Source organism: Nonomuraea sp. H19, assembly GCF_052068215.1.
In the GTDB taxonomy this organism is placed as follows: domain Bacteria; phylum Actinomycetota; class Actinomycetes; order Streptosporangiales; family Streptosporangiaceae; genus Nonomuraea.
Genome location: NZ_JBQHCV010000008.1, coordinates 168,117 through 396,542, shown reverse-complemented (window position 1 = coordinate 396,542; position 228,426 = coordinate 168,117). Strand labels below are relative to the sequence as shown.

Here is a 228,426-nt window from a genome sequence, read left to right as displayed (position 1 = left end):
ACCGTCGCCGATTCGCCCCACGGGGCCAGCAGCATCACGCCCGCTCCGGCCAGCCCGATCCACAGCAGGTCGATCCTGCGCCGCGAGGCCGCCACGGCCACGCCCAGCGGCCCGAGGAACTCGATCGCCACCGCGACCCCCATCGGCAGCCGCGACAACGCCTCGTAGAACGACAGGTTCATCAGGGCGAGCGTCACCCCGAACCCGAGCCCCAGCGCCCAGTCACGCCATGCCAGCCCCTTCAGCTTCGGCCTGGCGAGCGCACCCATGATCAGCGCCCCGGCCGCGATGCGCAGGAACACCACCGCGCTCGGCGGCAACGTCGCGAACAGCTCCTTGGCGAAACCGGCGCCGAGCTGCACCGAGACGATCCCCAGCAGCACGAGCGAGGAGGGCGGGATCGAGTCGGCCGCCGTACGCAGCACCTTTCCCGGCCTGGGCAGCCCGGAGCCGCGGTCGTAGGGATCGTCCAGGGCGAAGGCGGTCACGGGACTCCTCAGAAGATGCAAGAAGGCGACTCCGGACCCTACCAACGGTGGGCGACATCTCCAGATCTAGGGTGGTCGTACATGAACGCCCCCGCGCTCCCCACGACCCTCACCCGGCCCCCGCTGGCCCTGTCCGTGGCCTCGTTCGTCAGCAGCTTCGACCGCTTCGCCGTCAGCCCCATGCTCGTGGTGATCGCCACCGACCTGCACGTCCCCCTCTCGGCGTCGGTCGCCGCCGCCAGCGGCTACTACCTGGCCTACGGGCTGACCCAGCCGCTGTGGGGCGTGCTGTCGGACCGGTTCGGGCGGGTGCGGGTGATGCGCGCCGCGCTGTTCGGCGCGGCGCTGGCGGGTCTGGTCTCGGCGCTGATGCCGGTGCTGGGAGCGCTGGTGGCGGCCAGGATCGTGGCCGGCGCCTGCTTCGGCGCGGTGATCCCCACGGGCCTGACGTACGTGGGCGACACCGTGGGCCCCGCGGTACGCCAGCGCGCGCTGACGGACCTGATGGCCGCCGCCGCGCTCGGCACGGCCGCGGCCACGGGTCTCGGGGGCGTGCTGGCCGGCCTGCTGGACTGGCGGGTCGCCTTCACCGTGCCCGCCCTCTGTGCCCTGGCCTGCGCGCTCACGCTGGGCTCGCTGCCGGAGCCGTCGCGCCCGAGCTCGGCCCCGTCAGGCGAGCGCGCGGGGGTGATGCGCCATCTGGGCATCGTGCTGGGGCAGCCCTGGGCCCTGCTCGTCTTCGCGCTGGCCTTCACCGAGGGCGCGATCATGCTGGGCGCCCTGCCGTTCCTGGCCACCGCGCTGGAGCACGCGGGATTCGCCGCCGCGGTCGCGGGCCTGGCCATCACCGCGTACGGACTGGGGCTGTGGGCCTTCACGAAGGTGGTCAAGCGGCTGTCGGGCCGCTGGCCCGCGCCGGTGCTGATGGCCGTGGGCGGCGCCCAGCTCAGCGCGGGGTTCGCGATCGTTACGGCGCACGTGGGGCTGGCGACGGTGGCGGTCACCGCGCTGCTGCTCGGCGGCGGCTGGTCGTTCCTGCACTCCTCGCTGCAGACCTGGGCCACCTCGGTGGTGCCGGAGGCCAGGGGGACCACGATCGCGTTCTTCGCCTGCGCGCTCTTCGTGGGCAGCGCCGTCTCGTCGTGGGCCGCCGGGCCGCTGGCCGAGCACGGCCGCTACGCGCTGCTGTTCGGCCTGGCCGCGGCCGCCGCCATCCCGCTGACCGCCGTCGCCGCGCTCACCAGACGCCGCTACGGCGCCCTTCGCGCCGAACGCCCCCAGCCCCAGCCCGAATGACGGCCCGGTGGGCGCGTCACTCCCAGCGGAACGTGCGCGAGACCAGGCCCAGCGACAGCACCGCCCAGGCGGTGAGGACGGCCAGCGGGACCAGGGGGAGAGCGGCGCCGTCGGTGAGGACCGCGCGCAGCCCGCCGGTCAGCGCCGAGATGGGCAGTCCCTCCAGCACCGGCCGCACCCCCTCGGGGAACTTCGACAGCGGGAAGATCACGCCACCGGCGCCCAGCAGCACCAGGTAGACGAGGTTGGCCGCGGCCAGCGTCGCCTCCGCGCGCAGCGTGCCCGCCATGAGCAGGCCGAGCCCGCTGAAGGCGGCCGTGCCCACCACGATCAGCAGCGCCGCGCTCAGGAACGACCCCTGCGGCCGCCACCCCAGCGCCAGCCCCACGGCCACGATCACCACGGCCTGGATGCCCTCCACGGCCACCACCGCGGCCGTCTTGGCCATCATGAGCCCGGCCCTGGACAGGGGGGTCGCGCCCAGCCGCTTCAGCACCCCGTAGCGGCGCTCGAAGCCCGTCGCGATGGCCTGGCCGGTGAAGGCCGTGGACATGACGGCCAGCGCCAGCACGCCGGGCGCCAGGAAGTCGATCCGCCGGCCCTCGCCCATGTCGATGAGCGGCGCCAGTGAGAAGCCGACCAGCAGCAGCACCGGGATGACCAGGGTGAGCAGCAGTTGCTCGCCGTTGCGCAGCATCGCGCGGATCTCCGCGCCCGCCTGCGCCAGCACCATGCGCGGGAACGGCGCCGCGCCGGGCGCGGGAGTGAAGTCCAAGGCGGTCATCGCAGCTCCCTGCCGGTCAGCTCGAGGAAGACGTCCTCGAGGGTGCGCCGTTCGATGCGCAGGTCGTCGGCCGTGACGCCCTCGGCCGCGCACCAGGCCGTCACCGTGGCCAGCAGCTCGGGACCCACCAGACCCTCGATGATGTAGTGCCCGGCGGGCGACTCCTTGGCGGCGCTGCCCGTCGGCAGCGCGTTGAGCAGCTCCTCCAGCGTCAGCCCCGGACGGGCCCGGAACCTGAGCTGCCGCTCGGCCCCCGTCAGCGAGGCGGGCGTGCCCTCGGCCACCACCCGCCCCCTGTCGATGATCACCACGTGGTCGGCCAGCCGCTCGGCCTCGTCCATGTGGTGCGTGGTCAGCACCACCGAGACGCCGGCACTCCGCATGTCGCCCACCAGCTCCCAGCAGGCGTGCCTGGCCTGCGGGTCGAGCCCGGCCGTCGGCTCGTCGAGGAAGACCAGCTCCGGCCGCCCCACGACGGCCGCGGCCAGCGACAACCGCTGCTGCTGCCCGCCCGACAGCCGCCGGTACGGAGTGCGTACGTGATCCGCCAGCCCCAGCCGCACCAGCAGCGCCTGGGCGTCGAGCGGGTGGGCGTAGAAGCGTGAGACCAGCCGCAGCCACTCGCCGCAGCGCATCGCCGGCGGCACGCCGCCCGCCTGGAGCATGACCCCCACCCGCGGCCGCAGCTCGGGCCGGTCGGGCGCCAGGCCCAGCACCCGCACGGTGCCCGCGTCGGCGCTGCGGAACCCCTCGCAGATCTCGACCGTGGTCGTCTTGCCCGCGCCGTTGGGGCCGAGGACGGCCGTGACCGCACCCCGCTCCGCGCGCAGGGCGAGGCCGTCGAGGGCGGTGCTGCCGCCGTAGCGTTTGACCAGGTCGACGATCTCGACGGCTGGGGATTCCATGGCCATGAGTTTAGGGACTGTGCCAGGCGGTCGTGAGCGCGGTGGTGAGCGGGGCCGGATCCGGGCCGGATATGGACAGGTCTTGACCCGGAGCTTTCCCGATGGATGCCCGTCGCGAGTGACAGTCTGACGTGAGCTCCACGTCACAGGAGGGTGCAATGTCGCAACGCAGTGGGTACGACCCCGGGATCCCATGCTGGGTGGACCTGTCCAGCACCGACGTCGATGCCGCCGCGCGCTTCTACGGCGAGGTGTTCGGCTGGCAGGCCGACATGATCGACGACCCGGCGGCCGGCGGCTACGGCGTATTCCACTATGAAGGCAAACAGGTCGCCGGGCTGGGACCGGTCATGGGCGGGGAGACGACCTCGTCCTGGAACACGTTCATCGCCACCGACGACGTCGCCGCCCTCGCCGAGCGGGTGAGGAACACCGGCGGCACCGTCATCATGGACCCGATGCCGATCTTCGAGGAAGGGAGCATGACCGTCTTCCGCGCGCCCGACGGGTCGCACGCGGCCGCCTGGCAGGCGGGCAACCACCACGGCGCCGAGCTGGTCAACGAGCCCGTCTCGTTCTGCTGGAACGAGCTGATCACCCGTGATCCGGCGGTCGCCGGGCGCTTCTACTCCGCCGTCTTCGGCTGGCGGGCCGAGCCGCTGGAGATGGGCGGCGTCAAGTACGTCGAGTGGCACGTGGGCGAGCCGGCCATCGCGGGGATGATGGAGATGGCCGTCGACTACCCGCCCGGGACCCCCTCGTTCTGGATGACCTACTTCGCCGTCGCCGACCTCGACGCGACCACGGCGGCCGCTGAGCGGGCGGGCGCCCGGGTGCGGGTCCGGGGGATGGACGCGCCTCCCGGCCTGTTCTCGATGCTGACCGATCCGCAGGGCGCCGTGTTCTCCGTCATCCAGCTCAACGAGATCGCGTGAATTTATCTGATGACCGGGAATTCGGAGGACCCAATCCTGGTTTGATCCCTCGGCCCTCGTGGGCCACAGGTCTGCGAGGGAGAGGGGATCGCGCATGTCCGTGGCAACAGCCACGTCCGTCGTCATCGAACAATCGGAGCAGAAGAGCCGCCGCGGGCTGCTGTTGGTGATCCTGGGCGCGCTGTCGGCGATCGGGCCGCTGTCCATCGACATGTACCTCCCCGCGCTGCCCGCCATCACCTCCGAGATGCTGAGCGCGCCCGCCCAGGTCCAGCTGACCCTCACCGCCTGCCTCATCGGCGTCTCCGTCGGCCAGGTCATCGCCGGTCCGGTCAGCGACGTGCGCGGGCGCAGGGTGCCGCTGATCGTGGGCGTGGCCGGGTTCATGGTGGCCTCTTTGCTGTGCGCGTTCGCGCCGTCGGTGCCCATGCTCATCGCCTTCCGCCTGCTGCAGGGCATGCTCGGGGGCGCGGCCCTGGTCATCGTGCGCGCGGTCGTGCGCGACCTGTACGACGGCGCCGCCATCGCCCGCATCTTCGCCACGCTGATGCTCGTCAGCGGCCTGGCGCCGATCCTGGCGCCCATTGCCGGGGCGCAGCTGCTGGCGTTCACGTCGTGGCGCGGCGTGTTCGTGGCGCTCAGCGTCGCGGGCGTGGTCCTGCTGGTGGCCGTGCTGTCCGGCGTGCGCGAGACGCTGCCCGCCGAGCAGCGCGAGAGCGGCGGCCTGAAGCACACCGTGCGCACGTTCTGGCAGCTCCTGCGCGACCGCTCGTTCATGGGCTTCGCGCTCACCGGCGGGCTGGCGTTCTCGGCGATGTTCGGCTACATCTCCGGCTCGCCGTTCGTGCTGCAGGAGGTGTACGGCGCCACGCCGCAGCAGTACTCGCTCATCTTCGGGCTCAACGCGTTCGGCCTGATCGCCATGGCGCAGGTCGGCGGCCGGCTGTCGGGCCGGGTGCCGCCGGTCCGCCTGGTCGTCATCGGCCTGGTCATCGGCCTGGCCGGCGCCGGCCTGCTGCTGACCGCCGCGCTCACCGGGCTCGGCCTGCAGGGCATCGTGGGCGGGCTGTTCGTCATCATGCTCGGCCAGGGCCTGGTGCTGCCGGGCACGGGCGCGCTGGCGCTGGCCTCGCAGCCCGCGCAGGTGGCCGGCAGCGCCTCCGCCCTGCTCGGCGTGCTGCAGTTCGCGCTCGGCGCCCTGGCCGCCCCGCTGGTCGGGCTCGTGGGCGCCGGCACCGCCGTGCCGATGGCCGGCGTCATGCTGGGACTCATCCTGTGCTCGGCGTTGGCGTTCGCCATTCTCGGCCGTTCGCGAGTTAGGTAAGGCTACCCTGCGTGAGAAATTCCATTCCCGAGCTGGTCGGAACCGTTTGTGAACCGGGAAGGAATTACGGCACACTGATGTTGTGAAAAACATGCCCACGATCGAGCCAGGCAATGAGCGCGGCACCCGTGCCCGCGTCGCCCGGCTGATTCTTGAGCATGGTCCCGTCGCGGCGGCATCGCTCGGCGAGCGGCTCGGGCTCACGCCCGCCGCCGTCCGGCGTCACCTCGACGCGTTGCTGGCCGATGGGATGATAGAGCCTCGTACGGTGCGACCGCGTGGTCAGCGCGGGCGCGGGCGACCGGCCAAGCTGTTCGCCATCACCGACGCGGGGCGCAGTGCTTTCGAGCACGCCTATGACGACCTGGCCGGGAGCGCGCTGCGCTATCTGGCCGAGCGCATGGGGCAGCAAGCGGTGGCCGACTTCGCCCGCTCGCAGGTCTCGAGCCTGCTCAAGCGGCTGGAGCCGGTCATGCGGACGGTGCCGGCGGACCAGCGCGTGCAAGTGCTGGCGCAGGCGCTGTCGGCAGAGGGATATGCCGCCTCGGCCAGCACGGCCAAGTCGGGCGGTGTCCAGCTCTGCCAGCATCACTGCCCGGTGGCCCACGCGGCGGCGGAGTTCCCGCAGCTGTGCGAGGCCGAGACGGAGGCGTTCGCGCAGCTGCTCGGCACACCGGTGCAGCGCCTGGCCACGATCGCGCACGGCGACGGGATCTGCACCACACACGTGAGCCCGCAGTCGCTGGCCGATTCCGCACATAGAGACAAAAGCAAGGAGACCGGAAGGTGACTGTCACCGACCGCCCGGAGCTGGAAGGCCTCGGTAATTACAAGTTCGGCTGGTCCGACTCGGATGCCGCCGGGTCGACGGCCAAGCGCGGCCTGTCCGAGGAGGTCGTCCGCAACATTTCGGCGCTGAAGAGCGAGCCGGAGTGGATGCTCGACCTTCGCCTGAAGGGCCTCCGCCTGTTTGGTAAGAAGCCGATGCCCACCTGGGGTTCCGACCTCACCGGCATCGACTTCGACAACATCAAATACTTCGTGCGCTCGACGGAGAAGCAGGCCGCGTCCTGGGACGAGCTGCCCGCCGACATCAAGAACACCTACGACAAGCTCGGCATCCCCGAGGCGGAGAAGCAGCGCCTCATCGCCGGTGTCGCCGCCCAATACGAGTCCGAGGTCGTCTATCACAAGATCCGTGAGGACCTCGAGGAGAAGGGCGTCATCTTCGTCGACACCGACACGGGCCTGAAGGAGCACGAAGAGCTCTTCAAGGAATACTTCGGCTCCGTCATCCCGGTGGGCGACAACAAGTTCGCCGCGCTCAACACCTCCGTGTGGTCCGGTGGCTCGTTCATCTACGTGCCGCCGAACGTCGAGGTCGAGATCCCGCTGCAGGCCTACTTCCGGATCAACACCGAGAACATGGGCCAGTTCGAGCGGACCCTGATCATCGTGGACGAGAACTCCTACGTCCACTACGTCGAGGGCTGCACCGCGCCGATCTACTCCAGCGACTCGCTGCACAGCGCCGTCGTCGAGATCATCGTGAAGAAGAACGCCCGCTGCCGTTACACGACCATCCAGAACTGGTCGAACAACGTCTACAACCTGGTCACCAAGCGCGCCGTGGCTTACGAGGGCGCGACCATGGAGTGGATCGACGGCAACATCGGCTCCAAGGTCACGATGAAGTACCCGGCCGTCTACCTGATGGGCGAGCACGCCAAGGGCGAGACGCTGAGCGTCGCGTTCGCGGGCGAGGGCCAGCACCAGGACGCCGGCTCCAAGATGGTGCACCTGGCGCCCAACACCAGCTCCAGCGTGATCTCCAAGTCGGTGGCGCGCGGCGGCGGCCGCACCTCCTACCGCGGTCTCGTGCAGATCGAGGAGGGCGCCCACGGCAGCGCCAGCACCGTCAAGTGCGACGCCCTGCTGGTCGACCAGATCAGCCGCTCCGACACCTACCCGTACGTCGACGTCCGCGAGGACGACGTCTCGATGGGTCACGAGGCCACAGTCTCCAAGGTCAGCGACGACCAGCTGTTCTACCTCATGAGCCGCGGGCTCGGCGAGGACGAGGCGATGGCGATGATCGTGCGTGGCTTCGTGGAGCCGATCGCGCGCGAGCTGCCCATGGAATACGCCCTTGAGCTCAACAGGCTGATCGAGCTGCAGATGGAAGGAGCCGTCGGCTGATGGGCCTGAACGAGAAGCCCTTGTCGACTCTGCACGAGAAGGCGTCCTACGACCTGGGCGACTTCGAGGTCCCGACCGGGCGCGAGGAGGCTTGGCGGTTCACGCCGCTCTCGCGCCTGAAGGGCCTGCACAACGGCAAGGCCGCCACCAACGGGCAGGTCGTCACCCAGGCCTACACGCCCGAGGGCGTGCGGGCCGAGTGGGTCGGCCGCGACGACGAGCGCATCGGCAAGGCCTACGTGCCCGCCGACCGCGTCAGCGCGCAGGCCTACACCACCTTCGAGAAGGCGCTGGTCGTGACCGTGCCCAAGGAGGCGGAGGTCACCGGCGCCATCTCCATCGAGATCAAGGGGCGCGGCGGCGACGGCGCGGCCTACGGCCACATCGTGGTCGTGGTCGAGCCTCTGGCGCAGGCGACCGTGGTCATCGAGCACGAGGGCACGGCCGTCTACGCCGACAACGTCGAGTTCGTCGTCGGCGAGGGAGCCACGCTCAAGGTCGTCAGCCTGCAGGAGTGGGACCACGACGCCGTGCACGTCTCGCACCACCACGCCCAGCTCGCCAAGGACGCCACGTTCAAGAGCTTCGTGGTGACGCTCGGCGGCGATCTCGTACGCCTGTCGCCCAGCGTCTCCTACACCGCCGCCGGCGGCGACGCCGACCTGTCGGGCGTCTACTTCGCCGACGCCGGGCAGCACCTGGAGCACCGCCTGCTCGTCGACCACTCGCAGCCCAACTGCAAGAGCAACGTCGACTACCGCGGCGCCCTGCAGGGCGAGGACGCGCACGCCGTCTGGATCGGCGACGTGATCATCCGGGTCGAGGCCGAGGGCACCGACACCTATGAGCTCAACCGCAACCTGATCCTCACCGACGGCGCCCGCGCCGACTCGGTGCCCAACCTGGAGATCCTCACCGGTGAGGTCGCGGGAGCGGGGCACGCCTCGGCCTCCGGCCGCCTCGACGACGAGCACCTCTTCTACCTCCAGGCCCGCGGCATCCCCTACGACGAGGCCCGCCGCCTGGTCATCAGGGGCTTCCTCGGCCAGCTCGTGGAGAAGATCGAGATCGGGGAGATCCGCGACCGCGTGCTCAACGCGGTGGAGGCGGAGCTTGCCCGATGAGTTTCGAGAAGGTCTGCAAGCTCGATGACATCCCCGAGGGGGGCGTCATCGGCGTCGAGGTGGAGGACACCCCGGTCGCGCTCGTGCGCAAGGGCGAGGACGTCTTCGCCCTGCACGACGTGTGCTCGCACGCCGAGGTGAAGCTCAGCGAGGGCGAGGTCTACGACGGCACGCTGGAGTGCTGGCTGCACGGCTCGTGCTTCGACGTGCGCTCTGGCAAGCCCACAGGTCCGCCCGCCACCAAGCCCGTGAACGTCTACACAGTCAAGATCGACGGCGATGACGTCCTCGTCTCGCTCTCGAAGGAGTCGTAACCAACCATGTCAACCCTTGAGATCCGCGACCTGCACGTCGCCGTCGAGGACAAAGAAATCCTGCGCGGCGTCAACCTGACCGTGAAGGCGGGCCAGACCCACGCCATCATGGGCCCGAACGGCTCGGGTAAGTCGACGCTCGCCTACGCGATCGCCGGTCATCCCAAATACACGATCACCGGCGGCCAGGTGCTGCTCGACGGCGTGGACCTGCTGGAGCTGTCGGTCGACGAGCGGGCCCGCGCCGGCCTGTTCCTGGCCATGCAGTATCCCGTCGAGGTCCCCGGCGTGTCGGTGTCGAACTTCCTGCGCTCGGCCGTCACCTCCGTCCGCGGCGAGGCGCCCAAGCTGCGCGAGTTCGCCAAGGACCTCAAGAAGGGCATGGACGCGCTGTCCATCGACGCGGCCTTCGCCCAGCGCAACCTCAACGAGGGCTTCTCCGGCGGCGAGAAGAAGCGCCACGAGATCCTCCAGATGGAGCTGCTCAAGCCGAAGATCGCGGTGCTCGACGAGACCGACTCCGGCCTCGACGTGGACGCGCTGCGCGTGGTGTCGGAGGGCATCAACCGCTTCCGCGCCTCCGGCGAGACCGGCGTGCTGCTGATCACGCACTACACCCGCATCCTGCGCTACGTGAAGCCGGACTTCGTGCACGTCTTCGCGGCCGGCAGGATCGTCGAGGAGGGCGGACCGGAGCTGGCCGACAAGCTCGAGGCCGAGGGCTACGAGCAGTACACGAAGGCGTCTGCATGACTTCCGTCAGCTTCGATGTGGAGAAGATCAGGAAAGACTTCCCGATCTTCTCCCGCGAGCTGCCCGACGGGCGACCGCTCGTCTATCTCGACTCGGGCAACTCTTCACAGAAGCCCAACCAGGTCATCGAGACCATGCGTGACCACCTGGCGCTGCACTACAGCAACGTCGGGCGGGCCATGCACGTGCTGGGCGCTGAGTCCACCGACGCCTACGAGAGCGCTCGCGACAGGATCGCCGCCTTCGTCGGGGCGCCGTCGCGCGACGAGGTGATCTTCACCAAGAACGCCTCCGAGGCGCTCAACCTGGTCGCGTACGCGTTCGGCAACCCCTCCAACACCGACCCGCGCTTCACGCTCGGCCCCGGCGACGAGATCGTCATCTCCGAGATGGAGCACCACTCCAACATCGTGCCGTGGCAGCTGCTCGTGCAGCGCACCGGCGCGACGCTGAAGTGGTTCGGCGTCACCGACGACGGGCGGCTCGACTACGCGCCCGATCTGATCACCGAGCGGACGAAGATCGTCTCGATCGCCCACCAGTCCAACGTGCTCGGCACCGTCAACCCGGTCGCCGAAGTGGCCAGGCGGGCGCACGAGGTCGGCGCGCTGATCATGCTGGACGCCTCCCAGTCCGTGCCGCACCACCCGGTGAACGTCACCGAACTGGGCGCCGACTTCGTGGCCTTCACGGGTCACAAGATGGTCGGCCCCTCGGGCATCGGCGTGCTCTGGGGCCGGGGCGAGCTGCTCGACGCCATGCCCCCGTTCCTGGGCGGCGGCGAGATGATCGAGGCGGTCTGGATGGACCGCTCGACGTACGCGCCGCTCCCGCACAAGTTCGAGGCGGGCACGCCGCCGATCGTCGAGGCCATCGGGCTCGGCGCGGCCGTGGACTACCTCACCGAGGTCGGTATGGACGCCATCGAGGCGCACGAGCGCGAGCTGACGGCCTACGCGCTCGACGCCCTGCGCGCGGTGCCCACCCTGCGCATCATCGGCCCGCAGACGCTGGAGCAGCGCGGCGGCACGGTGTCGTTCACGCTGGAGGGCATCCACCCGCACGACGTCGGGCAGATCCTGGACGACCAGTTCGGCGTCGCCGTACGCGTCGGGCACCACTGCGCCCGGCCGCTGCACCTGCGGTTCGGAATACCGGCGACCACGCGGGCGTCGTTCTACCTGTACAACACCACGGGCGAGATCGATGCCCTGGTGCGTGGCCTCCATCACGTTCAGAAGGTGTTCGCATAGCCATGATCGGCGAGTCGATGTACCAGGAGCTGATCCTGGAACACTACAAGCACCCTCAGGGGCGAGGGCTGCGCGAGCCGTACGACGCTGAGGTTCACCACGTGAACCCCACGTGCGGCGACGAGATCACGCTCCGGGTCAAGGTGGGCGACGCCGGCAAGATCCTGGACGTCTCCTACGACGGGCAGGGCTGCTCGATCAGCCAGGCCGCCGCCTCCGTGCTGCACGAGCTGGCCACCGGCTCGACCGTCCAGGAGTCGCTGTCGGTGGTGGATGAGTTCACCAGGCTCATGCAGGGCAGGGGACAGGTGGAGGCCGACGAGGACGTGCTCGGCGACGCGGTGGCGTTCGCGGGCGTGGCCAAGTTCCCGGCACGCGTTAAGTGTGCGTTGCTTTCCTGGATGGCCTACAAAGACGCTGTTGTGAGGAGCGCCCAATGAGCAAGCCTGTGGAGACTCCGACCGACTTCGACGGCGAGACGACCGTCGAGGAGGTCATGGAGGCTCTCAAGGACGTCGTCGACCCCGAGCTCGGCATCAACGTCGTCGACCTGGGGCTCATCTACGGGCTCAACCTCGACCCGTCCGACGGGGGCCGGCCCGTGGCGACCATCGACATGACGCTGACCAGCGCGGCCTGCCCGCTGACCGACGTCATCGAGGACCAGGCCCACTCGGCGCTGGACGGCATGGTCTCCGACGTGAAGATCAACTGGGTCTGGCTGCCGCCGTGGGGCCCGGACAAGATCACCGATGAGGGGCGCGAGCAGCTCCGTATGCTAGGCTTCAACGTCTGATCTTTTTTAGCTGTCATGGCTGACGTAAATCGTCAGCCGTTTCAGCGTGCCATCGAGGGTTTTCGGAAGGTCCAAACCCGTCCGGGAAATATCCGATAACATCCCGGCGTTGGTAAGAGATACACCACGCCTCATCGCGCGTCTCGCGCCGCCTGCGGCCGGTGCCCGGTGTATCCCCCCCTTTATGGGACCCGCCCCGTGGCGGGCGTACTGAACCCCTGTACGGCCTATGCCGTACGTCCCGGCTCGTCCTTTCGCAGAAGTGACGCGCCACTTCGACGGAAAGGCACGATTTTTCGTGACCATGCTTGACGCTGTCATGCCCGCATTCGATGAGGCCGGCGCCGGCTCGCTCGACGAGACCGCCCGCATCCCGGGCCCGTCCGAGTTCGAGCTGCTCGGCCTGCCGAAGCCGCTCATCACCGGGCTGTCCCGGCAGGGCATCGACAGTCCCTTCCCCATCCAGAGCGCGACGATCCCCGACGTGCTCGCCGGGCATGACGTGCTCGGCCGCGGCCAGACCGGCTCGGGCAAGACCCTCGCCTTCGGTCTGCCCACCATGGCCCGCATCTCCGGCGTGAAGCCCGCGCCTGGGCGTCCGCGCGCCATGATCCTCGTGCCGACCAGGGAGCTCGCGCTCCAGGTGCACGACGCACTCGAACCCCTCGGCCGCGGCCTCGGGCTGCGCATGAAGGTCATCGTCGGCGGCATGTCCATGGGCAAGCAGATCGAGGCGCTGCGGCGCGGCGTCGACATCGTCATCGCCACCCCCGGTCGCCTCGGCGACCTGATCCGGCAGGGCGAGTGCTCGCTGTCCGAGGTCGAGGTGAGCGTCCTGGACGAGGCCGACCACATGTGTGACCTCGGCTTCTTCCCCGTCGTCACCGAGCTGCTCGCGCAGACCGCGCCCGGCGGGCAGCGGCTGCTGTTCTCCGCCACGCTCGACGGCGACGTCGACAAGCTGGTGAAGCGCTTCCTCAAGAACCCCATCACGCACTCCGTGGCGCCCGCGACCTCGCCGGTCGACACCATGGAGCACCACGTGATTCAGGTCACGCGCGATGACAAGTTCGACGTCACCGCCGAGATCGCCAATCGCGAGGGTCGTACGATCATCTTCGTCAAGACCCAGCACGGCGTGGACCGGCTGTGCAAGCAGCTGGCCAGGGTCGGCGTCAAGGCCGGCGGCCTGCACGGCGGCAAGCGCCAGAACCAGCGCACCCGGATCCTCGCGGAGTTCCGCGAAGGCTCCGTCAACGTGCTGGTCTGCACCGACGTCGCGGCGCGCGGCATCCACGTCGACAACATCAGCCTGGTGCTGCACGTGGACCCGCCCCAGGACCACAAGAGCTACCTGCACCGGGGCGGCCGCACGGCCCGCGCCGGCGAGAAGGGCACCGTCGTCACGCTGGTGTTGCCCAACGAGCGCCGCTCGACCGACGCGCTCACCCGGCGCGCCGGGATCCACCCGTTCCGCCTGAAGGCCACCCCGGGTAACCCGCGGCTCGCCGAGGTGACGGGCGCCCGCATTCCCAGCGGCGAGGCCATCCCCGTGTGGGAGCCCGACGTCCGCAAGCCGCTGCGGGCTCGTCGCGAGGGTGGCCACAGCACGGAGCGTCGCGGGGGACGGCGTCCGCGCCGCGAGTTCGACGGTGACCGCCGCCCGCGGCGTCACGAGGACGGCGAGCGGCCGGCGGTGTCCGGTGACGACCGCCGTCCGCGCCGCGAGTTCGACGGCGATCGCCGCCCGCGGCGCCACGCCGACGGTGAGCGGCCGTTCGGGCAGCCGGCGGAGCCGCGCACGTTCGGTGACGACCGGCAGAGCGGTGGCAACCGCTCGGACGACCGGCCGCGTGGCGGATACCGCTCCGACGACCGGCCGCTCCGGCAGGACGACCGGGGCGGCTACCGCTCCGACGAGCGCCGCCTCCACCCCGAGGACCGTGGACCGCGCGCCGGCGGTTCCCGTGACGGGCAGCGTGGTGGCGCTTTCCGGCCGGACGACCGCGGCCCCCGCACCGGCGCCGACCGCGGCCGCCCGTTCTCGGCCGACCGCGACCGCGTCCGCTCTGACGAGCGCGCCCCGCGCGACGGCTACCGCTCCGGCGGCACCCGGCCGGACGCCGCTGCCACCGGTGGCGGCCGTACGGACGAGCGTGGCAACGGCGGCTTCCGCCGCAACTCGGGTCGTCGTTTCGAGCGCTGACTCGGCCCCCGGCCTTCCGCCGGGACGCTGACCTGCCCGCCACATCTCCGCAAGGGGGTGTGGCGGGCATTGCCGTTTCCGGGCACAGACCTGCCCGCTGCACCATGCGCCCGCCCGGCCTCGGGCGGGCGCGCCCACCGGCCGGTGGCGGGCGGCTCACCCCGGTGGCGCGTCGCCTGCCCGGCCGGCCAGGCGCCGGCCCAGACGCTGCCCGGGCAGCTCCAGCCAGCGGTGGCTCAGCCAACTGACAGGCACCAGCACCCCGAGCACCAGCGCGCCGATGCCGATCTGCGTGCCCAGCGGCGCCCATCGCATCTCCCCGACCAGGTGCATGACGACGAGCAGCACCGGCAGATGGACCAGGTAGAGGGAATAGCTGATGACCCCGAGCCGGGCCAGGAAGGCGGGCACCCGCCTATCCCGCAACGCCATCGCCACGGCGAAGGTGGCGGCGGCCAGGACGATGGTCAGGCTCCACACCGGCGGCCGCACCCACCACCACCCGGCAGACAGGGCCCACACCGGCGTGGCGGCCACCAGCACCGCCGCGACGCCCACCGGCCACAACCGGCCCTGCCCGCGCTCCCACCGATAGATCGCCGTGCCGGCGAGCATGACCGCCACGATCACCGCACCGAACCACGGCACCCGGCTGCTCAACAGCAGCAACCCCACCGCCATCGCGCCCAGCACCGCACTGGCGGTTCGTACGGCGCGCCCCGACAGCACACACGCCAGGCCCGCGGCGAAGACGGCCAGCGACAGCCAGGCCAGCCAGGGCCCCGACAGCGGCGCCGCGGACCACACCAGCCCGGCCACACAGCCGGCCAGCGCGAACACGACCGGCAGGACGCCGCGCCCATCCCGTACCCCGAGCACGAACAGCGCTGCCGTCAGCAGGTAGAAGACCATCTCATACGACAGCGTCCACATGGTGTTCAGCACGCCGCCCATCCCCACCGCATCCAGCAGCATCGTGGCGTGCGCGGCCACCGCCGAGGCATCGCGGGGCACCTCCGGCCGGATCCCGATCCACGGCGACAGCGCCACCATCAGTACGATCACCGCCAGATACAGCGGATACAGGCGAAAGACGCGGCCGATCCAAAACGCCCGCACATCCCCGCGCCGCTCCAGCGAATGCGGGATGATGTAGCCGCTGACCAGGAAGAACACCAGGACCCCGTAGACGCCCAGGTTGAACGCGGTAGGGCGTAACCAGGGCATGGCCCACGTCGTCAGATGCTCACCCACCACAGCCAGCGCACCGATGCCACGCAGCGCGTCCAGCCACCCCAGCCGGGAAGGCACCTGAGCGGTTTGGGAGATATTGGCCGGGGCGGTCACCATATGAGCCAACGTATCGAACAGACCATCCTCGAACCGTCTCATTGTCACAGCCGCCCACCGCCATCCCGCTTCCACCGTCCGGCCCCACGCCGCCCGGCGCCCCTGTGGACCATTCAGCCGTCGCGGGCTCCACGCGGCCGGGGCGGCGACGGACTTGCGTGTGAGCTCGTTTTCCTGTCCGATGTCTTGTCGTGAACGAGGGCGTGCGGGTTAAATGAACCGGTAAATCCCAAGGACGGCCGATGAAGCGACCCACGATCGACGACATCGCGCGCCGGGCCGGTGTCTCGAAGGGGGCGGTGTCCTTCGCGTTGAACGGCCGCCCCGGCGTCTCCAGCGAGACCCGCCGCCGCATCCAGGCCATCGCCGCAGATCTGGGCTGGCAGCCCAACAGCCTGGCGCGGGCTCTTTTCGACGGCAGGCCGGACGTGCTGGGCCTGGTCGTGGACCGGCCGGCGCGCACGCTGGGGCTGGAGCCGTTCTTCATGCAGCTCATCTCCGGCATCGAGGCCACGTTGTCGGCGGCGTCCGTCGGGCTGCTGCTGCAGATGACCGAGGACCACGAGGCCGAGATCGCGATCTATCGGAAATGGTGGGCGCAGCACCGGGTGGCCGGGGTGTTCGTCGTGGACCTGCGGAAAGAGGACGCCCGGATCGCCGTGCTGGAAGAGCTGCGGCTGCCCGCCGTGGTCATCGGCGGCCCCGCGGGCACAGGGCGGCTGCCCGCCGTCTGGAGCGACGACGCCGGCGCGATCGGCCTCGTGGTCGAGCACCTGGCAGGGCTTGGGCACCGCAGGATCGCCAGGATCGCGGGGCCGGGGGAGCTCAGGCACACCGTCGTCAGGACCGCGGCCATGCGGGCGGCCGCCGCCAGGCTGGGCGTCGAGAGCGTCACCGTGCACACCGACTACAGCGGCGAAGGCGGCGAGCGCGCCACACTCGATCTGCTGCGCAGGCCCGAGAGGCCGACCGCCATCGTGTACGACAACGACGTGATGGCCGTCGCGGGCACCGCCGCCGCCCGTGAGGCGGGGTTCTCGGTGCCCGCCCAGCTGTCCGTGGTGGCCTGGGACGACTCCGCCCTGTGCCTGCTGGCCCGGCCGCACCTGACGGCGGTGAGCAGAGACATCGCCGCGTTCGGGGCCCACGCCGCCCGCTCCCTGCTCGACCTGGTCCAGGGCCACGAGGTGGGCGACACGCAGCAGGCCAATCCGCGCCTGGTCAACCGGGGGAGCACGGCCCCTTGTCATGAACCGATTCAGTAACCGAGCAGAAATCTCGCCGACCAGCCATTGCAACTAAACGGGTTTAGTGGTGGCATGTCCGTCAATCCCCGCTGCTCAAGCCCGGAGGGTTGATGACCCCGTTCCGTCCCCTGCATGAAGCCTGGATCGTCCGCTCGGCGAGCGGCGACGTGCGAGCCCCGGCCACGGTCCCCGGCTGCGTGCACACCGACCTGCTCGCCGCGGGCCTGATCCCCGATCCCTACCTCGACGACAACGAGGCCCGCCTGTCCTGGATCGGGCGTACCGAATGGTGTTACGAGACGGAGTTCTCGTGGGACGGCACCGAGCACGAGCGTACCGATCTGGTGTGCGAGGGGCTCGACACCGTGGCCGCCATCGAGCTCAACGGCGTTCGCGTGGGCGAGGCCGCGAACATGCACCGCTCCTACAGGTTCGACGTCCGCCACGCGCTGCGTACCGGGAACAACCGGCTGACGGTCACGTTCGGGTCGGCGCTCGAGTACGCCGAGCGGCTGAGGGAGGAGCTCGGCGACCGGCCGGGCGCCTACACCGAGCCCTACAACTTCATCAGGAAGATGGCCTGCAACTTCGGCTGGGACTGGGGCCCGACGCTGGTCACGGCGGGCATCTGGAAGCCGATCGGGCTGCACGAGTGGAGCGCTGAGCGGCTGGCCTCCGTACGGCCCGTGGTGAGCGTCGAAGACGGCGTCGCCAGGGTCGCCGTGCACGTCGAGGTCGAGCGGGCGGCATCCACCTCGATCAGCGGCAGGCCCTCGATGGGAGCGCTCACAAACGACCCGCGGGAGGAGCTGCGGATCACCGCCTCCATCTGCGGCAGGTCGGAAATGAGAGCGCTCACAGACGGCGACACCGCCGTGCTGGAGATCGAGGTTCCGCAGCCCGAGCTGTGGTGGCCGCGCGGGTACGGCGAGCAGCCCCTGCACGAGCTGACCGTGACGCTCGGCGACGGGCTCGACGTGTGGCAGCAGAAGATCGGGTTCAGGGCCGTCGAGCTCGACACGTCCGGCGGCGCCTTCACCATCGAGGTCAACGGCCGCCCGGTCTTCGCCAAGGGCGTCAACTGGATCCCCGACGACTGCTTCCCGGCCAGGATCGATCGCGACCGCTACGCCGCGCGGCTCGCGCAGGCGTGCGAGGCCGGGGTCAACCTGGTGCGCATCTGGGGCGGCGGGCTCTACGAGAGCGACGACTTCTACGACCTGTGCGACGAGCTGGGGCTGCTGGTCTGGCAGGACTTCGCGTTCGCCTGCGCCGCCTATCCGGAGGAGGAGCCGCTGCGCTCGGAGGTCGAGGCCGAGGCCCGGGAGAACGTCACGCGCCTCATGCGGCACCCGAGCCTGGCCCTGTGGTGCGGCAACAACGAGAACATCTGGGGCCTGTTCGACTGGGGCTGGCGCAAACGGCTGGCCGGGCGCAGCTGGGGCGAGGGCTACTACCTCGACCTGCTGCCCGGGATCGTGGCCGCGCTCGATCCCGGTACGCCGTACTGGCCGGGCAGCCCGTACTCCGGGTCGATGGAGCTCCACCCGAATGACCCTGAGCACCACAACATGCACATCTGGGACGTCTGGAACGAACGCGACTACACCGCGTACCGCGAATACCGGCCCCGGTTCGTCTCGGAGTTCGGCTTCCAGGGCCCCGCGACGTACGCGACGATCAAGCGGGCCATCCACGACGAGCCCCTCACGCCCGGCTCGCCCGGGATGCGCCACCACCAGAAGGCCATCGACGGCGAGCTCAAGCTGGCCGCGGGGCTCAAGGCCCACTTCCCGCCGCCGGCCGCCTTCGACGACTGGCACTACCTGACGCAGGTCAATCAGGCCAGGGCGATCCAGCTCGGCGTCGAGCACTTCAGGTCGCTGTGGCCGCACTGCGCGGGCACCATCGTCTGGCAGCTCAACGACTGCTGGCCGGTCACGTCCTGGGCGGCGATCGACGGCGACGGGCGCAGGAAACCGATGTTCCACGCGCTGCGCCGGGCGTACGCCGACCGCCTGCTGACCGTCCAGCCGCGCGACGGCGGGCTCGCGGTGGTGGCCGTCAACGACACCGACGAGCCGTGGGCGGGCACCGCGCGGGCCGTGCGGCTCGGGGTGGACGGCGCCGAGCTGCAGGCCGAGAGCTTCGGGCTGGAGGTGCCCGCGCGCGGCGCGGTGACCGTGCCGCTGGCCGTGGGCGAGCCGGGCGACCCCGCCAGGGAGCTGGTCGCGGTGAGCGTGGGGGAGTCCAGGGCGCTGTGGTTCTTCCTGCCGGACAAGGACCTCGACCTGCCCGAGGGGCGGTGCACGGTGACGGTCGAGGGGGGCGACGTCGTGGTCAGCGCCCACACGCTGGTGCGGGACCTGGCGATCTTCCCCGACCGGGTGCACCCCGACGCCGAGGTGGACGACCAGCTCATCACCCTGCTGCCCGGAGAAAGCCATCGCTTCCGGATAAATCGGGAAATCGGGGCTGATGTGCCGGTGAGGTGGACGAACGACCGATGAGGCGTTACGGGTTCAACCTCCAATGGATGTTCTGGAAGGATCCGGGCGTCGAGCCGGCCAAGACCGACGAGCGCGTCCTGGACGCGATCGCCTCCTGGGGCTTCGACTTCGTACGGATGCCGTGCGACTACCGCTTCTGGACCACCGGCCTGGACTACGCCGACCCCGACGAGCGGGTGCTGGAGATCCTCGACTCCTACCTGGCCGCCTGCTCTGAGCGGGACCTGCACCTGTCGCTCAACCTGCACCGCGCCCCCGGCTATGTGATCACCCAGTGGGAGAGCGAGCGCCACAACCTGTGGGCCGACCGCGAGGCGCAGGACGGGTTCACCGCGATCTGGCGCACCTTCGCCCGCCGCTACCGCGGCGTCACCCCGGACCGGCTCTCCTTCGACCTCGTCAACGAGCCCCCCGACGTCGGGCAGCGCGGCTTCACCCGGGCGGCGCACGAAGCGGTGATCCGCAGAGTCGTGGCCGAGATCCAGGGGATCGACCGGGACCGCCCGATCGTGATCGACGGGCTCGGCGGCGGCCACCTCGCCATGCCGGAGCTCGCCGACCTCAACGTGACCCACAGCACGCGGGGCTACCAGCCCTTCGGCGTCAGCCACTACAAGGCGCCGTGGGTGGAGGGGGCGGACGCGCTGCCGGAGCCCCGCTACCCCGGCGCGGAGTGGGACCGGGCCGCGCTCGGCGACTTCTACCGGCCGTGGCGGGAGATCGACGCGCCCGTCCACGTGGGCGAGTTCGGCTGCTACGACCAGACCCCGGACGACGTCGCCCAGCGCTGGCTGACCGATCTGCTCGGCGAGTTCGCCTCCTATGGCTGGGGCTACGCGCTGTGGCAGTTCGAGGGCCCCTTCGGAGTGGTCGGCCACCGCCGTCCCGGCGCCCGCTTCGAGCCCTTGGACGGCTTCCTCGTCGACCGCCCGCTCCTCGACCTCCTGCAGGGACACCGCCTCCCTGCCTGAACCCCCCTGGGAGAAGTAGATGAGAAGAACCCAACTCGTCGTGGCAGCCGCCGCGCTCGCCCTCCTCACCGCATGCTCGGGCGGCGGCGTGCCCCTGACCGCCGGCACCACCGCCCCCTCCTCCGGCCCTGCCTCCTCCTCCGGAGGCGCCGCCAAGGACACGTTCGTGAACGTCGTCGGCGGGACCGGCCAGTTCAACGAGAACCTCAACCCCCTCGTCCAGGGCACCCCCAACCTCATGGGCACGACGGGGATGCTCTACGAGACGCTGATGTTCTTCAACCAGTCGAAGTCGGGTGACATCCAGCCGCTGCTGGCCACCAAGTACGAGTTCGGCGACGAGGGCAAGTCGATCACCTTCACCCTCCGCGAGGGCGTCAAGTGGAGCGACGGCAAGCCGTTCACCGCCGAGGACGTCGCCTTCAACTTCACCTACCGCCGGGACAACAAGGAACTGAACGCGGCCGGCACCAACATCAAGGACGCCGAGGTCCTCAGCCCCACCCAGGTGAAGATCACCTTCACCGAGAAGATGTACACGAACCTGTGGAACGTGGCGGGCAACACCTACATCGTGCCCAAGCACATCTGGGAGAAGATCGACAAGCCCACCAAGGACACCAACACCAAGCCGGTCGGCACCGGCCCGTTCATGATGGGCGAGTTCACGCCGCAGAGCTACACGTTCGTCAAGAACCCGAGCCACTGGGACACCGGCAAGCCCAAGATCGCCGGGCTGCGCTTCTGGTCGTACAACAACAATGACGCCTCCCTGCAGGCGCTGATCAGCGGGCAGCTCGACTGGGGCGGCATGTTCATGGCCGACCCCGACAAGCAGTTCGTGGCCAAGGACCCCGAGCACAACACCTACAAGAACGAGTCCCACCTCTACATCACCAACCTGGTGCCGAACCTGACCAAGGCGCCCATGAACGACCTGGCCGTGCGCCAGGCCGTCAACTTCGCGCTCGACCGCGACAAGATCATCGAATTGGCGTTCGCCGGGCTCGGCAAGCCGGTCAGCCCGGTGGGCGTGGTGCTGCCGCTCTTCCAGGAGTACGTCTCGCCCAAGCACGCCGCGCTGAAGCTGGAGTTCAACCAGGACAAGGCCCGCCAGACCCTCGAGGCGGCCGGATACGCCAAGGACGGCGACGGCTTCTACGCCAAGGACGGCAAGCGCCTGTCCATCACCTGCCACCTGGTGACCGGCTGGACCGACTACGTCTCGGCCGCCCAGGTCATCAAGCAGCAGCTCAAAGAGGTCGGCATCGAGTTCAAGTCGAAGGAGGTCTCCTTCAACGCCTTCATCGACATGCAGCAGAAGGGCGACTTCCAGCTGATGATGTGGAACGCCTGGGGCGGCCCGCACCCGTACTACATGTACAACAACATCCTCAACAGCAAGAACCTCCCCCCGGCCAACCAGAACATGGCCCGCTACAAGAACCCCGCCGTGGACGCCGCGCTGAAGACCATCGCCGACACCCCGCCGGAGCAGACGGACGCGATCAAGCAGGCGATCTACACCATCCAGGACGCGGTCGTGGCCGACCTGCCCTACATCCCGCTGCAGCAGTCCAGCTCCCTGGCCGAGTTCCGGAGCGCCAACGTCACCGGATGGCCCAGCGAGCAGAACCCGTACGCGCTCGGCCTGCCCTTCTCCCACCCCGACAACGGCATCGTGGCCAAGAATTTGCAGCCCGCGAACTAGCCCGGACCGGGGCGCGAGCCCCGGTCCCCTCGGGGAGAACCACATGGCATACCTTTGGCGCAAGCTCGGGTTCTACGCGGTGGCGCTGTGGGCGGCACTGACGATCAACTTCCTCATCCCACGCCTGATCAGGGGCAACCCGGTCGACATCATCCTGTCGCGGTTCCAGGCCAAGCAGCCGCCGCCTCCGGAGTTCCGCAAGACCCTGGAGATCATGTTCGGGGTCAGCAACGACCCGCTGTGGGTCCAGTACTTCGCCTACCTGCGCCAGCTGGCCACCGGCAACCTCGGCACCTCCGTCACCTACTACCCCACCCCGGTGGGCACGGTGATCGGCCAGGCGATGCCCTGGACGCTCGGCCTGGTGTCGATCTCACTGCTCATCACCGTCGGGCTCGGCGTCGGCCTCGGCATGGTGGCCGGGTGGCGGCGGGGGAGCTGGCTGGACGGGCTGATCCCGTCCACGACGTTCCTGGCCGCGATCCCGTACTTCTGGCTGGCGCTGCTCCTGCTGTTCTTCCTCGGCGCCGGGCTCGGCTGGTTCCCGCTGAACGGCGCCTACGACTACGCCAACGTGCGCATGGGCTTCACCGGCGGCTTCATCGGCAGCGTGCTCTACCACGGCGCCCTGCCCGCGCTCACGCTGGTGATCTCCGGCATCGCGGGCTGGATGCTCGGCATGCGCAACATGATGGTCTCGACCATGGCCGAGGACTACGTGGTCATGGCGCAGGCCAAAGGGCTGCGGCCGCGCCGGGTGATGGTCGCGTACGCGGCCCGCAACGCCGTGCTGCCCAGCGTGACCGGATTCGCGATCACGCTCGGCTTCTTCGTCGGCGGCCAGGTCGCCACCGAAGTCGTCTTCTCCTACCCCGGCGTCGGCTTCGCACTGCTGCAGGCCGTCGGCAGCGCCGACTACCCGCTCATGCAGGGCCTCTTCCTGATGATCTCGGTGGCCGTGCTGGCCGCCAACCTCCTGGTCGATCTGCTGTACGGGCTGATCGACCCCCGAGTGCGGAAGGCGGGCTGAGGCCGTGACCGCAGTAGTGACCCTGGCCGCTCCGCAGGACCGGCGGCTGCTCGGCCTGCCGAAATCCGGCAAGCTCGTCGCCGGGCTGGCGATCGTCGGCTTCTTCGCCGTGCTCGCCGTCGTCGGCCCCATGCTGGCCGGTGACCCTGAGGCCCTCGTGGGCGGGCGGCTCGAAACGCCTTCGGCGGAGCTGTGGCTCGGCTCGACCGACACCGGGCAGAGCGTGCTGGCCCAGCTGCTGCACGCCACGCGCGGGTCGATGCTGATCGGCGTGATCGCCGGCGTGCTGGGGACGGCGGCCTCCCTGCTCGTCGGCGTCGTCGGCGGCTATTTCGGCGGCTGGCTGGACGAGGCGTTCTCCCTGCTCAGCAACGTCGCGCTGGTCATCCCCACACTGCCGCTGCTGATCCTCGTCGCCGACTACGTCGAGGACAGCGGCCCGTTCACCTACGCCCTGATCATCTCCATGATCAGCTGGGCGGGCCCGGCGCGGGTCATCCGCTCCCAGGTCATGTCACTGCGCAACCGCGACTACGTGGACGCGGCCCGGGTGAGCGGCGAATCAGGCTGGCGGATCATGGTCTTCCAGATCCTGCCGAACCTCGTCCCCGTCATCGCCTCCGGCTTCGTCTGGGCGATCATCGGCGCCATCCTCACCGAGTCGGGGCTGTCCGCACTCGGCCTCGGCGGCGGCGCGGTCAGCTCCTGGGGCGCGATGCTCTACTTCGCCCAGAACGGCTCCGCGCTCTCGATGGGCGCCTGGTGGTGGTTCGTGCCGCCGGGGCTGTTCATCGCCGCGCTCGGCACCGGACTCTCGCTGATCAACTTCAGCATCGACGAGCTGATGAACCCGCGACTGCGAAAGGCGGCCGCATGAACGACCCCGTCCTGACCGTACGCAATCTGAGCGTGGCCTACGGCCGGACCCGCGCGGTCCGGGACGTCAGCTTCGACCTCGGCCGCGGCCAGGTCCTCGGCATCGCGGGCGAGAGCGGCTGCGGCAAGTCGACACTGGCGTACGCGATCAACCGGCTGTTGCAGCCGCCCGGCCGCACCACCTCCGGCGAGGTCGTCTTCCGCCCCAAGGGCGGCGACCCGATCGACGTGCTCGCCCTGGAAGGCGAGGCGCTGCGGCGATTCCGCTGGCGGCGGGTGGCCATGGTGTTCCAGAGCGCCATGAACGCGCTCAACCCCGTGCTCAGCATCCGCCGCCAGCTCCACGACGTGTTCACCACCCACGAGCCGTCGATGTCGAAGCGCGAGCGGGAGGAACGCTCGCGGGAACTGCTGGAGCTGGTCGGCATCGACCCGGGCCGCATCGGCTCCTTCCCGCACGAGCTGTCGGGCGGCATGCGGCAGCGGGTGCTGATCGCGATGGCGATGGCGCTCAATCCCGACGTGGTCGTCCTGGACGAGCCCACGACGGCGCTGGACGTGGTGGTGCAGCGCGACATCCTGGAGGAGATCGACCGGCTGCGGGAGATGTTCGGCTTCGCCGTGATCTTCATCACGCACGACCTGTCGATGCTGCTGGAGATCAGCGACCATCTCGCGATCATGTACGGCGGCCGCATCGTCGAGTACGGCACCAGCAAGGACACCCTCCGCAACCCGCGCCACCCGTACACGGTGGGCCTGCTCAACTCCTTCCCCAGCCTGCGCGGCGAGCGCCAGGCGCTGCACGGCATCCCCGGCAGCCCGCCCGACCTGTCGCAGGAGATCACCGGCTGCTCGTTCGCGCCCCGCTGCCCGTACACCTTCGAGGGCTGCCACACCCACGAGCCCGAGCTCGACACCATCCAGGACTCCCTGGTGGCCTGCCTGCAGTACGACCGCAGGCTGCACCCCGCCCGCCCCGACAAGCGCCTGCTGGAGCGGCGCTTCGAGTACGCCGAGCCCGAGCTTTCCGAGCACGAGGTGACCTCATGACGTCGATGACGGTCAGCCACCTGAGCAAGACCTTCAAGCTGGCCAGGAAGGAATACCTGAAGGCGGTCGACGACGTCTCCTTCGAGCTGCGTTCCGGCGAGACCACCGCGCTGGTGGGGGAGAGCGGCAGCGGCAAGTCGACCATCGCCCGCATGCTGGCCAGGCTGGTCAAGCCCACCGCCGGCGAGATCCTGCTGGAGACGTCGAACTACCGCAAAGACGTGCAGATGGTCTTCCAGGACCCGTTCTCGTCGCTCAATCCGGCCCACACGATCGGCTACCACCTGCGCCGCCCCCTGCAGATCCACAAGCAGCCGGGGACGGCCGAGGAACTGCTGGAGCGGGTCAATCTGCCGGCCGCGTTCGCCGGTAGGTATCCGCACGAGCTGTCCGGCGGCCAGCGGCAGCGGGTGGCGATCGCCAGGGCGCTGGCGCCGCGCCCCAAGGTGCTGCTGGCCGACGAGCCGGTCTCGATGCTGGACGTGTCGATCAGGCTGGAGATACTCAACCTGATCGACCGGCTCAAGCGGGAGGAGGACCTGGCGGTGCTCTACGTCACCCACGACCTGGCCACGGCGCGGCACTTCGCCCGCGACATCATGGTCATGTACCGGGGGCAGATCGTCGAGCGCGGACCCGCCGACGACGTCATCCTCACGCCGCGGCACCCGTACACCATGCTGCTGGCCGCGGCCGCCCCCGACCCCTGGGCGGCGCACGAGGGCACCCGGCCGCCCCGCCAGGAGCGCAGGAACGGGCCGCCGGTCTCCAGCGGGTGCCTGTTCCGCAACCGCTGCCCGCACGCCGCCGACGCCTGCGCCGAGGAGATCGCCGTGCGCGGCGAGGAGCACCTCGTCCGCTGCGTCCTGCCGGCCGTTCCCGCCCCCTGAACAGGAGCACTCGTGTTCGTCGACATGCCACTCCCGCAACTGCGGGAATACCTCCCCGAACGCGTCGAGCCCGCCGACTTCGACGACTTCTGGCAGCGCACGCTCACCGAGGCCCGCACCCACGACCTCGCCCCCGCCTTCACCTCCGTGCCGTCCGACCTGACCAGCGCCGAGGTGTACGACGTCACCTTCGCCGGGTTCGGCGGCCACCCGATCAAGGGCTGGCTCCTCGTTCCCCGGCACGCCGCCGGGCCGGTGCCGTGCGTCGTCGAGTACCAGGGCTACGGCGGCGGCCGCGGGCTGCCGATCGACTGGCTGCTGTGGCCCAGCTTCGGCTACGCGGTCTTCGCCATGGACAGCAGGGGCCAGGGCGCCGGCGGCTGGCGCCGCGGCGACACCGCCGACCCCTTCCCCGGCACCGGGCCGCAGACGCCCGGCGTCATGACCAGCGGCATCCACGACCCGGACGCCTACTACTACCGGCGGCTCTACACCGACGCCGTGCGCGCCGTCGAGGCCGCCAGGGCGCACCCCATGGTGGGGGCGGTCGCGGTCGGCGGCGCCAGCCAGGGCGGCGCCATCGCGCTGGCCGCCTCCGCGCTGGTGCCCGGCCTCGCCTGCGCCTTCCTGGACGTGCCCTTCATGTGCCACATCAGGCACGCCACCCAGATCACCGCCGAATACCCCTACGCGGAGATCGCCGCCTACTGTCGGGCGCTCAAGGACCGGGTGGAACCGGTCTTCGAGACGTTGGCGTATTTCGACGGGGTCAACTTCGCCGCCCGCGCCACCACGCCCGCGCTGTTCTCGGTCGGGCTGCAGGACGGGATCACGCCGCCGTCCACGGTGTTCGCCGCCTACAACCACTACGCCGGCGAGAAGGACATCCGGGTCTACCCGTACAACGGGCACGAGGGCGGCGAAGCCACCCACACCATGGAGAAGGTTGCGAAAGCGAAAAAGGTGCTCGGATGATGGACGCCGTCTCGCGTGGCGGACGCGAGGCGGCGTTACTCTCTCGCGCAGACTAGGCTTGTGAAGCACGTCAGCCGACACCGAGAGAGACCATGAAGACCTTCGAAGAGCTGTTCGCCGAGCTGTCAGAGAAGGCCAGGACCCGGCCCGCGGGCTCGGGCACCGTGGCCGCGCTCGACGCCGGCGTCCATGCCATCGGCAAGAAGGTCGTCGAGGAGGCCGCCGAGAGCTGGATGGCCGCCGAGCACGAGTCAGACGACAGGGCAGCCGAGGAGATCTCGCAGCTTCTCTACCATGTGCAGGTGCTCATGATCGCCAAGGGCATCAGCCTCGATCAGGTCTACAAGCATCTCTAAGGCGCCCAGCGCCCACCGCCGCCCCTGGAGAAGCGACAGAAATCGAGGACCTGACCATGCTGCGTCTGGCAGTACCCAACAAGGGCGCGCTCAGCGAGGCCGCCCAGCACATGCTCAAAGAGGCCGGCTACCGCTCCCGCAGGGACAGCAAGGAACTGGTCGTCGTCGACCAGGACAGCGGCTGCGAGCTGTTCTTCCTGCGACCCCGCGACATCGCCGTCTACGTCGGGGAGGGCACCCTCGACGTCGGCATCACCGGCCGTGACATGCTGATCGACTCCGGCGCGCCGGTCGAGGAGATCATGCCGCTCGGCTTCGGCGGCTCCACCTTCCGCCTGGCCACCACGGCGGGCACGATGACGTCCGTCAAGGACCTGGAGGGCCGGCGCATCGCCACCTCCTACGCGGGCCTGCTGGAGAAATACCTGTCCGACGAGGGCGTGGACGCCCGAGTGATCAAGCTGGACGGCGCCGTCGAGACCGCCATCAGGCTCGGCGTGGCCGACGCGGTCGCCGACGTCGTGGAGACCGGCACCACGCTGCGCAACGTCGGCCTGGAGGTGTTCGGCGAGCCGATCATGCGCTCCGAGGGCGTGCTGATCAAGCAGCAGAGCGCGCCGGACACACCCGGCGTCGACCAGCTCGTACGCCGCATCCAAGGAGTCGTGCACGCCCGCGACTTCGTCATGATGGACTACGACATCCGTGCCGAGCGGATCGAAGAGGCCATCGCGCTGACGCCCGGCATGGAGGGCCCCACGGTCTCGCCGCTGCACCGCGAGGGCTGGGTCGCCGTCCGCGCCATGGTCCGGCGCAAGGGCCACCAGCAGGTGATGGACCAGCTGTGGGACATCGGCGCACGAGCCATCCTGGTCACCGACATCTACGCCTGCCGCCTCTGATCTCTGCCCCGATAGTCCGGCCGTGACCCGAGGTGCGTCACGGCCGGCTCATCGCAGTCCCGCCACCGCCTTGATCGCCTGGTCCACCTGCTCCGGCGTGGTCACGATGCTGGGGCCGAACCGCAGCAGCGGCGCGTTGTACGGCGTGACGCTCGCGATCACCTTCTGCGCGTGCAGCCGCTCCACCGCTTGCATCGGCTGCATGTCCCTGATCGAGCAGCACACCAGCCCGGCCGACAGCTCCGGCGACTCGGGCGTGGCCAGGGTGACGTGCGGGATCTCCCGCAGACCCGCCTTGAGCCTGGTGGCCAGCTCCTGCGTGCGCTGCTGGACGCGGTCCTTGCCGATCGCGGTCATGAATCCGAACGCCTGCGGCATCGCCCACCGGTGTTCGAACGCCTTGAAGCCGCCCGGCGTGACCAATTCGGCGGTGTTCTTGGCCGGAACGCCGCCGCTCTGCCAGGCGAGGAAGGCGCCCTGGCTGAAGCTCGGGATGATCGGTGCGATCACGTCCCAGGCCTTGCCCCACACGATGCCCGTGCCGCGCGGGCCGAACAGCCACTTGTGCGTGCCGCTGGCCAGGAAGTCGCAGCCCAGGTCCGTCACCTCGGCGGCCATCGCGCCGAACCCGTGCACCCCGTCCACGCACAGCAGCGCCCGGTCGCGCTCGTCCCGGCCCCTGTTGACCTCGGCCAGCAGGTCGGCGATGGCGCGGACCGGCACGCGGACGCCGGTGCTCGAATGCACCCAGGTGACCGCCACCACCCTGGTTCGCGGGCCGAGCCCCTGCTTGATCGCCGACACCATGCGGTCGGCCGTGGCCTGCGCCGGGTCGTCGTACAGCCGTACCTTGCGCACCTTCGCGCCCGTGCGCTCGGCCAGCAGCCGCAGGCCCTCGTGGGTGGCGAGGAAGTCGTGCTCGGTGGTCAGCACGTCCTGGCCGGGGTGCAGTCTGATGCCGGAGTAGAGCAGGCCGAGGCCCATCGTGGTGCTGTCGGTCAGCGCTATCTGGCCCGGCTCGGCGCCCAGATAGCGGGCCGCGGCCTCGCGCGCCGCCTGGTCGGGGGCCTGGTTGCCGGGCGGGGTGTACTCGGGGTCGGCGTCCAGGCCGTCGCGGTAGGTCCGGATCGTCTCGCGCACCGGCGCCGGGGCCGGGGCCAGCACGAACGCCGCGAACTGCGCGTACGCGGGATCCATCGCGAACTGGGCCCTGACGGACGCCCAGTCGCCGGGGTCGAAGGCGGGCCTCTGCCGGGCGGGCGTGGGCGTGGACGTGCACGCGGCGACACCGGCCAGCACCCCCGTGCCGAGCAGGGCCCGTCTGTTCAGGCGCATGCACCTTTCCTATCCCGGCCGCGCCCCGCCGCCCAGGACCGCGCGCGAGTCGTTATCAGCTCCTGACCGAGATCACTTGTCTGATCAGATCGGACACGCGGACGATGCCCAGGCAGCGGTTCATCTCGTCGGTCACCACCAGGTCGTCGTAGACGCGGCCGGCGTCCCGGCCGGCCGCCTGCATGGCCGAGATGGCCGAGGCCGTACGCGGGACCGTGCGCGGCGGGTCGGCCAGCCGCTGGGCCGGCTTCGACCCGTGCAGGGCATGGCCGTAGCGGGCCGCGAACGACAGCAGGAACCGGCTGCGGTCCAGGCTGCCCTTCGGCCGCTGGTACTCGTCCACCAGGATCACGCTGGTGATCGTCGGCTCGTGCCCGAACGCCTTCACCACCTCCTCCGCCTTCGCCTCCGCGGACAGGGTCACCGCGGGGATCAGCAGTTCCTGGACGCGCGGGCCGAGCATGGCGCTGTCGGGCGGCTCGTCGAGCAGGGGGAGCGGCACCCGTACCTTTCCGTCGGGGCCGGGGGCGAGCAGCGGGCCGTGCGCGAGGCGGACGCCGAGGCCGTGGACCGCCGCCAACTGCGGCTCGCGCTCGACGCCCGGTGCCATCACGTGCGCGCCGATGCCGCGCGCCAGCGTCACCACCGACCGCGCCACCGCGGTCGCCCGGTGGTCGGCCGGGATGCGCGCCACCAGCTCGGGGTCGAGCGCCAGCAGGTACGGCGAGGAGTCCGTGACCAGTTCCAGCGACGCGCCGGCGGATCCCACGTCGGCGAAGCCCAGCAGATAGCCGATCGTGCGCAGGCCGTCGAGCCCGGCCTTCAGCAGCGGCCGGTCCTGCTCCTGGCACGAGCCGGTGACCAGCAGGATCGCCTCGCGCGGATGCCTGCCCACTCTGCGGAGCGCCTCGTGCAGCGGCGCGAGCGCGCCCGCGCCCGACAGCACCACCCGGATGGGCAGCTCCAGGATCATGGGCAGTGGGGCCGCCCTGAGCGTGCCCGTGGAGTCCACGACGGCGGGGTGCGCGATGACCGCGCCGGTGTCGAGGTCGACCATGGGGCTGGTGAGCAGGGAGGACACGTACAGATCGTGCTGGAGAGACAGGCGTCGCAGAAGCCTCCTGATACAGGGTTTACCGACATTTCCGCTTAGGTTCCCCGCCTGCTATGGGCAGGACGCCTTTCCGTTAGCCTTCGGGGCATGAGCGCGCGTCCGGCCAAGGGCGGCGGCCGGTGGGTCACGGTGCCGCCGGAGCGCCTGCACCCGTGGATCGACGGGTTCGCGGCCCGTCACGGGCCCTTCTCGGCCTCCGGTGACGACCAGGTCGTGCGGCTGCGTGCCGCCGACGGGGCCCTGGCCGAGCTGCACGTGCCCTTCCCGCCGATGACCGCGCCCGGGCCGCCGCACGTCACCCGCCTGGTCACGCACGCCAAGGCCGAGCGGCGGGTGGGGGTGGTCCTGGTGCGGCTCGGCGGATACGCGGCCGGCGTCTTCCACGGGTCCGCGCTTCTCGCCTCGAAGGTGGGGTCGCGGCTGGTGCAGGGACGCACGGCGGCGGGCGGGTGGTCGCAGCAGCGCTTCGCCAGGCGGCGAAGCAACCAGGCGGCCCAGGTGTTCGACGACGCGGTGGAGACGGCGGTGCGGGTGCTGTCGCCGTACCTGGGGGAGCTGGACGGGGTGGTGCTCGGCGGGGACCGGCGGGCGGTGGACGCGCTGCGGCCGGACCGGCGGCTGGCGCCCCTGCTCGCGCTGGAGACCGAGCCGTTCCTGGTGGTGCCCGACCCGAGGCTGGCGGTGCTGCGTGACACCCCGGCGTCGTTCCGCGCGGTGCGCGTGCGCGTGGTGGACCCACCCTGAATGCCAGGGCGGTGATCAGGCGAAGGCGTCCTTGTGGTCGGCGAGGAAGGCGGACAGGGGGCGGGGCGGGGCGGCCCGTCAGGTCCTCGACCGCCGTCGTGGTGGTCGCCCAGCGGCCGTCCCCGGTCTCGGCCATCAGCGCGGCCAGGTCGCCGGCGTGCGGCTGCGGGATGCCCCGCCGCTCCAGGTGCGCGGCCATCTCCGGAACCGGCAGGTCCACGTACCGGACCGGGCGGCCGAGCGCCGCGCTGATCTGCTCGGCGATCTGCTCGTGTGACAGGGACTCCGGGCCGGTGAGCACGTGGTCTGCGGCCGCTTCGGCCTGGCCGGTCAGCAGCGCCGCCGCCGCCTCGGCGACGTCCCTGGTGTCGATGTAGTTGACCGGCGTGGGGCCGTACGAGCCGTAGAAGCGGCCGTCCTGGACGTCGCGCGGCAGGTTCTGCATGAACCCGGTCGGCTGCAGGATCGCCCACGGGACGCCCGACTTCCTGAGGTGGAGGTCCACCGCGCCGTGCATGCCGCCGCCGAGCTTCGCGCCCGGCCTGGCATCCCGTACGGAGACCGCGACGATCTGCGCCACGCCCGCCTTCGCGGCCAGGTCGATCACCGCGCGGTGGGCGTCGATGAACCCCGGCCACAGCGAGCTGTTGAGGAACAGCCGGTCGCCGGCCGACAGCAGCTTGCCGATCGTCTCGGGCTCGTCGAAGTCGGCCAGTGCGCAGTCGCAGCCCAGATCCTGGGCGGGGCGCCGCACCACGGCGAGCCGGTCGTGCCCGCGCAGGCGCTGGATGAGGGCGCGGCCGATGGTGCCGGTTGCGCCGGTTATCACGATCATCTTGGCCTCCTAAGTGGAATATCGTATTCCGGTTACGTGGACGGTACACTAACCGGAATCGGATCGTCCACTTGGGGGTCGTACGTGCGAGCGGACGCGAAGCGCAACCTGGACAAGATCGTTGAGGCGGCCGCCGAGGTCGTGGCCGAGCGCGGCGCCAACGCGCCCATGGAGGCCATCGCCAAGCGCGCCGGAGTCGGCGTCGGCACGCTCTACCGCCGCTTCCCCGACCGCCACGCCCTGATAGCGGCCGTGGGGGATCTGTACATACACACGATGGCGAACGCGCTGGGCGAGGCGGCGCGAAGCGCCTCCGACGCCTGGGGCGCGATCTGGGACTTCGTCTCCTGGGCCGCCGAGCCCGGCCGGGCCGCGCTGGCCACCGCGCTGGCCGAGGTGCCCCAAGAGGCGATCGTGGACCGGGCCGAGTTCGCGAAAACGCGCTCGCGGTGGATCGAGCAGTTCGACGGGCTCGTGCGCCGGGCCCAGGCCGAGGGTTCGATGCGGCCCGACGTGGGCGTCGACGACCTCGTACACCTGCTCGCGGTCTTCACCTGCCACCCCGCCGAGCTGCCGGAACCCGTCGCCGCCGACCCCGGGCGGTACCTGCGGCTGATGCTCGACGGCATGAAGGCGGACGCCGCCACGCCGGCCGCTCACCGGCCCTCGTGACCGTTTTGAGTTTTTGAGACGATTCAAAAAAATCTTGAATCCCGCTATGATGAGCCGAGTTCATGGCGGGCCGCGTCTCATGGCCCGCCGCAACCAGCGTTTTCATGCACTTGCGGTGGGCCGCGTCCCGGTGGGCCACCGCAGTAGCGGCTTGCATTTACAGCAGCACGGCCTCGTGAGGATCGATGGCGACCAGGAACATCAAGGAGGTCGCGCAGCTGGCGCGCGTCTCTGTGGGCACCGTGAGCAATGTGCTCAACCGCCCGGAGATCGTGTCGCCCGCCACCCGCGAACGCGTCTTTGAAGCGATCAAAAAACTGGGCTTCGTCCGCAACGAGGTGGCCCGCCACCTGCGTGTGGGCCGCAGCCGGACGGTGGGGCTCGTCGTGCTCGACGTGTCCAACCCCTTCTTCGTGGACGTGGCCCAGGGCGCCGAGTCGGTGGCCGAGGACAACGACAGCATGGTGGTGCTGTGCAACAGCGCCGGCGACCCCGGCCGCGAGCGCCGCCACCTCGACCAGCTCGAACAGCAGCGGGTGATGGGCATACTGATCACCCCGGTCGAGATGGACACCCCCTGGCTGGAGGAGCTGATCGCCAGAGGCACGCCCGTGGTGCTGGTCGACAGCCCGGCCACCGGGCTGCAGTGCTCGGTGGCGGTCGACGACCGGCTCGGCGGGCAGATCGCCGGCGCCCACCTCATTGAACGGGGGCATCGGCGGCTCATGTTCGTCGGCGGGCCGCCGTCCATCAAACAGGTGGCCGACCGGCACGCGGGCGTCACCAGCGCCGTCGCCGCCGCGGACGGCGCCGTCGAGCTGGTCACCGCCACCGCGCCCACGCTGACCGTCGGCGAGGGACGGGCCATCGGGGAGCGCGTCGCGGCGCTTCCTCCCGGCGAGCGGCCCACAGCGGCCTTCTGCGCCAACGACATGATGGCGCTCGGTTTCTTACAGGCGATGGCCACCCACGGGCTGCGCGTGCCCGAGGACCTGGCCATCATCGGATACGACGACATCGACTTCGCCGCGGCGGCCGCGGTGCCGCTGTCCTCGATACGGCAGCCGCGCGAGCTGCTCGGACGCACCGCGATCGACCTGCTGCTGGAGGAGGTCGCCGAGCCCGAGCAGCATCGGCACAGACAGGTCATCTTCCAGCCCGACCTGGTGGTCCGCGAGTCCAGCGCCATGCGCCGCGACCACTGAAGGGGCCGGTTCCGCACCCCTGACCGGCCCCGGTTCGACGCCGCCCGGCCCCGCTGACCGGTCGGGTTCGACGCCGCCCGGCCCCTGCACGCCTGCCGCACCGCTCCTGGCCAGGCGCGGTGCGCGTGGACCACGACCACAAGGAGCCCCATTGACAGAGCTCTATCGCAACCCCCTGGCCACCCCCGACGACCTGGCCGGATTCCGCATGGAGGGGGACGGCGCCGTGTCGTTCCCCCAGGGCCGGATGCGGCTGGAGAGCCTGCGGCCGCCCTCCGACGGGCAGGCGGCCAACCTGGTGCTGTGGTGTCCCGAGGACTTCCCCGCCGACGTGCGCGTCGAATGGGACTTCTGGCCGATCAGGGAGCCGGGCCTGGCCATCATGTTCTTCCACGCCCGCGGCAGGAACGGCGAGGACCTGTTCGACCCCGCCCTGGCCGCGCGCAACGGCCCCTACGACCAGTACCACCACGGCGACATCGACGCCTACCACGTCTCCTACTTCCGCCGCATGTGGGCCTCCGAGCGCGCGTTGCACACCTGCAACCTGCGCAAAAGCCACGGCTTCCACCTGGTCGCCCAGGGCCCTGACCCGCTCCCGGCGGCGCTGGACGCCGACGGCCCCTACGCGATCCGGCTCGACGTCAAGGGGGCGGAGATCACCTTCTCAATCAACGATTTGGTCTCGTTCCGCTGGGAGGACGACGGCTCGATCGGCGGCCCTGCCCTGGCAGGAGGCAAAATCGGGTTCCGGCAGATGGCTCCGCTGATCGGAGAGTACGCAAATCTCCGCATCTCTCTCATTGACTTTGAGTCGATTCAACACTAATTTCTCACCAACCGCCGTTCACTGGCTTGTAACTAGGCAGGAACCACGGTGCAACAACCCACCCCCGAATCCGTGCACATGCCACGAGAAGGTGGTGCCGGATGAACCATCCCGCCATGTCGATCAGGATTTATGCTGCCTGCTCAGAGCTCATCTGGGCGGTCCGGCTGAACCTGATGTGGATCGTCTTCACCCTTGCGGGAGGCGTGATCCTCGGGCTCGGGCCCGCCACTGTAGCCGCCTACACCCTGGCTCGGAGGCATGCCCGGAATGAAACGTTTCAGGCTTGGGCCGAATTCTGGACCGTCTACCGACGGGAGTTCGTCCGCGCATCGTTGCTGGTCCTGCCGTTGGCGCTGGTCGCCACCGTCCTGATCGGCAACTACCTTTACTTCTCCGCGCTCGGGCCCGGCATGGGAACGCCGCGGATCGCGACCCTCGTCTCGCTCATCGCACTGGCCGGTGTGGGAGCGTACGTCGGGCCGCTCTACGTGCATTACGACCTGCCGCTGTGGGCCTACGTGCCCAAGGCGGTCCAGCTAGCGCTCATGCGTCCGGCCTCGTCCGTGCTGTTGCTGCTAGCGCTCTCAGCCATCGCCTACGCGACCTCGGCGGCGCCCATCCTCGCCCCGGTGATCAGCTTCGGCGCGTGGATCTATCTCAACACGTGGCTCTGCCTGCGCTTCTTCGAGGAGAACGAGGCGCGCCTGCATTCGAAAGGGAACTCATGAGCGCATCCCGTCGCCGGCGACTCACCGCCGCCGCATTAACGCTTACGGCTGCCCTCACCGCCTCGGCCTGCTCCGGCGGTGAGGCGCCCGCCGCTGACCCGAACACGCTGACGATCATGACCAAGCTGTTCGGCGCCGCGCCCGACCCGAAGGGCGAGATGCAGCAGGCGGTCGAGAAGTTCCTCGGCAAGAAGCTCCAGGTCAACTGGGTTCCCAATGCCGAGTACGCCGACAAGGTCAACGTCACGCTCGCTTCGGGCAACGTGCCGCAGCTCATGGTCGTGGACCCGCACGGCCCGGCGTTCGTTAAGGCCGCGCAGGCCGGGGCGTTCTGGGACCTGACCGACAAGCTGGACAAGTACCCGAACCTGAAGCCGATAGATGAGCGCCGCGCGCTCAACGCCTCCATCAACGGCAAGTCCTTCGCCATCCCCCGGATGCGGCCCATGCTGCGTTCGGCGATCATGCTCCGCAAGGACTGGCTGGAGAAGCTCGACCTGAAGCTGCCCGAGACCGTCGACGACCTCTACAACATCGCCAAGGCCTTCACCGAGAAGGACCCCGACGGCAACGGCAAGAAGGACACCTACGGCCTGATCATCCCGAAGTGGCCGGGCAAGTACTCCAGTTCCAGCCCCTATGACGCGCTCGAGACCTGGTTCGGCGCACCGAACGGCTGGGGCGAGCGCAACGGCAAGCTCGTCCCCGGGTTCGACACCCCCGAGTTCCTCGAGGCCAACAAGTTCCTCAAGAAGATGATCGATGAGGGCATGGTCAACCCGGACTTCGCCAGCTACGACACGGCCAAGTGGGACGAGCCGTTCTTCCAGGGCAAGGGCGGCATCATCATCGACGTGAATGTCCGCGCCAGGGCGCTGCTCGACAAGTTCAGGGACGACGGCGACAAGAACTACGGCGACAAGGTTGCCATGGTCGGCAACCTCAAGCGCTCCGACGGCAAGAAGTTCTCCCTGCCGTTCACCGGCTACAACGACGCCATCGCGATCGCCAAGCAGAACGTGCGGACCGAGCAGGACCTGGACAACATCCTGAAGGTGCTGGACAAGCTGGGCTCCAAGGAAGGCCAGGTCCTGGTCCAGAACGGCATCGAGGGCCGCAACTTCAAGGCCGATGGCGACACTGCCGCGCTGATCAACGAGACCGACCCCGCGGTCAGGGTCGTCCAGGACAACGTCGACCAGGCCTTCACCCAGCTCGGTTTCCAGGGCGACACGACGTACGGCGGCCTCGCCTACGCGCGCACGCCTTCCGGTCAGCCGTACAAGGACATCATCAAGCTGGGCCTGGACCTGATGAACGAGGACCTCAAGACGGCCGTCTTCAACCCCGCGCTGCCCGTGGTCTCGCCCACGGCCGTCGCCAAGGGCGCTCAGCTCGACGACATCATCCCCGACGCCCGTATCAAGTTCCTGTCGGGTGAGATGACCGAAGAGCAGCTGAAGGGCGAGATCAAGCGCTGGTACGACAGCGGCGGCACGCAGGTCGCCACCGAGATCAACGACCTGGTCTCCAAGCTCGGCACCAACTGACCCGCCCTGAGGAACCCGGGCCGATTGTGCCCGGGTTCCTCACATGAAAGGAGGCCGCTGTGGCCACCGACCTGGCGCCGCCTCCCTCGAGGGCGGCAACCACGACCGGCCGCCGCCGGAAGCCGGGATTGGGCGCGTCCCTGGCGCGCTACAAATGGCTGTACCTGATGATCCTGCCGGGCGTCGTCTACTTCGCGCTGTTCAAGTACCTGCCGATGTACGGCATCACCATCGCCTTCCAGGACTTCGTGCCGTTCCTGGGGTACTCCGGCAGCCCCTGGGTGGGCTTCCAGCACTTCCAGGACCTGTTCAGCGGGCCGGACTTCGGCCGGCTGATGTTCAACACGATGTACCTGGCGGTCCTGACCGTGGTCTTCATCTTCCCGGCGCCGATCATCGTCGCGCTGCTGCTGAACGAGCTGCGGGTCAACATTCTCAAGCGCTCGGTCCAGTCGGTGATGTACATCCCGCACTTCCTGTCCTGGACGATCGTCGCGTCGCTGACGTACCTGCTGTTCTCGGCGGACTTCGGCGTGATCTCGGGGTGGATCCGCGACCTCACCGGGGACACCGCGAAGATCGACTACATGGCGCAGGAGGACTGGTTCCGCCCGCTGATCATCCTGCAGCAGCTGTGGAAGCTGACCGGCTGGGGCACGATCATCTACCTGGCCGCGCTGGCCGGCGTGGACCCGCAGCTGTACGAGGCGGCGCGCATGGACGGCGCGGGACGCTTCCGCCAGCTTTGGCACGTCACGCTGCCCGCGATCCGCCCCACGATCGTCGTCATGGCCATCCTCACCTCCGGCAACCTGCTCGATACGGGCTTCGAGCAGATCTGGCTGATGACCACCTCGCTGAACCGCTCGGTGGCCGACGTGTTCGACACCTACGTCTACTACACCGGCATCACCCAGAGCGCCCTCAGCTACTCCACCGCCGTCGGCCTGTTCAAGGGCGTCGTCGGCTGCATCCTGATCTTCGGCTCCAACTGGCTGGCCAAGCGCCTCGGCCAGCGTGGACTGCTCTAGGGGAGCCCCGGCTAATGTCGACCAAGACCAAGAAGAAGCTGAGCAGCGAGTACGACACGATCGGCAGCCGCGCCTTCGACACGTTCAACGTCATCGTGCTCGTCGGCCTGGCGCTGGTCACGGTGCTGCCGCTGCTGTACGTGCTGGCGGGATCCTTCGCGAGCGAGTCGGAGATCGCCTCGCGGCCGTTCTTCCTGTGGCCGGAGAAGTTCGTCACGGACACGTACACGTTCATCTTCTCCACCCCCACCTTCGTCCGCGCGCTGCTCACGACCATCATCGTGACGGCGGTCGGCACGGTGGTGCAGTTGGTGCTGACGTTCACCATGGCGTATCCGCTGGCCAAGCGGTACCTGCCAGGCCGGACGCTGATACTCAACCTGGTGATCTTCACGCTGGTCTTCTCCGGCGGCATGATCCCCACCTATCTGGTGGTGCGCGACCTGGGGCTGCTGGACAGCTACTGGGCGCTGATCCTGCCGCTGGCGATCAACCCGTTCTACCTGATCATCGTGAAGAGCTTCTTCCAGGAGCTGCCGCAGGCACTGGAGGAGGCGGCGCGCATCGACGGCTGCAACGAGATGGGCGTCTTCTTCAAGATCGTCCTTCCACTGTCCAAGCCGATCATCGCGACGTTCTCGCTGTTCTACGCAGTGGGCATCTGGAACGACTACATGTCGCCGCTGCTGTACATCACCGACCCCAGCAAGTGGACGCTGCAGGTCCTGGTGCGCCAGCTGACGAGCGCCGACGCCGCCGACGCGCTCGCGAACATGGACCGGACGTTCGTGCCGCCCGAGCAGGGTCTGAAGTTCGCGGTCGTGGTGATCGCGACGCTGCCGATCCTGCTGTTCTACCCGTTCCTGCAGAAACACTTCACCAAGGGCGTGCTGATCGGAGGCGTCAAGGAGTGACCCGTGCCATCCTGCTGGCCGGTGACTCGACGGTCGCCACCTGCCCGGCGTTCGAAGCGCCGATGTCGGGCTGGGGGGCGCAGCTCGGAGCGTACGCCGGCAGGCCGGTGCGCAACTTCGCCAAGGGCGGCGCCACCACGGCCAGCCATCGGGCCGAAGGGCTGTGGGCGGCGCTGCTGCGCGAGGCCGTCCCCGGCGACGTCGTGGTGATCCAGTTCGGGCACAACGATCAGAAGGAGCCCGAGCTGCCGTACCAGGACAACCTGCGCGCCTTCGTCGAGGAGGCGCGCGGGGCGGGGGCGCGGCCGGTGCTGTGCACGCCGGTGCAGCGGCGCAGGTTCGAGGGCCGGCGGCTGGTGCCGACGCACGGCGGCTACCCCGACCAGGTGCGGGCCCTGGCCGCCGTCGAGGACGTGCCGCTGATCGACCTGACCGCCGCCACCACCGAGCTGTACGAACGGCTCGGCCCCGAGGGGTCCAAGGCCCTGTTCACGCACTTCCCGCCCGGGCTGCACCCGCTCTACCCCGACGGGGTGGCCGACGACACCCACTTCTGCTTCCGCGGCGCCGACGAGGTGGCCGCGATCGTCGCTGAGCGATTGAAGGAGATCGCATGACTGTGCTGCGCTGGCTGGACCGACCGGGCGAGCAAGGAGTGACCTGGGGAGTCCCGTGGCCGCGCGGCGCGGTGGAGCGGGGCGCGCCGTTCGCGTTGAACGACGCGGACGGGCGCGAGGTGCCCGTGCAGAGCTGGGTGACCGCCACCTGGCCGGACGGCTCGGTCAAGTGGTCCGCGCACGCCATCGGGGCCCGCCGGAACTCCGCGGTGGCCTACCGGCTCGAACCGGGCCGCGCCCCCGCCGCGCCGGCCAGGCCCGTCACCGTCGCCCGCGAGGGCGGCGTGCTGACCGTCGGCACGGGTGTGGTGACCTGGACGATCGAGGAGGCGGGCGGCACGCTGGCCCGGTCGATCTCGCGCGGGAGCCGCGAGATCGCCAGGGACGTCCGCCTGGTCAGCCTCCGCCAGAGCGAGCCCACCCCCGACGAGGGCGGCCCGGTGGCCCGCGAGCAGGCCACGGGCCTGGTCGAGCGGGTCACCGTCGAGCAGGACGGCCCCGTGCGGGCCGTGGTGCGCCTGGAGGGCCGGCACGGCGACTGGCTGCCGTTCACCGTGCGCCTGTACTTCTACGCCGGCGCGGAAGACGTGCGCATCATGCACACGTTCGTCTGGGACGGCGACCCCGAGCGGGACTTCCTGGCCGGACTGGGCCTGCGGGCCGACGTGGTCATGCGCGACGAGCCGCACGACAGGCACATCAGGCTGGCCGGGAGCGACGGGTTCCTCACCGAGGCCGTCCGCGGCCTGACCGGCCTGCGCCGAGACCCCGGCGAGTCCGTACGCAGGGCGCAGGTCGAGGGCAGGCCGTGCGGCGAGATCGCCCCCGAGGTCGGCAACCGGTTGCACCTCATCCCGGCCTGGAACGACTACACCCTCGACCAGAGCTCCGCCGACGGCTTCACGCTGCGCAAACGCACCGCCGAAGGCCACGCTTGGGTGACGATCCCGTCGGGCACCCGCTCGGCCGGGTACGGCTACGCCGGCGGCGTCAGCGGCGGCCTCGGCTTCGGCCTGCGCGACTTCTGGCGGCTGCACCCCACCCGCCTCGACATCAGGAACGCGGCCACCGATCTGGCCACCGCGACCGTCTGGCTGTGGTCGCCGTCCGCGCCCGCCATGGACCTGCGCTTCTACCACGACGGAATGGGCCAGGACACCTTCGCCGAGCAGCTCGAAGGCCTGGAGGTTACCTACGAGGACTACGAGCCGGGCTTCGGCGACGCCCACGGCGTGGCACGCACCCACGAGCTGACCCTGCGCGCCTGCGCGGCCACGCCGTCGTCGCCGGACCTGGCGGCGTACGCGGCCTCGATGAACCGGCCAGGGCTGCTCGCCGCGTCCCCCGAGCGGGTGCGGGAGGCCGGCGTGTTCGGCGTGTGGGAGCTGCCCGACCGCTCCACGCCCGCGCACGCGCGCATCGAGGACCGGCTGGACTTCCTGTTCGACCTGTACGCGCTGGAGCGCGAGCAGCGCCGCTGGTACGGGTTCTGGGACTACGGCGACGTCATGCACACCTACGACCACGACCGGCACACCTGGCGCTACGACGTGGGCGGCTACGCCTGGGACAACTCCGAGCTCTCGCCCGATCTGTGGCTGTGGCTGCAGTATCTGCGCACCGGGCGGGCCGACGTCTTCCGCTTCGCCGAGGCCATGACCCGCCACACCGGCGAGGTCGACGTCTACCACCTGGGCCGGTGGAAGGGCCTGGGCACCCGGCACAACGTGCAGCACTGGGGGTGCAGCTGCAAGCAGTTGCGCATCTCCAACGCCGCCTACCGGCGCTTCTACTACTACCTGACCGCCGACGAGCGCACCGGCGACCTGCTCGACGAACTGAGCACGCCGGAGGAGACGTTCGTGGTGATCGATCCCACGCGCAAGGTGCGCGAGGACGTCTACACCCCGGACCCGTCGGCGCTGTCGGTCGGCCTCGGGACCGACTGGGGGTCGCTGGCGGCGGCGTGGCTGACCCGATGGGAGCGGTACGGCGACGAGCGGGCCAAAGACCGGCTGCTGGGCACGATGGCCGACATCGGGGCGCTGCCGAACGGCTTCCTGACCGGCGAGGCGCGGCTGAACCTGGAGACGGGCCGGTTCGACACCTCCCGCGACAAGATCTCCGTCTCGCACCTGTCGTCGCTGTTCGGGCTGCCGGAGATGTGCGCCGAGCTCATCGCGCTCGACCTCGGCGTGCCCGGGTTCGAGCGGGCGTGGCTGGACTACTGCCGGCTCTACCTCGCCACCCCCGAGCAGCAGGAGGCCGAGGTGGGACAGCGGCTGTCGGGGATCTCGCTGATCCAGGCGCACAGCAGGCTCACCGCGTACGCGGCCGCCCGGACGGGCGACGCCGAGCTGGCCGCCTGGGCGTGGCGCAAGTTCGCCCGCGACGAGGGCGACCAGCTCAACAGCAACCCGTTGCAGCGCAAGCAGGACTGGCGCCTGACGCTGGCCGACGGGTCGAACGTGCTCCACCCCGTACGGGAGGCGCCGTTCGTGAGCACCAACGACGCCGCCCAGTACGGCCTGGCCGCCATCCACAACCTCGCGCTGATCGGCAAGCACCTGGCGGAACGTTAACGGGAGGCGAGCCCCTTCTGTGGCCCCTACACTGATCGGTATGCATACTCCCGATTGATCGGCGTCGCACGCCCAATCCTCGTTTCCTAGCTCGGGAGTGTTCCGCCACCATGATCATCGCCAATGACATCGAGCTGCGCGCGGGCGCGCGCCTGCTCATCGAAAAAGCCTCCTTCCGGGTCAATCCCGGTGACAAGATCGGGCTCGTCGGCCGCAACGGCGCCGGCAAGACGACGCTGACCAAGGTCCTGGCAGGAGAGGCGCTGCCCGCCACGGGCACCGTCACCACCAGCGGCAGCGTCGGCTACCTGCCGCAGGATCCGCGCACCGGCGACCTGCAGGTGCTGGCGCGCGACCGCATCCTGTCGGCCAGGGGCCTGGACGAGGTCCTGCGCAAGCTGCGCGAGGCCGAGGTCGGCATGTCCTCGGCCGACGAGCGCACCAGGGAGAAGGCCGTCCGGAAGTACGGCAGGCTCGAGGACCAGATGCACGTGCTCGGCGGCTACTCCGCCGAGTCCGAGGCCGCCTCCATCGCCTCCAGCCTCGGCCTGCCCGACCGGGTGCTCGGGCAGCCGTTGCAAACGCTTTCCGGCGGTCAGCGCAGGCGCGTGGAATTGGCCAGAATTCTGTTCAGCGGTGCGGAAACTCTCCTTCTCGACGAGCCGACAAACCACCTTGATGCAGACTCAATCGGGTGGCTTCGTGATTTTTTGCGATCTCATCAGGGCGGCTTGGTGATCATCAGCCATGACGTCGGGCTTCTTGAAGCGACGGTCAACAAGGTCCTGCACCTGGACGCCAACCGGTCGGCGGTTGATCACTACAACGTCGGCTGGAAAGCGTATCTAGCTCAGCGCGAGACCGATGAGAAGCGCCGCAAGCGCGAGCGCGCCAATGCCGAGAAGCAGGCCGGAGCGCTGCTCGCGCAGGCCGACAAGATGCGTGCCAAGGCCACCAAGGCCAAGGCGGCCCAGGACATGATGCGCCGTGCGCACCGGTTGCTGTCCGGCACCGAGGAGGAGCGCAAGAGCGACAAGGTCGCCCGGCTCCGCTTCCCCGACCCGCAGCCGTGCGGCCGCACCCCGCTCACCGCCGAGGGCCTGTCCAAGTCCTACGGTTCGCTGGAGGTCTTCACCGACGTCGACGTGGCCATCGACCGAGGTCACCGGGTCGTCATCCTCGGGCTCAACGGCGCCGGCAAGACCACGCTGCTGCGCCTGCTCGGCGGCATCGAGCAGCCCGACACCGGCGCGATCAAGCCGGGCCACGGCCTCAAAATCGGTTACTACGCCCAGGAGCACGAGACCCTCGACGCCGGCCGGACCCTGCTGGAGAACATGCGATCGGCCGGCGGCGAATTCACCGACACCGAGTTGCGCAAGGTCCTCGGCTCGTTCCTGTTCACCGGCGACGACGTCGACAAGCCCGCCGGGGTGCTCTCCGGCGGCGAGAAAACCCGGCTCGCGCTGGCCATGCTGGTGCTCTCCAGTGCCAATGTCCTGCTTCTCGACGAGCCCACCAACAACCTCGATCCGGTCAGCAGGGAGCAGGTTCTCAACGCTCTGAGGTCATATTCAGGAGCAATCGTCCTAGTCACACATGACGAGGGTGCCGTTGACGCCCTGTCACCAGATAGGGTGATCTTGCTACCGGACGGAACTGAAGACGCATGGAGCGACGAATTTTCCGATCTTGTGGCACTTGCCTGATCTTAATTTGAGTGGGTACGGATCTTTTCCCGTGGAGTAGGTAGCCGATCCCGCTGAAATGACTGATCATGGCGGAGTAACGCTGCGGAAGTCCGGCACTACAGGAGGTACTCGTGGCCGAGACACTGAAGAAGGGCACCCGGGTCACCGGGGCCGACCGGGAAAAACTGGCCGGCGATCTCAAGAAGCGCTACGCCCAGGGCGAGAGCATCCGGGCACTGGCCGCTTCAACCGGTCGGTCTTACGGGTTCATCCACCGCATCCTCAGCGAGTCCGGTGTGACTCTGCGCGGGCGCGGCGGGGCGACCCGAGGCAAGTCCAAGCGCTGACGGCCGCCTCGGAACGTGCGACCGCAGCCGCTCGTCCCTAGTCAGCCGCCGTCGCGCCCGAGCCAGAATCATCTTCTGTAGGCTCGGGCGCGACGGTCAGTGGCACTGGCCGGGTCACTAGGGAGACGGCAATGGCGGAAGCAGAGGCGCGGCAGCGCGGGGGGTACACGGAGGACATCTCGGCCGAGCGATTGGCGGAGATCGGACTTCGCTACGAGGCGGACGGTGAGATAGCGACGATCACGCTGGACCGGCCGGAAAAGCGCAACGCACAAACGTTCGCCATCTGGTCGGCACTGGGTCGCATCGGCGAGAGCCTGCCCGAGCAGGTGCGCGTCGTCGTCGTGAAAGGTGAGGGACCGTCCTTCTCGGCAGGTATCGACCTGCGAATGTTCACACCTGAGGGGGTGCCCGGACAGGGCTCGTTCAGTTCGGCGGCCGCGAGCGGCGGCGCGGAGTTCGAGCAGCGCATCAGACAGGCCCAGGCGGGATTCCTGTGGCTGCGCCGCCCGGAGATCGTCTCCATCGCCGCGGTGCAGGGGCACGCGATCGGCGCGGGGTTCCAGCTCGCGCTCGCCTGCGACCTGCGCATCGTGGCCGATGACGTCTCGTTCTGCATGAAGGAGCCCGCACTGGGACTGGTGCCCGACCTGACGGGGACCAAGCCCCTAGTCGAGTTGGTGGGCCTGGCCAAGGCGATCGACATCTGCCTGACCGCCAGGACCGTGCACGCGGATGAGGCCATGCGAATCGGCCTCGCGGAGAAAGTGGTCGCCGGGGGCGACCTCTCGCAAGCCGTACAGGACAAGATCGCGGAGCTGCTGGCTGTCAACCGGGACGCGGCCGCCGCGACCAAGCGACTCCTCCAGGGGGCGTCGTCACGCACCCTGGAGGAGCAGTGCGCGGCCGAGGGGCTGGAGCAGGCCGCCCGCATCAAGGCGCTCTTCGGCTGAACAACCCGGCGCCCGACGTTCCAACTTAGGCCGATTCGGGCGCCACAGGGCACTGAGGGCGCACAGAGCGCGGACTGCGGCCCAGAGCCGGCGGGCGGGCGCGGCAGGCAGGCGGGCGCGCAGGCGGGCGGGCGGCGCGATGGGGGGAGCGCGTGCCCTGTGCCCGGGCGGGTCCGGCTGCGCAACGAGGGCGGCGGTAGTGTGCTGGTGTGGGCGCGCTTGGCGGTAGGCCGGGCCGGGATCGCCCTTCTCGGCCGGCTGGGCGGGTCGGGGCGCGGAAACCCGCACGTGCGGGGCCGGAAGACGAATCGCCAAGCTGTGAGCTGACCTGGGAATCACCGGCCTGCTCCGCAGCGCTGTCTCCGGGGGAGGAGGGATCCCCTGGATGGCGATGATGGGTGGGGGCTTCGGCCCCAACGTGATGATGTCTCTGCGCCGCGACGGCTCGGTGACCAAGCAGCGGCTGAGCCCGGGAACGGTGCGGCGCATCGCCCGCTACGCCCGGCCCTACACCAAGCAGATCGCGGCGTTCCTGCTGCTCGTCGTGGTGGGCGCGGTGATCGTGATCGCCAACCCGCTGCTGATGAAGGCGATCATCGACGACGGCATCCTGCCCAAGCGCCCGGGTGTCGTGGTCGGGCTGGCCGTGGCGATCGCCGTGCTGGCGTTGGTGGACGCCGGGCTGACGCTGGCGCAGCGGTGGTTCTCGGCGCGCATCGGCGAGGGGCTGATCTACGACCTGCGCACCGAGGTGTTCGACCACGTGCAGCGCATGCCGGTGGCGTTCTTCATGCGGGCGCAGACCGGCGCGCTGGTCAGCAGGCTCAACACCGACGTGATCGGCGCCCAGCGCGCGCTGACGAGCACCCTGTCGTCCGTGGTCTCCAACGTGGTCAGCCTGGTCCTCGTGCTGGGCGCCATGCTGGTGCTGTCGTGGCAGGTGACGCTGGTCGCGCTGGTGCTGCTGCCGATCTTCATCGTGCCCGCCAAGTTCGTCGGCCGCCGCATGTCGGCGCTGACGCGCGAGCAGATGCAGCTCGACGCGGAGCTGAGCTCCGTCACGACCGAGCGGTTCAACGTGGCCGGCGCGATGGTCGCCAAGCTGTACGGCCGCCCCGAGGACGACGCCGAGATCTTCGGCAGCAGGGCCGCCAGGGTGCGGGACGTGGGCGTGACGGTCGGCATGTACGGCACCGTCTTCCGGGTCGCGCTCGGCCTGGTCGCGGCGCTGGCCACGGCCCTGGTGTACGGCATCGGCGGCGTCCTGGCCGTCTCCGACGTCTTCGAGCTGGGCACGCTGGTGGCCCTGGCCGCGCTCCTGATGCGCCTGTATGGCCCGCTCACGTCCCTGTCCAACGTGCACGTCGACGTGATGACCGCGCTCGTGAGCTTCGACCGCGTCTTCGAGATCCTCGACCTGCAGCCCATGGTGGCGCAGAAGCCCGGCGCCGTGCCCGTGCCGGACGGCCCGGTGACGATCGAGTTCGACGACGTGCGCTTCCGCTATCCGGCCGCCGAGGAGGTCTCGCTGGCCTCGCTGGAGTCGGTGGCCAGGCAGGACACCAGCCCCTCGAACCCGGTGCTGGAGGGCGTCTCCTTCACGGCCCGCCCGGGCCGGCTCATCGCCCTGGTCGGCCACTCGGGCGCGGGCAAGACCACGATCACCTCGCTGGTCTCCCGGCTCTACGACGTCAACGAGGGCGCGGTGCGGATCAACGGCCTCGACGTGCGCGAGGCCACGCTCGACTCGCTGCGCGACACCGTGGGCGTGGTCATGCAGGACGCCCATCTCTTCCATGACACGATCGCGGCCAACCTCCGCTATGCCAGGCCGGAGGCCTCCGACGAGGAGATCTGGGAGGCTCTGAGGGCCGCGCAGATCGGTGATCTCGTGGAGGGCCTGCCCGACCAGCTGGAGACCGTCGTCGGCGACCGCGGCTACCGGCTGTCCGGCGGCGAGAAGCAGCGGCTCGCGCTGGCCAGGCTGCTGCTGAAGGCCCCGCGCGTGGTCGTGCTCGACGAGGCGACCGCGCACCTCGACTCCGAGTCCGAGGCGGCGGTGCAGGTGGCGCTGAAGACGGCGCTGGAGGGGCGTACGTCGCTGGTCATCGCGCACCGGCTGTCGACGATCAGGGAGGCCGACGAGATCCTCGTGGTGCACCAGGGCCGGATCGCCGAGCGCGGCGGCCACGAGGAGCTGCTGGCGCGCGGCGGGCTCTACGCCGAGCTCTACCGCACCCAGTTCAGCTCTTCAGGTAGCCCAGGCGCGTGAGCTCCTCCCGCGCCACCTTCTCCACCAGCTCCAGGTCGGCGGGCCGGAGCCGGGTCCGCCAGGCGCCGACCTCGGGAGCGCGGGCGGCGTACAACGCGACCTTGGACACCCGCGTCTCCAGGAACTCCGTCAGCGTGGCCACCGACTCCGCCGGCTTGAGCACCAGGTCCTCGTAGCGCAGCGTCAGGAGCTGCTCCTCGGGCAGCGTCCTGCGCAGCTCGGCGCTCAGGCGTACGGCGCCGCGCCAGCGCAGGGCGCACTTGCCGGCCGTCGGCATGCCCTTCCACCGGTCGAGGTGCTCGTCCTTGTTGACGCCCAGGAACGTGTTGGGGAACTCGGCCGGCAGCAGCGCCGGCCGGAACCACGCCAGGCACTCCGGATCGGCCAGCATGTCGGCCGCCACGTCCCTGCCGTCGCGGATGAGCTGCACGAAACGGGCGTCGGGGAAGGCCTGCAGCAGCACGGGAGCGCTGTAGATCAGGTCGGGGCTGCCGTCGCCGAACCTGGTGATCTCGCTGGTGGACACGCACGGCCCGGTGCCGGTCACGCCGCCGGCCTCCCTGCACGGCTCGGCGCACTGGCCGCAGGAGCGCGGCAGCACCTGCCACGACTCCGCGAGCGCGTCGCGCAAGACGCGTACGGCGCCGCTCGTGCGGCCGATGGACGGCTTGCGGGCGAAGGCGTACACCACGTGCGCCACACACGCGCGGCCCATGGTCACGTGGAAGCCGGGGGAGCGTTTCAGGGCACGGGCGAGCAGGCCCGCGCCGGAATGCGGAGCTCCGAGCAGGAAGACCGGCCTGCGGACCTTGATGCCGTTGACCACGAGAATGTGGGGCGGAAGTCGCATACGGTCGTTAAGTGTGACACCGTTTCGAGGTGTACGAGCCACTGCCGGTATCGGTCCTTACCGCGACCCCGATTCCGGCATTCCGCGAGGAGTTGATCGATGCGGCAAGGTGACACCGTCGCGATCGTCGCGCCGTCGGGGCCGCCCAGCGCGGTCCTGCTCGAGCGCGGCGTCCAGCTTTTGACGGGCGTTGGGCTGAAGGTGGTGGTCGGCGCGCACGTGCTCGACCGCCAGGAGCTCGGCTACCTCGCGGGCGACGATGCCGCCCGGGCCGCCGACCTGCAGGCCGCCTGGTGCGACCCGGCCGTCGCAGCGGTGTTCTGCTGCCGGGGCGGGTACGGCGCCGGCCGGCTCCTCGACCTGCTCGACTGGAACGCGATGCGCGCCGCGGGCCCCAAGGTCTTGCTCGGCTCCAGCGACATCACGGCGCTGCACAACGCGTTCGCCATCGAGCTCGGCGTGCCCACACTGCACGGCCCGATGGCGGCCTGCGACGTCATGGCGAACGAGGCGGGTCCCGAGCCGCGCACCTGGGAGAGCCTGCAGGCGGCGCTCTTCGGCACGCCGCAGCCGGTCCCCGGCGATCGGGTGCTGTCGCCGGGGCGGGCCGAGGGCGTGCTGGCCGGCGGCAACCTGTCGCTGCTGGCCTCCATGTGCGGCACCCGGTGGCAGCCGTCGTTCGCCGGGAAGATCGCGTTCCTGGAGGACATAGGGGAGGAGCCGTACCGGATCGACCGCATGCTCACCCAACTGCTGCAGGCGGCGGCGTTCGACGGGGTGCGCGGGATCGCCCTCGGGTCGTGGGAGGACTGCGGCGACCCGTACCCGGTCCTTCGAGACCGTCTGGGACCGCTCGGAGTGCCTATTCTGGCGGGCCTTCCGGTGGGACACGGGTCACCACAGATGAGCCTGTGGCTGGGGAGACTTGGGGTTATCGATACCGAATCGTGCTCCCTAGCTGACTGCTTCGGAGACGGGGAGCAGGCAAGGTAGGAGGGACGAACCCGACAGAAAGGGACACGGCGCGTGAGCTTGTTCAGGCGTGACCGCGAGCCCTCGCGCAGGCCCGCCGAAGACGTCGACCTTGACTCGCTGCTGGCGCTCGTCGCGGAATCCCACGGATATTCCTTCGAGTTCGCCCGCGACGGCTCGTCGGTGACGCTCAGGGGCGACACGACGCTGGTCGTCAGGCTCACGGGGCTGCGGCGCGAAGCGGGGCGCAGGGCCAGGGAGGACTGGCCGGTGCTGGTCTCCGAGCACCTCGCGCACGCCGTCGCCAGCGCCGGCGAGCGGCTGGACGCCTGCGACCTGGAGCAGGCCGGGCCGCTGCTGCGGACCCGGGTGGAGTCCGTCGACGAGGTGCCCGATCTGACCCGGGTCGTGGGCCGCCACCTCAACGCCGACCTCGTCGAACTGCTCACCATCGGCCCGCGCGCCGTGCGCCCCGAGGAGGCCGGGTGCTGGCCGCTGCCCACGGCGCGGGCGATCGATCTGGCCATCTCCAACGTCCGCAGGGACGAACGGCTGCTCGTGGAGGGCATCGAGCTGTCGGGTACGCCGGTGACCCGGCTGACCGGCCGCTGGCCCTCCGCCGCCACGCACCTGCGCTGGCTGCGGGACTACCTGCCGGTGCCCGTGGACGGGGTGCTGGCCGTGCTGCCCGATCCCTACACGATGCTGGTGCACCCGGTGGACGGCATCGGCGTGGTACGGGCCATCGAGCGGCTGCGCGTCCACGCGGTGCGCACGGACGGGCTCAGCCCGCAGGTCTACTGGTGGCACGGCGGCCGGCTGACACTCATCAGGGCCGACATCGTCGTGCACGGCGGGCAGACCAGGCTCGTGGTCGCGCCGCCTCCGGAGTTCGCGCGAGTCCTGGCCCGCCTGGCCGTCTAAGGTGGCGGCGCCCGGTCACGGGCCTGACCGGGAGCCGCCGCGCCGGCTACTCCTGGCTGACGTAGTCGCGCAGGTGGATCGCCGTGAGCGAGGTGCCCGTGTCGACGAGCTCGCGCGGGGTGCCGGCGAAGACCACCTGCCCGCCGTCGTGCCCGGCCCCCGGCCCGAGGTCGATGATCCAGTCCGCGTGCGCCATCACGGCCTGGTGGTGCTCGATCACGATGACCGTGTTGCCGTCCTCGACCAGCCGGTCGAGCAGGGCCAGGAGCTGGTCCACGTCCGCCAGGTGCAGGCCCGTGGTCGGCTCGTCCAGCACGTACGTCGTGCCGTTCTTCGCCATGTGGATGGCCAGCTTGAGCCGCTGCCGCTCGCCGCCCGACAACGTGGTCAGCGGCTGGCCCAGACCCAGGTAGCCGAGGCCGACCGCGGCCAGGCGGTCGAGGATCGTGTGGGCCTGGCCGGTGGCGAAGAACTCGCGCGCCTCGGCCACCGGCATGTCGAGCACTTCGCTGATGTTCTTGCCGCGCAGCGTGTACGTCAGCACCTTGGGCGTGAACCGCTTGCCCTCGCACTCCTCGCACACCGACGCCACCCCGGCCATCATCGCCAGATCGGTGTAGATCAGCCCGATGCCCTTGCAGGCCGGGCAGGCGCCCTCGGAGTTGGCGCTGAACAGGCCCGGCTTGACCCCGTTGGCCTTGGCGAACGCCGCCCGGATCGGGTCGAGCAGCCCGGTGTAGGTGGCCGGATTGCTCCTGCGCGACCCGCGGATCGGCGACTGGTCGGCCACGACCACGCCCTCGCGGCCCGCGACGTATCCGTGGATCAGCGAGCTCTTGCCCGACCCGGCCACGCCGGTGACCACGGTGAGCACGCCGAGCGGGATGTCCACGCTCACGTCGCGCAGATTGTGCAGCGTCGCGCCCTCGATGGACAGCTGCCCGGCCGGCTTGCGGACGTGCTCGCGTAGCCGTACGCGGTGATCGAGGTAGCGGCCGGTCAGCGTGTCCGAGTCGCGCAGCCCGTCCAGGTCGCCCGCGTAGCAGAGCTGCCCGCCGGCGGTGCCCGCGCCCGGGCCGAGATCGACCACGTGGTCGGCGATCGCGATCGTCTCCGGCTTGTGCTCGACCACGAGCACCGTGTTGCCCTTGTCGCGCAGCTGGAGCAGCAGGGTGTTCATCCGCTGGATGTCGTGCGGGTGCAGCCCGGCCGTGGGCTCGTCGAAGACGTAGGTGACGTCGGTGAGGCTGGAGGTGAGGTGCCGCACCATTTTCACCCGCTGCGCCTCGCCGCCGGACAGCGTGCCGGACTCCCGGTCCAGGCTCAGATAGCCGAGGCCGATCTCGACCAGCGAGTCCAGCGTCGAGCGCAGCCCTTCCACGACCGGGCCGACCACCGGGTTGCCGATGCCGCGGATGAAGCCGGCCAGGTCGTTGATCTGCATGGCCGCGCACTCGGTGATGTTCAGGCCGTCGATCCTGGCCGAGCGCGCGGCCTCGTTCAGCCGGGTGCCGTCGCAGGACGGGCAGACGGTGAGCTTGAGCGCCCGGTCGGCGAACGCCCGCGCCGACGGCTGCATCGACTCCCGGTCCTTGCCGAGAAGGGTCCGCCTGACCTTGCCGGCGAGCCCTTCGTAGGTGAAGTTGTTGGTGCCGTACTTGAGCTTGGTGGGCGGCTTGTGGAGGAAGTCCTCCCACTGCTCGGGGGTGAAGTCCTTCAGCTTGACGGCGGGGTCGTACAGGCCGGAGCCGGCCATGACCTGCCACTGCCAGCTGTCCACCGCGAACCCGGGGACCTTGATCGCCCCTTCGTTGAGCGACAGCTCCCTGTCGACCAGTTCGTCCACATCGATCTCGGACGCCTTGCCCAGGCCCTCGCACTGGGGGCACATGCCTTCGGCCCCGTTGAAGCTGAAGGCGTAGGCGGGGCCGACGTAGGGCGTGCCGATGCGGCTGAACATGATCCGCAGCATGGTGTGGGCGTCGGTGGCGGTGCCCACGGTGGAGCGGGGGTTGGCTCCCATGCGCTCCTGGTCGACGATGATCGCCGCGCTGAGGTTGTGCAGCGCGTCGACGTCGGGGCGGGCGAGGCTCGGCATGAACGACTGGATGAACGCCGCGTAGGTCTCGTCGATCAGCCGCCGTGACTCGGCGGCGATCGTGTCGAAGACGAGCGAGGACTTGCCGGAGCCGGACACTCCGGTGAAGACGCTGAGGCGCCGCTTGGGGATGTCGAGGGAGACGCCCTTGAGGTTGTTCTCCCTGGCGCCGCGGACCTGGATGAGGTCGTGGCTGTCGGCGGCGGTGTGATCATGACGGCGTACGCTGCTTGCCTGGTGGCTGGAGACCACGGAACCCTTCTATCGTCTGATTTTTTATGGTGTAAGGGGATAGCTGGGACAGCCTACAGCGTCCCGCATCCCCATGCACCGTACAGTGTACCGTACGTCGTACATTCCAAATCTCCGATCCGTCCGGCTGAACCGAAGGCTTCGCCTCGCGCTCACCTCGCGTACGCCTCGCCGTACCCCGCATGCCGGATCTTGTCGCGGGAGCAGGCCCTTTTCGGACGGGATGGGGATTTGACATCCTCCCCCTCGTGAACGAGGAAGATTCCCACGGTTGCCCGTGAGGGTTCCTGTTTCACCGCCGGTCGCCCGCTCGGAAGGGACTTCCGTTGAGGTCTTACACCAGCTCCGCAGGCGTTTTACTTGTCCGCCAGCCCGGCGGCCAAGATGTTTCTCGCCGCGTTCACGTCCCGATCATGCAGCGCGCCGCACGCGCACTGCCACGCCCGGACCTTCAGCGGCATCGACGGCTGGATCACCCCGCACGCCGAGCAGAGCTTGGAAGAGGGAAACCAGCGATCCACCACCAGCAGGCGCCGCCCGTACCAGGCCGCCTTGTAGGCCAGCATGCCGCGCAGCTCCCGCCAGGCCGCATCCGAGACGGCGCGCGCCAGGCGATGGTTCTTGACCAGGTTGCGGACGGTCAGATCCTCCACGGCGATCACTTGGTTCTCGCGAACAAGCCGGGTGGTGACCTTGTGCAGATGGTCGCGGCGCCGATCGGCGATCCGGGCATGCACCTTGGCGACCTTGAGCCGTGCCTTGGCCCGGTTGGCGCTGCCCTTGGCCTTGCGGGCCAGCGCCCGCTGCGCCCGGGCCAGCCTGCGCCGCTCAGCCCGCTCACACCCCGGGTTCGTGATCTTCTCGCCGGTGGACAGGGTGGCCAGCACGCTGAGACCCGCGTCCACGCCCACCATGGCCTGCACCGGGGCAAGCGGCGCGATCTCCTCCTCGACCAGCAGGGACACGAACCAGCGCCCTGCCGCGTCCCGGCTCACGGTCACCGTGGACGGCTGAGTCCCCTCCGGGAGTGGACGCGACCAGACGATGTCCAGCGGCTGATCCATCTTCGCCAGCGTCAGCGCTCCGTCGCGCCAGCGGAACGCCGAGCGGGTGTATTCCGCCGACGCCCGCGACTTCTTCCGCGACTTGAACGCAGGGTATTTCGCGCGCTTGGCGAAGAAGCCGGCGAAGGCCGCCTGCAGATGCCGCAGCGCCTGCTGCAACGGCACCGACGACACCTCGCCCAGGAAGCCGAACTCGCCGCTGCGCTTCCACCCTGTGAGCATCGCCGAGGACTCCAGATAGGAGACGCGCCGCCCTTCAAGGGCGTAGGCGCGGCTGCGTTCCTGCAGGGCCTTGTTGTAGACCAGGCGGACACAACCGAACGTCCGGGCCAGCTCCGCGGCTTGCCCGGGGGTCGGGTAGAAGCGGTACTTGTAGGCCCGCTTCACGCTGTGTGCCACGCCGATCATCTTAGCGTAACCACAGCCGAGGTTCGCTTGTTTGTTCCCATCCCATGCGGAGCCGTGCCGCGTTTCCTCCCCCGCCTGAAGGCGGAGATTTCCACGCTCAAGAGATTTGATGAATGCAGCCGCCAGGGAACCGGCGCGAGGTCTCCTTGGCGTAGAAGTACTCGACCGTCCAGAACGGGTACCCGGCCTGCCCGCCGGGGACGAGGCCGTCCCTGGCGGGCTTGTCCTCGTCGGGAAAGAAGCACAAGCTCTCCCGTAGCTTCCCGCCGCACCTCGTCGGTGCTGGCGTCGGACACCCTGGCGTTCCACACCAGGCGCCCGCCGAACGTGAACGCCAGCGGCTGGTCGAAGTCGCCGATCCCGAACAGGATCGGCCCCACGCCCCGAGGAACTCCACCAGCCGCCCCAGCAGCTCAAGCACGGCCACCGATGCCGCTGGCCCGAGCCCGCCCCGGTGCGCCTGCAGGTCGAACGCCCGCCATCGGTCAGCCGCGGCCACGCCCGGCACGGCCCGCGAGCGCCGTGCCCAGGGTGGCCGCCGCCACGACCGCATGCCATCTCTTCATGCGGACAGCGGGTTGGCGCGCCGGTGGTGGAGGCCGATGACCGGGATCTCGTGCAGGCTGCCCGAGTACAGGTATTGGGTCATGCCGATCAGCAGCCGTCGCACGTCGTCCTGCGGCCGTACGACCAGTCGCAGGAACTGGCTCGTGGTGCCGAGCTTGTTGCCGCACTCGCGGACGTACACGCCGTGTTCGGTGAGCAGGTGGTCGCGCAGTCCCACCCCGTCGTAGCCCGGTGGCAGCTTCACCAGCAGGAAGTTGCCCTGCGAGTTGAACACTGTCAGCCCCGGCATGGTGCTGAGCTGCTGGTACATCGCCCGCCTGTCGCCGGCCAGCCGCTTGAGGCTCTCGCGGTATTCGTGCATGAACTGCTTCATCATGAACACCACGACCTCGGCGAAGGAGTTGAGGTTCCACTTGGGCAGCGCGTCCCGCACGCGGCCGGCCAGCGCCGGGTTGGCGACCATGTAGCCGAAGCGGATGCCGTGCAGGCCGAAGTTCTTGCCGAGGCTGCGCAGCACGATCACGTTCGGCCGGACCGAGGCCTCGGCGGCCACCCCCGGGTACGGCTCGGCGTCGACGAAGTCGCCGAACGACTCGTCCACGATCACCAGGTCCAGGTCGATGAGCTCGTCGAGCAGGCGCAGGACGTCGGTCTTGGGCAGATAGCCTCCGTCGGGATTGTTGGGGTTGCAGATCACCGCCACCCGGGAGCCGCGCACCCGGACGAACTGCACGAAGTCATGCACGTCGAGGGTGAAGTTGCGGCTCTCCAGCAGCGGATACATGTCCACTCGCTTGCCGGTCTCCAGCGGCTGGTCGGTCCAGCGGCCGAAGGTGGGGATCGGCACCGCGAGGCTTTCGCGTACCAGGAGATGGTCAATCCAGGTGATCAGCTCGGTCGACCCGTTGCCCATGGCGACCGTCTGGGGGTGCAGCCCGAGCGTGGAGCAGAGCTCCTGGGTGATCGTGCCTGCGTCGCTGGGGTAGAACTTGAGTATCGTCTCCAGATTCCTCCCGAGGAGATCGAAGATCTCCGGCGTCGGGAAATATGGGTTGCACGGAATGCAGAAGTCCACCGGTGCGCGCTCGCCTGACGAGCCGCGCAACAGTGAGAAGTACGACGGGCTGTGCGCCTGCGTACGTAAGAGGCTGAGCTCCACGACACCTCCATGGAACACCTGTCAGGTATGTGTAGGTACGCGCCGATCGCGGAACCGGTTCACGCGCGTGTGAGTGTGAGGACCGCCACGTCGTCGCGCAGGTCGGCCCCGGTGAACCGCCGCAGGTCCGCGCCCAGCGTCTGGGCGAGATCGTCGGGAGGGCAGGCGGTCCACTCGCGCAGGCGCGGCTCCAGCGGGTAGAAGGCGCCGCTGGGGTCGCGGGCCTCGGTGACGCCGTCGGTGCACAGCAGCAGCGTCGCGCCGGGCGGGAACGGGAACCGCGCGCCGCGGCGCGGGTCCGGATCCAGCGTGCCCAGGCCGAGGGGCACGGCGGGCTCGCCGAGTGCGGCCTGCCGGGCGTCGCCGTCGTGGATGACGTAGGGGGTGATGTGCCCGCAGTTGACCGCCTCGGCCTCCGGCTCCCGGCCGACGTTCAGCACGAGGGCGGTGACCATGCGCTCGGGCTCCCCGGTGTGCGTGGCGAAGGCGTTGTGCGCGAGCACGGCGCTCTCCATCGCGGCCACGACCTCGGTGAGCGTCTCATCCCGGTACGCGGCCTCCCGGAACGCTTCCAGCACGGCCAGCGCGGTGCCGATCGCGGGCAGCCCCTTGCCCTGCACGTCCGCGATCAGCACCCGGGTCCCGTACGGCGAGGCGGCCACCTCGTACAGGTCGCCGCCCACCATCGCGTCCTCCTCGACCGGCTGGTAGAGGCCGTTCACCACCACGTCGCCGGTGAGCAGCGGCAGCGGCCGGACGATCTGCCGCTGCAGGGCGGCCGCCGCCGAGCGCAGCCGGAACACCTCCTCCTCGCGCCGCACCCGATAGCGGCACCCGAGCACGCTCATCAGCCCGAACAGTGCCACGAATCCGGCCGCCGCCAGGTTTTCGTCCACGTCTGCGCCCATGTAGGTCTGGGTCCCCGCCACCATCCCCAGCACCCACACGGAGGCGACGACGGTCTGCCACACCGCGCCGAGCCCCGACGCGATCGCCGGCAGGAAGATCAGCAACGGCAGCAGCCGTATCGCCGTGCCCGTGACCGCGTCCAGCCAGACCACCGCCGCCGTGATGCCGGCCACCCCCACCACGAACACCGGCGTCGAGAGAGAGACCCGCCCGCGCGGCCGCCCGTCATTCGTCACGACTCCCCCCGAAGGCCGCCTGCCACGACCTCCTGATCGTGCCCAGCGGAAGGCGCGCGGAAAACTGCGGCAGGCGATTTCCCGGATTATCGGCGGCGCCGGTCCCGCCACCCGCCATTTATGTGCCGGCGAAATGTGCCGCCATTCTTACGGCTGGAATTACCGCTCGCCGGTCCATGCGTTCTCCTGCGGTCCGGGGGTGCTGTACAGGCAGGATAGGAAGGCCGCTACGGAAAGTAAACAGTCGTGTCCATTATGGAGGTGTTTGCCGGTGTTGGCGGGCAATTTTCCGCCGGATGCCATCTCGGAGGGTTGCGATCTCCAGTTCAGCTTCTCATGTGCGAATGCATTGACACAGGAAAATGATCTTGCAAGCATCTGAGTAAAGCGAGCCGTTCGCATTTGTTACCGAGAAAGGGAGGAACGCACATGGGGGAGCCGGGGGCGTCGCGCGAACACGAGTGGACCTTGTTGCCGGCCGTGGTCGTCCGGAGCGCCGGATTCCCCTGGGAGCTCGTCCTGTCCCTGGCCCACTCCAGGGCCGCGGAAGCGGCCGCGGCGGTCGTACGGCTGGAGAAGCAGGCGCTCGACCTGCTCGCCGATGTGCACTCCGGCCAGGACGCCCACCCGGCCGGGCCGCACCCCGGCCGGGCGGGAAGCGGGCGGCTGCCGCGTGGGCTGCGCAGCCGCCTGCGCCACCTCCGCCCCCTGCCGCCCGGCACGCCGGCGCCCGAGGGCTGGCCGGCGGACTGGAACCGGGTGACCGGCCTGCTGGAGGAGGCGCGGCTGGCCCTGACGGACGCCATCTCCGCCGACGCGGCGCTCGCCCGGGCCGCCGCCGCCGGGATCGCCGCCGACGAGCGCTTCCTCGACGCCCTGGTGTCCTCCGCGCCCGGCGCCTACCGGGAGCTGCGGCGCGGCGCGGCCGGCCATGACCGGCGGCTCGCCCTGCACCTGCAGCGGCTGGCCACCCGGCCGGCCACCACCGGCTTCCACGCACCCCTCGACCACGGCCGCATAGAGCCCGGCCAGGCCGCCGGCTACACCTGGTCAGGCCATCGCGAGTGCTCCCGGCGCGTCGCCTACCTCGCCGCACGCGTCGTCGAGGCGCTCCAGCAGCGCATCTTCGCCGACCCCGCCCTCGTCTCCGGGCTGGTGCCGCGGCGGCGGACGTGGACCGGGACGGCGCACGACAGCGCCTTCGCCGGGCAGTGCGACGGCCGCCGCACGCTGGCCGAGATCGCCGCCGACACCGGGACGGCGATGGAGCGGGCTGCGGCGGCCCTCGCCGTGGCGGTGCGCCGCGGGCTGCTCACTCACGACCTGTGCCCGCCCGCCACCGTCCCCGACCCGCTCGGCTGGCTGCGCGAGCGGCTGCCCGCCGAGGACGCGGCCGAGCGGGCGCTCGTGGCCGTCCAGGGCGCGCCCGCGCAGCGGCGCCGCACCCGCGCCGCCACCTGGCCCGCCACCAGGCCCGAGCTGTCCGTCGGGCAGCGCGTCAGGGAGATCGCCGACCTGCTGGACCGCTATCCCGCCGCCTCGCCCGACGTGAAGCCGGCCGTGCAGGGCCGCATCGAGGCGCTCGCGGGCGGCCGGCGGGCCGGGCGCTCCGGCGACGAACGCGCCATCGTGTACGAGGCCGCGGCCGGCACGCTGCGGGTCACCGTCGGCGGGCCGCTCGCGGCCGACCTGCGCGAGCGCGTCCCGCGGGTGCTCGACCTGCTCGCCGAGGAGGCCGAGCTGACCAGGCTGCGCACCAACCGGCTGCTCGCCGGGCGGCTCGGCGCCGGGACGTACGAACTGGCCGAGGTGCTGCGGGCGGCCGGCGACCTGGAGATCCAGCACGCCGACCGGCTCGCCGGGCGCATCGCCGCACTCGTCGCCGAGGCGCCCGGCGCCACCGTCGTGGACCTCGCGGGGCGGCTCGGCCCGCCCGTCCCGCCGGCCGCGCCCGTGCTCTGCTCGGCCGACGTCATGGTGGCCGCGCCGGCGCTGGAGGCGTACGAGCAGGGGACGACCCCGCTGGTCCTCGGCGACCTGCACGACGCGCCGCTGCTCACGCCGTGGGAGCTGCAGTTCCACCGGGACGGCCACGCGCTCCTCGCCGAGCGGGACGCGGCGATCGCGCGGGCGCTCAACGGGGTCACCGCGCTCAACGTCATCGCCCCGCGCGCCGACGATCTGCCCTCGCCGGAGTTCCCCGGGCCCGTGCTCGAAGCCGGCGGCGTGGCGGCGGACCCGCGCCGCCGCCGCATCGGCCTCGACGAGCTGTACGTGCACAGCGACGGCCGGCAGGCCGTCCTGCACGCCAAGGGGAGCGGAGAGCCGCTGATGTTCCACAACGGCGAGCACGGCACCGCGCTGCACACGGCGCTCGCCCTGCCCAGGATCGGCCCGCCCGCCCTCCCCGACCTGCCCCACCTGCCCCGGCTGACCTGGGACAACATCGTCATCTCGCGGCGGAGGTGGCGGCTCGGCCGGGCCGCGTTCGAGCCGCTCGGGCGCGCCGCGGGCGATCGCGGGCTGCTGCTGGCCATGGCCTGCCTGCGCGAGGCCCACGACCTGCCCGTCACGTTCTTCGCCGACGGCCGCACCTTCGTGGACACCCGCTCACCAGCGCTCATCGAGGAGCTGGCCCGCCTGGCCGGCACGGCCGAACGGCTCACGCTGACCGAGACGCTGCCGGGGCCGGAGGAATGCTGGCTGCGGGACGGCGGGCAGCGCTTCGCCGCCGAGCTGCGCTGCGTCTACCTGCGGCCGGCGCGGCGGTAAATCGGTTGCTCCCGAGCGCCCCCGGCTGTTGTACTCACCGGCAGCACAGTGCCCATCGATCGAGGAGGCCCCCGATGCGGGAAGCCGTCATGTCCCCCCAGCACATCGATTCCTCCCACGCAAAGGGCATGACGCTTCTTGAGACCGTTCACCACGGAGACACTCCCGGATAGCACCTCCGTCCTGCGCCTGCTCAGGCCGGGACCACGGCCCGCCGCCGCGCTGGCCGCGGCCATCGCCGCCGCCACCGTGCTCCCGCTGGCGGCGCCCCAGATCACCCGTCGCTTCGTCGACGACGCGATCGGCGGCGCGAGCATCCGCCGGCTGACCCTGATCGCCGTGGCCTACCTCGCGCTCGCCGTCGCCGGGCAGGCCGCCAGGATGGTGACCGCCTGGCTCGCCAGCCGCCTGGCCTGGGACGGCACCAACCGCCTGCGCGAGCGGCTGGCCGGGCACGCGCTCGGCCTCGACCTGGCCTACCACGGCCGCCACACGCCCGGCGAGCTGATCGAGCGCGTGGACGGCGACGTCGTGGCCGTCGCCGACTTCGTCGTCGCCTTCCTGCTGGACGTCGTGGCCAGCGTGCTGCTCCTGGCCGGAGTGCTCGTCGTCGTGTTCGGCGTCGACTGGCGCATCGGCTGCGCGCTGCTGGCGTACTGCGTGCTCATCGGTTACGGCATGGCCCGCGCGCAGCGGGCGGCCGTCCCGTCCGCGGCCCGCTCGCGGGCGGCCGGCGCGACCCTGATCGGCAACCTCGAAGAGCGGCTGGCCGGCGTCGAGGACATCAGGGCCAACGGCGCCGGCACGCACGTCGTCCATCGCTTCCACCAGCTCAGCGCCGCGGTGTTCCGCGCCGAGAACAGGGACGCCCGCGTCGGCACCACCCTGCTGGCCGGCACGTCGGTGGCGTTCGCGGCCGGGACGGCGATCATGCTCGGCCTGGCGGCCTGGGCCATGAGCGCCGGCGCGCTCACGGTCGGCACCGCCGTGCTGCTCTTCCAGTACACGATCATGGTACGGGCGCCGTTCGAGCGGCTGATCGACCAGATCAGGGAGTACCAGGCGGCGCTGGCCGGCCTGGCCCGCATCGGCGACCTGCTGGCCGAGCGGCGCACACTGCCCGAGCCCGCCCGTCCGCGGCCGCTGCCCCCGGCCGGGCCGCTCGGCCTGCGCCTCGACGGCGTCAGCTTCGCCTACCCCGGCGACGACGAGCAGGTGCTGTCGGGCATCACCGTCACGCTGGCCCCCGGCGAGACGCTGGGCCTGGTCGGCCGCACCGGCAGCGGCAAGACCACCCTCGCGCGCCTGGCGCTGCGCCTCTACGACCCGATCGCCGGCAGTGTCCGCGTCGGCGGGCTCGACCTGCGCGAGGCGGACCCGGAGTCCATGCGCCGCCGGATGTGCGTGGTCACGCAGGACGTGCAGCTGTTCGCCGCCAGCGTGCGCGACAACCTGACGCTGTTCCGCCCGTCGCCGGGCGACGACCGGCTGCGCGAGATCCTCGACGGCGTCGGCCTGGGCGACTGGCTGGCCGCCCTGCCCGAAGGGCTCGACACCGAATTGCGACATGTGTCCGCGGGTGAGTCACAGCTCATCGCGTTCGCCCGGGCGTTCCTCGCCGACCCCGGGCTCGTCGTCCTCGACGAGGCGTCGAGCAGGCTCGACCCGGCCACCGAACGCCGCATCGAGCAGAGCGTCGACCGGCTCCTCGACGGCCGCACCGCTGTGATCATCGCGCACCGGCTGTCCTCGCTGTCCCGCGTGGACAAGATCGCCGTACTCGACCAAGGAAAGATCATCGAGTACGGTCGCCGCGCCGACCTCGCCGCCGACCCGCACAGCCGGTTCGGCCGCCTGCTCGACCTGGCGGGGGTGCGCAGATGACGCCGGTGATGCTGGTGGCCACCCGGCTGGCCACCTTCGACCTGCGCCGCTACCTGATCGGGGCGCTGCTGTGGCTGCCGGTCCACGTCATTCCGCTCGCCGGCGGGCTGGTGCTGCAGCAGCTGTTCGACCAGCTCAGCGGGCACCGCCCGGCCGGTTTGGAGCTGTCGCTGTGGCTGTGCGCGGCGTTCGTCGGCGTCGAGGTCGTCCGCGGCGTGATGATCATCGTCGCGTGGACGTACGGCGTCTACTGGTGGGTCGCGGCGGCCACGCTGCTGCGGGCCAACGTGCTGCGCTCGGTGTTCACCGCGCGCGGGCCCGCCGCGGCCCGGCTGCCGCACTCCTCCGGCGAGTCGGTCGCGCGCCTGCGCGACGACGTGGCCGACGCGGTGGACTTCACCGACGAGAGCGTCAGTCTGGCGGGCACCACGCTGTTCGCCGCCGCCGCTTTGGCGATCATGGCCTCCATCGATCCGGTCATCACGCTGGTGCTGGTGCTGCCGATGATCGTGGTCGGCGTGCTCAGCAGGCTCATGCGGCAGGCGATCGGGCGGCTGCACCTGCGGGCCAGGACGCTCGGCGCGGCCGTGACGGCGTACATCGGGGAGATCTTCGGCGGCGTGCTCGCGATCAAGACGGCCGGGGCCGAGGAGGCGGCGCTGGAACGGCTGCGCGAGCACAACCGGCGGCGGCGCGACGCCGCGGTCAAGGACCGGCTGGCGACCGACCTGCTCGACGCCGCGACCGGGACGACCGTCGAGCTCAGCATCGGGCTCGTGCTGCTGCTGGCCGCGCCCGCGATGCGGAGCGGCGACTTCACGGTGGGCGACCTCGCGCTGTTCACCAGCTACATCGGCTGGCTGACGGGGCTGCCGCGCTCTGTCGGCGTGGCGCTCTACCGGCTGCCGCAGGCCGCGGTCGCGACGGAACGGCTCACCCGGCTCATGGCGGCGCACGAGGACGCCGACGCCCTGTCCCGGAACAACGGCGTCTGGCTGTACCGCGAGCCCCCGCCGCCGATGACCGTGACCCCGGATCGTCACGACCGGCTGGAGGTGCTGGAGGCCCGCGGGCTGACCGTGCGGCACGGCGTGCACGGGGTGGACCTGCGTCTCGAACGCGGCTCGTTCACGGTCGTCACCGGCGCGGTCGGCGCGGGCAAGACCACCCTGGTACGCGCCCTGCTCGGCCTCCTTCCCCTCGACGCCGGGACGATCACGTGGAACGGGACGCCGATCGACGACCCGGGGACGTTCCTGGTCCCGGGCCGGGCGGCGTACGCCGGCCAGGTCCCCCGGCTGTTCTCCGCGACCCTGCGGGAGAACCTGCTCCTGGGCCGGTCCGCCACCGACGCCGAGATCGGCCGGGCGCTGGAGCTGGCGGCGTTCGAGACGGACCTCGCCGAGATGCCGGACGGCCTGGACACGGTCGTCGGCCCGCGCGGCGTGCGCCTGTCCGGCGGCCAGGTGCAGCGCGCCACCGCCGCCCGGGCGCTGGTACGAAGCCCGGAGCTGCTGGTCGTGGACGACCTGTCGGCCGCGCTGGACGTGGAGACCGAGCGGCTGCTGTGGGACCGGATCGCGAGCCGCGGCCCGGAGACGGTCCTGGTGGTGTCGCACCGGCAGGCCGCGCTCGAACGCGCCGACCAGGTCATCGTCCTCGACCGGGGCCGGGTCGCCGGTCGCGGCCCGCTCGGCGAGCTGCTGGAGACCTGTCCGGAGATGCGGCGGCTGTGGAGCGCCGAACTGATCGCGGAGGCCGGGGAACGGACGGGCGGCTGAGCCGTGGGACGGGCCGGTGGCGGAGTCGGGCACCATGGAGGATGTGATACGAAGCACGACGAAGTCCCCGCTCACGGAACGGGCCGCGCCGGCCGACCTCGCCGAGCTGGTCGGCAGGGGAGGCGTGGCGGTGCTGAGCGGGGCCGGCCTGTCGACTGAGTCGGGGATTCCCGACTACCGGGGACCGACGGGCCGGGCCCGGCGCGCGGAGCCGATGACGTACCAGCGCTTCATCGGCGGCGCGGCGGCGCGGCGGCGCTACTGGGCCCGCAGCCACGTCGGCTGGCGGCAGATCGGCCAGGCCCGGCCCAACGCCGGCCACCGCGCCGTGGCCGCGCTGGAGCGGCACGGCCTGCTCGCCGGCATCGTCACCCAGAACGTCGACGGCCTGCACCAGGCGGCGGGCGCACGCCGGGTGATCGAGCTGCACGGCGGCCTCGACCGCGTCGTGTGCCTGTCGTGCCGGGAGCGCACGCCCAGGACCGAGCTGGACCGCCGCCTGCGCGAGGCCAACCCGGACTGGGACGCCACCGGCCTGATCAACCCCGACGGCGACGCCGTCCTCACCGACGAGCAGGTGGCGGGCTTCCAGGTGGTGGACTGCACGGGGTGCGGCGGCCTGCTCAAGCCGGACGTGGTCTTCTTCGGCGAGAACGTGCCCCGGCCGCGCGTCGACGAGTGCTTCGCGATCGTGGCGGGCGCCCAGGCGCTGCTCGTCCTCGGCTCGTCCCTGATGGTCAAGTCGGGTCTGCGGTTCGTCACCGAAGCGGCCGCACTCGGGATCCCGATCGCCATCGTCAACCAGGGTCCGACCGGCGGCGACGCCGACGCCACCCTCACCCTGGACGCCCCGCTCGGCAGCACGCTGACCGACCTCGCCGCCCGGCTCGGAGCGCGATGGCCCGGCCGGCTGGAGGCAGAATAGAGCGCATGCCTCGTTCGTGTCTCTGCGGCCTGCCCGCCTCCTACCAGGACTGCTGCGGCAGGCTCCACCGCGGCGAGGCGGCGGCCGCCACCGCCGAGCAGCTCATGAGATCCCGGTTCAGCGCGTTCGGGATGGGCGACGCGGCCTACCTGCTGCGCACCTGGCATCCGGCCTCCCGCCCCGCCCGCCTGGACCTCGACAAGCGGCTGCGCTGGACACGCCTGGAGGTCCTGGAGACCACCGGCGGGAGCGTCGTGCACACCGAGGGCACCGTCCGCTTCCGCGCCCACTACCTCGACCGTGGCCGGCCGGGGGAGATGGAGGAGCACAGCCGGTTCGTCCGAGTCGAGGGCCGCTGGGTCTACGCGGGCCCGCTGTAAGGACTCGCCGGCCGCCCTATACGTGCCGGACGTCCAGGATCAGTCCATGAGCCCGAGCTGGCGGCCGGCCCGCAGGGCGAGCCAGACCTCGGCGAACGCGGCCGTGGACGACAGGTCGCGGCCCGTCAGCTCGGCGAACCGGCGCAGGCGGTACGCCAGGGTGTTGGGATGGATGTGCAGCGCGGCCGCGGCGTCCTCGGTGCGCCGGTCGCGCTCCATCCAGGTCCGCACCGACGTCAGCAGGTGGGAGCCGTGCGCGGAGTCGTAGGCGAGCACCGTGCCGAGCACGTTCTCGACCAGCGCGGTGAGCGCCCACGGGTCGTCGGGCAGCCACCTGCCGGTGGTGTCGTCGCCGTAGTGGACCAGGGCGCGTCCCGACTCGGCCGCCGTGGACACCGCCCACACCGCCTCCCGCTTGGGGATCTGCATGGACTCCCCGGGCGGGAACGGCCTGCTCATGCCCGCCGCGACGCCCGGCAGCGCGGCGAGCGCCGCGTCGAGGGCGGGTGAGCCGAGCACGTAGCGGTCGTCGCCCCTGCGGAGCATGAGGTGCGGCCGGTCGTCGAGGGCGCGGTGGATGGCCTCGTCGGACACGTTCCTGATCACGAGGAGGACCAGCTCGGTGTCCACGGGCAGGCCCATCCTGACCAGGCGCCGCCGGGCCGTGGCCGGATCGAGGACGTCCTGGAGCAGCTCGGACAGGGTCTCGGCGCCCTGGCGGCGCAGCGTCTCGCGCTCATGGCGGGCCATGGCCACCTGCAGGGCGGCCACCGTGGCGATGTGCTGCACCACGGCCAGACCGGCGGGCCTGGCGCCCTGGCGCTCGAAGGCGACGAGAAAGCCCGCGGGGCCGCCCGGCGCGGGCACGGGCAGGACGAAGCCGCCGGGAATGGTGGGCGGCGCCTCCGGCTCGGACGGGAGCACGGCGAGGTCGGGCACCGGCACCCCGGGCAGCAGCGGCCGGCCCTGCGGGGTGCAGAGGTAGACCTCGTAGCCGGACAGCCGCTCCAGACGCTTGAACAGCGTCGCGGTGTCGAGGTCCTCGGCCGCCAGCCACCGCAGCGCGCCGAACACCTGGAGCTGCGCGCCGAGGCGTTGCCTGGCGTCCTCCTGCACGGCCGCGGCCACCTCCTGGGCGATCGCGATGAACGGCACGGCCAGCGGCACCTCCAGCACGGGCATCCCGCGCTCCTCCGCGGCCTGGAAGAACGCCGGGTGCAGCGGCGGCACGTGCAGCTGCGCCGACAGGGCCAGCGCGGACACGCCCGCGTCGTCGAGCCGTTCCAGATAGGCGCGCTGCCTGGCGGCCTGGCGCGGGATCGCGATCCCCGTCGTCATGATGACCTCCGCGCCGAGCAGCCAGGGCGTGGGGTCGTCGAGCTCGCTGACGTGCGCCCACGACACCGACCGCCCCAGCCCCGCCTCGCCGGCCAGCAGCCGCAGTTGGAGGGCAGGGGAGCGCAGCAGGTCCTCCACGGACACCTTTGTGGTCACCCACAAAGGATAGGGCGGGTCTTCAGGACTGCCACGATTGAAAGGCCGGCGGTACGGCCCCCACACTCGATGCCATCTACCTGCACCGGGAAGGCACGGGCACAACATGAGAAGAGCACTTGCCGTCACCCTCCTCAGCGGATTGGCTCTCGCCGGCTGCGCCGCACCCGAGGAGACCACGGCGGCCCCCAAGACCGAGATCGCAGCGGGTGCGAAGGACGAGGCTGCCGCCAAGCTGCTGCCCGCCGACATCCAGCAGGCCGGCAAGGTGCGGGTGGCCTCCGGCGTGTCCTTCCCGCCCATGGAGTTCTTCGACACCGACAACAAGACCGTGCTCGGGTTCGACGCGGACCTGGGCAAGGCGCTCGGCGAGGTGCTGGGCGTGGAGTTCGCCTTCGAGAACGTCAACTTCGACGGCATCATCGGCGGCCTCAACGCCGGCCGCTACGACCTCGGCCTGACCAGCATGCTCGACAAGAAGGAGCGCCAGCAGCAGGTGGACTTCGTCGACTACCTCAAGTCGGGGTCGGCGCTCATGGTGCCCAAGGGCAACCCGCAGGGCGTCAAGGAGGTCCTCGACATGTGCGGCAGAAAGGTCGCGGTCGAGAAGTCCGCGACCGGCGACCTGCTCGTGGACGACGTCACGAAGAAGTGCGCGGAGGCGGGCAAACCGGCCGTGGAGAAGGTCCCCTTCCCCGACCAGGCGAGCGCCGTGCAGGCCCTGCAGTCCAAGCGGGCCGACATGGTCGCCGCCCTGGACCTGACCCTGGCCTACAGCGTGAAGCAGGCTCCGCAGCAGTTCGAGGTCGCGGTGAGCGCGATCGACCCGCTCCCCGTCGGCATCCCCGTGCCCAAGAGCAAGCCGCAGCTGCGCGACGCCGTCCAGGCCGCGTTGCGGAAGCTCATCGCGAACGGCACCTACGACCAGCTGCTGGCCAAGTGGAACCTGCAGGCGCAGGCGTTCAAGGACGCCGCGATCAACGCGGGCACATGACCGGCCTCCCGGAGCACGCGGGCGAGCCGATCGTGCCGCTGCGGCGGACCGGCCGGTGGGCGGCCGCGGCGGTGCTCGCGGTCCTGGCCGCGATGGCGGTCAGCTTCGTGGTGACCACCCCGGCGCTCCGGCTCGACCTGGTGGCGGGCTACCTCTTCGAGAAGTCGATCATGCGTGGGCTGCTGCTCACCGTCGAGCTGACGGTGCTCGCCATGCTCGTGGGCCTCGTTCTCGGCACCGCGCTGGCGATCATGAGGCTCTCCGGCAATCCGCTGCTCCGCTGGGTCGCCGCCGCCTACGTGTGGCTCTTCCGCGGCACTCCCATCCTGGTCCAGCTGCTGTTCTGGTTCTTCCTGGGCGCGGTGATGCCGCGCGTCAGCCTCGGCATCCCCTTCGGCCCAGAGTTCTTCTCCGCGCCGGTCAACGTGCTGATCACCCCCTTCACCGCGGCCATCCTCGGCCTCGGGCTGAACGAGGCCGCCTACATGGCCGAGATCGTCAGGGCGGGCATCGGCTCGGTCGACCGCGGGCAGCGCGAGGCCGCCGAGGCGCTCGGCATGCGGCCCGCGCTGGTCTACCGGCGGGTCATCCTGCCGCAGGCGGCCCGGGTGATCGTGCCGCCGACCGCCAACGAGACGATCTCGATGCTCAAGCTCACCTCCCTGGTGCTGGTCATCGGACTGCCCGACCTGCTGACCAGCGCCCAGCTGATCTACGGCCGCAACTTCCAGCAGATCCCGCTGCTGATCGTCGCCAGCCTCTGGTATCTCGTGCTGACCACGCTGCTGACCTTCGCCCAATCGAGGCTCGAACGGCGGCTCGGCCGTTCCGACGTCCAGGCGGGAGGTCACGCATGAGTGAGGAGCTTGCGCTGCTGAGCGCGCGGGGCGTGCGCAAGAGCTTCGGCGAGGTCGAGGTGCTCAAGGGCATCGACCTGAGCGTCTACCCCGGCCAGGTGGTGTGCCTGCTCGGCCCGTCGGGCTCGGGCAAGTCGACCTTCCTGCGCTGCGTCAACCATCTCGAACGGCTCGACGCCGGCGAGATCTGGGTCGACGGCCACTTGGTCGGCTATCGCCGCTCGGGCGGCAAGAAGTACGAGATGCGCCCCCGCGAGGTGGCCGACCAGCGGCGTGACATCGGCATGGTGTTCCAGCGCTTCAACCTCTTCCCGCACCGCACGGCGCTGGAGAACGTCATGGAGGCGCCCCGGCACGTGCTCGGCCGCCCCCGTGAGGCCGTCCGCCAGGCGGCCCTCGACCTCCTGCGGCGGGTCGGCCTGGAAGAGCGGGCCGGCCACTACCCCGCCCAGCTCTCCGGCGGCCAGCAGCAGCGGGTCGCGATCGCCCGGGCGCTGGCCATGAATCCCAAGCTGATGCTGTTCGACGAGCCGACCAGCGCGCTCGACCCCGAACTCGTCGGCGAGGTCCTCGACGTGATGAAGGACCTGGCCCGAGCCGGAATGACGATGATCGTGGTGACGCACGAGATCGGATTCGCCCGCGAGGTCGCCGACCACGTCGTCTTCATGGACGACGGACAGGTCGTCGAGGCGGGAGCGGCCGGCGAGCTGATCGCCAATCCCCGACACCAGCGGACCAAGGCCTTCCTGGCCAAGGTCCTGTAGATGGAAAGGAACCCACCATGCCACGGGGGCCCGTCGACTCCTCCCGGATCCCGCGCTTCGCAGGACCCGCCACGTTCGCCAGACTGCCCCGCCTGAGCGAGGTCGGGCAGGCCGAGGTGGCCGTCGTGGGGGTGCCGTTCGACACCGGTGTCTCCTACCGGCCGGGAGCGCGTTTCGGTCCCGCGGCGGTGCGTGAGGCGTCGAGGCTGCTGCGGCCGTACCATCCGGAGCTCGACGTGTCACCGTTCGAGCACGTCCAGGTGGCGGACGCGGGCGACATCGCCTGCAACCCGTTCAACATCGAGGAAGCGGTCGAGACGATCGCCGACGCGGCCTCCGAACTGCTGGCCGGGGGCGCGAAGCCGGTCACGATCGGCGGTGACCACACCATCGCGCTGCCGCTGCTGCGCGCGATCTCGCGAGTGCACGGCCCGGTCGCGCTGCTCCACTTCGACGCGCACCTGGATACCTGGGACACCTACTTCGGCGCCGCCTACACGCACGGCACCCCGTTCAGGCGGGCGGTCGAGGAGGGCATCGTCGACACCGAGGCGCTCAGCCACGTCGGCATCCGCGGCCCTCTGTACGGCCGGCGCGACCTCGAGGAGGACCGGCGCCTCGGCTTCGGCATCCTCACCTCGCGCGACGTGATGCGGCGCGGCGTGGACGAGGTGGTCGACGTGCTGCGGCAGCGGGTGGGGGAGCGGCCCCTGTACGTGTCGATCGACATCGACGTGCTCGACCCCGCGCACGCCCCCGGCACGGGCACGCCGGAGGCCGGTGGCCTGACCAGCCGCGAACTCCTGGAGATCCTGCGCGGCCTCGCCGGTTGCAACCTGGTCGGAGCCGACGTCGTCGAGGTGGCGCCCGCCTACGACCACGCGGAGATCACCTCGATCGCCGCCTCGCACGTCGCCTACGACCTGGTCAGCCTGATGGCGCTGCGGGAGAAGCCGTGAGGACGGGCGGCGACCTGGTCATCGAGTCGCTGGCCGCGCTCGGCGCCACCACGGTCTTCGGCGAGCTGGGACAGCACGCGCTCGGCCTGTTCGACGCGCTTCGCCGATCACCACTGCGCTACGTGGGCTGCCGCACCGAGCTGAGCGTCGCGTTCGCCGCCGACGGCCACGCCCGCGCGACCGGCGCCGTCGCGCCCTTCATGGTCTCCACCGGCCCGGGCGCGCTGGGCACCCTGCCCGCCCTCATGGAGTCCCGTACGGCCTGCGTCCCCGTCCTGGGCATCAGCAGCCAGATCCCGGCGGACGGGCTGGGCGGCAGGCGCAAGGGCTACCTGCACGAACTGCCGGACCAGGCCGCGTCCTTCAAAGACGTCGTGAAGTCGGTTCACGTCGTCCGGACGGCCGGTCAGATCGCGCCGGCGCTGGCCGAGGCGTGGGAGACCGCGCTCACCGCGCCCGCTGGCCCGGTCTGGGTGGAGATCCCGCAGGACGTGCTGCTCGGCGCGACCGGCGTTCCCCCGGTCGCCGATCTCCGGGTGGCGCCAAGACCGCTCACCCCGCGAGCCGAGCTCGTCGCCGCGGCGGCGGATCTGCTGGCCGGGGCCGCCAACCCGGTGATCCTGGCCGGAGGCGGGGTGCTCCGCGCGGGCGCCCAAGCGGCTCTGCTGGACCTGGCCCAGGAGCTGGACGCGCCGGTCGCCACCACGTTCGGCGCGAAGGGAGCCTTCCCCTGGGAGCACCCGCTGTCGCTCCAGTCGTGGCTGGAGGACAGGCACCTGACGGCGTTCCTGGAGGACGCCGACGTGCTGCTGGTCGCCGGCTCGGGCCTGGGGGAGCTGTCCAGCAACTACCACACGATGCGACCGCGCGGCCGCGTCATCCAGATAGAGGCCGACCTCGGCAAGCTCGAGTCCAACCACCCGGCACTGGCCATCCACGCGGACGCCCGGCCGGCGCTGGAAGCGCTGACGCGGGCCGTGAAGGGGGCGGCCGCACACCGCGGCCGCGATGGCGCGGCGGCGCGGTCCGCGGTCCGCGACGTGCTCTCGCGCGTCGCCGGGCGGCTCGGCGCACAGGACCTCGCGCTCGAGCGGGCGGTGCTCGCGGCCGTGGAACGCGCGCTGCCGGGAGAGGCGCTGAGCTTCTGGGACATGACGATCCTCGCGTACTGGGCCTGGTCCGCCTGGCCGAGGCCGATGGAGTCGGCGCAGGGCGCGGGCGGGCTCGGCTACGCGCTCCCGGCGGCGCTGGGCGCGTCCGCCGCCACCGGCGGGCCGGTGCTCGCGGTCTCCGGCGACGGAGGGGCGATGTACGGCCTGGCCGAGCTGGCCACGCTGCGCCAGCACCACCTCGACGTGACCTGGTTGATCGTGGACGACGGCGGCTACGGCATCCTGCGCGAGTACATGACCGGCGCGTTCGGCGCCGCCACGGGAACCGAGCTGGCCAGGCCGGACTTCGTCGTCCTCGCGGAGGCTTTCGGCGTGCCCGCCTGCCGTACCACTCCGGAGGACCTGGAGGGCGACCTCGCGCGGGCGTTGCGCGCACCGGGGCCGAGCGTCGTCGTGCTGCCCGCGGTCCTGCGCATGTTCGCCCCCACCCACCTGGCGCCGTCATAACCAATAATTTGCGCGCATATTTTGGCGAGCGCTTATGTGCCGTGCACCCATATGCGATGGGCCATTTGATGGGTTCGCATGCGTATTTCGCCGCGGCGGCAATCTGATTGGGCATTAAACGGGAATGTGCCGTCGAGGCGGTGATGTGCGTGTTCAGATGCTGGTCAAGCGCATGATCGCCCATGGGGAACGTGGTCCGGTTGTGCTGGTTTTTCGCGTGTTACGCTCGGAAGCGGATCATTCCTTCTGCGAAAGGAGATCATCATGAGCGTGAGATCATTCCCGCTCACCCTGCGCGTCACCGTGAGCGAAGCGACACCGGACGAGATCAGAGAGAAGGCCGTGGCGCGGGCACTCAGCTTTTTCGGCGCCGGCGCCGAGCTGGACGTCATCAGCGCCGAAGCCGAGCCGGACCCGGAAGGCGACGGCCACTACCGCGCCACCGTCGTCTTTCGGAAGGTGGCCTGATGCCGCGCTGGGAACTGCGCCGGCCACGTTCTGCTCGCCGGTGCAGCGCCTGCCGGGCGCCAAGACACCCTCAAGATCTGATGATGATCGTACGCCGGAAAAGGCGCGGCATACCCACTTGCACCGGCTATAGGGTGCGCTCGTGGACAATCTTGAAGCCCTCGTCATCGCGCGTCGGCTGCGCGTCCCCATAGGCGACGCCTCTGCCGGTCCCCATCCGGGCTGGGGAGAGGTGGCCGCCCGCCAACTTGACGCCGCGCTGCTGAGCGTCGGTTTCAAGTGCTCGGCGGCCCTGCTTGAGCGGCTGGCGAGGTTGTGCGGGGAGACGGTGGTCGATCTCGGTGTGCGGGTCCTGGCCGCCGTTCGCGAGCTCGTGGGCGACCACGTGCAGCACAACGCCTACTTCATCGACTTCCCCCGCAACGTGCCCGACACCGTGGAGTTCTGGGTCGCTCTGCTGCGGGAGTCGCTGCTCGACCCGGTCGCCGCCACCCCCGTCCAGCCGGCGACGCTCAACCTGCTCGACCTGCCCGGCTATGGCCGTTACCAGCACAGCTACGCCGACCTGATGGCCGCGCACGCGGAGCTGATCCCGCTGGCCGGCGACCGGGTGACCGTGCTGGAACTGGGCGGCAGCCTGGAGTCCGAAGCGCGCGAGCTCTACTTCTCGCTGGCGGGCTCGCAGGTGCCGCTGTCCGCAGAGGACCTGGCGGCCCTGCGGACACTGGCCGCGTTCTGCGCCGACGAGCCGGACCACATCCCGGTACGGGAGAACCGTGCGGTCGTCAACGAGGTGCGGCTGGCCGCCGGTCGGCCGCTGCTCGTGGACACGGTGACCGACGTGCTGCGGCTCGCCTGTGGCTGCTCCGGCGGCGACGTCACGCTGGCGACCCCCACTCGGTTCCGTTCGTTCCGCCGGGCTGAGCGCCGCGCCCTGCTGCAGGCGCTGGACGCGGTCGCGTCCCCGGCCAAGCTCGGCGACGTGCCGCGGTACCGGGAGCAGTGGAAGCGGCTCGGCGAGAGGTTGCACCCTGGCGAGTACTCGCGCTTCCCGCGTGCGGCTCACGTCTTCGAGGTGGCCCGAGGGGTTCGCGAGGTGCGCGGTTTCGACAGCCGGGTGGAGGCGGCGCTGTCGGCGGGCCGTACCGGCGACGCGGTCGCGCTGCTGGCGCAGGCGCCCGGCGCGCTGTTGCGCCGCCTCGATCACCTGCTGCGCACCGCAACCGCCCCCGCGGCCGTGCTGGAGGCCGCCGAGAAGGCCGCGGCGGGCGCCTCCGGCCGCGTCCTGCTGTCGTTGCGGGAGCACCTGCAGAACCGGCTCGCCCCGGCCGCCGGCCGCGTCTTCGCCAACCGGCACGGTCGGGCGTGGACGACGCCTGACGCCCGCTCCCCGCTCGAGGAGAACATCCTGTCGCGTGCGGCGGCCATCCTCGACGAGGAGATCACACGGCGCCTGCCCGACCCCGGCGAGCTGATCATCGATCCCGAGATGCTCGACGTCGCCCTGCCGCTGTCCGGCAAGGCCGTCGCGCCCGGGCTGGGCATGCTGCCGCGCGGCTCGCTGTCGGCGGTGGAGGGTGAGTTGCTGCGGTTCTTCGTCTACTGGCGCCAGGCCGAGCGGCGCACCGACTACGACCTGTCGGCGCTGATGCTGGACGCCTCCTACGGCAATGCCGAGCACGTCTCGTGGACGAACTACGGCAACGGCTTCGCCGAATACTCCGGAGACCTCACCCAAGCCTCTGAGGGCGCGAGCGAGTTCATCGACATCAGGCTCGCTCAAGCGACCCGGTCGATCATCATTCCGCAGGTCAACATCTACGCCGGCGAGGCGTTCAACGAGGCGGAGGAGGCGTTCTTCGGGTTCATGAGCAGGGACGCCGGGCAGGAGGGCATGCCGTTCGAGCCTCGCACCGTGCGGATGAAGTCCGATCTGCGCGGTGCGGGCCGCGTCGCGCTGCCGCTGGTCTTCCTGCGCGGCGATGACGGCGCCTGGCGGGCGAAGTGGCTGCACCTCTACCTGAAGGGGCACGCCGGCTTCAACCAGGTGGAGGGCAATCGCGTCACGGCTTCCCTGCTGGTGCGCTCGATCGTCGAACGTGACCACCTGCGCGTCCGGTACCTGGCTGACCTGCTGGCGCAGAAGGGTTCGGAGGGTGAGCACACCACCTACATCGGTCTGCAGGCGCCGGCGGATCTGCCGGAGGGCGCCCGGGTGTATACGCCGTCGACGCTGCATGAGCTGATCCCCGCCTGATAACGTGGAGATCGCGAGGCCATGGGAGGGCTTCCTTCTCACCTTCTTTTTGAAAAAGGATCCTCTAGTCTTCCCGCTTTCCTCGCACGCTGGTCGTGAGGCCATTCGACAGCTTCCTTCTCCTGGTTCGATTCCAGGCAGGCCCGCAAGGGCCTGCTAGGTCATCTAGCTGCCGAGCCTTCCTCGCGGCCGGGCTCCCCAAGGAGCATCTACCGAGTGATCAACGACAGCCAGGTCTCCCGCTCGACCATGTAGGTGCACTTCCGCACAAAGGAAGACCTGGCCGCCGCCTACTTGCGCCGCCGCACCGGCACCTGGCGCGCCCACGTCGAGGCCGAGGTGCAGGCGAGAGCCGACGACCCGGCCGGGCGCGTGCTGGCACTCTTCGACGTCTTTCATGTCAGCTACCACCGGCAATGCCGCCTGGTACAGCTGTGCGACGGCGCCATTACCGCCGCTCACCTGGACCGCGATGCCCGCACGCTGAAGCTTCTCGTTTGAGATCCAGCGCGACAAGGACACCTCAGGCCCCGGCCGGCCCTGCGGCCAGCGGGTATGGCCGGGGCGCCTACGCAGTCGCCAGTCACGGGGCAGGCCGGATGACGAGAGGCGGATTGCCCGCGATGCGCCGCGCGGCTCCCGCGCCGATTCGGACCTCCCTGCGGACCGACTGCTTGACCAGGCGCTTGATCGAGCAAAGCCTGGTCACGGTTCCACCCCACGATTCAGCGCTAACATGTATTTGTTATCGACGGTTGACATGTAACGATTGCTAACGGAATACTGATACCAGCGCTAGCTCCAAAATCAGGCAACACCGAGGCGGTGGCGTCAGCGCAAGTCGGTCGCCGGCTGGCCGGCCATCGGTCTTCGGCAGGACATCAATCGGAAAAGGGGCACCACCATGTCGGTCGTCCTGATCACCGGCGCAGGTAGCGGGGTATCGGCAACCTCACCGTGCGGACCCTCGCGAAGGCCAGGCCGCACCGTCTCCGCCAGCATGCGTACGCGGCACTTCGCCGACGCGAACGTGCCGCGACCGATGGGAGCTTGACGGCAGGACAAGCCGAGCCCAACACACCGATCAGCGGCCGCGCCGACGCGAGGAGGGCACGTGAGACGACGGCATTCCACGCGTGACGAGCTGCTAACTCGACCGGTCCGCGCCTGAGGGTGCCGGGTTCCTAGGTGAATCGGGGCCTTCTTGACCCCGCGCACGCACCGCCCGGCCGCTCGCCCGAGAAGGCACATGAACCCGGCTGATCGACACCACAGGCCGAGACGCCGGGACCGATGCCGACACATACACCGACTGGCCTCGCGATGGCCAGGCCGGCCGGGGCTTTCGTATGTCGCCAGACCGGTCCGTACGAAGAGAGGAGCGAGATGATCTATCACGGCAGCTGGTTCACCTTCAAACCGGATATAACACCGCGACAGCGGACGGAGGCTCTCGAAAGCCTGCGCGACCAGGGCAGGGTCATCCCGTCGGTGAGATCCTTCGCCGTCGGGCGTGACCGCAGCGGCGAGTACGAGTGGGGCGCCGTCTTCGTGATCGAAGATCTGGACGGCTACCGCGAATATCTGGCGCATCCCGCGCGCCGCCGCGCCGACCGGATCGCACTGCCGCTGATCGAGGACGTCGTCTCGTTCGACCTGGCCGACGAGCCTGATCCGGAGACGGGCGCGAAGATCGCCGAATTGCGTCAACGCCTCCTGGAGGCGTCAGTGGAACACGATCCCTTACCTGAGAGACCCGTGCACACCCGCCGTAAGGTGCTCAAGGCCATCGCGGTGACCGCGGCGGGAACGGCCGCGGCCGGGACGGGCATCGCCGCCGCTCCCGCTGCCGCCCAGACCGCCGCCGCTCAGGCGTACGCCGTCGCCCCCGGGGCGTCGGTGGAGGTCGCCTTGACGGTCAATGGGCAGCTGCGCAAGGTCGTCCTGGAGCCGAGGGTGACGTTGCTGGACGCGCTGCGCGAGCGGCTCGGCCTGACCGGCACCAAGAAGGGCTGTGACCGGGGCGAGTGCGGGGCGTGCACGGTGCTGGCCGACGGCGAGCGGGTCAAGTCGTGCCTGACGCTGGCGGTGATGCGGCAGGGGGCCGAGATCACCACGGTGGAGGGGCTGGCGCGGGGCGAGGAGCTGCACCCGGTGCAGGAGGCGTTCATCCGGCACGACGCGTTCCAGTGCGGGGCGTGCACTCCCGGTCAGCTCATGTCGGCCGTGGCCTGTATAGACGAGGGGCACACGGGTTCGGAGGCGGAGATCCGCGAGTGGATGAGCGGGAACCTGTGCCGGTGCGCGGCGTACCAGAACATCGTCGCCGCCGTCGCCGACGCCGCGAAGGAGGTACGGCGGTGAGGGCCTTCGGTTACACGGTCGCGGGCAGCCCGGCCGAGGCGGTACGGATCGCCGCGAGCACTCCCGAGTCGACCTTCGTGGCGGGCGGCACCGATCTGCTGAACCTGATGCGGGACGGCGCGGAGGCCCACGACCATCTGGTCGACGTCAACCGCCTCGGCATCGACGGTGTCGCCGTCGACTCCAGGCGGTTGCGCGTCGGAGGGTCGGCCAGAATGCGCCAGGTCGCCGAGCACCCCGGGGTGCGGCGGGAGTTCCCGGTGCTGTCGCAGGCGCTGCTGGCCTCGGCGTCCCCTCAGGTACGGAACATGGCCTCGATCGGCGGGAACCTGTTGCAGCGCACCAGGTGCGGATACTTCCGGGACGCGGCCTCGGCGTGCAACAAGCGGGTCCCGGGCAGCGGTTGCCCAGCGATCACGGGGCACAACCGGGGACACGCGATCCTGGGCGGCGGCGACCACTGCATCGCCACGCACCCTTCGGACCTGGCGGTGGCGCTGATCGCGTTGGACGCGACCGTGCACCTGCTCGGGCCGGGTGGCGAGCGGGCCGTCCCGATCGCCGACTTCTATCTCCTCCCCGGGTCCAAGCCGGACCGGGAGACCGTGATGCGCCCGGGCGAGCTGATCACCTGGGTGGACGTGCCGCGCACAGCCCTCGCCGGGCAGTCGCGCTACCTGAAGCTGCGCGACCGGGCCACGTTCGAGTTCGCGGTGGTGTCGGTGGCGGCGGCGCTGCGCATCAGGGGCCGCGTGGTGCAGGACGTACGGCTGGCGTTCGGCGGCGTGGGCACCCGCCCGTGGCGGGACACCCGCGTCGAGGCGGCGCTGCGGGGCCGGCCGCTGACCGGGCAGGCGATCGCCGAGGCGGGCCGGCTCCTGGTCAGGGACGCCGAGCCGTACGAAGGGAACAGGTTCAAGGTCGAGCTCGTCCAGCGGGCGCTGGTGAGCATCCTCAGCGATCTGGGAGGGCTTCGATGAGCGGGCTGGTCGGGCAGGGCGTGGCGCGGGTGGACGGCCGGGCGAAGGTCACCGGCGCGGCCCGCTACGCCGCGGACAACGAGGTGCCCGGCGTGCTGCACGGCTTCCTGGTGATGAGCACGATCGCCCGCGGCGAGGTCGTGGAGATCGACACCAGGGCGGCGCTGGCGCATCCCGGCGTCGTCGCGGTCTACACCCACGCCGACATGCCGAAGCTGACGCTGCCGGACTTCCCCTACAACAGGCCTTTCATCCCCATGCAGGACACGCGGGTGCACCACAACGGGCAGCCGGTGGCCTACGTCCTGGCCCAGACCCTGGAGCAGGCGCAGGAGGCCGCCAACCTGGTGAAGATCCGCTACCGGGCGGAGGATCCCGTCACGCGGCTGGCGGACGTGCTCGACGAGGCGTTCCTGCCGATCGCGTTCCGCAACAGACCCAACGAGATCGCCCGCGGCGACGCCGCCGCGGCGCTCGAACAGGCCGACGTGCGCATCGACCAGACCTACAGCAGCCCGATGCAGCACCACAACCCGATCGAACCCCACACCACCACCGCCGTCTGGGAGGGCAACACGCTGACCCTGTACGAGAGCACCCAGGGCGTGATCTTGTCCCGTAAAGCCGTGTCGGACGCGTTCCGTATGAGGCCGGAGCAGGTCAGGATCATCTCGCCCTACTTGGGCGGTGGTTTCGGCGCCAAGGGCCCCACCTATCCCCACACGCTGCTCACCGCGGCGGCGGCGCAGCTCGCCGGCCGGCCGGTGAAGCTGGTGCTGTCGCGCGCGCAGATGTACACCTCCAACGGCCACCGCTCCGAGTATCGCCACCACATCCGGCTCGGCGCCACCCAGCAGGGCGTTCTGATCGCGATCGCCGACACCTCGACGGCACAGGTGACCCGCATCGACGAGAACGTCTACAACGGCAGCGACTCCACGCTCCACCTGTACGCCTGCCCGAACGTCCACGTGCGGCAGATGGGCGTGCGGCTGGACCTGCCGACGTCGAGCTACATGCGCTCACCGGAGACGACCGCGCACTTCGGCCTGGAGACCGCCATGGACGAGCTGAGCCACGAGCTCGGCATCGACCCGGTGGAACTGCGGGTACGCAACCACAACGCGGTCAACCCGCGGACCGGCCGCCCCTACGCCGGCAAGCACCTGCTGGAGTGCTACCGGGCCGCGGCCGAGGCGTTCGGCTGGGCCCGTCGCGACCCCAGGCCGGGGACGACCAGGGACGGCGACGAGTACGTCGGCTGGGGCATGGCCACCGAGACCCACACCTACGGCTGGATCGAGTCCGAGGTTGGCCTCACCATCGGGCTGGACGGGCGGGCGACCTTGCGGGCCGCCACCCAGGAGATCGGCACCGGCACCTACACCGTGCTCACCCAAGTCGCCGCGGACGGGCTCGGCATGCCGCTCGACCACGTCACGACGCTGCTCGGCGACACCACGTACCCGAGGGCGTCCGTGTCGGCGGGGTCGTCCACGATGCCCAGCGTGGCCGGCCCGGCCTCCCAGGCGGCGCGGAGCGCGCGCGACGCGGTGATCGCGCTCGCCGTCGCCGACCCGCGCTCCCCGCTGCACGGCGTGCCCGCCGAGGACGTCGTGACCGCGGCCGGCCGCCTGTTCGCCCGCGGCGAGCGCGGCCGCAGGGACAGCTACCGCGACGTCGTGGCCCGCCACGGCCGCCCCGTCGAGGTCCGCGGAAGCGGGGCCAACACGCCCGGGCACTCGTTCGGCGCGGTTTTCGTGGAGGTCCGGATCGAGCCCAGGCTGGGCAGGCTGCGCGTGTCCAGGGTCGTGACCGCGCACGACCCTGGACGGGTGCTCAACCACCGGACCGCGCGCGGGCAGGTCATCGGCGGTGTGACCTGGGGGATCGGCTTCGCGCTGATGGAGCACACGATGGTGGACCCGACCACGGCGCGGGTCGTCAACCCGAACCTGTCCACCTATCTGGTCCCGGTCTGCGCGGACACGCCGTCGGTGGAGGCCTTGTTCGTGGACCGGCCGGACCCTGACAGCACCGCGCTTGAAGCCCGCGGCTTCGGCGAGACGCCGGGGACGGGCGTGCCTGCGGCCATCGGCAACGCGATCTTCCACGCCATCGGCCGCCGCCTCCGAGAGGTCCCCTTCACCCAGGACAAGCTGCTCTGATCACCGTACGCGCCGGCGGACGGACGCCCGGAGACGGTGTCCACCTGCCGGCGCCGGCTGGGCGGCCGGCCAGGTCAGCGGGCGGGGGTGTGGTTCGCGGCGCGGTCGAGGAGTTCGTTCAGCAAGGCCCGCTCGCCCGGGCTGTACAGGTCCGCCACCTCGCCGAGGACGGCCTTCAAGGCCACGGCCCGCTGGGCCGCGCTCGGGGCGCCGGCCGTGCCCGCCGTGGTGATCGACGCGATCATGGCCTCGCGCAGGCGGTCGGGGAGGGCCGGATCGCGCTCCTCGGGAGGTGTCCCGATGAGGTTGAGCGTGAGGCCGACGCCCGCGGCGTGCACCATGCTGACGGCGGCCTCGACGCCGACGGAGAGCAGGCCCGCGACGGCGATGCGCTCGACCAGCATGCGTAGCCGCTCCAGCGCCTGTTCGGCGGCGCGGGTCCGGCACCCGGGAGTGGGCTGGCCGTACATGAGCAGGTAGTGGGCCGGGTTCTCCAGGCCGAAGCCGATGTGCGTGTCCCATCCGCGGCGCAGGTCGTCCACGGGGTCATCGGAGAGCGCCTGGCTGTGCTTCTGCGCGAGGTAGCGCGCGAATCCGTCGGCCGCGACCGCCTCGAGCAGCCCGTTCATGTCGGTGAACAGGCGGTAGAGCGTGGGGGCCTGCACGCCGGCCGCCGCGCTGACGGTGCGCGTCGTCACTCCTTCGCGGCCCTTGTCCCGAAGCAGCTTGGTCGTGGCGTCGATGATGCGCCGCCGGACCTCTTCCCGATCACTCATGAATCGATGATAACAGGAAATTGATATCAATAGTTGCGTTATCAGAGCTAGCGTATTAGCGTTATCGTAGATATCTGTACCAGCCAGGAGATGGCCATGAACCGATCGCCGACCACGAGGTCCGTACCGATGCTCCTGCTCGCAGGGGCCATGAGCGTCAGTCTCGCGGCGTGCACGACATCCGTCGCCGAGTCCGGCGCCGCCGCGACCCGGCCGAGCTCGCTGGCGGCGACTCGCCCCGATGCCGGTGCCCCGGCAGGGCACGGCCGCCGTCGCCGTCGGCTGCACGATCCACCTCCCCGGTGGTGGCGGCGCCGGTGTCGATAGTCCGGTGGACGTCAACGACGCCTATCGGCACAAGCAGATGCGCTGCCCTCACTGCGGCCGCGCCTGACCGCCGCCCCGGACGCCGCTGACAAGCTCCAGCACTGCCTGGTCGCGCCGACGCGGAGGCCGGCCAGGAGCGCCATCGTTATCGGGGGTTGTCAAACGAACTGGCTGGTCAGCCGCGTGAAGGTCGTAAAGGCACGTCAGGCAGTAGACCCCGGCATGCTTGGCATGCTGCGGTCCGGCGCGAAGGTTTTCGAGCGTGTGGAGAGGCGATCGATCAGCGATGGGCCGTTGCGATGAGGCGTCGCAGTGCCGCGTGGGCAGGTGGGCCCCACGTGGCCTTGCCGCCCGGGCGGCCGCGGACGCCGGCTTCTCCGACATGAATGCCGCCGAGGGCGCGGCGTACCGCCCATCCGCGTGCGCGGCGCAGGGTCGCGGCGTCCGGGGCCGGCTGGTAGGCGTCATAAAAGCGGTCGGCGGCGCCGTCCGGCAGCAGAGTCCAGGCGGCGGCGAGGTCGCCGGCCGGATCGCCCGCGAAGAGGTCGCCGAAGTCGATCACGCCGCAGATGGTGCCGTCCGCGGTGAGGACGTTGGCCGGATGCAGGTCGCCGTGGAGCCAGAGCGCCGGGCCAGCCCAGCCGGGCGCGGCGACGGCGTCGTCCCAGACCGCGCGGACAGCGTCCGGGTCGGAGATCAGCCCCATCTCGGTGGCCGAGGCGAGCCCCCTGGCGAACCCCTCGGAGTAGTCGGCCAGAGGCCCCCCGCGGTCCCGGCCGGCGGGAGCCTGGTCGGGGGCGGGTTGGTGCAAAGCCGTCAGGAAAGCGGCCAGGATGTCGGCCGCCTCCGCGCCGCGCGTGACGGGCGCGCGGTCGGCGGGCTCGCCCGGCACCCAGGTGGTGACGATCCAGGGGCGCGGAAACAGAGCGGAGGGCTCGCCGAGACGCTGCGGGACGGGAACCGGCAGCGGAAGGCGCGGGGCGAGAGCGGGCAGCCAGGTGTGCTCCTTGCGCAGCAACTCGTCCGCGGACTGCGTCGCCCAGGGCAACCGGACGGCGAGGTCGTCGCCGAGCCGCCATAGCTGGTTGTCCCAGCCCCGCGCGCCGAGCCGCACAGGGTAATCGGCCAGGTCGGGGTGCTGATCACGCAGCAGATCCCGCACCAGCTCCGCGGTGATCTCGATCTCGGTGTGCGTCATGCGGATCAACAGTAGCCGGATGGCAGCCGACCCGTTCCGGCCCTCGAGAACCAGGAACCGCGGGCAGGGCCCATTCGACTTCGGCGGGGGGCCTGGATCCGTGCCGGCTCCCTGACCTTGAGGATGGTCGTCGCGCCCGCGTCACGCTCGGCGTACGTGACGCGGGCGCGGGCACGTCAGATGCGGCCGAGCACCGCCATGGCGGGCAGCGCGCGGTCGGCGTAGTCGAACAGGGCCTGGTTCTCCCAGCCGTTGCCGGAGGACGGGTCGGCCGGGTCCCAGCCGTTGCCCTTGACGCCGGTCCAGGTGGCCTCCCAGGTGAACACACCGAGGCCCAGGCCGTTCGGCACCTGGCGGACGATGTCGGCGACCTTGGCGAGCAGCGCCGCCTGGCCCTGCGGGGTCGCCTGGTAGCCGGGGTACGGCTCGGGCGACAGGACGATGTTCTCCCAGCCGTCGTCGTCGGCCGTGGTGAACGGGTAGGCGGTCTCCACCAGCACGACCGGCTTGCCGTACCGGGTGGCGACGTCGTTGATGTTGGCCTGGAACGTCTCCAGCGTGCCGTGCCAGTACGGGTAGTACGACAGCCCGATCACGTCATACCTGATGCCGCTGGCGTTCGCGTTGTCGAACCACCACCGGTAGAGGCCGTTGTCGCCGCCGTTGGCCAGGTGCAGCACGACCTTCGTGGCGCTGGAGACGCGCTTGACCGCGTCGTAGCCGGCGTTCAGCAGCGCGGCCGTGTTCGCCCAGTTGGAGTTGGAGCCGTCCGGCCAGAGCAGGCCGCCGTTGATCTCGTTGCCGACCTGGACCATGTCCGCCGTGGTGCCCTGGCGGCGCAGGGCGTCGAGCACGTCGTAGGTGTGGTCGTACAGGGCCTGCCTGAGCTGGTCGAACGGGAGCGACTCCCACGCGGCCGGCTTGAACTGCTTGCCCGGGTCGGCCCAGGTGTCGGAGTAGTGGAAGTCCACCAGCAGCTTCATGCCCTGCGCTTTGACCCGCTTGGCGACGGCGAGGACCTGCGACTTGGTGTTGTAGCCGTCGGCCGGGTTCACCCACACCTTGAGCCGGATGTAGTTGAGCCCGGCCTGGGACAGAATGCGCAGCGCGTCGCCCCTGCGGCCGCGGGCGTCGCGGTAGAGGCCGCCCAGGGCCTCGGACTTGGCGAGGCTGGAGACGTCGGCGCCCCTGATCTGCAGGCGGGGCTGGGCCTGCGCCGGTTGCGCGGCGACGCTCAGGGCGGCGACTAACAGCAGGGCGGACAGGATGCGTCTCATCGGGTCTCCCTAGGGGTGGGGGGCGTCCACGACGACGGTGACCGCGCCGGGCGCGACGGTGACCGGACCGTCGTGGTGTACGCCGTCGAACACGCTGACGCCGGTCACCCCCTCGACCGTCACGGGGTCGTCGCCATGGTTGATCAGGAAGACGTGGCCGCCCCTGCGCACCATCTCCAGGGTGTCGGGAAGGCCGCGCGGGCGGGACACGTTCGCGTGGTCGAGCACCTGCGTGAGCAGGTCGCGCAGGCCGGTGACGGGGGCGGTGGCGAGGTACCACGCGGTGCCGGCGCCCAGGTCGTGCCGGGTGAAGGCGGGGTGGCCCGCGTCGGGCCCGGCGGCGAAGTCGCGTACGGACGTCGCGCCCGCCGGGCGGACCCGCTCCGACCAGACGCGGGCGGTGTCGCCACCGGTGATCGACACGGTCTCGTGCGCGCGCAGCGGGTGGAACTCCTCGATCGACAGGCCGAGGAGCTCGCGCAGCGCGCCAGGGTGGGCGCCCGGGTGGATGGTGTCGTGCTCGTCCACGATGCCGGAGAAGTACGACACGAGCAGGTTGCCGCCCGACTCCACGTACCCGTGGAGGTTCTTGGCGGACGCCTCGGTCAGCAGGTACGAGCTGGGCGCCACCACCACCCGATATTCCGAAATATCAGCGGAAGGGTGGACGAAGTCCACCGTCACGTGCTCCCGCCACAGCGCCTCGTAGAAGGCGTCCACCCGCTCCCGGAACGTCAGGTCGACCGACGGCCGCCAGTCCAGCTCCAGCGCCCAGTACGACTCCCAGTCCCAGACGATCGCCACCTCGGCCCGCACCCGGCTGCCGCGCAGATCGGCGAGCTTGCCCAGGTCGGCGCCCAGCCGCACCACCTCGCGCCACTGCTCGGAGTCCGTCCCGGCGTGCGGCACCAGCCCCGAGTGGAACTTCTCCGCCCCGAATCGGGAGGCCCTGAACTGGAAGAACAGCACGCTGTCCGAGCCGCGCGCCACGTGCGCGAGGCTGTTGCGGCGCATCTCGCCGGGCCGCTTGGCGATGTTGCGCGGCTGCCAGTTGACCGCGCCCGCCGAATGCTCCATCAGCATCCACGGCGCGCCGCCCGCCACCGACCGGGCGAGGTCGGCCGACATGGCGAGGTCGATGTGGTTGTCCGGCGCCTCGGCCTTGAGGTAGTGGTCGTTGGCGATCACGTCGAGCTCGCGGGCCCACTGCCACAGGTCGGCGGACTTGCAGTTGACGGTGCCGGCGAAGTTCGTGGTCACGGGCAGACCGGGGGTGATCTCGCGCAGGATGTCGCGCTGCAGCGCGTAGTGCTCGCGGTGCTGGACGTCGCTGAAACGGGCGTAGTCGAGCCGCTGGGCCGGGTTGACGGCCGTGTGGTTGAAGCGGGGGGCGTCGATCTCGGACCAGTCGGTGTAGGTCTGGCCCCAGAAGGTGGCGCCCCACGCATCGTTCAATGCGGAAACATCGCGATAAGTCGTTCGAAGCCACTCGCGCCAGGCCGCCACGCTGTGCTCGCAGTAGCACTCGCCGAGCGGCGCCCCGTACTCGTTGTGCACGTGCCACATGACCACGGCGGGATGGTCACGGTAGTGCTCGCCCAGGGCGCGCACCAGCCGCGCGGTCGCCTCGCGGAAGGCGGGGGCGCTGGAGCAGGCGCTCTGCCGGCCGCCGAACCCGATGCGGATGCCCTCCCTGGTCACCGGCAGCACGTCGGGATGCTTGGCCACGAACCAGGCAGGCGGGGCGGCGGTCGGCGTGGCCAGATCGACCGCGACGCCGCCGGCGTGCAGCCTGTCGATGATCTCGTCCAACCAGCCGAACTCGAAACGCCCCTCGGCCGGCTCCATCAGCGCCCACGAGAACAGCCCCAGGCTGATCAGGTTGACCCCGGCCTCGCGCATCAGGGCCACGTCCTCTTCCAGAACTTCGCGCGGCCACTGCTCTGGGTTGTAGTCCCCGCCAAAGGCGATACCAGCAGGACGCTCCGGATACATCTATCCCCCTCGAAAAGCTTCTGTGAACGTGCACAGTAACGCCGACCTCGGCTTTGAGGGAACAGCCATCCTTGATTTTCCTGCTGAGCTCGACGTTAACGAGACCGTAACGACCCCTTGACGCGGATTTCCAGGCTGTTCCACTCTGTGCACGTTCACAGAACCCTTACGGAGGTACGCATGCGCGCCAACCGCCTTGGAGCAGCCCTGGCCGTCGCCCTCACGGCCACCCTCGCGAGCTGCGGATCCGGCGAGCCCGCCGAAAGCACCGAGGCGGCGCAGAGCCCCACGGCCGCCGCCCAGGGACCGGTCAAGCTCACCTACTGGACCTGGGCCCCCAACATGGACAAGATCGTCGCGGTCTGGAACCAGGCGCACCCCGACATCCAGGTCACGGTCAGCAAGCAGGCCGGCGGCGACGACGCGGCCGCCAAGTACCTCACCGCCGCCAAGGCCGGCAACCCGCCCGACCTGGTGCAGGCCGAGTATCAGCACCTGCCGTCGTTCATCGCCGCCGACGCGGTGGCCGACCTCAAGGCCGAGACGGCCGCGATCAAGGGTGAGTTCTCCGAGGGCCTGTGGAACCTGGTCACGCTCGGCACCGAAGGCGTGTACGGGGTCCCGCAGGACAGCGGCCCCATGATGCTCTTCTACCGCAAGGACCTGTTCGACAAGTACGGCATCGAGGTGCCGAAGACCTGGCAGGAGTACGCCGAGGCGGCCCGCACGGTGCGCAAGAAGGACTCCAAGGTCTACCTCGGCACCTTCTCCAGCAAGGACCCGGGCGCGTTCACCGGGCTGGCGCAGCAGGCGGGCGCGCAGTGGTGGTCGATCAGCGGCGAGTCGTGGAAGGTCAACATCGCCGACGAGCCCACCAAGAAGGTCGCCGACTACTGGGGCGGCCTGGTCAAGGAAGGCGCCATCGACGACATGCCGTTCTTCACGCCCGAGTGGAACAAAGCTCTCAACGACGGCAAGCTGCTGAGCTGGCCGTCGGCGGTGTGGGCGCCGGGCGTGCTGGCGACCAACGCGCCCAAGGCCAAGGACAAGTGGGCCATCGCGCCGATGCCCCAGTGGAACGCGGGCGAGAACTACTCCGGCTTCTGGGGCGGCTCGTCCGTCGCCGTGTCGTCCAAGACGCCGAACAAGGCGGCCGCCGCGCAGTTCGCGACCTGGCTCAACACCGACCCGGCCGCCCTGCAACTGCTGGTCAAGGAGGCCGCGATCTACCCGGCCTCGACCAAGGCCCAGTCGGCGCTCGGCGAGGCTCCCGACTACTTCTCCAACCAGCCCGACTTCTGGCAGCAGGCCGCCGCCGTGTCCGCCGGCGCCCGCGGCTTCACCTTCGGCCCGAACGTCGGCGTGACATACAACACCTTCAAGGACGCCTTCGACAAGGCGCTGCAGAACAAGACGCCGTTCTCCGACGCCATCCAGACCATGCAGGACGCCACGGTCGCCGACATGCGCAAGTCCGGCTTCACGATCGCCTCATGAAGCGGTCGGCCCCTTACCTGTTCCTGACGCCCGCCGTCGTGCTGTTCACGCTCTTCCTGGCGGTGCCCATCGGCTACACCGTCTACCTGGCGATGCTCCGTACCAAGGTGTCGGGACTCGGCCTGGGCAAGGGCGCGCGGCGCGAGATCTTCGTCGGGTTCGACAACTTCGCCGCCGCCCTGTCCGACAGCGAGCTGTGGAACGGGTGGCTGCGCGTGCTCGGCTACGGCACGCTGGTGCTGGTCGTCATGCTCGGCCTGGCACTGCTGTTCGCGCTGCTGCTGGACTCGGCGCGGGTGCGGCTGGCGCGGTTCTCGCGAATCGCGATCTTCCTGCCGTACGCGGTGCCGGGCGTCGCGGCCACCCTGCTGTGGGGCTTCCTCTACCTGCCCTCGCTCAGCCCGTTCAGGGACATCCTGGACATCGACTTCCTGGGCGCCAGCACCGTCACGTACTCCATGGCGAACGTGGCGGTGTGGGGCGGGGTCGGCTTCAACATGCTGGTGCTCTACACCACGCTCCGGGCCATCCCGCGCGACCTGTACGAGGCCGCGCGGCTCGACGGCGCCTCAGAGCTGCAGATCGCGCTCCGCGTCAAGATCCCGATCCTGACCCCGGCGATCATCCTGACCACCGTGTTCTCGATCATCGCCACGATCCAGGTGTTCACCGAGCCCAGCACCCTGCGGCCGCTGACCAACACGATCAGCTCCACGTGGAGCCCGCTCATGAAGGTCTACCGCGACGCCTTCGTCACCGGCGACCTGTACTCGGCCGCCGCCACCTCCATCGTCATCGCGGCGATCTCGCTCGTCCTGTCGTTCGCGTTCTTGCGCGTGGTCCGCAACCACGCATTCGGGGAGAGCTGATGACCGCAGTCTCACGGCCGCTGACCGGGGTCACGCATCGGCGCCCGCGCAACACCAAAGCGGTCGGCGTGGTGCCGACGGCGCTGCTCCTGCTCGGCGCGATCTACTGCATCTTCCCGGTGTTCTGGGTCCTGATCGCGGCCACCAAATCACCCGCCGAGCTGTTCAGCACCTCGACCCTCGCCTTCGGCACCGGCTTCCTCGACAACGTGACTCAGCTGTTCGCCTACCGCGACGGGGTGTTCTGGCTGTGGGCGGCCAACACCCTCATCTACGCGGGCGGCGGCGCGCTGCTGTCGACCGCCGTCTCGGCGGTCTCCGGGTACGCGCTGGCGAAATACCGCTTCCCCGGCCGGAACCTGATCTTCAACCTGCTCATCGGCGGCATCCTGGTGCCGGCCGTGGTGCTGGCGATCCCGCAGTACCTGCTGTTCTCCAAGATCGGACTGGCCGACACCTACTGGGCCGTCCTGCTGCCGCAGATCCTGCACCCGTACAGCATCTATCTGGCCCGCATCTACGCCAACGCGGCGATCCCCGACTCGCTGCTGGAGGCCGGGCGCATCGACGGGGCCGGCGAGTGGCGCCTGATGGCGCGGGTGGCGATGCCGATGATGGTGCCCGGCATGGTGACGATCTTCCTGTTCCAGTTCGTGGCCATCTGGAACAACTTCCTGCTGCCGTTCATCATGCTCGGCGACGACGGCAAGTTCCCGCTCACGGTCGGCCTGTTCACGCTGCTGCAGTCCGGGGCGAACCAGCCGTCGCTGTACAACCTCATCCTCACGGGGGCGTTCCTGTCGCTCGTTCCCTTGATCGCGCTCTTCCTCACGATGCAGCGATACTGGAGGACCGACCTGTCCTCCGGAGCCGTCAAGTGAAGCGTCCTACGATCCACGATGTCGCCGCCGCCGCGGGCGTGTCCCGCGGGACGGTCTCCCGCCTGCTCAACGGGGACAAGTACGTCAGCCCGGCGGCGCGCGTGGCCATCGAACGGGCCATCTCGGAGACCGGCTACGTCGTCAACAGGGCCGCCCGCAGCCTGGTCACGCAGCGCACGGGCTCGATCGCGATGGTGCTGTCGGAGCCGCACGAGAAGCTGTTCGAGGACCCCAACTACAGCACCCTCATCCGGGTCGCCATCAGGATGCTCGCCGAGCGCGACATGTCGCTGGTGATGATGCTGGCCGGCGACGAGGGCGACCGCGAGCGGGTGGTCCGCTACGTCCGCGGCGGCCACGCCGACGGCGTGCTGCTCGTCTCGACGCACGCGGGCGACCCGCTCGTCGAGGCGCTCGGGTCCGGGCCGCCCGCCGTCTCCTGCGGCGCCGTCATCGGCCACGAGAACGTCATCCCGTACGCCGCCGCCGACGAGCGGCTCGGCGCCCGGCAGATGACCGAGTATTTCGTCAGCCAGGGCCGCAAACGGATCGCCATGATCACCGGGCCGATGGACACGCCCGGCGGCATCCAGCGCCTGGAGGGCTTCGCCGAGGTGCTCGGTCGCAAGGCCACCACGAAGCTGATCGCGCACGGGGACTGGACACAGGCCAGCGGCGAGCGGGCGATGACCGAGCTGCTGGAGCGGGTCCCCGACCTCGACGCCGTCTTCGTCGCCTCCGACCTGATGGCGTCCGGGGCGCTGGCCGCGCTGCGGGCGGCGGGGCGCAGGGTGCCGGACGACGTGGCGGTGGGCGGGTTCGACGACTCCTCGGTGGCCCTCTCCACGCATCCGCCGCTGACGACGATCCGGCAGCCGCTGGCGGAGATGGCGCAGGAGACCATCCGGCTGCTGCTGGCGCTGATCGACGGGGCGAAACACGTCGATCCGGTGATACTGCCGACGGAGCTGGTGGTCCGGGAGTCGGCATGAGCCGATGTGGACTCCCCGCCGTATTACCGGAAAGAGGCTGTATTTCGGCTTTGCGTCGTACGATCATGCGCACTGACGTACACCCGAGGAGCTGACCGTGGCCGACAGCGAGCAGGAGCACGCGCCACAGGGCATCGACACCACCAAGCCCAGCGTGTCCCGCGTCTACGACTTCATGCTCGGCGGCAAGGACAACTACGAGGTGGACCGCCGGATGGCGCGCCTGGCGCTGGAGGTCGCCCCGGACGCTCCCGAGGCGGCCCGGGCGAACCGGGAGTTCCTCGCCCGCGTGGTCCGGTTTCTCGCGGCCCAGGCCGGCCTCCGCCAGTTCCTGGATCTCGGCTCGGGCCTGCCGACGCAGGGCAACGTGCACGAGATCGCCCAGTCGGCCGCCCCCGGCACCCGGGTCGTCTACGTCGACCACGACCCGATCGTCCTCGTCCACGGCCGCGCGCTGCTGGCCGTCGACGACAGCACCACGGTCGTCGAGGCCGACCTCAGGGACCCGGACGCGATCCTGAACCATCCCGAGGTCACCCGGCTGATCGACTTCAATGAGCCGGTGGGGCTGTTGCTCTTCGGCATCCTGCACCACCTGGCCGACGACGAGGACCCCGCCGGGACCACCGCCCACCTCATGAACCGCCTCGCCCCCGGCAGCCATCTGGCCGTCTCCCACTTCCACAACCCCGGGGCGGCGCTTCCCGAGGTGTCCAGGCAGGCGTACTCGGCCGAGAAGATCTTCAACGAGACGCTGGGAACGGGGCGGTGGCGTACGCGCGAGGAGATCCTCGCCTACTTCGACGGGCTGGAGCTGCTGGAGCCCGGCCTGGTGCCGCTTCCCGAGTGGCGTCCGGAAGCGGGGGACAGGGCCGAGCCCGGCATCACGTACCACACCTTCGTGGGGGCGGTGGCCCGCAAGCCCTGACGGCATCGCCGGCCAGGCGGCGGCATCACCCGCTGCCGGGCGGGGGTGGCGACCCGGCCGGCACGACCGGTCACAGCGTCCGCGGCCGGCGCATCGGTGACATCACCGGTCCTGTGCCGACTTCTCGATGTCCCTTTATTCGGTGACAAGTGCGCGTAACACTCTGTTCATGTCATTGGCCTCCCCCGCCACGCGCCCACCAGCCCTGCGCGGCCGCGCCGCCGAGGAGGACGCCGTGCGGCGGCTCCTCGACCGAGCACGCCGGGGCGACGGCGGCGCGCTGACCCTCCTCGGCGCGCCGGGTATCGGCAAGACCGCCGTGCTGGACTTCGCCGTCGCGCAGGCGAGCGGTTTCACCGTGCTGCGCGCCTGTGGGATCCGCCAGGAGACGCACCTGTCGCTCTCCGGCCTGCACGCCCTCCTGTGCCCGGTCGCGGACCTGGTCGAGTCACGCGTGCTGACCCGGGCGCTCAGCGGCGTCACCGACGGCGGGATGGCGCTGCCCGCCGCGCTCTTGGAGTTCCTGCGCAAGCTGGCGGCGACGGAGCCCGTGCTGGTCTGCGTCGACGACCTGCACCTGCTCGACGAGACCAGCCGCGAGGTGCTGTCGTTCGTGGCCAGGCGGCCGGCGGGCGAACGGATCGCGCTGCTGTTCGCGGCGCGGGAGGACCACGGGATGCCCGACGACGTCCCCGCCCGCGTCCTTCGCCCCCTGGACCAGGCGGCGAGCCACGCACTGGCCGACGAACTGGTGCCCGGCGGACTTTCGGATGATCTGCGTGCCTGCCTGGACCGGATCGCGCGGGGCAACCCGCTCGCCCTGCGGGAGCTTGTGGAGTCGCTGACCGTCGACCAGCTGGCGGGCCTGGCCGCGCCGCCCGACGGCCTGCCGGCCGGAGGACGGCTGCATCGCGCCCACGCGGATCGCCTGGCCGGTCTGCCGGAGGACACCCGGTTCCTGCTGCTCCTCCTCGCGGCCGATGCCTGTCTCGACACCGCGACCCTGATGACGGCAGCCGCCCCCGCGGACGCGCTGGTGGTGCTGGCGCCCGCCGAGCGGGCCGGCGTGCTCCGCGCAGAAGGCGACCGGTACGTCTTCGCCGACGACATGGTGCGCGCCGTCGCCTACGCCGAGGCATCGCTCGCCGGCAGGCGGGACGCCCACCGGTTCCTCGCGGCCCTCCTCGACCAGGACCACCACCGGCTGAGGAGGGCCTGGCACCGTGCCGCCGCACTCGACGGGCCACCCGAACGGCTGGCGGAGGAGCTGGCGGCCGCCGCCTCGGCCGCCACTCATCACGGGCACCCCGCGGCCTCCCTCACGTTCGAGCGCGCCGCCCAGCTCACCGGCCATGCGGAGAACAGGGCCGAGTGGCTGGCCGCGGCCTCCCACCACGCCTGGCTGGCCGGTGACCCCCACCGGGCCGCGGCGCTGCTGGCAAGGCTGCGGTCCCCCGTGGTGCCCGAGACGTCGCGCGGTCAGGCCGAACTGATGCGCGCACGCCTGGAACTGCACAGCGGGCAGGCGGGCAGTGCCCGGGACAAGCTGCTGGCCGCGGCCGCACGCCTGCTGGAAGATGATCGGGTCGTCGGGGTGAAGGCGCTCGTACACGCCGCGGAGGCCAGCTACAGGGCCGGTGACCTCCCCACCTTCCTCTCCATCGCCCAGCGGGCCGCGATGCTGCGCCACGCGGACGACCGCCCCTCGGTCCAGCTGATGTTCGAGTACCTGGACGGGATGGCGGCGACGTTCAGCGGCCGCCACGAGGCGGCCGCGGCGCCCTTGCGCAGGGTCGTGGAGCTGGCCCCGGCCGTGGGGAGCCCGGTGCAGCTGGTCTGGGCGTCCGTCGCCAGCCTGTTGCTGGGTGAGGACGCGGCGGCGCTCGAGTTGTCGGTCCGGGCCGTCGACACGGCACGGCAGCGCGGTACCGTCTCCGCGGTGCCCCAGCTGCTGGAGTTGATGATCCAGGCGCAGTTCTCGCTGGGCCGCTACTCCTCCGTCGCCGCCCTCGCCGCGGAGGGACTGCGGCTGGCCCAGGCCGCCGGTCAGCACAACACCGCCGCCCAGCACGCGGCCTGGCTGGCACTCACCGCCGCCGTCCAGGGCGACGCACAGAGCTGCCGCGACCGGGCCCACGCCGCCATCGACCTGGCCGACGCCCACGGTCTGGGCATCACCACGACTCTCGCCAACTGGGCACTGGCCCACCTCGACCTGGCCGCGGGCCGCCCGGCTGACGCGGCCGGCAGAATGCGCGGCCATCGCGGCAACGACCATGTCGTCATCCGCGTCCTGGCCAGCCCTCAGTTCATCGAGGCGGCGGCCCGCACGGGCGACACGAATCGGGCCGCGGCCGCCCTGCGCGTTCTGGACCGCTGGGTGGGCAGCACCCGCTCCCGGGACCGGCGCGCGCTCGTGGCCCGCTGCCGTGCGCTGCTGGCGCCGCGCGGGGAGGCCGACGAGCTCTTCCGGGAGGCCCTGGAGCTGCACCGGCAGGGCCTGTGCCAGTTCGAGACGGCCCGCACCCAGTTGTTGTACGGCGGAGCCCTGCGCAGGGAGCGCCGGCCCGGCGCCGCCAGGGAGCACCTGCACGGCGCGCTGGAGACCTTTCAGCGGTTCGGCGCGGGCCTGTGGATCGAGCGGGCCCGTGCGGAGCTGCGCGCCTCGGGCGAGACCGTCCTCCCCGTCTCCTCCGCCGGAGGCCCGGAGCAGCTGCTCACCGCGCAGCAGCTGCAGATCGCCCGGCTGGTCGCGGAGGGCGCGACCAACCGGGAGGTGGCCGCGCAACTGTTCCTGAGCCCGCGGACCATCGATCACCACCTGCGGAACATCTTCGTCAAGCTGGGGGTGCGTTCCCGCGTCGAACTGGCGCGACTTCTCTCGTGAGCCGAGACCGGTGATTCCGCCGATGCGGACATTGACCGCCGAACTCAACAATGTCGACGGAAAGCGGTTACCCCCAGCGAACTCGGAGTTCACGTGTCTCTCTCTGCCGCGAGAACCATCACGAAGCTCGCCACCGCCGTGGTCCTGGCATGTGGCGCCCTCACCGTCGCACCGGCCGCCCACGCCGCCGGCCCGTACGAGCGTGGCCCCAACCCCACCGACGCCCTCCTGGAAGCAAGCCGTGGCCCGTTCACGACCTCCGAGGATCGGGTCTCCCCGCTCAGCGTGAGCGGATTCGGCGGGGGGCGCGTCTACTACCCCAACGACACCAGCCAGGGCACGTTCGGCGCGATCGCCATCTCTCCCGGATACACCGCCTCGTGGTCCAGCATCGACTGGCTCGGCCCGCGAATCGCCTCCCACGGGTTCGTAGTGATCGGCATCGACACCAACAGCCGTACCGACCAGCCCGCCAGCCGAGGCCGCCAGCTCCTGGCCGCGCTGGACTGGCTGGTGGAGGACAGCCCGACGGCGGTCCGCGGCCGCGTCGACGCCTCCAGGCTCGCCGTCGCAGGTCACTCGATGGGCGGCGGAGGGTCGCTGGAGGCCGTCGTGACCCGTCCGCAACTGCAGGCGGCCATACCGCTGGCACCGTGGCACACGACCAAGAACTGGTCGAACGTGCGGGTGCCGACCCTGATCATCGGTGGCGAGACCGACTCGGTCGCTCCCGTGTCGAGCCACTCCGAGCCGTTCTACCAGAGCATCCCCGCCTCGTCGGAGAAGGCCTACCTGGAGCTCAACAGCGCGAGTCACCTCTTCCCACTGACGACCGACACCACGACCGGGAAATACATGGTGGCGTGGCTGAAGAGGTTCGTGGACGACGACATGCGGTATGAGCCGTTCCTCTGCCCGGCGCCGCGGGGCAGCGCGATCGAGGAGTATCGCGACACCTGCCCTCACTCGTGACGCGACGCTCCACCCGGCTCTGACGGCCTCCCATCCCCACCGGGGCGGGAGGCCGTCCGAGCGCACCGGGCCGTCAGACCCCGCCTGTCGAGGCTCTTGCCCAAATACCCCCACTAGGTATATTGGGGAGAGTGGGGACACGATGCGGGAATGCGAGGTGAGCGACGTGGCGGAGACAACCGGGCGGGTTGCCCGGCTTGAGACGACCCGGTCGCAACGCGGCACTGACAGCGCCAGAGCGCTCCATGCAGATCAAGACGGTGTCGGCGCCACCTCTGAATGGCGCCTGGCCGGTTGCGCTCCGCGCAGGTTCGTCGCTGTAGTGACAAGGGGGAGGGCGCGGTGAAGGTCGAGGGGTTCGTCGCGGACGGGTACGAGGGAGTGCGTCAGGTCTTTCAGCAACTGGTCGACGACGGCCGGGAGACCGGGGCGGGCGTGTCGGTCTGGCGGGCGGGCCGTGAGGTCGTCCGCTTGAGCGGGGGATGGGCCGATGCCGGGCGGAGTCGCCCCTGGCGTGCCGACACCCTTGTCATGCCGTATTCGCTGTCGAAGGCGTTCGTGACGCTCGCGGCTCTGGTGGCCGTACGCGACGGTGCGCTCGCCTTGGACGAGCCGATAGCCGGATACTGGCCCGAATACGGGGCGCGGGGCAAGGAGTCGACCACCTTACGCCACGTGCTCACCCACCGCGCGGGGCAGCCGCGTTTCCCGGCCGAAGCCGCGGGCCTGGACCTGCTGGACGACGCCGCGCTGCGCGAGAGCCTGGTGCGGGCGGCGCCCGAGTACGTTCCCGGAACGTCGCTCGGGGAGCATGCGCTGACCTACGGTCATCTGGTCGACGGCGTCCTGCGCGCGGCGGCCGGCACCACCCTGGGAGAGATGTTCAACGAGGTCGTGCGGCCCGCGCTGGCCCTGGACGCCTGGTTCGGCGTGCCGGATGACGCGCTGGAGCGCATCGCCGAGCTGGAGTACGCCGACCCCGAGTGGCCGCGCCGTCTGCATGCCGCGCCGTGGCTGCAGATTCCCGCCGGGGCCCTGGACACCGGACGGACGAACTCCAGGGCTTGGCGGCAGGCGGTCTTCGGTGCGGTCAACCTGCACACGAGCGCGACCTCGACGGCGGAGTTCTTCTCCCGCCTCGCCGTGGATGACAGCCCGGTGCGTGCTCTGCTGGGGCCCGACCTGCACGCCGAGCTGCTGGCCTCCCAGGTCACGGACTTCGACGAGGTGTTCGGGACGAGGATCACCTGGACGCTGGGCTTCGTCCGCGACCGTGGCAAGATCGCCAAGGGTGGTATCGGCGGCTCGGCCGCCTGGTGGTCGCTCAAGCACCACCACGCCTGTGCCTACCTGACGCGCCGGCTGGACGACCACTCCCGCGCCGCCCAGATCGCCGCCGCCCTCGGCGACGACCTGACCGTTGTGGGGGAGGACTGAGTGTCGGTGATCACGGTGTCCAGGCCGGATCCCGGCCGATGATGCCGAGCAGGCGGTCGAACTGCGGGGCGTCGTCCGGCACTGCCACCGGCGGCCCGAAGACGCCGCGCTGCCTGCCCATCTCCACCATCTGGTCAGTGAAGTACAGCGCCCGCGAGACGGCCTCAGGGTGCGGCTCGTACTCCTGACCGGTGGCTCTGGCCAGGTCCCAGCCGTGCACGACCATGTCGACGAGGTACATGTGGGCCAGCGCGGTCATCGGCAGGCCCATGGCGGGGCTGGCCCCCTCCCAGGCCTCGGGCCGCGACCAGGCGGCCAGCGTGCGCTCCGCTCGCGCGGGGAAGTCGCCCGCGTAGAGTCCCTGCTCGACGCTCGGCCCCTGGTGAGCCAGCGACTCGAACATCTCCGCCACCCACTCCAGGTGGTTGATCAGGTCCTTGACGTCGAACTTCTCGCATGGCGTCGAGAACCCGAGCTGCTCCGGCCGCACCGCGCCCACCAATCCCGCGGTCCGTTCGGTGGCGTGCGTCATCAGCGGCATCATGTCTTCCATGGCAGCCATCGTGCCCCGCCTGCCCGAGGCGCGGCTTGTAAAAACGCGACAGCGCGGCTGGGTCAACCCGTACGAGGGGCTCAACGCCTTCGATTTCGCCCGCCAGGCGCCATCCCCGGAAATTTCGGCGTATGTGGAGCACTTCTGGGTCGTCACGTGGACCGACCTCGCCGAGCCGTACGAACAGCGCATCGTCTCGCACCCCACCGTCAACATGACGATCACCCACGACTTCCACCAGATCGCGGGGGTGATCAAGGGCGGGTTCTCCTACACGATGCGGGGCAGCGGCCGCGTGCTCGGCACCCGCTTCCGCCCCGGCGGCTTCCGGCCGTTCCTCGGCGGTCCCGTCTCCCAGCTGACCGGCCGCTTCGTGGAGATCGGCGAGATGTACGGCGCAGCCGGCGCGACCCTGGTCGAGCAAGCCCTGGCCGAGCCCGACGCCCAGGCCGCCTTCGCACTCATCGAGAGGTTCCTGCTGAGTCTGGGGCCGGATCGGGATCCTCTGGCGGAAGAGGTCGCGGCACTGGTGGAGATGGCGGAGAGCGACGTGTCCGTGACCAGGGTCGACGAGCTGGCCGCCAGGTCGGGGCGGTCGGTGCGCTCTCTGCAGCGGGTGTTCCGGGACTATGTCGGCATCGGCCCCAAGTGGGTGATCCGCCGCTTCCGGCTGCACGAGGCCGCGGAGCGGGTCTACCAGGGCCTCGCCCTCGCCACGCTCGCCGCCGAGCTCGGCTACACCGACCAGGCTCACTTGACCCGCGACTTCACCGCCGCGGTCGGCATGCCACCCGCGGCCTACGCCCGGCTCAGAAACCAGTCCTGATACCGACGTCCACTGTGAGGCCGTCGCCTTCGGCGCGCACCGCCGATTCGAGGAGCGAACGGCGCCCAGTGTCTTCAACGCATGGACCAGGAGCGTTGATCGCTGGGATTCTCACGGCGCCGGGTTAGGATCATGAGCCTCGACACCCCCCGATTCGAGGAGCGGACAGTGCCCGAGAGCGCGCCATCCGGGATCGACACCACCAAGCCCAGCGTGTCCCGTGTCTACGACTACATGCTCGGTGGCAAGGACAACTTCGAGATCGACCGCCAGGTGGCCGCACTGGCGCTGAAGGTCGCGCCGGACGCGCCCGAGGCGGCCAAAGCCAACCGGGAGTTCCTCCGGCGCACGGTCCGCCACCTGGCCGGGGAGGCGGGGATCCGGCAGTTCCTGGACATCGGCTCGGGGCTGCCGACGCAGGGCAACGTGCACGAGATCGCCCAGGCGGTCACGCCCGGCGCGCGGGTCGTCTACGTCGATCATGACCCGATCGTGCTGGTCCACGGCCGGGCGCTGCTCGCCGCGGACGCCAGCACCACGGTCATCGAGGCCGACGCCCGCGAGCCCGAGAAGATCCTCGACGACCCGAAGACGCGCGCCCTGATCGACTTCGGCGAACCGGTCGGGCTGCTGATGTTCGGGATCCTGCACCACCTGGCCGACGACGAGGACCCGGGTGGCATCCTCGCCAGGCTGGTGGCGCCCCTCGCCCCGGGCAGCCACGTGGTGATGTCGCACTTCCACAACCCGGGCGAGGCCCACCCCGAGGTGTCGAAGCAGGCGTACGCGGCGGAGAAGATCTTCAACGAGAACCTCGGCACCGGTCGCTGGCGTACCCGGGATGAGCTTCTCGGCTTCTTCGACGGTCTCGAACTGCTGGAGCCCGGCCTGGTGCCGCTCCCGGAGTGGCGCCCCGACGAGGGGGATCACGCCACGCCGGGCATCACGTACCACACGTTCGTGGGAGCCGTGGCCCGCAAGCCCTGATGCACGGTCAAGTGGCGCGGAAGGAGACGAGTCCCTGTGCGGCTCGCGACGGGGCTCGTCCTGCTTGCGAAGGTCCTCCCGCGCGACGCCGCCGACGAGCGGGGGAGGATGTCCACCTTCTCCAGGATCGACGGATCCCGTACCTCGCGAGTGCTGGACCCGAACCGCCAAGGTGCAACCGCGCCGTCGCGGGCCACGGCCAGGCATCGGTGGCCATGGCCGTCACCAGCGCCGTGCCCGCAGCCAGAACGATCGGTATCCACGTTGATACCCTTCGCGGCCGAAATATGACCCCCACGGGGTGGAACCGGCACGGCCCGCGACCACCCCGGCCAGAACCTCAGACAAGCGCTACAAGTCACCCAGCCCGGCGGTGCGATCCCCGCCATGTACTGCTCAAGGCTCGACCGGGGGTTCGCCGAACTTCTCCCGGCCCGCCGCACTCCAACCAGACATGAGGAAATCGCTCGTCGCGGTGCTGGCCGGCGCGGCGCTGCTGATCACCGGCACGCCCGCGCTCGCGCAGACGACCACCGGCAGGCCCACGTTAGGGCCGTACGGTTACGGCACGATCAAGCTCGGCATGAGTGCGAAGAAAGCCAAGGCGACCGGGAAGATCGTGCTCAAGCGGCCCGCCGGGGCGGAGTCGTGCTCCGGGTGGGGCTTCACGGCACACCCCACCAAGAAGAACAGCGTGAGCCTGTACATCTCCAAGAAGCTCGGCGTAGCCGTGATCTTCGCGCCCAAGGGCGTCAAAACGCCCCGGGGTATCGGCATCGGCTCCACGATGAAGCAGGTCAGGAAGGCCTATCCGCGGCTGAAGATGTCGCCGGGCGGCATCCCCTACGTCTCCGTCCCCGGCAATTCCAAGGCCTACTACTCCTTCTTCCCGGAAACCGACGGCAAGCTCGTCGGGTTGGCCCTCAAGATCGACTACCAGGACTGCGTCAGCTGACGTAGCCAGCGATCTCGCGGGCCTTGTCACGGTTGAACGCGGGCACGTCGGCACGGGCCGTGCGCTCGGCCACGGCGGCGGCCGCGCGTACGACGGGCATGGGCGCCGGGAGCACGCGCGGGTGGGGGTGGCCGCGCCGGCCGCTTGGGCGGCGGAGCGGCGGCTGCCTCAGAACCGTCCCTCAGAACGCGAACGTAGACCGACCTCATCGTCACCTGCTGGGGTCGCAGAACCGTATCGGGCGCACATACGGGCAGGGGCTCTGATCCCCACAGCGATTTGGCCTCCACCAGACCCTCCGCCAGCCCCGCCCTGCGTGCCAAGGGGCGTGGCATATGGCGCCTTGAGCCTGTGCGGTTGCCTGGCCGCCTGTCGCCGCGCCGGCGGGCATTGCGGTGCTGAATCCAACACCGCCTTGTGCGATCACGCTCGCAGCCACGACGGCCGCCAGCCATGCCATCGGTCGCCTGAACATCACATGGCACCTTTCTTCTTGTGCGCGATTTCGCTGGTGTTTGCACCTTTTTTCGCTCTGGACTTTCACTCCAGCCTATGAGCGGACAGCGGCTTCACGTCAAGATTCATCGGGGAGGCAGGAGTCCAAAAAACGCCGCAAATGCGGGAAAATTAAATCTACATCCGTACGCGATGCCGCTTGGCGTCGGCATTAACAAACTGGCGCTACCTGGAAGAACAGCAGTCAGGCCGGTGGGCGAGCCTCTCTGGACTGGCCGAAAATTGTCAAGTCCGGCCGAAAATTGCGGGCCTTGAGGGCGATATCGGGGATGGCTGCAACGGCGGTAAAGGCATGGAGGTCCGGCGGAATTCAAGGTTTTTATGATGCCGGCTGCTTCCGCTTCCTGAGCACCTCAGTGAGGGCCGAGATGCTGTGGTCGCCGTGGCCCGCCTCAGCCGCCCGCCTCACCAGGTCATGCAGAGGGCCAGCCAGGCCGTGTTTGACGTTCGTCTCCTTGACCAGGTCCTCGCCGCAGGCCGGGCGCCTTGACCGCGGCGGCGCTTTGGAAGAAGCCGGCGAGTGCGGGCAGCAGCATGACGCCCACGGCCATCTCGTACAGGGCTACGAGGTCGGCGTCGTCGCCGAGGTGGACGGTGTCGCCGCCGTCGCCGTCCGTCACGATCCCAGGATGGCGAGGATCCAGCCGCCTGACGAGAGCCGATCAGCGAATTTCCCGGGCGCGGGCCCGCAGCATGGGCCCGCGCAATCGGGCGTCACACCCGCTCTGCCTCCGAGACCTAGCCGGGCAGCTTGCCGGCGGCGACCACGTCGCGGTACCAGTGGGCGCTGTCCTTCCAGACACGCCGCAGCGTGCCGGGCTCCACGCGGACGATGCCGAACCGCTTGGAGTAGCCGTGCGCCCACTCGAAGTTGTCCATCAGCGACCACACGAAATACCCGCGCACGTCCGCCCCGCCCGAGATCGCCTCGGCGACGGCCGACAGGTGCCGGTGCAGGTAGTCGACGCGCCGCTCGTCCCTGACGCGGCCGTCGGCGTCGACGACGTCGGCGAAGGCGGCGCCGTTCTCGGTGATCATCATGGGCATCGACGGGTAGTCGCGGTGCAGGCGCAGCAGCAGCTCGGTCAGGCCGGTCTCGTCGATGTTCCAGCCCATCTCGGTGTACGGGCCGGGCTGCTGGACGAACTCGACGTCCTCGCAGGCGATCCACGGGGAGGCGGCGCCGTCCTGGTGCCCGTCGGCGGTCTCCCGCGCACCGCCCCCGTCCCACTGGCGCACCAGCGTGGGGTTGTAGTAGTTGACGCCGAGCACGTCGAGCGGCTGGCACGCGGTGGCCTCGTCGCCGTCGAGCACGAACGACCAGTCGGTGACGGAGGCGGTGTCGGCGATGAGGTCGCGCGGGTAGGCGCCCTCCAGCATCGGGCCGAGGAACGCCCGGTTGGCCAGCCCGTCCGCCTTGCGCACCGCGTCGGCGTCGCGCTCGGACACGCCGCGCACGTGGTGCAGGTTGAGCGTGACCGACATCTGCGCGGACGGGGCGGCGACCGAGCGCAGCGCCTGGACGGCCAGGCCGTGGCCGAGGTTGAGGTGGTGCACGGCGGCCAGCGCGGCGGCCGGCTCGGTCCGGCCGGGGGCGTGCACGCCGGAGGCGTAGCCGAGGTAGGCGCTGCACCACGGCTCGTTCAGGGTGATCCAGGTGTGCACGCGGTCGCCGAGCGCCTCGCCGATGAGCCGGGCGTACTCGCCGAAGCGCAGCGCGGTGTCGCGGTGCGGCCAGCCGCCCGCGTCCTCCAGCTCCTGCGGCAGGTCCCAGTGGTAGAGGGTGGCCACGGGGGCGATGCCGCGCGAGAGCAGGCCGTCGACCAAACGGTCGTAGAAGTCCACGCCGGGCCGGTTGAGGCCGCCGCGACCGCCCGGCTGCACGCGCGGCCAGGAGATGGAGAACCGGTACGCGCCCACGCCCAGCCCGGCGAGGATGTTCAGGTCCTCCTCAAGACGGTGGTAGTGGTCGCAGGCCACGTCACCCGTGTCACCGTTGGCCACCAGCCCCGGCGTGTGGGAGAAGGTGTCCCAGATCGACGGGCCGCGGCCGTCCTCGGCCCAGGCGCCCTCCACCTGGTAGGCGGCCGTGGCGGTGCCCCACAGGAAGTTGTCGGGAAAGGTGGTCATACTGCTGCTCCTTCAAGGGTGATCTCGATGTCGTCGGTTCCGGGGTCCGCGGCGACCCGCACGCCGCCGGGCGTCGTCTCCAGGTTCGGGTGCCGGGCTTCGCGCACCCCGGCGAGCAGCAGGCTCCAGTGCGCGGGGTCACCCGCCACGCGGCGGGCGCGTACCCGGTCGCCGGAGCGGGACACCTCGAACACCGCGCCCACGCCGCCGTCCGGAGTGGGCACGGTCACGGTGCGGGAGGCTCCGTCGGCGAGCTGGTAGACCTGCAGGGTGACGCCGTCGGCGTAGTCGTAGTCGGGCCGGTCCTCGTGCGCCCCGACGGGCAGCACCGTGCCGGGCCGCACCAGCAGCGGCAGGCTGTCGAACCCGTGCCGCTCGCTACGCCAGCCGGGGCCGGTGACGGTCCCGCCGTCCAGCAGCCGCGTCCACACCCCTTCAGGGACGTAGTACGAAATATCGCCCTCGTCGGACAGGACGGGCGCCACCAGCAGGTCCGGCCCCAGCATGTACTGCGCGTCCAGGTAGTCGCAGCCCCGGTCGCCGGGGAACTCCAGTTGCATGGCCCGCATCACCGGCAGCCCGTCCGTCGTGGCCTGGATCGCGGCCCCGTACAGATAGGGCATCAGCCGCGCCTTCAACCGCGTGAACGAGCGCAGCACGTCCACCGACTCCTCGTCGAACAGCCACGGCACCCGGTACGACCCGTTGCCGTGCAGCCGGCTGTGCGACGACAGCAGCCCGAACGCCACCCACCGCTTGAACACGGCCGGAGCGGGCCGCCCCTCGAACCCGCCGATGTCGTGGCTCCAGAACCCGAACCCGGCCATCCCCAGCGACAGCCCGCCCCGCAGCGACTCGGCCATCGCCTCGAACGTCGACTCGCAGTCGCCGCCCCAGTGCACCGGCAGCCGCTGCCCGCCCACCGTCGCCGACCGGGCGAACACCACGGCCGGGCCGCGTTCGGCCAGCACGTCGTGGACGGTCTGGTTGTAGAGCAGGCTGTAGTAGTTGTGCATCCGCGCGGGATCGGATCCGTCGGCGTAGGCGACGTCGGTCGGGATGCGCTCGCCGAAGTCGGTCTTGAACGCGTCCACCCCCATGTCGAGCAGTCCGCGCAGCTTGCCCGCATACCACTCGCGGGCCGCGGGAGAGGTGAAGTCCACCAGTGCCCGGCCCGCCTGCCAGTGGTCATCCTGCCATACCGTGCCGTCCGGCCGGCGCAGCAGGTGGCCCGCCGCCATCGCCTCGTCGAACAGCTTCGACGCCTGCCCGATGTACGGGTTCAGCCACAGGCACACGCGCAGCCCGCGTTCCTTGAGCCGGCGCAGCATGCCCTCGGGGTCCGGGAACACCTCCGGATCCCACTCGAAGTCGCACCACCGGAACTGCCGCATCCAAAAGCAGTCGAAGTGGAACACGCTCAGCGGCAGGTCCCGCTCGGCCATCCCGTCCACGAACGACGTCACCGTGGCCTCGTCGTAGTCGGTGGTGAACGACGTGGACAGCCACAGCCCGAACGACCAGGCCGGCGGCAGCGCCGGCCGGCCGGTCAGCGCCGTGTAGCGGCGCAGGATGTCGGCCGGCGTCGGCCCGTGGATGATCAGGTACTCCAGGTCGTGGCCCTCGACGCTGAACTGCACCCGCGACACGGTCTCCGAGCCCACCTCGAACGACACCCGCCCGGGATGGTTGACGAACACGCCGTAGCCGCGGTTGGTGAGGTAGAAGGGGACGTTCTTGTAGGCGATCTCGCTGCTGGTGCCGCCGTCCTCGTTCCAGATGTCGACGGACTGCCCGTTGCGCACCAGGGCGCCGAACCGCTCGCCCAGCCCGTAGACGAGTTCCCCGGCCGACAGCCGCAGGTTCTCGATCATGAAATGGCGGTCGTCCGGGTCGTGCATGATGCCCAGGCTCTTGCCGCCGCTGCGGGTCAGCTCGCGCCCACCGGCGCTGAACGCCATCTCCCACGGCGCGTCCCTGCGCAGCCGCACGGTCAGCGCGCCGCTGGTCAGGGCGGCGGTCTCGGCGTCCACGGCGATGTCCACGTCCGGCGCCTCGTCACGTACCTCGAAGGCGGGGGAGCCCGGTACGGACCCGGCGAAGTGCACCGTGCGGACACGGATCACGTCCGGCATCGGCGACGACACGTCCACCCGCAGGACCGGGCCGTCGATGGTGTTGCCGCGCCGGGTGATCGGCCGGGTCGGCGCGAGCACCCGCAGCGAGGCGGCCTCCGCGGTCACGTCGTAGGCCGCGGTCGCGTAGTCGCCCCGCACCCCGGGACGCATCCGCCAGTAGCCGTCTTTGAACTTCATCCGCATCCGTTCTCTCGGGGTCAGCCCTGGACGCGCAGTGCGACGACCGCGCGTGGCGCCAGCGTGACCGGGCCGTCGGCCGCGGCCCCGGTCAGCAGGTCTTCGGCCGGGCCGGAGACGGGCACGCTCGCCGCCTCGGCGCCGTGGTTGAGAAGGAACAGCACGTCGCCGCGGCGTACCGCCTCGACGCCCGGCGGCAGCCCGGGCACGGCGCCGCGCACGCCCGCGTCGGCCAGCGCTCGCGCGGTGAGCTCGCCGAGCGCGGCCGGCTCGGGCATCGTCGCGACGTACCAGGCCACACCCTCCCCGGTACGGTGCCGCAGCACGGCGGGACGCCCGCTCTCGGTGAATTCGGCCACCGCCTCCGCGCCCTCCGCGGCCATCAGCTCGGTCCAGGTATGCGCGGTGAACTCGGTGCCGTCCGCCCACCGGCAGGGCGTGTCCTCAGCAGCGGGCAGCCACTCCTCGCCGGACGCGCCGAGCACCTCACGAAGCGGCGCGGGGAACCGGCCGGTACGGATGTGCGCCCGCTCGTCGACGATCCCGGAGAACGGCCCGACCACCAGCACCCCTCCGCCGCGCACATACTCCGTCAGCGCCGCCGCGTCCGCATCGCTCACAAGGAAGAGGTTCGGCACGACGACCAGCGCGTAGCCGCTGAGGCCGGCGGAGGGCGGCACGAGGTCCACGCTCACGCCGCGTTCCCAGAGCGGCAGGTAGTAGCTGAGGAGCTGATCGGTGGCGTTGAGCCGGTCGCTGGGCCGGCCGCGCTCCTCCAGCGCCCACCAGCTCGCCCAGTCGAACACCATCGCGACCTGCGCGGGCACTGGCTGCCCCGCCACGGACGCGAGCCTGCGCAGCTCCTGGCCGTGCGCGCGGACCTCGGCGTGCAGCCGCGTGTCCGGGCCCGCGTGCGGCACCATCGCGGCGTGGAACCGCTCGGCGCCGAAGCGGGAGGCCCGCCACTGGAAGTAGCACAGCCCGTCCGCGCCCCTGGCCACCGCCTGCAGCGACTCCAGCCGGAACTGGCCGGGCGGCTTGGGCACGTTGTGCGGGCGCCAGTTGACGGCGCTGGTGGACTGCTCCATCAGCAGCCACGGCCGTCCCCCGGCGAGGCCGCGCATGAGGTCGTGCGTGAGCGCCGTGCGGGCGGGGGAGAGCGGGTCGCCCGGGTCCGGGTAGCAGTCGTTGGAGACGACGTCCTCCTCGCCGGCCCACGACCAGTAGTCCACGGGCTTGAACAGGCCCATGAAGTTCGTGGTGATCGGCGTGTCCGGGGTGCGCTCGCGCAGGATGTCGCGTTCGGCCCGGTAGTGGGCGAGCAGCGCGTCGGAGCAGAAACGCCACCAGTCGAGCTGCTGCGCCGGGTTGATCAGGTACGGGGCGCGGCGCGGGGTGACGATCTCGTCCCATTCGCTGTAGCGCTGGCTCCAGAACGTGGTGCCCCACGCCTCGTTGAGCGCGTCCAGGTCGCCGTGGCGTTCGCGCAGCCAGGTGCGGAACGCGGCCGCGGACTCGTCGCAGTGGCAGACCTGGCCGTACTCGTTGCCCACGTGCCAGAGGGCCAGTGCCGGGTGGCCCGCGTACCGGTCGGCCAGGTCGGTCACGAGCGACAGCGCCCGCTCCTGGTAGACCGGCGACGAGGGACAGAACTGGTTGCGCGAGCCGTACCAGAGCCGGTGCCCCGACTCGTCGACCGGCAGCGTCTCCGGCCAGCGGTGCCCCAGCCACGGCGGCGGCGAGGCGGTGGGCGTGGCCAGATCCACCGCGATTTCGGCCGCACTCAATAAGCCGAGCACCCGGTCCAGCCAGCCGAAGTCGCGCGCGCCCGGCTCCGGCTCGATCCGCGCCCAGCTGAACACGCCGACGGTGACCAGGTTGACCCCTGCCGCCCGCATCAGTTCGACGTCCTCGGCCCACACGTGCTCCGGCCACTGCTCGGGGTTGTAGTCCCCGCCGAACAGCAGGCCACGATCGCGGGTCAGCGTGTGCATCCCCAGCCGCGCCGTCATGAGCCGCTCCTCTGGCGAGGCGGGGCCGAGCTGTCGCCCGCCACCAGGAGACACGGCACGAGCCGCTGCTGCGGCGGCCCGTCGCCCTGCAACCGGTCGATGAGCATCCGCGCGCCCAGCCTGCCCAGCTCGGCACTGGGCGGCTCCAGCGTCGTCAGCTTCGGGTGGAACATCTGGGCGACCTGGGCCGACGACAGCACCAGCATCAGCGTCAGATCGTCGGGGATGCGCCAGCCGCGCGCCGCCACGCCCGCGATCACCCCGACCGCCGCATGGTCGTCCATCACGGCCAGCGCCGTCACCTCGGGATGCTCGGCGATCAGCCGCTCGAACGCTGCCCGGCCCTCCTCGGCCGAGCCCGGGCGGAAGCCGTCCACGTAGCCGATCCCGGCCGCGTGGGCGGCCGCCGCGAACTCCTCGCCGGCGCGGATCGCCGGGCCATAGGCGCCGGCGTACGCGTCGGCCGAGAGGTTGAAGAAGGCCAGCTCGCGATGCCCCAGCCCGGCCACGTGCGCCACGGCCTCCCTGGCCGTCTCCGCGAAGTCGATGTCGGCGTAGTCGATCGAGCCCGGCTCGCGCGTCCGTCCGATCATGCTGAACGGTACCCCTGCCTGCGACAGGAACTCCGGCCGCTCGTCGTCGAGGCGCACCTCCATCAGCAGCACGCCGTCCACCAGCCCCAAGCCGGTGATGTGGCGGAGCTCCTCGATCGGCTCGGCGCTCTCGGGCGACAGCAGCAGGTGGTAGCCCAGCTCGCTGGCCGCCTCGGCCGCGCTGGTCGCGAACTGCATCTCGGTGAGCCCGAAACCGCTGTGCGGTGCGGGGAACAGCAGCGCCAGGATCCGGGTCCGCTTGCTCTGCAGGCCCCGAGCCAGCAGGTTGGGGCGGTAACCGAGCTCGGCCGCGGCCTGCTCGATGCGCCGCTTGGTCGCCGCCGCCACCGGGCGGGTGCCGTTGAGCGCGGCGGAGGCGGTGCTGACCGCCACCTGCGCCTGCTCGGCGACATCTCGTAGTGAGGACATTCCACTCCGGAGCGGTTGTCGAAACGTTTCGCACAACGTAGGGTTCGTTTTGCGGAGATGTCAATGGTGTTAAATCGGACGGCCTAAAACGCCGCTACGATCGGCGGGTGCTGACCGTCGCCATCCCAGGAACACCCGAGCCGCCGGCCCGCGGGCATCTCGCCATGGGGGAGGAGTCGCACCTGCCGGACGCGATCACAGCGGATTCGCGCCACCTGTGGCGGGCAGGCCGCCCGTGGTTCCCTGTCATGGGGGAGTTCCACTATGGACGCTACCCGGCCGCGGAGTGGCGCGAGGAGCTGCTGAAGGTGCGGGCGGGCGGGGTGACCGCCGTGGCCACGTACGTCTTCTGGAACCTGCACGAGGAGCGCCGCGGCCGCTACGACTGGAGCGGCGACCGCGACCTGCGCCGTTTCGTGAAGACCTGCGCCGAGGCCGGGCTGGACGCGGTCGTGCGGATCGGGCCGTGGGGGCACGGTGAGTCGCGCAACGGCGGCTTCCCCGACTGGCTCCTGGCCGCGGAGTGCGTGCCGCGCACCGATGACCCGCGCTACCTGGCCCTGGTGCGGCCGTTCTTCGCGCAGATCGGTCTCCAGCTCGGCGGGCTGACCAGACGGGACGGCGGACCGATCGTGGCGGTGCAGCTGGAGAACGAGCTGTACGACCAGCCAGGGCACCTGTTCACGCTCAAGCGCATGGCCAAGGAGGCGGGCATCGACGCCCCGCTGTGGACGGCCACCGGCTGGGGCCACGCGCAGCTGCCGCCGGACGAGGTGATCCCGCTGTTCGGCGGGTACGCCGAGGCGGCCTGGGACACCGCGCACGACGGGTGGCCGCAGCAGAGCCGGGCGCACTACTTCTTCGGCCCCGGACGGGACGACGACTCGATCGGCGCGGACCTGCGCACCACCGAGACCGCCGGGTCCGATGAGGGCCACCTGGCGCGCTACCCCTTCGCCACCTGCGAGCTGGGCGGCGGCATGTACACCTCCTACCACCGGAGGCCGATCGTCACGGCCGATGACGTGGCGGCGCTGTCGCTGGTGAAACTGGGCAGCGGGTCGGTGTGGCAGGGCTACTACATGTACCACGGCGCCTCGCAGAAGATCGGCGAGCTGAGCACGCTGCAGGAGTCGCACGCCACCGGCTATCCCAACGACTGCCCGGTGATCACCTACGACTTCCAGGCGCCGCTGGGGGAGTTCGGGCAGTTCCGGGAGGCGTACGCACGGCTGCGGCTGCTGCACCTGTGGCTGGCTTCGGACGGCGCCGATCTGGCGCCGATGACGCTGGCCATGCCGCAGGACGCGCCCGATGACACCGCCGACCGGAGCGCGCTGCGCTGGTCGGTGCGCTCGGACGGGCGCTCGGGGTTCCTGTTCGTCAACAACCATCAGCCGGTCGAGACGCTGCCCTCGCACGAGGGCGTCCAGTTCGCGGTCACGCTGGGCGGCCGGGAGCTGATGGTGCCCCGCCGGCCCGTCACCGTGCCGGCGGGGGCGTACTTCGTGTGGCCGCTCGCCCGGCCGGTCGGTGCGAGCACCCTGCTGGCGGCCTCCGCTCAGCCGGTGTGCACGCTCGACGGGCCGGTCCTGGTGCTCGCTCAGGTCGCGGGCATCCCGGCCGAGCTGGTCTTCGACGCCGCCACGGTCGCCGAGATCGACGGCCCCGCGCTCGAGGACGCTGCGACCGGCGGCCCTGTGACCGGCGGCTCTGCGACCGGCGACCCGATGGCCGGTGGCCCTGCGACCGCGGCGGAGAACGGCCCGGAGTCGGTGACCGTGACGCGGGACGGTGCCGAGGTGGTGGTGCGTGGTCTGCGGCCCGGCCCGGGTTGCCTGCTGCGCGTCACCGCCGCCGACGGCTCCGTGGCGCACGTGCTGGTGCTGAACGAGGCCGACGCGCTCACCGCCACGCGCGGCCGGGTGTGGGGCGCCGACCGCCTGATCCTCAGCCCCCGCCCGGCGGTCATCGACGGCGACCGGCTGGTGCTCTACGGCGGCGCAACCGGCGGCGACCGGCTGCGCGTCTACCCGCCCTTGACAGCGGCCGGCGGCTCGACGCGCACCGGGATCGGCCAGGCGGCCGGCAGCTCGGCCATCGCCGGGACCGGTCAGGCGGCCGGCGGTTCGCCGATCGCCGGGACCGGCCAGGCGAGCGACGGTGTCTTCGGCGTTCTCGATCTGCCCGCGCCCCCCGCCGAGCCGGTCCCGGCAGTCGTCGAGCAGGTGGCCGCGGCCGGGCCGCCCAGGAGGACGGTCATCGACGCGAACTCCGGCCGGGCGTCGGCGCCTGCCGACGCCGACTTCGCCGGCGCCGCAGCCGTCTACCGCGTCCCCGTGCCCGCCGGCCTGCTCGACGGCGACGACGAGGTGCTGCTGCGCCTCGACTGGTCCGGCGACGTGGGCCGCGCCTACATCGGCGGCCGCCTGGTCTCCGACCAGTTCTGGTACGGCCCGCCCTGGGAGATCGGCCTGCGCCGCTTCCGCGCGGAGCTGCTGAAGCACGGCGCCGTCGAGCTGCGCCTGCTGCCGTTCCCCGACGACGCGCCGGTGTACGTCTCCCCGCAGGCCCGCCCCAGGAGGGGCACGCTGGAGCTGCGCTCGGCGACGTTCGTCCCGGTCCCGCGGAGCGTGCTCGACGCGAAGTGAGCGCCGCCCCGGCAGGCGGGCAGCAGGCATACTTTCCGGCGGAAATATCACGAAAGGCGGTACCCATGGGCGCGACGCCATCGCACGGCGGCCACTGGGTCGACACGTGGACGGCGATGCCGCAGTCGACCGAGCCGGACAACCTGCCCCCGCCGCCGTACGCGAAGGACGATCTGGTCCTGGCCGACAGCACCGTACGGCAGACCGTGCGGGTGTCGGTGGGCGGGCGGCGGATACGGCTGCGGTTCTCCAACGCGTTCGGGAGCGCGCCGCTGCCGATCACCCGGGTTTCCGTCGCGTCGCCTGCCGGGGGCGCGGCGGGGGTGAGCGCGGTCCAGCCGGGGACCGCGCGGCCGGTGACGTTCTCCGGCCGGTCGTCCGCCGTGGTGCCCGCCGGGGCGCAGATCGTCTCCGACCCGCTGGACCTCCCGGCGGCCCCGGCGTCCGTGCTGGCGGTGACGGTCTACCTGGCCCGGGGGCAATCGGGCGCGGTCACGTCGCACCCCGGCTCCAGGACCACCTCCTACCTGGCGGCGGGAGACCAGGCCGAGGCGGTGGACCTGACGGGGGCGACCCCCGTCGATCACTGGTATTTCCTCAGCGGCGTCGAGGTGTGGTCCGAGCCCGCCGGCGCGGCGCTCGTCCTGCTGGGCGACTCGCTGACCGACGGCAGAGGCTCCACCACCAACGGCAACGACCGCTGGCCCGACCAGCTTTTCGACCGGCTGCGGGCCGACCCGCGCACGGCGGGCGTGGCCGTCGCCAACCAGGCGGCGGGCGGCAACCGGGTGCTGGCCGACGGGCTCGGCCCCAGCGCGCTGGCCCGGCTGGACCGCGACGTGCTGGCCCGCAGCGCCGCCCGCTGGCTGATCGTCTTCGAAGGCGTCAACGACATCGGCACGGCCGAGCCCACCCCGGCCGCCCAGCGGGAGCTCGCCGACGCGCTGACCGCCGCCTACGAGCAGATCGTGGTCCGCGCCCACGCGCGGGATCTCCGGGTGTACGGGGCGACGCTCACCCCCTTCGGTGGCAACGACCCCTACGACGATCCGGGGGGACACCGCGAGGCGACCCGGCAGGCGGTCAACGAGTGGATCCGCACCGGCGGCCGGTTCGACGCCGTGATCGACTTCGATCGGGCGGTACGCGACCCGGCCGAGCCCCGGCGGCTGCTGGCCGCCTACGACGAGGGCGACGGCCTGCACCTGAGCCCGGCCGGATACAAGGCGCTGGCCGACGCCGTACCAGCCGGCCTGTTCAGCGAGTGAGCGCCAGGCTGTGGACCGGGTGCTCGCCCTCGGTCTGCAGCCGGTACTCCTGGCCGGACTTGGCGCGGTTGTCGTCGATGACCCGCTCGGACGGCGGCTTCTCGCCGCCCATGATCGCTTCCTGCATCCGCTGGAAGCGTTCGTGGGCCTCCTGCACGTATCCGGTGCCCAGGGTGGTGTAGTCGATCTGCGTGGTGAGCAGATCCCGCAGGTAGCGCTTGTTGGGCTCGAACGTCACCGGGACGGGCAACTCGGGAGCGCACACCTGCTCCGGCTCGCGCCCGTCGAACCGCTTGAACAGCTCGGCGGCCAGCCGCAGGTGCTCCAGCTCCATGTTGAGATGCAGCTCCCAGATCTGCTTCACCTTGGGATCGGACTCCGTCTCCATGAACGAGTGGTACAGGTAGCACTCGTTGTACTCGTGGTTGAGCAGCATCTCCCACCAGCTCTCACCCGGATCGACGAGTGACTCGTAGTGGGTGACGTGCTCTTCTTCGATCAGGCCGATCTCCTGGTAGAGCTGGCGCGCGATCGGCTCCATGTAGGTCGGGCCGACGTTCATGTAGAAGTTCATGGTCTGCTGCTCGGCCGACATGATCGTCAGCGCGTGCAGTTTGCTGATGGGCGCGGTGCTGCTCCTGTCGTACGGCTCGCGCACGTTGTCGATCGGGTCGCGGTGATGCAGGTACGTCGGCCGCCCCGGCATCACCTCGGTGAGCCCGTCGACGATCTTCTCGGCCTTGCGGCGCTCGATCATCTCGTACAGGTTGGCGTACCGGTAGAGGTGATCGAAATCCTCCAGCACCCCGAACTGGTAGGCCTGCCGCAGATACGAGTCCGGCTCCATCCGCGCCACCCACGCGGTCAGATCCACCGCGACCTGCTCGTAGGCGATCGTGGTCTCCAGCACCGAGGCCAGGCCGGGCAGCAGCCAGTTGACCACCTTCTGCTGCTGCGCCTCGATATAGCGCACCTGGGCCAGTTGCCGCCGCACGTCCGTGTCCGGGCAGTGGCGGGCGAGCTGATGGCTGAACATGATCGCCTCCACCTCGATCCCGTTCATCGTGATGATCCGGCACCGGGTGTACGGATCGGCGTGATCGGGGTCGATGGGCGTGACGTTCAGCTCGCGCCAGTCGCGCAGCTGCTCGTCCAGCGGGACACCCCGCTCCTGCAGTGGGTTGAAGGGCATGTGGCGGCGCTCCTTTGAGCCGGTGGGAAACATCCGGAACGCGGCCTACCCGAGGGCCGTCCTGGCAACCTCCCCGCCACACCGGTGAAAGCCCCGGAGATGGTAATGCCGGCCGGACCACCCGTGACGAGAACCTCTGATCACAGAGTGAGCTGGTAACGGCGCCGGCTGCTCCATTCGACCGTCAGCACGGTCGCGTCGTCCTGCAGCCGGCCGCTCTGGTGCCGCAGGATGGCCTGGATCAGCCGGCGCAGCGTCTCCGGGGCCGACATGCCGTCGGCCTCGTGGCGGACGATGAAGTCGGCGAAGCGCTCCAGCCCGAACGGCTCCCCGTCCGGGCTCCGGGCCTCGATGATGCCGTCGGTGTAGAACAGCAGCCGGTCGCCGCGCTGCAGCTGGTAGTGGCGCAGAGCGGTGGGCATTTCCAGCCCGAAGCCCATGGGCGGGTCGGGGAAGGGGACGCTCTCCAACGTGGCCACCCAGCGGCCGCCGCGGATCACCAACGGCGGATGGTGGCCGCGGTTGACCCAGCTCAGCAACCCCTCCCGCAGGTCCAGGGAGGCGATGATGCCGGTGGCGAACCGGCCGGCGAACTGCTCCTTGATCGCCGCGTCGATGGCCTCGCTGATCGTGGGCAGGTCCATGCCCTGGCGGCGGTTGTGGCGGCACGACCCCATGGCGACGGTGGCGGTCAGCCCGGCCGACGTGTCGTGTCCCATCGCGTCGAACAGCGACACGTGCAGGCTACGGCCGTCGATCGCGTAGTCGTAGGCGTCGCCGCCCATCTCGTAGGCGGGCTCCAGCGCGGCGCTAACCACCACGTCGTCGTCGGCGAACGTGCCCGGCGGCAGCAGGTTCCACATGACCTCCGCCGACAGGGTCATCGGCCGGGCGCGTACCAGGCGGGCGTAGGAGTCGCTGTGCGGACGCTTGCTGATCACCAGCACCGAGACCAGCGACGCCAGCTGCTTGGCCCGCCACTCGGCCAGTTCCCCGGCCTCGGGCACGGTCACGCCGAGCACCCCGAGCCGCTCGGTGCCGTCCAGCAGCGGCACCCACAGCCGCCGCGGCGTCGCGCCCGCCCCGGCGGGCCCGGGCACCGCGGGGTCCGGCCCGTGCTTGGCCTGGACGATCTCCAGGTTACGGAACGCGCGCCCGGCCATCGTGCTGTCGATCCTGATGGGTTCGAGCGGCTCGCCGGCCGCGTCGCGCTGTCCCGGCAGCGGCACCAGGAACAGCCCCTGCAGGTCGGCCACGTAGATCATCGTCTGGGAGAAGCCGATCAGCCGCGCGTGCTCGGAGACCAGGGCCGGCAGCTCCTCCATCGCGGCCAGGTGCGTGGCTTCGAGCAGGCCGCCCAGCATCCGCTCGCCGTCGCTCTGCACCGCTCTCGCCCCCTCCGCTCCCACAGGTGACCCCTACCCCGGCCGACATTGGTCATCCGGCCCGCCCGCCACCACACGTTCGTGGTCAGAGGCTCAATCCGCGACGCGTAGCCAGAGGTTCGTGGCGTGCGGCGCGTGCGTCAGGCTGACGCGTTCCAGCTTGACGTTGGTCCCGCCCGGCTGGTCGAAGAGGCGCACGCCGTCGCCGAGCAGGACGGGGGCGATGATCACCAGGATCTCGTCGAGCACGCCCGCCTCGAGGCACTGCCTGGCGGTGGCGGCGCCGAGGACGTTGACGTACTTGCCGCCCGCGGCCTCTTTGGCCGCCGCGACGGCGCTGCCGAGGTCACCGACGAAGGTGATCCCCGGCACCGGGGTGTCGGGAATGTGGTGGGTCAGCACGAACTGCGGCCCGGCCCATCCGCCGCCGAACGCCTCGCCCTCCTTGTCCGTACCCCGGTGCGGGTCGTCGCCGCGGAAGGTGCGGTTGCCGACGAGCAGTGCGCCGATCTGGCCGATGAGGTCGTCCACCAGGGGATTGGGCCCGAGCGCGGGCCGCGTCGTCGAACCCACACCGGTCCACGGGGGCGCGGACGGTCTCAGGCGGTCAGCGCCAGCCGAGCTCCTCGTAGAAGGCGTCGCGGGCCTGCCGGAACGCCTCCCGGTCCAGCACGGCGCCCTTGTGGGGCCCTTCGGCGACCGGCTCGTCGTGCATCCGCGCAGGCAGCTCGTCGCGACAGCCCACGCCCTCGCGCTCGGCGTACGCGCGCAGCTCGTCGAGCCGCCGCTGCCCGGCCGCCAGCAGGTCCTCCAGGGTGAAGTCCGCGCCGAGCACGGCGGTGACCAGCGCGGTCAGGTGGTCGATGGTCAGCGGCCTGGTGGGGGAGGAGGCGAAGACGCACAGATTGAGCGCGTCGAGCCCGCTCCACAGCCGCAGCAGCCGCGCGGTGCGCCGGCCCCGTTCGGCGTCGAGTTCGGCGGCCGGGGCGGGCTCCACGGCGATCCGCGCGGCCTCCGGGAAGCTGTAGGCCAGCCCGGCGACGGGATCGAAGTCGAGGTCGTGCTCCAGGGCGTCGTAGCGGGGGCCGTTGGGCGCGATGGCGTACCCGAGCCCGATGCCCGGCTGGATCCGCGGGTCGAAGCAGGGCAGCTCGGCGCCCTTGACGGTCATCGCGTACGGGGCGGTCTCGGGCCCGAGCCGCCCGGCCGCCCGCGCCGCGCCCTCGGCCAGCAGGTCGCCCAGCTCCCCGCCCCGCGTCGCGACGTCCCTGATCAGCCCGGGCAGCGCCGCCGCGTCGCCGAACGCGGGCCCGCCGGGCAGCAGACCGCGATAGGCGCACTCCATGGCGAAGGCCAGCGTCCCGCCCACGGAGACGGGGTCGAGACCGAGGTCGTCGCAGAGCGCGTTCGCGCCCAGCACGGTGTCGAGGTCGTCGATCCCGAGATTCCACCCGAGCGACAGGAACGCCTCCTGCCCGAGCCCGCCGGACCTGCGCTCGGTCGCGGACGGCGGGGCGTACACCTTGAGGCAGTCGTTCGGGCATCCGGGACACGCGCCGCTGGTCGCCACCGCGCGCCCGTCGTAGTCCCGGGCTGCCGGCACCCGCAGGCCGTGCGCCCCGGACACGGAGAAGTTGCGGACCGCGGCGTAACCGGGCGCGGGCGGCTCCCCGGCCCACCCGGCGAACCCGGGCTCGCTCGCCTGCAGCGCGGCCAGGGGATTGCCGGCCAGCGAGTCCCGGTAGTAGGCGGCGATCGCGGCGATCGCGTCCGGGTCGGCGACCTCGGCCGGGGCCTCACCCGCACACACGATCGCCTTGAGGTTCTTGGCGCCGAAGACCGCGCCGAGCCCGTACCGGCCGGCGGCGTAGGCGTAGTCGGTCACGACGCTCGCGTACCGGACGAGGTTCTCCCCGGCGGGGCCGATCGCCGCGACGTGCGCCTGCGGCCCGTGCCGCGCCCGCAGCGCGTCCGTCGTGGCGGCGGTGCCCAGCCCGCGCAGCTCGCCGGCCTCGTGGAAGGAGATCTCACCACCCTGGACCAGCAGGTAGGAGAGCCTTTCCGCACGTCCGGCAATGGCCAGGGCCGTGACGCCCGCGCCCCGCAGGGCGGCCGCGAACGGCCCCAGCGCGTGGGCCTCCCCGGCCACCCCCGTCAGGGGTGACTTGGCCAGGAAGACGCACTTGGCCAGCCCGGGCGCCCGCGTCCCGCCCAGCATCCCGGCCGCCACGAACAGCAAGGCGCGGGGGTCGTACGGATCCAGCCCGGCCGGCGTACGCTCGGCGAGCAACCGCAGCCCGAGTATGGAGCCGCCGTAGTGCCCCGGCTCGGCGGCGCGGAATTCGCGTTCGACGGTCCCGCTGGTCAGATCGACGATGAACGGCATGCCACAAGCCTCCTTCATGGCGCTGCGGCACACCATCACACAACACCCACGAGTCGCAAGCCCTCCCGCGGGCAGGGGGAGCGCATGAAACGGTTCCTCAAAGCCATGCTGCTGCGCCGGCTGGCACGTACGCCGATCGGCGTGGTGTTCCTCGCGGTGGGCTGGCTGCTGGGACGGCGGCGCAGGCGGCGCGCCGCTGGACACGGCACACCGCGACGCACTAGGACAGCTTCTCGAAGAAGAACTCGTGCTTGAGGAACGACGTGTCGTACTCGCTCCCGGGGTACGGCGGGATGAGCTGCGACGCCTGGAAGAGCCGCCAGCCGTCGCGGAGCGCGTCCACCCCGGTCTCGTACGGCGGCTCGTCCCCGTCTCCCGCGGTCGGATGGGTGCGCCCGGTGCCGTCGTAGGAGGACCAGCCGATCACGGGTGCGTCGAGCGCGGAGGTGGCCAGGTAGAGAACGAGCACCTGCTGCTTCATGCGACCCTCCCGGGGCGGTTGCTCACGCGCGTCGTCCAGTAGTGGATGTCGAACGAGGGATCGGCGGTCATCGCCCGCCACAGGCGCACCCGGTTGTAGATCTCCAGCCGCCCGGTCGCCTGCTCGTACCAGGGGAAGCGCCGGTTCAGCTCGGCGGCCACGGCCGGGTCGCCCAGGTCGGAGGTGTCCCACAGGCGCACCTGCGGCACGGTCGGGTTGAATCGGATCTTGAACATGTACCGGCGCTGGTCGCTGTCGTTGCGCCGGCCGCCGTGCCAGATGCCGTGGTGCAGCAGCATCACGGTCCCGGCCGGGCAGGTCAGGCGGGTCTGGCCGCGCAGGTTCTGGTAGCGCCCGGTGTCGCTCTCGTTGGTGCGGCGCAGGTGGCTGCCCGGCACCACCAGGGTGCCGCCCATGTCCTCGGTGACCTCGCGCGGGTAGTACATCAACTGGACGTCGAAGGCGTCCATGCGCGTGTCGATGATGGCATCGGCGTGCAGCGGCTGCGCCTCGCCGCCGCGCGGCTCGCGCACGTGCACGGCGTGGTGGTCGACGGTCGGGCCGGTGCCGACGAGGGAGCGCAGGGCTCCGGCGACCTCCGGCACCTCGATGAGCCTGCGGGTGAAGGACCCCTCAGGGAAGGCCTCCTTCAGCGGCGTCCCGTACGGCACCGCGGGGATGCCCGCCTCCAGCACGTCGATGGCCTGGTCGTTCAGCTCGTCCGGGACGATCCCGTCGAGCCGCAGATAGCCGGCCGCGACGAACCGGGCCACCTGCACCGAAGTCAGCAAAGTGGTTCGCATGCCTCGAACGTACGATCCTGCACATGTCATGTCGTGGGTTGTAATCATCGACTAGTGGTTGGTTTTCACCTATATATGCAGCTATGTATCGGGTGCCCCTCGCGCTGTCCGACCCTCCCGTAGTGGCCGGGGCGGGTGTCGGCGTGCACGGCGTCGTCAGCGCGCACGACGTGTTCAGGCTGCCCGACCTGTGGCAGCTCCACCTGTACGGCTACGCCGCCGAGCTGGTGCTCGAAGGCGCCGTGCATCCGATCAGGCCCGGCCACGTGAGCCTGATCCCGCCGGGCGCCGAGGTCCACTACCACTATCAGGGCAGGTCGGAGCACCTGTATGCGCACTTCCGGCTGCCCGGCGACGGCGAGCGGCGGGTCGTCCCCGTCATGCGCGACGCAGGGGACCAGGCGCCGCTCATCGCCGCCTCGCTGCGGCAGGCCATCGCCGCGGTCCCCGACACCCGGGCGCGCGCCTCGGCCGAGGTGTGGACCGTGCTGTGGCGGGTGGCGAACCTGCCCGTGGCGGGCAGCCCGCACGCCGTCGTGGCCGCGGCGATCGAGTACATCGAGGCGGACCTGGCCGTGCCGCTGACCGTGCCCGAGATCGCCCGCGCCGCCGGGGTCTCCCACAACCATCTCACCCGGCTGTTCCGCGCGCAGACCGGCCACACCGTCGTGGCCTACATCCGCCGCCGGCGCCTGGCCCGTGCCCTGCACCTGCTGCGCGAGTCGACGCTGGCGATCCCCGCGATCGCCGCGGCCGTGGGGATCGCGGATCTGCAGGCGTTCAACAAGGCCTGCCGCCGCGAGCTCGGCGCCTCTCCCCGGGCCCTCCGCGAACGCGCTCACCCGTAGCGGCGCGATTCAGGATGTCCTGCGGGTCCATGATTAGGTAGGGGCATGGCGCGTGAAGCGGGTAAAACGACGGCGGCCAGGGAAGGCCGTGGCGAGGCGATCACGACCCCTGCCGAGCTGCTCGCCGCGCCGGGCTACGTGGCCCGGCGGCTCTACCAGTCCTATGTCGCCTTGTGGACGCGCGCGGTCGACCCGGTCCTGACCGGCCCGCAGTTCGCGGTGCTCACCGCGGTGGACAACTATCCCGGCGTGGACCAGGGGTCGCTCGCCTCGTCGGTGGCGCTCGACCGGTCCACGATGGCCGACATCGTCCGCCGGCTGGAGGACAACGGGCTGATCGTCCGGCACACCGCGCTGCACGACGGCCGCCGCAAGCTGCTGCACCTGACCGAGGCGGGGGCACAGCGCCTGCGGGAGGTCAACCGGCGCGCCCGGGAGCTCGACGAGCAGTTGCTGAAGGGCTACTCCCAGGCCGAACGGCAGCGCATGCTGCGCGAGATCACGGCGCTGGCGGCCCAGTGGGAGGCGCTCCTGGGCGACGAGTGACGTCGCCTGTGGGCGGCGGGGTAACGCGCGGGTGTCGCGTCCCCGCTTCCCGTTGCGCTGGAGTTACATCCAGGCCCACCCCTTGCCTTTCCGGATCGTCCGTGTTCGGATTAGTTTTGTCCGGGCGCAGCCCATGGACCTGCTGCGATGGCGGGATGGCTGTGCTCCGCATGCCCGGAGATCGACTGGACCGATGCCGGCCTCGTCGCGGAGGAGGCATCCGAGATCACACGGAGGAGCCTTGGCGGCGAGCCAGGTGAGTCAGTCGTTCCACGTCACGATCGTCGGCGGTGGCCTCGGCGGGCTGACCGCCGCGCTGTCCCTGCGGCAGCGCGGCCTGCGGGTCACGGTCCTGGAACAGGCCCCCGACCTGGGCGAGGTCGGCGCCGGCATCCAGACCGCGCCGAACGCCAGCCGCATCCTGCTCGGGCTCGGGCTGCGGGCCGCCCTCGAGGAGATCCACACCGAGCCCCTCGACCAGGTGCGCCGCCGCTGGCAGGACGGCAGCGTGATCGGCCTGACCCCGCTGGGCGAGTTCTGCAAGCGCGAGTACAACGCCCCCTACTGGCACTACCACCGCGCCGACCTGCACAAGGTGCTGCTCGACGCGTGCATGGCCGAGGACCGGCCCGGCCCCGTGGTGGACGTGCGCACCGGCAGCACGTTCGTGTCGATCGACCGGAGCGACCCGGCCCGGCCCACCGCGGTCACCGCCGCGGGGGAGCGGTACGCATCGGACGTCCTGATCGGCGCGGACGGCATCCGGTCCCAGGTACGCGAGGCGCTCGGCCTGCCGGCCAATCTGGTCTTCTCCGGCGAGATGGCCTACCGCGTGCTCATTCCGGGAGACAAGATCGCCGCGGATCCGGCGACGCGCTGGCTGGTGGACCGCTTCCAGAGCACCATCTGGTACGGCCCCGACCGGCATCTGGTCCACTACATGATCCGCGGCGGGGAGTGGCTCAACGTCGTCGCCATCGTGCCCTGCTCGCCCGAGGTGCGGGAGCGCTGGACCGTACCCGCCACGGTGGACGAGCTGATCGACGCCTTCCCCGGCTGGGACGACCGGGTCGCCGCGATGCTCTCCAAGGCCGACGGCGACATCTCCGCGTGGGCCATGTACCACCGCCGCCGCGACCCGGTGTGGGTGGACGGCCACGTGGCCCTGCTCGGCGACGCCTGCCACGCCATGCTGCCCTACCAGGCGCAGGGCGCCTCACAGGCGATGGAGGACGCGGCCGTGCTCGCGGAGGAGCTCGGCGCCGTCCCCGTCGAGGGGATCCGGGCCGCCCTCATTCGGTATGTGGCGCGCCGCGCCAAGCACGCCGGGATGGTGCAGGACGCCGCCTGGCGCAACATGGCCTTCTACCACCTGCCCGACGGGCCTGAGCAGCGGGCACGCGACGAGAAACTCAAGCGGTTCGACGGCGAGTCCGACGTCTCCTACCAGTGGCTGTGGCGTGGCACCCCGCTGAACGACCCCGACGAAGAAACCTTCTCCTACCAGTTCCACAACTGACCGGGCCTCCGGAACCGCCGGTCCGGCCACCCTCAGGGATGCGCGCCCAACCGCGCTCCCGTCCCCCAATACCTCACATCGGGTGGAAAACCATGAAAACAGGAGACCAGATCGTCCAGGACCTGCCGTGGAAGTGGCCGGTCCAAGGCCGGATCTTCATCATCGGCGGCCTCGGCTACATGTTCGACGCCTGGGACGTCGCGCTCAACGGGTTCCTCACGCCACTGCTCGGCACCGAGTTCGGCCTGTCGGTCGCCGAGAGGGGCCTGGTGGCGACCGCCAACCTCATCGGCATGGCGGTCGGCGCGGTCATGTGGGGCACGATCGCCGACCGGGTGGGCCGCAAGCGGGCCTTCAGCCTGACCCTGCTCATCTTCGCGCTCTTCTCCGTCGTCGGCGCCCTGGCCCCCACCTACGGCGTCTTCCTGGCCTTCCGCTTCCTGGCCGGAGTGGGTCTCGGCGGCTGCATCCCCGTCGACTACGCGCTGGTGGGAGAGTTCTCGCCGAGCCGGCTGCGCGGCAAGATCCTGGCCGCCATGGACGTCTGGTGGCCGGTCGGCGCGACGCTGTGCGGCGTGGTCGCCACCGTGCTGTCGCCGGTGCAGGGCAACTGGCGCTGGATGCTCGCCGTGATGATCCTGCCCGCGCTGCTGCTCTTCTGGGTCCGCCGCGGCATTCCCGAATCGCCCCTCTACCTGGCCAAGAACGGCCGTGAGCAGGAGGCGCGCGCGGTCATCGACGACCTGGTCGCCAGGACCGGCGCCGCCGCGGAGCCGTACGTCATCGAGGCCCCGGCCACCGAAGCGGCCGGCTCGGGGAAGATGCGGGCCGCGCTCGGCCAGCTCCGCCAGGTCTGGAGCTTCAGCCCGCGGGTGACCTCCGTCGCCTGGCTGCTGTTCATCACCGTGATGACCACCTACTACGTGGCGCTGAGCTGGATGCCCACGATCCTCAAGGCGGGGGGCTACAGCGACTACGCGGCCTTCGCCAGGACCACCCTGATGAGCGCGGTGGGCATCATCGGTGTGCTCGTCTCCGCCTGGTTGATCGAGGCCGTCGGCCGCAAGTGGGTGATCGGGGTGTCGGCGCCGCTGGCCGCGGCCGCAATGGTCGCCTTCGCGGCGTCCCTCGACATCAGGTCCGCCGCACTGGTGTGGCTGGGCGCCTTCGGCTTCCTCATCCAGGTCGCCATCCCGGTGCTGTACGCCTACATCGCCGAGCTCTACCCGACCCGCATCCGGGCCAGCGGGTTCGGCTGGGCCTCCTCGGCCAGCCGGGTGGCCTCCGGCTTTATCCCGCTGATCTTCGGCAGCCTGCTCTGGCCCACGCTGGGCCTGACCATGACCTTCGTCGTGCTCGGCGTCGTGGTGCTGGCGGTCGTGCTGTGGATGGCCGTCGCCGCGCCGGAGACCAAGGGCCGGAAGCTGGACCACATCATCGAGCCCACCGGTGACGCGGTGCCCATGGGGACGTGATGAAACCCGCTCCGTTCACCTACCACCGCGCCCGGGACGTCGGCGGAGCGGTCTCCCTGCTCACCGAACTGGGCGAGGACGCCAAATACCTCGCGGGCGGCCAGAGCCTGGTCGCGATGATGAACTTCCGCCTCGCCCGCCCCTCCCACCTGGTCGACCTCGGCGGCCTGCGCGGCGAGCTCGCCTACATCCGCGACGAGGGCGGCATGCTGCGGCTGGGGGCGCTGACCACCCACCACCAGGTGGAGAACGCGCCCCTCGGCCCCGGCTTCGCCGTGCTCCGCGAGGCGATGAGCTGGATCGGGCACCTGCCCATCCGCACGCGCGGCACGGTCGGCGGCAGCCTCGCCCACGGCGAGGCCACCGCCGAGTGGTGCCTGCTCGCCGTCCTGCTGGGCGCCGAGGTCGTCGTCCAGGGGGCGGCCGGGCTCCGCCTGATCCCGGCGGAAGAGCTGTTCCGCGGCTTCTTCACCACGGCGCTGGAGCCGGCGGAAATGATCGTCGAGGTCGTCTTCCCGCGCCCCGCCCCGCACGCCGCGCTGACCGAGTTCGCCCAGCGGCGGGGGGACTACGCCACCGTGGCCGCCGCCGTCGACCTGGACGCCGAGCGCGTCGTGCTGGGCGGGGTGGCCCCCGTGCCGGTGCGGGTCCCGGAGGCGGAGGCGGTGCTCGCGCGCGGCGGCACGTTCGCCGAATGCGCCGAGGCCGCCGCCGCGGCCGTCGACCCGCCGAGCGACTACCACAGGGCCCTCACCAGGACCCTGATCATCCAGTCCTGCGAGGAGGCGATGCTGCGATGAGCTGGGTAGGGAGATCGGTCGCCAGGCGGGAGGACCCGCGGCTGCTGACCGGGAACGGGAGGTTCGTCGACGACCTCCACCTTCCCGGCATGCTGCACGCGCAGTTCGTCCGCAGCACGATCGCCCACGGGGCGGTGACCGGCGTCGATCTGTCGGCGACGCTGGCCGTGCCGGGAGTCGTCGCCGCGTTCACCGCCGAGGATCTGCCGATCGGGGACGTCACGGCCGTCCTCGACCGGCCTGCCTCGGAGTTCGTGCCGACCGCGATGCCCGTACTCGCCCGCGACCGGGTCCGCTTCGTCGGCGAGCCGATCGCCGTCGTGCTCGCCGCGGACCCGTACTCCGCGGAGGACGGCCTGGAGGCCGCCAGGGTGACCTACCAGGCCGACCCGCCGGTGCTCTCGGAGGAGCAGGCGCTCGCTCCCGGCGCGCCGCTCGTGCACGCCGCGGCGGCCGCCAACACGCTGGTGGACGTGTCGATGTTCGCCACCGAGGGCATCGACGACATCTTCGCCGCGGCCCCTCACGTGGTGCGCGTGCGGTCCAGGACGGGCCGGCAGAACGCGCTGCCGCTGGAGACCAGGGGCGTCCTCGCGACCTGGGACCCGCGCGCGGAACAGCTCCTGGTGCAGACCTGCACCCAGGTCCCGCACCAGGTCCGCACGGTGCTGGCCGAGTGCCTCGGCCTCGGCGAGCGGGCCGTCCGGGTGGTGGTGCCCGACATGGGCGGCGGCTTCGGGCAGAAGTGCGTCGTCGGCCGCGAGGAGATCGCCGCGGCGGCCGCCGCCCTGCGGCTGCGCCGTCCGGTGAAGTGGATCGAGGACCGTCGCGACGCGCTCACCGCCTCGTTCCTGGCCCGCGAGCAGCGCTACGACGTACGCGCCGCGTTCGACGAACAGGGCACGATCCTCGCCCTGGACGCCGACGTGGTGTGCGACATGGGCGCCTACTCCTGCTACCCGTTCACCGCCGGGATCGAGCCGCTGATGGCGTCGGCGGAGCTGCCTGGCGTCTACCGGGTGCCCGCCTACCGGGTGCGCGGCCGGGCCGTCACCACCAACAAGGCGCCGTCGGCGCCGTACCGGGGCGTCAGCAGGCCCCAGATCGTCATGGTCATGGAACGGGTCTTCGAGCGGGCCGCCCGCGAGCTGGAGCTCGACCCGGTGGAGATCCGGCGGCGGAACCTGATCACCGAGTTCCCCTACACCGGGATCAACGACGTCACCTACGATCCGGGCTCCTACCTGGAATCCCTGAACCTCTGCGAGCGGATCCTCCGGGACGAGGGCTGGTACGAGCGCAAGGAGCGGGCGGCCGCGGACGGACGCTTCCTCGGCATCGGTTACTCCTGCTTCAGCGAGCGCACCGGCTACGGCTCCGGCGCGTTCGCCAAGCGCAAGATGGCCGTGGTGCCGGGCTTCGACCTCGCCGAGATCACCATGGACCTCACCGGCGCCGTGACCGTGACGACCGGGACCATGAGCCACGGGCAGAGCCACGAGACCACGCTGGCCCAGATCGTCGCCGACCGGCTCGGCCTGGACCTCGCCCAGGTCAAGATCCATCAGGGTGACACGGACCGGGTCGTCTACGGGTTCGGCACGTTCGCCAGCCGGTCGGCCACCATCGGCGGCAGCGCGGTCGCGCGGGCGGCCACCAAGCTGGCGGACCGGCTCCGGCACCTGGGCGCGTACTTCCTGGAGAGCGACGACGTCGAACTGCGCGACGGGCGCGTACGCAGGCGCGACGACCACGGGCGGGCTCTGGCGTATCGGGAGCTGGCCCGCATCGCCTACCTGAAAGCCCACCTGCTCCCCAAGGACGCCGAACCCGGCCTGACCGCGAGCGCGTCCTTCGACGTGCCCGGCGACGGCACGTTCTCCAACGCCGCCCACGGCGTGGTCGTGGAGCTGCATCCCGGCACCGGCCGGGTGGAGTTGCTGCGCTACGTCTGCGTGGAGGACTGCGGAGTCGCCATCAACCCGCAGGTCGTCGAGGGGCAGTGCCGCGGCGGCATCGCCCAGGGCATCGCCGGGGCGCTGTTCGAGGAGGTGACGTACGACGCGCAGGGCGAGCCGTCGTGCGCGAGCTTCATCGACTACAAGGTGCCCACCGCGAACGAGATCCCCGACATCGAGATCCGCCATCTGGAGACCCCGTCCGCGTTCACCGAGAGCGGGGCGAAGGGCACCGGGGAGGGTGGCACGATCGGCGCCCCCGCGGCGGTGCTCAACGCGGTCAACGACGCCCTGCGCCCCACCGGGGTGGAACTCGACGACACCCCCATCCGGCCCGAGACGGTCCAGCGCGCGATCGGAGCGCACGAATGACGGAACAACTGCTGATCAGCCTGACGGTGAACGGCGAGCGGCACGACGATCTGGTGGTGGAGTCCCGGCACACGCTGGTGGACGTGCTCCGGCACCACCTCGGCCTCACCGGCACGCACGTCGGCTGCGAGCACGGCGTCTGCGGCGCCTGCACCGTGCTGCTCGACGGCGCTCCGGCGCGCGCGTGCCTGATCTTCGCGGCCCAGGCCGAGGGCCAGGAGATCCGCACGGTCGAGTCGCTGGCCGACGGCGGCGAGCTGACCGACCTGCAGCGGGCCTTCTCCACTCACCACGGCCTGCAGTGCGGGTTCTGCACGCCCGGCTTCCTGATGCTCGCCGAGGGCTTCCTCGCCGAGCGCCCCGGCGCGACCAGGGAGGAGATCCGCGAGGTCGTGTCGGCCAACCTCTGCCGGTGCACCGGCTACCAGACCATCGTCGACGCGATAGAGGACTGCGCCCGGACACGGCGCGGCGAAGTGGGGGAACCTCGATGATCCTGGACAACGAGATCGCCGTGAACGGCTCGCCTGACGAGGTGTTCGCGCTGATCAACGACGTGGAACGGGTCGTGACCTGCCTGCCGGGCGCCGCGCTCGACGGCCGTGACGGCGACGCCTACCGCGGCGGCGTCAAGGTCAAGGTGGGCCCCATCACCGCCACGTACGCGGGGACCGTACGGTTCCTGGAGGTCGATCCCGGCCGGCGCCGCCTGCGGCTGCAGGGCAGGGGCGCCGACACCCACGGCAGCGGCGACGCCGAGGCCGAGGTCACCCTCACGGTGGCGGAGGCGCCGGGCGGCGCGGTGCTGAAGGTGCGCACCGATCTGCTGATCCGAGGCAAGATCGTCCAGTTCGGCAAGGGCGCGATCGCGGCCGTCTCCGACCAGCTGCTGCGGCAGTTCGCCGGCAACCTCGCCGCCCTGATCGAGTCCGAGCGCTCCGGCGGCCCGCAGCCCGCCACCGCGCCGGCACCGGAGCCGGTCGGGCCGGCGATGCTGGTGCCCGCCGGCGTGGCCAAGTACGCGCCCATCGCCGCCGCCTTCGCGGCCGGCCTCTTCCAGGGCTGGCTGATCGGCAAGGTCCGCGCCCAGGCCAAGCTGATCAAGGAGCTGCGTCGTGGCTGACGGCATGTACGGCCGGCGGACGGACGACACCTACGCGCACGCCGGATTCGGCGCCCCGGTGCGCCGGGGCGAGCGTCCCGCGATCGTCGTCGTGGACCTCACCAACGGCTTCACCGATCCCGCCTACCCGTCGGGATCCGATCTGTCGGAGGTGGTCGGCGCCACCGCGACGCTCATCGGGCACGGCCGCGCGGCAGGCGCGCCGGTCGTCTTCACCACGATCGCCTACACCCCGGCCGAGGCCGACGGCGAGGCGGTGACCTGGCTGCACAAGGCGCCCGGCATGCGCGCGATGCGCGAGGGGACCCCCGCCGTGGCGATCGACGAACGGCTGCCGCGCCGCGCCGGCGACGTCGTGGTGGTGAAGAAGGGGGCCTCCGCGTTCTTCGGCACCAACCTCGCCGCGGTCCTGACCGGGCTGGGCCGCGACACCGTCCTGGTCTGCGGCGCGACCACCAGCGGCTGCGTACGGGCCACGGCGGTGGACGCGGTCCAGTCGGGCTTCTCGGTGCTGGTGCCGCGCGAATGCGTCGGCGACCGCGCGCCGGGCCCGCACGAGGCGAGCCTGTTCGACATCCACGCCAAGTACGGCGACGTCATCGACCTCGCGCAGGCCCTCGACTACCTCGCTCAAGGAGTTGCCCTCGATGTCTGAACGCGCCCTCACCCAGCCGGCGCTCGCCGATCTCGCCGGCGTGCCCGCGCGCAGCCGGTGGGTCGCCGCCGGCCCGATCCGCCTGCACGCCCTCGACTACGGCGGCGACGGCGTGCCGCTGCTCGTCCTGCCCGGGATCACCAGCCCGGCGATCGCCATGGACTTCGTCGCCCGCGAGCTGACCGGCCTGGTCCGTCCGATCGTCCTGGACGTGCGGGGCCGCGGCTTGTCCGACGACGGCCCGTCGTACACGCTGGAGGACTACGCCGCCGACACCGAGGCGGTGATCACGCGGCTCGGGCTCGACGGCGCCGTGCTGCTGGGCCACTCGATGGGGGCGCGCATCGCGGGGCTGACGGCCGCCAAGGGCGAGGTCGCGCTGCGTGGCACCGTGCTCGTGGACCCACCGATGAGCGGTCCAGGGCGTGGGCCGTACCCGACCACGCTCGCCGCCTTCCAGAGCCAGCTCCAGCAGGCGCGGCGCGGGACCGACGCCGACGAGGTCGCCCGGTCCTGGCCCCGCTGGCCCCGGCGGGAGCAGGAGCTGCGGGCGCGCTGGCTGGCCAGTTGCGGCGACGAGGCCGTCGCCGCCACCCATCGGGGTTTCGAGAGCGAGGACTTCTTCGACTTCTGGCCGTCGGTGCCCGCGCCCGCCGTCCTGGTCTACGGCGCGGACAGCCCGGTGGTGACCGCCGACGGCGCGCGGGAGGCGGCCCGGGCCAACGTCGCCGCGCGCCTGGTGGAGATCCCCGGCGCGGGGCACATGGTCTTCTGGGACAACCCGCGGGGCGGCCTGGAGGCCGTCCGCGACATCCTGCGGGAGCTGGTGGCCTGAGGCGTCAGCGCCGGCCGGCCGGGCGCATCTCCGGCACGACGACGTCGCCGTCCACGACCACGGGCTCGTCGTCGAGAAAGAGGCTGCAGCCGCGCATGGGGATGTCGAAGTGGCAGGGGGTGTCGTTCGGCCCGCCCAGCTCGTTGTTGGGGCCGATGGAGAACATGACGTTGCCGTAGAACGAGCGCAGCTCCATGCCCATCCCGCCGGGGAACTGCATCAGGCCGTGCCAGTGAGCCCGCTCGTCCAGCCCCCACCCGACATGGGACATCCCGTAGCCGCGCGGGTCGCCGAACGACGTGATGTAGGACGACAGCAGGTCGGCGTCGAGGCCGCCGCGGATGTCGGTGATGAACCCCTGCTCGATGGTGAGGGTGACAGGCGTCTGCACGTAGGTGTTGAACGGAAGCAGCACGTCGCCGGGGGACAGCACGATCGTGCCGTCCACGCCGTCGTCGGCGCCTCCGGTGAAGACGAACGCGGCGGGCCAGTGATCCCAGCGTCCCGGCTGGTCGGTGTAGCCGTACTCGCTCATCGTCGGATAGACGCCGAGGCGGTAGGTGACGTCGGTCCCGGCCGGGCTGGTGATGCGCATCGTGCCCGCCTTGCTCAGCAGCTCGGCCCCGACCTCGACCCGTTCGCGCAGCTCGGGGGTGGGCATGAGGCGGGCGAGCAGCGGCGCCGGCTCGACGGCGGTGAGAATCCGGGTGCCCGCGTCCTGGATGGCGAACTGCTCCTTGCTGAACAGCAGGAACTTCAGATCGACGAGCATGTCGGCCTGCTTGAGCGCCTCCACGGCCAAGGGGTTGGCGGCCAGTTCCGACTGCCCGACCGCCCAGGCGCCCGATGCGCCCGCGGGGGCGGGGAGGCGCAGGTGGTAGGCGGCGGCTCCGAGGCGCTTGGCCGCGTAGAGGAACGCGTCGGCGTAGTCCAGGCGTTCGGCGCCCTCCGACAGGACCGCCACCGTCTCGCCCTCGTGCACGCCGCTGAGCGTGAGCTGGCGCAGGCAGATCTCGTTCAGCAGGTTCTGGTCCATCGACCCCTCCTGTTAGTCCGGACACGGACGATCCAATTAATCCGAACACGGACTAGTCGGCCGGCGCAAGGGGCGAAACGTACTTGTCACACGCCGTCGCTGAAGCGTCTCCCCCGCCGTGCCGGGCACGGCGGGGGACAGGCCCGCTCAGCAGGTGGAGTCGGTCTGGGTGAGCAGGGCGAGCTTCCAGGGCAGCTTGTTGTACTCGCCGGTGGCGTTCGGATCCATGCCCTGGTAGAGATAGCGCATCTGGCACGGGCTGATGGTGAGCGTCTGGTCCACCCCGTCGCGGATCATCTCGCCGTGGCTGATGTCCCTGGTCCAGGCCGTGCCGTCGAAGGTGACGTTGTTCGAGCGGGCGAACGGGTTGCTCTCGGTGTCGGCGAGCGGCGTCCACGTGCCGCCGATGCTCGTGGAGGTCCAAGAGCGGAAATACCGCTTGCCGTCGGAGCCGATGGCCTCGACGAGCAGCAGGTACTGGTCGGTGCCCTTGACCCTGTAGATGTTGCTGGCCTCCCACAGCCGGTACTTGTTGGAGTCCTGCAGCACGATCTGCGTGTTGGTGAAGCCGTCGGGGAAGTTCGCCACCGTGGTCTGCGACCGGTAGAGGTGGCCGTTGTCGTCGGAGGAGAACAGGTAGCAGTGGACGGTGTCGCAGATGACCCACATGTCGACCCAGTAGCCCGAGCCGATGTTCTGCCGGATGATGTCCGGCATGCTCGAGTAGAAGTGCTGCGGCGCACTCCAGGAGCGCGGGTTGCTGATGTCGGTGGTGGTCGAGTACGACGCGTTGCCGGTCTGGTAGACCAGATACCACTTGTTCTGCGGGGCGAAGTAGAACACCTGCGGCGCCGCGCGATACCCGGTGCCGATCGCGCTCTGGTCCAGGTAGTGCTGCTGCGCGGCCCCGGCCTGGGCCCAGTCGGTGAAGTTGAGGTAGACCAGGTTGTAGCCGCCCGCCGTGCTCGCGGTGCTGGCGAACACGTGCCAGCGGCCGTTGTGGAAGACCACCGACGGGTCCTTCACGGCGGCGATGCTGTGGCTCGCGTCCGACTTGGGGCCGATCAGCGGGCCGCTGGAGCGCCAGCGGAAACTGCTGGGCGGCGCGCTGGTGCCGCCGGTGGGGGTGACGGTGGGGGAGGCGGTCGGCGAGCCGGTGCAGGGCGTGCCGTTGACCGCGAAGTCGGCCGGCACCGGGTTGTCGGCGTTGTTCCAGGAGGCGTTGAAGCCGAACCCGGCGCTCGCGCCCGTGGCCAGCGAGCCGTTGTGAGCGGCGTTGGTGACGGTGACCTGGGCGCCGGACTGGGCGACGGTGCCGTTCCAGAGCTGGGTGATGGTCTGCCCGGCGGTGAACGACCAGGTCAGGCGCCAGCTCGTGAGCGGGTCGCCGAGATTGGTAACGCTAACATTGGCGCCGAAACCGCCAGGCCACTGGTTGCTCACGCTATAGGTGACGCGGCATCCGGGGGGCGGCCTGCGCGATGGGGGCGGTCAGCAGTCCGACTGCGGTGACGAGGGCGGCGAGCGCCGCGCTGATCCAGAACCGAGGGCGGGCGAGGTGCACGGTGTCCTCCCGGGAGTCCGACAGACCTGCATCACCGTCCCAGAAAGGTTTCGCCCCATCAAGCGAAAGTTTCGCCGCCCGCCGTGCTCCGGCGTGTTACCAGGAGCGTTCGCTTGATGGGGCCTCACCCGTACATGAAACTTTCGCCGCGGCTACGGCCACTCCAGCAGCACGCGCACGTCCCACGGGCCCAGGGCCAGCGGCTCGCCCGCCTCATGAGCGGTGCCCGTGAGCACGTCCCGCACCGAAGCGCCCGCCGGAACGGTCTTCTCCTCCCACGTCCAGTTGTGCAGGAACCGCAGCCGCCGCCCGTCCGCCGCCGTGGCGCCGGTCGAGGTGACGCCCACCGGCATCGCACCCCATGGGCCGGCGTCCGGCACGAGCCAGCGGAACAGCGTCGCGGCCAGGGCCGGGTTCGGGACGGTGCCGACGTAGGTGATCCGGCCCGCCCCGTGCGCCCGCGTGGTCACCGCCGCCCACTGGCCGAAATGCGGATGGTCGTAACCCGCGAGCACCTCGGCGCCCTCCGCGTGCGCACCATCGGCCCAGCGGGTGCCCGCGGCGTCCGCCGGGAGCGCCAGCGGCGAGCCCGCGGGCGCGCGCACGGGCAGGTCGGCGGCGAGGTTGCTGAACTCGTCGTACCAGACGCCGGCGGCCCCGGCGAGCCGGGCCGGCTGCACCTCGCGGCGGGCCCGCGCCTCATGATCCGCGTACGCGGTCCGCGGCCCGAGCACCAGATGCCCGCCCGCCGCGGCGTAGGCCGCCAGCCAGTCCAGCGTGGCGTCGTCGGCCGCGTACAGCCCGGCGGCCACGAGCACCGGATGCCGCGCCGCCACCTCGCCCGGCTCCGCCGCGACCGCCTGCCCGGCGTGCAGCACCCGCACCTGGAGCCCGGCCTCGAACGCGCCCCGATAGAACGGATCGAAGATCGCCAGGTAGGACCGCCGATCCGGCTCGCCGTCCGGCAGCGCCAGCGCGGGCTGGGCGGCCAGCGCCCACTTGCTCGGCATGGAGTACAGCATCGCGACATCGGCATCGGGAGTGAGGTCCGCGACCAGCGCGCCAGCCGTCTCCAGCTCGGCCCCGATGCGGGCGATCTCCCGGTAGGTGCGCCCGGGCCGGCCACTGTGCGGCAGCACGCCGCCCCAGTACGTCTCGGTGCCGAACACCAGCGTCCGCCACTGCCAGTACTCGACCATGCTCGCGCCCCGGGACACCAGCGCCCACGCGGCCTGCCGCCACTGCCCGTCGTAGGCCGGCTGGTTCACCCACGACGGCCCGATGGCCTGCGCGTTGGTCTCGGTGACCAGGAACGGCGCCTGCCGGGAGGAGAACATCCGGTCGGCGCTGAGGTAGAACGCCCACGTGTCATGGGTCGTCCAGCTCTGCGGCGAATCCGGGGCGGAGGGCACGGCGAACCCGTCCTGCATGACGTAGTACGGGTTCCCGGCGGCGACGTCCAGCCGCCGCGTCAGCTCGTCGTCGGCGATTCCGGGCCGCTCGTAGGAGATGCAGGTGGTGACGAACTGCTCCGGCCTGGCGTACTCCCGCACGATGTCGGCCTGCCAGGCGATGAACTCGGTGACCTGGTCGGCCTGGAAACGCCGCCAGGCCTGCTCGTACTGGGGCTGCGCGTTGCCGTCGGGCGTCCACAGGTCCGCCCAGGCCGACAGCCGGTGCGACCAGTAGACCAGGCCCCACTCCCGGTTGAGCGTCTCCACGTCGCCGTACCGCTCCCGCAGCCAGTCGACGAACCGCTGGAAGACGCCGTGGTTGTGCAGCAGATGGAGCCCCGGCTCGTTGTCGACCTGGAACCCGATCACCGACGGGTGATCGGCGTAGCGCTCGACGACCTTGCGGATGATCCGCTCGGCGTGGAACCGGTACGCCGGATGGGTGAAGTCCATTTCCTGGCGGGCGCCCCACCCGATGCGCGAGCCGGTGGCCCGCTCGCCGGCGATCTCCGGATACAGCCGGGCCAGCCATGGCGGCACCGCGTACGTCGGGGTGCCCAGGATGACGGAGATGCCGCGCTCGTGCGCCCCGTCCAGGGCCGGTTGCAGCCAGTCCAGGTCGAAGCGCCCGTTCTCCGGCTCCCAGGTCGACCAGACGGACTCGCCGACCCGGATCACCGAGAAGCGCGCCTCGGCCATCAGGTCCAGGTCGGTCTTCAGCAGGTCGCCGGGGTGGTATTCGGGGTAGTAGGCGGCGCCGAAGAGCACTCGCGGCACGTGTGTTCCTTTCATTGGTTGACCGCTCATTGCTTGACCCCGCCGGCGGCCAGCCCGCTCTGCCAGTAGCGCTGCAGCATCAGGAACGCCGCGACCAGCGGGACGATCGACAGCAGCGAGCCGGTGACCACCAGGGGGATGACCTCGCCGCTGCTGCCGCTGCCCACCGACGCCTGCGCGGCCCAGTTGGCCAGGCCGACGGTGACGGGGTAGAGGGAGGGGTTGTTGAGCATGATCAGGGGCAGGAAGTAGTTGTTCCAGGTGGCCACCAGCGTGAACAGCAGCACGGTGACGAAGCCCGGCGCGAGCAGCCGCATCACCACCTGCCAGAAGATCCGGAACTCGCCGGCGCCGTCGATGCGGGCGGCCTCCAGCAGGCTGTCCGGCACCGCGTCCGCCGCGTACACCCGCATGAGGTAGAGCCCGAACGGGTTGACCAGCGACGGCAGGATGATCGCCCACGGCGTGTTGACCAGGCCGATCTGCGCGAAGATCAGGTACGTCGGGATGGCCAGCGCCGTGCTCGGCACCATGATCGCCCCCAGCACCAGGCCGAAGAGCGCCTTGTTGCCGCGGAAGGGGAACTTGGCGAACCCGTACCCGCCGAGCGCGGCCAGCAGCGCCGCCCCGCCCGCGCTCACCACGGCGTAGATCACGGTGTTGAGCAGCCAGCGGCCGTAGACGCCGCCGTCGGCGGTGAACACCCGCTGGATGTTGCCCGGCAGTGCGAAGTCGCGGCCGAACCACAGCCCGAAGCTGGAGAACAGGTCGCCGGTGGTCTTGGTCGAAGCCACGACCAGCCAGAACAGCGGGAGCAGGAAATAGATGAGGAACGCGAGCATGCCGAGCGTGAGCACGGGGCTGCGCCGGCGGCCCGCGGCGTTGCCGGTCACCGCCCGGGGGACCGCCTTCACCGGCGGCGTCGCGGTGGTGGTGGTCATGTCCGCCTCCTGGTGACGGCGAGCTGGACGGTGTAGGACACCACGACGATGACGATCCCCAGCAGGAACGACACCGCCGCCGCGTAGTTCACGTCCTGGCTGGTGAAGGCCAGGGAGTAGGCGTACAGGTTGGGGGTGTAGGCGCTGTCGATGACGTTCGGGGCCAGCCGTTGCAGCAGCTGCGGCTCGTTGAACAGCTGGAAGCTGCCGATGACCGAGAAGATCAGGGTCAGCAGCAGGGCCGGGCGGAGCGCGGGGATCTTCACGCTCCAGGCGGTCCGCCAGGCCCCGGCGCCGTCGACCGCCGCGGCCTCGAACAGCTCCGACGGGATGGCCCGCAGCGCCGCGTACAGGATGATCATGTTGTAGCCGGTGAACTCCCAGGAGACGATGTTGGCGATGGAGCCGAGCATCAGGTCCTCGCCGAGCAGGTTCGGCGCCGGCAGGCCCAGCGCCTCGGTGAGCTGGGTGATCGGGCCGAAGTCCTGGCCGTACAGGTAGCCCCACATCAGCGCGGCCACCACGCTCGGCACCGCGTACGGGAGGAAGATGCCGAGCCGGATGAACCGCGACAGCCACAGCATCCCGCTGTCCAGGGCGAGCGCGAACACCAGCGCCAGCAGCAGCATGATCGGCACCTGGACCAAGAAGAACCCGGCCACCCGCAGCACGCCGTCGAGCAGCCGCTCGTCGGTGAGCGCCCGGACGTAGTTGTCGAGCCCGGCGAAGGTGACGCCGCCGATCAGCTGCTCCCTGAACAGGCTCAGGTAGCCGGCGTAGGCCAGCGGCACCACCAGCATGGCGACGAACACGATCAGGAACGGCGCCACGAAGAGGTAACCGATCCTGGCCCTGCGCGTGTTCACGGCCTCACTCCTCCAGGCGACGGCACTCCCTCGCGGGTTCATTTGGCGACCTTGAAGCCCTGCTGCTCGGCGTACGTGGTGATGCGTTGCTGCCACTGGTCCAGCGCGGCCGACGGGTCGCTCTTGTCGGCGAGCGACTTGCCCACGGTCTCGTCCCAGTCGCTGACGGTCTGGTCCAGGAACGGCGGCCAGGTGAAGTCGGTGGAGACGGTGTCGCTGATGCCGGCGAAGAGCTGGTTGACCTGCTGCCCGCCGTAGAACTCCGGCTTGTCCTCGACGAAGGACTTGTCAGTCAGCAGTTCCTTGGTCGGCGGGAACAGGAACTGCTCGCTCGCCATCATCTTTGTCGACTCGGGGTCGGTGTTGAGGAACTCGGCGAACTTGGCCGCGGCGATGGGATTTTTGGTCGACTTGATGACGGCGCTGGTGGAACCGCCCCAGTTGCCGGACTTGTTCTCACCGGCCGCCCACTGCGGCAGCGGCGCGGCCCGCCACTTACCGCTGGTGTCCTTGGCGTTGCCGGCCAGGAAGACCGGGCCCCAGGCTGCGGTCAGCCAGGTGGCGTACTTGCCCTTGTTGAGCGCCTGATACCACTGGTCGGTGAAGTCGGTGTCGGTGGAGATGACGCCTTCCTTGGCCAGCCCGCCCCAGTAGCTCGCGAGCTTCTTGGTGGTCGCGTCGTTGACGTTGACCGAGATCTGGTCGGCGCTCTGCATCTGGAACGGCTTTCCGCCGGCCTGCCACAGCAGGCCCATCCAGGCGCCGTTCTGGTTAGGGGCGAGGTTGGTCAGGTAGACGTCCGGGTCGGCCTCGTGCAGCTTCCTGGCCGCGGCGGCGAACTCGTCCCACGTCTTGGGCGGCTGGATGCCGTGCTTGTCGAAGATGTCCTTGCGGTAGAGCATGCCCATCGGCCCGGTGTCCTGCGGGATCGCCCACACCTCGCCGTTCTTGCCGCTCACCTGGCCCCACGTCCAGCCGACGAACTTGTCCTTCAGCGCCTCGGCCCCGTACGGCCGCAGGTCCATCAGGTCGTTGGTGATGGTGAAGGTCGGGATGTACTGGAACTCGATCTGCACGACGTCCGGCGCGCCGCTGCCCGCCTTCAGCGCGGTCCGCAGCTTGGTGTACTGCGGTTCGCCCCGGCCCGCGTTGACCACGTTGACCTTGATGGCGGGGTACTTCTTCTCGAACAGCGCCACCTCCTTCTGGATGTCCGGGACCCAGGTCCAGAAAGTGAGCTCGGTAGGCGTCTGCATGGCCTTGTCGATGTCGGCCTGGCTGACGGCGCTCGGAGGCTTGCCCGCCGCCTGCTGCTGGGTTCCGGCACCGCCGGCGCAGCCGGCGAGGAAGAGGGTGGCGGCGGCCGCGGCGGCCAGCCATCGGGTCGGTGTCTTGATCATGCTTTCTCCTTGGGGGGTGCGGTAGACCGGCGCACCACGAGGTGCGCGGGGAGGTCGTCGTGGGTCGCCGGGCCGGCGCCGCGCTCGATCCGATCGATGAGGAGTGCCAAACCGTGCGCGGCGGTCGCCGCGAAGTCCTGGCGGATGGTGGTCAGCGGCGGGGACAGGTACGCCGCGGACGGGATGTCGTCCACCCCGACCACGCTCACCTGCGCGGGCACCGCGCGGCCGGCCTCGGCCAGGGCGCGCAGCACGCCGATCGCCATGTCGTCATTGGCCACGAACACCGCCGTGACCTCCGGATCCGCCGCGAGGATCCGCCCCGCGGCGTATCCGGACGCGGGGGACCAGTCGCCCTCGAGCGGCGGCGGCTCGGGGACGCCCGCGGCGGCCAGCGCCTGCCGCCAGCCGCGCGCCCGGTCCCGCGCCGCCCACCACCGGCTCGGTCCCGCTAAGTGCCAGACGGTGGCGTGCCCCAGGCCGAGCAGGTGCTCGGTCGCCACCCGGCCGGCAGCCACGCCGGACTCTCCCGTGATCACCACATGCGGCCCGTTCAGGCCGGGGAACTCGCCGAAGCTGAGCACCGGGACGTCCGTGTCGATCCGCAGCGCCTGGCCCTCGTCGATCGGCTCGGACAGCACGATGCCGTCCACGCCCTGCTCCAGCAGGGATTCGACGGCCTTGACGATGCCGCCGGGCTCGCCTTCGAGGGTGTGGACGACGCTGAGCGCGTACCCGATATCCCTGGCCCGCCGCTCCAGCGCGACGAGCAGGGAGGCCGGGCCGTAAAGGGGGGTGCCGAGCGAGGCCACCCCGATGCGGTGGAAGCGGCCCAGGTTGAGCGCGCGGGCGGCGGTGTTGCGCCGGTATCCCAGCTCGCGCGCCGCCGCCAGCACCCGCTCCCGGACCTCGGCGCTGACATAGGGCTCGCCGTTCAGCACCCGGGAGACGGTCTTCTGCGACACGCCCGCGTGCCGCGCGACGTCGGTGCTGCGCGGGGGACGGCGCCTGGGCTCGGACATCATGGGGGGCTCCTCTGACTACGTAGTCAGACAGACGTTGGCTCTCTGACTACGTAGTCAGGGAGGTGTGCCATAACCCTCCATTTCGGGCATGCCACTTGTCAAGGGGGTGTTTCCGCGATGTTTCTCGAGCGGGCCCGGCCCATCCGATCCGGCCCCCGGGGCCACGAGACGGCTGTACGGGGGCGTCGCCGGCACGTCATGAGCGGCTTTGGGCCCGGACCAAAACCTCGCCGGCTTCCGTCCGGTAGTACAGCACCGACCTCCCGGCCCGGCGGCGCCGCACCAGGTGAGCGTCGAGCAGCACCTTCAGGTGGCGGCCTACCGACCCCAGACCCTGCCCGGTCAGCGCCACGAGCTGAGTGGTGCTTTTCGGCGTGTCGAGGAGGACGAGAACTCCAGCCCGCGCGGGCCCCAGCAGCCTGCCCAGCGCCTCGGGCACCGGCGCCCGGCCCGCTTCGGCCAGCACACCCGAGCACGGGTAGATCACGGCGTACAGGTGGGGCTCATCCCACGTGACCCAGGCATGGCCGGGGGTGACCGGGATGAACAGCAGCCGGGCGCCGGAGATCTCCCGTGGCGGGTAGTCGTAGGCGTTGATCTGCAGGCGGCTGTCACCCAGCCAGCGCATGCCGGGGCGCAGGTCCTGCAGAGCCGCGGCCCAGCCGCCCTGGCTGAGCTGGGCCGTGCGGGAGACGATGTCGGCCTCGATGACGCGGCGACGGCGCGGCCAGTCGGGCAGCACGGTCCGTGTCCACACCCACTCCAGCAAGTCAGCGATGCGTTCGGGAAGATCGGAGCGGTTGAGCTCGGCGGGGAGCGAACCACGCATGGACACGGCCACATCCGCGCGAGCGACCTCCGGCGGTGTCCGGCGGATGCGGTCCAGTTCTTCGGCGAAGGTGCGCTCGTCCGCGGTAGGTGGGGGTGTGCAGAAGTCGGCGATCCACTCGTGCCCCAGCGCGGCCCGCACGAGCAGCGCGGTGATGGGGTCGAGCCGCTCGCGGTAGGCGGGCAGATGGGTGGAGAGCCACACCTTTTCCGCTGGGTGCGCGGCCGTCCCGGCCGCCAGGGCGATCAGGCTCGCGGTGGCTTCGGCCAGCGGCGAGACAACGAACCTGCTGCCCGCCAGCGTGTCGGCGTTGAGCTGCCACCACCCCATGTTTCGCCTCCTGGCGAAACTGTAACGCCTGGGCGGGCGGGACCTTGAGGCTGTCGGCCATGCGAACCTATGGACAGCTTCTGCGGACGCCCGAGTTCACGCCGCTCTTCGTGGCGACGTCCGCGCAGGTGGCGGCCTCAACGGTGAGCGGTCTGGCGTTGGGCGTGCTCGTCTATGGGGCGACGCGTTCGCCGCTGCTCGCCGCGCTGAGCATGTTCGGACCGTCCCTGGCGCAGGTGATCGGGGCGACGGCGTTGCTGTCGGCCGCTGACCGGCTGCCGCCCCGGGCCGCGCTGACCGGCATCGCGCTGGCCTTCGGCCTGGGCACCGCCGTGCTGGCCGCGCCGGGGCTGCCGGTGTGGGCGGTCTTCGCGGTCGTGCTGGGGCTCGGGGTGGTCGCCTCGCTGGGCGGCGGGGTGAAGTGGGGGCTGCTCAACGAGATCCTGCCGCGAAACGGATACCTGCTGGGCCGGTCGGTGATGAACATGACTGTGGGCGCCCTGCAGATCTGCGGGTTCGCGGCCGGCGGTGTACTGGTGGCCGGGCTGTCTGCGCGCGGCACTCTGCTCGTCAGCGCCGCGCTCTACCTCGCCGAGGCGGCCATCATCCGGTGGGGGCTCAGCGACAGGCCGCCGCGGGCCACTGGGCGGCCGTCGGCCGCCGCGACCTGGCGGACGAACGCGCGGCTGTGGTCGTCCGCGCCTCGCCGCTACGTGTACCTCGCGCTGTGGGTACCCAACGGGTTGATCGTCGGCTGCGAGTCGCTCTTCGTCCCCTACGCGCCTGAGCACGCGGGGCTGCTGTTCGCCGTGGCGGCTGCGGGCATGCTGGCGGGGGACACGCTGGTGGGCCGGTTCATCCCGGCCGAGTGGCGGGGACGGCTCGGCGCCCCGTTGCGCCTGCTGCTGGCCATACCGTATCTGGTCTTCGCGCTGGAGCCCGGTGTTCCTGTGGCGGCGGTGGCCATCGCGCTGGCGTCGGCCGGGTACGCGGCGAGCCTGTTGCTGCAGGAGCGTCTGATGACCCTGACGCCGGAGGAGATGAGCGGGCACGCCCTGGGGCTGCACTCCTCGGGCATGCTCACCATGCAGGGCGTGGGCGCCGCGCTCGCGGGGGCGGTCGCGCAGGTCACATCGGCGACGACGGCCATGGCGGTGATGGCGGCACTGTCCGTGGCGGTCACGCTGGCCCTGGCCGATGGATTACGGTCTTAGCCGCAATGGTGGTGATGGCTCAGCATGAGGACCCCTGATCACCGATCGGCTGTCGCGTTCGGCGTCATCGGCGCCGTCGCCATCAGTTCAAAGGAAGAGGCAGAAAGGATGCCCATCGGGATCCAGCAGCACCCGGACATCGTCCTGCGGCTGGAACTCGGCCGGCACCGCACCGCAAGCCACCGCCCACTCCACGGCCGCAGGCAGGTCGTCGACCTCGATGTCGAGATGTTGTGAGGCAGTCTGCTTCCCCGCGACGCTCGGCCACACCGGGCGGGCATAGCAGTGCTCGTACTCGAAGTTCAGGGTCGCAGCAGTCATATGCTCGGGTGGCCGAATCTGCGCCCAGCCCGCCTCGGCGGGCTCGCCCGGCGCCGGCCCTTCTTCCGCCGTCACGGGCAGCCCCAGCATTTGTGAGTAGAAGCGCGCGAGTTCACGCGGTTGCGATGTTCCTATCGTCACGGAGTTCACCCGAAGACGGGGCGGCATCGTGAGGCTCCCTTCGCACGCGACGCGTCGCCGCGGACACAGCTCAACTACGTGAGCAGCCTACTTTCGATCAACGCAGCCTGCGCCCGGCCTGATCATGAATGCACGCCCGCGCCGTCGAGCAGGGCACCGGCCGTCGCGACGGCGAGGCCGTCGAGTCCCCGCGCCTGCACGACCGCCCGCGCACTGATGACGAGACGGCTTCAGGGGCAGGCCGGGGGTCCTGTCGTGATTCGCCGTGGGCTCGATCGTGTCCGACCCGCGCCGGAGCGACGGGCCGTCTTCCGAAGCAATCCATGCTCGTCGGACACGCCCGAGCGATCAGCGAGAGGACCGCTCGGGGTGGGGTCCCGTGGTGAAGCACGTAGTGAGGCAACGGGTGGTGGCCGGAGCGGCCTCCTGCGAGCCCGCGGCCTACGACAGCGCGCGGGCGGCGTGGATCAGAGGAACGTGGCTGAAGGCCTGGGGGAAGTTGCCGACCATGCGGCCGTAGCGTGGGTCGTATTCCTCCGCCAGCAACCCCACATCGTTCCGCAACGCCAGCAGCCGCTTGAACAGGTCCTGCGCCTCCTCCTTCCGCCCCTGCATCGCCATGACCTCCGCCAGCCAGAAACTGCACGCCAGAAAAGCGCCCTCTCCGCCCGGCAGCCCGTCCACGTCGTTGTCCTCCGCGATCGGGTAGCGCAGCACGAACCCGTCCGCCATGAGCTCCTTCTCGATCGCGGCCACCGTCCCCTCCACCCGGGGGTCGTCGATGGGCAGGAACCCGACGACGGGGATCATCAGCAGGGCCGCGTCCAGCTCCGACGAGCCGTACGACTGGGTGAAGGTGTTGCGGTGCGGGTCGTAGCCCTTCTCGCAGATCTCCGCGTGGACGATGTCCCGCAGCCTCCGCCATTTGTCCACGGGCCCGGTACGCCCGTGCTGCTCGACGTACTTGACCGCCCGGTCGAGCGCCGCCCAGCACATCACCTTCGAATGCACGAAATGCCGCCGCGGCCCCCGCACCTCCCACAGCCCCTCGTCGGGCTCGTCCCAGTGGTCGGCCACGTAGTCGAGGAGCTCGCGCTGGATGGTCCACGCCCGGTCGTCGGCCGCGAGCCCGCGGGTGCGTGACACGTACAGGCAGTTCATCACCTCCCCGTACACGTCGAGCTGCAGCTGCTTGACCGCCTCGTTCCCGATGCGCACCGGGCGCGAGTCCTCGTAGCCGTCGAGCCAGTCCAGCCGCAGTTCGGGAAGCCGGCGTTCGCCCGCGACGCCGTACATGATCTGCAGGTCCTGCGGCCGTCCGGCGATCGCCCGCAGCAGCCACGAACGCCAGTCCGCCGCCTCCTCCAGGTATCCCGACGAGATCAGCGCGTCGAGCGTCATCGTCGCGTCCCGCAGCCAGCAGAACCGGTAGTCCCAGTTGCGCACCCCGCCCAGGTCCTCGGGCAGGGACGTGGTGGGGGCGGCCACGATGCCGCCCGTCGGCGCGTACGTGAGCGCCTTCAGCGTGATCAGCGACCGGACCACAGCCTCCCGGTACGGCCCGTCATAGGTGCATCTGGACACCCAGTCCGCCCAGAAGGCCTCGGTCTCGTCGAGCTGGTCGTGGCTGTCGATCTGCGCCGGCATCGGCTCGTGCGACGGGTGCCACGTGAACACGAACGGCAGCCGATCTCCCTCCTTGACGGTGAACGTCGCCCGGTGGGCGTAGTCGCCGCCCTTCAGCGGCACGGGGGAGTGCAGCCACACAGAGTCGGGCCCGCCGATCGCCTGCAGGTGCCCGTTGCTGCGGCGCACCCACGGCACGATCCTGCCGTAGTCGAAGCGGACCCTGAGCTGCGTGGACACCTCCACCGTCCCGGAGACGCCCTCGACGATGCGCACGACGTCGGGGTTGCGGTCGCGGGGCGGCATGAAGTCGATCACGCGGACGGTGCCCGTGGGGGTGTCCCACTCGCTCTCCAGGATGAGCGTGTCCGGGCGATAGCGGCGCCGGTCGGCGGGTTTGCGGCCCGTGGGCCCGAGCCACCAGTGTCCGTTGCGTTCGCTGCCGAGCAGTGCGGCGAAGCATGAGGGGGAGTCGAACCTGGGCAGGCAGAGCCAGTCGATCGAACCGTCCCTGGCCACCAGCGCGGCCGACTGCATGTCTCCGATCAGGGCGTAATCCTCGATCCGCATGCCTAGACGCTACTCGCAGCAAGGGCGATCCCGGGCCGGGTCCGGGCACGTCGCGTCATGTCCGGCCCCGGCCACGGGATCACGTCAGGGGGAACCAGCGGGTGAACAGCTGCGTCAGCGGGCCGATGGCCAGCGCGAACACCAGCGTCCCTATCCCGACCGTCCCGCCGAGCAGCCAGCCCGCGGCCAGCACGGTGATCTCGATCAGGAACCGGCCCAGCCGCACCGACAGCCCGAGCCGCACCAGCCCCGTCATGATGCCGTCCCGAGGTCCCGGGCCCATGCCGGCGCCGATGTACAGGACCGTGGCCAGCGCGATCGCGACGACGCCCAGCGCCACGTACGAAGCCTGGAATCCCAGGTGCGACGGCGCGGGCAGCAGGAAGATCGCGGCGTCGGCGAAGAGCCCCAGGAACACCACGTTGCTGATCGTGCCGACGCCGGGCTTCTGCTTCAGCGGGATCCACAGCAGCATCACCAGCGCGCCCACGCCGATGATGACCGTCCCGATCGACACGTCCATCCTGAGCCCCAAGCCCTGGTGGAACACGTCCCACGGGTCGTTGCCCAGCCCGGACTCCACCTGGAGCCCGATGCCGAGGCCGTACAGTGCCAGCCCGCCGTACAACCGGACGAGCCGGGCGGGAAGGGAACTCACTCTGGGGACGGTCGCTTCGCTCATAGTGGCCTCAGAGTGGCAGGGCTTCGGTTTGCCAAACCAGGGCCAATCGCGAAAAGTGGCCTTATGAGGCATATGTCGGCAGTTCAGGTGGCCCGGCTCGTCAAGGTCGATCCCGCCGCACGCCCGTACTACCGCGCGCTCGCGGACGGCGTACGCGCTCTGATCATGGACGGCCAGCTCCCGGTACGCGTCCGCATGCCCGCCGAACGCCACCTGGCCGAAACGCTCAAGGTCAGCCGCACCACCGTGACGTCGGCGTACGACCTGCTGCGCGAGCGCGGCTACCTGGAGAGCCGGCAGGGCTCGGGAAGCTGGACGGCCCTGCCCGACCCGGCCACGACGGCGGACAACCCGTGGCTCAGCACCGACGGCGACGGGCTCATCCAGCTCCACTGCGCCGCCCCGCCCGCGCCCTCCGCCCTCCAGGCGGCGATGCTGGAGGCCGTCGAGGACCTGCCCCGGTACGGCATGGGCAACGGCTACGACCCCATGGGCCTGCCGCAGCTCAGGGAGCGCATCGCCGCCCGCTACACCGCCAGGGGAGTGGCCACCAGGCCCGAGCAGATCGTCGTCACCACCGGCTCCCAGCACGCCATCCAGCTCGTGACCGGCCTGCTCATCGGCGCGGGCGATCCGGTGCTCGTGGAGTCGCCGACGTACCCGCACGCCATCGACGCGGCCCGGCAGCGCGCGGCGCGGATCGTCCCGGTCGGGATCTCCCACGAGGGCTGGCAGGCGGACCTGGTGATCGGGGCCATGCGCCAGTCAGGAGTACGCCTGGCCTACCTCATGCCCGACTTCCAGAACCCGACGGGCGCCCTCATGGACGACGCCACGCGCGCCGCCATCGTCGGCGCGGCCCGGCGTACGGACACGCTGCTGCTGGTCGACGAGACCTGGTCGGAGCTGGCGCTGGACGAGGTGCCGCGGACGGCGCCCATGGCGGCGTTCGACACCGACAGCCGCGTGATCAGCATCGGGTCGGCGTCCAAGCTGTGGTGGGGCGGCCTGCGCATCGGCTGGATCCGCGCCACCGCCGCGCTGGCCCGCCGCCTGGCCATGCACCGCTCCGCCGTGGACATCGCCAGCCCGGTGATGGAGCAGCTCGTGGTGTCGCGGCTGTTCGACCGGCTGGAGGAGACCCGGGCCGAGCGCTGCCGCGCGCTGCGGGCCTCGCGCGAGGCACTGGTGTCGGGGCTGCGCGAGCACCTGCCGGAGTGGACGTTCACGGTGCCGCGCGGCGGCGGCACGCTCTGGGTATGCCTGAACGCCCCCAAATCCGGCACTGCACTGAACGCGCCCGGGTCCGGCACTGCACCGAACGCGCCCGGGTCCGGCACTGCACCGAACGCGCCCGGGTCCGGCACTGCACCGAACGCGCCCGGGTCCGGCACTGCACCGAACGCGCCCGGGTCCGGCACTGCACCGAACGCGCCCGGGTCCGGCACTGCACCGAACGCGCCCGGGTCCGGCACTGCACCGAACGCGCCCGGGTCCGGCGCCACGTCTCTGACCGAGGCGGCGGCCGGGCATGGTGTGCGCCTCGCGCCCGGCCCCTGGTTCGGCCTCGAAGGGACCCTCGAAGGGTATGTGCGCCTGCCGTACACCCTGCCGCCCCAGGTCCTGACGGACGCGGTACGCCGCATCCGCGCCGCCCGCGACCACGGGCCCCTCGCGACGGGCCGTCCCGCGGACTCGCTCATCACGATGGTGTGAGCGAATGGATCCCGGCCGCCGCACGACGGCCGCACGCGCTCCGCGGCTCGGCACAGGTCACTCGCCGACGCCCCGGGCCAGCGGCGCCCGCCATTTGCGGCGCATCGCCAGGATCCGCAGCCCGAACGCCAGCACCGCCGCCGCCAGCGTCGCAGGCCACCCGTGCAGCCCGAACCACGACAAAGCCGCCATCGCCGCCGACCCCAGCATGGCCGGCACGGCATACAGCTGCCGGTCGTAGAGCAGCGTCGGGATCTCCCCGGCCAGCACGTCCCGCAGCATCCCCCCACCGACCGCCGTCGTGACCCCCAGCAGGGCGGCGTGCAGCGGGCTCAGCCCGTACTCCAGCGCCTTCTCCGTCCCCACCGCGCAGAACAGCCCCAGCCCGGCCGCGTCCAGCACGAGGATGGCCGGCATCACCCGGGCCACGTGCGGATGCCAGAAGAACACGATCACCGTCGCCGCCACCGGCACCAGGACGTAGCCGACGCTCTCGAAGGCAGCGGGGCGCACGTTGAGGATCAGATCCCGTACGACGCCGCCGCCCAGGGCGGTCATCTCGGCCAGGACCCCCATCCCGACCACGTCGAGCCGCTTGCGCACGCCCATGAGGGCACCGGAGAGGGCGAAGACGAAGATTCCGACCAGGTCCAGGAGTTGCGACACCAGCCATGTCTACCGGATCGGCGGCGTGGCGCCCGCATGGTGGTGCTCGGCCATCAGCACCCGCAGCCGTCGCGTGAACATCAGCAGCGCCAGCCCCGCCACGATCGCCAGGACCGCCAGCACCAGGTAGTACGCGGGCTCCGACAGCACCCGGTTGAGCCGCCCCGTCTGCCCGCCGACCGCGTCACCCACCGACACCGCGATGAACCACACCCCGAGCATCTGCCCCTTGAACGCCTCGGGCGCCAGCTTCACCGTCACCGACAACCCGACCGGGCTGAGCGACAGCTCGCCGAACACCTGGATCAGGTAGACCAGCACCAGCCACCACACCGACACCCTGCCCGTCCCCGCCAGCCCGGCCGCGACCGCCATGACCACGAAGCTCAGCCCCACCGTGACCAGCGCGAACGCGAACTTCTGCGGCGTGCTCACCCGCGTGCCCAGCCGCACCCACAGCGCCGCGAACACCGGCACGAAGATCATGATGAACAGCGGGTTGAACGACTGCGTCGTGGCCGCCTGGATCGGGATGCCGAACAACGACAGCTCGGTGTGATCGCGGGCGAAGAACAGCAGCTTGCTCGGCGCCAGGTCATAGATCATCCAGAAGACGGCCGCGGCCACGAACAGCCAGATGTAGGCCTTCATCCGATCGCGCTCGTCCTCGGTGAGGTTGTGGCTGCCCATCATGATGTAGGCGAAGTACCCGACGGGCACGATCAGCACGATCACGGTGATCACGATGGTGAGCCGGTCGATGGTCAGCGTGCCCGTCGCGGCCCAGAGCCCCATCGCCATCGCCGCCGTCGCCACGCCGAGGGCCAGCAGGGTGCCGAAGCGGCGGCGTTCCACCGGGGTCAGGCGGTGGCCGGGCCGCTCGCCGACGCCGCGCAGGGCCCGGCCGCCCCACACGTACTGGGTCAGGCCGAGCGCCATGCCGACCGCGGCCGCGCTGAAGCCCAGGTGCCAGCGGTCGCCGGTGGCCAGCCAGCCGACCACGATGGGCGCGATGAACGCGCCGAGGTTGACGCCCAGGTAGAACAGCGAGAACCCGGCGTCCCTGCGCCCGTCCTCGTCCTCGCGGTAGAGCCCGCCGACCATGACGGAGATGTTCGGCTTGAGCAACCCGGTGCCGGTGATGATCAGCAGCAGGCCCAGCCAGACGAAGACCGGCGACACCACCGGGATCGCCATGCTGATGTGCCCCAGCATGATGACGAACCCGCCCCAGAACACCGACCTGCGCGCCCCCAGGATCCGGTCGGCGATCCACCCGCCGGGCAGCGCCACCAGGTAGATGAGCGCGCCGTAGACGCCCACGACCGCCTGCGCCGTCTCCTCCGACATGCCCAGACCCCGGTGCGCGGGCGAGGCCGCCATGAACGTGGCCAGGATCGCGCGCAGCCCGTACCAGCTGAACCGCTCCCACATCTCGGTCCCGAACAGCGTGGCCAGGCCCCAAGGATGCCCGAAGAACGTTCTTTCCCGGCCAGTCATGGACGACCCCCGATCAGCATCGCGCATCCGAGGGATGCAGCTCTTCCTCCAGAAGGTCTTGCCGCTACCCGGCGGGTGTGGTGCGATGCATGCCACTCATGCAAGTGAACGCTGACTGGAGGCGCGCGCCATGGCCGAAGTCCTCGAGGTCCGGGCCAAGATCGAGCGGCAGATCGCCGGTCGTACGATCTGCGGGCAGCTCAAACAGGCGGCCGAGCAGCATCCCGACGCACCCGCCTATTCCGATCCCGACGGCGACGGCTGGCGCACGCTGACCTACGCGCAGGCGCGGCAGCGGGTCCTGGAGATCGCCGCCGCCTTCGCCGAGCTCGGGCTCCAGCCCGGCGAGTCCGTGGCGCTCATGATGATCAACCGCAGTGAGCACGTGCTGGCCGACCTGGGCGCGGTGCACGCGGGCGGCGTCGGCTGCACCGTCTACTCGACGTTCGCCCCCGACCAGATCGCCTTCGTGGCCGGCGACGTGGCAGCCAAATACGTCGTGCTCGGCGGCCCCGCGGAGCTGGCCCGCTGGCAGCCCGTGCTCGACCGGCTGGACACGCTCCGCAAGATCATCATGCTGGAGGGGGCGCCCGCGGGCGACGAGCGGTTCATGACGTGGGCGGACTTCCTGGAGCTCGGCCGCGCCCGGCTGGCCGCGGATCCGGACCAGGTCGAGGCCCGCTGGCGCGCCGTCACCCCCGGCGACATGGTCACCGTCCTCTACACCTCCGGCACCACCGGCATGCCCAAGGGCGTCCCGCTCACCCACACCAACGTCCTCTACGAGGTCGCGGCCACCGACCGGCTCACCTCGCTGCCCATGCGCGGCACGCAGATCTCCTATCTGACGTACGCGCACATCGCCGAGCGGATCCTCAGCCTCTACCTGCCGCTGGTCAAGGCCTCCCACGTGCACTTCTGCACCGACCTGGCCAACCTGGGGGCCACGCTTGGGCAGGTCAAGCCGATGATGTTCTTCGGCGTGCCGCGCGTGTGGGAGAAGATGATGGGCCGCCTGCTCGCCGTCCTCGCCACCCAGCCGGAAGAGCAACAGGCCGCCGTGCGCGAGGCCATGAAGGCGGGTTTGGCCTACGTCCGCGCCGGCCAGTACGGCGGCACGATCACCCCCGAGATCCAGGCCGCCTACGACCAGGCCGACGCCTCCCTGCTGGCGCTCATCCGCGGCATGATCGGCTTCGACCGCGCCGAGTGGACCGCCACGGGCGCCGCGCCGCTCCCCGACGAGGTGCAGAACTTCTTCGCCGGCCTCGGGCTCAAGGTCATCGACGTGTACGGCATGACGGAGACGACCGGCGCCTTCACCGGCAACAGCCCCGCCTGCTACCGCCTGGGCACCGTGGGCAGGGCCGAGCCCGGCGTCGAGATCCGCATCGCCGAGGACGGCGAGCTCCTCACCCGCAGCCCGCTCAACACCAGCGGCTACCTCAACCGCCCCGAGGCCAGCGCGGAGCTCGTCGACGCGGACGGCTGGCTGCGCACCGGCGACATCGGCACCGTCGACGAGGACGGCTTCTACCGGGTGGTGGACCGCAAGAAGGAGCTCATCATCACCGCAGGCGGCGAGAACATCTCACCGGCCGAGATCGAGAACCACCTCAAGCAGCACCCGCTGATCGGCCAGGCGCTCGCCTACGGCGACCGGCGGCCGCATCCGGTGGCCGTGCTGACGCTCGACGCCGAGGTGGCGCCCGGCTGGGCGCAGGCGCGCGGCATCGCCTGCGCCTCACTCGCCGAGCTGGCCGAGCATCCCGAGGTGCTCAAGGAGGTCGACTCGGCGGTGGAGGCGGCCAACGCCAAGCTGGCCAGGGTGCAGCAGGTGAAGCGGTGGGCGCTGCTTGGCACCGAATGGACCGCCGAGACCGAGGAGCTCACCCCGAGCCTGAAGCTCAAGAGGCGGATCATTCACGCCAAGTACGCCGACGTCATCGACGGGCTGTACTTGGGCTGATCCCGGCTTTGCCATTCGGGGCGTGTGTTGTGGTCCTGGCCATTACCGGCTGGTTCCTACCGTCTCGATCATGACCAGAAGCCTTCTTCTCGTCTCGCTCGCTGCGGGGTCGCTCACGGCGTCCGCGCCTTCGTCCTCCGCCGCGAGCGAGCTCGCCATTCGAGCCATCACCGTACGTCCCGCGGCACCCGTGGTGGGTGCGGACGACTCCGTACGCCTGGTGATCGATGTGATCGCCAAGGGGGCACGAGGCAGGGACGGCCTCACCGTCAAGGTCGAACCCGGCGCGCCGCCCGGCCCCGTGCTGAGCTCCGAGCCGCCCGCGCCCCAGCTCCCGCCCACGCCGGCCCGGTCCGCCGGCCCGACACCGGAACCGTCGCCGTCACCCGTGTCGTCACTGGCAACGTCGCCCTCGCCCACGCCCCCGGCGTCACCCTCCTCGTCGCCGAACTCCGCGGCACCGCCGAACTCCGCGGCACCGCGGGTCTCGGCGTCTCCGTCGATCTCCACGTCACCGTTCATCCTCGTTCCCCTCACCCCGTCACGCAGCGCGGCCGCCTCCCCTGACCAGCCGGCGCAACCGCTCCAGAGCTCCCCGGAGACGGCCCAGCGCGCGGCGCCCGCGGTCCAGGAGACGGCGCCGGTGGCCGCGGCCCGGGGCCCCGAAGCCGGCGTACTGCCCCGCATCGTCCCCGTCCTGCCCTGGTGGAGCGTATGGCGCATGGCGGCGCCCGCTCCGGCCCGGATGGCCGGAGGCTGGCAGACCTGGCGCTTCCTCCCTGACAAGAGGCTGAACCGCTACTACCCCACAGGCACCTGGACCGTCACCGCCACCGCGAAGGGCGAGGGCGGAAGGACAGTGACGGCATACGCCTCGTTCCAGCTCAAGCGGCAGGCCAAGCTCGCGTCGGTGCAGGTGGACAAGGCCAAAGGCGGGGTACGGTTGCGCGGCTCGCTGACCAGGGTCGACCCAAGAGGCCTGACCGCCTACGGCCCGTTCGGCAACCAGCCGCTCGAGATCCTCTGGCGCACGGATTCGGCCGTCGCCTGGGAGCGGGTCGGTGAGACGACGACGGACGCCTCGGGCGGGTTCGTGAGCACGGTCCCGGCGCGTACGGGCGGCTATTGGCGCGTCCGTTACCCAGGAACGGCGCACTACTCCCAGGACGTATCGAAATCCCGACAAATAACTCAATAACGTACTAAAGATGGCCGTCCACCGAAACGGCGTTGCGAAATCGTGATATATCCTGTCGCAACTTTTCCTTACCCTTACGCGTCATTGGCTGATGACGTACCCCGGCTTGGGGTGCGTCTGAGACGGGGAAGGAAACTCACTTGAAGATGCGACGTCTCGCCGCCGGCCTGGCGGCTGCCGCTCTGGGCGCCACGGTGGTGGCGACCGCGGCCTCACCCGCGCTCGCGGACGAACCGCGACCCGCGATCGCGGACGGCCCGAGCCTCGACCCCGACTTCGGGGGCGGCCACACGAGCCTGCAGTTCGACGCGAACCCCGAGCCCGCCTGGCGCGGCAGGCCGATCACCCTCGAGGGCAAGCTCTCCGTGCAGTGCGACGAGGACTACATCAGCGGCTTCGTCTCGGTGCACCACGCCGACTACTGCAAGGACACGGAGCGCTGGCACCGGCTCGGCTGGAAGCGGATCGTGATCCTCTTCCAGCCGGACGGCAGCGGCAAGTGGGAGTACGTGGACACCATCAGGACCAGCCGCAAGGGCTACTTCCACACCAAGGTGCCCGCCCGCACGTCCGGCACGTGGCGCGCGGTCTTCGAGGGAGCCAAGTGGCTGGCCCCCTCGGAGGGCACTGACTGGGTCAAGGTCATCGGCCACCGCCGCTAGCACCATCCGGACGCCCGGCCCACTTGCGGCCGGGCGTCCGGCATGTCCAGGGTCAGTACGACACCGCGACCTGGACGCGGTGATGTGCCGGGTCGTCGGCCTCGTCCACCACCGCCACCGCCAGGTCCGCGAAGGAGAACACCGGATCCCCCTCGGCGGAAGGCGGCACCTGCCCGCCCCCGAACCGGTACCGCCCGGTTCTGGCCGCCGAGTCGTCGAGGAACACGGGCGGCGGCGCGAGCACCACCCAGTCGAGCCCTGACTCCTCGAACACCTCCAGCTCCGCCGCGTGACCCAGCGAGAACGCCCGTGCGTCCGCGGGAAACCCCGGTGTGTCCACCAGCCGGACCCCCGGCGAGACCTCCAGCAGGCTGCCGATGCCGACCGCCACCAGCCGGGACACCCCGGCCCGCGCCAGCCCTTCGGTCAGGGCGCGGGCGGCCGCCGTGTAGAACTCCTCCGACGACATGTCCATCCGGGTCGCCGTCTGGATCGCCGCGTCGTGCCCGGCCGCCACCTCCGCCACGCTCCCGGCGTGGGTCACGTCACCGGCGACCACCTGTACCGAATCGCTCGCCAGATCCCCGTATTTCGCGGGATCCCGTACCACGGCCGTCACCGCGTGCCCGCGCTCGGCCGCCTCCGCGACCACCCGCGCCCCGGCCCGTCCGCCGGCCCCGAACACCACGATCTTGCTCATGCTCGCCCCTCGGTTCCCCGCAGCCGGGACCTCCCCGGCCACTGCGCCAGACGGTAGAGGGCAAGACCTCGCTTTCCGCAACGATAGTCACCTCCGCCGCAGGTAGCGGAGTTTGCACCTACCATGTCCGGCATGGCCGTCCCGCTCGATCCGGAGATGTTCACCGGTTGCCCGCCCGTCGCCGCGCCGATCCGCATCGGCGACAAGTGGACCGCGAAGATCATCCGTTGCCTGGAGTCGGGGCCGCGGCGCTTCACCGAGCTCGAGAAGCCCCTGCGCGGCATCACCCCGAAGGTGCTCACCGCGTCCCTGCGTGCCATGGAACGCGACGGCCTGCTCACCCGCACCGCCTTCGACGAGATCCCGCCACGCGTCGAGTACGAGCTGACCGACCTCGGCCGCAGCCTGCTGGAGCCCATGAACGCGGGCTGCGAATGGTCGAGGAGGCATCTGGCCGAGCTGATGCGCGCCCGCGAGACCTGGCACGCGAGCGCCCCCTGACCCGAGAAGGAGGTCGCACTTGACCGGGCCGCGGCGGAATCGATCTAGGGTGGATGAGCGTTGTCGTGCGGTGTAGAGGCGGTTTTGGGAGCGGGCCGGCGCGCGTCGTAGGCTGGCCCCTGGCGGACGAACAGGAGGTGACGCCCCGTGTTGCGAGACTCGTTCGGACGGGTGGCGACGGATCTGCGGGTGTCCCTCACGGACAAGTGCAACCTGCGCTGTACGTACTGCATGCCGCCGGAAGGGCTCGACTGGCTGCCCAACGCGCAGCTCCTGACCGCCGATGAGATCGCGCGCCTGGTGGCCATCGGGGTCGAGCGCCTGGGCATCACCGAGGTCCGCTACACCGGCGGCGAGCCGCTCCTGAGGCGCGAGCTGGTCGACATCGTGGCCCGCACCACCGCGCTGGAGCCCCGGCCGCAGGTCTCGCTGACCACCAACGGGATCGGGCTGGCCCGCCTGGCCGAGCCGCTGGCCGCCGCCGGGCTCGATCGGGTCAACGTCTCGCTCGACACGCTCGACCGCGAAACGTTCAAGCGGCTCGCGCACCGCGACCGGCACGCCGACGTGATCGCCGGGCTGGCCGCCGCCGACGCGGCCGGTCTGCGCCCGGTCAAGGTCAACGCGGTGCTGATGCGCGGCGTCAACGACCACGAGGCCGTGCCGCTGCTGCGCTGGTGCCTTGACCAGGGCTACGAGCTGCGCTTCATCGAGCAGATGCCGCTCGACGCCCAGCACGGCTGGAGCCGCGACGAGATGGTCACCGCCGACGAGATCCTCGGCCTGCTGACCGCCGCGTTCGACCTGACGGCCGACGACCTGGAGGATCGCGGCAGCGCGCCCGCCGAGCGGTTCCTCGTGGACGGCGGCCCCGCCAGAGTCGGGGTGATCGGGTCGGTGACCCGCCCGTTCTGCGGCGCCTGTGACCGGGTCAGGCTCACCGCCGACGGCCAGGTGCGCAACTGCCTGTTCGCGACCGAGGAGTCCGACCTGAAGACCGCCATGCGCGCGGGCGCGTCCGATGACGAGCTGGCGGAGCGGTGGCTCGCGGCGGTGGCCCGCAAGCGCGCGGGGCACGGCATCGACGACCCGTCCTTCCTGCAGCCCGCCCGGCCGATGTCCGCCATCGGCGGCTGAGCGGCCCGCACATGGCCGCTGACGCGATGTCCCGGCCAGGAGCGGTCATGGGGCCGCCGACGCGGCGACCCCGGCCGGAGACGGACACAGGGCCCGCGAGGCAGCCGCTCGGGCCGAGGACGGACGTATGATCCACGAGGTGGCGCCCCAGGGCGAGATCGAGCGCAGGGCCTACGAGGCGGCCACGCAAGGCGAGATCGAGCGCAGGGCCTACGAGGCGGCCACCCAAGGCGAGATCGAGCGCAGGGCCTACGAGGCGGCCACCCAAGGCGAGATCGAGCGCAGGGTCTACGACGCGGTGATCCTGGCCGGGGGAGAGGCGCGGCGGCTGGGCGGCGCGGACAAGCCCGCCCTCACCGTCGGCGCCAGGTCCCTGGTGGAGAACGTCGTCGCCGCAGCCTCCGGCGCCCGCCGCACGATCGTCGTCGGCCCCGGCCGTGCCATCCCCGGAGTCGTGTTCACCCGCGAGGACCCGCCGCGCAGCGGCCCCGTGCCCGCGCTCGCGGCCGGCCTGGAGCACGTCACCGCCCCCTGGGTGGCGCTGCTCGCGGGCGACCTGCCCTTCCTGACGGCGGCGCATGTGACGGCCCTGGTCGCCGCCGCGGGACCGGCCGGCGGGGCGGTGATGGTGGACGACGGCGGTCGCGAGCAGTGGCTGGCCGGCGCGTGGCCGGCCGCCGCGCTGAAGGCGGCGCTCGGCTCGTACGCGGGACGCTCGCTCAAGGGCCTGCTCGGGCCGCTCGTCGCGGCACGCCTGGCGCTGCCCGGGCGGCCGTGGTTCGACTGCGACACAATGGACGATCTGGAGGTGGCTCGTATGAACGTGCTCAACGAATGGACCGCGCTGGCCTGCAAGGAGCTGGGCATCGACCCGGCCATGGTGGACCGGGACCAGATCCTCGACCTCACCAAGGAGGTCGCCCACGGCGTCGCCAGACCGGCCGCGCCGCTGACGGCGTACCTGCTCGGGCTGGCGCAGGGGGCCGGAAGCGCCCCCGAGGACGCTGTGGCGAGACTGACCACATTGGCGAAGAACTGGGGGCAGGCCACAGCCGAGACGCTGACCGACGACTGACACTCGAACGAACTCTTCAAGTCAAGTGCCTCGAACCTGAAGATTTCCTGTGAATAATGAGGCGCGGCGTGAGTGTAAACGATTTCGGGAAAGCAGTCCTATCCGACTGCGGGGCGCCGCCGTACTAGATCGTCCGGGGGGTCGGATTCCCTAGGAAAAGGGCGACGCCGGGTGGTTACGGGGGCAAACCACCCGGCGTCGCTTCATCGGCGTTCCGACGGGGGCCCGGAACGCCGGCACCAGCACTCCGACGGGGGACCGGAGCGCTTGGCTAAAGCGTACACCTACAACCCGTGGGATGCGTCAAGACTTAGTCACGACCCGATCTCGCGTCGATGCAGCGGTATCTCGGTTTGGTTAGCTTCAGGGCTCTGAAAGGTAGGAGGTGGGGCATCCTTCCCCCTCTCATTGGCGCCGATTACCGCTATGTATGGCAAAAAGACCGCGGCGGCGATGAACAGCAGCCGGTACGGCCACGGCAACGGCACCACGACCGCCAGGATCAGGCAGATCGTGCGGATCCCCATCTTGATGAGGTAGCTGATCTCGCGCTTGCGGATGTCCACCGACAACGCCGGCTTGGCGTCGGTGACCTGGTGGACGTCTGGCTTCTTGCGCCACCCCATCATCATGATCCTTCACCCGGGACTCTCCGTCCTCCAGGACGGAGAGAAAGCCTGCACGGTGTCCGCAAGCCCCCTCCCTTTCCCTCGGGTGGGCGCAGCTGACATCTTCCACGGTAGACCTCGGACGAATGGGTCGCGACGGCGCACCCCGGCCGGGACGGGGGTCATGCGATCATGGCCTTCGAGTAAGGAGGGATACGGAGATGACGGATCGCACGTACCGGGTCACCGAGATCGTCGGCACCTCGGGGGAGAGCGTCGACGAGGCCATCCGCAACGGCATCAGGCGGGCTTCGCAGACGCTGCGCCACCTGGACTGGTTCGAGGTGACCGAGATCCGCGGCTACATCGACGCCGGGGAGGTCGCTCACTTCCAGGTCGGGTTGAAGGTGGGCTTCCGCCTGGAAGACGCCTGAGCCGCGTCCCGGGGCCTTCGGGGAGCCCCGGGAAGTCCGGGGGTGACAGGGCGGGCGCCGGGCGGCACACTGCGGGCATGCGGAGCCGTACTTCAGCGGTGCTGGCGGCGCTGGCCCTGACCCTGACCGCGGGATGCGCCGCGCAGCGCCCGCCCGCGGCCGCCGAAGGGCTCTTGCGCCAGAGCCCGGACCAGACCGCCCGTACGGCCGCCAGCCTGCGCCAGGTGGACGACCTGCCGCTGTACGAGATGACCTACCACGGCGGCTACGACGCCGAGGCCCCGCTCACCGACGCCGAGCTCGCCAGGAAGGCCGACGGGTGGGCGTGCTCGCTGTTCCACCGGCCGGGGGAGTTCGCCAGGAACTTCGACTGGGACCCCAACCCCGCCATGATCGTCCACGCTCGCCCGCCCGGCGGCCACGCCTCCCTCTCCCTCGTGGACGTCTCCTACCTGCTCGCCGATCCGGGGCCGCCCGATCTGGCGGACCCCCAGGACCGGCGGCGGCTGGCGCATGCCGTGCTGGCCCCGTTCGACGGCGTGAACGACCAGGGACTGGCCGTCGGCCTGGCCCAAGCCCCGGACGCGCAGCTGCCCGCCAGGACGCCCGGGCGCGTCACGGTGAGCGGCGTGCGCATCATCCGGCTGCTGCTCGACCGGGCCGCCACCGTGCCGGAGGCCATCGCCCTGATGCGCCGCTACGACGTGGACTTCACCGGCGGGCCGCAACTGCACTACCTGATCGCCGACCGGGCGGGCCGGTCCGCGGTCGTCGAGTACGCCGGCGGCAGGCTGAACGTCATCGACGACCGCGTCCTGACCAACATCTCGATGACCGGCGCCGACCGGGCCGCCCGGCTGTCCGACCCCCGCTACCGGAAGCTGGCCGAGGGCGGCCGGGCCGACGCGCTGGAGCTGCTGCGGCGGGTGGCCCAGCCGCATACCCGCTGGTCAGTGGTCTACGACCTGGACACGGGCGCCGCCAGGCTCGTCACCGGACAGCGCTGGGAACGCGTACACACGCTCCGCCTCCAAAGCGGCTAGATTGGCCGGTGTGAGTGCCGAGTTCCGCATTCTGCTGGTGTGCACGGCCAACATCTGCCGGTCCGCCATGGCAGAGGTGATCGCCGGGGCGATGCTCAACTCCGCGGCCCTTCCGGTGACGACGGGCAGCGCGGGAGTCCGTGCGCTGGTCGGCCACCCGATGGCACCATACGCGGTGGCCGCGCTGGACAGGCTCGGCCTCGACGGGCGGGCGCACCGGGCCCGGATGCTCGACCTCGACCTGGTCAGGTCCGCGGACCTGCTGCTGACGATGGAGGCCGGGCACCGCGCCGTCGCCGTCCGCCTCGACCCGGTGGCCGCGCGCAAGACGTTCACGCTGCCGGAGTTCGCCCAGCTCGCCTCCGGGGCCGGGCAACGGCGCTACCGGTCGGACACCGTGGAGCGGGCGCGCGCGATCGTCCAGTCGGCCGCCGAACGGCGCGACCAGCGGCGGGCGCTGGAGGTGTACGACCCGTACGGCGGGCCGCCCGAGGGCTACGAGACCTGCGCCAAGAGCCTCGGCGAATCCCTCAGCCACGCGCTGGGCGCCCTCCTGGGCCCCCGCTGACACCACCCGCGCCGCCGCCTCCTGACGCTCGGCCCGCGACCCGCGCTGTCCGCACGTGAGCCGATGGCCATGGCGCCGGTTGAACGGGCTGTGGCGCCGGTGCCCGCACGCGGAGGCGGGCACCGGCCGTCGCCCCGTCAGCTGGCCTGGCTGACCGTGGACATGTTGAAGTCCGGCACCCGCACCGCCGGCATGACCGTGCGCTGGAAGTAGTCGTTCCACTCCCGGGGCAGCGTGCGCTCGCTCGCCCCCACCTCCGTCAGCCGCCCCAGCAGGTCCACCGGGCTCTCGTTGAACCGGAAGTTGTTCACCTCGCCCACGACCTCGCCGTGCTCCACCAGGTAGACGCCGTCCCTGGTCAGCCCGGTGACCAGCAGCGTCTGCGGGTCGACCCCGCGGATGTACCACAGGCAGGTGACGAGGAGCCCGCGCCGCGTCGAGGCGATCATCTCCTCCAGCGAGCGCCCGCCCTCGGCCCCCGCCATGATCAGGTTGTCGATCGGCGGCGTCGCCGAAAGCCCGCTCAGCTCGGCCGAGTAGCGGGTCTGCAGCAGCGCCTCCAGCCGCCCGTCCTTGATCCAGTCGGTCGGCCCGAGCGGCAGCCCGTTGTCGAACACCGAGCTCTGCCTGCTGGAGGCGTGCGCCGTCACGAACGGCGCGCACGCGATGCCCGCCGCCATCGGGTCGCTCGACAACGTCACCGGCAGCGTGGCGAGCTGCTCGCCCACGCGGGTGCCGCCGCCGGGCTTGGCGAACACCGACCGCCCGTCCAGCGCGTCCCTGGCCCCCGCCGACCAGAACAGGTAGATCATCAGGTCGGCCACCGCGCTCGGCGGCAGCAGCGTCTCGTAGCGTCCCGCCGGCAGGTCCACCCGGGTCTTGGCCCACTCCAGGCGCTGGGCCAGCGACGCGTCGAGGGCGGCCACGTCGACGTCGGTGAAGTCCTGCGTCGACACGCCCGTCCACGCGGAGCGCTTCAGGTCGCCCGACTTGGCGTTGAGCTCCAGCCGCCCGGTCGGCTGGTCGTGGCGCAGCCGCGCGCCCGTGGACGTGCCGAGGAAGGTCGAGGTCAGCGAGTGCTCGGCGAAGCCGTACAGCTTCCTGTCGCCCGTCTCCGCCGCGGCGAACGCCTCGCCGAGCGCGGGCGCGAACCGCTCGAAGACCCCGATGTCGGTCGGGCGTATCGGATCGCCCCAGCCGGGGGACGCCGGACCGGCCTCGACGAGCGGGCGGGCGTCCTCGGCGGGCTGCGCCTCGCGCGCGGCCGCGTCGGCCGCCGCCACCACGCCCGCGAGCTGCTCGTCGCGTACGGAGGCCCGCGACACGACCCCCACGCCCTCTCCCGCGATCGAGATCACGGTCAGCTGCGAGGAACGGGCGACGCCGTTCGTGGTGAGCGTGTTGCCCGCGAAGCGCAGGTTGGCCGTGGACCCCTCGTCCACGAGCACCACGCAGCCGTCGTTCTGGGAGAGCTCCAGCGCCCTCTCCACCATCTCCTGGGGAGTCACTTCCCACCCTCCTGCACGGTGTTGAGGATCCGCACGCCCCTGAACAGCGCCGACGGACATCCATGGCTGACCGGCGCGACCTGGCCGGGCTGGCCCTTGCCGCAGTTGAACGCGCCGCCGAGCACGTACGTGTCAGGCCCGCCGACGGCCTCCATCGACTGCCAGAAGTCCGTCGTCGTCGCCTGGTAGGCGAAGTCCCTGACCTGCCCGGCGAGCTTGCCATGCGAGATCTTGTACGCCCGCTGGCCGGTGAACTGGAAGTTGTAACGCTGCATGTCGATCGACCAGCTCTTGTCGCCGACGATGTAGATGCCGCGCTCGACCCCCGCGATCAGCTCGTCGGTCGAGGGCCCGCCGGGCGCCGGCGCGAGCGACACGTTCGCCATGCGCTGGATCGGCATGTGCCCCGGCGAGTCGGCGAACGCGCACCCGTTGGAGCGCCCGAACCCCTTCATCAGCGCCATCCGCCGGTCGAGCTGGTAGCCCACCAGGATGCCGTCCCTGACGATGTCGAAGCTCTGCCCCTGCACGCCCTCGTCGTCGTAGCCGATCGTGGCCAGGCCGTGCGTGACGGTCCTGTCGCCGGTGACGTTCATCAGCGGCGAGCCGTAGACCAGCTCGCCGAGCTGGTCGAACGTGGCGAAGCTGGTGCCCGCGTACGCCGCCTCGTAGCCGAGGGCCCGGTCCAGCTCGGTGGCGTGGCCGATCGACTCGTGGATCGTCAGCCACAGGTTGGACGGGTCGATCACCAGGTCGTAGTCGCCGGCCTCGACCGACGGCGCCGCCAGCTTCTCCGCCAGCAGCTCGGGCAGGCTTGCCAGCTCGGCCGCCCAGTCCCAGCCGGTGCCCGTCAGGTATTCGTAGCCGCGCCCGACCGGCGGCGCGATCGTCGACATGTCGTCGAAGCCGCTCTCGTGCGCCTTCATCGCGTTGAGCTTGGGATGGACCCGCACCCGCTGCTGCGTGGTCACCGTCCCGGCCGTGTCGGCGTAGAACTTCTGCTCCTTGACCTGCAGCAGCCGCGCCGAGACGTGGTCGGCGCCCTTCATCAGGCCCGCCGACCAGTCCGCCAGCAGGCTCACCTTGTCGGCCGCCGGCACCTCGAACGGGTCCACGTCGTACGCCGACACCCACACGGCCTCGGCGTGCACCGGCTCGGGCGCCAGCGCGATGGCCTCCCTGTTGATGGGGGCGCTCACCTCGGCCACCCGCACCGCCTGTTCGGCCACCGTCGCGGCCGCCTCGGGCGTCAGGTGGATGCCGGCGGCGAACCCCCACGTGCCGCCCTTGACGACGCGCACGGCGTAGCCGAGGTCGTCGGCGTCCATGGCGCCCTCGAGCCGGGTGTCATAGAGGCTGAGCGTCTCGGCTCTGACGCGTTCGAGCCGGAAGTCGGCGTGCTCGGCGCCGAGGTCGCGAGCGCGTTGCAGGGCGGCGTCCGCGAGCTGCCGCAGCGGCAGCTCCAGGAAATCGGGATCGATCTGGCGCATGTCCACGATCCTAACCCCGTGATCTTGTGTCACCCGGACAAGCGGATACCGGCGGGTAGCAGATAGCGTCTGGTGCCATGGCACGCTCTGTACTCGTCACCGGAGGCAATCGCGGCATCGGCCTCGCGATCGCCCGTGAACTCGCCGCGGCCGGCGACGCCGTCGCGGTCACCTACCGATCGGGGGAGCCGCCCGAGGGCCTGTTCGGCGTGCGCTGCGACGTCACCAGCATGGCCGAGGTCGAGGCGGCGTTCGACAAGGTGGAGGCCGAGCAAGGACCGGTCGAGGTCCTCGTCTCCAACGCCGGCATCACCAAGGACACGCTGCTGGCGATGATGAAGGAGGACACCTTCACCGACGTCATCGACGCCAACCTGACCGGCGCCTACCGCGTGGCCAAGCGGGCCATCCGGCCCATGATGAAGCTCAAGCGCGGCCGCGTCATCCTCATCTCCTCCGTCGTCGGCCTGTCCGGTCAGGCGGGACAGGCCAACTACGCCGCCTCCAAGGCCGGGCTGGTCGGCTTCGCCCGCTCCATGGCCCGCGAATACGGCTCCCGCAACATCACGGTCAACGTGGTCGCGCCCGGTTTCGTCGCCACCGACATGACGGCCGATCTCGACACCGACAAGATCGTGGCGAACATCCCCCTCGGGCGGCAGGCGGCCCCCGAGGAGATCGCCCGCGTCGTGCGCTTCCTGGCCAGTGACGACGCCTCCTACATCACCGGGGCCGTGATCCCCGTCGACGGCGGACTCGGAATGGGGCACTGACGTGGGAATTCTCGAAGGCAAGCGCATCCTTGTGACCGGTGTCCTGACGGACGCCTCGATCGCGTTCTCGGTGGCCAAGCTGGCCCAGGAGGAGGGCGCCACCGTCGTCCTCACCGGCTTCGGCCGGCTGAGCCTGGTGGAGCGCATCGCCAAGCGGCTGCCCTCGCCGGCGCCGGTGCTGGAGCTCGACGTCCAGAACACCGAGCACCTCGATTCTCTGGCCGCCCGGGTCGGCGAGCACGTCGACGGCCTCGACGGCGTCGTCCACTCGATCGGCTTCGCCCCGCAGAGCGCCCTCGGCGGCAACTTCCTCAACACCTCGTGGGAGGACGTCGCCACGGCTCTGCAGGTGTCGACGTACTCGTTCAAGTCGCTCGCCGTGGCCTGCCTGCCGCTGATGAAGGAGGGCGGCGCGGTCGTCGGCCTCGACTTCGACGCCTCCAAGGCGTGGCCGGTCTACGACTGGATGGGCGTCGCCAAGGCGGGGCTCGAGTCGTGCAACCGTTACCTGGCCCGCGACCTGGGCAAGCAGAACATCCGCGTCAACCTGGTCGCCGCCGGGCCGCTGCGGACGATGGCGGCCAAGTCGATCCCCGGGTTCAAGGAGTTCGAGGACAGCTGGCCGGAGAAGGCGCCGCTGGGCTGGGACCTGTCCGACACGGTCCCGGCCGCGAAGGCGTGCGTCGCCCTCATGTCCGACTGGTTCCCCGCCACGACCGGCGAGATCGTCCACGTGGACGGCGGCGTCCACGCCATCGGCGCCTGACCCGCATCCCGGGCCGGGACGCCGCTCCCGGCCCGGACCGTCGGCCGGCACAGCACATGCCGCGCTGTCCCGGTCACCCATCCCGGCCGCCGTGCACGGTCAGGCCGGCCCGGATCGGTGATGCCGCGCCTCCGGACGGTTGTCAGGCCAGCCGGTGCCGCCCCGAGCCCGCGCGGGCCGGCTCGAACGGGATCGACTCCACCGGCTCCGTACGCTGCCGCCGCTGCTGCACGATCCGCGTCGCCAGCACCGCCGACCCCAGCAGCGCGATCGTCAACGCCGTCCCCAGCACGTCCGAGGCCGGGGGAGTGGGCCGTACCACGCGCTGATCCTGCATCGGCACCGTCAGCTCATGCGCGAACGGATTGGGCCACAGCAGATCCACCCGGGGCTCGTCGGCGTCGGCGGTCTCCTTCTCGGTCACCGGCCGTCCGGTGCCGAGCTGGTGCGGCCGGCTCTCCGGCCGCGTGGGCGAGCCGGTGGGCACCGCCGCGGACTCGTCGTCGGGCCGGCCCGACGACGGCGTACGGTCCGGGGAGGGCGTCGGCGTCGGCGTCGGCGTGCCGAGCAAAGTCCCGTCGCCGCAGGCCAGCACCGGCAGGCACACGTCGTCGAGCGTCTTGGGCACCAGCCCCGTCTCGGCGGGGGTGTGCGACGGCTTGGCCGACTTGGACGGGGTGGCAGGGTTGGTCGGCACGGCCTCGCCGACCTTGCCCAGCACCTCGCCGGTGGTCTCCTCGACGGGCTTGGTCACGGGGTCGGTCGTGCCGCCCGTCAGCGTGTCGACCGTGCCCGTGACCGCGCTCACGACGTCACACAGCGTGTTGGTCACGCCGGACAGCAGGCCCCCGTCGCGCGTGCAGTCCTGCGTCGCGGCCGCCGCGGCGGGCGCCGCTACGGGGACGGCCGCCAGCGCCACCGCGAGAACTCCAGCCGAGATCGCGGTCCTGCTCCCCATCCGTGCCCTCCAGCGTTGCTTCCGGGGCAAATCCTTATGGACATCGCTCCTGGGGCGCAGGCGTTTGCCGGGTAAAGTTGCGATTCGGTATCGACTAGTGATACGCGAGAGTGTCTCTCGTTCCCGGTCATTCGAGCGACGACACGTCATCGAGGGCCTCTCGGATCTCTATCGGCAGCACCACGTCCTCGGCGGGCAAGGCGCCGAGGAGCTGCTTGTGCGTACGGGCTCCGACGATGGCCGAGGTCACGCCCGGCTGGTCGCGCACCCACGACAGGGCCACGGCCAGCGGCGACACCCCCAGCCCGTCGGCTGCGGTCATGACGGACTCGACCACCCGGCGGCTCCTCTCATCGAGGTACGGGCGGACGAAATCGGCGAAGTGCGGGGTCGCGGCCCGCGAGTCGGCGGGGATGCCGGTGCGGTATTTCCCGGTCAGCACGCCCCGGCCCAGCGGCGACCAGGCCAGCACGCCCACGCCCAGGTGGGCCGCGGCGGGCAGCAGCTCGCGTTCGGGCTCGCGGGCCAGCAGGGAGTATTCGACCTGGGCCGAGGTGATCGGGATCCGGCCGGGGATCATCTTCTGGGTGACCGCGGCGGCGGCGAGCTGCCAGCCGGTGTAGTCGCAGACGCCCGCGTAGACGGCGCGGCCGGAGGAGACGATCGCGTCGAGCGCCGCCAGGGTCTCCTCCAGCGGCACCTCGGCGTCGTAGGTGTGCAGCTGCCACAGGTCGACGTAGTCGAGCCCGAGGCGGTTGAGCGAGTCGTCGACGGCGGCGATCAGGTGGCGCCTGGAGGCGTCGCGCGGCCGCCGGCCCGCCGGGGTCACCACCGCCTTGGTGGAGATCACCAGCTCCGAGCGCGGCACCGAGTCGCGCAGCATCCGGCCCAGCAGCCGCTCGGCGTCGCCGCCGGTGTAGACGTCGGCCGTGTCGACGAGGTTGCCGCCCGCGTCCAGGAACGCGCGGAGCTGGGCAGCGGCATCCTCTGGGTCGGTGTCACGCCCCCAGGTCATCGTGCCGAGCCCCAGCCGGGACACCGACAGGCCGCTGCGGCCGACATAGCGCTGCTCCATGATCCCGCCAGGTTACCGTCCGGCCGAAGGAAACGTTGTGATCGACGCCATAGCGGTCCGCTCCCTTTCGACACCGTGATCGCCGCCTGCGACACTTGCCGGGTGACCACGCTGCTTCTGGCCCGGCATGGGCTGACGGACCTCACCGGGCCGGTCCTGGCCGGCCGTACCCCAGGGGTGCGCCTGAGCGAGGCGGGCCGGGCGCAGGCCGCCGCGCTCGCCCGGCGCATCGCGGACGTCAGGCTCGACGCCATTGTCTCCAGTCCGCTCGAACGCTGCCAGGAAACGGCCGAACCGGTCGCCGAGGGGCGCGAGCTCGCCGTGCAGACCGACGACCGGTTCATCGAGTGCGGCTACGGCACCTGGACCGGGCGGCCGCTGAAGGAGCTCGCCAAGGAGCCGCTGTGGCAGGTCGTGCAGGCGCACCCCAGCGCGGCGACATTTCCGGAAGGGGAGTCCCTGGCCGGAATGCAACATCGGGCCGTCGCGGCGATCAGGGAGTGGAATCAACGCCTGGGGGAGAAGGGTGTCTACCTGGTTTGCAGCCACGGCGACGTGATCAAGGCGATCGTGGCCGATGCTCTGGGCCTTCACCTCGATCACTTTCAGCGGATAACAGCCGATCCGGCAGCCCTCACCATCATTCGCTATGCGCCCTTGCGTCCCTTTGTGCTCAGGCTTAACGATATGGGGGAATTGCGGCTTCCCGAGGATTCGGAGGAGAAAGACGGGGGAGAAAACATCACCGGGAGCGATGCCGCCGTCGGCGGCGGGTCAGGAACCACGTAAGGTCAGGCTATGCCGGTCTTCGACTACGACCCACCAGAGAGGTTCGTCGCCGGTGCCGTGGGGCAGCCGGGCGCGCGGATCTTTTTTCTGCAGGCCAGGGCCGAGGGCAGACTGACGACGGTGGCGCTGGAGAAGCTGCAGGTCGCCGCGCTGGCGGGCAGGCTCGAAGAGCTGCTCGACGAGGTGCTGCGCCTCAGCGGGGGCACCGCTCACGTGCCCGCGCTCGCCCCCGCCGACCTGTCCGACGATGATCCCCTCGATGTGCCGGTGGCGGAGGACTTTCGCGTGGGCACCATGGCCCTGGCGTGGGACGCCGAGAGAGCCCAGGTCGTGATAGAGGCACAGGAGGTCGTCGACGAGGACGATCTCGACAGCCCCGACCCCGCGGTGCTGCGCGTGCGGATCAGCGCGGGGGCCGCCCGCGCGTTCACCCAGCGCGCCCTCCAGATCGTCGCGGCGGGCCGCCCGCCGTGTCCTCTCTGCGCCCAGCCGCTCGATGCCGCCGGGCACGTGTGCGTGAGACTCAACGGCTACCGCGGGGGTGAGGCGGCTTCATGACCGCTCCGGAGAGCGAACCGGCCGTCAAGCCGCCCCACCCGCCGGGCATGAACGACGAAGAAGCGCTCACGCTGCTGCGCGACGGCCGGCTGGAGGTGGCGGGCCGGCTCGTCGAGGCCACCAACATGACGCTCTACTGCTCCGTCAAGCTGGGCTCGCGCAGCGTCGCCTGCGTCTACAAGCCGGTACGCGGCGAGCGCCCGCTGTGGGACTTCCCCGACGGCACCCTGGCCGCCCGAGAGGTGGCCGCCTACGAGGTGTCGCAGGCCACCGGCTGGCGCATCGTGCCGCCCACGGTCTACCGCGACGGCCCCTTCGGGCCCGGCATGTGCCAGCTGTGGATCGACACCGAACGCGAGATCGACCTGATGCGGCTGGTCAAGAGCCGCAACCCGGTCGTGCGGCGGATGGCGGTGTTCGACGCGGTGGTCAACAACGCCGACCGCAAGGGCGGTCACCTGCTGCCGCTGCCCACGGGGCACGTCTACGGCGTCGACCACGGGGTCTGCTTCTCCGTCGAGGACAAGCTCCGCACCGTGCTGTGGCAGTGGCGCGGCAAGCCGCTCGCCCGCGAGGCGGTGGCCGTGCTCGCCAAGCTGGAGCGCGACCTGGAGTCCGGCTCGCTGGGACGCAGGCTGCGCGAGCTGCTGACGATCGCGGAGGTCGAGGCCACCTGGCAGCGGGTCAGGCGGCTGCTGGACACCGGCGTGCACCCCTACCCGTCGGAGGGCTGGCCCGCCATCCCCTGGCCACCCATATAACGGCAACAGGCCATCCCCTGACTCCCGCTCCGCGGCCGTTTAATACCCTTTGCCCATGTGCACGCTGATCGTCAGAACCGGGCAGCCGCTGACCCTCATGGGCGTGCGGGACGAGTTCGCCGACCGCCCGTGGGAGGGGCCGGGGGAGCACTGGCCGGAATACCCGGGCGTGATCGGCGGGCGCGACCTCAAGGCGGGCGGCACCTGGCTGGCCGTCAACCCGGCGGCCCGCCGCGCCGCGGCGCTGCTCAACGGCCACGGCACGGCCGCGCCGGAGACGACGAAGGTCTCGCGGGGCGACCTGGCGCTGCGGGCGGCGTACACCGGCGAGCCGCCCGGCGCCGGCCTGACCCGCTACGACCCCTTCCACCTGGTGATCGCCGACCTGACCGGGATCCGGATGTTCAGCTGGGACGGCGACCGCCTGACGACCTCCGTCCTGCCGGAGGGCACCAGCATGGTCGTCAACTCCGGCCTGGACCCGGACAGCGAGCGTGTGGCCGCCTATCTGCCCAGGTTCGAGAGCCAGGTGTGGCAGGAGCTGATCAAGGCGGAGCCGTCCGCCGACCCCGGCGCGCTCATCATCCGGCACGAGCTGCCCGACGGCCGCGTCTTCGCCTCCCTGTCGGTGATGGAGGTCACACTCACGCCGGACGCGGTGACGTACGAGTTCACCGACCTGACCGCAGATCGGGACGGATAGGCTCAAGGACATGAGATCGTGGTCCGCCCCGAATGTTCCCAAGCTCCCGGGTGAGAGCATCCCGCTGCGTCTCTACGACACGTCGGCCGATCAGGTGCGGCAGACCGACCCGGGGCCGACCGCCAGGATGTACGTCTGCGGCATCACGCCCTACGACGCCACCCACCTCGGTCACGCCAACACCTACCACGCCTTCGACCTGGTCGGCCGCATGTGGCGGGACGCCGGTCACGAGGTCCACTACACACAGAACGCCACCGACGTGGACGACCCGCTGCTGGAGCGCGCCACCCAGACCGGCGTCGCCTGGCAGGACCTGGCCGACCGGGAGATCGAGCTCTACCGCGGCGACATGGAGGCGCTGCGGATCGTGCCGCCCCGCGAATACGTCGGCGTCACCGAGGTCATCGGCCAGGTGGCGGACCTGATCGCCAAACTGGCGGCCAAGGGCGTCACCTACGTCCTCGACGGCGACGTCTACTTCAGCATGGCCGACGCCCCCAAGTTCGGTCAGGTGTCCGGCTACGACGAGAGCGAGATGCTGGCCCTGTTCGCCGAGCGCGGCGGCGACCCCGACCGGGCGGGCAAGCGCCACCCGCTGGACTGGCTGCTGTGGCGGGCCGAGCGGCCCGGTGAGCCCGCCTGGGAATCCCCCCTGGGCCGGGGCCGCCCCGGCTGGCACATCGAATGCACCGCGATCGCCCTGGACCACCTGGGCGCCGGCTACGACGTGGCGGGCGGCGGCTCGGACCTGATCTTCCCCCATCACGAGTGCGGCGCCTCCGAGGGCCACGCGGCCACGGGGGAGTGGCCGTTCGCCAAGTTCTACACGCACGCCGGCATGGTGGCGCTGGACGGCGAGAAGATGTCGAAGTCCAAGGGCAACCTGGTCTTCGTCTCCAAGCTGCGCCAGGAGCACGACCCGATGGCGGTCCGCCTCGTCCTGCTGGCCCACCACTACCGCGCGGACTGGGAGTACGTCCCCGCGATGATCGCCGAGGCCGAGCGGCGGCTGGCCGTGTGGCGTTCGGCGACGCGGCTCGCGTCGGGGCCGCGCGCCGACGAACTGCTGGCCACGGTACGCCGGTGCCTCGCCGACGACCTCGACTCCCCGGCCGCGCTGGCCGCGATCGACGCCTGGGCCGCGGCGGCGCTCGCGGACAACGGCCCGGACCCCGCCGCCCCCGCGCTGGTCAGGGACCTGACCGACGCTCTGCTCGGCGTGGCCCTGTGAACGTGTACGCCATAAGCCGGCCTCGCCGGTAAGGATCAGCAGCCACGTGCGCTCCGCCATGCGGCGCGGCCACGGTCCGGCACAGGACTCCTCTAACGCGCCGTTCTGACGCGTGCGGCGGATCACGCAGGCGCCGCCGCACGCCAGGAGTTGTACCCCACGGCCCAGTAGCGCCCAGACGATCTTCCTGCCCGTCTTCGGCCACCGGGTGAAGGCCGATCCACAGAAGCCGATCGGCGCCGTGGCCTTGATGCTGTTGGTCACCAGCTGAGCGTTGTCCTGCCCCCCTATCCCGGCTCTTCGACTTCAAGGGGGATGTGATGAGCCGGTGCGTTCCTTCGCATCGCCGGCACGGATTGTCGGCTTACTTGCCAGGAGTGACCAAGCCCGCGAAGCGCTGCTCAGCCATCCTTGACACGTGATCATTCTGGCGTCCATACTCCGTTCGAAGCGCTTTTGATCACCTTTCCGATGCTTCTCTCTTCGGTACCCGGGCGTTGACTTTATTTCGGTTGTCAGCCCCCTTTTGTGTTCACGCACCGCACCCCCCAGGACGCAAGGAGTGACGTCTCGAAAATGCGCTCGGGAACGTTAAGACGAAACGCACGACGAGGATTTTTCATGGGCCTCGTCGTCATGCTGGTGGGGGTGGCGGGTGTCTCGCCGGCATCCGCCCACTGGAACGGCACCGGCCAGGACATCGCCAGCATCCACATCTACCCCTACAGCTATAACAGCACCTGGCAGACGCCGATGAACCGGGCGCTGTCCAATTGGAACGCGACCTCGAGTCCCGCCAATTTCTACAAGAGCTCGAATTCGGGTTCGACGATCACGGTGAAGTCCTACAGCAACACCTGGTACGGGAAGTATCAAAGGTGCGGTGGGTCGTGCATGTACGTCAAGCTGAACTCCCGTACGATCAACAGGGACGCGTCGAACTTCTCGAACTTCGTCACGAGCACGCTGGTTCACGAGCTCGGGCACGCGTTGAATCTCGCGCACAACTCGGGCACCTCGATCATGAATACGAGCAGGAACCGTAACTCGATGACCAAGCCCCAGGCGCACGATGTCGCCGACGTCAACGCCTACTACTAAGGAGCCGACTGTGCTACGGCGTCTTGGCGCGCTTGTCTTCGCTGCGGTGTTCGTGACCGCATGCTCGGCGCATGCGGAACCCGTCCTCTATCGAGCCGACTATCCCGAGTATCAAAGTGCCGATGCGCTTTTCGACAAGGCGACCCTGGTCGTCGAAGCTCGCATCGTCGGAGCGCCGCGTTATCTCCAGGAACAGGAGGAAGCGCCCGATCCCGCAGAGACAGATCCTAATCTGAACCCCAACGCGGGAGCGCCGGCCGGGGCGGCTGCACAACCCGAGGCCCCGCCGACGGTCATCACCGTCTACACCGCCCAGGTGGTAAAGGTCTTCAAAGGCCAGGCCCAGGTGGGGCAGTCCATCGAGGTCAAGGAACTCGGGGGAAAGCTCGAAGGTGTGACCTATGCGGAGGAACACACCACTCCGATGAACCAGGACAGCGGCTACATCCTGTTCCTGGAAACCTACCCTGACTCGCCCGCCGCACTGCTCAACCCCGTCCAGGCCAAGTATCCGCTGGACACCTCCAGCAACCCCGCGCCGCTGCCGGAGAACACCCTCAAGCTGACGCGTGCCGAACTGGAAACAATGTCGTAATCGGAAATATCCAACCCCGAAAAGCCCGCCTTGTGCGGGCTTTTCGCGGCTCTTCGACTTTGGGGGGATAAAGGTACGCCGGCAGTGACCTGCGCGGTCAAACCCGCAGCTGTTCGACCTGCTCGGCCCTGGACAGCTCGGCCGCGAACCATTCGATCGTGCGGCGCAGGCCCTCCCCGGCCGGGATCTGAGCCCGCCAGCCGAGCCGCTCGGCCGCCAGTGTCGTGTCCGGGCGCCTGACCTTGGGATCGTCGGCGGGCCGGTCGACGAACACGATCTCCGACGCCGACCCGGCCAGATCCCTGATCATCGTGGCCAGCTCCAGCATGGTGACCTCGTCCGGGTTGCCGATGTTGACGGGCCCGTCGAAGTCGCTGCGGGCCATGGCGAGGATGCCGGCCACGGTGTCGTCGACATAGCAGACGGAGCGCGTCTGCGAGCCGTCGCCGGTGATCGTGATCGGCTCGCCGGTCAGCGCCTGCCTGATGAACGTCGGGATCGCCCGCCCGTCGAACGGGCGCATCCGCGGGCCGTAGGTGTTGAAGATCCGCACGATGCCGGTGTCGGTGCCGCGCGAGTGGCGGTAGGCCGTGGTCAGCGACTCGGCGAAGCGCTTGGCCTCGTCGTAGACGCTGCGCGGGCCGACCGGGTTGACGTTCCCCCAGTACGTCTCGCGCTGCGGGTGCTCCAGCGGATCGCCGTACACCTCGCTCGTCGAGGCCAGCACGAACCTGGCGCCCTTCTCCCTGGCCAGCCCCAGCGCGTGCAGGGTGCCCACGCTGCCCACCCGCAGCGTCTCGATCGGGTAGCGCAGATAGTCGGCCGGCGAGGCGGCCGAGGCGAAGTGCAGCACGAGGTCCAGCCGGTCCGGCACGTGCAGGAACCCGGTGAGGTCGCACTCGATGATCCGGAACTCCGGACGGTCGATCAGATGCTCGACGTTGCGCGGCCCGCCGGTGAGGAAGCTGTCCATGCAGACGACCTCCGCCCCCTCCTCCAGCAGCCGTTCGCACAGGTAGGAGCCGAGGAATCCGGCGCCCCCGGTGACCAGAGCCCTCATGACGTGACCTCCAAGGCAGCGTCGACGACTTCGGAAACCTCTATCTCCAGCAGGCCGGGATCGGGCCGCAGACCGTGTGGATCCCCTCGGTGCCCGGCCCACAGCGCCACGTGGCGCCAGCCGGGCGGCGGCCCCCACTGCGCGGGCGAGACCGGCCCGAACAGCACCACCGACGGCACGCAGAACGCCGTAGCCAGGTGCGCCACACCGGTGTCGCCGCACACCACCAGCCTGGCCCTGCTGACCAGGTCGACCAGGTCAGCCATGCAGGTCCGCCCGGCCAGCATCCGCTCCGGCGGCAGCCCGGCCAGCTCGGCGACCTTCCTGGCCAGCGGCACCTCCTCGTCGTTTCCGGTGACGACCACGTCCTCCAGCGTGGCCGCGACCTCGGCGAACCGCTCGGGTGGCCAGCGCCGCGCCGGGTAGGCGGCGCCCGGATGGACGATCGCCGGCCCCGTACGGTCGGAGATGCCGAGCGTCAGGTCGTTCGGATCGGCCGGGATGCCGTGCCACTCCAGCAGCCCGCACCAGCGCCGCACCTCGTGCACCCCGTCCTGCCACGGCGGCCCGGTGCCGAAGCTGATCAGCCGCCCCGGCTCGGTACGCCGCAGCGCCTCGATGCTCTGCGGCCCCCGCCCGTGCAGGTTGACCGCGATGTCCGGCCGCTCGAACGGCACCGGACCCGGGCCGCGCACGTCCACCTGGGCGTCCACCGCGCCGATCAGCGGCAGCAGGGCATCCAGCGTCCGCGGCGCCGCCAGCGTGAGGCGGTGCCTGGGGAACGCCTGGCGCAGGGCCCGCAGCGCGGGCACGGCCGTGAGCAGGTCGCCCAGCCCGAGCCCGCGCAGGACCAGCAGCTCTAGGGCCATGACGTCTCCGTTGAGGGACAGATGACGAGTTCTCTCACCTCGCATCCGGTGGGCTGCCGCAGCGCGAACACCACGGCCTGGGCGACGTCCGCCGGATCGTTCAGCCCGGCCTCGGGGCCCGGTTTGTACTGGTCCGGGCGGCCGTCGAAGAAGCCCGTGCGCATGCCGCCCGGGACCAGCAGGGTCACCCCGACCTCGCCGCGCAGCTCGGTCGCCAGCGCCCTGGTGAAGCCGACGACGCCGAACTTCGACGCCGAGTACGCCGACGCGTCGCTCAGCGGCCGCAGCCCGAGCGTCGAGGCGCAGGTGACGACCTTGCCGCGGGTGTGCTTCAGGTACGGCAGCGCCGCCCGCACGACGGCGGCGGTGCCGAGCAGGTTCACCCGGATGACCCGCTCCCAGTCGTCGGCCGGCACGTCCTCCAGCCGCCCGCACGCGTCGATGCCCGCGGCCGTGACGACGCCGTCCAGGCCGCCGGCCCGTTCGGCGAGCTCGCGTACCGCCCGTTCGGTCTCCCCCCGGTCGGACACGTCGGCCGTGACGTGATCGAAGCGCTGATCGGGCGCGCGCACGTCGACGACCAGCGCCCGCCAGCCCTCCTTCTCCACGGCTTCGGCGGCGGCCAGACCGAGCCCGGAGGCTCCCCCGGTGATCAAAATATTCACTGGATCTCCCTGATCAGATTCGTTGTCGAACGCCCCGGCAGCGTGCTCAGCACGACGATCTCCGCGCCGAACCTGCCGAGGACCTCGGATTCGGGCAGGACCTCCCCCTCGTAGTCGCCGCCCTTCACCCACACGTCGGGGCGCAGCAGCTCGATGGCGCGGGCCGGGGTGTCCTCCTCGAACACCAGCACCGCGTCCACGCAGCCCAGCGCCCTGAGCACCTCGACCCGGTCGCACACGTCCACGATGGGCCGGTCGGGGCCCTTCAGCCGGCGCACCGACTTGTCGGAGTTGACGCAGACGACGAGCGCGTCGCCCAGCGCCCTGGCCCTGCGCAGCAGGCTCACGTGGCCCGCGTGCAGCAGGTCGAAGCAGCCGCCCGTGGCGATCAGCCGGCCGCCCGTGGCGCGGGTGAGCTCGGCCACCTCCAGCGCCGTGCGCGGCCGGTCGCCGAGCCGCTGCTCTTGTACCCGGACGGCGGCGGCCCCGCCGCGCTCGACGAAGCCCGCGGCCTCGCCGACGCCGATCGTGACCGCCTCCATGGCGTCGGCGCCGTCGCGCAACGCCAGCGCCGCGGCGCCGGCCAGCCGGTCGCCCGCGCCGCACGCGTCCTGCGCGCCGGCCCGCACGGGTGGCGGCACCCGGGTGAGCGGGCCGCCCTCGACGGCCAGCGTCGCCCCGTGCGCCCCCATCGTGACCGCCACCGCCCTGGCCCGCAGCTCCCGGACCAGCCGGCGGGCGGCCTGGTCGGGGTCGCGGTAGGCGGAGGGGCACAGCATCCGCGCCTCCGCCTCGCTCGGGGTCAGCAGCGCGCAGCCGGGCATCGGCTGCGCGCCCCTGGGATGCGGGTCCCACACCACGGGCACGTCCGCATCCGCCAGCAGCTCGCGTGCCATCCTGGCCACGCCCCTGCCGTAGTCGGACACCAGCACCGCGCCGGCCCCGGCGACGGCCCTGGCCGCCGCCTCGGTGGGGGCGTACCTGGCGGTGCCGTCGCCGGTGTCGAGCCGGACCAGCGTCTGGCCCCTGGACCGCACCCTGGTCTTGCGCGCTGTGCCGCCGCGCAGCGGCAGCCGTACCAGATCGAGCTCGGCCGACAGCAGCCCGCACAGCCGGCGCCCGTCGGGGTCGTCGCCCATCGCCGTGATCAGCACCACGTCGGCGCCGTCGCGCGCGGCGAGCAGCGCCGCCAATCCGGCCCCGCCGGGCCGGGCCTGCTCCGCGGTCACCTCGACCACCGGGACGGGCGTGTCCGGGCAGAGCCGCTCGGCCTCACCCTCGACGTCCACGTCGAGCAACGTGTCCCCGATCACCACGAGCGGCCCCTGCCGCCGGGCCGCGCCGTGACGGATGTCCTCGCCTGGCCGCGGATCCATCACAGCGCTTCCTCCACCGCATCGCACAGCAAGTGGAGCAGGGCCAGGTGCACTTCCTGAACGGTGGCCGTCTCCGGCGCCGGCACCGCGACCGCGTCGTCGCACAGGTCGGCCAGCGGGTTGGGCGCGGGGCCGGTCAAGGCCCAGGCGAGGATCCCGCATTCCTGCGCCGCCCTGGCCGCGGCCAGCACGTTCGGGCTGGAGCCGCTGGTCGACAGGCACAGCAGCACGTCGCCGGGGCGGCCGTGCGCGCGCACCTGGCGGGCGTAGACCTGCTCGACGCCGAAGTCGTTGGCGATCGCCGTCAGCGACGAGCCGTCGGCGTGCAGCGGGATCGCCGCGTACGGCCGCCGGTCGTCCCTGAACCTGCCGACCAGCTCGGCCGTCAGATGCTGCGCCTCCGCGGCCGAGCCGCCGTTGCCGCACACCAGCAGCCTGCCCCCGGCGGCCAGCACGCCGGCCAGCTTGCCGCCCCACGAGCGGACGGTGACCGCCTGTCCGTCGACCTGCTCCAGGGTGTTCCAGAGTTTCTTGAGATGAACGTCCATGATCAACCCCCTAGGGCCGCCAACCGGCACACCTTGCCGTCGATGGCCTGCGTGTACACGGCCTCGGTCCGCTCGGCCACGTTCGGCCAGCCGTACCTCTCGCGGGCGCGCCTGGCGCCCTCCGCGCTCATCCGTGCCCGCTTGTCGGGATCGCCGAGCACCTGCTTCAGCGCCCTGGCCAGCGCCCGCGGGCGGCGCGGCGGCACCAGCACGCCGCAGCCGGCGACCGTGTCCAGGTGCCCGCCGACCGCCGAGGCCACGACGGGCACCCCGCACGCCATCGCCTCGACCGGGACCATGCCGAACGGCTCGTACCACGGCACCGTCACCACGACGTCGGCCGAGCGCATCAGCGCGGGAACGTGGCTGCGCGGCACGCTGCCGATCACGTGGACGCGGTCGTCGAGGTCGTACCGGGCGGCCAGCTCGCGCAGCCTGACCAGCTCCTCGTCGTCCGGGACGCCGCCGGCGATCACCAGGTCGGCGCCGGGCACCAGGCGCAGCGCCGCGATGACGGTGTCCACGCCCTTGCGCGGCACCATCCGGCCGATGCTGAGGATCAGCTTCCCGGCCGTGCGCGGCGCCGCCGGCCCGTCCGGGCAGAACGCCGTCAGGTCCACCCCGCACGGCACGACCGCGATGCGCTGCTCCGGCACGCCCATGGCGCACAGCTCGTTCACCTCGTCGCTGCAGGTGGCCAGCACGGCGTCGGCCCGCTTGCCGATCTCCCGCTCGGTGTCGATCCGGTGCGCGGGGCTGGTGTCCGCCTCGCCCTGCCAGCGCCGCTTGACCGTGCCGAGCGCGTGGAAGGTCTGCACCACGGGAAACCCCTCGGCCGCCTGCAGCGCCGCCTGCCCGCTCATCCAGAAGTGCGCGTGCGCGACGTCCGGCGGGTCGCTCGCCCACCGGTCGGCCAGGCGGTCGGTGAACTCCGGCATGTACGGCGGCAGCTCGTCCTTCGGGATCGGGATCGGGGGACCGGCCGCGACATACTCGACCGTGACGCCCGGCGCCAGGGGGACCGACGCGGGTTGCGACGGCGATGAGCGCCTGGTGTGGACCACGATCGTGTGCCCGCGCTCGGCGAGCGCCATCGCGAGCGCGGCGACGTACACGTTCTGGCCGCCCGAGTCGACGCCGCCGACCGCGGCCAGCGGATCCGCGTGCTCGGAGATGAGATCGACCTTCACTGAGTCAGCTCCCTCACTGCCTTGACCACCTGCTCACTTGTCACTTGGGACAGGCACGGGTGTCCTGGCACCGGGCAGGTGCGCGCCCTGCTGTTCCTGCAGGGCGCCTGCTGGTCACCGAGCAGCACCGCGGGCACCCCGTAAGGGGCCCACCGCGCCGCGGGGACGACGGGGGCGAACAGGCTCACGACCGGCGTGCCGACGGCCGCGGCCAGGTGCGCGGGGCCGGTGTTGCCGGCCACGAGCACGCTGGCACGTTCGATCACGGCGGCAAGTTCGGCGAAAGTGGTCACGCCGCCGAGGTCGGCCGCGTCGTCGCCGGCGACATAGGCGGTGAGGTCACTTTCGCTGCCGGTCACGACGACTCGATGTCCGTCCTCGGCCAGCTCCCGCACGGCCTGCCGATGCCTTTCGGCAGGCCATGTCCGCGCGGGGGCCGACGTCCCCGGATGCACCACGACGTACGTGCCTTTGCCGGCATCGGCGCCGGCATGGAGCACGTGCCCTATAACGCGGCTCATATCCGGCAACGGGTCCTGAACAGCGAGTTTGCCGTCATCGCCGGGTGGCAGCTCGAACCCCGCCGCCCGGGCCACCGCCAGCATCCGCTCCGCCTCGGGCACGTCGACGCTCTCGTCCACGACGTGGCGGACGTCGAGCAGCGAGCCGGGATAGTCGTTGCTGATCGCGGTGATCCTGCGCACGCCGGCCAGCCTGAGCAGCAGCGCCAGCGGAAGCGCCGACTGGTGGAACGAGGTGAGGATCACCGCCTCGTCGATGCCACGCAGCCGGCCGACCAGGTCGGCGACCTGTCCCTCGGTGACGGGCGGCGGGGTGTGGTCGATCCACGGCGCCCGCCACTCGATCACGCGGTCGACGCCGGGCAGCAGCTCGGCGGCCGCCCGGCCGTTCGGGCCGGCCAGGAAGACCACCTCGCCGGCCAGCGTTCGCACGGCCCTGACGGCGGGGCCCGTCAGCAGCACGTCCCCGGCGTCATCGAGCCGCGCCACCAGCACTCGCCCCCGGCTGTCCGCACCCCGCGCTCCGCGACGGCTCATCGCCGCACCCCCCATTCCCCCCGAAGCCGGTGCGCGCACGCGACCGGCGGGATCAGCACGCTGGTGACGAGCATCCGCCACACCTCGCCGGGGGTACGCGGCCCCGGCGCCACCCGCCGCCACGTGAACTCGCCGGTCAGCCCGGCCCACAAGCCACCGGCCAGCGCCGCCGCCGCGGGCACCACCGGCCTGCCGGGCGGCCGCGCGCGGCCGCCCAGCGCGGCGAGCGTCAGCGCCGCCAGCCCCGCCGCCGTCGTCGCGGCGTGCAGGCGCAGGCGGCCGGGGCCGTCGCCGATGGCCGCACGCCATCCCGGCCCGTGCAGCCGCCGCATCAGCGCGTCGTCGGCGTTGCCCCGCTGGAATCGCACGCTGGCCCAGAACCCGTCAGCACGCACCGGATGCGCCGTCACCCGGTCACCGCGCACGAGCCGGTAGCCCGCCCGCGTCACCCGCAGCGCGAGATCCGCATCCTCCCTGTAGGCCCGCGGGAAGCGCTCGTCGAACCCGCCGACCGCGTCCAGCACCGCCCGCCGGTAGGCCATGTCGGCCGTCACCCACAGCGCGTCCGCGAGCCCGGCCGTGTTGCGCTCGGCGTCGGTGGGCCGGCGATCGGCCGGCAGCGGCACCACGATGCGCCCCTGGCTGCCCGCCACGTCCACGGGCAGGTCCACCAGGTCCTTCCACACCGCCTCGGCCCAGCCGGGCTCGGGGATCACGTCGTCGTCGAGGAACACCACCCACGGCGTGCCGGCCGCCCGCCACCCGGCGTTGCGGGTCGCGGCCGGCCCTCTTCCGCCGGACCGGACGATCCGTACCCCCTCCGGCACCCCCTCCAGGACCCGGCAGGGCCCCTTCCTGTCGTCCGCCACGATCACCGGCACGCCGGAGCCCACGGCCGCCAGCGTGTCCCGGAGCGAGGGCCGCCCGATGGTGGGGATCACCACGGTGATCACGAAGCGAACACCTCCCCGCGCCGCACCAGGTACGGCCCGAGCGCGAGCACGTCCACCGGCGAGGAGCCGAAGCACTCCAGCGCGTCACGGGGATCGTCGACCATGGGCCGCCCCGCCGTGTTCAGGCTCGTGTTGACCACCACGGGCAGCCCCGTACGGGCCTCGAACTCGCTCAGCACCCGCGCCATCAGCGGATCGGCGGCCGGCGAGACGGTCTGGATGCGCGCGGTCCCGTCCACGTGCACCACCGCGGGGATGCGCGCCGCCCAGCCGGGGCGCACGTCGTGCACGAACAGCATGTACGGCGAGGGCACCGGCCCCCGCCCGAAGATCTCCGCGGCCCGCGACTCCAGCACCATCGGCGCGATCGGCCTGAACTGCTCGCGCCCCTTGACGTCGTTCAGCCGCTCGGTGTTGCGCGCGTGACCCGGATGCGCCAGCAGCGACCGGTGCCCGAGCGCGCGCGGCCCGTACTCGGAGCGCCCCTGGAACCAGGCCACGATCCGGTCGGCGGCCAGCTCGGCCGCCACCGCCGCGCCCAGGTCGGCGGGCCGGGTGTGCGGCACGCGCGCCACGTCCAGCCAGGCACCCAGCTCCTCGTCGGTGAAGCCGCGCCCGAGCGCCACGCCCGGCATCGGCGCGGCCGGCTCGCCGTAGGCCTGCGCGAGGTGCAGCGCCCCGCCGAGCGCCGTCCCCGAGTCGCCGGCGGCCGGCTGCACCCACACCTCGTCGAACGGGCCCTCGTCCAGCAACCGGGTGTTCGCCACGCAGTTGAGCGCCACCCCGCCGGCCAGCGCGAGCCGCCGCTCGCCGGTCCGCTCGTGCAGCCAGCGCACCAGTTCGAGCAGCACCTCCTCCAGCCGCGCCTGCACGCTCGCGGCCAGGTCGGCGTGGTCGGAGGTCCACACGCCGCCCTTGGGCAGCGCCTTGGCGTAGCCGCCCCAGTCGACCGGCTCGACGCGGAACCCGCCGTCGCCGGTCGTGTAGATCACCTCGCGCAGCGACTCCAGGTGCCGCGGCCGGCCGTAGGAGGCCATCGCCATCACCTTGTACTCGTCGCTGGAGCGCAGGAAGCCGAGGTGCTCGGTGACGTCCTCGTACATCAGGCCGAGCGAGTGCGGCAGCTCCTGCGTGGCCAGCGTCTCCAGCTCGCCGTCGCGGTAGCGGCCGGCCAGGTGCGAGACGTTCTCGCCCCGCCCGTCGCACACCAGCACCGCGCAGTCCCGCCCCGGCGTCGACCACTGGGAGGCCAGCCCCGCCGACGCGGCGTGCGCCACATGGTGTGGCACGTACGCCACCTGGCCGGGGTCCAGCCCGGGCAGCGCCGTGGACAGGAACGCCGGGGCGCGCACCGCGTACTTGGTGCGCAGGTCCTCCCAGTCCCCGTCCGGCTTCTGCGCCACCAGGGCCGGATCGTAGGAGTAGGCCACGACGTCGATGTCCTCGGGGGCGAGACCGGCCTCGCGCAGGCACCACGCGGCGGCCTGCTCGGGCAGTTCCCACGCCGAGAACACCAGCGGCCGCTTGCCGTGCTTGCGGCGGCTGAAGCGTTCTTCCTCCGCCGCGGCGACGATTTTCCCGTCGGCCACGAGCGCCGCGGCCGGGTCGTGAAAGATCGCGTTGATGCCGAGAAATCTCATCGTTCCTCCCCCACAAATCTCGAGAACCGCTACCGAGAGGAGCGCTTGTCAAACATGGACCATGCCGATGAGATGCGGAAACAGCCCTGCCGTCCTGCGATTGGTCACTCTGAGTAGTTGTTTGCCGGGACGGCCCCCGGGTAGCTGCCGGAAGCGACGGAGGTGGAAGGTGTTCGAGAAAAGGCGTCCCGGCGCTGTGCTCTTCGACCGGGACGGAACCTTGATCAGGGACGTCCCCTACAACGGGGACCCGAATCGTGTCGAGCCCATGCCGGGCGCGCTGGAGGCGCTGGCCCGGCTGCGCCGCGCCGACGTACCGGTGGCCGTGGTCACCAACCAGTCGGGTGTGGCCAAGGGCTTGCTGTCCCCGGACGAGATGGACCAGGTGAACGCCAGGGTGGAGGAGCTGCTCGGCCCGTTCGACGCGTGGGCGATCTGCGTGCACGACGACGCCGACGGCTGCACCTGTCGCAAACCCGCGCCCGGACTCGTGATCAGGGCCGCCGCCGTGCTCGACGTCAGCCCGCGCGACTGCGTGGTCGTTGGCGACATCGGCAGGGACATGGAGGCCGCCAGGGCCGCCGGCGCCAGAGGCATCCTGGTCCCCACCGACGTGACGCGGCAGGAGGAGATCGAGCAGGCTCCCGAGGTCGCCGACGACCTGACGGACGTCGTGGACCGGGTGCTCAGCGACACGGCGAGCCCGGTGGCCGCCATCGCGGCGCCATGGACCCGCGCGATCGGCTGGAGCCGCTGGTGAGGGTCCTGATCTGGCACGTGCACGGCTCATGGACCAGCGCCTTCATCAGGGGCGCGCACGAATACGTGCTGCCACTCGTCCCCGGTCGTGGTCCCGACGGCCGGGGACGCGCGGCCACGTTCGACTGGCCGGACAGCGCCCGCGAGGTGCGCTGGGACCGGCTCCGCGACGAGCCCGTCGACGTGGCCGTCTACCAGCGCCCGCACGAGATCGACCTGGCCCGCGAATGGCTCGGCCGCCCCGTGCCCGGCGTGTACGTCGAGCACAACACCCCGGCCGGCGACGTGCCCCGGACCAGGCACCCCCTGGCCGGCCGCGACGACATCACGCTCGTGCACGTCACCCACTTCAACGAGCTCTACTGGGACAACGGCCGGGCGCCCACGCGCGTCATCGAGCACGGCATCCCCGACCCCGGCCACCTCTACACGGGCGAGCTGCCCCGGGCCGGCGTCGTGGTCAACGAGCCGGTACGCCGCACCCGCGTCGCCGGCACCGACCTGCTGCCGCGCTTCGCCGCGCGGGTGCCGCTCGACGTGTTCGGGATGAAGGTGGACGGCCTGCCCTACACCACCCACGAAGACCTGCCGCAGCACGTCATGCACGCAGAGCTGGCCCGCCGCCGCGCCTACCTGCATCCCTACCGGTGGACCTCACTCGGGCTGGCCCTCATCGAGGCCATGACTCTGGGAATGCCGGTGGTCGCGCTGGCCGCCACCGAGGCGATCGAGGCCGTCCCCCGGGAGGCCGGGGTGCTGTCCACGCGGGTGAGCGTGCTCGCCGACGCGTTGCACGCGTTCGCCGCCGACCCCGAGAGCGCCGCGCAGGCGGGCAAGGCGGCGCGCGCCGCGGCGCTGTCCCGCTACGGGCTCGCCAGATTCCTGTCCGATTGGGACCGGCTGCTCGCCGAGATATGACGCGGGACCGGCCGCTCGCCGAGGGATGACTTGTGACCGGCCCTTACACCGAGGTATGACGGCGGAAGGCATGGGTAGGCGCCCAGGTCATGATGATGATGCTCGACTGGACACGCAGGGCCGCCTGCCTCGACCTGGACCCGGAATTGTTCTTCCCGATCTCCCTGGAAGGGCCGAGCCAGTCCCAGGTCGAGCAGGCCAAGAGAGTGTGCTCCGGCTGCCCCGTACGCGAGCCGTGCCTGGAGTACGCGCTGGACACCCGGCAGGCGTACGGCGTGTGGGGCGGCACGGACGCCGAGCAGCGGCGGGAGCTCGTCAGCCTGCCGGCAGCGCCTCCGCGAGAAACCGTTCCCGCTCGCCCGCGTCGAGGTGGTCGCTGAAAAGCACGCCGTCCAGGTGATCGGCCTCGTGCTGCAGCACCCTCGCCAGCACGCCGAGCGCCCGCACGGTCACGGGCTTGCCGAACATGTCCCGGCCACGCGCCGTGACCATGTAGGAACGTTCCAGTGGCCACCACACGCCGGGAGCCGACAGGCAGGCCTCGTCGGCGGTGACGCGCCGCTCCGACAACTCCAGGCGCGGATTGACCAGATGGCCTGACTTGCCGTCGTAGGAGTAGACCACCACCCGCACCGGCTCTCCGATCTGCGGGGCCGCCAGCCCGGCGCGGCCGGCTCCCGCCCGCATCGTGGCGGTCAGCGACTTCACCAGCCGCCGCAGCTCCCGATCGAAGTCCTGGACGGGCTCCGCGACCGAGCGGAGCACCGGATCATCGAATATGCGAATAGGCCGGACCGTCACCCGCAACTCCCCGATAGGCCGCGTCGTCACGCGGTCGTTTCCCCGGAACGTTTCCCGCGATCGCGCCCGCCAACCGCGAAGGCCCTGCCTTGTAGCACAGCGGTAACAGAAGAGACCCGTGGGCGAAACCACCCGAAAGCAGTATCGGAGGGTGATCTCACTTGCGTCACATGTGCCTGTGATGCCTGGCCGGGTGCTCGGGGCCCGGCCAGGCAGCCACGACGATCTGGAGGAGGGTGAATGAGTGCGCTTCCCATAGAGGGTGGCTCTTCCCCGGAGACGGCGCCCGACGCGCTGGCGGGCTTCACCGTCGGTGTGACGGCGACACGGCGGCGCGAGGAGTTCGGCGCGCTGCTGGAGAGGCGCGGCGCCCGCGTGGTCAGCGCGCCCGCGATCCGGCTCGTCCCGCTGGCTGAGGACACCGACCTGCTCGCCGCCACCAGGCTCGCCCTGGAGGCGCCCCTCGACGACGTGGTGGTCACCACGGGCGTGGGCTTTCGCGGCTGGGTGGCCGCCGCCGAGGGCTGGGGACTGTCGGCCGACCTGGGGGAGCACCTGGCCAAGAGCCGCCTGCTGACCCGCGGCCCGAAGGCCAGGGGAGCGGTGCGGGCCGCCGGGCTCACCGACCACTGGACCCCCGCCACCGAGTCGTGCGAGGAGGTCAAGCAGTACCTGCTCGCCCAGGACCTGCGGGGCCGGCGGATCGCGGTGCAGCAGCACGGCGAGCCGCTCAAGGAGTTCGTGGCCGACCTGCGGCAGGCCGGCGCCGAAGTCATCGAGATCCCGGTCTACCGGTGGCTGCCGTACCGCGACGTGTCGCCGCTGCGGCGCCTGATCAGCCAGACGATCTCCGGCTCGGTGGACGCGGTCGCCTTCACCAGCGCGCCCGCCGTACACGCCATGCTCGGCATGGCGCGTGGGGAAGGGCTCGAGGACGCGCTGCTGGCGGCCTTCAGCGGGTCCGTCGTGGCCGCCTGCGTGGGGCCCGTCACCGCGGGGCCGCTGACCGCGCGGGGCGTGCCGACGCTGCAGCCGGAGCGTTCCCGGCTCGGCGGGCTGGCCCGCGCGCTGGCCCGCCACCTGCCCGAGCACGGCGTCACCAGGCTCGTCGCGGGCGAGCACCGGCTGGAGATCCGCGGCCACGCCGTGGTCGTGGACGGCGAGCTGCGGCCGCTGCCACCGGCCCCGATGGCGGTGCTCAAGCGGCTGGCCGACAAGCCGGGGCACGTGGTCTCCCGGGCCGAGCTGCGTACCGTGCTGCCGGGCAGCATCGCGCGCGACTCGGCCGAGCATGCCGTGGAGATGGCCATCACCCGGCTGCGCCGCGCGCTCGGCCCCAGCGGGATCGTCGAGACCGTGGTCAAGCGCGGCTATCGGCTCGCCTGCCTGTACGAGGCCGGCCTTTGATCTCCCTCTGCCCGACGACGTCACACCGACACGAAGAGGAGCGCACCATGCCGTGGGGGTCCACGTTCTCTGGCCGCGGCGCCGGAGGAGATCGGTGACGCCCGCACTCGTCCTGGCCGCGCACGGCACCCGGAGCGCCGCGGGGGAGCAGACCCTGTCGAGCCTGGCGGAGGCGGTCAGAAGAGCCCGTCCTGGACGGCATGTCGAGCTCAGCTACCTGGAGATCAGCTCGCCCCTGCTGGCCGACGTGCTGCCCGTGGTCCGCGGCCCGGTGGTCGTCGTGCCGCTGCTGCTGGCGGGCGGCTACCACGCGCACATCGACCTGCCCAACGTGATCGCCGAATGCCGACCCGACGCCGTGGTGGCCGGCTGGCTCGGCCCGCACGGGCTGCTGACGTCCGCGCTGGCCCGCAAGCTCGCGCGGGCGGGACTGCGCGGCACGGACGCGGTCGTGCTCGGCGCGGCCGGTTCGTCCGACCCCGCCGCGCTCGCCGACGTCCGCGCCGCCGCCCACCGGCTCGCGGTACGCCTGGCGCGCCCCGTCACGGCGGCCTTCGCCTCGGCCGGCGCCCCGTCGCTGGAGGAGGCCATGGAGCGGCTCGGCTCGACCCCGGCCGCCCGCGTGGCGATCGCCTCCTACGTGCTCGCCCCCGGCTTCTTCCACGACCGCCTGGCCGCGGCGGGCGCGGGCCTGGTGAGCGAGCCGCTGGGCGCCGACCCGGACGTGGCGGCGCTGATCTGGCACCGCTACGAGGAGGCCCTGCGCGGCCGCCGTACGGCGCCGCAGGTCCTGGGAGCCTCCCGGTGAGCGACTCCGCGAACCGGTCCTAGGAGACGGTGCTGGGGACGGGCTCGAGGCGCAGCTCGCGGACGATCTCCCGCGCACTCTCCTCGCGCGCCGGGCCTTCCCCCGCGCCGATGAACATCTCGATGTAGGCCCGGTGGAAGCAGCCCGCGATCAGCAGCCGCGCGCTCCCCTCCGGGTCGACGTCGGAGCGGACCCGGCCCAGGCGCTGCTCGGCCGTCAGGTAGGCGGCCAGCGGCGCGATCTCCGTTCGCGGCCCGAGCCCGGTGTCGCGGATGGCCTCGCGGAAGCGGACCGTCACGTTGGGCGAGGTGAAGGCGGGTAGCGCCGTGCTTTGCATATCGACGTAGTAATCAATGCCCGATTGTGCGATGGGCAGCAGATTTTCGCTCACGCACCCTTTTCCGATGCGGTGTGAGAGATCGTGGAGGATGCTGAGCCAGAGCGGGAGCCGGTCCTGCAGTAGCGCGAGGAAGTGGTCCACCGAGCCGCCGCTGGGGCGGTCCTCCCTGAGGGAGACGGCCATCTCCAGGATGCGCCGCCGGGTGTCCTGACTTCTTTGATGCGGGTCTACATGGGAAGTCGCCATGGCGTGCCTAACGTGCGCGGTCAGTGGGTAGGCATCACGGCGCGAAGCCGGTTTACGCGTTTTATCGGGATATGGCTGAGGTTGGGGTCCCAACTTCGTGCAATCTTGATGGTTCCCGATTATTACCCGAAACCGCGAAAAATTGGCGCATTTAATCCCTGAGGGTTAGCTGTCAGTGTCCCGGTCGCGCCGCCGCAGGTAGCGCTCGAACTCGGCGGCTATCGCGTCTCCGCTGGCCTCGGGCAGCTCGGCGGCGTCCTTGCGCTCCTCGAGCTCCTTGACGTATTCGGCCACCTCGGTGTCCTGGGAGGCCAGCTCATCGACGCCGCGCTCCCACGCGCGAGCCTCCTCGTCGAGGTCGCCGAGCGGCATCGGGATCTCCAGCACGTCCTCCAGGCGGCGCAGCAGCGCCAGCGTGGCCTTCGGGTTGGGCGGCTGGGCCACATAGTGCGGCACCGACGCCCACAGCGCGACGGCGTCCAGCCCGGCCTGCCCGAACGCGTGCTGCAGCACCCCCACGATGCCCGTCGGGCCCTCGTAGCGGCTCAGCTCGAGATTGGTCGAGCGGGCCAGCGCCGCGTCGGTCGCGCCGCCGAGTATGGGCACCGGGCGGGTGTGCGGCGAGTCGTTGAGCAGCGCGCCCAGCATCACCGCCAGCTCGACGCCCAGCTCCCGGCAGACCTCGATGATGTCGGCGCAGAACGAACGCCAGCGCATGTTGGGCTCGATGCCGCGCAGCAGCACGACGTCCCGCTCGCTGCCCGGCGGGCGGGCGCGCAGCAGCCGGGTCGTCGGCCAGATGATCGACTGGGTGAGCCCGTCGTGCATCTCCACCACGGGCCGGGTGACCTGGAAGTCGTAGTAGTCGTCGGGGTCGAGCGCGATCAGCGGCTCGGCCTTCCACGCGGACTCGAGATGGGCGATCACGCCGCTGGAGGCCTCACCCGCGTCGTTCCACCCTTCGAACGCAGCTATGAGCACCGGGTCCACGAGCTCGGGGAGCCCTTCGAGCTCTATCACGTGTCGCCTCCTCTCTCCCATTGTCCCGCTAAGCCTATGCGGTCAGGGGGTGTCGGCGTCACCGATCTCTCCGCGAACGCTCCGCGCTCGCCGTACAGGCCGCGGTACTGGCAGGACGGCGATGGGGCGGCGGCTCCGCAAAAGGAGATCCCGCGCACCCGCGACCGCGGAGCCCACTCGGCCGCGCCGCCCACCCGCACGCCACCGCCCCGGTGCCCCGCGCGGCCGCGCGGCGCACGGGGCAAGGGGCGGCGCGCGGCACGCCGATCGGTGTTCGACCAGCCCTCGAACCGCACCCGATAAGCTCTACCCCATGAGCATCTCCCCGTCCTTCCGAGAAGTGTTGTCTCAGCGTGTGGTCGTTGCCGACGGCGCAATGGGCACGATGCTTCAGGCTCAGGACCCGACGCTCGACGACTTTCACGGCCACGAGGGCTGCAACGAGGTGCTCAACGTCACCCGCCCCGACATCGTGCGCGGCGTCCACGACGCCTACTTCGCCGTCGGCGTCGACTGCGTCGAGACCAACACCTTCGGCGCCAACCTCGCCGCGTTGGGCGAATACGACCTGTCCGCACAGGTCTACGAATACTCCGAGGCCGGCGCCAGGATCGCGCGCGAGGCCGCCGACCACTGGGCCACGCCCGACCACCCGCGCTTCGTGCTCGGCTCCATGGGCCCCGGCACCAAGCTGCCCACGCTCGGCCACATGCCGTACGCGAGCCTGCGCGACGCCTACCGCGACAACGCCGCGGGCCTGATCGCGGGCGGCGCCGACGCTCTGATCATCGAGACCTGCCAGGACCTGCTCCAGGTCAAGGCCGCCGTCATCGGCGCCAAGCGGGCCGTCGAGGCGTCCGGCCGGGACGTGCCGATCATCGCGCAGGTGACGATCGAGACCAACGGCGCGATGCTGCTCGGCTCCGAGATCGGCGCCGCGCTGACCGCGATCGAGCCGCTCGGCATCGACGTCATCGGGCTCAACTGCGCGACCGGCCCCGCCGAGATGAGCGAGCACCTGCGCTACCTCGCCCGCCACTCGCGGCTCAAGCTCAGCTGCATGCCCAACGCGGGCCTGCCGGTGCTGACCTCCGACGGCGCCTACTACCCGCTCAGCGCGCAGGAGCTGGCCGACGCGCACGCCACCTTCACCCGCGACTACGGCCTGTCCCTGGTCGGCGGCTGCTGCGGCACCACCCCCGAGCACCTGCGCCAGGTCGTCGAAGGGGTGCGCGGCAAGCAGACCGAGCCGCGCCGCCCGCACCCCGAGCCGGGCGCGTCCTCGCTCTATCAGACCGTGCCGTTCCGCCAGGACACCTCCTACCTGGCCATCGGCGAGCGCTGCAACACCAACGGCTCCAAGGCCTTCCGCGAGGCGATGCTGGAGGGCCGCTGGGACGACTGCGTGGAGACGGCCCGCGACCAGGCCCGCGACGGCGCCCACATGCTCGACCTGTGCGTCGACTACGTCGGCCGCGACGGCGTGGCCGACATGAAGGAGCTGGCCTTCCGCTTCGCTACCGCCTCCACCCTGCCGATCATGCTCGACTCGACCGAGCCCGCGGTGCTGCAGGCCGGGCTGGAGATGCTCGGCGGCCGCGCCGCCGTCAACTCCGTCAACTACGAGGACGGCGACGGCCCCGACTCCCGCTTCCAGAAGATCATGCGTCTCGTCCGCGAGCACGGCTCGGCCGTGGTCGCGCTCACCATCGACGAGGAGGGCCAGGCCCGCACCGCCGAGTGGAAGGTGCGCGTGGCCACCCGCCTCATCGAGGACCTGACCACCAACTGGGGGATGCGGGTCGAGGACATCATCGTCGACTGCCTCACCTTCCCCATCGCCACCGGCCAGGAGGAGACCAGGCGCGACGGCCTGGAGACCATCGAGGCCATCCGCGAGCTCAAGCGCCGCTACCCGGGCGTGCAGACCACGCTGGGCCTGTCCAACATCAGCTTCGGCCTCAACCCGGCCGCCCGCATGGTGCTCAACTCGGTGTTCCTCAACGAGTGCGTCAACGCCGGGCTCGACTCCGCCATCGTGCACGCCTCCAAGATCCTGCCGATGGCCCGCATCCCCGACGAGCAGCGCCAGGTCGCGCTCGACATGGTCTACGACCGCCGCCGCGAGGGCTACGACCCGCTGCAGCGGTTCATGGACCTGTTCGAGGGCGTCGACGCCGCCGCCATGCGCGCGGGCAAGGCCGAGGAGCTGGCCGCGCTGCCGCTGTACGAGCGGCTCAAGCGGCGCATCATCGACGGCGAGCGCAAGGGCCTGGAGGCCGACCTCGACACCGCGCTGGAGCAGCGGCCCGCCCTGGAGATCATCAACGACGTGCTGCTGGACGGCATGAAGACGGTGGGCGAGCTGTTCGGGTCCGGGCAGATGCAGCTGCCGTTCGTGCTGCAGTCCGCCGAGGTGATGAAGGCCGCGGTCGCCTACCTCGAGCCCCACATGGAGCGCGTCGAGGGCGAGACGAAGGGCCGCATCGTGCTGGCCACCGTCAAGGGCGACGTGCACGACATCGGCAAGAACCTCGTCGACATCATCCTGTCCAACAACGGCTACCAGGTGGTCAACCTCGGCATCAAGCAGCCGGTCTCGGCCATCCTGGAGGCCGCCGACGAGCAGAAGGCCGACGTCATCGGCATGTCGGGGCTGCTGGTCAAGTCGACGGTCATCATGAAGGAGAACCTGGAGGAGATGAACTCCAGGGGCCTGTCGCAGAAATACCCCGTGCTGCTCGGCGGCGCCGCCCTGACCCGCGCCTACGTCGAGCAGGACCTGGCCGAGCTGTTCAAGGGCGAGGTGCGCTACGCCCGCGACGCGTTCGAGGGGCTGCGGCTGATGGACGCGTTCATGGCCGTCAAGCGCGGCGTCGCCGGCGCGACGCTGCCGCCGCTGCGCGAGCGGCGGGTCAAGACCGGGGCCGTGCTCACCCGTACGCCGGTCGAGGAGCTGCCCGCCCGCTCCGACGTGGCCGCCGACAACCCGGTGCCGACGCCGCCCTTCTACGGCGACCGCGTCGTCAAGGGCATCTCGCTGGCCGACTACTCCGCCTTCCTGGACGAGCGGGCCCTGTTCCTCGGCCAGTGGGGGCTCAAGCCCACCAGGGGCGGCGACGGGCCCGGCTATGAGGAGCTCGTCGAGACCGAGGGCCGGCCGCGGCTGCGCATGTGGCTCGAACGCATCCAGACCGAGGGCCTGCTGGAGGCGGCCGTCGTCTACGGCCACTTCCCGTGCGTCAGCGACGGCGACTCACTGATCGTCCTCGACGAGGGCGGCAGGGAGCGCACCCGCTTCACCTTCCCGCGCCAGCGCCGTGACCGCCACCTGTGCCTGTCGGACTTCTTCCGCGGCAAGGACTCCGGCGAGGTCGACGTGGTCGGCTTCCAGGTCGCCACCATGGGGCAGAAGATCTCCGAGGCCACGGCCGAGCTGTTCGCCAAGGACGCCTACCGCGACTACCTGGAGCTGCACGGCCTGTCGGTGCAGCTGACCGAGGCGCTGGCCGAATACTGGCACGCCCGGGTCCGCGCGGAGTGGGGCATCGGCGGCGACGAGTCGCTCGACGACATGCTCAAGGTCAACGTCCAGGGCTGCCGCTACTCCTTCGGCTACCCGGCCTGCCCCAACCTGGAGGACCAGGTGCAGCTGTTCGAGCTGCTCGACCCGGAGCGCATCGGCGTCACGCTCTCGGAGGAGTTCCAGCTCCACCCGGAGCAGGCCACCTCCGCGCTGGTCGCCCACCATCCCGAGGCCAAATACTTCAACGTCTGACCCCCGGGGTCGCCCGCCGTTCACGCCCGTATGGCGAGAATGGCACGCACACACCACCGATCAGGGGAAGGCGGCGTCGTTCGGCGACCGAGCCGCCTCACGGAGTGAGGCCATGTGCAGGGCGGCATATGGCGACCGAGCCCGCCGAACGGAGTGAGGCAATAAGCATGCAAGCGGTCTTCTTCGACATGGACGGGCTGCTCGTCGACAGCGAGAAGGTGTGGCTGGAGATCGAGACCGAGGTGATGGCCAGGCTCGGCGCGTCGTGGACGCCCGAGCACCAGGCCCACCTGGTCGGCGGCTCCATGGAACGCACGCTCGACTACATGCTCGCCGTGTCGGGCTCCGACGTGAACCCCGAGACGGTGCAGGAGTGGATGACCACGGGCATGGTGTCGCGCCTGAGTCAAGGGGTGCGCGTCATGCCGGGCGCGTCGGAGCTCCTCGACGCGCTGCGCGACGAGGGGGTGCCCGTCGGGCTGGTCACCTCGTCGCTGAAAGAGATCGCCGAGGCGGTGCTCAAGAGCGTGGGCCGCGACCGGTTCGACGTCATCGTCACCGCCGACGACGTCACGCGTACGAAGCCGGACCCGGAGCCGTACCTGACGGCCTCGGAGCTGCTCGGGGTCGAGCCCGTGCGGTGCGTGGTGCTGGAGGACTCGCCCAACGGCGTCGCCGCCGCCACCGCCGCGGGCTGCGCGGTGGTGGCCGTCCCCAGCCTGCTGCCCATCGAGCCGGCGCCGGGCCGCCTGGTGGTCTCGTCCCTGACAGAGGTCGGGGTCGTGGACCTGAGGGGCCTCCTGGGCGCCTGAGGGGCCTCCCCTAAGGGAAAAGTGGTTCTCGCGGAGGAAGCGAGCGGGCCTTCGCGTGCCAGGATGGAGACAGGAGCCACGACGAGGGGGAGGCATTTTGGACACCTTCAGCACGATCGCCTGGCTGCCATTGTGCGCCGGAGTGACCATCGCCGGACTGGTGCTCAGTTTCCTGGCTTTCAGGCGTAAGGGAGCGGCCTCCGGCCTGCGGATGGCGGCGTGGGCGCTGCTGCCGGTGGCGGCCTATTTGACCGGCGCGCTGCAGGCGCTGTGGACCATCGGCACCACCGTGGTGGGCTTCGTGACGAGCCTGGTATTCAACCCGACCGTGTGGGTCGGTGTGGCCGTCGCGGGGCTGTCGGTGGTGCTGTTCGTCGTGTCGGGGGTTATGCGCGGCAGGAAACTGAAGCTGGCCGGCGGCCGGAAGAAGTCCGACGCTCCGGCGCAGCAACCCGTTCAGCCTTCGGCGAACAAGCCGGCCGTCGCCGGTAAAAAGCAGCAGGCCGCGAGCGCGCCAAAAGCGAGTAAAGGCGACGACGATTTCGCCGATATCGAGGAGTTGCTCAAACGCCGTGGTATCAGCTGAATCCGGCGCGCGCCTCCCGGTTCTGTCACAGTTCTGAGACGCAATCGGGACGGGCTGTAGACATACTCTTCAAGATCGATACGAATGAGTTTCGCGTCAATCACAGTTGAGCCACAGGGGGCACTTAAGGGCTAGTCACAGCAGTTCAGCGCATACATTCTGCGTCCTGGGGCCGTGACATGCGGTTCCGCTGAGCGCGAGCGGCATACCCTGATCGGGCAATCGCTCGGCTGGGAGTCGTCGTCTGGAATCCAGGGGGCCAGGAAGTATGCGCATTACCTTGGTCGCGCGGGCGCATGACCCGATGGGGTCGCGGCCGATGGCAGAGGCGGAGGGGATCGCGTGACCGCTCCGCTGGACGTGCCGGAGTCGGCCGCGACGGCGCCGTCCGACACGCTGCTCGCAGGAGCCGAGGGCAAGGCCATCGAGGGACGCTCGCTCGGGCAGATCGCGTGGCGCCGGCTGAAGCGAGACAAGGTGGCGATCGCCGGGGCCGGCGTGATCATCTTCCTCATCCTGGTGGCCGTCTTCGCCCCGCTCATCGTCAAGTGGCTGGGCCATGACCCCCTCGAGTACCACGAGGATCTGACCAACAGCCGGACGATGGCTCCCTTGGCACCCTTCGGCGGCATCAGCTCCGACTTCCTGTTCGGCGTCGAGCCGCAGAACGGCCGCGACATCTTCAGCCGGGTGGTCTACGGCGCGCGGATCTCGCTGCTGATCGCCTTCCTCGCCACGCTGCTGTCGGTCGTGATCGGCGCCACGCTCGGCGTGATCGCCGGATACTTCGGCGGCTGGGTCGACACGTTGATCGGCCGGGCGATGGACGTCTTCCTCGCCTTCCCCATCCTGGTGTTCGCCCTCGCGCTGGCCGGTGTCATCCCCGATGAGGCGTTCGGCCTGACCGGCGACACGCTGCGAGTGGCTCTGCTGATCTTCATCATCGGGTTCTTCAACTGGCCCTATCTGGGCCGGATCATCCGGGGTCAGACGCTCTCGTTGCGCGAGCGCGAGTTCGTCGACGCCGCCAGGAGCCTCGGCGCCCGCGGGCCGTACATCATCTTCCGCGAGCTGCTGCCCAACCTGATCGCACCGATCCTGATCTACTCGACGCTGCTGATCCCGTCGAACATCCTGTTCGAGGCGGCACTGTCGTTCCTCGGCGTGGGCGTCCGCGCGCCGACCCCCACCTGGGGCGGCATGCTCTCCGACGCGGCGCGGTTCTACACGATTCCGCACTTCATGCTCTTCCCCGGCTTGGCCATCTTCATCACCGTGCTGGCCTTCAACCTCTTCGGTGACGGCCTGCGCGACGCACTCGACCCGCGCGGCAAGCGCTGAGCGGTCCACGTCTCCCTTTCTCAGCTTCCACATCCAAAGGGGTGCGACACCTTGCTAAGAAGAAAATCCTCCATCATCACCGCCGCCCTGGGCGCGGCTCTGGCCCTGGGCCTTTCGGCCTGTGGCGGCACTCCGACCCAAAGCCCTGGTCAGGGCGGTAGCTCGCAGACCGCGGGATCCGGTGCCAAGGACGAGGCCGACGCCGCGATCGGCAAGATCTGGAACCCTTCTGACAAGAAGGGCGGCACGCTCAAGATGGCGAACACGGCCGACTGGGACAGCCTCGACCCGGGCAACACCTACTACGGCTACTCGCTCAACTTCGCCCGCCTGTACGGCCGAGCCCTGCTGATGTTCAAGGCCGCCCCCGGCGCGGACGGCAACACGCTCGTCCCCGACCTGGCCGAGAGCCTGGGCAAGTCCAGCGACGACGCCAAGACCTGGACCTACACGCTGCGCAAGGGCGTCAAGTTCGAAGACGGCACCCCGGTCACCTCCAAGGACGTCGCCTACGCCGTGGCGCGCCAGTTCGACAAGGAGGTCTTCCCGAACGGGCCGACCTACCTCAACGCGCTGCTCGACTGGCCCAAGGGCTACAAGGGCGGGCTGAAGGACAAGGACGCCGACATCTCCTCGGCGATCGAGACGCCCGACGATCAGACGATCGTCTTCCACCTGAACCAGCCCTTCGGCCTGTTCGACTACATCATGCAGATGCCGATGACGATGCCGGTCCCGAAGGACAAGGACACCGGTACGAAGTACCAGGAGCACGTCGTCTCCACGGGTCCGTACAAGTTCGAGACCAACGAGATCGGCAAGGGCTTCACCCTGGTGCGCAACGACCAGTGGGACCCGGCGACCGACCCGAACAGGCCGGCGCTGCCCGACCGCATCGAGGTCCAGACCAAGGTCAACGCCGACGACCTGGACAACCGGATCGTCTCCGGTGACGTGCAGGTGGCGGTGGACGGGCTGGGGATCGGCGCCGCCGCGCTGCCCAAGGTCCTCGGCGACCCCTCGCTGCTGGCCCGCACCGACAACCCGACGCAGCAGCGCACTTGGTACACCTCGGTCATTCCGGACGTGCCGCCGCTGGACAACATCGACTGCCGCAAGGCCATCCTGTTGGCCGCCGACCGCACGAGCCTCCAGCGTTCCTACGGCGGTGAGACCGGCGGCATCATCGCCACCGGCATGATCCCGCCGAGCATGGCCGGTCACAAGGACATCACGACGTACAAGACGCCCGGAGACAAGGGCGACCCGGTCAAGGCCAAGGAGCACCTGACCAAGTGCGGCCAGCCCAACGGGTTCGAGACCAACATCTCCTACCGCACCGAGCGGCCCAAGGAGAAGGCCGCGGCCGAGTCGCTGCAGCAGGCGCTCGCCAAGGTCGGCATCAAGCTGACGCTCAAGCCGTACCCGCAGGACGACTACTTCGCCCTGTACGCGGGCAAGCCGGCCTTCGTCAAGGAGAACAAGATCGGCCTGGCCATCAACGGCTGGGGCTCCGACTACCCCGACACCTACGGCTTCCTGCAGGCGATCACGGACAGCCGGGACATCCGGGCGGCGGGTAACTACAACCTGAGCGTCAAGATCCCCGAGGTCGACAAGATGATCGACCAGATCAAGGCCGAGCCCGACGCCACCAAGCGCGGCGAGATGTGGGCCCAGGTCGACCAGCTCGTCATGGACCAGGCCGTCGTCATGCCCAGCGTGTACGGCAAGGCCCTCTTCATGCGGGGCAAGGGCGTGACGAACGTGTTCATCAGCGACTCCCAGCAGATGTACGACTACGTCGGCATGGGCGTCCAGCAGTAACTCTCGAACACACCGAGATTGGCAGGTGAAGGCAGCAGGCCGCCGGCCCGGGACGGGGGAACCCCGAACCGGGCCGGCGGCCGGAGCCGGGCACAGTGGTCACATACATCATCAGGCGCGTGATCGGCGCCGTGGCGATGCTGCTCATCGTCAGCATGGTCACCTTCGCGATCTTCTTCTTGGTGCCGCGCCTGGCGGGTGCCACCCCTGAGGGGTTCGCTGCCCGGTACGTCGGCAGGACGGCCGGTGACGAGACCCTCAAATTGGTCGCGGAGCGGCTCGGCTTCTACGACCCGCTGGCCGTTCAGTACGGGCGGTTCGTCAAGGGGATCGTGCTCGGGGCCGACTACGACACCGGCACGTCGGTAGAGAGCTGCCCCGCGCCCTGCTTCGGGTATTCCTTCATCAACCAGCAGCCCATCTGGCCGAACCTGCTCGACCGCGCCAGGGTCACCCTGTCCCTCGGCATCGGCGCGGCGATCCTGTGGGCGCTCGGCGGTGTGGCGACGGGCGTGCTGTCGGCCCTGCGCCGCGGCAGTTTCTTCGACAGATCGGCCATGGGCGTGGCCCTGGCCGGAGTGTCACTGCCGATCTTCTTCACCGGCATGATCTCGCTGTCGTTCTTCAGCTACGGCCTGGGCTGGACCGCGCCGGGCGGTGCCTGGACCGACATCACCATCGATCCCGCGCAATGGGCCTACAGCCTGATCCTGCCCTGGATCACGCTGGCGCTGCTGTTCGCCGCCACCTACGCGAGGCTCACCAGGGCGGGCATGCTGGAGACCATGGGTGAGGACTACATCCGCACCGCCCGGGCCAAGGGCCTGGTCGAGCGCAAGGTCGTCGTCAAGCACGGCCTGCGCGCCGCGCTGACCCCCCTGCTCACCGTCTTCGGCCTGGACTTCGGGCTGCTGATGGGCGGCGCCGTGCTGACCGAGACCACGTTCTCGCTCAACGGGCTGGGCAAATACGCGGTCGACGCGATCTCCAACAACGACCTTCCCGCGGTCATGGGCGTGACGCTCCTCGCGGCCCTGTTCGTGGTCGTGGCCAACCTGGTCGTGGACCTCCTCTACGCGGTGGTCGACCCGAGAGTGAGGCTGGCGTGAACGCGTTCCTCGACGTCAAGGACCTGCACATCCACTTCCCGACCGAAGACGGCCTGGTCAAGTCGGTCGACGGGCTGTCGTTCGCGCTGGAGCGCGGCAAGACGCTCGGGATCGTCGGCGAGTCCGGCTCCGGCAAGAGCGTCACCAGCCTCGGCATCCTCGGCCTGCACAAGGGCGGCAACGCCCGCATCTCCGGAGAGATCTGGCTCGACGGCAACGAGCTGGTCAGCGCCGGCAACGAATACGTACGGCAGCTCCGCGGCAAGAAGATGGCCATGATCTTCCAGGATCCGCTGTCGTCCATGCACCCGTACTACTCGGTCGGCGACCAGATCATCGAGGCTTACCGGATCCACCACGACGTCACCAAGAAGGTCGCGCGCAAGCACGCGATCGACATGCTGGGCCGGGTCGGCATCCCCGAGCCCACCCGCCGGGTCGACGACTACCCCCACCAGTTCTCCGGGGGCATGCGGCAGCGCGCCATGATCGCCATGGCCCTGTCCAACGACCCGGAGCTGCTCATCGCCGACGAGCCCACCACGGCGCTCGACGTGACCGTGCAGGCCCAGATCCTCGACCTCATGGTCGACCTGCAGCGCGAGTTCAACTCCGCGCTGATCATCATCACCCACGACCTGGGTGTGGTGGCCGAGCTGTCCGACGACATCCTGGTCATGTACGGCGGCAAGTGCATCGAGTACGGCTCCGCCGACGACATCTTCTACCGTCCCGAGCATCCCTACACCTGGGGTCTACTTGGGTCGATGCCCCGCCTCGACCGGGAGCCCACCGAGCGGCTGCTGCCGATCAAGGGTTCCCCGCCGTCGCTGATCAACGTGCCGCCGGGCTGCGCCTTCCATCCGCGCTGCCCGTACGCCGACAAGACCGGCGACAAGGCGAGGACCGAAGTGCCCGCCCTGGCCGAGACCGAGGGCGGCCACCTGGTGCGCTGCCATATGGACAGAACGGAACGGCGGGCACTGTGGGAGAACGAGATCAAGCCAGTGCTGGAGACCCCGTGACCGAGTCTGTGACCGGCAACGAGCCGCTGCTTTCCGTGCAGAACATGGAAAAGCACTTCCCCGTGACCAAGGGCCTGCTCAAGCGGCAGGTCGGCGCCGTCAAGGCGGTCGACGGGATCAGCTTCGACGTGTTCAAGGGCGAGACGCTCGGCCTGGTGGGGGAGTCCGGCTGCGGCAAGTCCACCACCGGCCGCCTCGTCACCCGCCTGCTCGAACCCACCGCGGGCAAGGTGATCTTCGAGGGCCAGGACATCACGCATATGCCGCAGGGCAAGCTCAGGCCGCTCCGCCGCGACATGCAGATGATCTTCCAGGACCCGTACTCGTCGCTCAACCCCCGCCACACGGTCGGCGCCATCGTCGGCGCGCCGTTCCGCATCCAGGGCATCCAGACAGAGAACGGCATCAAGAAGGCCGTCCAGGACATCCTCGCCATGGTCGGGCTCAGCCCCGAGCACTACAACCGCTACCCGCACGAGTTCTCCGGCGGGCAGCGGCAGCGCATCGGCATCGCCCGCACGCTCGCGCTCAAGCCCAAGCTGATCATCGCCGATGAGCCGGTCTCCGCGCTCGACGTGTCCATCCAGGCCCAGGTCGTCAACCTGCTCGAAGACCTGCAGAACGAACTGGACCTGACCTACGTCGTGATCGCCCACGACCTGTCGGTGGTGCGGCACATCAGCGACCGGGTCGCCGTCATGTACCTCGGCAAGATCGTCGAGATCGCCGACCGCAAGAAGCTCTACGGCGCACCCATGCACCCGTACACCAACGCCCTGATGTCGGCCGTGCCCGTGCCCGACCCCCAGGCGCGCAAGGAACGCGCGCGCATCCGGCTGACCGGCGACGTGCCGAGCCCGCTCAACCCGCCGCCCGCCTGCCGGTTCCACACCCGCTGCTGGAAGGCGCAGGAGATCTGCAAGACGGTCGAGCCGCCGCTGGAGGAGCTGGCCGGCGGGCACCGCGTCGCCTGCCACTTCCCGGAGAACGTCCCCGAGACCGCCGCCGCGGCCGTCCATAAGCCGTGACCGCCTGAGCGGCGCCCAGAAGCCGTGACCTCCTGAGCGGCGCCCGGAAGGCGGCCGCTCAGGAGGCGCCCGGCGTGATCAGCCCGGTCTCGTAGGCGAGCACCACGGCCTGCACGCGGTCCCGCAGTCCCAGCTTGGTCAGCACGTTGCCGACGTGCGTCTTGACCGTCGTCTCGCTCACCACGAGCTTGGCCGCGATCTCCGCGTTGGACATGCCCTTGGCGATCAGCCGCAGCACCTCCAGCTCCCGCTCGGTCAGCCGGTCCAGCCGCGCGGGAGCGGTCTGCTCGTACGCCGACGGCAGCCGCTTGGCGAACCTGTCCAGCAGCCGCCGCGTGACGCTCGGCGCCACGATCGCGTCGCCGGCCGCCACCACCCGGATCGCCTGCACCAGCTCGTCCGGCGGCACGTCCTTCAGCAGGAACCCGGAGGCGCCGGCGCGCAGCGCCTCCACGATGTACTCGTCCAGATCGAACGTCGTCAGCACCAGCACCTTCGGCACGTGCGCCGCCGGCGCCGCGTCCCGCACGATCCGCCGCGTCGCCTCGATGCCGTCGACCCCGGGCATCCGGATGTCCATCAGCACCACGTCCGGCAGCAGCGCCCGCGTCTGCTCCATCGCGTCCTTGCCGTCACCGGCCTGTCCCACCACCGTGATATCGGGCTCGGCCTCCAGGATCAGGCGGAATCCGGTACGCAGCAGCGGCTGGTCGTCCACCAGCAGCACTCTGATCGTCATTGTCCGTCCTTCAACGGGAACCTCGCCCGCACTTCGAAACCGCCCCCCGGTAGCGGACCGATGCTCAGGATTCCACCATAGAGTGCCACCCGTTCGCGAATGCCGACCAAACCATGCCCCGATCGCGGGGACACCCCTGACCCGCCCGTACCGTCGTCCTCCACCCGCACGTCCAGCTCGCGCGGCTTGTGCCGGACGGTCACCACCGCCGTCGCCCCGGAGCCGGCGTGCCGCAGGCTGTTCGTCAGCCCCTCCTGGACCAGCCGGTAGGCCGCCAGGTCCACACCCGCCGGCAGCGGCCGCGGCTCGCCCTCCACCAGCAGCCGGGTCGCCAGCCCCGCCTCCCGCATCTGCTCCACCAGCGCCGGCAGGTCCTTGAGGCCCGGCTGCGGGCCCAGCTCGGCACGGGCGTCGGTACGCAGCACGCCGACGATGTTGCGCATCTCCGTCATCGCCATCCGGCCCGTGTGCTCGATCGCCGACAGCGCCTCGCCCGCCAGCTCCGGATCGGAGGCCAGCACCTTGCGCGCCGCCGCGGCCTGCACGATCATCACGCTGACGTGGTGGGCGACCACGTCGTGCAGCTCGCGGGCGATCCGCGAGCGCTCCTCGGCGCGCGCGGCCCGCGTGTCGGCCGCGTGCGCCCGCTCCAGCCGCGCCGCCCGGTCCCGCAGCTCCTCCAGGTACGCCCGGCGCAGCCGCAGGCTCCGGCCCGCGCCCCAGACCGCCCCCAGCACCACGGCGACGACCAGCTGGTCGCTCCAGCTCGCCGCCCTGGCCGGGCCGGCGACCGTGCCCACGACGTAGGCCGTCATCGAGGCCAGCAGCCCGCCCAGCGCCACCGCCAGCCCCCGATGGGAGGCCACCGAATACAGCAGCACCAGCCCGGGCAGGCCGGCCACGCCGGGACCGTAGCCGAGCAGCGCCAGCGACGTCTGCGGCACCAGCGCCGCGCACAGGGCCGCCAGTGGCCACCGCCGGCGCGCCGCCACCGGGACGCAAGCCAGCACCACCAGCACCGCCCCGAACCCGTCCGCCTCCCGTCCCTCCTCGGCGAGCGGCTCTTCGGGGGTGTAGAGCACGAACAGCGCCACCGAGGCCGCGGCCACCACCACGGCTAGGACCGTGTCGTGGAACCTGGTTCGCTCGATGCGCACCGCTTCACTGTAGGACCAGGTGAGAGCCCCCGACCTCCTCCCTCGGGAGGATTGCCCCTGATACGTCCCCATCGTCCTGGGCGTGCCCGCCCGGCCCCTGAGCGCGCGACCGCCGCGCCGGCCGTCGCCCGGCCTCGCCGTCGCCGGCCTTTTGCCGGGCGCGTTCGCGGCGCATCGGCTGCTCAGGGGGCCGGCCTGGGCTGCCTCAGCCCCGGTGTGCCCGCACGCGGCGTTCTGGAGGCGGCGCGGGGGACACCTCGCGCACCCTTCGCTACGAGACCGGCACGGCGGGTCCGTGTGGACGGGGTCAGAGCTCGTCGGTGGCCGAGCGTCTGTTGCTGCGCACGGTGTCGCCGGGCTGGCGGTCGGGCACCGGTGGAGGGGTGCCGCCGAACTCCGGGCACAGGGCCTGGTGGTCGCACCAGTCGCACAGCCGGCTGCGGCGCGCCCGCCACTCGCCCGTCTCCAGCGACCGCTCGATCGCCGTCCACAACGCCATCACCTTGCGCTCGGTGGCCAGCAGGTCGGCCTCATCAGGCGCGTACCGCAGCACCTCGCCCGTCCCGCCCAGATAGACCAGCTGCAGCAGCCGCGGCACCCGGCCGCGCAGCCGCCACAGCACCAGCGCGTAGAACTTCATCTGGAACAGCGCCTTGGCCTCGAAGTCCCGCCCTGGCGCGCTGCCCGTCTTGTAGTCCACCACCCGGACCTCGCCGGTCGGCGCCACGTCCAGCCGGTCGACGTAGCCCCGCAGCATCAGCCCGCCGTCCAGGACCGCCTCCACGTAGAGCTCGCGCTCGGCGGGCTCCAGCCGGGTCGGGTCCTCCAGCGTGAAGTAGCGCTCCAGCATGCCGCGCGCCTGCGCCAGCCACTCGGCCTGCTCGGCCTCGTCGGCGAACATCCCCGCGTAGTGCGGCTCGTCGGCCAGCATCCGCTCCCACTGCGGCTGCAGTAAATCCAGCGCCGCCTGCACCGAGCGGCGCGGCGCCGGAAGGTCGTAAAGGCGCTCCAGGACCGCGTGGACGACCGTGCCGCGCACCGCCGCCTGCGAGGGTTTCTCCGGCAACTGGTCGATCACCCGGAAGCGGTAGAGGAGCGGACAGGTCATGAAATCGCCCGCCCGGGACGGGGAGAGAGCTCCGATGATCACCGGCTCGGTCAACGTCATGCACCGCACTCTAGGTCAAGACCCCGACAGAATAACGCCCGCGGAAGGATGATCGCGCTGCTGCGGCGCGTAGCATCAAGGCAGCAACAGCACGTACCACTGGGAAACCTGCGATACCGACCGCGGCCGGGCCCGGCCGCCGGCGGGTGGTCTCCCGGCGGCGAAACGGTCAAGGAGTGCGGTGAGCGAGCAGAGCCCGCGACAGGAGTTCTCCGGTCTCAGGATGGGGAAGCCGTTCGGCATTCCTGTGTACGTCTCGTGGACGTGGTTCATCGTCGCGGCCTTCATCACGATGATGTTCGGGCCGCGGGTCCGCCAGATGCTGCCCGAACTCGACAGCACGGCCGCGTACGCGGTGGCGTTCGTGTTCGCGGTGCTGCTGTACATCTCGGTGCTGCTGCACGAGCTGGCCCACAGCATCCTGGCCAAGGCCTACGGCCTGCCAGTGCGCAGGATCACCCTCTACCTCCTCGGCGGCGTGTCCGAGATCGAGAAGGAGCCGCCGACGCCCGGCAAGGAGTTCCTGGTCGCCGCGGCAGGTCCGGCGCTCTCGCTCGGACTGGCCGGGCTCGGCCTGGTCGCCGACGTCTACGTGATCAACGACGGCGGCATCCCCGAGGTGCTCATCTGGCAGCTGTGGGTGTCCAACCTCATCGTCGGCGTGTTCAACCTGCTGCCGGGGCTGCCTCTCGACGGCGGCCGGATGCTGCGCGCCGGTGTGTGGAAGCTCACCCGCAACCCCGGCACCGGCACCATCGTGGCCGCCTGGGGCGGCCGGGTCCTGGCCGTGCTCCTGGTCGTCTGGCCGATCGCGACGGCGCTGACCAGCGGGCAGGAGGTCGACTTCACCGACCTGCTGTGGCCGCTGGTGCTGGCCTCGTTCATCTGGCTCGGCGCCACCCAGTCGCTGCGCGTGGCCAAGATCCGGGCCAGGATCCCGCAGGTCAACGCGCGCGCCCTGGCCCGCAGGGCGATCCCGGTGCCCGCCGAGACGCCGCTGGCCGAGGCGCTGCGGCAGGCCACCGAGAGCAGAGCCGGCGCGCTGGTGGTGGTCGACCACGACGGCAAGCCCCTCGCGATCGTCAACGAGGCCGCCGTACAGGCCACCCCCGAGCACCGCCGCCCCTGGGTGAACGTCGGCTCCCTGGCCAAATCCCTGGAGCCCGCCATGATCCTCGCGGCGGACCTGACCGGCGAGCCGCTCATCGACGCCATGCGAGCGGCCCCCGGCAGCGAATACCTGCTCGTGGAGCACGGCGGCGAGATCTACGGCGTCCTCGCCACCGCCGATGTGAACCGGGTTTTCACCGGCGTCTGATTTGTCCCACTCGTTTAAGCGGCGGCCCCCGGCTAGGGTCGTGTCCAGCAGTTTCGGGTGGCCGGATCGTACGGGCTCCGGCGATTTCTGTGAGGCGACGACTGGCCGATAGTGTTCTGTTTCGCCAGACTTGCACAGTTAAGGGGTTTGTTGCGGTCCACCGGTTCACCGAATCGAGACGACGGGTCCGCGACACGGCCTCGACGTCTGGGTATGCGTATGGCTGGTGGCCAGCACGGCAGTGCGGGTGCCGTAACATCGCCGGCTTCCGGGGAGGAGAGTTGAGTGACCGAGCGCAGCGAGGGCACCAATGAGCGCAGCACGGTGGTCATGAGGGAGGACGCATGACCGACCAAGGCTTCGGAGTGGTGCGTCCGCTTCCTGGAAACGGATTGGTCGCGTACTTGGGCGGGCTGCTGCTGGTGTGCGACGCGGGCGAGGTCGCGGCCGACGGCCTGCTCGAGGCGCTGCGTGAGACGGCCGCCTCCGGTGGCGACGGCAGGGCGCTGGCCCGCCGCGCCGCCCAGGTGCTGGCCGCCAACATGGCCGGTGACCCGGTCACGTGCGCGGTCGCGGGTCCCGTGGGCGGCGGCGTGGCCGTGCTGGTCAGCGGCTCGGCCGCGGCCACGATCGGCACCTCGTCGGGCGAGACGCGGCTGGCCGGCAGCGACTCGCTGACCTGGGCCGACCGGCTCGTCACCGGCCCTGTCGACCGTGTCGAGCTGAGCCTGCCCGACGCCGGCAGCCCGCACCCCGCGGTGCGCTTCGAGGGCGGCGTGGTGCACGGCGGCGGTCTCGTGGGCGAACTCACCGACCAGCCCTCCGCCCCCGCCCCCTCCAGGCCGCTGACCAAGGAGATGCCCGACACCGCCTTCCACATCGAGCCCGACCTGATCCAGCAGCCGGCCCCGCAGCAGGTCGAGCGCCCGCCGTACCCGATGGCCGACCAGCCGCCGGTCATCGCGGGCCCGCCTTCGGGCCCCCAGCCCGTGCCCCAGGCCATGGAGCAGCCGCCCTACCCGCCGCAGCAGGACCAGCCGCCGCCCTTCCACCCGCAGCAGGACTTCCACCCGCCCCACGACCAGCAGCAGTTCCACACGCCGCAGGACCAGCCGCCGCCTTATCTGCCCCACCAGGACCAGCAGCCGCCCTTCCACCCGCAGGACCAGCAGCCGCCGCACCTCTCCGAGCCGCAGCAGCAGTTCCCGTCCTACGACGAGCCGCTGCCCTCCGGCAACGGGGCCGCCGAGCAGGTCCCGCAGCACATGGGCGCGCCGGACCACTTCGACCAGTCCGCTCCGCCGGTGCTCGGCCCGCCCGACCAGTTCGACCACCCGGGGCCGCCGCAGCAGGAGCAGCAGGCCGACCACGCCGACCGCCCGCTGGTCTACGGGGTCGACTGCAAGAACGACCACTTCAACGACCCCCGCGTCCCCTACTGCGCCGTCTGCGGGATCGCCCTGGTCCAGCGCACCCTCGTCCCCTACAAGGGTCCGCGCCCCTCGCTCGGCGTCCTCATCCTGGACGACGGCACGGCGCTGCCACTGGAGACCGACTACCTGCTCGGGCGCGACCCGGAGCGGGCGCCCGAGGTGGCCGGCGGCACCGCCAGGCCCGCAAAGGTGACCAGCCCCGACGGATCGGTCTCGCGCCGGCACCTGCGGGTGGCGCTGGACGGGTGGGACGTCAATCTGGTGGACCTGGGCTCGGTGAACGGCACGCAGATCCAGCCACCGGGTGACCCCAACTTCTACGACATCCCGCCCAACGAGCCCGTCACCATCGCCCCGGGCACCACGGTCCGCGTGGGCGTCTCGCGCACTCTCCGCTTCGAGGCGCACCGGGGATAACGCCGCCGCTCACGTCCCTGGAGGCTTGGGGTACGCACCTCGAGCCGCCGCGGGCGCGGGCGTCGCGATGAGACGTCGTGCGGCTCGGCCGTCGCCGCCTTGTTCGCGCTCTCCGGATCGGCGGAAAGCCGGTCCGCCGGTGACGGATGGAGGCACCGGCGTCCGTGGCGCGGCGCGTGTGCCGGCTTTGAAAGCGCGTGCGGTTTTGCCCTGGGCGGTCATGGCGGCGTTCGCTCAGGGCGCGGGCGGGGCCAGGAACTCCCGGGCGCCGCGCAGCCGGGTCCGCAACCGCCGCTGCGTCGCCGCGCAGTCCAGGCGCAGCTCGTACGGGCCGGGCAGCGTGGTGTCCGCCCGGCGGCCGGACGGCAGGCGGGCGGCGTCGAGCCCGTCCCTGCGGGCGATGAGCACCCCGAGCTCGTACCGGCTCACGGCGTCGGCGCCCGCCACGTGCCAGACGCCTGCCATCCGGGCGGCCGCCAGCTCCACGAGCGCCGCCGCCAGGTCGGCGACGTGCACAGGACACCGCACGTCGTCGGTGAACAGCACGCCCTCGACGCGCCCCGTGGCCAGCGATCGCACGAATGCCTCGTGCGGGGATCCGCCGCTCCCGATGATCAAAGACGTCCGGGCGATCGCGGCGCCGGACAGGATGGCCTTCACCGCCGTTTCGGCCGCCGCCTTGGCCGCCCCGTACGGGTTGACCGGATCGGGCGCGCACGTCTCGTCGTAACAGGGGGCGGCGCCCGAGAAGACCGCGTCGCTGGACACGTGTACCAGGTGCCCGCCCGCCTCCGCGACGGCCAGGGCGACGTGCGCCGCGCCGTCCGCGGTCGTCGTCCAGTCCGCCTGCCGGTACGCCGCGTTGATCGTCACCTCCGGCCGGAACGCGCCGGCGACCGCGGCGGCGTCGGCACGCGAACGCACGTCCAGCGGCAGCCACGCGACTTCCGGGTGCTCTCCCGGCCGCGTCAGGTAGGTGGCGCCCACGTCGTGACCTGACGCCACGCACTGCCGTACGAGCTCGCTCCCGAGAAAACCGCTCCCACCGATGACGAGAATCCTCACGAGTCACCAACCTCCTTGACAGGCCGCATCACACGAATCGCACATCTCCCGTTTCCATGGCCCATCAAGACACAAACGCGACACGAGGGGCTGTGCCCGGAAAACGTAGCAGGCAACGAAAATTCCGGGACGGTGAGCGAGGGCCGCGGCGGTCCCGCGATGCCCTGCCGGAGCGGGGTTCCAGACGCGGCGCCGCCGCGAGCGGCGTAGCAAAGAATGTATTTTCCGCACTCCCGAAAAGCTGCTCGCTAATTTCGTCTATAAATCAGGCAATAAGCGAAAATTCTTCATAATGGGGCGCGGTGCGGCGCCGTGAAAACGGTCGCCCACGAGCATTGCGCCGTCACCTTTCGGCCTTCAACCGGCCGTCCCTTTCCCAGGGAATGGGACGTTCCCAACCGGCCGGATCGCCGCTAGGCCGGTCGGAAAGCCCGTACGCCCCGCAACAGACGTACCGCGGACTCCAGCCCGCTGGCCGCCTCCAGCGCCCGCCCGGACGCCGTCGCGAACCGGCTCAGCAGATGCTCGTCGCCGTCGCAGAACGCGCGCCCCGCGACCCACACGAACGTGTGCTCCCGGGTCGCCGCGGGCACGGGAGTGGCCAGGAACCCCGGCTCGCCCACGGCGGTGTCGTGCGCCAGCCGTACCGTCCCGGACGACTTCGACAGTTCCTTCAGCACCCCGGATTCGGCCAGCCAGCGCCGTACGCGCAGCGGATCCCCCGGAGGGGCGTGCATGTGGATCGACAGTGCCTCCTGCCGGAGCGCGTCCACGCTGACGAACCCGCCGTAGGCGGTGCCGGTGACGGCGGCGGCGGTACGCGCCAGCTGATCGATCAGGTCGGCCGCCTCCAGGCGGGAGAACAAGGCGATGAGTTCGCGCATGGCGACATCGACACGGTTGTATGGCATCGCGGTGATCCCTCGGGGGAGGGGGCGAGATCGCGCAAACCGATCGCGCCGACACTCAAGTGCGGGTGCACCGACTATCACCCCCGACGTCGCCCTTGACTAGACCTCAACAGGAAATCAGGATTTTTGACCTTTTCGGCCCGCTGCTCGGGGCCCTCCGTATGGCCTGGTGGCGAGGGCTACGACGGCCGCAGCCGCGCCCACGCCACGTCGTCGGCCCGCGTGCCGTCCGGCTTCGGGAACAGCTCCCGATGCACGCCCTCCCTGCTGAACCCGGCCCGCTCCAGCACCCTGTGCGAGGCCGCGTTCGCCACATCGGTCCCGGCCACGATCCGATGCAGCGCCGTGTGCGTGAACGCCCAGTCCACCAGCAGGCCGACCGCCCGCGACATGAACCCCTTCCCCCGGAACGCCGGCACCAGCGAATAACCGATCACCGCCTGCCCCAGCGCCGGCACCACCTGCGTCAGCTGCAGATGCCCCGCGTACGCCCCGGAGGCCGCGTCCCGGACGGCCAGCTCGATGCGCTGCCCCGACACCCACCAGTAGCCGGTGTACCGGCAGCGCTGCTCGTCGTCCTCCAGCGTGCGCGGCGGAGTCGCCGAGAAGGCGGCGACGCTCGGCTCGGCCAGCATCCGGTGGAAGTCCACGGCGTCCTCCACGGCCAGCGGCACCAGCCGCACCACCCCGTCGGACAACTGCCCGCCGTCGAAGAACGGCAGGTACGGCTCCCCCGCCGGCGCCGCGTCGCTGCTGAGCCTGCCGAAGGTCACCATGTCGGCATACCGCCCGTCCCGCAGCCGCTTGGCGTCCCGCCTGAGCCCCTCCTCGCGGAAACCCGACTTGTACGCCACCCGCAGGCTCGCCACGTTGTCCACCGCGGCCTCCAGGTCGACCCTGCGCACCCCCTGGTCGAACAGCCAGTCCGTCATCGCCCTGGCGGCCGTCGAGGCGACGTTCTTGCCCCTGGCCCACGGCGCCACCAGGTAGCCGATCGCGGTCACGCCCCACTGGTCCGGCGGCCGGGCGGTGATCGAGCCGACGAACTGGCCGTTCTCCGTGATCGAGAACGTCGCGCCGCCCTCCGCCCACGTCTCCGCCGTCTTCGCGAGGTGTTCGCGCGCGTGCGCCAGCTCGTACGGCATCGGCAGCAGCGGCAGGAACCTGGCCGTCACCGGATCCGCGCACGCCTTCACCATCGCCTCGGCGTCGGCCTCCACGGGAGGCCGCAGGATCAGGGGACCGGTGGAGATCACGTCGCGCGGGAGCATCCCCCATAGATACCGCGCGTCCGGACGCGCTCGAAAGCCCTATAACCTTGCGGCCATGGGTTTCCGCAGGCATGGGCCTTTCCAGGCGGGGGATCAGGTGCAGCTCACCGACCCCAAGAACAAGCGCCACACGATCACGCTCAAGGAGGACGGCGTCTTCCACACCCACAAGGGCGCCATCCCCCACAGCGACCTGATCGGGCAGCCTGAAGGCTCCGTCGTGCGCTCCTCTGGCGGCACCGACTACCTCGCCTTCCGGCACCTGCTGCAGGACTACACCCTGGCGATGCCGCGCGGCGCCGCCGTCATCTACCCCAAGGACGCCTCGATGATCGTCGGCATGGCCGACGTCTTCCCCGGCGCCCGCGTCGTCGAGGCCGGGGTCGGCTCCGGCGCGCTGACCTGCTTCCTGCTGCGCGCGGTCGGCCCCGAGGGGCACGTGACGTCGTACGAGCGGCGCCCGGAGTTCGCCGAGGTGGCCCGCAAGAACGTCGAGAAGTTCTACGGCGGTCCCATGGACGACAACTGGCGGCTGGTCGTCGGCGACCTGGTCGCCTCCATCGACGAGATCGACGTCGACCGGGTGATCCTCGACATGCTGGCCCCGTGGGAGTGCGTCGACGCCGCCGCCAAGGCGCTCACGCCCGGTGGCGTGATCTGCTGCTACGTTGCCACGACCACCCAGATGTCCAAGACCGTCGAGGCCATTCGCGATCACGGGTGTTTCACCGAGCCGCATGCGTGGGAGACCCTGGTTCGCGACTGGCATGTCGAAGGACTCGCAGTAAGACCGGATCATCGGATGATCGGCCATACCGGGTTCCTCGTCAGCGCCCGCCGCATGGCGGATGGGGTGACGCCCCCGCCGAGACGCCGCCGACCGAAGGGGACCACCGAGGAACTATGACAATTTGGCTACGACGGTGCGTTCGTGCGTGACACGGGAACAGATCGCCGTGTTCATATGCTGGGAGTATTAAACGCACTATTGAGGAATATTCACCGAATACTGATTGTCACTCTACGAACACTGCCCGGCCAGGTTACGGAGGGGCCCGAGATAGGTAAGGTCCTTAGTAGTCGCCCTCGACTGGGAAGGAGGTGACGGGGCGTGGCAGCTCGCGATGATGCTGAGGCTCGAGCCGCGCAGCGCGAACGGGAGGTCGCTGATCTTTCAACACAGGTCTCCTTCCTCCAGGAGGAGATCACAGCGCTGAGGCGGAAGCTGGCCGAGTCACCCCGTCAGGCCAGGGTCCTCGAAGAACGTCTCCATGAGGCACAGGCGAATCTAGCGGCCGTGACCGGCCAGAACGAACGCCTGGTGGCAACCCTCAAGGAGGCCAGGGACCAGATCGTCGCTCTCAAGGAGGAGGTCGACCGGCTGGCGCAGCCGCCATCCGGTTTCGGCACCTTCCTCGAGGCCAGAGAAGACGGCACGATCGAGGTGTTCACCGGCGGACGCAAGCTCCGGGTGAACGTCAGCCCTGCCGTCGACATCGACTCGTTGCGGCGTGGCCAGGAGGTCATGCTCAACGAGGCGCTCAACGTGGTCGAAGCTCTCGGCTACGAAGAGGTCGGCGAGATCGTGATGCTCAAAGAACTGCTGGACGAGGGCAAACGAGCCCTGGTCATCTCGCACGCCGACGAAGAGCGCGTCGTGCGACTGGCCGAGTCGCTCGTGGGCCAGCCCATCAGGGCGGGCGACTCGCTCCTGCTCGAACCTCGCTCCGGCTACGTCTACGAGCGAATACCCAAGTCCGAAGTCGAAGAGCTCGTGCTGGAAGAGGTCCCCGACATCTCCTACGAGGAGATCGGCGGACTCGGCAGGCAGATCGAGCAGATCAGGGACGCCATCGAGCTGCCCTACCTGCACGCCGACCTGTTCCGCGAGCACAAGCTGCGGCCTCCCAAGGGGGTGCTGCTCTACGGCCCGCCCGGTTGCGGCAAGACGCTCATCGCCAAGGCCGTCGCCAACTCCCTGGCCAAGCAGGTCGCGGAGCGCACCGGTCAGGAAGGCAAGAGCTTCTTCCTCAACATCAAGGGCCCGGAGCTGCTCAACAAGTACGTCGGTGAGACCGAGCGGCACATCCGCCTGGTCTTCCAGCGTGCCCGAGAGAAGGCCTCAGAGGGCACCCCGGTGATCGTGTTCTTCGACGAGATGGACTCGATCTTCCGCACCCGCGGCTCCGGCGTGTCCTCCGACGTGGAGAACACCATCGTCCCCCAGCTGCTGTCGGAGATCGACGGCGTCGAGGGACTGGAGAACGTCATCGTCATCGGTGCCTCCAACCGCGAAGACATGATCGACCCGGCGATCCTGCGGCCCGGCCGTCTGGACGTCAAGATCAAGATCGAGCGGCCGGACGCCGAGGCGGCCAAGGACATCTTCTCGAAGTACCTCGTCGAGGACCTGCCCCTCCATCCCGACGACCTGGCGGAGCACTCGGACTCCCGCGGGGCCACGATCGGCGGAATGATCCAGAGCGTCGTCGAGCGGATGTACACCGAGAGCGAAGAGAACCGCTTCCTCGAGGTGACCTACGCCAACGGCGACAAGGAAGTCCTCTACTTCAAGGACTTCAACTCCGGAGCGATGATCCAGAACATCGTCGACCGGGGCAAGAAGATGGCCATCAAGCAGTTCCTCGAGAGCGGCCAGAAGGGCCTGCGGGTGCAGCATCTGCTCGCGGCCTGCGTGGACGAGTTCTCCGAGAACGAGGACCTGCCCAACACCACCAACCCCGACGACTGGGCCCGCATCTCCGGCAAGAAGGGCGAGCGCATCGTCTACATCCGTACGCTCGTCTCCGGCAAGCAGGGCACCGAGGCCGGCCGTTCCATCGACACCGTCGCGAACACCGGCCAATACCTGTAAGACAGCGACACGACGGGGCCGCGCGGGCATCCGCGCGGCCCTGCCGCCTGCTCACGCCCGCGCATGCGCCGCGACACGGCCGATACACATGCACGACGCCCCGATGAAGCGCACACTTGACCTTGTGACCACGCTCAAACGGGTAGACGTGCACGTCGAAGGCATCATCCAAAGCGTCGCCCTCCAGCCCTTCGTGTGCTCCCTCGCCAACCGCCTCGGGCTGGCCGGCCTGGTACGCGACGGCGCCAACGGCGTGATCATCGAAGTCGAAGGAGCGCCCGCGGGCGTCGAGGAGTTCCTGACGGCACTCGAACGCGACGCGCCCGCCCTCGCCGAGATCGAATGCGTCACCGTCGTCCGCGGCCATCCCTCCGGCCACACCGGCTTCACCGCCGCCACCAGCGACCCCTGAGCCGCGCCGCCCCTGTGGTCCGGCCGGTTTCCCCTGGGGCCTGCTCCTGGGGGTCCTGCGTCCGTTTGGCGCACGCCTGGGCCGGCGGGTCCGGCGAGCAGGCGGCCGCCGCGCCCGCCGGCTCACCGCCCCGGCCCAGGGCTGCCCGTCCTCGGCCTGGACGACGGCTCACGGGTGTTACTGGTGGGAACTGGGGGAGAAGTGGAACCGAAGTGACCGAAGTTACGTCAAAGGGGCGTGCATCAACCTAACCGGCCGAAGCATGCTCGGGGAGACGGCCGGTTGGCCGAACTCGACCTTTTGCGATTCGTCGCCGCCCTGGCCGTCGTCGCCTTCCACTACCTGGTGGCGTACGCCTCCGTCTGGGGCGACCGGCCCGCGGAGCTGTTCCCCGCGCTGGCGCCCGTCGCCGGACTCGGCATCCTCGGCGTCGAGCTGTTCTTCATCATCAGCGGGTTCGTCATCCTCATGAGCGCCTGGGGGCGCGGGCTCGGGGCCTTCGCCCGCTCCCGGCTGGTCCGCCTCTACCCCGCGTACTGGCTCAGCCTCGGCGCCATCGTCGCGCTCTACGGGCTGACCGGCGCCAAGGCGCTCGACCCAAAACTTTCACCAGGCGAATACCTGCTGAACGCCACCATGTTCCAGCGGCTGTTCAAAATCGCCGACGCCAGCGGCGTCTACTGGTCGCTGTGGGCCGAGCTCCGCTTCTACCTGCTGATGGCCATCCTCGTGATCGCCGGTGTCACGTACGGCCGCGTCCTCGCCTTCGCCGGGATCTGGCTGGCTGCCGCCCTGGCCGTCAAGGTGCTCGCCGAGACCCAGCTGTTCGACGACGCTCTGGTCCGGGAGATCGTCATGCCCGACTACGCGCCCTACTTCGCCGCCGGCATGGCCCTGTACCTCATCCACAAACACGGCAGTTCCTGGCTGCCCTGGCTGTACGTCGCCGCCGGATACGGCATGTCCGTCCACTCCGCGCTCGGCCGCGTGCACCGGCGCATCGACGCCGCCGGGTTCAAGAACATGCCCGTCACCGACACCAGTGTGATCATCACGATCACCGTGATCTTCGCCCTGATGGCGCTCGTCGCGCTCGGCGTGCTCAGGCTCAAATCCTCCAGGACGCTCACCGCGCTCGGGGGCACCACATACCCGCTTTACCTGTTCCACAGCGTGATCGCGGTGGCCCTCATCCCTGTGCTCACCGGGCATATGCCGCCTTGGGCGGTCGCCACGATCACGACGCTGGCCGCCGTGCTCCTGTCGTATCTGGTGTACTCCTTTGCCGAACGCCCCATCCAGCGGATACTCAAGCCACGCAGACCCTCACAAACCCCAACAGCTCCGGTCGTACAGGTTGAAAAGGCGTCGGTGCCATAACTCTGTGACCCTGGGGCACTGTGAAGGGCATAGGCTCGGGCATATAAACGGCGGATAGGCAGATCCGGACGAACAGAGGGTGTTGCATGACGGTGCGTCGGGTGATGGGCATCGAGACCGAGTACGGCATTTCCGTACCCGGCCAGCCAGGCGCCAACGCGATGGTGACCTCCTCGCAGGTCGTGAACGCCTACCTGGCCGCCTCGGCGGCCAGGGCGCGCAGGGCGCGATGGGACTTCGAGGAAGAAAACCCGCTCCGCGACGCGCGCGGCTTCGACCTCGCCAGAGAGGTCGCCGACACCAGCCAGCTCACCGACGAGGACCTCGGGCTGGCCAACGTCATCCTGACCAACGGCGCCCGGCTCTACGTCGACCACGCCCACCCCGAATACTCCTCGCCCGAATGCACCAACCCCCGGGCCGCCGTCATCTGGGACAAGGCAGGCGAGCGGGTCATGTACGACGCCGCCACGCGCGCCTCCGCCATCCCCTCCAACGCGCCCATCCAGCTCTACAAGAACAACACCGACGCCAAGGGCGCTTCCTACGGCTGCCACGAGAACTACCTGATGCGGCGCGCCACCCCGTTCGCCGACATCGTCAGGCACCTCACCCCCTTCTTCGTCTCCCGGCAGGTCGTCGTCGGCGCCGGCAAGGTCGGCATCGGCCAGGACTCGCGCGGCGAGGGCTTCCAGATCAGCCAGCGCGCCGACTTCTTCGAGGTCGAGGTCGGGCTCGAAACCACGTTGAAGAGACCCATCATCAACACCCGGGACGAGCCGCACGCCGACCCCGAGAAATACCGGCGGCTGCACGTGATCATCGGCGACGCCAACATGTCGGAGATCTCCACCTACCTCAAGCTGGGCTCCACGGCTCTCGTGCTCGCCATGATCGAAGAGGGCTTCCTGACGCGTGACCTCGCCGTCGAGAGCCCGGTCCAGGCGCTCCGGGCCGTCTCCCACGACCCCAGCTGCCGCTACGAGATCCCCATGCGCGACGGACGCAAGCTCACCGCCGTCCAGCTCCAGATGGAATACCTCGAACAAGCGAGAAAGTACGTCGAGGAACGCGGCACCGCCCAGGACGAGATGAACAAGGACATCCTCGACCGCTGGGAATCCGTGCTCACACGCCTCGCCGAAGACCCCATGCAGCTCTCCCACGAGCTCGACTGGGTCGCCAAACTCGAACTCCTCGAGGGCTACCGCAGCCGCGACGGCCTCGCCTGGTCGCACCCCAGGCTCCAGCTCGTCGACCTGCAATACTCCGACATCCGGCCCGACCGCGGCCTCTACAACCGGCTCGTCGCCCGCGGCCGCATGCAGCGCCTCGTCACCGAGGACGAAGTCCAGCGCGCCGTCGAGAGCCCCCCGGCCGACACCCGCGCCTACTTCCGCGGCCGCTGCCTGAGCCAATACAGCGAATCCGTCGCCGCCGCCTCCTGGGACTCCGTCATCTTCGACATCCCCGGCAGGGAATCGCTCCAGCGCGTCCCCACCCTCGAGCCGCTGCGCGGCACCAAGGCCCACGTGGGCGAGCTCTTCGACCGCTGCCGCACCGCCGCCGACCTCGTCGCCGCCCTCACCGGCGGCGACTGAGCCCGCTCAGAGCAGGCCGATCCCCAGCGTCAGCGTGCCTGCCGCCAGGCACGCGCCGCCCGCCACCGTCAGCCAGATCAGCCTGTTCGGCTTGGTGTCGCTCGGCCGCGCGACCGACAGGAAGAAGCCCAGCGGCATCAGGATCGGGGCGGCCGTGATGAGCGTTCGCGTCAGGGCCCGCACGCCCTCCGGCAGGCTCGCCTGGTCCACGTACAGCATCGCCACCAGGCTGAACAGGACCAGGACGCCCGCATGGGCGTGCCCGGCCCGCCACAGGCCGCGGCGGACCGGGTTGTCCAGGTAGCCGGGGACGTTCCTCATGATGAACGTCAGCAGCGAGACGCCGCCGAAGGCCACCAGCGGGACTGTGATGAGAAGCACACCGGCGGTGCTCAAAGACGACGGAGACATCTGAACCTCCTTGTGGGTACGGCAACCCATTGTTGGATAGTTGTGCTATCTAGTCAACCCGGCAAGATCGCTGGGCGATCGGCGCGAAATGTCGCCCGGTTCGGGGAAGATATGCCTAGAGGCAGTCCCCCAAGCGGAGGTAGGACATGGCAACCAAGGACACTGGCGGTCAGAAGCAGACGGGACGGCGCGAGACCGAGGTTGAGGAGACCGAGGCCGCGGCGACGCCTGACGTGCAGGAGCGCCAGGAGAAGCTCACCGACGACGTCGACGCAATCCTGGACGAAATAGACGAAGTTCTCGAAGAGAACGCAGAGGAATTCGTGCGGTCTTACGTCCAAAAGGGCGGAGAGTAGGACAAAACGGACAGGTCAAACGGGTAAATCGGGTGGACGCGCCGGACGGATTGACGCGGTGCCCGGACTGCGGAGAGACCAAGGCGGTCTCTGAGTTCGGGCTCGATAAGCGCATGGCTGATGGGCGTGCGCGATACCGCAAGGTCTGCTTCCGGAGGCGTTCCACGTTCGGCGGCAATCGGTCCAGCGAAGATGGGCTTACCGCCTATTGCACGCCGTGCCACACGGTGGTGATGCGCGATAATGAAATCAAGAATCTCGGGAGCGACCGGAATCACCGGCTAAGGCTCCGTTACGGGATTACCGAGGATGACGTCGAGCGCATGCTCGCCCGTCAGGGCGGGCTCTGTGCCTTCTGCCGGGCCGTGCCGGGCGCGTTCGCCGACCACCGCCACCAGACCGGCCAGGTCCGGGGCGTTCTCTGCGTCAACTGCGACAACGGGCTCGGCCACTTCGGCGACAACACGGTGTTGCTGGAGCTGGCCGCCCGCTATCCGGACGGGGAAATTCTCTGGCCGGAGTTCGTGATCCTCCCGAAGCGGCGTGGCGCCGATTCTGTGGCGCCTACGCGGGCTTGTCACCTGTCGCAGCGTTATCGGCTGCGTCAGGAGGATGCCGAGCGAATGGCCGTGGCTCAACTCGGATCGTGCGTGGTGTGCCGGGATCGGCCGCCGGAGCATGCCGATCATTGTCAGCGCACCGGTGATGTGCGGTATGCGTAGTGCTTGCCGTGCAATACCGGGATAGGGCAGTTCGCGGACGATTCGGCCGCGTGTGGCGGGCGCTTTCTTGTGCCGGGGCGACCGTCGATGACCATGGGGAGGTGGAGGTGCGGATGAGGAACTGCGGGGAGTTGATCCGGGCCGAGGGGCAGCTCCGTGCCGATCTCTCCACCCGGGTGGACTGAAACTCGCGGTTACTCCTTGGGCATGGTGTATTCGACGGCCACGCCCAGGAGGCGGACGGGGCGGTCGAGGTCGAAGCGGTCGAGGATGGCGACGGCCGTGCCGGACAGGGCGCGGGGGTCGGTGGTGGCGGCGGGGAGCTTCGACTGGCGGGTGCGGGTGAGGAACGGGGTGAAACGGACCTTGACCGAGACGCGGATCACTTCCCGGCCCGCGGCGGCGGCGTCGTGGGCGACCTGTTCGGCGAGGCCGGCGACGTGGCGGGCGATCTCGGCGGGGTCGGTGAGGTCCTGGGGGAAGGTGGTTTCGCGGCTGTGCCCGCGGGCGACCCAGGGCGTGGTGACGACTTCGGCTTCGCCTTTGCCGAGGGCGAGATAGCGGTACCAGGGCCCGTTGGTGGGGCCGAAGTGCTCGGCCAGGTGGGCGGGGTCGGCGGCGGCGAGCTGGGCGACGGTGTGGAGGCCGAGCGCGGTGAGCTTCTTGGAGATCTTGGCGCCGATGCCCCAGAGGGCGTCGGTGGGCCGCTCGTACATGGTCTCGGCCCAGTTGTCGCTGGTGAGGCGGTGGATTCCGGCGGGTTTGGCGAATCCGGAGGCCAGTTTGGCCTGGTGCTTGTTGTCGCCGATGCCGACGGAGCAGGACAGGTCGGTCCGTTCGCGTACGGCCCGCTGGAGGTCGGCGGCGAGCGCTTCCGGGTCGTCGGTGGCGGCGCCGACGAAGGCCTCGTCCCAGCCCCATACTTCGACGCGGACGGGGAATTCGCGGAGCACGCCCATGACGCGTTCGGAGGCGGCCTCGTAGGCGGGCGGGTCGCTGGGCAGGAAGATCGCGTCGGGGCAGCGTCTGAGCGCGGTGCGCAGCGGCATGCCGGAGTGGACGCCGTGTTCGCGGGCTTCGTAGGTGGCGGTGGCGGCGACGGTGCGCGGCTGGGTGGGGTCCCCTGAGCCGCCGACGACGACGGGTTTGCCGCGGAGCTCGGGGTGGCGCAGGATCTCGACGGCGGCGATGAACTGGTCGAGGTCGACGTGCAGGATCCAGTCCCTGGTGGACATGGTCACCAGTATGGCCTGTGCGGCTGCCAGAGCCCTGGAGAGGGGACGTGATCGGGGAAGTGGTGTCATGGGTGCTCCGGAGCCTTCTGGGGCGCTCACGGACGTTGTGAGGAAACGATCCGGACACGGGAACCCCGGCGGTCGGCGCGTTTCGTGAGACGGGCGGGTTCGCCGTGAGCTGATCGTGGGAAGTGCAGACAGCACAGCAACATGAGTAGGGTCGCCCTAGGGACACTGACGTTTGGGAGGGAGTCGCGTGGCATCGCAAAGGGATCTGCCCGTCGGCTTGGTGAACCACTTTTTCCAGAACACCGGGAGCTCCTCGTTCACGGAGTTCGTCAGCTCGTATGCGCCGGAATTGCTGCCGCGGCGGGATGAGGTTCTGGCCACCGCGATCGGCGACCAGGTTCCGCACGCGACCACGATCGTGGCCGCCACCTTCGCCGGTGGCGTGATCATGGCGGGCGACCGGCGGGCGACGTCGGGCAACATCATCTCGCAGCGTGACGTGGAGAAGGTGTTCCGCACCGACGACCACTCGTGCATGGGCATCGCGGGCACGGCCAGCACCGGGATCGAGTTCGGCCGGCTGTTCCGGGTGGAGCTGGAGCACTACGAGAAGCTCGAGGGCCGCACGATGTCGGTGAAGGGCAAGGCCAACCGGCTGGCCACCATGATCAGGGGCAACCTGGCCATGGCGATGCAGGGCCTGGTGGTGGTGCCGCTGTTCGCGGCCTACGACCCGGACAAGGACGAGGGACGCATCTTCAGCTACGACGTGGCGGGCGGGCCCTACGAGCGCGAGAGGTTCGACGCGATCGGGTCCGGCTCGATCTTCGCCCGCGGGTCGCTGAAGAAGCTCTACCGTGACGGGTCGTCGGCCGACGACATGGCGATGACGCTGATCCAGGCGCTCTACGACGCCGCCGACGACGACTCGGCGACCGGCGGTCCCGACGTGACGAGGAAGATCTGGCCGATCGTGTCGGTGATCGACGCCGACGGTTTCCGCCGCCTGGGCGAGGACGAGGTCTCCGGCTACGTCAACCAGATGCTCGAAGCCCGCCTGATCTCGCCCGACGGCCCCATCGCCCCGCTGCGCTAGAAAGGACCATCGCCCGTGTCCATGCCTTTTGGTTATGCGTCCCCTGAGCAGATCATGCGGGACAAGGCCGACTACGCGCGCAAGGGCATCGCGCGGGGCCGCTCAGTCGTCGTGCTCCAGTACGTCGACGGCATCCTGTTCGTCGCGCCCAACCCGTCGCGGGCGCTGCACAAGATCAGCGAAATCTACGACCGCATCGGCTTCGCGGCCGTGGGCCGCTACAACGAGTTCGAGGAGCTGCGCCTCGGCGGCATCCGCTACGCCGACATCAACGGCTACACCTACGACCGCTCCGACGTGACCGGCCGCGGCCTGGCCAACCTCTACGCCTCCAACCTGGGCCGCATCTTCACCGAGTCGATCAAGTCGCTCGAGGTCGAGGTGGTGGTCGCCGAGGTGGGCGAGACCAAGGACGGGGACGCCATCTACCGGCTGACGTTCGACGGGTCGGTGTTCGACGAGCACGGCTTCGCGGCCATGGGCGGCCAGGCCGAGGCCGTGGCGGGCCGGCTGAAGGAGCGCTACCGCGAGTCGATGTCGCTGGCCGACGCGCTGGAGGTGGCGCTGACGGCGCTCACCGAGCCCGGCGGTGAGCGGCCGCCGGTGGGGCAGCTCGAAGTGGCGGTGCTCGACCGCAACCGGGAGCACCGTAAGTTCCTCCGGCTGACGGGGGCGCGGCTGGAACGGCTGCTCGGCCAGACCACCACCCCGCCTGCCACCCCCGCCACCCCGCCGGCCACGCCACCGGCCTCGGGCGAGACGCCGCCTCCGACGGGACCCGACGGCGACGTGGACGACGGCTCCTCGCCGCTGTAGGGCTTGCCGGACGCCGGCGAGGGCCGCTTCGTGGCCCTCGCCGGCGTTCGCCTGGAGGACCCGGCCGCCTTAAGCCGGTGGTGTGACCTGTTTCACAACGATTGTCCCGAACCGCGCGAAGTGATCCAGGATCTCAGAATCCGTGAACACTTCCCTGCGTAGCTTGCTGGCCGGCGGTGCAGCCGCCGCGGTGATGCTGACGTCCGGTGTGCCCGCCGAGGCCGCCACCGCGCCGGTTCCGGCGTACAAGGCGCCCAAGATCTTCGGCACGACCTTCCAGCCCGACCCGAAGCACGACTTCACCAAGGGCATCCACTCCCGTCACAACGGCATCCTGCGCGGCTGGATCACGCGCGTGGACAGCGGCGTGGCCGAGTACACGCCGATCAAGTGGAAGAAGGGCACCGAGACCGAGGGCTACTTCGTCGGCCCGCCCGAGGGTGTCGTCATGGCGTACTCCTCGCCCATCGCGAAGAACGTGGTCTTCCTGTCGGCGTACGGGTGCAAGTCGTCGATGGCGGGGATGACCGTCGACCGAAGAACGGGGCTCGGGAACAAGCGGTGTTCCAGGACCACGCTGATCAAACGCCACGGCGACCACGGGCACCCCTCCCTCATCACCGTCTACAAGGGGGAAATCGTCAAGGTTCAGGAGATTTACACCCCCTGACCAGGGCGAAGCGCACCCGCGCCCCGTGGGGGCGGGCGCGGGGACGAGGGGAATTCGCGCGGCGCGGCCGGAAAACACCTGCGAAGATCTCTCCCGCTGGCCGATCCGTGGGCATAGTGTGAGGTGATGGATCGTCGCATCTTCGGGCTGGAGAACGAGTACGGCGTGACCTGCACGTTCAGGGGCCAGCGAAGGCTGTCCCCGGACGAGGTCGCGCGCTACCTGTTCCGGCGAGTCGTGTCCTGGGGCCGATCGAGCAACGTCTTCCTACGCAACGGCGCACGTCTCTATCTCGACGTGGGCAGCCATCCTGAATACGCAACACCCGAGTGTGACAACGTCATCGAGCTCGTCACCCACGACAAGGCAGGCGAGCGGATCCTCGAGGGCCTCCTCGTCGACGCCGAGAAGCGGCTGCGCGAAGAGGGCATCGCGGGTGACATCTATCTGTTCAAGAACAACACCGACTCCGCCGGCAACTCCTACGGCTGCCATGAAAACTACCTGGTCGGCAGGCACGGGGAGTTCGGGCGGCTGGCGGACGTGCTGATCCCGTTCCTGGTGACGCGGCAGATCGTGTGCGGGGCCGGCAAGGTGCTGCAGACGCCGCGCGGCGCCGTCTACTGCGTGTCGCAGCGGGCCGAGCACATCTGGGAGGGCGTCTCCAGCGCCACCACCCGGTCGCGGCCCATCATCAACACCCGCGACGAGCCGCACGCCGACGCCGAGCGGTTCCGCCGCCTGCACGTCATCGTGGGCGACTCCAACATGAGCGAGACCACCATGCTGCTCAAGGTCGGCGCCACCGACCTGGTGCTGCGCATGATCGAGTCGGGCACGGTGATGCGCGACCTGTCGCTGGAAAACCCGATCAGGGCCATCCGCGAGGTCTCCCACGACATGACCGGCCGGCGCCGGGTGCGGCTGGCCAACGGGCGCGAGGCGTCGAGCCTGGAGATCCAGCAGGAATACCTGTCCAAGGCGAAGGACTTCGTCGACCGCCGCGGCGGCGACGCCATCGCGCACCGGGTGCTGGAGCTGTGGGAGCGCACGCTGCGCGCGGTCGACACCGGCAACCTCGACCTGGTCTCGCGGGAGATCGACTGGGTGACGAAATACCAGCTCATCGAGCGCTACCGGAAGAAGTACGACCTGCCGCTGTCGTCGCCGCGGGTGGCGCAGCTCGACCTCGCCTACCACGACGTGCACCGCAAGCGCGGCCTGTTCTACCTGCTGCAGAAGCGCGGCTCGGTGGAGCGGGTGGCGTCCGACCTGAAGATCTTCGAGGCCAAGTCGGTGCCGCCGCAGACGACCAGGGCGCGGCTGCGCGGCGAGTTCATCCGCAAGGCGCAGGAGAAGCGGCGCGACTTCACCGTCGACTGGGTGCATCTCAAGCTGAACGACCAGGCCCAGCGCACGGTGCTGTGCAAGGACCCGTTCCGCAGTGTGGACGAGCGGGTGGACAAGCTCATCGCCGGCATGTAGGGGCGCGTTTACCTCGGCCCTACCTCCGTGTCGGGTAGGGTGACGCGAATCTGTCGTCTTTCCGAGGGAAACGCATGCGCCGCGCTCTGGCCGTACTGGCCGCCGTGCCTCTGATCTTGTTCGCCGCCGCGTGCGGCTCCGACGACGGTGCGAGCACCGGCGCCGCCCCCAGTGGGTCGGCGCCGGCCGCGAGCGGGCTCAAGGTCACCGGGGCCGTGGGCGCCAAGCCCACGGTGACCTTCCCCGCCGGCTCGCCCGCGACCAAGTCGTCGTACGAGGTCATCCAGCCGGGCACCGGCGCCGGTGTCAAGGCGGGCGACAAGCTGATCGTCAACCTGACCGTCTACAACTGGGACGGCAAGGGCAACGCGGTCCAGGGCTCCTCCTACGACACCAAGGCGCCGGAGACGATCCCCGTCAACGAGCAGCTGCCGCAGGTCCTGCAGGAGGGCTTCACCAAGGTCAAGCACGGCGGCCGGCTGCTGGCCGTGCTGGCCGAGGACTCCGTCGCCCAGCAGCAGGCGACGGCGCCCCCCCAGCCGACGAAGGTGTTCGTGATCGACGTGGTCGGCACCCAGCCCGCGGCGCTGAAGGCCGCCACCGGCAAGGAGACCGGCCAGAGCATCAAGGGCGTCAAGGTCGACAACCCCGGTGGCGACAAGGCGCCCACGCTGACCACGAAGACGAGCGAGAAGCCGTCCGGCAAGCTCGTCACCAAGACGATCATCGAGGGCACCGGCGCGAAGGTGCAGCCCAACCAGACGCTGACCGTCCACTACACGGGCAAGATCTGGGGCACCGACAAGCAGTTCGACTCGAGCTGGGAGCGGGGCCAGCCGGCCGAGTTCGCGCTCTCCCAGGTGATCCAGGGCTGGCAGCAGGGCCTGGCCGGGGTGCCGGTCGGCAGCCGGGTCGTGCTCAGCATCCCGCCGGACCTCGGGTACGGCGACCAGGCGCAGGAGAACATCCCGGCCAAGAGCACGCTGGTGTTCGTGGTCGACGTCCTCGGCGCTTACTGACGAGCGAACGGCCCGGCCCCGGGTTCGCCCCTGGGCCGGCACCGCGGGGTGTGCCGGGCCGGGCGGATGGCCGCGAGCCGCTGACGGGCGATCCGGCGACGCGGTAGCATCGCCAGGCCCGGCGGCGCAACGTCGCCGGACGCTCCCGTGGGAGGGCCGATGCTCCGCCGTGCCGTCGCATCGCTGCTGCTGGCGCCGCTGCTGGCGGCCGGCTGCACGAGCGAGGCGTCCGGTGGCCTGGACCTCCAGGTGGACGGCGCGTTCGGCGCCAGGCCGACGATCGGCTTCCCGGAAGGCGCGCCGGTCCCGGGGGTGCGGGTGGACGAGCCGGCCACGGGCCAGGGCGCGCGGCTGGAGCCCGACGACGTGGCGATCGTCCAGTACACCGAGCACGTGTGGGACGGGCGCCAGAACCGCCTGGTCGACTCCAGCTTCAACCGCGGCATCCCGGCCGCGTTCCCGGTGGGACGGCTGCCCCAGGGGCTGGAACGGGCGCTGCGGGGCCGTACGGTCGGCAGCAGGGTCATCGCCGCCATCCGGCCGGAGGACGGCGGGCGGCGCGGCGTGGAGCTGTGCTACGTCGTCGACATCCTCGGCGTGCACCGCAAGGGCGCCTCGATCGACGGGGGCGGCGGCTCGCTCGCGGGCGTGCGCGTCACCGGGGGCGCCCGCCCCGCGCTGGAGGTGCCGCGGACGGCGCCGCCCGCCCATTTCGCCGCCAAGGTGCTGGACGCGGGCGGCGGGCGCAGGATCCAGGCGGGACAGCTCGTGGTCGCCCAATACGCGGGCGCCGTCTGGAGCAGCCGGCGGAGCTTCGACGGGACCTGGCCGGCCGGGCAGCCGAAAGCGTTCAAGATCGGCGACGGCGGCATGATCAAGGCGTGGTACGAGGCGCTCGTGGGCGTGCCCGTGGGCAGCCGCGTCCTGATGATCGTCCCGCCCTCCCACGGCTACGGCGCCGCCGGCCATCCCGCGCACGGCATCACGGGCTCCGACACCCTCGTCTACGTGGTGGACGTCCTGGCCGCCTACTGAAGGTTCGTAGAATCCGGCTGTGAGTAGTGACGACCTCGACGCGCTGGCCCTGCTGCACGACCCCGTACGCCGCAGCCTGTACGACGTCGTCACGGCCGGCGGCGGCGACGTGGGCAGGGGAGAGGCGGCCGAGGCCGCGGGCGTGTCCAGGACGCTGGCCGGGCACCACCTGGACAAGCTCGTCGAGGCCGGGCTGCTGGAGAGCCGCTTCCGTCAGCAGGAGAAGAAGGGCCCGGGCAGCGGCCGGCCGGCCAAGGTCTACCGGCGGGCCAAGGGCGAGCGGTCGGTGAGCCTGCCGCCGCGCGACTACGCCACGCTCGCCTCGGTCCTGGCGGACGTGGTGGACCTGCTCGGCGCCGAGGAGCAGGCCGAGAAGGCGGCGCGGGCGGCCGGCGTCAGGATGGCCGGGCGGCACTCCGGCGAGCCCGTCGAGCGGGTGCTGGGCGAGCGCGGCTACGAGCCGTACGCGGAGGGCGGCGCGCTGCGGCTGCGCAACTGCCCGTTCCACGTCCTGGCCGAGGAGCAGCCGCTGCTGGTGTGCTCCATGAACCTGGCCCTGTGCCAGGGGCTGCTCGAAGGGCTCGGCGACGACCCGGCCAGAGCCAGGCTCGATCCGCGGCCGGGGGAGTGCTGCGTCGCCCTTTCTAAAGCAAATGAAGATTGACATAGAAGGCGGGGCAATGGTGTGCTGAGCGTCATGCATCTCGCCCAGCTCAACATCGCCCATCTGCGCGCGCCCATCGACTCCGCCGAACTCGCCGAGTTCGTGGCCCTGCTCGAGCCTGTCAACGCCGTCGCCGACGAGGCGCCCGGGTTCGTGTGGCGGCTCAAGGAGAGCGAGACCGACCCCACGGCCACCGTGATCCACGACTACGGCGACCACCTGCTGGTCAACTTCTCGGTGTGGGAGTCGCTGGAGACACTGTGGAACTACGCCTACCGCAGCGTCCACCTGGGCGTGCTGCGCCGCCGCAGGGAGTGGTTCCTGCGCATGGCCGAGCCGTACACCGTGATGTGGTGGGTCCCCGAGGGTTGCATCCCGTCGCTGGCGGAGGGGATGGCGCGGCTGGAACGCCTCAGGGCGCAGGGTCCGAGCCCGGAGGCGTTCACGTTCAAGGACTCCTACGACAGCAGCGAAGCCGCCAGCCTGCCGGCCGCCGCCGAGGCCAGGAAGTAGGCCAGGTCCTCCTCCATCCCCCTGCCCATCGTCGACAGCCGCACGGGCGACTCGCGCAGCGCCTCGTGCAGGCCGTCCACCGGCACCGGCACCAGGCGGTGCCGGACGGCCAGCAGCTCGGCCTGGTCCCTGACCCGCTCGCCGAGCTCGCCCGGCAGCTCGGGCACCGGCACGTCGGCCGGGACCAGCGCGACCCGGCCGTAGGCGGTCAGCGAGTGGTGGGAGACGCCGTAGTGCCGCTCGCGCCGGTCGCCCTCGCTGACCCGCAGCGCCGCCACCGGCCGTCCCCGCAGCACCCCCGCCGCGTTGACGGCCTCGCCGGCCGACACGCCGGAGAAGCCCCATTTGGTGCCGCTGCCCAGGTTGCCGGGGCCCTGTGCGACGATCGCCACGTCGGCCTCCAGGACGTGCCTGGCCGCCAGCAGCCCGGTGTGCACGGTGACCGCCTCCACGTCGCCGCCGAAGGACTGGCCCGCCGTCACCACGCTCGCCAGCCATCCGACCTCGCGCAGCCGGGCCGCCGCCATCGAGAACCAGGCCGGCAGCGCGCCCCCGTCCTGCATCACGTACGCCACCCGCGTGCCGGGCGCCGCCTCGTACAGGCCGCACAGGATCGGCGCCAGCGCCGAGTGCAGATCGGCCACGATCACCGGCATCCCGTCGAGGGAATCGGCCTCCCGCAATATGTCGTGATGTGGGGAATCCTGCTCGTCGGCGCCGAGCACCGTGGCCTGCAGCGGGGTGTAGCGGGCCTTCACCAGGTGCCCCGGCCCTTGAGGATCTTGCGGCAAACGGTTCGGGACGGCCACCACCATGGCGTAACCTCCCGTACCGAGACCCATTGCGAGCGCGGTCGTGTTGAGCAGCACTTCGTCGCCGGGTTCCGGGCGGCCCACCAACGGCGGGTAGGCCAGCGCCCGGCACTCCCCCTCGGGGACGGCGACGTCCAGCTCCACCGCTCCCGGCCACTCGCGTCGGATCCGTACGACCTCGCCCTTGCGCCATCTGATCACGGGGGCAGGGTAGCGTCGATGAAGGAGGAGTGAGGCAGATGTCGCGCCGGAAGACAGAACGGTTGCTCAATCTGGTGATCTGCCTGCTCGCCACCCGGCGCCCGCTGTCGGCCGAGCAGATCCGCCAGGTCGTGCCCGGTTACGACCGGGACGGCGACGAGGCGTTCCAGCGCATGTTCGAGCGGGACAAGAACGAGCTGCGCGAGATCGGCATCCCCATCGACGTGGTGCGCGACCCGTGGGAGGACGAGCCCGGCTACCGGATCGAGCGCCAGAACTACGAGCTGCCCGAGATCACCCTGGAGCCCGACGAGGCCGCCGTGCTGGGGCTGGCCGCGCAGGTGTGGCAGCGCGCCAGCCTGGCCGAGGCGGCCTCCGGGGCGCTGCTGAAGCTGCGGGCCGGCGGCGTGGCCACCGACCAGCCGGTCGGCACCGGTGCGCTGGAGTTGCGCGTCGACACCCGGGATCCGGCCTTTCCCGCGCTGTGGGACGCCGTGCGTGACCGGCGGGTGGTGCGCTTCGACTACCGCGGCGCCGGCAGCGAGACCGTACGCGGCCGCACCGTCGAGCCGTGGGGCGTGGTCAGCCGCAGCGGCCGCTGGTATCTCGCCGGGTTCGACCGCGACCGCCAGGCGCCGCGGGCCTTCCGGCTCAGCCGCATCACCGGGCCGGTCGCCGCCGTCGGCAAGGTGGGCGCGGTCCAGGTGCCGGAAGACGTCGACCTGCGGGCGATGGTCGGCTTCCCCGACGATCGGGCGGACGAGCGGGTCGCCGTCATCCGGGTGCGCCAGGGCGCGTGCGAGGGGCTGCGCCAGCTCTCCAGGACCGTCCACCAGGGGACCGACGGGTGGGACGAGGCCGAGCTGATCTTCTCCGACCCTGAGCGGCTGGCCGGGTGGATGGCCAGCCTCGGCGCCGACGTCGAGGTCGTCGAGCCGCCGGACGCCCGCGAGGCCGTCATCCGCCGGCTCAAGGGGGCCCTGGCATGACCGCGACGATCATGGGACCCGGCGCGGGAGGATCCGTGAGTGAGCGCAGCGAGCGAACCGAGAAACACAGCGGCGGTCCGCTCATGCGACCGGCGAAGGAGGACGCATGAGCGGGTCCGCTGATCGGCTGCCGAGGCTGCTGGCGCTGGTGCCGTACCTGATGTCCCATCCGGGGGCGCAGGTGGGCGAGGTCGCGGCGGTGTTCGGGCTGAGCGAGAAGCAGCTCATCGACGACCTGCAGCTGGTGTGGATGTGCGGGCTGCCGGGGCACACCCCCGGCGACCTGATCGACGTGTCGTGGGACGGCGGCGAGATCATCATCGACAACGCCGACACCATCGCCAGGCCGCTGCGGCTCGGCATCGACGAGGCCAGCGCGCTGCTGGTCGCGCTGCGCATGCTGGCCGCCACCCCGGAGCTGGCCGAGGTGCCGGGCGACGCGCTGCCGCGGGTGATGGCCAAGCTGGAGCGGGCCGCGGGCGATGGCGCCGCCACCGTCAGCAGCCAGGTCACCGTCGACGTCGACGCCGCCCCCGACGCGCTGCCGCGCGTACGCGAAGGGCTGAAGCGCGGGCGCAGGCTGTCGCTGCGCTACTACGTGCCCGGGCGCGACGAGGTGACGCCGCGCGAGGTCGACCCCACCCGGGTCGTGGTCGTCGACGGCCGCGCCTACCTGGAGGGCTGGTGCTACCGGGCCGAGGCGATGCGGCTGTTCAGGCTGGACCGGATGCTCGGCGTGGAGGTGCTCGACGTGCCCGCCGACCCGCCGGAGGAGGCCGAGCCCATCGACGTCACCCAGGGCGTCTTCCGGCCCTCGCCGACCGACGAACTGGTCGAGCTGGAGGTCAGCGCGGCCGGCCGCTGGGTGGCCGAGTACTACCCGTGCGAGCGGGTCACCGAGCTGGGCGAGGGACGGCTGCGGGTGGCGCTGCGGGCCCGCGACGAGGACTGGATCCTCAAGCTGGCGCTGCGCCTGGGCGACACCGGCCGGGTCGTCTCGCCGCCCGAGATGGCCGAGACGGTGCGCAAGGAGGCCGAACGGGCCCTGGCCCTGTACGCTCACGGGTCATGACGTGGATCTTCTTGGCCGCCGGGCTGGTCGTGGCTGGGCTGGTCGTGCTCGGGATCGTCGGCGCCCGCGTCGTGGCCGCGGCACGCGGGCTGAACAGGGAAGTCGCGGAAGTTCATGCGCAATTCAGTGCGAAAAGGGACGCCAGGGGATGAGGCAGCGCCCCTGGCAGCGTACGATGCAGGCAAGCACAGCAGTTCGCTCACCATGAAGGACGTCACATGAACTTGGGAGCTCCAGAGATCATCCTGATCTTGGTGGCCTTGGTCCTCCTCTTCGGTGCCAAGAAGCTGCCGGACCTCGCCCGTGGCGTCGGCCGGTCTCTGCGCATCTTCAAGGCGGAGACCAGCAAGATGACCGATGACGACGACCATGACAGGCCGACGGTCGTGCAGGCCCAAGCCCAGCCCCAGCCGGCGCCGCCCCAGCAGATCCCGGCGGCTCAGCCCGCGCCGGGGCTGTCCGCCGAGGAGCAGGCCCGCCAGCTGGAGGAGCAGGCCGCGAGGCTGCGCGCCGCCGCGCAGGCCGACAAGCGTCCCTGACCACCGTCCCCTCGCCCCCTGGACTGCATAGATGGCGCTGCTGAAACGGTCGGGCCCGAAGCCGGAGCGGGACCCCGATGGCCGGATGCCGCTCATGGAGCACCTGCGTGAGCTGCGCAACCGGCTGCTGATCGCGTTCGCCGCCGTGGCGGTGGGTCTCATCATCGGCTGGATCTTCTCCGCGCCGGTGTGGGAGCTGCTCAAGGAGCCCTACTGCCAGGCGCCGCAGTCACGCCAGCTCACCGGGCACTGCAGCCTGACCTACAACGGCATCTTCTCGTCGTTCTTCATCACGTTGAAGGTCTCGTTGATGGTCGGCCTGGTGGCGTCGTCACCCGTCTGGCTCTACCAGATCTGGGCGTTCGTCACCCCGGCTCTCTACCGCACCGAGAAGCGTTACACGCTGACGTTCCTCGCGCTCGCCATCCCGCTGTTCGCGCTGGGCGCCGCGGTGTCCTACCTCATCATGGACACCGCCCTGTCGTTCCTGCTGGGCTTCTCGCTCGACGGCACCGTCGCCACCATCTCGATCGACGACTACCTCGACTACGTCCTGATCATGCTGGTGATCTTCGGGGTGTCGTTCGAGCTGCCGCTGCTGCTGGTGTTCCTCAACATCATCGGAGTGCTGCCGCGGGCGACGGTCGCCAAGCACCGGCGGCTGATCATCTTCCTGATGTTCGTCTTCGGCGCCGTGGTCACGCCAGGCGGCGACCCGCTCACCATGATGGCGCTGGCCACGCCGATGATCGTCCTGTTCCTGGCGGCCGAGCTGTTCATGTCCCTGCGGGAGAAGCGCCGGCCGCAGAGCGAGTTCGCGGACCTGTCGGACGACGAGGCCTCGCCGCTGGAGGACACACCTCTGGAAGAGGATTCCGATACCAACCGATAGGCGATAAGTTCCGGGCGTGTCCCCTCAACTCGCCCTGCTGGTCAACCCGGCCGCCCGCGGCGGCCGTACCCTGCGCCTGCTCGAGCCCGTGGCGCGCCGGCTGCGCGCCGGAGGGGCCGAGCTGTCGGTGATCGTCGGTGACGACGCCGCCGACGCCCTGGAACGCGCCTGCACCGCCGTCGCCGAACGCCCCGACGCGCTGGTGGCCTTCGGCGGGGACGGCCTGGTGCACCTGGCCGTGCAGGCCGTGGCCGGCACGGACGTCCCGCTCGGCATCATCCCCGCGGGGACCGGCAACGACATCGCCGGTGCGCTGGGCGTGCCGTGCCAGGACCCCCTCGCGGCGGCCCGTACCGTGCTGCGCATGAAATCCCGGCTGGTCGACGCCGTCCGCGTGCGCGCCGGGCGGGCCGACGAGCTGTTCGCCGGGGTGCTGTGCTGCGGGTTCGACTCGCGCGTCAACGAGCGCGCCAACCGGCTCACCTGGCCGCCCGGGATGGCCCGGTACATGGTGGCGATGGCCGGGGAACTGCGATCGTTCCGGCCGATCCCGTTCCGGATCACGCTGGACGGGCAGGAGACGATCGAGCGGGAGGCCATGCTGGTGGCGGTGGCCAACACCCCTGCGTACGGGGCGGGGATGCGGATCTGCCCCGGCGCCCGGCCCGACGACGGGCTGCTGGACGTCGTCGTGCTGGAGGCGATCTCCAAGGGCGAGTTCCTGCGGGTGTTCCCGAGCGTGTATCGGGGGACGCATGTCGGGCACCGGGCGGTGTCGGTGCGGCGGGCGCGCAGCGTGCGGCTGGAGGCCGCCGATGTGGTGGCCTACGCCGACGGTGAACGGGTGGGCCCGGCGCCGGTGGAGTGCGAGATCCGGCCTGGGGCGTTACGGGTCATCATTTGAAATCTACATTGTAAAGGCGCCCGCCGGGCGGAGCCCGTGATCCCCCCGAAGTACGGGCGGGACGGACCGGAATGGCGATTTCGGTAGGCTGACGGGTATGACAACGCCAGCGGAACGCTACGCGGCCTTCCGTCAGAAGCTCGGGGACGACGGGGCCGCTCTCACATCGTTCCGAGGTCTCTACGACTTCGCGCTGGACGACTTCCAGCTCGACGCCTGCCGCGCCCTCGAAGCCGGTGACGGCGTCCTGGTGGCGGCGCCCACGGGGTCGGGCAAGACGGTCGTCGGCGAGTTCGCCGTCCACCTGGCCTTGGAGCAGGGCCAGAAATGCTTCTACACCACCCCCATCAAGGCGCTGTCCAACCAGAAGTACAACGACCTGGTCAAGCGGTACGGCACCGCCAAGGTCGGCCTGCTGACCGGCGACAACAGCGTCAACGGCGAGGCGCCGATCGTGGTCATGACCACCGAGGTGCTGCGCAACATGCTCTACGCCGGGTCGGCCACGCTGGCCGGGCTCGGGTTCGCGGTCATGGACGAGGTCCACTACCTGGCCGACCGCTTCCGCGGCGCGGTGTGGGAAGAGGTCATCATCCACCTGCAGGAGTCGGTCAGGCTGGTGGCGCTGTCGGCGACCGTCAGCAACGCCGAGGAGTTCGGCGAGTGGCTCGGCGAGGTGCGCGGCGACACCACGGTCATCGTCGACGAGCACCGCCCGGTGCCGCTGTGGCAGCACATGATGGTCGGCAACCACATCTACGACATGTTCATGGCCGACGACCTGACGCCGCACATCAACCCCACGCTGATGCGGGTGACGCGCGACGCCGAGCGGCTGACCGCGGGCCGGGGCCGGCGTGGCTACGGGCGGCCGCAGCGCTCCCGCCCGCCGGACCGGGTGCAGGTGATCGAGAAGCTCGACGCCGAGGGGCTGCTGCCGGCGATCACGTTCATCTTCTCCCGGGCCGGCTGCCAGGCCGCCGTGCAGCAGTGCCTCTACGCCGGCATCCGGCTCACCACCGACCGCGAGCTCCACGAGATCAGGCAGCTCGTCGACGAGCGGACCGCGCACCTGCCCGACGAGGACCTGGCGGTGCTGGGCTACCTGGAGTGGCGCGACTGCCTGGAGCGCGGCCTGGCGGCCCACCACGCGGGCATGCTGCCGGCGTTCAAGGAGGTCGTGGAGGAGCTGTTCACCCGCGGGCTGGTGAAGGCGGTCTTCGCCACCGAGACGCTGGCGCTCGGCATCAACATGCCGGCCCGCAGCGTGGTGATCGAGAAGCTGGACAAGTGGAACGGCGAGACCCACGCCGACCTCACGCCCGGCGAATACACCCAGCTCACCGGGCGGGCGGGGCGGCGCGGCATCGACGTCGAGGGGCACGCCGTGGTGCTGTGGCAGCCCGGCATGGACCCGCTGTCGGTGGCGGGCCTGGCCGGCACCCGCACCTACCCGCTGCGCTCCAGCTTCCAGCCCTCCTACAACATGGCGGTCAATCTCGTCGGCCAGTTCGGCCGGGAGCGTGCCAGGACGCTGCTGGAGGAGTCGTTCGCGCAGTTCCAGGCCGACCGGGCGGTCGTCGGGCTGGCCAAGCAGCTGCGCAAACACGAGGAGGCGCTGGAGGGCTACCAGGAGGCCATGACGTGCCACCTGGGCGACTTCCCCGAATACGCGGCGCTTCGCCGCCGCCTGTCGGACCGCGAGGCGGAGCTGGCCCGGCAGCGCGGCGCCGCCCGGCGGGCCGCCGCGGTGCGGTCGCTGGAGGCTCTGCAGCCCGGTGACG

206 protein-coding genes and 3 pseudogenes (2 of these 209 running past the window's edge) are annotated in these 228,426 nt (G+C 70.7%); 138 read left to right on the top strand and 71 right to left on the bottom strand.

Annotation, left to right across the window (positions count from 1 at the left end):
- Nucleotides 1-488 carry the 5' portion of an EamA family transporter gene (locus ACTMTI_RS20475; RefSeq protein WP_441122027.1) on the bottom strand. 433 nt of this gene lie to the left of the window's left edge, so only the first 488 of its 921 coding nucleotides appear in the window; it begins with the start codon at nt 486-488; its stop codon lies off the left edge, out of view.
- An 81-nt stretch (nt 489-569) separates the two neighbouring features.
- On the opposite strand from ACTMTI_RS20475, the gene ACTMTI_RS20470 reads away from it, so the two are divergent.
- Nucleotides 570-1,784, top strand: coding sequence for an MFS transporter (locus ACTMTI_RS20470; RefSeq protein ID WP_441122026.1), 1,215 nt, complete (start codon nt 570-572; stop codon nt 1,782-1,784).
- Nucleotides 1,785-1,800: 16 nt separating this feature from the next.
- Here the strand turns inward: ACTMTI_RS20470 and ACTMTI_RS20465 are convergent, their stop codons facing one another.
- Complete coding sequence (locus ACTMTI_RS20465; RefSeq protein ID WP_441122025.1) at nt 1,801-2,568, bottom strand: ABC transporter permease; 768 nt, start codon at nt 2,566-2,568, stop codon at nt 1,801-1,803.
- Complete coding sequence (locus tag ACTMTI_RS20460; protein WP_441122024.1) at nt 2,565-3,473, bottom strand: ABC transporter ATP-binding protein; 909 nt, start codon at nt 3,471-3,473, stop codon at nt 2,565-2,567. Before ACTMTI_RS20460 ends, ACTMTI_RS20465 begins: the two co-directional genes overlap by 4 nt.
- 158 nt (nt 3,474-3,631) lie before the next feature.
- Between ACTMTI_RS20460 and ACTMTI_RS20455 the strand changes: the two genes are divergently transcribed.
- The 11 genes from ACTMTI_RS20455 to ACTMTI_RS20405 all read left to right on the top strand — a co-directional run bounded on the left by ACTMTI_RS20455 (nt 3,632) and on the right by ACTMTI_RS20405 (nt 14,377).
- A complete protein-coding gene (locus ACTMTI_RS20455; RefSeq protein WP_441122023.1) occupies nt 3,632-4,408 on the top strand; it encodes a VOC family protein in 777 nt (258 codons plus the stop codon).
- Nucleotides 4,409-4,502: 94 nt separating this feature from the next.
- Complete coding sequence (locus ACTMTI_RS20450; protein ID WP_441122022.1) at nt 4,503-5,732, top strand: multidrug effflux MFS transporter; 1,230 nt, start codon at nt 4,503-4,505, stop codon at nt 5,730-5,732.
- 91 nt (nt 5,733-5,823) lie between these two features.
- The gene (locus ACTMTI_RS20445; protein WP_441122021.1) at nt 5,824-6,522 is read left to right on the top strand and encodes a helix-turn-helix transcriptional regulator; all 699 of its coding nucleotides are present in this window, start codon (nt 5,824-5,826) and stop codon (nt 6,520-6,522) included.
- Entirely contained in the window at nt 6,519-7,931 is a 1,413-nt protein-coding gene (gene sufB, locus ACTMTI_RS20440; protein ID WP_441122020.1) for a Fe-S cluster assembly protein SufB, read from the top strand. Before ACTMTI_RS20445 ends, sufB begins: the two co-directional genes overlap by 4 nt.
- The gene (gene sufD / locus ACTMTI_RS20435) at nt 7,931-9,055 is read left to right on the top strand and encodes a Fe-S cluster assembly protein SufD (RefSeq protein WP_441122019.1); all 1,125 of its coding nucleotides are present in this window, start codon (nt 7,931-7,933) and stop codon (nt 9,053-9,055) included. The genes sufB and sufD overlap by 1 nt, the downstream gene beginning before the upstream one ends.
- Nucleotides 9,052-9,369: a Rieske (2Fe-2S) protein gene (locus tag ACTMTI_RS20430; RefSeq protein ID WP_441122018.1), complete on the top strand. Its 318-nt coding sequence runs from the start codon at nt 9,052-9,054 to the stop codon at nt 9,367-9,369. The genes sufD and ACTMTI_RS20430 overlap by 4 nt, the downstream gene beginning before the upstream one ends.
- 6 nt (nt 9,370-9,375) lie before the next feature.
- Entirely contained in the window at nt 9,376-10,122 is a 747-nt protein-coding gene (sufC, locus tag ACTMTI_RS20425) for a Fe-S cluster assembly ATPase SufC (protein WP_441122017.1), read from the top strand.
- Nucleotides 10,119-11,375, top strand: coding sequence for a cysteine desulfurase (locus ACTMTI_RS20420; protein WP_441122016.1), 1,257 nt, complete (start codon nt 10,119-10,121; stop codon nt 11,373-11,375). The genes sufC and ACTMTI_RS20420 overlap by 4 nt, the downstream gene beginning before the upstream one ends.
- Before the next feature lie 2 nt (nt 11,376-11,377).
- Complete coding sequence (gene sufU / locus ACTMTI_RS20415) at nt 11,378-11,815, top strand: Fe-S cluster assembly sulfur transfer protein SufU (RefSeq protein ID WP_441122014.1); 438 nt, start codon at nt 11,378-11,380, stop codon at nt 11,813-11,815.
- Nucleotides 11,812-12,171, top strand: a complete 360-nt coding sequence (locus ACTMTI_RS20410; protein WP_441122013.1) for a metal-sulfur cluster assembly factor — start codon at nt 11,812-11,814, stop codon at nt 12,169-12,171. The genes sufU and ACTMTI_RS20410 overlap by 4 nt, the downstream gene beginning before the upstream one ends.
- Before the next feature lie 319 nt (nt 12,172-12,490).
- Nucleotides 12,491-14,377, top strand: a complete 1,887-nt coding sequence (locus tag ACTMTI_RS20405) for a DEAD/DEAH box helicase (protein WP_441122012.1) — start codon at nt 12,491-12,493, stop codon at nt 14,375-14,377.
- Nucleotides 14,378-14,533: 156 nt separating this feature from the next.
- On the opposite strand, the gene ACTMTI_RS20400 is transcribed toward ACTMTI_RS20405, so the two are convergent.
- Complete coding sequence (locus ACTMTI_RS20400) at nt 14,534-15,727, bottom strand: acyltransferase family protein (protein WP_441122011.1); 1,194 nt, start codon at nt 15,725-15,727, stop codon at nt 14,534-14,536.
- A gap of 242 nt (nt 15,728-15,969) precedes the next feature.
- Here ACTMTI_RS20400 and ACTMTI_RS20395 point away from each other — a divergent pair, with 242 nt between their 5' ends.
- From ACTMTI_RS20395 to hisG, 11 genes are all read left to right on the top strand, one after another.
- Nucleotides 15,970-16,992 (top strand): LacI family DNA-binding transcriptional regulator, encoded by a 1,023-nt coding sequence (locus tag ACTMTI_RS20395; protein WP_441122010.1) that lies wholly within the window; start codon nt 15,970-15,972, stop codon nt 16,990-16,992.
- A 92-nt stretch (nt 16,993-17,084) separates the two neighbouring features.
- Nucleotides 17,085-19,484: a glycoside hydrolase family 2 protein gene (locus ACTMTI_RS20390; RefSeq protein WP_441122009.1), complete on the top strand. Its 2,400-nt coding sequence runs from the start codon at nt 17,085-17,087 to the stop codon at nt 19,482-19,484.
- Nucleotides 19,481-20,455, top strand: coding sequence for a glycoside hydrolase family 5 protein (locus ACTMTI_RS20385; RefSeq protein ID WP_441122008.1), 975 nt, complete (start codon nt 19,481-19,483; stop codon nt 20,453-20,455). Before ACTMTI_RS20390 ends, ACTMTI_RS20385 begins: the two co-directional genes overlap by 4 nt.
- Nucleotides 20,456-20,474: 19 nt before the next feature.
- Entirely contained in the window at nt 20,475-22,166 is a 1,692-nt protein-coding gene (locus tag ACTMTI_RS20380; protein WP_441122007.1) for an ABC transporter substrate-binding protein, read from the top strand.
- A gap of 43 nt (nt 22,167-22,209) precedes the next feature.
- Nucleotides 22,210-23,196, top strand: a complete 987-nt coding sequence (locus ACTMTI_RS20375; RefSeq protein ID WP_441122006.1) for an ABC transporter permease — start codon at nt 22,210-22,212, stop codon at nt 23,194-23,196.
- A gap of 4 nt (nt 23,197-23,200) precedes the next feature.
- The gene (locus ACTMTI_RS20370; RefSeq protein WP_441122005.1) at nt 23,201-24,073 is read left to right on the top strand and encodes an ABC transporter permease; all 873 of its coding nucleotides are present in this window, start codon (nt 23,201-23,203) and stop codon (nt 24,071-24,073) included.
- Nucleotides 24,070-25,125 (top strand): ABC transporter ATP-binding protein, encoded by a 1,056-nt coding sequence (locus ACTMTI_RS20365; protein WP_441122004.1) that lies wholly within the window; start codon nt 24,070-24,072, stop codon nt 25,123-25,125. Before ACTMTI_RS20370 ends, ACTMTI_RS20365 begins: the two co-directional genes overlap by 4 nt.
- Nucleotides 25,122-26,015 (top strand): ABC transporter ATP-binding protein, encoded by an 894-nt coding sequence (locus ACTMTI_RS20360; RefSeq protein WP_441122003.1) that lies wholly within the window; start codon nt 25,122-25,124, stop codon nt 26,013-26,015. Before ACTMTI_RS20365 ends, ACTMTI_RS20360 begins: the two co-directional genes overlap by 4 nt.
- Nucleotides 26,016-26,027: 12 nt before the next feature.
- Nucleotides 26,028-26,990 carry an acetylxylan esterase gene (locus tag ACTMTI_RS20355; RefSeq protein WP_441122002.1) on the top strand — a complete coding sequence of 321 codons (963 nt, stop codon included), beginning with the start codon at nt 26,028-26,030 and terminating at the stop codon, nt 26,988-26,990.
- 92 nt (nt 26,991-27,082) lie between these two features.
- Nucleotides 27,083-27,346: a phosphoribosyl-ATP diphosphatase gene (locus ACTMTI_RS20350; RefSeq protein ID WP_441122001.1), complete on the top strand. Its 264-nt coding sequence runs from the start codon at nt 27,083-27,085 to the stop codon at nt 27,344-27,346.
- A gap of 56 nt (nt 27,347-27,402) precedes the next feature.
- Entirely contained in the window at nt 27,403-28,248 is an 846-nt protein-coding gene (hisG, locus tag ACTMTI_RS20345) for an ATP phosphoribosyltransferase (protein ID WP_441122000.1), read from the top strand.
- A gap of 48 nt (nt 28,249-28,296) precedes the next feature.
- Here the strand turns inward: hisG and ACTMTI_RS20340 are convergent, their stop codons facing one another.
- Together ACTMTI_RS20340 and ACTMTI_RS20335 are read right to left on the bottom strand one after the other, a co-directional pair.
- Nucleotides 28,297-29,583, bottom strand: a complete 1,287-nt coding sequence (locus ACTMTI_RS20340) for an aminotransferase class V-fold PLP-dependent enzyme (protein ID WP_441121999.1) — start codon at nt 29,581-29,583, stop codon at nt 28,297-28,299.
- Nucleotides 29,584-29,638: 55 nt separating this feature from the next.
- Entirely contained in the window at nt 29,639-30,664 is a 1,026-nt protein-coding gene (locus ACTMTI_RS20335) for an EAL domain-containing protein (RefSeq protein WP_441121998.1), read from the bottom strand.
- A gap of 120 nt (nt 30,665-30,784) precedes the next feature.
- Between ACTMTI_RS20335 and ACTMTI_RS20330 the strand changes: the two genes are divergently transcribed.
- Nucleotides 30,785-31,441, top strand: a complete 657-nt coding sequence (locus tag ACTMTI_RS20330; protein WP_441121997.1) for an acVLRF1 family peptidyl-tRNA hydrolase — start codon at nt 30,785-30,787, stop codon at nt 31,439-31,441.
- A 178-nt stretch (nt 31,442-31,619) separates the two neighbouring features.
- On the opposite strand, the pseudogene ACTMTI_RS20325 reads toward ACTMTI_RS20330, so the two are convergent.
- Nucleotides 31,620-32,276: pseudogene (locus ACTMTI_RS20325) on the bottom strand (NmrA family NAD(P)-binding protein); the annotation flags it as partial.
- 84 nt (nt 32,277-32,360) lie between these two features.
- Here ACTMTI_RS20325 and ACTMTI_RS20320 point away from each other — a divergent pair.
- From ACTMTI_RS20320 to ACTMTI_RS20260, 13 genes are all read left to right on the top strand, one after another.
- Nucleotides 32,361-32,948, top strand: a complete 588-nt coding sequence (locus tag ACTMTI_RS20320; RefSeq protein WP_441121996.1) for a TetR/AcrR family transcriptional regulator — start codon at nt 32,361-32,363, stop codon at nt 32,946-32,948.
- A gap of 185 nt (nt 32,949-33,133) precedes the next feature.
- Complete coding sequence (locus tag ACTMTI_RS20315; protein WP_441121995.1) at nt 33,134-34,153, top strand: LacI family DNA-binding transcriptional regulator; 1,020 nt, start codon at nt 33,134-33,136, stop codon at nt 34,151-34,153.
- 151 nt (nt 34,154-34,304) lie between these two features.
- Complete coding sequence (locus tag ACTMTI_RS20310) at nt 34,305-34,982, top strand: DUF1961 family protein (protein ID WP_441121994.1); 678 nt, start codon at nt 34,305-34,307, stop codon at nt 34,980-34,982.
- A 101-nt stretch (nt 34,983-35,083) separates the two neighbouring features.
- A complete protein-coding gene (locus ACTMTI_RS20305; protein ID WP_441121993.1) occupies nt 35,084-35,713 on the top strand; it encodes a YesL family protein in 630 nt (209 codons plus the stop codon).
- Nucleotides 35,710-37,263 carry an extracellular solute-binding protein gene (locus ACTMTI_RS20300; protein ID WP_441121992.1) on the top strand — a complete coding sequence of 518 codons (1,554 nt, stop codon included), beginning with the start codon at nt 35,710-35,712 and terminating at the stop codon, nt 37,261-37,263. The genes ACTMTI_RS20305 and ACTMTI_RS20300 overlap by 4 nt, the downstream gene beginning before the upstream one ends.
- A gap of 59 nt (nt 37,264-37,322) precedes the next feature.
- The gene (locus ACTMTI_RS20295; protein WP_441121991.1) at nt 37,323-38,294 is read left to right on the top strand and encodes an ABC transporter permease; all 972 of its coding nucleotides are present in this window, start codon (nt 37,323-37,325) and stop codon (nt 38,292-38,294) included.
- A 14-nt stretch (nt 38,295-38,308) separates the two neighbouring features.
- Nucleotides 38,309-39,208 (top strand): carbohydrate ABC transporter permease, encoded by a 900-nt coding sequence (locus ACTMTI_RS20290; protein WP_441121990.1) that lies wholly within the window; start codon nt 38,309-38,311, stop codon nt 39,206-39,208.
- Nucleotides 39,205-39,825, top strand: coding sequence for a rhamnogalacturonan acetylesterase (locus ACTMTI_RS20285; RefSeq protein WP_441121989.1), 621 nt, complete (start codon nt 39,205-39,207; stop codon nt 39,823-39,825). Before ACTMTI_RS20290 ends, ACTMTI_RS20285 begins: the two co-directional genes overlap by 4 nt.
- Nucleotides 39,822-42,407, top strand: a complete 2,586-nt coding sequence (locus tag ACTMTI_RS20280) for an exo-rhamnogalacturonan lyase family protein (protein ID WP_441121988.1) — start codon at nt 39,822-39,824, stop codon at nt 42,405-42,407. The genes ACTMTI_RS20285 and ACTMTI_RS20280 overlap by 4 nt, the downstream gene beginning before the upstream one ends.
- A 110-nt stretch (nt 42,408-42,517) precedes the next feature.
- Nucleotides 42,518-44,116 (top strand): ABC-F family ATP-binding cassette domain-containing protein, encoded by a 1,599-nt coding sequence (locus ACTMTI_RS20275; protein ID WP_441121987.1) that lies wholly within the window; start codon nt 42,518-42,520, stop codon nt 44,114-44,116.
- Between the two features lie 113 nt (nt 44,117-44,229).
- Nucleotides 44,230-44,445, top strand: a complete 216-nt coding sequence (locus ACTMTI_RS20270; RefSeq protein ID WP_125642298.1) for a helix-turn-helix domain-containing protein — start codon at nt 44,230-44,232, stop codon at nt 44,443-44,445.
- Nucleotides 44,446-44,576: 131 nt separating this feature from the next.
- Nucleotides 44,577-45,398 (top strand): enoyl-CoA hydratase/isomerase family protein, encoded by an 822-nt coding sequence (locus ACTMTI_RS20265; protein ID WP_441121986.1) that lies wholly within the window; start codon nt 44,577-44,579, stop codon nt 45,396-45,398.
- Between the two features lie 385 nt (nt 45,399-45,783).
- Nucleotides 45,784-47,670: an ABC transporter ATP-binding protein gene (locus ACTMTI_RS20260; RefSeq protein ID WP_441121985.1), complete on the top strand. Its 1,887-nt coding sequence runs from the start codon at nt 45,784-45,786 to the stop codon at nt 47,668-47,670.
- Here the strand turns inward: ACTMTI_RS20260 and ACTMTI_RS20255 are convergent.
- Entirely contained in the window at nt 47,642-48,520 is an 879-nt protein-coding gene (locus ACTMTI_RS20255) for a sulfotransferase family protein (protein WP_441121984.1), read from the bottom strand. The two genes, ACTMTI_RS20260 and ACTMTI_RS20255, sit on opposite strands and share 29 nt — an antisense overlap.
- 99 nt (nt 48,521-48,619) lie before the next feature.
- Between ACTMTI_RS20255 and ACTMTI_RS20250 the strand changes: the two genes are divergently transcribed.
- Nucleotides 48,620-49,513 (top strand): S66 peptidase family protein, encoded by an 894-nt coding sequence (locus ACTMTI_RS20250; protein ID WP_441121983.1) that lies wholly within the window; start codon nt 48,620-48,622, stop codon nt 49,511-49,513.
- A 33-nt stretch (nt 49,514-49,546) separates the two neighbouring features.
- Entirely contained in the window at nt 49,547-50,416 is an 870-nt protein-coding gene (locus ACTMTI_RS20245) for a hypothetical protein (RefSeq protein WP_441121982.1), read from the top strand.
- A gap of 46 nt (nt 50,417-50,462) precedes the next feature.
- On the opposite strand, the gene ACTMTI_RS20240 is transcribed toward ACTMTI_RS20245, so the two are convergent.
- From ACTMTI_RS20240 to ACTMTI_RS20220, 5 genes and pseudogenes are all read right to left on the bottom strand, one after another.
- A complete protein-coding gene (locus ACTMTI_RS20240) occupies nt 50,463-52,766 on the bottom strand; it encodes an ATP-binding cassette domain-containing protein (protein WP_441121981.1) in 2,304 nt (767 codons plus the stop codon).
- 269 nt (nt 52,767-53,035) lie between these two features.
- Nucleotides 53,036-54,238: pseudogene (locus tag ACTMTI_RS20235) on the bottom strand (RNA-guided endonuclease InsQ/TnpB family protein); the annotation flags it as partial.
- A gap of 97 nt (nt 54,239-54,335) precedes the next feature.
- A complete protein-coding gene (locus ACTMTI_RS20230) occupies nt 54,336-54,485 on the bottom strand; it encodes a hypothetical protein (RefSeq protein WP_441121980.1) in 150 nt (49 codons plus the stop codon).
- A gap of 315 nt (nt 54,486-54,800) precedes the next feature.
- Nucleotides 54,801-55,964, bottom strand: a complete 1,164-nt coding sequence (locus ACTMTI_RS20225) for a pyridoxal phosphate-dependent aminotransferase (protein ID WP_441121979.1) — start codon at nt 55,962-55,964, stop codon at nt 54,801-54,803.
- Between the two features lie 59 nt (nt 55,965-56,023).
- Nucleotides 56,024-57,109, bottom strand: a complete 1,086-nt coding sequence (locus tag ACTMTI_RS20220; protein WP_441121978.1) for a PP2C family protein-serine/threonine phosphatase — start codon at nt 57,107-57,109, stop codon at nt 56,024-56,026.
- A 429-nt stretch (nt 57,110-57,538) separates the two neighbouring features.
- Between ACTMTI_RS20220 and ACTMTI_RS20215 the strand changes: the two genes are divergently transcribed.
- The 5 genes from ACTMTI_RS20215 (at nt 57,539) to ACTMTI_RS20195 (ending at nt 64,851) form a co-directional block, all read left to right on the top strand.
- Nucleotides 57,539-59,881 carry a hypothetical protein gene (locus ACTMTI_RS20215; protein WP_441121977.1) on the top strand — a complete coding sequence of 781 codons (2,343 nt, stop codon included), beginning with the start codon at nt 57,539-57,541 and terminating at the stop codon, nt 59,879-59,881.
- A gap of 138 nt (nt 59,882-60,019) precedes the next feature.
- The gene (locus tag ACTMTI_RS20210; RefSeq protein WP_441121976.1) at nt 60,020-61,765 is read left to right on the top strand and encodes an ABC transporter ATP-binding protein; all 1,746 of its coding nucleotides are present in this window, start codon (nt 60,020-60,022) and stop codon (nt 61,763-61,765) included.
- Nucleotides 61,762-63,546 (top strand): ABC transporter ATP-binding protein, encoded by a 1,785-nt coding sequence (locus ACTMTI_RS20205; protein WP_441121975.1) that lies wholly within the window; start codon nt 61,762-61,764, stop codon nt 63,544-63,546. Before ACTMTI_RS20210 ends, ACTMTI_RS20205 begins: the two co-directional genes overlap by 4 nt.
- A gap of 34 nt (nt 63,547-63,580) precedes the next feature.
- Nucleotides 63,581-64,471, top strand: coding sequence for an NAD-dependent protein deacetylase (locus ACTMTI_RS20200; RefSeq protein WP_441121974.1), 891 nt, complete (start codon nt 63,581-63,583; stop codon nt 64,469-64,471).
- A gap of 5 nt (nt 64,472-64,476) precedes the next feature.
- Entirely contained in the window at nt 64,477-64,851 is a 375-nt protein-coding gene (locus ACTMTI_RS20195; protein ID WP_441121973.1) for a YchJ family protein, read from the top strand.
- 39 nt (nt 64,852-64,890) lie between these two features.
- Here ACTMTI_RS20195 and ACTMTI_RS20190 read toward each other — a convergent pair whose 3' ends face one another.
- Nucleotides 64,891-66,345 carry a PucR family transcriptional regulator gene (locus ACTMTI_RS20190; protein ID WP_441121972.1) on the bottom strand — a complete coding sequence of 485 codons (1,455 nt, stop codon included), beginning with the start codon at nt 66,343-66,345 and terminating at the stop codon, nt 64,891-64,893.
- A gap of 106 nt (nt 66,346-66,451) precedes the next feature.
- Here ACTMTI_RS20190 and ACTMTI_RS20185 point away from each other — a divergent pair, with 106 nt between their 5' ends.
- The 8 genes from ACTMTI_RS20185 (at nt 66,452) to ACTMTI_RS20150 (ending at nt 74,767) form a co-directional block, all read left to right on the top strand.
- A complete protein-coding gene (locus ACTMTI_RS20185) occupies nt 66,452-67,339 on the top strand; it encodes an ABC transporter substrate-binding protein (RefSeq protein ID WP_441121971.1) in 888 nt (295 codons plus the stop codon).
- On the top strand, nt 67,336-68,196 hold the full coding sequence (locus tag ACTMTI_RS20180; RefSeq protein ID WP_441121970.1) for an amino acid ABC transporter permease: 861 nt from the start codon (nt 67,336-67,338) through the stop codon (nt 68,194-68,196). Before ACTMTI_RS20185 ends, ACTMTI_RS20180 begins: the two co-directional genes overlap by 4 nt.
- The gene (locus ACTMTI_RS20175) at nt 68,193-68,963 is read left to right on the top strand and encodes an amino acid ABC transporter ATP-binding protein (protein ID WP_441121969.1); all 771 of its coding nucleotides are present in this window, start codon (nt 68,193-68,195) and stop codon (nt 68,961-68,963) included. Before ACTMTI_RS20180 ends, ACTMTI_RS20175 begins: the two co-directional genes overlap by 4 nt.
- A 17-nt stretch (nt 68,964-68,980) precedes the next feature.
- A complete protein-coding gene (gene speB, locus ACTMTI_RS20170; protein ID WP_441121968.1) occupies nt 68,981-69,922 on the top strand; it encodes an agmatinase in 942 nt (313 codons plus the stop codon).
- Nucleotides 69,919-71,541 (top strand): thiamine pyrophosphate-binding protein, encoded by a 1,623-nt coding sequence (locus ACTMTI_RS20165; protein WP_441121967.1) that lies wholly within the window; start codon nt 69,919-69,921, stop codon nt 71,539-71,541. The genes speB and ACTMTI_RS20165 overlap by 4 nt, the downstream gene beginning before the upstream one ends.
- 264 nt (nt 71,542-71,805) lie before the next feature.
- Complete coding sequence (locus ACTMTI_RS20160; RefSeq protein ID WP_441121966.1) at nt 71,806-72,009, top strand: hypothetical protein; 204 nt, start codon at nt 71,806-71,808, stop codon at nt 72,007-72,009.
- A gap of 142 nt (nt 72,010-72,151) precedes the next feature.
- Nucleotides 72,152-74,266, top strand: coding sequence for a hypothetical protein (locus tag ACTMTI_RS20155; RefSeq protein WP_441121965.1), 2,115 nt, complete (start codon nt 72,152-72,154; stop codon nt 74,264-74,266).
- A 255-nt stretch (nt 74,267-74,521) separates the two neighbouring features.
- Nucleotides 74,522-74,767, top strand: a complete 246-nt coding sequence (locus ACTMTI_RS20150) for a hypothetical protein (protein WP_441121963.1) — start codon at nt 74,522-74,524, stop codon at nt 74,765-74,767.
- Nucleotides 74,768-74,849: 82 nt separating this feature from the next.
- Here ACTMTI_RS20150 and ACTMTI_RS20145 read toward each other — a convergent pair whose 3' ends face one another.
- A complete protein-coding gene (locus tag ACTMTI_RS20145) occupies nt 74,850-74,975 on the bottom strand; it encodes a hypothetical protein (protein ID WP_441121962.1) in 126 nt (41 codons plus the stop codon).
- Between the two features lie 584 nt (nt 74,976-75,559).
- On the opposite strand from ACTMTI_RS20145, the pseudogene ACTMTI_RS20140 reads away from it, so the two are divergent.
- From ACTMTI_RS20140 to ACTMTI_RS20125, 4 genes and pseudogenes are all read left to right on the top strand, one after another.
- Nucleotides 75,560-75,913: pseudogene (locus tag ACTMTI_RS20140) on the top strand (Dabb family protein); the annotation flags it as partial.
- A gap of 252 nt (nt 75,914-76,165) precedes the next feature.
- Nucleotides 76,166-76,630, top strand: a complete 465-nt coding sequence (locus tag ACTMTI_RS20135; RefSeq protein WP_441122100.1) for a (2Fe-2S)-binding protein — start codon at nt 76,166-76,168, stop codon at nt 76,628-76,630.
- Nucleotides 76,627-77,610, top strand: a complete 984-nt coding sequence (locus ACTMTI_RS20130) for an FAD binding domain-containing protein (protein ID WP_441121961.1) — start codon at nt 76,627-76,629, stop codon at nt 77,608-77,610. The genes ACTMTI_RS20135 and ACTMTI_RS20130 overlap by 4 nt, the downstream gene beginning before the upstream one ends.
- Nucleotides 77,607-79,778 (top strand): xanthine dehydrogenase family protein molybdopterin-binding subunit, encoded by a 2,172-nt coding sequence (locus ACTMTI_RS20125; protein ID WP_441121960.1) that lies wholly within the window; start codon nt 77,607-77,609, stop codon nt 79,776-79,778. Before ACTMTI_RS20130 ends, ACTMTI_RS20125 begins: the two co-directional genes overlap by 4 nt.
- A gap of 74 nt (nt 79,779-79,852) precedes the next feature.
- Here ACTMTI_RS20125 and ACTMTI_RS20120 read toward each other — a convergent pair whose 3' ends face one another.
- Nucleotides 79,853-80,554: a TetR/AcrR family transcriptional regulator gene (locus tag ACTMTI_RS20120; protein WP_441121959.1), complete on the bottom strand. Its 702-nt coding sequence runs from the start codon at nt 80,552-80,554 to the stop codon at nt 79,853-79,855.
- Nucleotides 80,555-80,795: 241 nt separating this feature from the next.
- Here ACTMTI_RS20120 and ACTMTI_RS20115 point away from each other — a divergent pair, with 241 nt between their 5' ends.
- Complete coding sequence (locus tag ACTMTI_RS20115; protein WP_441121958.1) at nt 80,796-80,948, top strand: hypothetical protein; 153 nt, start codon at nt 80,796-80,798, stop codon at nt 80,946-80,948.
- Between the two features lie 213 nt (nt 80,949-81,161).
- Here ACTMTI_RS20115 and ACTMTI_RS20110 read toward each other — a convergent pair whose 3' ends face one another.
- The 3 genes from ACTMTI_RS20110 to ACTMTI_RS20100 form a co-directional block, all read right to left on the bottom strand.
- Nucleotides 81,162-82,079, bottom strand: coding sequence for an aminoglycoside phosphotransferase family protein (locus ACTMTI_RS20110; RefSeq protein WP_441121957.1), 918 nt, complete (start codon nt 82,077-82,079; stop codon nt 81,162-81,164).
- 176 nt (nt 82,080-82,255) lie between these two features.
- Nucleotides 82,256-83,356: a glycoside hydrolase family 53 protein gene (locus ACTMTI_RS20105; protein WP_441121956.1), complete on the bottom strand. Its 1,101-nt coding sequence runs from the start codon at nt 83,354-83,356 to the stop codon at nt 82,256-82,258.
- Nucleotides 83,357-83,365: 9 nt separating this feature from the next.
- Nucleotides 83,366-85,351, bottom strand: a complete 1,986-nt coding sequence (locus tag ACTMTI_RS20100; protein WP_441121954.1) for a beta-galactosidase — start codon at nt 85,349-85,351, stop codon at nt 83,366-83,368.
- Nucleotides 85,352-85,531: 180 nt separating this feature from the next.
- Between ACTMTI_RS20100 and ACTMTI_RS20095 the strand changes: the two genes are divergently transcribed.
- The 8 genes from ACTMTI_RS20095 (at nt 85,532) to ACTMTI_RS20060 (ending at nt 95,814) form a co-directional block, all read left to right on the top strand.
- Complete coding sequence (locus ACTMTI_RS20095; protein WP_441121952.1) at nt 85,532-86,848, top strand: ABC transporter substrate-binding protein; 1,317 nt, start codon at nt 85,532-85,534, stop codon at nt 86,846-86,848.
- Entirely contained in the window at nt 86,845-87,717 is an 873-nt protein-coding gene (locus ACTMTI_RS20090) for a carbohydrate ABC transporter permease (RefSeq protein WP_441121950.1), read from the top strand. Before ACTMTI_RS20095 ends, ACTMTI_RS20090 begins: the two co-directional genes overlap by 4 nt.
- On the top strand, nt 87,717-88,598 hold the full coding sequence (locus tag ACTMTI_RS20085; protein WP_441121948.1) for a carbohydrate ABC transporter permease: 882 nt from the start codon (nt 87,717-87,719) through the stop codon (nt 88,596-88,598). The genes ACTMTI_RS20090 and ACTMTI_RS20085 overlap by 1 nt, the downstream gene beginning before the upstream one ends.
- Nucleotides 88,595-89,590, top strand: a complete 996-nt coding sequence (locus ACTMTI_RS20080) for a LacI family DNA-binding transcriptional regulator (protein ID WP_441121946.1) — start codon at nt 88,595-88,597, stop codon at nt 89,588-89,590. Before ACTMTI_RS20085 ends, ACTMTI_RS20080 begins: the two co-directional genes overlap by 4 nt.
- 97 nt (nt 89,591-89,687) lie before the next feature.
- Nucleotides 89,688-90,518 (top strand): SAM-dependent methyltransferase, encoded by an 831-nt coding sequence (locus tag ACTMTI_RS20075; RefSeq protein ID WP_441121944.1) that lies wholly within the window; start codon nt 89,688-89,690, stop codon nt 90,516-90,518.
- Between the two features lie 169 nt (nt 90,519-90,687).
- Entirely contained in the window at nt 90,688-93,405 is a 2,718-nt protein-coding gene (locus ACTMTI_RS20070) for a LuxR C-terminal-related transcriptional regulator (RefSeq protein ID WP_441121942.1), read from the top strand.
- Nucleotides 93,406-93,498: 93 nt separating this feature from the next.
- Complete coding sequence (locus tag ACTMTI_RS20065) at nt 93,499-94,377, top strand: alpha/beta hydrolase family protein (protein WP_441121940.1); 879 nt, start codon at nt 93,499-93,501, stop codon at nt 94,375-94,377.
- A gap of 342 nt (nt 94,378-94,719) precedes the next feature.
- Nucleotides 94,720-95,814 carry a serine hydrolase domain-containing protein gene (locus ACTMTI_RS20060; protein WP_441121938.1) on the top strand — a complete coding sequence of 365 codons (1,095 nt, stop codon included), beginning with the start codon at nt 94,720-94,722 and terminating at the stop codon, nt 95,812-95,814.
- Nucleotides 95,815-95,824: 10 nt separating this feature from the next.
- On the opposite strand, the gene ACTMTI_RS20055 is transcribed toward ACTMTI_RS20060, so the two are convergent.
- Nucleotides 95,825-96,367, bottom strand: coding sequence for a TIGR03086 family metal-binding protein (locus tag ACTMTI_RS20055; protein WP_441121936.1), 543 nt, complete (start codon nt 96,365-96,367; stop codon nt 95,825-95,827).
- On the opposite strand from ACTMTI_RS20055, the gene ACTMTI_RS20050 reads away from it, so the two are divergent.
- The 3 genes from ACTMTI_RS20050 (at nt 96,366) to ACTMTI_RS20040 (ending at nt 99,135) form a co-directional block, all read left to right on the top strand.
- On the top strand, nt 96,366-97,193 hold the full coding sequence (locus ACTMTI_RS20050; RefSeq protein ID WP_441121934.1) for an AraC family transcriptional regulator: 828 nt from the start codon (nt 96,366-96,368) through the stop codon (nt 97,191-97,193). The two genes, ACTMTI_RS20055 and ACTMTI_RS20050, sit on opposite strands and share 2 nt — an antisense overlap.
- A 132-nt stretch (nt 97,194-97,325) precedes the next feature.
- Nucleotides 97,326-98,180: an SAM-dependent methyltransferase gene (locus tag ACTMTI_RS20045; RefSeq protein WP_441121932.1), complete on the top strand. Its 855-nt coding sequence runs from the start codon at nt 97,326-97,328 to the stop codon at nt 98,178-98,180.
- A 454-nt stretch (nt 98,181-98,634) separates the two neighbouring features.
- Entirely contained in the window at nt 98,635-99,135 is a 501-nt protein-coding gene (locus ACTMTI_RS20040; protein WP_441121930.1) for a hypothetical protein, read from the top strand.
- A 929-nt stretch (nt 99,136-100,064) separates the two neighbouring features.
- Here ACTMTI_RS20040 and ACTMTI_RS20035 read toward each other — a convergent pair.
- The 5 genes from ACTMTI_RS20035 to ACTMTI_RS20015 form a co-directional block, all read right to left on the bottom strand.
- Nucleotides 100,065-100,271, bottom strand: a complete 207-nt coding sequence (locus ACTMTI_RS20035; RefSeq protein WP_441121929.1) for a hypothetical protein — start codon at nt 100,269-100,271, stop codon at nt 100,065-100,067.
- Between the two features lie 118 nt (nt 100,272-100,389).
- The gene (locus tag ACTMTI_RS20030; protein WP_441121927.1) at nt 100,390-101,781 is read right to left on the bottom strand and encodes a GH1 family beta-glucosidase; all 1,392 of its coding nucleotides are present in this window, start codon (nt 101,779-101,781) and stop codon (nt 100,390-100,392) included.
- Nucleotides 101,778-104,096 carry an alpha-xylosidase gene (yicI, locus tag ACTMTI_RS20025; protein WP_441121925.1) on the bottom strand — a complete coding sequence of 773 codons (2,319 nt, stop codon included), beginning with the start codon at nt 104,094-104,096 and terminating at the stop codon, nt 101,778-101,780. Before yicI ends, ACTMTI_RS20030 begins: the two co-directional genes overlap by 4 nt.
- A 20-nt stretch (nt 104,097-104,116) precedes the next feature.
- On the bottom strand, nt 104,117-106,108 hold the full coding sequence (locus ACTMTI_RS20020) for a beta-galactosidase (RefSeq protein ID WP_441121923.1): 1,992 nt from the start codon (nt 106,106-106,108) through the stop codon (nt 104,117-104,119).
- Nucleotides 106,105-107,130, bottom strand: a complete 1,026-nt coding sequence (locus ACTMTI_RS20015; RefSeq protein WP_441121922.1) for a LacI family DNA-binding transcriptional regulator — start codon at nt 107,128-107,130, stop codon at nt 106,105-106,107. The genes ACTMTI_RS20020 and ACTMTI_RS20015 overlap by 4 nt, the downstream gene beginning before the upstream one ends.
- 107 nt (nt 107,131-107,237) lie before the next feature.
- On the opposite strand from ACTMTI_RS20015, the gene ACTMTI_RS20010 reads away from it, so the two are divergent.
- Nucleotides 107,238-109,781 (top strand): beta-galactosidase, encoded by a 2,544-nt coding sequence (locus tag ACTMTI_RS20010; protein ID WP_441121921.1) that lies wholly within the window; start codon nt 107,238-107,240, stop codon nt 109,779-109,781.
- Between the two features lie 65 nt (nt 109,782-109,846).
- Nucleotides 109,847-111,049, top strand: a complete 1,203-nt coding sequence (locus ACTMTI_RS20005; protein ID WP_441121920.1) for an SGNH/GDSL hydrolase family protein — start codon at nt 109,847-109,849, stop codon at nt 111,047-111,049.
- Here the strand turns inward: ACTMTI_RS20005 and ACTMTI_RS20000 are convergent.
- From ACTMTI_RS20000 to ACTMTI_RS19985, 4 genes are all read right to left on the bottom strand, one after another.
- Entirely contained in the window at nt 111,039-112,241 is a 1,203-nt protein-coding gene (locus ACTMTI_RS20000) for a hypothetical protein (protein WP_441121919.1), read from the bottom strand. The genes ACTMTI_RS20005 and ACTMTI_RS20000 overlap by 11 nt on opposite strands.
- Before the next feature lie 140 nt (nt 112,242-112,381).
- Complete coding sequence (locus tag ACTMTI_RS19995; protein WP_441121918.1) at nt 112,382-113,650, bottom strand: PP2C family protein-serine/threonine phosphatase; 1,269 nt, start codon at nt 113,648-113,650, stop codon at nt 112,382-112,384.
- Between the two features lie 69 nt (nt 113,651-113,719).
- Complete coding sequence (locus ACTMTI_RS19990; protein WP_441121917.1) at nt 113,720-114,199, bottom strand: dihydrofolate reductase family protein; 480 nt, start codon at nt 114,197-114,199, stop codon at nt 113,720-113,722.
- Nucleotides 114,200-114,233: 34 nt separating this feature from the next.
- Nucleotides 114,234-116,012 (bottom strand): aldehyde ferredoxin oxidoreductase C-terminal domain-containing protein, encoded by a 1,779-nt coding sequence (locus ACTMTI_RS19985; RefSeq protein WP_441121916.1) that lies wholly within the window; start codon nt 116,010-116,012, stop codon nt 114,234-114,236.
- Between the two features lie 84 nt (nt 116,013-116,096).
- On the opposite strand from ACTMTI_RS19985, the gene ACTMTI_RS19980 reads away from it, so the two are divergent.
- The gene (locus ACTMTI_RS19980) at nt 116,097-116,267 is read left to right on the top strand and encodes a DUF6203 family protein (protein ID WP_441121915.1); all 171 of its coding nucleotides are present in this window, start codon (nt 116,097-116,099) and stop codon (nt 116,265-116,267) included.
- Here ACTMTI_RS19980 and ACTMTI_RS19975 read toward each other — a convergent pair.
- Nucleotides 116,233-116,493 carry a hypothetical protein gene (locus ACTMTI_RS19975; protein ID WP_441121914.1) on the bottom strand — a complete coding sequence of 87 codons (261 nt, stop codon included), beginning with the start codon at nt 116,491-116,493 and terminating at the stop codon, nt 116,233-116,235. The genes ACTMTI_RS19980 and ACTMTI_RS19975 overlap by 35 nt on opposite strands.
- Nucleotides 116,490-117,296 carry a phytanoyl-CoA dioxygenase family protein gene (locus tag ACTMTI_RS19970; protein ID WP_441121913.1) on the bottom strand — a complete coding sequence of 269 codons (807 nt, stop codon included), beginning with the start codon at nt 117,294-117,296 and terminating at the stop codon, nt 116,490-116,492. Before ACTMTI_RS19970 ends, ACTMTI_RS19975 begins: the two co-directional genes overlap by 4 nt.
- Nucleotides 117,297-117,379: 83 nt before the next feature.
- Here ACTMTI_RS19970 and ACTMTI_RS19965 point away from each other — a divergent pair, with 83 nt between their 5' ends.
- The 10 genes from ACTMTI_RS19965 to ACTMTI_RS19920 all read left to right on the top strand — a co-directional run bounded on the left by ACTMTI_RS19965 (nt 117,380) and on the right by ACTMTI_RS19920 (nt 127,427).
- On the top strand, nt 117,380-118,144 hold the full coding sequence (locus tag ACTMTI_RS19965; protein WP_441121912.1) for a helix-turn-helix domain-containing protein: 765 nt from the start codon (nt 117,380-117,382) through the stop codon (nt 118,142-118,144).
- Nucleotides 118,145-118,189: 45 nt separating this feature from the next.
- A complete protein-coding gene (locus ACTMTI_RS19960) occupies nt 118,190-118,690 on the top strand; it encodes a MarR family winged helix-turn-helix transcriptional regulator (RefSeq protein ID WP_441121910.1) in 501 nt (166 codons plus the stop codon).
- Between the two features lie 241 nt (nt 118,691-118,931).
- A complete protein-coding gene (locus ACTMTI_RS19955; RefSeq protein ID WP_441121909.1) occupies nt 118,932-120,209 on the top strand; it encodes an FAD-dependent oxidoreductase in 1,278 nt (425 codons plus the stop codon).
- Between the two features lie 92 nt (nt 120,210-120,301).
- The gene (locus ACTMTI_RS19950; protein WP_441121908.1) at nt 120,302-121,684 is read left to right on the top strand and encodes an MFS transporter; all 1,383 of its coding nucleotides are present in this window, start codon (nt 120,302-120,304) and stop codon (nt 121,682-121,684) included.
- Nucleotides 121,684-122,484, top strand: a complete 801-nt coding sequence (locus ACTMTI_RS19945; protein WP_441121906.1) for an FAD binding domain-containing protein — start codon at nt 121,684-121,686, stop codon at nt 122,482-122,484. The genes ACTMTI_RS19950 and ACTMTI_RS19945 overlap by 1 nt, the downstream gene beginning before the upstream one ends.
- On the top strand, nt 122,481-124,814 hold the full coding sequence (locus tag ACTMTI_RS19940; protein ID WP_441121905.1) for a xanthine dehydrogenase family protein molybdopterin-binding subunit: 2,334 nt from the start codon (nt 122,481-122,483) through the stop codon (nt 124,812-124,814). The genes ACTMTI_RS19945 and ACTMTI_RS19940 overlap by 4 nt, the downstream gene beginning before the upstream one ends.
- On the top strand, nt 124,811-125,308 hold the full coding sequence (locus tag ACTMTI_RS19935; RefSeq protein ID WP_441121904.1) for a (2Fe-2S)-binding protein: 498 nt from the start codon (nt 124,811-124,813) through the stop codon (nt 125,306-125,308). Before ACTMTI_RS19940 ends, ACTMTI_RS19935 begins: the two co-directional genes overlap by 4 nt.
- Nucleotides 125,305-125,937, top strand: a complete 633-nt coding sequence (locus tag ACTMTI_RS19930; RefSeq protein WP_441121903.1) for an SRPBCC family protein — start codon at nt 125,305-125,307, stop codon at nt 125,935-125,937. The genes ACTMTI_RS19935 and ACTMTI_RS19930 overlap by 4 nt, the downstream gene beginning before the upstream one ends.
- On the top strand, nt 125,930-126,592 hold the full coding sequence (locus ACTMTI_RS19925) for an isochorismatase family protein (protein ID WP_441121902.1): 663 nt from the start codon (nt 125,930-125,932) through the stop codon (nt 126,590-126,592). Before ACTMTI_RS19930 ends, ACTMTI_RS19925 begins: the two co-directional genes overlap by 8 nt.
- On the top strand, nt 126,585-127,427 hold the full coding sequence (locus ACTMTI_RS19920) for an alpha/beta fold hydrolase (RefSeq protein WP_441121901.1): 843 nt from the start codon (nt 126,585-126,587) through the stop codon (nt 127,425-127,427). Before ACTMTI_RS19925 ends, ACTMTI_RS19920 begins: the two co-directional genes overlap by 8 nt.
- A 4-nt stretch (nt 127,428-127,431) precedes the next feature.
- Here the strand turns inward: ACTMTI_RS19920 and ACTMTI_RS19915 are convergent, their stop codons facing one another.
- The 8 genes from ACTMTI_RS19915 to ACTMTI_RS19880 form a co-directional block, all read right to left on the bottom strand.
- Nucleotides 127,432-128,463 carry a leucyl aminopeptidase gene (locus ACTMTI_RS19915; RefSeq protein ID WP_441121900.1) on the bottom strand — a complete coding sequence of 344 codons (1,032 nt, stop codon included), beginning with the start codon at nt 128,461-128,463 and terminating at the stop codon, nt 127,432-127,434.
- 147 nt (nt 128,464-128,610) lie between these two features.
- Nucleotides 128,611-129,906 carry a non-reducing end alpha-L-arabinofuranosidase family hydrolase gene (locus ACTMTI_RS19910; protein ID WP_441121899.1) on the bottom strand — a complete coding sequence of 432 codons (1,296 nt, stop codon included), beginning with the start codon at nt 129,904-129,906 and terminating at the stop codon, nt 128,611-128,613.
- Nucleotides 129,907-130,179: 273 nt separating this feature from the next.
- On the bottom strand, nt 130,180-132,258 hold the full coding sequence (locus tag ACTMTI_RS19905) for a beta-galactosidase (protein WP_441121898.1): 2,079 nt from the start codon (nt 132,256-132,258) through the stop codon (nt 130,180-130,182).
- A 26-nt stretch (nt 132,259-132,284) separates the two neighbouring features.
- A complete protein-coding gene (locus tag ACTMTI_RS19900) occupies nt 132,285-133,199 on the bottom strand; it encodes a carbohydrate ABC transporter permease (protein WP_441121897.1) in 915 nt (304 codons plus the stop codon).
- Nucleotides 133,196-134,065 (bottom strand): carbohydrate ABC transporter permease, encoded by an 870-nt coding sequence (locus tag ACTMTI_RS19895; RefSeq protein WP_441121896.1) that lies wholly within the window; start codon nt 134,063-134,065, stop codon nt 133,196-133,198. The genes ACTMTI_RS19900 and ACTMTI_RS19895 overlap by 4 nt, the downstream gene beginning before the upstream one ends.
- Before the next feature lie 38 nt (nt 134,066-134,103).
- Complete coding sequence (locus ACTMTI_RS19890; RefSeq protein ID WP_441121895.1) at nt 134,104-135,465, bottom strand: ABC transporter substrate-binding protein; 1,362 nt, start codon at nt 135,463-135,465, stop codon at nt 134,104-134,106.
- Entirely contained in the window at nt 135,462-136,490 is a 1,029-nt protein-coding gene (locus ACTMTI_RS19885) for a LacI family DNA-binding transcriptional regulator (RefSeq protein WP_441121894.1), read from the bottom strand. Before ACTMTI_RS19885 ends, ACTMTI_RS19890 begins: the two co-directional genes overlap by 4 nt.
- 196 nt (nt 136,491-136,686) lie before the next feature.
- Nucleotides 136,687-137,649 carry a transcriptional regulator gene (locus tag ACTMTI_RS19880; RefSeq protein ID WP_441121893.1) on the bottom strand — a complete coding sequence of 321 codons (963 nt, stop codon included), beginning with the start codon at nt 137,647-137,649 and terminating at the stop codon, nt 136,687-136,689.
- Nucleotides 137,650-137,708: 59 nt separating this feature from the next.
- Between ACTMTI_RS19880 and ACTMTI_RS19875 the strand changes: the two genes are divergently transcribed.
- Nucleotides 137,709-138,863 (top strand): MFS transporter, encoded by a 1,155-nt coding sequence (locus ACTMTI_RS19875; RefSeq protein WP_441121892.1) that lies wholly within the window; start codon nt 137,709-137,711, stop codon nt 138,861-138,863.
- A gap of 87 nt (nt 138,864-138,950) precedes the next feature.
- On the opposite strand, the gene ACTMTI_RS19870 is transcribed toward ACTMTI_RS19875, so the two are convergent.
- The 3 genes from ACTMTI_RS19870 to yczE form a co-directional block, all read right to left on the bottom strand.
- A complete protein-coding gene (locus tag ACTMTI_RS19870) occupies nt 138,951-139,334 on the bottom strand; it encodes a VOC family protein (RefSeq protein WP_441121891.1) in 384 nt (127 codons plus the stop codon).
- Nucleotides 139,335-139,766: 432 nt separating this feature from the next.
- Nucleotides 139,767-141,521, bottom strand: a complete 1,755-nt coding sequence (locus ACTMTI_RS19865; RefSeq protein ID WP_441121890.1) for a glycoside hydrolase family 15 protein — start codon at nt 141,519-141,521, stop codon at nt 139,767-139,769.
- A 79-nt stretch (nt 141,522-141,600) separates the two neighbouring features.
- Entirely contained in the window at nt 141,601-142,203 is a 603-nt protein-coding gene (yczE, locus tag ACTMTI_RS19860) for a membrane protein YczE (protein WP_441121889.1), read from the bottom strand.
- 72 nt (nt 142,204-142,275) lie between these two features.
- Between yczE and yczR the strand changes: the two genes are divergently transcribed.
- Complete coding sequence (gene yczR / locus ACTMTI_RS19855; protein WP_441121888.1) at nt 142,276-143,919, top strand: MocR-like transcription factor YczR; 1,644 nt, start codon at nt 142,276-142,278, stop codon at nt 143,917-143,919.
- A 57-nt stretch (nt 143,920-143,976) separates the two neighbouring features.
- Here the strand turns inward: yczR and ACTMTI_RS19850 are convergent, their stop codons facing one another.
- Together ACTMTI_RS19850 and ACTMTI_RS19845 are read right to left on the bottom strand one after the other, a co-directional pair.
- Entirely contained in the window at nt 143,977-144,585 is a 609-nt protein-coding gene (locus ACTMTI_RS19850) for a trimeric intracellular cation channel family protein (RefSeq protein ID WP_441121887.1), read from the bottom strand.
- Nucleotides 144,586-144,594: 9 nt separating this feature from the next.
- On the bottom strand, nt 144,595-146,085 hold the full coding sequence (locus tag ACTMTI_RS19845) for a peptide MFS transporter (RefSeq protein WP_441121886.1): 1,491 nt from the start codon (nt 146,083-146,085) through the stop codon (nt 144,595-144,597).
- 130 nt (nt 146,086-146,215) lie between these two features.
- Between ACTMTI_RS19845 and ACTMTI_RS19840 the strand changes: the two genes are divergently transcribed.
- The 3 genes from ACTMTI_RS19840 to ACTMTI_RS19830 all read left to right on the top strand — a co-directional run bounded on the left by ACTMTI_RS19840 (nt 146,216) and on the right by ACTMTI_RS19830 (nt 149,914).
- A complete protein-coding gene (locus ACTMTI_RS19840) occupies nt 146,216-148,054 on the top strand; it encodes an AMP-dependent synthetase/ligase (RefSeq protein WP_441121885.1) in 1,839 nt (612 codons plus the stop codon).
- A gap of 70 nt (nt 148,055-148,124) precedes the next feature.
- A complete protein-coding gene (locus ACTMTI_RS19835) occupies nt 148,125-149,252 on the top strand; it encodes a hypothetical protein (protein WP_441121884.1) in 1,128 nt (375 codons plus the stop codon).
- 140 nt (nt 149,253-149,392) lie between these two features.
- Complete coding sequence (locus ACTMTI_RS19830) at nt 149,393-149,914, top strand: hypothetical protein (RefSeq protein WP_441121883.1); 522 nt, start codon at nt 149,393-149,395, stop codon at nt 149,912-149,914.
- A gap of 52 nt (nt 149,915-149,966) precedes the next feature.
- On the opposite strand, the gene ACTMTI_RS19825 is transcribed toward ACTMTI_RS19830, so the two are convergent.
- Entirely contained in the window at nt 149,967-150,614 is a 648-nt protein-coding gene (locus ACTMTI_RS19825; protein ID WP_441121882.1) for an NAD(P)-dependent oxidoreductase, read from the bottom strand.
- A 132-nt stretch (nt 150,615-150,746) separates the two neighbouring features.
- Here ACTMTI_RS19825 and ACTMTI_RS19820 point away from each other — a divergent pair, with 132 nt between their 5' ends.
- The 3 genes from ACTMTI_RS19820 (at nt 150,747) to ACTMTI_RS19810 (ending at nt 153,327) form a co-directional block, all read left to right on the top strand.
- Nucleotides 150,747-151,115, top strand: a complete 369-nt coding sequence (locus ACTMTI_RS19820; RefSeq protein WP_441121881.1) for a winged helix-turn-helix transcriptional regulator — start codon at nt 150,747-150,749, stop codon at nt 151,113-151,115.
- Nucleotides 151,116-151,262: 147 nt separating this feature from the next.
- Nucleotides 151,263-152,252: a GTP 3',8-cyclase MoaA gene (gene moaA, locus ACTMTI_RS19815; protein ID WP_441121880.1), complete on the top strand. Its 990-nt coding sequence runs from the start codon at nt 151,263-151,265 to the stop codon at nt 152,250-152,252.
- 127 nt (nt 152,253-152,379) lie between these two features.
- Nucleotides 152,380-153,327, top strand: a complete 948-nt coding sequence (locus ACTMTI_RS19810) for an NTP transferase domain-containing protein (protein ID WP_441121879.1) — start codon at nt 152,380-152,382, stop codon at nt 153,325-153,327.
- Between the two features lie 314 nt (nt 153,328-153,641).
- Here the strand turns inward: ACTMTI_RS19810 and ACTMTI_RS19805 are convergent, their stop codons facing one another.
- Nucleotides 153,642-153,959 (bottom strand): DUF3099 domain-containing protein, encoded by a 318-nt coding sequence (locus tag ACTMTI_RS19805; RefSeq protein WP_441121878.1) that lies wholly within the window; start codon nt 153,957-153,959, stop codon nt 153,642-153,644.
- A 197-nt stretch (nt 153,960-154,156) separates the two neighbouring features.
- Here ACTMTI_RS19805 and ACTMTI_RS19800 point away from each other — a divergent pair, with 197 nt between their 5' ends.
- From ACTMTI_RS19800 to ACTMTI_RS19790, 3 genes are all read left to right on the top strand, one after another.
- Complete coding sequence (locus ACTMTI_RS19800) at nt 154,157-154,369, top strand: dodecin (RefSeq protein WP_138668648.1); 213 nt, start codon at nt 154,157-154,159, stop codon at nt 154,367-154,369.
- A 77-nt stretch (nt 154,370-154,446) separates the two neighbouring features.
- The gene (locus ACTMTI_RS19795) at nt 154,447-155,412 is read left to right on the top strand and encodes a linear amide C-N hydrolase (protein ID WP_441121877.1); all 966 of its coding nucleotides are present in this window, start codon (nt 154,447-154,449) and stop codon (nt 155,410-155,412) included.
- Between the two features lie 10 nt (nt 155,413-155,422).
- Entirely contained in the window at nt 155,423-155,980 is a 558-nt protein-coding gene (locus ACTMTI_RS19790) for an arsenate reductase/protein-tyrosine-phosphatase family protein (RefSeq protein WP_441121876.1), read from the top strand.
- A 137-nt stretch (nt 155,981-156,117) separates the two neighbouring features.
- Here the strand turns inward: ACTMTI_RS19790 and ACTMTI_RS19785 are convergent, their stop codons facing one another.
- Nucleotides 156,118-157,488 (bottom strand): metallopeptidase TldD-related protein, encoded by a 1,371-nt coding sequence (locus ACTMTI_RS19785; protein ID WP_441121875.1) that lies wholly within the window; start codon nt 157,486-157,488, stop codon nt 156,118-156,120.
- Nucleotides 157,485-158,978, bottom strand: coding sequence for a TldD/PmbA family protein (locus ACTMTI_RS19780; protein WP_441121874.1), 1,494 nt, complete (start codon nt 158,976-158,978; stop codon nt 157,485-157,487). The genes ACTMTI_RS19785 and ACTMTI_RS19780 overlap by 4 nt, the downstream gene beginning before the upstream one ends.
- Nucleotides 158,979-159,055: 77 nt before the next feature.
- Here ACTMTI_RS19780 and ACTMTI_RS19775 point away from each other — a divergent pair, with 77 nt between their 5' ends.
- Entirely contained in the window at nt 159,056-159,751 is a 696-nt protein-coding gene (locus ACTMTI_RS19775; protein ID WP_441121873.1) for a beta-ketoacyl-ACP reductase, read from the top strand.
- Nucleotide 159,752: 1 nt separating this feature from the next.
- Nucleotides 159,753-160,517 (top strand): enoyl-ACP reductase FabI, encoded by a 765-nt coding sequence (gene fabI, locus ACTMTI_RS19770; protein ID WP_441121872.1) that lies wholly within the window; start codon nt 159,753-159,755, stop codon nt 160,515-160,517.
- Between the two features lie 142 nt (nt 160,518-160,659).
- On the opposite strand, the gene ACTMTI_RS19765 is transcribed toward fabI, so the two are convergent.
- Nucleotides 160,660-161,475 carry a hypothetical protein gene (locus ACTMTI_RS19765; RefSeq protein ID WP_441121871.1) on the bottom strand — a complete coding sequence of 272 codons (816 nt, stop codon included), beginning with the start codon at nt 161,473-161,475 and terminating at the stop codon, nt 160,660-160,662.
- 127 nt (nt 161,476-161,602) lie between these two features.
- Nucleotides 161,603-162,550, bottom strand: coding sequence for an aldo/keto reductase (locus ACTMTI_RS19760; RefSeq protein WP_441121870.1), 948 nt, complete (start codon nt 162,548-162,550; stop codon nt 161,603-161,605).
- A gap of 102 nt (nt 162,551-162,652) precedes the next feature.
- Here ACTMTI_RS19760 and ACTMTI_RS19755 point away from each other — a divergent pair, with 102 nt between their 5' ends.
- The 7 genes from ACTMTI_RS19755 to ACTMTI_RS19725 all read left to right on the top strand — a co-directional run bounded on the left by ACTMTI_RS19755 (nt 162,653) and on the right by ACTMTI_RS19725 (nt 168,291).
- On the top strand, nt 162,653-163,339 hold the full coding sequence (locus ACTMTI_RS19755; protein WP_441121869.1) for an MSMEG_4193 family putative phosphomutase: 687 nt from the start codon (nt 162,653-162,655) through the stop codon (nt 163,337-163,339).
- A 9-nt stretch (nt 163,340-163,348) separates the two neighbouring features.
- Nucleotides 163,349-163,897 (top strand): DUF3090 domain-containing protein, encoded by a 549-nt coding sequence (locus ACTMTI_RS19750; RefSeq protein WP_441121868.1) that lies wholly within the window; start codon nt 163,349-163,351, stop codon nt 163,895-163,897.
- Nucleotides 163,894-164,658 carry an SCO1664 family protein gene (locus tag ACTMTI_RS19745; RefSeq protein ID WP_441121867.1) on the top strand — a complete coding sequence of 255 codons (765 nt, stop codon included), beginning with the start codon at nt 163,894-163,896 and terminating at the stop codon, nt 164,656-164,658. Before ACTMTI_RS19750 ends, ACTMTI_RS19745 begins: the two co-directional genes overlap by 4 nt.
- Before the next feature lie 55 nt (nt 164,659-164,713).
- Nucleotides 164,714-165,361: an NRDE family protein gene (locus ACTMTI_RS19740; RefSeq protein ID WP_441121866.1), complete on the top strand. Its 648-nt coding sequence runs from the start codon at nt 164,714-164,716 to the stop codon at nt 165,359-165,361.
- A 10-nt stretch (nt 165,362-165,371) separates the two neighbouring features.
- Nucleotides 165,372-166,595 carry a cysteine--1-D-myo-inosityl 2-amino-2-deoxy-alpha-D-glucopyranoside ligase gene (gene mshC, locus ACTMTI_RS19735; RefSeq protein ID WP_441121865.1) on the top strand — a complete coding sequence of 408 codons (1,224 nt, stop codon included), beginning with the start codon at nt 165,372-165,374 and terminating at the stop codon, nt 166,593-166,595.
- 621 nt (nt 166,596-167,216) lie between these two features.
- A complete protein-coding gene (locus ACTMTI_RS19730) occupies nt 167,217-167,696 on the top strand; it encodes a hypothetical protein (protein WP_441121864.1) in 480 nt (159 codons plus the stop codon).
- Between the two features lie 10 nt (nt 167,697-167,706).
- Nucleotides 167,707-168,291 carry a hypothetical protein gene (locus tag ACTMTI_RS19725; protein WP_441121863.1) on the top strand — a complete coding sequence of 195 codons (585 nt, stop codon included), beginning with the start codon at nt 167,707-167,709 and terminating at the stop codon, nt 168,289-168,291.
- Between the two features lie 97 nt (nt 168,292-168,388).
- Here ACTMTI_RS19725 and ACTMTI_RS19720 read toward each other — a convergent pair whose 3' ends face one another.
- Genes ACTMTI_RS19720 through ACTMTI_RS19680 form a run of 9 tightly spaced genes read right to left on the bottom strand, consistent with a single transcriptional unit; the run spans nt 168,389 to nt 177,650 of the window.
- Nucleotides 168,389-169,351, bottom strand: coding sequence for a UDP-glucuronic acid decarboxylase family protein (locus ACTMTI_RS19720; RefSeq protein ID WP_441121862.1), 963 nt, complete (start codon nt 169,349-169,351; stop codon nt 168,389-168,391).
- Entirely contained in the window at nt 169,348-170,220 is an 873-nt protein-coding gene (locus ACTMTI_RS19715) for a glycosyltransferase family 9 protein (protein WP_441121861.1), read from the bottom strand. The genes ACTMTI_RS19720 and ACTMTI_RS19715 overlap by 4 nt, the downstream gene beginning before the upstream one ends.
- Nucleotides 170,211-170,885, bottom strand: coding sequence for an SDR family oxidoreductase (locus ACTMTI_RS19710; protein ID WP_441121860.1), 675 nt, complete (start codon nt 170,883-170,885; stop codon nt 170,211-170,213). The genes ACTMTI_RS19715 and ACTMTI_RS19710 overlap by 10 nt, the downstream gene beginning before the upstream one ends.
- Complete coding sequence (locus tag ACTMTI_RS19705; RefSeq protein ID WP_441121859.1) at nt 170,882-172,261, bottom strand: PfkB family carbohydrate kinase; 1,380 nt, start codon at nt 172,259-172,261, stop codon at nt 170,882-170,884. Before ACTMTI_RS19705 ends, ACTMTI_RS19710 begins: the two co-directional genes overlap by 4 nt.
- Nucleotides 172,261-172,809: a D-sedoheptulose-7-phosphate isomerase gene (locus ACTMTI_RS19700; RefSeq protein WP_441121858.1), complete on the bottom strand. Its 549-nt coding sequence runs from the start codon at nt 172,807-172,809 to the stop codon at nt 172,261-172,263. Before ACTMTI_RS19700 ends, ACTMTI_RS19705 begins: the two co-directional genes overlap by 1 nt.
- 2 nt (nt 172,810-172,811) lie before the next feature.
- Nucleotides 172,812-173,999: a glycosyltransferase gene (locus tag ACTMTI_RS19695; protein ID WP_441121857.1), complete on the bottom strand. Its 1,188-nt coding sequence runs from the start codon at nt 173,997-173,999 to the stop codon at nt 172,812-172,814.
- Nucleotides 173,996-175,057: a glycosyltransferase family 9 protein gene (locus tag ACTMTI_RS19690; protein WP_441121856.1), complete on the bottom strand. Its 1,062-nt coding sequence runs from the start codon at nt 175,055-175,057 to the stop codon at nt 173,996-173,998. The genes ACTMTI_RS19695 and ACTMTI_RS19690 overlap by 4 nt, the downstream gene beginning before the upstream one ends.
- On the bottom strand, nt 175,054-176,010 hold the full coding sequence (locus ACTMTI_RS19685) for a glycosyltransferase family 2 protein (protein ID WP_441121855.1): 957 nt from the start codon (nt 176,008-176,010) through the stop codon (nt 175,054-175,056). Before ACTMTI_RS19685 ends, ACTMTI_RS19690 begins: the two co-directional genes overlap by 4 nt.
- Nucleotides 176,007-177,650, bottom strand: coding sequence for a carbamoyltransferase family protein (locus ACTMTI_RS19680; protein WP_441121854.1), 1,644 nt, complete (start codon nt 177,648-177,650; stop codon nt 176,007-176,009). Before ACTMTI_RS19680 ends, ACTMTI_RS19685 begins: the two co-directional genes overlap by 4 nt.
- Before the next feature lie 169 nt (nt 177,651-177,819).
- On the opposite strand from ACTMTI_RS19680, the gene ACTMTI_RS19675 reads away from it, so the two are divergent.
- The 3 genes from ACTMTI_RS19675 (at nt 177,820) to ACTMTI_RS19665 (ending at nt 179,707) form a co-directional block, all read left to right on the top strand.
- Nucleotides 177,820-178,410, top strand: coding sequence for a D-glycero-alpha-D-manno-heptose-1,7-bisphosphate 7-phosphatase (locus tag ACTMTI_RS19675; RefSeq protein ID WP_441121853.1), 591 nt, complete (start codon nt 177,820-177,822; stop codon nt 178,408-178,410).
- On the top strand, nt 178,377-179,327 hold the full coding sequence (locus tag ACTMTI_RS19670; protein ID WP_441121852.1) for a glycosyltransferase: 951 nt from the start codon (nt 178,377-178,379) through the stop codon (nt 179,325-179,327). The genes ACTMTI_RS19675 and ACTMTI_RS19670 overlap by 34 nt, the downstream gene beginning before the upstream one ends.
- An 89-nt stretch (nt 179,328-179,416) precedes the next feature.
- Nucleotides 179,417-179,707 carry a WhiB family transcriptional regulator gene (locus tag ACTMTI_RS19665; RefSeq protein ID WP_441121851.1) on the top strand — a complete coding sequence of 97 codons (291 nt, stop codon included), beginning with the start codon at nt 179,417-179,419 and terminating at the stop codon, nt 179,705-179,707.
- Here the strand turns inward: ACTMTI_RS19665 and def are convergent.
- A complete protein-coding gene (gene def / locus ACTMTI_RS19660) occupies nt 179,643-180,158 on the bottom strand; it encodes a peptide deformylase (RefSeq protein ID WP_441121850.1) in 516 nt (171 codons plus the stop codon). The genes ACTMTI_RS19665 and def overlap by 65 nt on opposite strands.
- Nucleotides 180,159-180,368: 210 nt before the next feature.
- Here def and ACTMTI_RS19655 point away from each other — a divergent pair, with 210 nt between their 5' ends.
- Complete coding sequence (locus tag ACTMTI_RS19655; RefSeq protein WP_441121849.1) at nt 180,369-181,535, top strand: uroporphyrinogen-III synthase; 1,167 nt, start codon at nt 180,369-180,371, stop codon at nt 181,533-181,535.
- Between the two features lie 94 nt (nt 181,536-181,629).
- Entirely contained in the window at nt 181,630-182,343 is a 714-nt protein-coding gene (locus tag ACTMTI_RS19650; protein ID WP_441121848.1) for a sirohydrochlorin chelatase, read from the top strand.
- Nucleotides 182,344-182,362: 19 nt separating this feature from the next.
- Here ACTMTI_RS19650 and ACTMTI_RS19645 read toward each other — a convergent pair whose 3' ends face one another.
- Nucleotides 182,363-182,929 carry a hypothetical protein gene (locus ACTMTI_RS19645; RefSeq protein WP_441121847.1) on the bottom strand — a complete coding sequence of 189 codons (567 nt, stop codon included), beginning with the start codon at nt 182,927-182,929 and terminating at the stop codon, nt 182,363-182,365.
- Between the two features lie 165 nt (nt 182,930-183,094).
- Entirely contained in the window at nt 183,095-183,949 is an 855-nt protein-coding gene (locus tag ACTMTI_RS19640; protein ID WP_441121846.1) for a PAC2 family protein, read from the bottom strand.
- Between the two features lie 313 nt (nt 183,950-184,262).
- On the opposite strand from ACTMTI_RS19640, the gene metH reads away from it, so the two are divergent.
- The 8 genes from metH (at nt 184,263) to ACTMTI_RS19600 (ending at nt 195,455) form a co-directional block, all read left to right on the top strand.
- Nucleotides 184,263-187,727, top strand: a complete 3,465-nt coding sequence (gene metH, locus ACTMTI_RS19635) for a methionine synthase (RefSeq protein WP_441121845.1) — start codon at nt 184,263-184,265, stop codon at nt 187,725-187,727.
- A gap of 167 nt (nt 187,728-187,894) precedes the next feature.
- Nucleotides 187,895-188,539 carry an HAD family hydrolase gene (locus ACTMTI_RS19630; RefSeq protein ID WP_441121844.1) on the top strand — a complete coding sequence of 215 codons (645 nt, stop codon included), beginning with the start codon at nt 187,895-187,897 and terminating at the stop codon, nt 188,537-188,539.
- 97 nt (nt 188,540-188,636) lie between these two features.
- A complete protein-coding gene (locus ACTMTI_RS19625) occupies nt 188,637-189,125 on the top strand; it encodes a cellulose synthase (RefSeq protein ID WP_441121843.1) in 489 nt (162 codons plus the stop codon).
- 342 nt (nt 189,126-189,467) lie between these two features.
- Nucleotides 189,468-190,466, top strand: coding sequence for an ABC transporter permease (locus ACTMTI_RS19620; protein WP_441121842.1), 999 nt, complete (start codon nt 189,468-189,470; stop codon nt 190,464-190,466).
- Nucleotides 190,467-190,517: 51 nt separating this feature from the next.
- Nucleotides 190,518-192,293: an ABC transporter substrate-binding protein gene (locus ACTMTI_RS19615; RefSeq protein WP_441121841.1), complete on the top strand. Its 1,776-nt coding sequence runs from the start codon at nt 190,518-190,520 to the stop codon at nt 192,291-192,293.
- 95 nt (nt 192,294-192,388) lie between these two features.
- Nucleotides 192,389-193,402: an ABC transporter permease gene (locus ACTMTI_RS19610; protein WP_441121840.1), complete on the top strand. Its 1,014-nt coding sequence runs from the start codon at nt 192,389-192,391 to the stop codon at nt 193,400-193,402.
- Nucleotides 193,399-194,427, top strand: a complete 1,029-nt coding sequence (locus ACTMTI_RS19605) for an ABC transporter ATP-binding protein (RefSeq protein ID WP_441121839.1) — start codon at nt 193,399-193,401, stop codon at nt 194,425-194,427. The genes ACTMTI_RS19610 and ACTMTI_RS19605 overlap by 4 nt, the downstream gene beginning before the upstream one ends.
- Before the next feature lie 44 nt (nt 194,428-194,471).
- Nucleotides 194,472-195,455: an ABC transporter ATP-binding protein gene (locus ACTMTI_RS19600; RefSeq protein WP_441122099.1), complete on the top strand. Its 984-nt coding sequence runs from the start codon at nt 194,472-194,474 to the stop codon at nt 195,453-195,455.
- A 58-nt stretch (nt 195,456-195,513) separates the two neighbouring features.
- On the opposite strand, the gene ACTMTI_RS19595 is transcribed toward ACTMTI_RS19600, so the two are convergent.
- The 3 genes from ACTMTI_RS19595 to ACTMTI_RS19585 form a co-directional block, all read right to left on the bottom strand.
- Nucleotides 195,514-196,194, bottom strand: a complete 681-nt coding sequence (locus ACTMTI_RS19595; protein WP_441121838.1) for a response regulator — start codon at nt 196,192-196,194, stop codon at nt 195,514-195,516.
- Complete coding sequence (locus ACTMTI_RS19590; protein WP_441121837.1) at nt 196,191-197,351, bottom strand: sensor histidine kinase; 1,161 nt, start codon at nt 197,349-197,351, stop codon at nt 196,191-196,193. The genes ACTMTI_RS19595 and ACTMTI_RS19590 overlap by 4 nt, the downstream gene beginning before the upstream one ends.
- A 307-nt stretch (nt 197,352-197,658) precedes the next feature.
- Complete coding sequence (locus tag ACTMTI_RS19585; RefSeq protein ID WP_441121836.1) at nt 197,659-198,519, bottom strand: RecB family exonuclease; 861 nt, start codon at nt 198,517-198,519, stop codon at nt 197,659-197,661.
- Nucleotides 198,520-198,700: 181 nt separating this feature from the next.
- Here ACTMTI_RS19585 and ACTMTI_RS19580 point away from each other — a divergent pair, with 181 nt between their 5' ends.
- The gene (locus ACTMTI_RS19580; protein WP_441121835.1) at nt 198,701-199,837 is read left to right on the top strand and encodes a site-2 protease family protein; all 1,137 of its coding nucleotides are present in this window, start codon (nt 198,701-198,703) and stop codon (nt 199,835-199,837) included.
- 344 nt (nt 199,838-200,181) lie between these two features.
- Nucleotides 200,182-201,687 carry an FHA domain-containing protein gene (locus ACTMTI_RS19575; protein WP_441121834.1) on the top strand — a complete coding sequence of 502 codons (1,506 nt, stop codon included), beginning with the start codon at nt 200,182-200,184 and terminating at the stop codon, nt 201,685-201,687.
- A 234-nt stretch (nt 201,688-201,921) separates the two neighbouring features.
- On the opposite strand, the gene ACTMTI_RS19570 is transcribed toward ACTMTI_RS19575, so the two are convergent.
- The 3 genes from ACTMTI_RS19570 to ACTMTI_RS19560 form a co-directional block, all read right to left on the bottom strand.
- Entirely contained in the window at nt 201,922-202,752 is an 831-nt protein-coding gene (locus ACTMTI_RS19570) for a sugar nucleotide-binding protein (RefSeq protein ID WP_441121833.1), read from the bottom strand.
- 413 nt (nt 202,753-203,165) lie between these two features.
- Nucleotides 203,166-203,663 (bottom strand): hypothetical protein, encoded by a 498-nt coding sequence (locus ACTMTI_RS19565; protein ID WP_441121832.1) that lies wholly within the window; start codon nt 203,661-203,663, stop codon nt 203,166-203,168.
- Between the two features lie 179 nt (nt 203,664-203,842).
- Nucleotides 203,843-204,934 (bottom strand): GNAT family N-acetyltransferase, encoded by a 1,092-nt coding sequence (locus ACTMTI_RS19560; RefSeq protein ID WP_441121831.1) that lies wholly within the window; start codon nt 204,932-204,934, stop codon nt 203,843-203,845.
- Between the two features lie 55 nt (nt 204,935-204,989).
- Between ACTMTI_RS19560 and ACTMTI_RS19555 the strand changes: the two genes are divergently transcribed.
- From ACTMTI_RS19555 to dop, 5 genes are all read left to right on the top strand, one after another.
- Nucleotides 204,990-205,841 carry a tRNA (adenine-N1)-methyltransferase gene (locus tag ACTMTI_RS19555; RefSeq protein WP_441121830.1) on the top strand — a complete coding sequence of 284 codons (852 nt, stop codon included), beginning with the start codon at nt 204,990-204,992 and terminating at the stop codon, nt 205,839-205,841.
- Nucleotides 205,842-206,045: 204 nt separating this feature from the next.
- On the top strand, nt 206,046-207,809 hold the full coding sequence (gene arc, locus ACTMTI_RS19550) for a proteasome ATPase (RefSeq protein WP_441121829.1): 1,764 nt from the start codon (nt 206,046-206,048) through the stop codon (nt 207,807-207,809).
- A gap of 124 nt (nt 207,810-207,933) precedes the next feature.
- A complete protein-coding gene (locus ACTMTI_RS19545; protein ID WP_441121828.1) occupies nt 207,934-208,221 on the top strand; it encodes an acylphosphatase in 288 nt (95 codons plus the stop codon).
- 282 nt (nt 208,222-208,503) lie between these two features.
- Nucleotides 208,504-209,601 (top strand): acyltransferase family protein, encoded by a 1,098-nt coding sequence (locus ACTMTI_RS19540; RefSeq protein WP_441121827.1) that lies wholly within the window; start codon nt 208,504-208,506, stop codon nt 209,599-209,601.
- An 86-nt stretch (nt 209,602-209,687) separates the two neighbouring features.
- On the top strand, nt 209,688-211,202 hold the full coding sequence (gene dop, locus ACTMTI_RS19535) for a depupylase/deamidase Dop (protein WP_441121826.1): 1,515 nt from the start codon (nt 209,688-209,690) through the stop codon (nt 211,200-211,202).
- Nucleotides 211,203-211,208: 6 nt separating this feature from the next.
- On the opposite strand, the gene ACTMTI_RS19530 is transcribed toward dop, so the two are convergent.
- Nucleotides 211,209-211,613: a hypothetical protein gene (locus ACTMTI_RS19530; RefSeq protein WP_441121825.1), complete on the bottom strand. Its 405-nt coding sequence runs from the start codon at nt 211,611-211,613 to the stop codon at nt 211,209-211,211.
- A 146-nt stretch (nt 211,614-211,759) separates the two neighbouring features.
- On the opposite strand from ACTMTI_RS19530, the gene ACTMTI_RS19525 reads away from it, so the two are divergent.
- Nucleotides 211,760-211,969 (top strand): ubiquitin-like protein Pup, encoded by a 210-nt coding sequence (locus ACTMTI_RS19525; protein WP_441121824.1) that lies wholly within the window; start codon nt 211,760-211,762, stop codon nt 211,967-211,969.
- Nucleotides 211,970-212,001: 32 nt separating this feature from the next.
- The gene (locus tag ACTMTI_RS19520) at nt 212,002-212,691 is read left to right on the top strand and encodes an endonuclease VII domain-containing protein (protein ID WP_441121823.1); all 690 of its coding nucleotides are present in this window, start codon (nt 212,002-212,004) and stop codon (nt 212,689-212,691) included.
- Between the two features lie 194 nt (nt 212,692-212,885).
- Here ACTMTI_RS19520 and ACTMTI_RS19515 read toward each other — a convergent pair whose 3' ends face one another.
- Nucleotides 212,886-213,926, bottom strand: coding sequence for a DNA polymerase IV (locus ACTMTI_RS19515; RefSeq protein ID WP_441121822.1), 1,041 nt, complete (start codon nt 213,924-213,926; stop codon nt 212,886-212,888).
- Nucleotides 213,927-214,182: 256 nt separating this feature from the next.
- On the opposite strand from ACTMTI_RS19515, the gene prcB reads away from it, so the two are divergent.
- The 8 genes from prcB to ACTMTI_RS19475 all read left to right on the top strand — a co-directional run bounded on the left by prcB (nt 214,183) and on the right by ACTMTI_RS19475 (nt 221,233).
- Nucleotides 214,183-215,031: a proteasome subunit beta gene (gene prcB, locus ACTMTI_RS19510; protein ID WP_441121821.1), complete on the top strand. Its 849-nt coding sequence runs from the start codon at nt 214,183-214,185 to the stop codon at nt 215,029-215,031.
- A 21-nt stretch (nt 215,032-215,052) separates the two neighbouring features.
- A complete protein-coding gene (prcA, locus tag ACTMTI_RS19505) occupies nt 215,053-215,847 on the top strand; it encodes a proteasome subunit alpha (RefSeq protein ID WP_441121820.1) in 795 nt (264 codons plus the stop codon).
- A gap of 142 nt (nt 215,848-215,989) precedes the next feature.
- Nucleotides 215,990-216,517 carry a hypothetical protein gene (locus ACTMTI_RS19500; RefSeq protein ID WP_441121819.1) on the top strand — a complete coding sequence of 176 codons (528 nt, stop codon included), beginning with the start codon at nt 215,990-215,992 and terminating at the stop codon, nt 216,515-216,517.
- Nucleotides 216,518-216,643: 126 nt separating this feature from the next.
- Nucleotides 216,644-218,002, top strand: a complete 1,359-nt coding sequence (pafA, locus tag ACTMTI_RS19495; protein ID WP_441121818.1) for a Pup--protein ligase — start codon at nt 216,644-216,646, stop codon at nt 218,000-218,002.
- Nucleotides 218,003-218,076: 74 nt separating this feature from the next.
- Nucleotides 218,077-219,021, top strand: coding sequence for an FKBP-type peptidyl-prolyl cis-trans isomerase (locus tag ACTMTI_RS19490; protein ID WP_441121817.1), 945 nt, complete (start codon nt 218,077-218,079; stop codon nt 219,019-219,021).
- 159 nt (nt 219,022-219,180) lie between these two features.
- The gene (locus ACTMTI_RS19485) at nt 219,181-220,056 is read left to right on the top strand and encodes an FKBP-type peptidyl-prolyl cis-trans isomerase (RefSeq protein WP_441121816.1); all 876 of its coding nucleotides are present in this window, start codon (nt 219,181-219,183) and stop codon (nt 220,054-220,056) included.
- Between the two features lie 19 nt (nt 220,057-220,075).
- Nucleotides 220,076-220,720: a helix-turn-helix transcriptional regulator gene (locus ACTMTI_RS19480; protein WP_441121815.1), complete on the top strand. Its 645-nt coding sequence runs from the start codon at nt 220,076-220,078 to the stop codon at nt 220,718-220,720.
- A 33-nt stretch (nt 220,721-220,753) separates the two neighbouring features.
- Nucleotides 220,754-221,233: a DUF3291 domain-containing protein gene (locus ACTMTI_RS19475; protein ID WP_441121814.1), complete on the top strand. Its 480-nt coding sequence runs from the start codon at nt 220,754-220,756 to the stop codon at nt 221,231-221,233.
- Here the strand turns inward: ACTMTI_RS19475 and ACTMTI_RS19470 are convergent.
- A complete protein-coding gene (locus tag ACTMTI_RS19470) occupies nt 221,179-222,246 on the bottom strand; it encodes a DUF3866 family protein (RefSeq protein ID WP_441121813.1) in 1,068 nt (355 codons plus the stop codon). The genes ACTMTI_RS19475 and ACTMTI_RS19470 overlap by 55 nt on opposite strands.
- Nucleotides 222,247-222,284: 38 nt before the next feature.
- Between ACTMTI_RS19470 and ACTMTI_RS19465 the strand changes: the two genes are divergently transcribed.
- From ACTMTI_RS19465 to ACTMTI_RS19435, 7 genes are all read left to right on the top strand, one after another.
- Entirely contained in the window at nt 222,285-223,235 is a 951-nt protein-coding gene (locus ACTMTI_RS19465; protein WP_441121812.1) for a helix-turn-helix transcriptional regulator, read from the top strand.
- A gap of 106 nt (nt 223,236-223,341) precedes the next feature.
- Complete coding sequence (locus tag ACTMTI_RS19460; protein ID WP_441121811.1) at nt 223,342-224,307, top strand: helix-turn-helix transcriptional regulator; 966 nt, start codon at nt 223,342-223,344, stop codon at nt 224,305-224,307.
- Nucleotides 224,304-224,459, top strand: coding sequence for a hypothetical protein (locus ACTMTI_RS19455; RefSeq protein ID WP_441121810.1), 156 nt, complete (start codon nt 224,304-224,306; stop codon nt 224,457-224,459). Before ACTMTI_RS19460 ends, ACTMTI_RS19455 begins: the two co-directional genes overlap by 4 nt.
- A 66-nt stretch (nt 224,460-224,525) precedes the next feature.
- Nucleotides 224,526-224,846, top strand: a complete 321-nt coding sequence (gene tatA, locus ACTMTI_RS19450; protein WP_441121809.1) for a Sec-independent protein translocase subunit TatA — start codon at nt 224,526-224,528, stop codon at nt 224,844-224,846.
- Between the two features lie 31 nt (nt 224,847-224,877).
- A complete protein-coding gene (gene tatC / locus ACTMTI_RS19445; RefSeq protein WP_441121808.1) occupies nt 224,878-225,738 on the top strand; it encodes a twin-arginine translocase subunit TatC in 861 nt (286 codons plus the stop codon).
- 16 nt (nt 225,739-225,754) lie between these two features.
- Nucleotides 225,755-226,642, top strand: coding sequence for a diacylglycerol/lipid kinase family protein (locus ACTMTI_RS19440; RefSeq protein WP_441121807.1), 888 nt, complete (start codon nt 225,755-225,757; stop codon nt 226,640-226,642).
- Between the two features lie 97 nt (nt 226,643-226,739).
- Nucleotides 226,740-228,426, top strand: the 5' portion of a protein-coding gene (locus tag ACTMTI_RS19435) for a DEAD/DEAH box helicase (RefSeq protein ID WP_441121806.1). The gene runs 1,037 nt beyond the window's last position; 1,687 of the gene's 2,724 nt are visible here — the first part of the coding sequence; the start codon lies at nt 226,740-226,742; its stop codon lies off the right edge, out of view.

What these genes read in the sequence shown, in the direction of transcription:
- ACTMTI_RS20305 (WP_441121993.1), top strand. Translation starts at nt 35,084, where the DNA reads ATGAACCATCCCGCCATGTCGATCAGGATTTATGCTGCCTGCTCAGAG.
- ACTMTI_RS19555 (WP_441121830.1), top strand. Translation starts at nt 204,990, where the DNA reads ATGGGTTTCCGCAGGCATGGGCCTTTCCAGGCGGGGGATCAGGTGCAG.
- ACTMTI_RS20360 (WP_441122003.1), top strand. Translation starts at nt 25,122, where the DNA reads ATGACGTCGATGACGGTCAGCCACCTGAGCAAGACCTTCAAGCTGGCC.
- ACTMTI_RS19575 (WP_441121834.1), top strand. Translation starts at nt 200,182, where the DNA reads ATGACCGACCAAGGCTTCGGAGTGGTGCGTCCGCTTCCTGGAAACGGA.
- ACTMTI_RS19475 (WP_441121814.1), top strand. Translation starts at nt 220,754, where the DNA reads ATGCATCTCGCCCAGCTCAACATCGCCCATCTGCGCGCGCCCATCGAC.
- ACTMTI_RS19965 (WP_441121912.1), top strand. Translation starts at nt 117,380, where the DNA reads ATGTATCGGGTGCCCCTCGCGCTGTCCGACCCTCCCGTAGTGGCCGGG.
- sufU (WP_441122014.1), top strand. Translation starts at nt 11,378, where the DNA reads ATGATCGGCGAGTCGATGTACCAGGAGCTGATCCTGGAACACTACAAG.
- ACTMTI_RS19680 (WP_441121854.1), bottom strand. Translation starts at nt 177,650, where the DNA reads ATGAGATTTCTCGGCATCAACGCGATCTTTCACGACCCGGCCGCGGCG.
- ACTMTI_RS19915 (WP_441121900.1), bottom strand. Translation starts at nt 128,463, where the DNA reads ATGGACCAGAACCTGCTGAACGAGATCTGCCTGCGCCAGCTCACGCTC.
- ACTMTI_RS19525 (WP_441121824.1), top strand. Translation starts at nt 211,760, where the DNA reads ATGGCAACCAAGGACACTGGCGGTCAGAAGCAGACGGGACGGCGCGAG.
- ACTMTI_RS20250 (WP_441121983.1), top strand. Translation starts at nt 48,620, where the DNA reads ATGCGGCAAGGTGACACCGTCGCGATCGTCGCGCCGTCGGGGCCGCCC.
- ACTMTI_RS20410 (WP_441122013.1), top strand. Translation starts at nt 11,812, where the DNA reads ATGAGCAAGCCTGTGGAGACTCCGACCGACTTCGACGGCGAGACGACC.
- ACTMTI_RS20390 (WP_441122009.1), top strand. Translation starts at nt 17,085, where the DNA reads ATGACCCCGTTCCGTCCCCTGCATGAAGCCTGGATCGTCCGCTCGGCG.
- ACTMTI_RS20020 (WP_441121923.1), bottom strand. Translation starts at nt 106,108, where the DNA reads ATGACGGCGCGGCTGGGGATGCACACGCTGACCCGCGATCGTGGCCTG.
- ACTMTI_RS20195 (WP_441121973.1), top strand. Translation starts at nt 64,477, where the DNA reads ATGCCTCGTTCGTGTCTCTGCGGCCTGCCCGCCTCCTACCAGGACTGC.
- ACTMTI_RS20185 (WP_441121971.1), top strand. Translation starts at nt 66,452, where the DNA reads ATGAGAAGAGCACTTGCCGTCACCCTCCTCAGCGGATTGGCTCTCGCC.
- ACTMTI_RS20085 (WP_441121948.1), top strand. Translation starts at nt 87,717, where the DNA reads ATGACCGCAGTCTCACGGCCGCTGACCGGGGTCACGCATCGGCGCCCG.
- ACTMTI_RS20125 (WP_441121960.1), top strand. Translation starts at nt 77,607, where the DNA reads ATGAGCGGGCTGGTCGGGCAGGGCGTGGCGCGGGTGGACGGCCGGGCG.
- ACTMTI_RS20470 (WP_441122026.1), top strand. Translation starts at nt 570, where the DNA reads ATGAACGCCCCCGCGCTCCCCACGACCCTCACCCGGCCCCCGCTGGCC.
- ACTMTI_RS20030 (WP_441121927.1), bottom strand. Translation starts at nt 101,781, where the DNA reads ATGACCACCTTTCCCGACAACTTCCTGTGGGGCACCGCCACGGCCGCC.
- ACTMTI_RS20380 (WP_441122007.1), top strand. Translation starts at nt 20,475, where the DNA reads ATGAGAAGAACCCAACTCGTCGTGGCAGCCGCCGCGCTCGCCCTCCTC.
- ACTMTI_RS20100 (WP_441121954.1), bottom strand. Translation starts at nt 85,351, where the DNA reads ATGTATCCGGAGCGTCCTGCTGGTATCGCCTTTGGCGGGGACTACAAC.
- ACTMTI_RS20005 (WP_441121920.1), top strand. Translation starts at nt 109,847, where the DNA reads ATGGGCGCGACGCCATCGCACGGCGGCCACTGGGTCGACACGTGGACG.
- ACTMTI_RS19810 (WP_441121879.1), top strand. Translation starts at nt 152,380, where the DNA reads ATGATCCACGAGGTGGCGCCCCAGGGCGAGATCGAGCGCAGGGCCTAC.
- ACTMTI_RS19875 (WP_441121892.1), top strand. Translation starts at nt 137,709, where the DNA reads ATGCGAACCTATGGACAGCTTCTGCGGACGCCCGAGTTCACGCCGCTC.
- ACTMTI_RS20275 (WP_441121987.1), top strand. Translation starts at nt 42,518, where the DNA reads ATGATCATCGCCAATGACATCGAGCTGCGCGCGGGCGCGCGCCTGCTC.
- ACTMTI_RS19560 (WP_441121831.1), bottom strand. Translation starts at nt 204,934, where the DNA reads ATGCTCCCGCGCGACGTGATCTCCACCGGTCCCCTGATCCTGCGGCCT.
- ACTMTI_RS20330 (WP_441121997.1), top strand. Translation starts at nt 30,785, where the DNA reads ATGAGCGCGCGTCCGGCCAAGGGCGGCGGCCGGTGGGTCACGGTGCCG.
- ACTMTI_RS20290 (WP_441121990.1), top strand. Translation starts at nt 38,309, where the DNA reads ATGTCGACCAAGACCAAGAAGAAGCTGAGCAGCGAGTACGACACGATC.
- ACTMTI_RS19945 (WP_441121906.1), top strand. Translation starts at nt 121,684, where the DNA reads ATGAAACCCGCTCCGTTCACCTACCACCGCGCCCGGGACGTCGGCGGA.
- ACTMTI_RS20055 (WP_441121936.1), bottom strand. Translation starts at nt 96,367, where the DNA reads ATGGAAGACATGATGCCGCTGATGACGCACGCCACCGAACGGACCGCG.
- yczR (WP_441121888.1), top strand. Translation starts at nt 142,276, where the DNA reads ATGTCGGCAGTTCAGGTGGCCCGGCTCGTCAAGGTCGATCCCGCCGCA.
- ACTMTI_RS19565 (WP_441121832.1), bottom strand. Translation starts at nt 203,663, where the DNA reads ATGCCATACAACCGTGTCGATGTCGCCATGCGCGAACTCATCGCCTTG.
- ACTMTI_RS19585 (WP_441121836.1), bottom strand. Translation starts at nt 198,519, where the DNA reads ATGACGTTGACCGAGCCGGTGATCATCGGAGCTCTCTCCCCGTCCCGG.
- ACTMTI_RS20385 (WP_441122008.1), top strand. Translation starts at nt 19,481, where the DNA reads ATGAGGCGTTACGGGTTCAACCTCCAATGGATGTTCTGGAAGGATCCG.
- ACTMTI_RS20340 (WP_441121999.1), bottom strand. Translation starts at nt 29,583, where the DNA reads ATGCGCCTGAACAGACGGGCCCTGCTCGGCACGGGGGTGCTGGCCGGT.
- ACTMTI_RS19700 (WP_441121858.1), bottom strand. Translation starts at nt 172,809, where the DNA reads ATGGACGTTCATCTCAAGAAACTCTGGAACACCCTGGAGCAGGTCGAC.
- ACTMTI_RS20450 (WP_441122022.1), top strand. Translation starts at nt 4,503, where the DNA reads ATGTCCGTGGCAACAGCCACGTCCGTCGTCATCGAACAATCGGAGCAG.
- ACTMTI_RS19595 (WP_441121838.1), bottom strand. Translation starts at nt 196,194, where the DNA reads ATGACGATCAGAGTGCTGCTGGTGGACGACCAGCCGCTGCTGCGTACC.
- ACTMTI_RS19745 (WP_441121867.1), top strand. Translation starts at nt 163,894, where the DNA reads ATGACCGCTCCGGAGAGCGAACCGGCCGTCAAGCCGCCCCACCCGCCG.
- ACTMTI_RS19985 (WP_441121916.1), bottom strand. Translation starts at nt 116,012, where the DNA reads ATGCCGTTCATCGTCGATCTGACCAGCGGGACCGTCGAACGCGAATTC.
- yicI (WP_441121925.1), bottom strand. Translation starts at nt 104,096, where the DNA reads ATGAAGTTCAAAGACGGCTACTGGCGGATGCGTCCCGGGGTGCGGGGC.
- ACTMTI_RS20265 (WP_441121986.1), top strand. Translation starts at nt 44,577, where the DNA reads ATGGCGGAAGCAGAGGCGCGGCAGCGCGGGGGGTACACGGAGGACATC.
- ACTMTI_RS20205 (WP_441121975.1), top strand. Translation starts at nt 61,762, where the DNA reads ATGACGCCGGTGATGCTGGTGGCCACCCGGCTGGCCACCTTCGACCTG.
- ACTMTI_RS20160 (WP_441121966.1), top strand. Translation starts at nt 71,806, where the DNA reads ATGAGCGTGAGATCATTCCCGCTCACCCTGCGCGTCACCGTGAGCGAA.
- ACTMTI_RS19825 (WP_441121882.1), bottom strand. Translation starts at nt 150,614, where the DNA reads ATGAGCAAGATCGTGGTGTTCGGGGCCGGCGGACGGGCCGGGGCGCGG.
- ACTMTI_RS19460 (WP_441121811.1), top strand. Translation starts at nt 223,342, where the DNA reads ATGAGCGGGTCCGCTGATCGGCTGCCGAGGCTGCTGGCGCTGGTGCCG.
- ACTMTI_RS19930 (WP_441121903.1), top strand. Translation starts at nt 125,305, where the DNA reads ATGATCCTGGACAACGAGATCGCCGTGAACGGCTCGCCTGACGAGGTG.
- ACTMTI_RS19455 (WP_441121810.1), top strand. Translation starts at nt 224,304, where the DNA reads ATGACGTGGATCTTCTTGGCCGCCGGGCTGGTCGTGGCTGGGCTGGTC.
- speB (WP_441121968.1), top strand. Translation starts at nt 68,981, where the DNA reads ATGCCACGGGGGCCCGTCGACTCCTCCCGGATCCCGCGCTTCGCAGGA.
- ACTMTI_RS20120 (WP_441121959.1), bottom strand. Translation starts at nt 80,554, where the DNA reads ATGAGTGATCGGGAAGAGGTCCGGCGGCGCATCATCGACGCCACGACC.
- ACTMTI_RS19645 (WP_441121847.1), bottom strand. Translation starts at nt 182,929, where the DNA reads ATGGCGACTTCCCATGTAGACCCGCATCAAAGAAGTCAGGACACCCGG.
- ACTMTI_RS19600 (WP_441122099.1), top strand. Translation starts at nt 194,472, where the DNA reads ATGGAAAAGCACTTCCCCGTGACCAAGGGCCTGCTCAAGCGGCAGGTC.
- ACTMTI_RS20280 (WP_441121988.1), top strand. Translation starts at nt 39,822, where the DNA reads ATGACTGTGCTGCGCTGGCTGGACCGACCGGGCGAGCAAGGAGTGACC.
- ACTMTI_RS20255 (WP_441121984.1), bottom strand. Translation starts at nt 48,520, where the DNA reads ATGCGACTTCCGCCCCACATTCTCGTGGTCAACGGCATCAAGGTCCGC.
- ACTMTI_RS19840 (WP_441121885.1), top strand. Translation starts at nt 146,216, where the DNA reads ATGGCCGAAGTCCTCGAGGTCCGGGCCAAGATCGAGCGGCAGATCGCC.
- ACTMTI_RS19775 (WP_441121873.1), top strand. Translation starts at nt 159,056, where the DNA reads ATGGCACGCTCTGTACTCGTCACCGGAGGCAATCGCGGCATCGGCCTC.
- ACTMTI_RS20200 (WP_441121974.1), top strand. Translation starts at nt 63,581, where the DNA reads ATGGAGGATGTGATACGAAGCACGACGAAGTCCCCGCTCACGGAACGG.
- ACTMTI_RS19800 (WP_138668648.1), top strand. Translation starts at nt 154,157, where the DNA reads ATGACGGATCGCACGTACCGGGTCACCGAGATCGTCGGCACCTCGGGG.
- ACTMTI_RS19715 (WP_441121861.1), bottom strand. Translation starts at nt 170,220, where the DNA reads ATGGCCCTAGAGCTGCTGGTCCTGCGCGGGCTCGGGCTGGGCGACCTG.
- ACTMTI_RS19950 (WP_441121908.1), top strand. Translation starts at nt 120,302, where the DNA reads ATGAAAACAGGAGACCAGATCGTCCAGGACCTGCCGTGGAAGTGGCCG.
- ACTMTI_RS19865 (WP_441121890.1), bottom strand. Translation starts at nt 141,521, where the DNA reads ATGCGGATCGAGGATTACGCCCTGATCGGAGACATGCAGTCGGCCGCG.
- ACTMTI_RS19690 (WP_441121856.1), bottom strand. Translation starts at nt 175,057, where the DNA reads ATGAGCCGTCGCGGAGCGCGGGGTGCGGACAGCCGGGGGCGAGTGCTG.
- ACTMTI_RS20180 (WP_441121970.1), top strand. Translation starts at nt 67,336, where the DNA reads ATGACCGGCCTCCCGGAGCACGCGGGCGAGCCGATCGTGCCGCTGCGG.
- ACTMTI_RS19880 (WP_441121893.1), bottom strand. Translation starts at nt 137,649, where the DNA reads ATGGGGTGGTGGCAGCTCAACGCCGACACGCTGGCGGGCAGCAGGTTC.
- ACTMTI_RS20110 (WP_441121957.1), bottom strand. Translation starts at nt 82,079, where the DNA reads ATGACGCACACCGAGATCGAGATCACCGCGGAGCTGGTGCGGGATCTG.
- metH (WP_441121845.1), top strand. Translation starts at nt 184,263, where the DNA reads ATGAGCATCTCCCCGTCCTTCCGAGAAGTGTTGTCTCAGCGTGTGGTC.
- ACTMTI_RS19890 (WP_441121895.1), bottom strand. Translation starts at nt 135,465, where the DNA reads ATGATCAAGACACCGACCCGATGGCTGGCCGCCGCGGCCGCCGCCACC.
- ACTMTI_RS20405 (WP_441122012.1), top strand. Translation starts at nt 12,491, where the DNA reads ATGCCCGCATTCGATGAGGCCGGCGCCGGCTCGCTCGACGAGACCGCC.
- ACTMTI_RS19750 (WP_441121868.1), top strand. Translation starts at nt 163,349, where the DNA reads ATGCCGGTCTTCGACTACGACCCACCAGAGAGGTTCGTCGCCGGTGCC.
- ACTMTI_RS19970 (WP_441121913.1), bottom strand. Translation starts at nt 117,296, where the DNA reads ATGCGAACCACTTTGCTGACTTCGGTGCAGGTGGCCCGGTTCGTCGCG.
- prcA (WP_441121820.1), top strand. Translation starts at nt 215,053, where the DNA reads ATGCCTTTTGGTTATGCGTCCCCTGAGCAGATCATGCGGGACAAGGCC.
- ACTMTI_RS19665 (WP_441121851.1), top strand. Translation starts at nt 179,417, where the DNA reads ATGATGATGATGCTCGACTGGACACGCAGGGCCGCCTGCCTCGACCTG.
- ACTMTI_RS20365 (WP_441122004.1), top strand. Translation starts at nt 24,070, where the DNA reads ATGAACGACCCCGTCCTGACCGTACGCAATCTGAGCGTGGCCTACGGC.
- ACTMTI_RS20040 (WP_441121930.1), top strand. Translation starts at nt 98,635, where the DNA reads ATGAGGAAATCGCTCGTCGCGGTGCTGGCCGGCGCGGCGCTGCTGATC.
- ACTMTI_RS19765 (WP_441121871.1), bottom strand. Translation starts at nt 161,475, where the DNA reads ATGGGGAGCAGGACCGCGATCTCGGCTGGAGTTCTCGCGGTGGCGCTG.
- ACTMTI_RS20430 (WP_441122018.1), top strand. Translation starts at nt 9,052, where the DNA reads ATGAGTTTCGAGAAGGTCTGCAAGCTCGATGACATCCCCGAGGGGGGC.
- ACTMTI_RS19920 (WP_441121901.1), top strand. Translation starts at nt 126,585, where the DNA reads ATGTCTGAACGCGCCCTCACCCAGCCGGCGCTCGCCGATCTCGCCGGC.
- ACTMTI_RS19465 (WP_441121812.1), top strand. Translation starts at nt 222,285, where the DNA reads ATGTCGCGCCGGAAGACAGAACGGTTGCTCAATCTGGTGATCTGCCTG.
- ACTMTI_RS20465 (WP_441122025.1), bottom strand. Translation starts at nt 2,568, where the DNA reads ATGACCGCCTTGGACTTCACTCCCGCGCCCGGCGCGGCGCCGTTCCCG.
- ACTMTI_RS19760 (WP_441121870.1), bottom strand. Translation starts at nt 162,550, where the DNA reads ATGGAGCAGCGCTATGTCGGCCGCAGCGGCCTGTCGGTGTCCCGGCTG.
- ACTMTI_RS19740 (WP_441121866.1), top strand. Translation starts at nt 164,714, where the DNA reads ATGTGCACGCTGATCGTCAGAACCGGGCAGCCGCTGACCCTCATGGGC.
- ACTMTI_RS19490 (WP_441121817.1), top strand. Translation starts at nt 218,077, where the DNA reads ATGCGCCGCGCTCTGGCCGTACTGGCCGCCGTGCCTCTGATCTTGTTC.
- mshC (WP_441121865.1), top strand. Translation starts at nt 165,372, where the DNA reads ATGAGATCGTGGTCCGCCCCGAATGTTCCCAAGCTCCCGGGTGAGAGC.
- ACTMTI_RS19805 (WP_441121878.1), bottom strand. Translation starts at nt 153,959, where the DNA reads ATGATGATGGGGTGGCGCAAGAAGCCAGACGTCCACCAGGTCACCGAC.
- ACTMTI_RS19820 (WP_441121881.1), top strand. Translation starts at nt 150,747, where the DNA reads ATGGCCGTCCCGCTCGATCCGGAGATGTTCACCGGTTGCCCGCCCGTC.
- ACTMTI_RS19980 (WP_441121915.1), top strand. Translation starts at nt 116,097, where the DNA reads ATGAAACGGTTCCTCAAAGCCATGCTGCTGCGCCGGCTGGCACGTACG.
- ACTMTI_RS20455 (WP_441122023.1), top strand. Translation starts at nt 3,632, where the DNA reads ATGTCGCAACGCAGTGGGTACGACCCCGGGATCCCATGCTGGGTGGAC.
- ACTMTI_RS20315 (WP_441121995.1), top strand. Translation starts at nt 33,134, where the DNA reads ATGGCGACCAGGAACATCAAGGAGGTCGCGCAGCTGGCGCGCGTCTCT.
- ACTMTI_RS20445 (WP_441122021.1), top strand. Translation starts at nt 5,824, where the DNA reads ATGCCCACGATCGAGCCAGGCAATGAGCGCGGCACCCGTGCCCGCGTC.
- ACTMTI_RS20420 (WP_441122016.1), top strand. Translation starts at nt 10,119, where the DNA reads ATGACTTCCGTCAGCTTCGATGTGGAGAAGATCAGGAAAGACTTCCCG.
- ACTMTI_RS19705 (WP_441121859.1), bottom strand. Translation starts at nt 172,261, where the DNA reads ATGGATCCGCGGCCAGGCGAGGACATCCGTCACGGCGCGGCCCGGCGG.
- sufD (WP_441122019.1), top strand. Translation starts at nt 7,931, where the DNA reads ATGGGCCTGAACGAGAAGCCCTTGTCGACTCTGCACGAGAAGGCGTCC.
- ACTMTI_RS20215 (WP_441121977.1), top strand. Translation starts at nt 57,539, where the DNA reads ATGGGGGAGCCGGGGGCGTCGCGCGAACACGAGTGGACCTTGTTGCCG.
- ACTMTI_RS19940 (WP_441121905.1), top strand. Translation starts at nt 122,481, where the DNA reads ATGAGCTGGGTAGGGAGATCGGTCGCCAGGCGGGAGGACCCGCGGCTG.
- yczE (WP_441121889.1), bottom strand. Translation starts at nt 142,203, where the DNA reads ATGAGCGAAGCGACCGTCCCCAGAGTGAGTTCCCTTCCCGCCCGGCTC.
- ACTMTI_RS19730 (WP_441121864.1), top strand. Translation starts at nt 167,217, where the DNA reads ATGGGCCTCGTCGTCATGCTGGTGGGGGTGGCGGGTGTCTCGCCGGCA.
- ACTMTI_RS20115 (WP_441121958.1), top strand. Translation starts at nt 80,796, where the DNA reads ATGCCGGTGCCCCGGCAGGGCACGGCCGCCGTCGCCGTCGGCTGCACG.
- tatC (WP_441121808.1), top strand. Translation starts at nt 224,878, where the DNA reads ATGGCGCTGCTGAAACGGTCGGGCCCGAAGCCGGAGCGGGACCCCGAT.
- ACTMTI_RS20095 (WP_441121952.1), top strand. Translation starts at nt 85,532, where the DNA reads ATGCGCGCCAACCGCCTTGGAGCAGCCCTGGCCGTCGCCCTCACGGCC.
- ACTMTI_RS19515 (WP_441121822.1), bottom strand. Translation starts at nt 213,926, where the DNA reads ATGTCCACCAGGGACTGGATCCTGCACGTCGACCTCGACCAGTTCATC.
- ACTMTI_RS19530 (WP_441121825.1), bottom strand. Translation starts at nt 211,613, where the DNA reads ATGTCTCCGTCGTCTTTGAGCACCGCCGGTGTGCTTCTCATCACAGTC.
- ACTMTI_RS20300 (WP_441121992.1), top strand. Translation starts at nt 35,710, where the DNA reads ATGAGCGCATCCCGTCGCCGGCGACTCACCGCCGCCGCATTAACGCTT.
- dop (WP_441121826.1), top strand. Translation starts at nt 209,688, where the DNA reads ATGACGGTGCGTCGGGTGATGGGCATCGAGACCGAGTACGGCATTTCC.
- ACTMTI_RS19630 (WP_441121844.1), top strand. Translation starts at nt 187,895, where the DNA reads ATGCAAGCGGTCTTCTTCGACATGGACGGGCTGCTCGTCGACAGCGAG.
- ACTMTI_RS19670 (WP_441121852.1), top strand. Translation starts at nt 178,377, where the DNA reads ATGGACCCGCGCGATCGGCTGGAGCCGCTGGTGAGGGTCCTGATCTGG.
- ACTMTI_RS20070 (WP_441121942.1), top strand. Translation starts at nt 90,688, where the DNA reads ATGTCATTGGCCTCCCCCGCCACGCGCCCACCAGCCCTGCGCGGCCGC.
- ACTMTI_RS19975 (WP_441121914.1), bottom strand. Translation starts at nt 116,493, where the DNA reads ATGAAGCAGCAGGTGCTCGTTCTCTACCTGGCCACCTCCGCGCTCGAC.
- ACTMTI_RS19720 (WP_441121862.1), bottom strand. Translation starts at nt 169,351, where the DNA reads ATGAGGGCTCTGGTCACCGGGGGCGCCGGATTCCTCGGCTCCTACCTG.
- sufC (WP_441122017.1), top strand. Translation starts at nt 9,376, where the DNA reads ATGTCAACCCTTGAGATCCGCGACCTGCACGTCGCCGTCGAGGACAAA.
- ACTMTI_RS20090 (WP_441121950.1), top strand. Translation starts at nt 86,845, where the DNA reads ATGAAGCGGTCGGCCCCTTACCTGTTCCTGACGCCCGCCGTCGTGCTG.
- ACTMTI_RS19780 (WP_441121874.1), bottom strand. Translation starts at nt 158,978, where the DNA reads ATGCGCCAGATCGATCCCGATTTCCTGGAGCTGCCGCTGCGGCAGCTC.
- ACTMTI_RS20045 (WP_441121932.1), top strand. Translation starts at nt 97,326, where the DNA reads ATGAGCCTCGACACCCCCCGATTCGAGGAGCGGACAGTGCCCGAGAGC.
- ACTMTI_RS20175 (WP_441121969.1), top strand. Translation starts at nt 68,193, where the DNA reads ATGAGTGAGGAGCTTGCGCTGCTGAGCGCGCGGGGCGTGCGCAAGAGC.
- ACTMTI_RS20400 (WP_441122011.1), bottom strand. Translation starts at nt 15,727, where the DNA reads ATGGTGACCGCCCCGGCCAATATCTCCCAAACCGCTCAGGTGCCTTCC.
- ACTMTI_RS20000 (WP_441121919.1), bottom strand. Translation starts at nt 112,241, where the DNA reads ATGCCCTTCAACCCACTGCAGGAGCGGGGTGTCCCGCTGGACGAGCAG.
- ACTMTI_RS19900 (WP_441121897.1), bottom strand. Translation starts at nt 133,199, where the DNA reads ATGACCACCACCACCGCGACGCCGCCGGTGAAGGCGGTCCCCCGGGCG.
- ACTMTI_RS19485 (WP_441121816.1), top strand. Translation starts at nt 219,181, where the DNA reads ATGCTCCGCCGTGCCGTCGCATCGCTGCTGCTGGCGCCGCTGCTGGCG.
- ACTMTI_RS20105 (WP_441121956.1), bottom strand. Translation starts at nt 83,356, where the DNA reads ATGAGACGCATCCTGTCCGCCCTGCTGTTAGTCGCCGCCCTGAGCGTC.
- ACTMTI_RS20375 (WP_441122006.1), top strand. Translation starts at nt 22,210, where the DNA reads ATGGCATACCTTTGGCGCAAGCTCGGGTTCTACGCGGTGGCGCTGTGG.
- pafA (WP_441121818.1), top strand. Translation starts at nt 216,644, where the DNA reads ATGGATCGTCGCATCTTCGGGCTGGAGAACGAGTACGGCGTGACCTGC.
- ACTMTI_RS20260 (WP_441121985.1), top strand. Translation starts at nt 45,784, where the DNA reads ATGGCGATGATGGGTGGGGGCTTCGGCCCCAACGTGATGATGTCTCTG.
- tatA (WP_441121809.1), top strand. Translation starts at nt 224,526, where the DNA reads ATGAACTTGGGAGCTCCAGAGATCATCCTGATCTTGGTGGCCTTGGTC.
- ACTMTI_RS19845 (WP_441121886.1), bottom strand. Translation starts at nt 146,085, where the DNA reads ATGACTGGCCGGGAAAGAACGTTCTTCGGGCATCCTTGGGGCCTGGCC.
- ACTMTI_RS19795 (WP_441121877.1), top strand. Translation starts at nt 154,447, where the DNA reads ATGCGGAGCCGTACTTCAGCGGTGCTGGCGGCGCTGGCCCTGACCCTG.
- ACTMTI_RS20350 (WP_441122001.1), top strand. Translation starts at nt 27,083, where the DNA reads ATGAAGACCTTCGAAGAGCTGTTCGCCGAGCTGTCAGAGAAGGCCAGG.
- ACTMTI_RS19835 (WP_441121884.1), top strand. Translation starts at nt 148,125, where the DNA reads ATGACCAGAAGCCTTCTTCTCGTCTCGCTCGCTGCGGGGTCGCTCACG.
- ACTMTI_RS20015 (WP_441121922.1), bottom strand. Translation starts at nt 107,130, where the DNA reads ATGTCCTCACTACGAGATGTCGCCGAGCAGGCGCAGGTGGCGGTCAGC.
- ACTMTI_RS20050 (WP_441121934.1), top strand. Translation starts at nt 96,366, where the DNA reads ATGGCAGCCATCGTGCCCCGCCTGCCCGAGGCGCGGCTTGTAAAAACG.
- ACTMTI_RS19960 (WP_441121910.1), top strand. Translation starts at nt 118,190, where the DNA reads ATGGCGCGTGAAGCGGGTAAAACGACGGCGGCCAGGGAAGGCCGTGGC.
- ACTMTI_RS19655 (WP_441121849.1), top strand. Translation starts at nt 180,369, where the DNA reads ATGAGTGCGCTTCCCATAGAGGGTGGCTCTTCCCCGGAGACGGCGCCC.
- ACTMTI_RS19885 (WP_441121894.1), bottom strand. Translation starts at nt 136,490, where the DNA reads ATGATGTCCGAGCCCAGGCGCCGTCCCCCGCGCAGCACCGACGTCGCG.
- ACTMTI_RS19935 (WP_441121904.1), top strand. Translation starts at nt 124,811, where the DNA reads ATGACGGAACAACTGCTGATCAGCCTGACGGTGAACGGCGAGCGGCAC.
- ACTMTI_RS20460 (WP_441122024.1), bottom strand. Translation starts at nt 3,473, where the DNA reads ATGGAATCCCCAGCCGTCGAGATCGTCGACCTGGTCAAACGCTACGGC.
- hisG (WP_441122000.1), top strand. Translation starts at nt 27,403, where the DNA reads ATGCTGCGTCTGGCAGTACCCAACAAGGGCGCGCTCAGCGAGGCCGCC.
- ACTMTI_RS20395 (WP_441122010.1), top strand. Translation starts at nt 15,970, where the DNA reads ATGAAGCGACCCACGATCGACGACATCGCGCGCCGGGCCGGTGTCTCG.